The following is a 230,686-nucleotide window of genomic DNA, read 5'->3' on the forward strand; positions in this document are numbered from 1 at the left end:
AAGCACATCGTCGCTAGGTGATTGTTTCTGTAAAGGCATCAAGTTTTACCGAGGCGTTGGGTGAAGCCAGGCACGTTGAGAAGATCAGTAGTCACGAGCAATGATGGCGCACTGGCATTGCGGACGCGTAACGCGGGAATAGAAGGAATCGTTTTTTCTTTCCCTGAAAAGCAACAAAAGGGGACACCTATTAGCCGGTCTCAAGTCAAGGCTAATGGGCGTCCCCTTTTCCTTTGGTGGCAAAACGACAAGTTTCACCAACGATAGGGCGCTGCTGTTGTATATCGAACTCGTCGTACTGCGGAGAGGTAGGTGTCATGCAGAAAGCCATAAAGTTTGTTCAGTTCTATTCAATTATTTGTTGATTCTTCTGCCTTGGTTTCGTATAGGTTGGCCTTAAAGTACGTCATGAAATCCTGTCCTTGAGTAAAGGCTTTTTCGATCTTCATGCTTTGCTCTTTCAGAGCGGCGCTTGGTTTGGCCCATTGTTCCGAGGGTAAAGGTTTGGACCACTCAGCAATGGATTCAGGTAGAGATTTCATACTGAAACGGTGGTCCCATTCCGCTACCCAGTACGGAAAACGCCACCAAGTGATCAGGTGCATCAGGTACCACCAACCAACTCCTAAAGCGGAACGTTCGTTGTGTTGATGCTCCTCATGCATGTCTTGTCGTTCTTTATCGAAGGTGCCGCGGCCTTCGTATGGTGCTTTGCCAGGGCAGAACTCTGGACCTTTTTCCATATAGACACGTATGGCTTCCCACTTACCCAAGCCATGAGCAGGAGTCATCACGCCTTGTCTCACAAAATGCACTACGTCAGCTTTGGAATCGTCGAACGCCATACCAAAGGTATAGGCGCTTGTTACTCCTACTCCAGTAACACCTGTACTGATTGAAAGCCAAGATACTGTCTCTTCCCATGGTTGAATGACGGGGACGTCAGAACCTTCGGGAAAGAAACAGACTTCACGACGTTGGCGGTTGAATCGAATAGGACGGGTGCGCGACTTTGCTCTGGTAGTGCTCAAGATAACGTAAGTACCCAGGAGCGCAGCTATTCCTCCTCCCCAAATACTAAAGGTCACACCGAAATTGAGCATGCCTGCTGCTCTGTCCCAAAAGGACTCGGAAAATGGGTTTCCCCAGGTAGTAGATCCTGCAAGCAAAGGCAGAACAATCAGGCATGAAAAAATAAACATCATACCGAGTCCAATCATTGCCCTAGCTTGGAAAGCCTTGCCGAAATTACTACTGCCTACGTCAAGGAATGTGTCATTAACCTCAACAAAGCTTCCGCCCAAATCCATGGGGGCGTTGCCCGTTGGTATCGGAAGCGGGGAGAGGAATAGCGCTTCACCTGTCGCGAATCTACGCTTCTCACCAGCCACTGGCCGCATTTTTTTGAGATTGAGATCGTCGCTGGATTGCTCATTTATTGAAGACATTAGGTTTGCCCGGCTTGTTTTGATGATTCGAGCACAGTCAGCGTGTCGGTGGTCACAATGATTGCTTGAGCGGTGGTATTTCGTGCGCTGAGAAACCCAGTTGTTGAGAGTTCCTTCCCGCTTCCAACGTTCAGTGTCTTGGCTTCAAACATTATTTCCTGGTATTTTGGGGCTCCGGGGAGTGGATGGTAGCGCAACTTTATGGCAAGACCATGCTGGGCGTTGGCCTCATGTGCAAAAATTTCTAACCCCAATTGGAGTGGCGCGTCTGGTGGGCTCAGCAAATTGAGTTGATATAGCAAAGGTTCAGTCCAAGGCTCCCAGTCATTGCGCTGGAGATTGCTTGACCAATACGCGGTAAGGCCAAATCCAACATCATCCAGCTCTCGAATCGTGATATTTGGAATGCTAATCACGGCAATAGGTCGGTTGTTTATTTGTCTCAGACCGACCTGAGGGGTTGAAGTGATCTCTGCCAATTGCATGCGATCTTCTTGGAATCCACGATTTTGGTTCTTCTTTCCCCACGCGCCCTGTTGAAGCCAGTTATCAAGCTTTGTTTTATTATTTCGGTTGTAAATCCACTCGCCACCTAGCTGCAACACCGTCAAACCTAACCCTATTAAATTGGCTCTCGCAGCAACGCTCAGAAGTTTGCCACCTGCTGTGACCCAAGCGACAGCTCTTGCTTGGCTAACATTTGAAGCCGCCTCAAACATATATTGCCCTGTTCGTGCAACTGCCCAACCGTTAACAACGAACTGTCCAGAGTCGCCCGCGATTGTCATGCTGGCACCAGCCAGCTTTGCACTATCTCCCGACCTCAAGGCTTCTGTCCAACGAGCGACAGAGCCTTTTTCCCCATACAGACTTGTGGCTGCCGCCGCCATACCGAACCCGTAAGCTGCAAGCCCCAGCCCCCCCGTGAGCTTTCCCATACGTGCGGCTAATTGAACTTTTCCGGCTGCGCTTGAATAGTTGTTTTTGACTACGTTTAGAGTAGTGGCAGATATCCCCTGCGCAGCCGCAAAGCCTCCTCCGCTTGCAGAGAAGAACGCATTGCCAAATGCAATGTAATCAGCTTTATCCCAGCTGGTTTTTCTTCTTAACTCTGAGTAAACAGTGACGAAGCTAATTAATTGCACGACAAATACAGCTGATGCGAAGATGTCGCCTCCCGCAGATTGAAATATATCTTTTCCTAATCCTCTTACCTTGTCGCCTGTGTTTAAGCGGTGATCTTCGGCCATTCGGTGGAATTCTGCTTCTTGGGCGCTGGTTAGGCCTTTAATTTTTATACTTGCTTTACTCGGGCCTTCGCCAACAGCAATCATTGCAGGCGCGATTTTTTTCTCTAAGGGGGCGACGGATTGCTGAACAGATTTACGCTGTGCGACCAAAGATCGATAGCTTCCCTTGGGGGCTCGACCTTTTCGTTCATTAGCCAATGTCTCCCTGATCTTGTTTTTGAGCGAGGACATTTGCTGGCGGAGTTCGATGAGTTTCGCCATGTCAGCTTCGAACGCATGAAGCTGGCTTGCAGAAGCAAACTCAAGAGTAATACCTCTTTTGCCAAATGTTCTTAGTACGTCGATCCATGCTGAGCCGGGAATATTTCGCAGAACTTTAGCTGGGTCTATTGCCCGGCCGCTGCGTAGTCCTTCTATAGCTTCTTCTAGAACATTCGCCAAGCGGAGTTGTTTGGCAGGTTCATAAGCTGTGTTTCGTGCTTGATCGAAAGTTATACCATCGTTGCTTAGATTAATTGATGCCGCGAGATCTTGGGTTAGGAGCGTTACGAACTCTCGGCTAATTTTTTGCAGCCCTTGAAAGTCCTTTGCTGAAAGGGGTATGTCTCGAGCCGATTTTATTAATGATCCAATTTTCGCAAAGAGATCCTTCTGGTCGGTCAAACTTGCAGTAAAGAAGGTTGGAACTGTAAAGCCTGGCTCTTTTTCTATTAGGTCCGCAATCGCTTCGGTAGCCTTGTCGGTGCGACATATATCTCTCATGCACGCGTATTCAGTAGCAAGCGCCGATTCAAGTTGGGTTCCAAATTTCGGATCAAAATACCAAGCAGATTTATAGAAGCGCTTTTCGCATACGATTTTTATTCGATCATCAGTTATCAAATCCAGTCGTTTATTCCAACGGCTTAATTGTGCTCGCTGTTGTTTAAGAAAGGCTTCCATCGCCGGTCGGTCAATCAGGTCGTTGATACCTTCTTGTCCCATTTTTGCGCCATTGAGCGCTTCATGAGCATTGTCTTCGATGGTCTCGATCAGGTCTTCGTACTTGGAATGCAAAGGTCCAAGACTCGTACGCATCCGCGACTTTGAAGCTGCAATAGCCCCACGCTGCGTACCGACACCGGAATATTGGGTTTGATTTTTAACGTTGACGTAGTCGACGATCGATTGCCGCTGCTCTTCGCTTGTTTCGTCCTTGAGTTTGGCAAAACGAGGGTCGCCTTGGGCGGCATTCAGAATGGTTTCGCCGGTTACGGTGTACAACGATTCGATGTAGCAACCAAACACATACTTCTTTTGATTGGCTTCAGCGTCACTCCAGTCACTGATCCAGCCAGTGACCAAATCCTGATGCTCGGCGAGATCGCGCAGCACGCCCAAGTCATCCTGTATGACCAAGTACAGATGGTCACGCTCATTTTCTGCCTTGACTTGCTTTTTGAGCGCGCCCAACTGAGTTTTCTTGAAGTGCGACGCTTGCTCCCAGAGATAGTCCTGGCTTTCCTCAGGTTTGGCACCCGTAACCGCCGGTTCCTTACTCGGCTGCTCCGCAACTTCCGCAATCCATTTTTCCGCCTGACTTGGCGTCAACAGATTAGCCGCGCCTTTCTCCGGATCAGCCTTGGTCAGGTCCACTGCCTGCATGAAGTATTCACGCTCGGACTTGTGTTTGATGACCTGTGCGCATTTGGCGGCGGTCCATTGCACTTCGGAATAGTTGACGTAGAGCTTGCTCAAACGCGGGAAGACCAGCACGGCTTCGCCCACGTTGCTTTCGCGTTTGTTGGCGGTGATTTCGCCTTTTTCCCACAGCAGTTGGGTCACGATGCCGTTCTGGATTCGGTATTCGTGCATGACGGCTTGAGGTTTCTTGTCGACGATGACGTAGAGCCAGCCGTCGCGGATCAAGCGAATGCCCAGTGGGCGTGAAGTGGTTTTGTAAGGCATCGCTAGTGCGCTGGATGGGTCGAGTCGTTCGACCAGACCGTAGCGTAAAGGGATGAGCTGAATCTTGGCCTTCATCAGGGAGCAACCGCCCATGGCGCACTTACCGTCGTCCCGGCTTTTTGCAACGTTGTTCGGGCTTTTGCCGGTCGATGTGGGCGTTGTCATCCTTGGCTCCTTGGCAGGGTTTCAGCCCGTTCCTGGGCAATATCAGCGACCCGTTCGAGTCGCTGAGCGGGCGTTTGTTCCGATGGCGTTTTAAGTATCGCATCGAGGTCCGGATGTTCTTCCAGTGCTCGGTCACCGAGAAACCCGTGAATGTTGGCGTAGAGGGTGATGTCTAGCTCGGTGTTGAAGCCTCGATCATATGAAGTCGAAGCCAATGCATGCAGGTGTTCCCAGCGTTGCTGAGGCGTCGCTTGTGCCTGATAGGACGGAAAGTATTCGTGCATGTGTTCGTCGAGGCGCAGGACGATGCTGCGAAAATTCACTTCATCCAGTTGTCTGAGTTGCTCGTTGCTCAAGCGGTAGCGTTTGCTGTGGTTCGGCTCAATGGCTTTGCCGGGGCGCTGGTTGATATGCCAGCAGCCCAGTGCCCCGTCGGCGCCGACGACCTGCGAGCAAGGGCCGAACAGGGTAGGGTCCTTGATGCTCTCGCCGTAGTCGAGCAGCGCATGGGCCACGGCCGGATCAGCGACGCGCAGCAGCACTTCCTCACCCTGTGGGTGCATGACGCTGGTCAGCCAGCGAAAATGGTCGACCATGTGTTCCCAGGGTTGATCGCTGAACGCAAGGTAGCCCCATTCTTGGCGAGGCTCAGCCAGAAACTTTGCCAGGATGGGATTGTTCTGCGCTTTTATCTGAACCAGACACGGCGAAACGTCACCCAACTCAGCCCACGGGGTACCGAGGTAGAGTGGCTCGAAAACCGGATTATCCGACCATTGATAAAGGTGTTGAGGCAGTTTCTCGACGCTGACACCATCCAGCAGCAAACCGACGGTGCCATTCCACGGCAGGCCTTGGGGCAACCCATTTTCCAGCGGCCACTCGGACTTAAGCATTTTGCGCCTCCAGTTTGGCCTTCTCGCAAATCGCGCAGATTGGCTTCTTCTGCATCAACGCTTGCCGCTGTGCGGGCACCAACAATTGCCCGGCCTTATCCGCATCCGCCTGCTTCAACGGCCCCGGCAACAATGGCGCCGCCCCCGTCCCACTACCCGGCCCGCCGCCGGAGTTCATGTTGATCACCGGCCCACTCATGGTCACGCCGCTTGCATCAATCTTGATGAAGCTTCCACCACCAATCAGGGTCAGTTCACTGCCGGCTTCGAGCACGACTTTCATGCCGCTGCTCAGGTGGATTTCCTGGCCGGCTTCGATGAACTGGCCGGTGCCGACCTTGATGTGCTGGTTGACGCCCACGGTCAGGTGGTCGTTGGCGCGGGTTTCGACTTTGCGGTCTTTGTGGACGGTGTGGTGTTCTTCGGCCTTGAATTCGCTGTAGCTGTTTTGCTCGACGGTGTCGTGGCGTTCGTTGCCGACGCGGATTTTCTGGTCGTGCTCGACGTTTTCATCCCAGTCGCGCTGGGCGTGCAGGAAGATCTGTTCCTGGCCCTTTTTGTCTTCGATGCGCAGTTCGTTGTAACCGCCGCCGCCGGGGGAACTCATGGTTTTGAAGGTGCTGCGGGTCTTGTTCGCTGGCAGGGCGTACGGGACGACGTTTTCCTTGTGGTACAGGCAGCCGCTGATCAGCGGTTGGTCGGGGTCGCCCTCCAGGAAACTGACCAGCACTTCCATGCCGATGCGCGGAATGGCGATGCCGCCGTAGTGGGCGCCGGCCCAGGCGGAGGAGACGCGCAGCCAGCAGCTGGTCTTGTCGTCGGCTTGGCCTTCGCGGTCCCAATGGAATTGCACTTTGACGCGGCCGTATTGGTCGCAGTGGATCTCTTCACCTTTTGGCCCGGTGACCACGGCGCTCTGGCTGCCGAGGATGCGTGGCTTGGGGTGGTTCAGCGGCGGGCGGTTCGGCACATCCCAAGGGGTGGCCTGGAAGCGGTTGCGGTAGCCCTGGTGGAAATCGTCCTTGAGGTTAGTCGTGTTGCTGGTGACCGACTCTTCCAGCACTTGCGGCTGTTTTCCTTCGTGGAGGATTTCGGTCAGCAGCCACAGGTCGTTCCACTTGGCCTTGGGGTGTTGGGTCAGGGCCAGGAAATGGCCGCTGACCAGCAACGGCTGATCGCTTCGGCCTTCGGCCAACTGGAAGTCGCTGCGGTGACGCTCGAGGGCGCGTTTGGCCAGGTGCTTGCCGCGCTCGCGGTCGATGAAGCGGCCGGGGTAGTCGTAGTCTTCGAGGTCGGGCAGGGCGTCGCCACGGTTTTCGCTTTCCAGCGTCAGGCGCGGTTTTTCGAAGTCGTAGTCGCGGCGGGTGGTGCGGCTGGTGCGGGTTTCCAGGCGCAGGTCGAAGCGCTTGATCACCGGGTCGTTGGCGACCATGCCGGAGTCTTGCTGGTAGGCCACGGGCGCGAGTTTCGGGAATACCGTCTGGTCATCGCCGAACACCAGCTTGTGGGCCGTGGCGCTGTGCTGGAAGTGGTAGTGGATACCTTCTTCCTCGCACAGGCGCTGGATGAATTGCAGGTCCGATTCATCGTACTGAACGCAGTAAATGCGCTCGGGATAGATCGCCCCGACTTTGAATGCGTAGGCATTGCTCTGGATGCCATGCTCTTCGAGGACCATACCGATGATTTTCGGCACGGTGAGGTTCTGGAAGATGCGTTGGTTGATGCGGTGCGCCAGGTAAGACAGCTGCGGGCGCAGGGTCACGGCGTAGCGGGTCAGGCGTTTGCCTGAATCGCCCTGGGCGGCGCGATAGATCTGGCCATGAATGCCGCTACCATCAGGCGAGAGCTGCAAGAAGGCCGGTTTGTGCAATAGCGTTTCGAGGTCCAGGGACGGCTGCTCACTGACCAGCTCCACCTCAAACACAAAAGGTTGGCTGATGGCTTCCCGACCTTGCAGGGCAAGGACCTGGAGATCGTTTTCCAGACCTTCGACGGTCAGGGCAAAGTGGGTTTGATTGGCCGGCGCGAACATCCCTTGTTCCTCGTGCAGTGCTGCGGCGCACGCCTGCCCCCAAATGGGCGCTTGCGGACGCGAAAATTCCTGGAAGGCGCAAATGACATCGACCAGCAGAGCTGGCCGATGTTTGGAACCGTCAGCCGCGATTAAGCGACTGGAACACGCCAGTCATCGGAACCCGAAGTACCGGATACTTCGTGGGTCCAGGTGATTTTGCGGTAGGTGAATTGCACTTCTTCCAGGTGCGTGAAGTGCGAGTTCGACGGATCCTGGCAGTTGTGCATTTTGTTGTTGATGGCGACGATGATCGCGTCTTCCAGTTTGGTGGTGTAGTAGTGCTCTTGGGTACCTTGAGCCGAAGTGCGGTACCACTGGATAACGATTTCGCTCATGCGCTCGCCGGAGGTCAGCGCCGCTTGCAGCAGTGGCGAAGACTTGTCGTAGACCTTGGTGATCACGACTGGCTTGTGTACACGCTGACCGGTCGGTTGGCCGGACTGTGGGTCACGCGGAATGATCACGTCGTGGCTGAAAGCCTGAACCATGACCTGGTCTTCGTGACCTTCCTGATAGGTGTTGCCAACGGAGTCGGCGGTGAACGCGCCGGCAGTGATCAGGCCTTGTTTTTCGCCGGTAACCGACATGTACGCTGGTGTTGCCATGGATGTGCTCCTTGCTAAAAGTTAGGGTGCCCGGGAGGCGGTATCGCCCGGTGGGTGCCTGACAGTTATCAAGGATCGTGCCAGAAATGATTAAGTCTATATAAATCAGGTAGTTGAGGATGTTTTTAGAGCGCTGAAAGGATTTTCGGCAAGGATCACCTGAAAAAGTGCGCAAGAAGTTGCGCAGTGGTGCGCAACTTCTTGCGCACTTGGCTGGAGGGCTTTGTTTACAAGGCCTGTAGCGCTTTTAGAGGGCGTTTTTGGGAAACGACTGCGCAACTTCTTGCGCATCAAGGCTATGAGCCATCATTCGGACAATGGGCGCAACGAACAGCGCTGCCCTTTACTCCAAGGCGCTGTTGGCGAAGCTGGGGTAAGCCCAGATAGCCAGCGGGTCGAATTTTATGTGGCGAGCGAGCGAGCTTGCTCGCGCTGGGTTGCGTAGCGGCCCCAAAATTCTGCGTACGAGCGGAGACTTTGTGAGTGCTACGCACTCAAGCGGGAGCAAGCTCCCTCGCCACAAAGTGTGTTTGACTGAGAACTCTTTGGGTCAATTCAGATTCGGCAATCCCAACGCCGCAAAACATTCCTCAATCGACCGCCGCTGCGTCTGCGCATACAACCCCAACTCATCAATCGTCGCACGCCCCAAGGCCTTCTCGAACGCTTGCTGGTTGGAGTGCACGCTATAGTGGGTTTGCGCCGCATCCCCCAGGTTCGACTGAAAAATCCCCGCCGCACTGACCGGCAGAAAGTCTTCGTACACCAGCGGTTCAACCCGCACATACCCGTCACGGAGCAAATCCTCCAGCGACGCGCCTTTCAGCCCATTCGCCGCCAGGCTTTTTTCCGTCACGAAATAGCGAAAGTACGCCAGTTCCTGTTGGCGCATCTCCTCGACGGTGTCAGGAAATTCACCAAAGTGCTGCGTCATTAGTGCGTTGTAGCGTGCGGCATTGGCCTCGTTGGGGAACTCCTTGAGTTCGTCCCGGGCAGCGTTGAGCAAACGGTCGTAAAGCGCCCGGCCTTTGGGGGTGAGCGCCGCGCCGCGTTGCTCGATTTCACCGAAACGGGCGCTGTGGCTGCCACGTATCTCGGCTTGATCGGTAAAAGCAATCGGCTCGTCCAGTGCCTTGAAGCTGGTTTGACGCAGCAGGATTGGGCATTGGCGGCGGGGCGGGCCTTCGATCACCGCTTTGGGGGTGATGCCGTGGGCGGGCATTTGCGCCTGGACGATGTCGATGTCCAGGGTGCGTGGTGTCAGGTGGTTGATGTGCGGGCCTTTGAACGCCACCACGTCGGCGATCAGTCGATGCTGGGCGCTGAGTCGTTTGTATTGCTCGGCGGTGACGGTGGCGCTGTGGTGCCAGCGGAAGGTTTCCAGCGCCTGCGCGACGAAATCCTGCGCCTCGTATTCGCTCAGGCCGCCCTGGGTTTCAGCGCGTTCGATGAGGGTCAATGCCGCCGGGGTGAAGATCGAGCGCGTGTCCAGCACCGACTGGGCAAAGGCCCGCAGTTCGGCGTCTTCGATCAGTTCCAGGCGCAGCAGCGAGGTGAACACCCGGAACGGACTGACCTGCAATGCCGCCTCATGCACGGCACGGAACGCGGTGGAATGCACCGGCACGCCGGCCGGGGTCAGGTCGTAATAGCCCACCGGTTGCATGCCCATCACCGCGAACAGGCGGGCGAGGGTCGCCAGTTCGGCGGCGGTGCCGACGCGGATCGCACCGTGGCGCTCCAGGTCCAGCCGCTGGATTTCACCGGTGCTGTGCAGCTGTCGGGCGATTTGCGGGTCGCTGTCCAGCACGTGGCGGTTGGTCTGCTCCACCAGTTCCATCAGCGCGCCGTACAGCGGCACTTCTTCGCGGTACATGTCGGACATCGCTTTGGAGAAGCGTTGGCGGATCAGGTCGGGGCTGACAAAGTTCGGGAGGCTCATGAAAAAATTCCTGGCGCAGTGACATAACGGATGCCGGAAAAGATCGCAGCCTTCGGCGGTGCCGACAAACGAAGTTTCTGACGAACTTCATTCTGCCAAGGACTGTTCTTGCCACTTGGGCTGTTCGGTCAACGCAGCACTTGATCCACCAATTCGATCCAGTGCCTGACTGGCGTTCGTCCGGCGCTGTTGAGGTGGCTCTGGCAGCCGATGTTGGCGGTGGCGATGATTTCGGGGTGGCCGCTTTCCAGTGCGTTGAGTTTGTTGTCGCGCAGTTGCCGGGCCAGTTCCGGTTGAGTGATCGAATAGGTGCCGGCCGAGCCGCAACACAAATGACTGTCGGGCACCGTCGTGAGATTGAAGCCCAACCGCGTCAGCACGGCTTCTACCGCGCCGCCGAGTTTCTGCGCGTGCTGCAACGTGCAGGGGCAGTGGAAGGCGATCCTCCGGTCGGTGGCGGCGCAGACGCGTTCCAAAGGTTCATCGGCCAACACTTGCACCAGGTCCAGGGCCAGTTCGCTGACCCGTTGGGCTTTTGCCGCATAGACCGGATCACGCTCCAGCAAATGCCCGTAATCCTTGATGAATGCGCCACAGCCGCTGGCGGTTTGCACGATGGCTTCGGCACCGTTTTCCAGGTGCGGCCACCAGGCGTCGATGTTGCGTCGGGCACGGTCCAGGCCCATGGCTTGGGCGTCGAGGTGATAGTCCAGCGCGCCGCAGCACCCCGCTTCAGGTGCCGGAATCACGCTGATCCCCAACCGATCCAGCACCCGCGCCGTCGCAGCATTGGTGTTCGGCGAGAGGCCGGGTTGCACGCAGCCTTCGAGCATCAACACCCGGCGAGCATGCCGAGGGGCAGGGCGCTCCCCTGTGGCGGGGAGGTCGTGGGGCAACTTCGCCTCGACGCCCCGTGGCAGCAACGGCCGGAATGTGGCGCCGATTTGCAGCAAGGTCCTGAACAGATTTGGATTCGGCGCCAGTGCCCGCAGCCCCTGACGCAGCAGCCGCTGACCGGCCGGGCGCGGCACCGCTTGATCGATCACGGCGCGGCCAATGTCCAGCAGATTGTGATAATCCACTCCGGACGGGCAGGTGGTTTCGCAGTTGCGGCACGACAGGCAGCGATCCAGGTGCAACTGGGCTTTGGCCGTGGCGGGAGCGCCTTCGAGCACTTGTTTGATCAGGTAGATACGCCCGCGCGGCCCGTCCAGTTCGTCGCCCAGCAGTTGATAGGTTGGGCAGGTCGCGTTGCAGAACCCGCAATGCACGCAGGTGCGCAGAATCTTGTCCGCTTCTTCGGCGCGGGGCAGTTGCCGGGACTGTTCGCTGAGGTTGGTTTGCATTGAGAACGCCCCCCTAGAACTCCGCGTACATCCGGCCGGGATTGAACAGCCCTTGCGGGTCCAGTTGCGCCTTGAGTTGCCGGTGATAGCGCAGCAGCGCCGGGGCCAGCGGCTGGAAAGGCGTGTCGCTGACGCCATGGCTGAAACAGGTGGCGTGGCCGCCGAGTTCATGGGCCAGTGATTGAATATTGTCGGCCGCGGATTTCAACCAGCGTTGCGCGCCGCCCCAGTCGATCAGTTGCTCGCTGGGCATGTCCAGAGGCCCGAGGTTATTGGGCAACGACAAGCGCCACAGCGGCAGGCCCTCATTGAAAAAGTCTAGCCGTTGTTCGTTCAGGTCGGCCCAATAACCGGAATCCAGCGGTTCGCCGCCGAGCCGTTGATGGGCAGCCGCGACCGACCCTTCGCCGCCTTCCAGGCGCAGGTACAAACGCTGGCCGTCATGGCTGGCGGCGCTGATGGGCAACGGTTGCTGGCCCCATTGCGCCAGATTGGCCAAGGCGCGGGCGCAGTCGATGCCCAGGCTGATGCTCAGGCATTGCCGGGGTTTGGGCAGTACCTTGAGCGAGACTTCGGTCAGCACGCCGAGGCAGCCATAACTGCCGACCATCAGGCGCGAAAGGTCGTAGCCGGCGACGTTTTTCATCACTTCGCCGCCAAAGCGCAGGTGGGTGCCGAGGCCGCTGATCATCCGTGTACCGAGGACAAAATCCCGCACCGAGCCGGACCACGGCCGCCGTGGCCCGGACAACCCCGCCGCGATCATCCCGCCGACGGTGGCGCCTTCGCCGAACGACGGTGGCTCGCAGGGCAGCATTTGCCCCGCCGCATCCAGTGCGGCAAACAGCTCGCGGAGCGGCGTGCCGGCGCGAACGCTGATCACCAGTTCCGTCGGGTCGTACCTGACGATGCCGCGATGGGCGCGGGTGTCGAGTATTTCTCCGGCCACTTCACGGCCGAGAAACGCCTTGGTATTGCCGCCCTGAATGCGCAGCGGCGTGACGTTTTCCCGCGCCTGTTTGACCTGCTCCAGCAGGGCTTCACTGGCATCGAAGTCCGGCATCAGAAACGCTCCAGCTCAGGGAACGGCAGTTCTCCTGCGTGGATGTGCATCGCGCCGAATTCCGCGCAGCGGTGCAGGGTCGGGATGTTCTTGCCGGGGTTGAGCAGACCCTTTGGGTCGAACGCGGCTTTCACGGCGTGAAACAGGGTCAACTCGTCACTGTTGAACTGCGCGCACATCTGATTGATTTTCTCCCGGCCGACGCCGTGCTCGCCGGTGATGCTGCCGCCGACTTTCACGCACAGTTCGAGGATCTTGCCGCCAAGGGCTTCGGCCCGTTCCAGTTCGCCCGGCTGGTTGGCGTCGAACAGGATCAGCGGGTGCATATTGCCGTCCCCGGCGTGGAACACGTTGGCCACCCGTAAGCCATATTCTTGCGCCAGATTGGCGATGCCCTGAAGCACGCCGGGCAGTTCGCGGCGGGGGATGGTGCCGTCCATGCAGTAGTAATCGGGCGAGAGGCGGCCGATGGCCGGGAAGGCGTTCTTGCGCCCGGCCCAGAACCGCACGCGCTCGGCCTCATCCCGGGCCTGGCGCACCTCGCTGGCACCGGCCTGTTGCAGCACCTCGCGGACTCGTTCGCAGTCGTCGTGGACATCGGCTTCGACACCGTCCAGTTCGCACAGCAGGACCGCCTCGGCGTCCACCGGGTAACCGGCGTGGATGAAGTCTTCAGCGGCACGGATCGCCAGGTTGTCCATCATCTCCAGGCCTCCCGGGATGATCCCGGCGGCGATGATCTCGGCCACCGCGCGGCCGGCCTTTTCCACCGAATCGAAACTGGCCAGCAGGACTTTGGCGACCTGGGGTTTGGGCAGCAGTTTGACCGTGACTTCGGTGATGATCCCCAGCAAGCCTTCGGACCCGGTGAACAGCGCCAGCAGGTCGAACCCCGGCGCGTCCAGCGAATCCGCGCCGAGGGTCAGGTGTTCGCCCTCGAGGGTCAGTATTTCGAGTTTCAGCAGGTTGTGCACGGTCAGGCCGTATTTGAGGCAATGCACGCCGCCGGCGTTTTCCGCGACGTTGCCACCGATGGAGCAGGCGATTTGCGAGGACGGATCAGGCGCGTAATACAAACCGAACGGTGCCGCTGCCTGGGATATCGCCAGGTTGCGCACCCCCGGCTGGACCCGTGCGGTGCGGGCGGCAGGGTCGATGTGCAGGATGTCGTTGAACCGCACCATCACCAGCAGCACGCCTTTGTCCAGCGGCAGCGCACCACCGGACAACCCGGTGCCGGCCCCACGCGCCACCACCGGCACATTCCGGGCATGGCAGAGCTTGAGCAGCGCCTGCACCTGTTGCAGATGTCGGGGCAGGGCCACCAGCATCGGCGTGGTGCGATAGGCCGAGAGACCGTCGCATTCGTAGGGTTTGAGCTCTTCTTCGCGCCAGAGGATGTCCAGGTCTGGCACCTCCTGTTGCAAGGCCTTGAGCAGCGCGGCCTTGTCGACATCGGGCAGAACACCGTCGATGCGTTCGTCGTAAAGAATGTTCATCGTCGCGATCCGTTCATTTCGCGAACCTCTGTGGCGAGGGGGCAACCTTCAATGCCGGTGGGTTAAAGTGCGAAACCTGTGGGAGCGGGCTTGCTCGCGAAGGCGGTGCGTCTGTCGACATCAAGGCTGGATGTGCCGCCGTCTTCGCGAGCAAGCCCGCTCCCACATGAGTTGCGCAAGCCCTCTGGCCACAGGGGATCTCATCAGTTTTTCCTTTCCAAAAACTCCCGGTACAACCGCGCCGTGTTGGCCGGCTGTTCAACCATCGGCATATGGCCGACACCGTCCCAGATTTCCACCTGCAGATCGGCGATGCCCTTGCTCCAGACCGGCACGCTGCTGACGTCGATCAAGCGGTCCTTGCGCCCCCACAGGAGCAGCGCCGGGCATTTGATGTCGGGCAGTTTCGGCTCCATCGGCGGGCTGGCGTGGAAGTCCCTGAAGATTTCTTCCAGTTCGTCGCGCTGCTGTTCATAGCGCTGGGCGACGGCGTCCAGCACGATCCCTGGCACCCATGGCGGGGAGGCCATGGTCATGGCGTAGAAGCTCTGGAACTCTTCACGGGAATGAATCAAGAACGGGTTGTGGCCGCGAGCCAGGTGTCGCTCCATGTCGCTGGGCTCCGGGGCGGTGACGCCGGCCGGGTCGAGCAGCGCCAGCGAGACAATGCGCTCTGGATAATTGGCCGCCAGCCAGGCCGCGATGTAACCGCCCATGGAGTTGCCGATCACATGCACCTTCTCGACCCCGCAGACATCGAGCAACTGGATCAGCCGCTTGGCCTGAACCGGAATGTCATAACCGCCACCGGCCTTGAAGCCGGTTTCGCCATGGCCGGCGAGGTCGGGAATGATCACCCGGTAGTCGTCGACAAAATGCCGGGCAAAGCGCAGCCAGACGTTCTTGTCGGCGCTGTAGCCATGCAGCATCAGCACACTGCTGGAGGCTTCGTAAGGCCCGCCTTGCCAGGTCGAGACGGTCATTTCGGTGATCGGCACGACGATCTTGTGCAACCGATACAGCCGGGCCTCCAGCGCCATGTTCAAGTCATAGAGCCAGTAACCGATGGCCGGGTAACTCAACCAGCTCCAGGCCACGAAGACTGCGATAGCGACAACCAACAAAAGCATCAGGCGATTCCTTGCAGTGATCAGGACAGAATGTGGTCGGCAGGACTTTGCATGGACCTCCTCATCGTTGTTTATCGATCCCTCCCTTCATGTATAGACCAAACAGTGGGCACTCAGCTCATGGCGAGCCCACGCTATTCAGACCGCCAGCCGGTGATGGCTATTTGCCGGTGCCCTGATAGACTTCAAACACACTTTCAATCCCGTGTGTTGCTAGGCTCCGTTCAGTGGTACAGAGGCCTCTATGGAAAAAAAGGGAGGAAAGGGACTTTCACTGGCCAGGAGGCTTTATGGATCGCGAATCCTGGGTCTGGCCCTTGGATTATTGTGCGTCGGTACAGGGATGTATCCACTCGACCCGGCGCCATGGGTCTGGGTGGTGATGCTGCTCAACGGGCTGCTCTGGCCGCATGTGGCTTATCAATGGGCGCGTCGGGCGAACGTTCCTCTCCACGCCGAACATCGCAACATCTTGGTGGACGCGTTTCTCGGCGGTTTCTGGGTGGCGGCCATGCAGTTCAATCCGCTGCCCAGCGCGGCAACGCTGTCGATGATGGCGATGCACAACGTGGCCATCGGCGGTTTGCGTCTTCTGTTGGTGGGCACCGTCGCGCAAATGCTCGGGATAGGCCTCGGGTTGCTGGTGTTCATGCCGGCTTTTGTCCCGCAGACGAGTCCGTTTCAGCTGTACGCTTGTTTGCCTTTGCTGTCGATTTATCCGATGACCCTGGGCTGGATCTGTTTCCGTCAGGCCCATACCCTCGGCCGACACAAGCGCGAGTTGTTGGCCCTGAGCCGCACCGACAGCCTGACCTGCCGCTGGACCGCGCCGCGGTGGCGATGGATGCACTTCGTGATCGTTTTTCCACGTTGGGTTACGAGCAGAACCCGGCGCTGAAAGTCAGTCTGAGCATCGGCCTGGCGGCCTTCAACCCGGCCCACGACGATGCGACCCTATGGCTCAACGACGCCGACCAGGCGCTCTACGAAGCCAAGTCCACCGGCCGCAACCGCGTCATTTGCCATGGCGACGGCAAGCCGCGTAAGGCGTTGCTCGATTCGGTGTAGCCCAATCACCACACATCCCCTGTGCGGGCTTGCTCGCGAAAGCGGTGTGTCAGTCACATCCGTATTGAATGTGCCGCCGCCTTCGCGAGCAAGCCCACACATTGGAACTGTGACTAATCAGGTTTGTGTGTGTCGTATTGTGTATGGAGCCTTGCGGCGCAGTCAGGCAGGGTTTCAGGAAACCGACACGAAACAAGGATCGATTCATGACGTTCAAGCTCCCTCGTTCCCTCCTGGCCACCAGCCTCGGCCTGACCCTCGCCCTCGGCGCCTTCTCCCCCGCAGCCTTCGCCGAACCCCACAAACAAGTCCTCGCCGATGCCGAACAGTACAAGGGTGAAGCCCTGAAACTGCTGGAGCAGTTGGTGAACATCGACTCCGGCTCCAGTTATGAACCCGGTTTGACCCAGGTGAGTGACATCGTCATCGACGAGTTGAAGAAGCTTGGCGCCAGCATTGAACTCGTGCCCAACACCCCGGACGAGAGCAACCATGTGCTCGCCACCCTCAAAGGCACCGGCAAGGCGAAAATCCTGCTGATGGCGCACATGGACACCGTGTTCAAGGAAGGCTCGGCCGCTGAGCGCCCGTTCCACATCAAGGACGGCCGCGCCTATGGGCCGGGCGTGATGGACGACAAGGGTGGTATCGTCGCCGGGATCTACGCGCTGAAAGTCCTCAAGAACCTCGACTTCAAGGATTACGCGCAGATCACCTTCCTGCTCGACGCCAGCGAAGAAACCGGCTCGGGCGTCGCCACCGACCTGATCAAGAACACCACCAAGGCCCACGACGTGACCCTCAACCTCGAACCGGGGCGCCCGGCCGATGGCCTGGTGGTATGGCGCAAAGGCCGCGCCACCGCGGTGGTCGAGGTCAAAGGCAAGGCGGCTCACGCAGGGGTTGCGCCGCAATTGGGGCGCAACGCCGCGATGGAGGCCGCGCACCAGATACTGCAACTCGGCAAACTGGGGGACGCGCAGAAGAAAACCACCATCAACTTCACCGTGCTCAAGGCTGGCGACCGCACTAACGTGATTCCGGACCAAGCCACGGCCAAGGCTGATGTGCGAGCAGTGGTACCGGAAGAATTCGACCGGATCGAAAAGGACCTGGCGCGGGTTTCGAAGGACAAACTGATTGCCGATACGGAAGTCACCACCACCCTCAAGCGCGGATTGCCGCCGATGCCGCACACCGCAGAGTCGGATCGCTTGATGGCCATGGCCCAGGGGATTTACGGCGAAATTGGCCGTAAATTGACGGAGGAAGGCAGTGGTGGGGCAGCGGATGCCAGCCTCTCGGCCGGTGTAGGCACGCCGACGCTGGACGGGTTCGGGATTGTCGGGGGGAATATCCATACGCCTGAAGAGTACGCCGAGGTCGAGAGCGTGGCGCCGCGGATTTATCTGTTGTCGCGGATGATTATGGAGTTGGCCAAGTAGTAATCGGCCAGACTCCAATATCAGACAGTTAAGGTGCGCAACCTGTGGGAGCGAGCCTGCTCGCGATGGCGGCGGTACATTCAGCATCAATGTTGGCTGACCCATCGCTATCGCGAGCAGGCTCGCTCCCACAGGGATTTGCAGTGTTTCGGCTTACTGCGTACTGCCTAGTCGATCGGCGTACCGACAAACACCTCAAGCCCCTCGGCATACGCCGTGAACGCATCGATCAGCGGAAACTGCGTGGCCTCCACCTGATCCGGCACCACCAGGTTGGTAAAGCTCCAGGCTACCGCCAGGGTAATCCCGTCTTGCGTGATCGAGCCGTCGGTCTTCAGCGGCTGTTTTTCCAGTTCCCGCTCCAGCGCCGAATACGCCGCCGCCAATTGCCCCTCGACCCGTTCCACCCAAGGCCCGTACTGAATCTCCGCTGGTCGCAGGCTACGTTCGTAGTAAAGCTGCACCGACTTCTCACACGCCGCCAACGCCAGGCCGATCAATCGCAGCGAGCGCAATCGTTGATCCGGATCGTTGGCTATCAGGCTTTTACCCGGCGCGGCCAGGGCCTCCAGGTAGTCGATGATCAGCGTCGAATCCATCAACACTTCGCCGTCATCCAGTACCAGCGTCGGGGCCTTCACCACCGGGTTGATCTGCTGGAACTGCTCGAAGTTTCTGAACACCGAAACCGACTCGTGTTCCAGCGGGATGCCCAGGCATTTGGCGCAAATGGCGACGCGCCGCACGTAGGGCGAATCCAGCATGCCAATCAGTTTCATTGAGCCTCTCCTTACAGACGGTCCTTGGGGATGGACAACCTTAGCCGAGGTTCAGCGACCTGCAAACGGTTTCGCGCTCATCCTCAGGCCTATTGTTCATCCTCGAAGGCTAATCCTCAAAGCCTGCCTGCTCATGAATCTCATCGACCTTCAATTCCAGTCGATAAGCCACGGCAATGAACAGCGCCTGGCACAGGCACAAGGTCGCGCTCAACGAGCGGAAGGCGAACGAGCTGCCTTCGTTGACCAGCAGCACGGTGTTGGCGCGTTTGGCCAGCGGCGAGAGGTTGCTGTCGGTGATGATCAGGGTTTTCGCCTGATGGTGCTGGGCAATGCGCAGGCAGTGCTGGGTTTCCTTGCCGTAGGGCGTGAAGCTGATGGCGATTACCAGGTCATTGGCGCGCACGCTGCGCATCTGCTCGCGGTAACTGCCACCGAGGCCCGACACCAGGTGGATGCGCTTGTTGGTGTGTTGCAGGTTGTAAACCAGGTAATCGGCCACCGCGAACGAGCGGCGCACCCCGACCACGTAGATGTTGTCGGCATTCACCACCAGGTCCACGGCCTTGTCGAAGGCCTGGTCATCGAGTTCCAGCCCCAGCCGTTCGATACCCGACAGGGTGGCGTTGATGCATTCGCGTGCCAGGTCGCCGCCACTGGCCTTCTGGGACTTGTTGGCGATCATGCTGCGGATGCGTTGCTGGTAGTTCTGCACCGGCGTGGTTTTGTGGGTGTAGGCCTCGCGGAACAGCGCCTGCATTTCGCTGAACCCGCTGAACCCGAAGCGCTGGGAAAACCGCACGATGGCCGACGGGTGCACTTCGCATTCGCGGGCGATGTCGCTGATGCGGTCGACCATGATCCGGTCGCTCTGCTGGCTCATGTAGCTGGCGATGCGTTTGAGCTGGCGCGGCAGGCTTTCGTATTCGTTGGTGATCAGCTGCAACAGACGCTCGGCATTGATCGGGGGGCTGGCGAGATCGCTGTCGGGCGTGCTCTCGGTCGGAGCCGGCTGATCGGTGCGGGACATAAGAAATCCTTCTGGCTTGTGCTTATAGAGATGACGGATAGCGTCATCCCCTGACAATAGGTTGGCTGTGCGCAGTCTACAGGGTAGGCCGGAATAAAATCTTGAACTTGCGCCCGGCGTGGGGTCTGCTGAAACGATGCACGGTGTCTGGAACGCTTGTGCAAAAGCTTATTGGAAAAAATATTCCATGTAAAAATAATTAGAATAATTATTGATTGTCCGGCCCCGGACGTTTTAGTCTGCATCCACCAAGAGTGTTCGGCGCCTGCATCGCCCCGAACGCAGGCTGATAAAAATAACAGGAGCCAGCATGGGCCAGACTCGTTTTGCCAGTGGGCGTCAATTGGATCTGATTTGCCTGGGGCGCCTTGGCGTCGACCTCTATGCGCAGCAAGTCGGAGCGCGGCTGGAGGATGTGAGCAGCTTCGCCAAATACCTCGGCGGTTCGTCCGCCAACATCGCCTTCGGCACCGCTCGGCTGGGTTTGAAGTCGGCGATGCTGAGCCGGGTAGGGGACGACCACATGGGTCGCTTCCTGGTTGAATCGCTGACCCGCGAAGGCTGTGACGTCAGCGGTATCAAGATCGATCCGGAACGCCTGACCGCCATGGTCCTGCTGGGCCTCAAGGACCGCGAAACCTTTCCCTTGGTGTTCTACCGCGAAAACTGCGCCGACATGGCGCTGCGGGCTGAAGACATCAGCGAAGCCTTTATCGCTTCCAGCAAAGCCTTGCTGATCACCGGCACCCATTTCTCCACCGACGGCGTCTACAAGGCGAGCATTCAGGCGCTGGACTACGCCGAGAAGCACAACGTCAAACGGGTGCTGGACATCGATTATCGACCGGTACTCTGGGGGCTGGCCGGCAAGGCGGACGGTGAAACCCGCTTCGTCGCCGACCAGAACGTCAGCCAGCACGTGCAGAAAATCCTCCCGCGTTTCGACCTGATCGTCGGCACTGAAGAAGAATTCCTGATCGCCGGCGGCTCCGAGGATTTGCTCACCGCGCTGCGTAATGTCCGGCGCCTGAGCGCGGCAACGTTGGTGGTCAAGCTCGGCCCGCAAGGTTGCACGGTGATCCACGGGGTGATCCCGGCGCGTCTCGAAGACGGCGCGATCTATCCCGGCGTGCGCGTCGAAGTGTTGAATGTGCTGGGGGCCGGCGATGCCTTCATGTCGGGTTTCCTCAGCGGTTGGCTGGAGGACGCCAGCGACGAACGCTGCTGCCAGTTGGCCAATGCCTGCGGCGGTCTGGTGGTGTCACGCCATGCCTGCGCCCCGGCGATGCCGACCCGCGCCGAACTCGATTACCTGTTCAACAGCCCGGTGCCGATCACCCGGCCGGATCAGGACGCGGTGTTGCAGCGTCTGCATCAGGTCAGTGTGCCGCGCAAACAGTGGAAGCAACTGTTCATCTTTGCCTTCGATCATCGCGGGCAACTGGTGGAGCTGGCCCACAAGGGCGGGCGCGACCTGAGCGCTATCGGCGAACTCAAACAACTCTTTATCAAAGCGGTGGAGCGGGTCGAAGCGGATTTACGTGAGCAGGGTGTCGACGCCGATGTCGGCTTGCTGGCCGATCAACGTTTCGGCCAGGACTCGCTGAACGCCGCCACCGGTCGCGGCTGGTGGGTGGCACGACCGGTGGAGGTACAAGGCTCGCGGCCATTGGCGTTCGAACACGGGCGCTCGATCGGCAGCAACCTGATCGCCTGGCCGCAAGAACAGATCATCAAATGCCTGGTGCAATTCCATCCCGACGATGAGCCGTTGCTGCGCTTGGAGCAGGAAGCGCAGATCAAGGGCTTGTATCAGGCCTCCCAGGTCAGCGGTCATGAACTGCTGCTGGAGATCATTCCGCCCAAGGATCACCCGTCAACCCATCCGGACGTGCTGTATCGCGCCCTCAAACGCCTCTACAACCTGGGCATCTACCCGGCGTGGTGGAAGATCGAAGCGCAAAGTGCTGAGGAATGGAAACAACTCGACGAACTGATTCAGGAACGTGATCCGTATTGCCGTGGTGTCGTGCTGTTGGGTTTGAATGCGCCGGCGGCGGCGTTGGCCGAAGGGTTTCAGCAGGCCAGCCAGAGCCAGACTTGCCGAGGTTTTGCCGTAGGCCGGACGATTTTCCAGGAACCGAGCCGCGCGTGGATGGCCGGTGAAATCGACGACGAAACGCTGATCCGCCAGGTGCAGGGCACGTTCGTCGAACTGATCGACGCCTGGAGCACGGCCCGGGCCTGATGGAACACCGCAATACCTGTGGGAGCGGGCTTGCCCGCGATGACGGCGGCACATTCAACATAAATGTGACAGCTAGATCGCTATCGCGGGCAAGTCGAATCGTCGCACCGCCACTCCCACAGGGTTTTGTGTCGCTCTTACTGGTTATGTAAAACAATAAAAGGTGCAGCCATGCCCGCTATCCGAATTGGCATCAACCCGATCTCCTGGAGCAACGACGACTTGCCGTCCCTCGGTGGCGAGACGCCGTTGAGCACCGCCCTGAGCGAAGGCAAGGAAATCGGCTACGAAGGCTTCGAACTCAACGGCAAATTCCCCAAAGATGCCAAAGGCGTCGGCGACGTGCTGCGGCCCTACGATCTGGCGCTGGTCTCCGGTTGGTATTCCAGCCGTCTGGCCCGCCGCTCCGTGGCCGAGGAAATCGACGCCATCGGCAGCCATGTCGAGCTGCTGGCGAAGAACGGCGCCAAGGTGCTGGTCTATGGCGAAGTCGCCGACTCCATTCAAGGCCAGCGCATTCCCTTGGTCGAACGCCCGCGTTTCCACACCGAGCAAGCCTGGCAGGAATACGCTGACAAACTCACCGAACTGGCGCGTTTCACTCTGTCTCAAGGCGTGCGTCTGGCGTACCACCACCACATGGGTGCCTATGTCGAATCCCCGGCGGACATCGACAAACTGATGGCATTGACCGGCAGCGAAGTCGGCCTGCTGTTCGATTCGGGCCACTGCTACATGGGCGGCGGCGAGCCGTTGCAGGTGTTGCGCAAGCACATCGAACGGGTTTGCCACGTGCATTTCAAGGACGTGCGCAAACCGGTGGTGCAACTGGCGCGCAATAACCTGTGGAGCTTCCCGGACTGCATCATCAACGGCACGTTCACCGTGCCCGGCGATGGCGACATCGACTTCGGCGCCTTGCTTGATGTGCTGCTGACTGCCGATTACCACGGCTGGCTGGTGGTCGAGGCCGAGCAGGATCCGGCGGTGGCGCCGAGTTACGTTTACGCCAAAAAAGGCTGCGACACCTTACGTGCGCTGCTCAACGAGAGGACCGCGCAATGAGCCTGTTGGTCAAAAGCAATGCGCGCGGCCGGACCATGGTCGAGCTGGGGCCGGGTGAGCTGGAATACGTCGGCTTCGCCGCTTACCGCCTGAGCCTCGGTGAAACCCTGCTGGTCAGCGCCGGCGACAAGGAACTGTGCCTGGTGTTGCTCAGTGGTCGGGTCAGCGTCAAAGGCGAAGCGCCGGGGCAGGGAGCGTTCGATTGGGACAACATCGGTGATCGCCAGTCGGTGTTCGAAGACAAATCCCCGTTCGCGGTGTACTTGCCGCCCGGCAGCCAGGCGCAAGTGGTCGCGCTCAGCGACGTGCAAATCGCCGTCTGCGCCGCCCCCGGTTCGACCACCGAAAACCTCGGCCCACGGCTGATCAAACCCGACAGCATGAAGCGCAGCGTGCGCGGCAAGGGCGCCAACACCCGTTACGTCTGCGACATCCTGCCGGACACCGAGCCGGCCCATTCGCTGCTGGTGGTGGAAGTGCGCACGCCGTCCGGGCACTCGTCGAGCTATCCGCCGCACAAGCACGACACCGACGATCTGCCGCACCAGAGCTTTCTCGAAGAAACCTATTACCACCAGATCAACCCGCCCCAGGGCTTCGTGTTCCAGCGGGTCTACACCGACGATCGCAGCGTCGATCAGGCCATGGCCGTGGAAAACAGCGACCTAGTCGTCGTACCCAAGGGCTATCACCCGGTCAGCGTGCCCTACGGCTATGAGTCGTATTACCTGAACGTGATGGCCGGCCCGAAACGCGTCTGGCAGTTCCATAACGATCCGCAGCACAGCTGGCTGCTCGATCTCTGAATTACAACGCCTGAATTTGAACATTCGAACGGAGAACAAGCGCAATGAGCGACGCCCAGGTAATAGGCCATTACATCGACGGTCAGGTACAGGACAGCGGCAGCGAGCGGTTCAGCAATGTCTTCAACCCGGCCACCGGCAGCGTTCAGGCGCGGGTCGGGCTGGCCAGCCAGAAGACCGTGGATGACGCCGTCGCCTCGGCCCTGAAGGCATTTCCGGCGTGGTCCGAGCAATCGTCCCTGCGCCGTTCCCGGGTGATGTTCAAGTTCAAGGAATTGCTCGACCGCCATCACAACGAACTGGCCGAAATCATCAGCCGCGAACACGGCAAGGTTCTTTCGGACGCCAAGGGCGAAGTGACCCGTGGCATCGAAATCGTCGAGTACGCCTGTGGCGCGCCGAACCTGCTGAAAACCGATTTCAGCGACAACATCGGCGGTGGCATCGACAACTGGAACCTGCGTCAGCCGTTGGGTGTTTGTGCCGGCGTTACCCCATTCAACTTCCCGGTGATGGTGCCGCTGTGGATGATCCCGCTGGCGCTGGTCACCGGTAACTGCTTCATCCTAAAACCCTCCGAGCGAGATCCATCGGCCAGTTTGCTGATGGCGAAATTATTGACCGAAGCCGGGTTGCCGGACGGTGTGTTCAACGTGGTTCAGGGCGACAAGGCGGCGGTCGATGCCTTGCTGCAACATCCGGACATCGAGGCGATTTCCTTTGTCGGTTCGACGCCGATTGCCGAGTACATCCACCAGCAAGCAACCTCGCGCGGCAAACGTGTGCAGGCCCTGGGCGGGGCGAAGAACCACATGATCGTCATGCCCGACGCCGATCTGGATCAAGCGGCAGATGCGTTGATCGGCGCGGCGTACGGTTCGGCCGGTGAGCGCTGCATGGCGATTTCGATTGCCGTGGCGGTGGGCGATGTCGGCGACCAGTTGATTGCCAAACTGCTGCCGCGCATCGATCAACTGAAAGTCGGCAACGGCATGCAGGGCGACAGCGACATGGGGCCGCTGGTGACCGCCGAGCACAAGGCCAAGGTCGAAGGTTTTATCGGCGAAGGCGTGGCCCAGGGCGCGCAGCTGATTGTCGACGGGCGCAACTTCAAGGTGCCGGGCGCCGAGAACGGCTTCTTCGTCGGCGCGACGCTGTTCGATAACGTCACGACCGAGATGAGCATCTACCAGCAAGAGATCTTCGGGCCGGTGCTGGGCATCGTGCGCGTGCCGGACTTCGCCAGCGCCGTGGCGTTGATCAACGCCCATGAGTTCGGCAACGGTGTGTCGTGTTTCACCAGCGACGGCGGCATCGCCCGCTCGTTTGCCCGCAGCATCAAGGTCGGCATGGTCGGCATCAACGTACCGATTCCGGTGCCCATGGCCTGGCACTCGTTCGGCGGCTGGAAGCGCTCGCTGTTCGGTGATCACCACGCGTATGGCGAAGAAGGCATTCGCTTTTACAGCCGCTACAAAAGCGTGATGCAGCGCTGGCCCGACAGCATTGCCAAGGGCCCTGAATTCAGCATGCCGACGGCCAAATAATTCACTTGTGCGGAGAACAACAATAATGAACAAACCCCTGCGATTCGCCCTGAACCGTATGGTCGCCCCACGTTTGTCCCTGCCGGCGTTCATCGAATTGGCGGTGACCCTCAAGGCCGACGCCATCGAGATCCGCAACGACCTCAAGGGTGTCGAGATCGAGGATGGCACCGCACCCGAGCACGTCCGTGAGCTGTGCGCGGCCAAAGGCATCACCGTGCTGTCGATCAACGCGCTGTATCCGTTCGATGTCTGGAATGACGAGCGCCGTGCACACGCGCTCAAGCTCGCCGGTTATGCCCGTGATTGCGGCGCGCAGGGTTTGGTGATGTGCCCGTTGAACGACCGCGCCGATCCACGAACCGAGGCACAGCGTGCTTCTGGGTTGCGCACGGCGCTGAGCGAACTGGCGCCGATCCTGCGCGATCACGGCATCCTCGGCTTCATCGAACCGCTGGGTTTCGAAGAATGTTCGCTGCGGCGCAAACGCACGGCGGTCGATGCGATCAAGGCCATCGGCGGGCTGGACGTGTTCCGTCTGGTGCATGACACCTTTCACCATCACCTGGCCAGCGAACATGAATTCTTCCCCGAGCTGACCGGCCTGGTGCACATCTCCGGTGTCGAAGATGCCGAGGCGCCGCTGGCGACCATCCGCGACGGCCATCGGGTGCTGGTGGGCGAGGGCGACATCCTTGGCAACGCGGCACAGATCGAAACCTTGCTCGCTACCGGCTACAGCGGCTACCTGTCGTTCGAACCGTTTGCCGACAGCGTCCATGGCCTGGCGGATATCCAGCTAGCGATCGGCGCGAGCATGGATCACCTGCAGAAATCCCTGGCCTGACATCTCCTCCTACAGGGGATCGGATTTGCATACGGAAAAGGTGCAAGCATGACCACAACAAGACTGACCATGGCCCAGGCCCTGGTGAAATTCCTCGATAACCAGTACATCGAGGTCGATGGGGTTCAGAGCAAATTCGTCGCCGGGATCTTTACCATTTTCGGCCACGGCAATGTGCTGGGTCTGGGGCAAGCCCTGGAGCAGGACAGCGGCGACCTGATCGTCCATCAGGGGCGCAACGAACAAGGCATGGCCCACGCCGCCATCGGTTTCGCCAAGCAACACCTGCGGCGCAAGATCTACGCCTGTTCTTCATCGGTGGGCCCGGGGGCAGCGAACATGCTGACCGCTGCCGCGACGGCCACCGCCAACCGTATTCCCTTGGTGCTGTTGCCCGGCGACGTTTATGCCTGCCGCCAACCGGATCCGGTGCTGCAACAGATCGAGCAGTTCCACGACCTGAGCATCAGCACCAACGATGCGTTCAAGGCCGTGAGCAAATACTGGGACCGCATCAACCGTCCCGAGCAATTGATGACGGCGGCGATCCACGCCATGCGCGTGCTTACCGACCCCGCCGAAACCGGCGCCGTGACCCTGGCCTTGCCGCAAGACGTGCAGGCCGAGGCTTACGACTACCCCGATTACTTCCTGCAAAAACGCGTGCACCGCATCGAGCGCCGTCCGGCCACCGAAGCGATGCTCGGTGATGCGTTGGCGCTGTTCAAAGGCAAACGCAAGCCACTGATCATCTGCGGCGGCGGGGTCAAATACTCCGGCGCCAATGCAGCGTTGCAGGCGTTCGCCGAGCGCTTCGATATTCCCTTCGCCGAAACCCAGGCCGGCAAAAGCGCGGTGGTGTCCAGCCATCCGCTGAACGTCGGCGGTATCGGCGAAACCGGTTGCCTGGCGGCGAACCTGCTGGCCAGGGACGCTGATCTGATCATCGGTGTGGGCACTCGCTACAGCGATTTCACCACCGCGTCGAAATCCTTGTTCAAACACCCGGATGTGCAGTTTCTCAACCTCAATATCAGCCCCTGCGACGCCCTGAAACTCGATGGCGTGCAACTGCTGGCGGACGCCAAAACCGGTTTGCAGGCGCTGGCCGAAGCGCTGGGCGATTACCGCTCGAGTTGGGGCGATCAACCCCGCCAGGCCAAGGCGCAGCTGGATGAGGAAGTCGATCGAATTTATCAGGTCGAATACTCGGCGAAAGATTTCGTCCCGGAAATCAACGACCACCTGGACCCGGCGGTGCTGCGCGAATTCATCGAGTTGACCGGTTCCTGCCTGACCCAAAGCCGGGTACTCGGCGTGCTCAATGAAACCCTGGCCGATGACGCCGTGATCGTCGCCGCCGCCGGCAGTTTGCCCGGCGACTTGCAGCGCAGCTGGCGCAGCAAGGGCGTGAACACTTACCACGTCGAGTACGGTTATTCGTGCATGGGTTACGAGGTGAACGCCGCATTGGGCGTGAAGCTCGCCGAGCCTGAGCGCGAGGTCTATGCGCTGGTGGGCGATGGCTCCTACATGATGCTGCACTCGGAGCTGGCGACCTCGATCCAGGAGCGACGCAAGATCAACGTGGTGCTGCTGGACAACATGACCTTCGGCTGCATCAACAACCTGCAAATGGAACACGGCATGGACAGCTTCGGCACCGAGTTCCGTTTCCGTAATCCGGAAACCGGCAAGCTCGATGGCGGTTTCGTGCCGGTGGATTTCGCCATGAGCGCGGCGGCTTACGGCTGCAAGACTTACAAAGTGAACACTGTTGAAGAGTTGCAAGCCGCGTTGGCGGATGCGCGGTTGCAGACGGTGTCGACGCTGATCGACATCAAGGTCCTGCCCAAAACCATGATTCACAAATACCTGTCGTGGTGGCGGGTCGGCGTGGCGCAGGTCTCGACCAGCGCCCGCACCGACGCGGTGGCCAAGACCCTCAACGAACGACTGGCCAAGGCCCGTCAATACTGATTGCCCCATACGAACAACAAATCTGGGAGTCTTTAAATGTCTTTGAAGCTTGGAGTTATCGGCACCGGGGCCATCGGCCAGGACCATATCCGTCGTTGCAGCCAGACCTTGCTCAACAGCCAGGTCGTCGCGGTTACCGACATCAATTTGCAGCAAGCGGCCAAGGTCGTTTCCGATCTGAAACTGACTGCCGAGGTCTATCCCGACGGTCATGCGCTGATCAAGGCACCGGAAGTCGAAGCAATTCTCGTGACCTCCTGGGGGCCGAGCCACGAAGAGTTCGTGCTGGCGGCGATTGCCGCCGGCAAACCAGTGTTCTGCGAGAAGCCGCTGGCGGTCACCGCCGAAGGCTGCCGCAAGATCGTCGAGGCCGAAGTGGCCCACGGCAAACGGCTGGTGCAGGTCGGTTTCATGCGCCCGTACGATGAAGGGTATCGGGCGTTGAAAGCCGTGATCGACAGTGGCCAGATCGGCGAACCGCTGATGCTGCATTGCGCTCACCGTAACCCGACCGTGGGTGAGAAATACAAGACCGACATGGCGATCACCGACACACTGATCCATGAGCTGGACGTATTGCGCTGGTTGCTCGACGACGATTACGTGTCGGTGCAAGTGGTGTTCCCGCGCAAGACCAGCAAGGCTCACGCCCATTTGAAAGACCCGCAGATCGTGCTGCTGGAAACCGCCAAGGGCACGCGCATCGATGTGGAAGTGTTCGTCAACTGCCAGTACGGCTACGACATCCAGTGCGAAGTGGTGGGGGAGACAGGCATCGCCAAACTGCCGGAACCGTCGCAGGTTCAATTGCGCAGCGGGGCGAAGCTGTCCAATGCGATTCTGATGGACTGGAAGGACCGGTTCATCGCCGCGTATGACGTCGAGTTGCAGGCGTTCATCGATGGCGTGCGGGCGGGGCAGGTGGGCGGACCGTCGGCGTGGGACGGTTTCGCCGCCGCAGTCGCTGCGGATGCCTGCATCGAAGCGCAGAACAGCGGCCAAATCGTAAATGTCGGCCTGCCAGACCGCCCCCGCTTCTACGACTAACCGATCGTTCCCACGCAGAGCGCCGATCGTTCCCACGCTCCGCGTGGGAATGCATCCCGTGACGCTCCGCGTCACAAAGCGGACGCGGAGCGTCCATGGCGGCGTTCCCACGCAGAGCGTGGGAACGATCAACGTCAAGTGATGGAGAACAACAACATGCGCATCGCACTAGACCCCTACATGTACCGCAATCTGTCCCTGGGCAAGATGGTCGACAAGGTCGCCGAGCTCGGTTACGAACACATCGAGCTGTCGCCCCGGGAAGATTTCCTGCCGTTCTATAAAGCCCCGCGGGTCGACAAGGCGCGAATCAAGGCATTTCGCAAAGCCCTGAGCGACACCGGGGTCAAACTCTCTTCTTTATTACCGATGTACCACTGGGCCGCCGCCGACGAAGGCTTGCGCGTGGCCGCGGTGCGCAACTGGAAGCGGGCGATCCAGATCGCCGTGGAGATGGACTGCGAGCTGGTCAACACCGAGTTCACCGGCCAGTCGGACAACCCGCTGGTGTGCGAGAACCAGTTCATGCGTTCCATGGACGAACTGATCCCCGAGTTCGAACGCGAAGGCATCAAGCTCGATATCCAGGCCCATCCTTATGATTTCTGCGAGCGCAACAACGAGTCGGTGGACATCATTCGCGGTCTGGACCGTGACTGGATCAACTACCTCTACGCCGCGCCACACACGTTTTTCTACGACGATGGCCAGGGTGACATCGCCTCGATGCTCAAGTACGCCGGGTCGAAACTGAGCCACCTGATCATTGCCGACACCTACAACCACAAGGCGTCCTCGGGCTTGCGCTACATCGTCAACCCGCCGGGCGTCACCGCCACCGTGCACCAGCATCTGGACATCGGCCAGGGCGAGGTCGATTGGGAAGCGTTTTTCGGCACCTTGCGCGAGATCAAGTTCGATGGCATCACCACCGTCTCGGTGTTCGCCTGGGAAGACCGGCCGGATGAGTCCAACCGGATGATGCTTGAACGCGTGACCCGAGAACTCTGCCGTTAACCACGACATACACAAAACCTGTGGGAGCGGGCTTGCCCGCGATGACGGCGGCACATTCAACATCTCTGTGATTGTCAGACCGCTATCGCGGGCAAGCCCGCTCCCACAGGGGCCGCGTTCTATAAGGAGAATACTTTCATGCGTATCGGACTTGTCGGTTACGGCCATGGCGGCCGGTTTTTCCATGCGCCGCTGATCAGCAGTTTGCCGGCGGCGACCTTCGTGGGCGTGGTCACCCGATCCGCCGAGCGCCGGCAATGGCTGGCCACGGAACACCCCGGCGTGCCGGCCTTCGACAGCATCGGCCAACTGGTCGAAGCGGGGGTCGATGTGCTGGTGGTGTCCACGCCGCTCAAAGGACGCCCGGCGCTGGTGCTCGACGCCATCGAACACGGGGTGGCGGTGGTCAGCGACAAACCGTTCGCCGCCGACACGCAACAGGCGCAAACCCTGATCACCATGGCCGAGCGTCAGGGGGTGCAACTGAGCGTCTACCAGAACCGGCGCTGGGACTCGGACTTTCTCACCGTGCGCAAACTCATCGAGTCCGGTGCGCTGGGGCAGGTCACCCGTTTCGAATCGCGGATCGAGCGCTACTCGCCACAGTCGGTGAACAACGGCAGCGGCGGTGGTTTTCTGCGCGATCTGGGCAGCCATCTGGTGGATCAGGCGCTGCTGTTGTTCGGTCCCGTCGCCCGGGTTTATGCCGAACTGGATTACCTCGAAAAAGATCAGCCCTTCGACAACGGCTTCTTTATGTCCCTGACCCATGCCAATGGGGTGATCTCGCACCTGGGTGGCAGTTGTCTGCAAAGCACTCCTGGCCCGCGTTTTCGCGTGACCGGCACCCAGGGCTGCTACAGCGTCGACGGTCTGGACGGGCAAGAGGCGTCGACCCTGGCCGGGCTCACGCCCAAATCCGAGGGCGAGCGCTGGGGCGTCGAAGAGCATCGTCGCTGGGGCTGGTTCGAACAAGGCGAGGTGCGCGAGCGGGTGCCGTCCGAGCGAGGCTGCTGGAACCAGTTCTATTTGCAGCTACAAACCGCGTTACAGAGCGGTGGCCCACTGCCGGTCGAGGCCCGTGATGCACTGGCGACCACCCGCGTGCTAGACGCTGCGCGGCTCAGTTTCGAGGGGCATCAAGTGGTGGCGTTGAGCCCGTTCGAGAGCCATGGAATAAAATCAGAATAAAATTCTAAAATGAGTTGATATAGAAATTATTTTCCAATAAAGTCGTTTCCAGGTTGCCGACTATCAACGTCCGATCACGCTCAAGCAGGCCTTGAACGAGTGAAGGACGCACCAAAAACAAGAAACAAAAGCCAGGTAGCGTCGATGAAAACCTTCAACTCTGCTCTGCATGCTTTACGTTCCGCGCTGCACCTCTCTCGCGACCTGCCTCGCGTCTCGTTTCATTCCATCTCTCGCTTGCTTTGCGTCGAACGCAAGGGCGCCCTGGTCTGCTGTATTCCGGGTGCACCGATTGTCCGCTTGCCCACTTACTGAAATCGTCACGCCTTATCCATAAAACCAACAAGAATGTGGAGAAAGACCTTTCATGAAGACCAAGATCCGTTTCGCCTCACTGGCCTTGTCCCTGATGCTCGCCAGCGGCGCCGCCCTCGCTGACATGAAGATCGGCGTCAGCATGGCGCAGTTCGATGACACCTGGCTGACCTACCTGCGCGAGTCCATGGACACAAAAGCCAAGTCCTATCCCGATGGCGTCAAGCTGCAGTTCGAAGACGCCCGCAGCGACGTGGTCAGGCAGTTGAGCCAGGTAGAAAGCTTCATCAGCCAGAAGGTCGACGCCATTGTGGTCAACCCGGTGGATACCGCCGCCACCAAAAAAATCACTGAAGCAGCGGTCAAGGCCGGCATTCCGCTGGTGTACGTCAATCGTCGTCCCGATGACCTGAACCTGCCCAAAGGCGTGGTCACTGTCGCCTCCAACGATCTGGAGGCCGGCCAGATGCAGATGCAGTACCTGGCCGACAAGATGGGCGGCAAGGGCGACATCGTGATTCTGCTGGGTGATTTGGCCAACAACTCCACCACTAACCGCACCAAGGGCGTAAAGGAGGTGCTGGCCAAGTACCCGAACATCAAGATCGAGCAAGAGCAGAGCGGCATCTGGTCGCGAGACAAGGGCATGACCCTGGTCAACGACTGGCTGACCCAGGGCCGCAAGTTCGACGCGGTCGTCTCCAACAACGACGAGATGGCGATTGGCGCGGCCATGGCCTTGCAACAGGCGGGTGTCGCCAAAGGTAGCGTGCTGATCGCCGGTGTCGACGGTACGCCCGACGGTTTGAACGCGGTGAAGAAGGGCTCTCTGGTGGTTTCGGTGTTCCAGGACGCCAAGGGTCAGGCCGATGGTTCGGTCGACACGGCGGTGAAAATGGCCAAAAACGAACCGGTCGAGCAAGCCGTGTGGGTGCCGTATCGCTTGATCACCCTGCAAAACGTTGACCAGTTCAAATAATCCGTCCGTTCGATAACAACAATAAACACGCAAGGTGGCGATCGCGACCTTGCTGATGGAGTACCTGATCATGTTCGCTTCAGCGACTGCTTCGAGCACCCCGTTGGTGGGTATCCAGCCAACCGCGACACCGGTCGATGAACCGTACCTGCTGGAGATCATCAACGTCAGCAAGGGGTTTCCCGGTGTGGTGGCCTTGTCCGATGTGCAGCTTCGGGTCCGCCCCGGTTCCGTGCTGGCCCTGATGGGTGAGAACGGCGCCGGCAAATCCACCCTGATGAAAATCATTGCCGGCATCTACCAGCCGGACGCCGGCGAGTTGCGTCTGCGGGGCAAACCGGTGGTCTTCGAAACACCACTGGCGGCGCTTCAGGCCGGGATCGCGATGATCCACCAGGAACTCAACCTGATGCCGCACATGAGCATCGCCGAGAACATCTGGATCGGCCGCGAACAACTCAACGGCCTGCACATGATCGATCACCGCGAAATGCACCGTTGCACCGCCAAGCTGCTGGCGCGTCTGCGGATCAACCTCGACCCGGAAGAGCAGGTGGGCAACTTGAGCATCGCCGAGCGGCAGATGGTCGAGATCGCCAAGGCGGTGTCCTACGACTCCGACATCCTGATCATGGACGAACCGACCTCGGCCATCACCGACAAGGAAGTCGCCCATCTGTTCTCGATCATTGCCGACCTCAAGAGCCAGGGCAAAGGCATCATCTACATCACTCACAAAATGAACGAAGTGTTCAGCATTGCCGATGAAGTGGCGGTGTTCCGTGACGGCGCCTACATCGGCCTGCAACGGGCCGACAGCATGGACGGCGACAGCCTGATTTCGATGATGGTCGGCCGCGAATTGAGCCAGTTGTTCCCGGTGCGGGAGAAGCCGATCGGCGATCTGCTGCTGTCGGTGCGCGACCTCAAGCTGGACGGCATTTTCAAAGACGTCTCCTTCGACCTGCATGCCGGGGAGATCCTTGGCATCGCCGGGTTGATGGGCTCGGGGCGGACCAATGTCGCCGAGGCGATTTTCGGCATCACCCCAAGCGACGGTGGCGAAATCCGGCTCGACGGTGAGGTGGTGCGCATCAGCGATCCGCACATGGCGATCGAGAAGGGCTTCGCGCTGTTGACCGAAGATCGCAAGCTCAGCGGCCTGTTCCCGTGCCTGTCGGTGCTCGAGAACATGGAAATGGCGGTGTTGCCCCATTACGTCGGCAACGGCTTCATCCAGCAGAAAGCCTTGCGCGCCTTGTGTGAAGACATGTGCAAGAAGCTGCGGGTGAAAACCCCGTCGCTGGAGCAATGCATCGACACGCTGTCCGGCGGTAATCAGCAGAAGGCCTTGCTGGCGCGCTGGCTGATGACCAATCCGCGCATCCTGATTCTCGACGAGCCGACCCGGGGCATCGATGTCGGCGCCAAGGCCGAGATCTACCGGCTTATCTCCTACCTCGCCAGCGAAGGCATGGCGGTGATCATGATTTCCTCGGAACTGCCGGAAGTGCTGGGCATGAGCGACCGGGTCATGGTCATGCACGAGGGCGACCTGATGGGCACCCTCGACCGCAGCGAAGCGACCCAGGAACGGGTGATGCAACTGGCCTCGGGTATGTCCGCGGTTCACTAATGAGAAGATGAACACAGTCCAAGGGTGAAAGGGGATTGTGTGGCGAGGGAGCTTGCTCCCGCTGGGTTGCGAAGCGGCCCTAAAAGAATGGGACTGCTGCGCAGTCCAACGGGAGCAAGCTCCCTCGCCACAAGCAAGCTCCCTTGCCACACGGATTTCATTTGAAGGATGAGTGGTTATGAACGCGATACTGGAAAACAAGCCAGCAGTGGCACCGGTCAAGAGTCGCCGGCGCTTTCCGACCGAGTTGAGTATCTTCCTGGTACTGATCGGCATCGGCCTGGTCTTCGAAATGTTCGGCTGGATCGTGCGGGACCAGAGCTTCCTGATGAACTCCCAGCGTCTGGTGCTGATGATCCTGCAAGTGTCGATCATCGGCCTGTTGGCGATCGGGGTGACCCAGGTCATCATCACCACCGGCATCGACCTGTCCTCCGGTTCGGTGCTGGCGCTGTCGGCGATGATTGCCGCCAGCCTGGCCCAGACCTCGGACTTTGCCCGGGCGGTGTTTCCGTCCCTGACGGACTTGCCGGTGTGGATTCCGGTGATCGCAGGGCTTGGGGTGGGATTGCTGGCGGGGGCGATCAACGGCAGCATCATTGCAATCACCGGGATTCCGCCGTTCATTGCCACCCTCGGCATGATGGTCTCGGCTCGTGGCCTGGCGCGCTACTACACCGAAGGTCAGCCGGTGAGCATGCTCTCGGATTCCTACACGGCCATCGGACACGGCGCGATGCCGGTGATCATTTTTCTGGTGGTGGCGGTGATCTTTCACATCGCCCTGCGCTACACCAAGTACGGCAAGTACACCTACGCCATCGGCGGCAACATGCAGGCGGCACGCACCTCCGGGATCAACGTCAAGCGGCATCTGGTGATCGTCTACAGCATCGCCGGGTTGCTTGCAGGCCTGGCCGGGGTGGTGGCGTCGGCGCGGGCCGCGACCGGGCAGGCCGGGATGGGCATGTCTTATGAACTGGACGCGATTGCCGCGGCGGTCATCGGTGGCACCAGCCTGGCCGGTGGCGTAGGGCGCATCACTGGCACCGTGATCGGCGCGTTGATCCTCGGGGTCATGGCCAGCGGCTTTACCTTTGTCGGTGTTGACGCTTATATTCAAGACATCATCAAGGGGCTGATCATTGTGGTGGCGGTGGTCATCGACCAGTACCGCAACAAGCGCAAACTCAAGCGCTGAAGCCGGACGAAAGACGAAAATGCGCCACGCCTGACCCGCGTGGCGTAGCCGTTTGTCTTCTATATACAGCTGCTCGACTGAATTTCTTGATATAAACGCACTCCGATAAGCACCTCAAAGCCTGCCATAGAGCACTTTCAGGACCTTGTCGGACAGATTTGCTGTCTTTTCAGTTGCTGAGGCCTCGAGTCGGCCTTAGACTGCCGCCCCTCGTAAATTGAGTGCCGGGTGGCGCTTGGAATAAACGGCGCCGTTCCAATGACAGCCACAGGCTCAACGGAACGCTCCCTAATTCGCCTTAATGCACGTTTTTTTATAGAGATATCAATGACAAAGGACAAGTTGCTGGCCATGCCGGCGGATGACTACATGAATGCCGAGCAACATGCTTTTTTCTCTGAGCTGTTGCAGAACATGAAAGTCGAAACCCATGAGCGCATCGAACAGAATCGCATCGCCATCGAGAGCCTGGACACCCCGGCCGATCCGGCTGACGCGGCTTCCGTCGAAGAAGAGCGCACCTGGCTGGTGAACGCGATCGATCGCGACCAGCGCATGCTGCCTCAGTTGGAACAGGCCCTGGAACGCATCAAGGAAGACAGCTTCGGCTGGTGCGATGACAGCGGCGAGGCCATCGGCTTGAAACGCCTGCTGATCAGCCCGACCACCAAGTACTGCATCGAAGCTCAAGAGCGTCACGAGCAGATCGACAAGCACCAGCGTCAGGCCTGATTCAGTAGCGCCCCCATCGCGGGCAAGCCCGCTCCCACAAGTTCAACACGGACCTTGTGGGAGCGGGCTTGCCCGCGATGCTTTTCGACGTCTGCGAAAAAGCCGACGCACTTCTATTGATCTGCTGCACCCCCTACTACTAACGGACCATAGATAATGGCCTTGTAGTGGCGTTTAATGCGGATACAACAATTAGAAGATGCCTGGGGTGACAATCGATGACGCGAGACGGGTCTCTGGCTGGGGCAGTGCCTGCAGCCGTACTTTTGCCGAAAAACCTGTGGCTCACGCCGACCTTGCAAAGCATCGCCCTGACGCTGTTGCTATGCGGCATGGCATTGGCGGGCTGGTCGCTTTACCTTGGCCTGCCATTGGCCGTGCTGATTATCTGGCTGCCGCGCCTGCGCTCGCGCACCCTCCCTGCGGCAGCCCCCGCAGACAGCACCAGCGCCATCACCGGGTTGACTCGCGATCTTTCCTATACCACCAGTCATAACGCTTTGTCGGCTGCCAGCGTGGCCTTTTCGGTCAAGCAACTGGCCGACAAACTGCAATCGCAACTCGGCGCCGCGGCGCAGATTGTCAGCAACGCCGAAGTGATGATCGCCACCGAACACGCGACATCGAAACTTAGCCGGGAAGCCTTGAGCGCGGCCAGCGAAGCCCATCAGAGCAGCGCGGCAGGGCGCACGGAACTGGTCGAGTCCATTGCGCGCATGCATCAACTCAGTCAGCGCGCCAGTAGCAGCCGTGAGCTGATCGAAGCCCTGAGCCTGCGCAGTGACGATATCCAGCGGGTCACGCTGGTGATCCAGTCCATCGCCAGCCAGACCAATCTGTTGGCGCTGAACGCGGCCATCGAAGCGGCGCGGGCCGGGGAGCACGGTCGCGGCTTTGCCGTAGTGGCCGATGAGGTTCGCGGGTTGGCCGCGCGCACGGCGACGGCAACCGGCGAAGTCGGGGAGATGGTCGCCGATATTCAACAACGCACGGCGCAAGTGGTGGAGCAGATCCGTCAACTGGCCAGCGATCTGAATACCGGCGTCGCGCAGGTCGAGCACACGGGGCAGCACCTGGAAAACATCGCGCGTCTGACCGACGGCGTCGAAAGGCAGGTCGGGGAAATCGCCCAAGGCGCGGACACCAACCGAGAACAGCTCGACAGTCTGTTCCACGCCATCGAGCAGATGCGCAGCGATCTGGCGATCAGCGACCAGCAAACCCAGCGTCTGGCCTTGGCGGCGGTGCAGATGGAGGGGCAGGCTGAAACCATCAGCGAACGCCTCGCCGAAGTTGGACTGGATGATTACCATCAGCGGATTTACGACTTGGCCCGCGAAGGGGCGAGCCAGATTGCGGCGCGTTTCGAAGCGGATATCGACCAGGGCCGGATCAGCCTCGATGATCTGTTTGATCGCAATTACCAGGTGATCCCCAACACCAGCCCGGCCAAATACCAGACCCGCTTCGACCGCTACACCGATCAGGTATTGCCGGCGATTCAGGAACCGTTGTTGCCGCGTCATGAAGGCTTGGTGTTTGCCATCGCCTGCACACAGCAGGGTTATGTGCCGACCCATAACACCGTGTTCAGCCAGCCGCTGACCGGTGATGTGCAGGTCGATACCCTGCAAAACCGCACCAAGCGCAAGTTTGCCGACCGCACCGGGGTTCGCTGTGGCAGCCATCAGCAGGCCGTGCTGTTGCAGACCTACACCCGCGACACCGGTGAACTGATGCACGATCTCTCGGTGCCGATCATGCTCAAGGGCCGGCATTGGGGTGGTTTGCGCCTGGGTTACAAACCGGAACGTCCTCGCTGAACCCGTGGCTAGTGGATCTGGTGCATGCGCAGGTTCAGGTCGTCGACCACGTGCGCCCAATCGGCGTCTTCACGCAGTTGTTCCTTGAGGAAGCCGGCTTGTTGCGGGGTCCAGAACTCGGCATCGATGAGTTTCTTGTCATCGGGCATGGGTGAATGACTTGCAATGAAATCGTCGATGGCCTTTTCGCTGGAGTCCAGACCGAGCTGGTCGAACAAGCCTTTCAAGTCATGTGTGGGTGAATCCATCTTCATCTCCTTGCAGATAATCAGTCGCCTCGGGTGCGAGATCCGAGGTGCGGCTTCATTGCATCTGAGGGAGCCGCACGCCAAGTGTTCGATAGGGTTTTAGCAGTTTTCTGCGGATTCGCCACCAATGATGGCAATGAGCTATTGCTTGTCGTTGTTTCAGCGATTACGATGCCGTCGAATTTTTGGCGTCATCAAGCCGCCACTCAAAGAGTCCGCACATGGATGTTGTCGTCTCGGGTTTAGCGCCTTGCGCTGCTGATTTGCCCATCCCTTGCGTGATTTCTTTCGAGTCGACCCACCCCCGATCCCGCAGAAAAGGATGTAAGCAGTGAAGCGTCTTGTTTATCTGATGGTCATCGCACTTGGCCTGTCGTTGACTGGCTGTGTGTCTTTCACGCCGCTGGGGCCCATTGGCGAACCCTTGAACCCTGCGCCGTCCACCCTCGATCGCAATGCCGAGATCAGCGACGTGGTGATTTCCGCTCCCGACCTGGACGACAAGGTGCGTGTCGCCGGCAGCCGACAACTGACCGAGCAGGTCAGCGCCTATGTCGATAAAAGCGACTACTTCAAGCGAATCGTGGTGTTCCCGGCCAAGGCGGGCGAAGACGATGTGGTGCTCAAGTTCAACCTGACCTCACTGGCAGGCAAACGCACCATGCACCCGGCTTACATCCCCGGCGCGCTGGTGACGCTGACTATCTGGATCTGGGTCGACGGGCCGATTTACGTCGACAAATACGACCTCGCCGGCGAACTGATCATCGAAGACCGTCAGGGCAAGCAACTGGCCAGGTCGGTCGAGCAGGTCCAGCTCGACAAGAATGTCGGTATGTGGAACGCCGACTACCTCAATCCACGCCTGGGCGGTGCCCAGTTGCGCGACCTGATCGCTCAACTACTGGCCAGTGCCACCCCTCAATTGCGTACACCGTCAAAGGAACTGGCTGCTCATGAGTAAATATCTTCTGGTTTTGCTGCTCTTGGTCAGCAGCACCCTGACCGGCTGCATTTCCTATTCCCAACATGAATTGGCGCCGGTGGACCAGTGGCCGCCAGCGCAGGCCCGGCAGGACAAGCCCAGTGCTTATCTGCACGTGACCACCCAGCAGCAGTTCAACGGCGAACTGTCGGGTGGTGTCGGCAATGCGGCGCTGGTGGAACAGAATATGCTGGAAACCTTCAAGGCGTCCGGGCAGTTCAAGAACGTGACCACGGACAAGGTCGACTCGAACCTGTACGTGACGAGTACGTTGACCAATAACGAGCAGGGAAATATCGCGAGCGCCTGGCTGACAGGCTTCACGTTCTTCGTGATCCCGACAACGTTCAGCAACACCTTCACGCTGGAAACGGTGTTCAAGGATCGGGAAGGCAACCTGCTGGGCAAAATCGTCAAACAGGAAAGCACGCGTACCTGGATGCAGATTTTGCTGATTGTCGGCTTGCCGTTCAATGAGCGTGGGGACGCGGTGCTCAAACACCTGACCCAAAGCACGCTGGATGAAGCGGTCAAGCGCAAGCTGATCTGACCGGTTGTCGAGATTAAGGCGTGCTATCTGCACAAGGCTGGCACGCCGCAGACATTCTCAGGCTTGACCTGCTGCGTTATCCACTCCCATCTCAGGCGTTCAACGCCCCCTCATCGACGGCAAGCTTCAGGGCTTTCGCGGCATCCTGGGCGGCAATGGCCGCGACATCCGCGGTCTTGAACCAGCGATCCTTCTCGACCTGGTGATACGTCAAAGTGGTCAACGGTGGTTTGGTGCGCATGATAATGACTGCCTGGAATTCGCCGTCGACCTCTCTGGCTTCGCCCCGGATAAAAAATTCACCGATATCAAATTCCGTCACGTAGCAGTCTTCCCTTGGAAATATTCTGTTGTGTTGAACGCCGTCCGCCCTGGGGACGGGTTTCATTGGTCGGGCAGTATGGCAGTAGTTGCCTGCCGGCGGCTGAGTTAAGTCACCGGCGTGACGAAACGTCTATAGAAATGCGGGCTGCAAGGCGCGTCAGCTGTATGACTCGAGTGAACGGGCAAGGGCGCAGGCATCATTATGGTTGCCGCGGAAACCTCTGACACGGCCGGTGGATATTTCCCTGATGTGAAAAAAGGCGTTGCCGGCCAGTACCACCTGAAAACGCGGGAACAGACACTCTTCAGGAAGGAAATCCTGTTGCCGGAGCACCCTCGAATGCAGAGGTGACGAGTCGTTTTTGTTCCGTGCCTGAGGCAGGACGAAGTGAGTCAGTGTGCACATATGAAGTCCTTTTCGTGGTTTTACCGACGTGTGTACGTTGTTTTGGGTAGTCTCGGTGAGCGTCGCTGCTCTAGAATTGCCGTCACTGGTTGGCGATTGATGCCCATCTAAAGCAATTTTTTACTGGCGATATGTCGGAAAAGTGCTTCTTTTAAAGAGATTTTTCCCTAAAGTTGGTAGTCCGGTTTTCTCTGGCCGTCAGAAAGGCGTTTTCCTTCAACCTCTGACGACTGCCAGGCAAGACGACGTGAGGGATGTTCCAGTAATCTTCTCAAACCTCGCGATGAATGGGCCCTCTGCTCATTCCAGGATTCGACCCGGGTCATTTGGCTACACCTCGGCATTGCCGCTTTTTTCTGCTGTGCGCGTTTCCTGCGTACGGCATCATTTCAGATGTGGGGATGTTTCCTTGGCAGTAAGTAATCTCGATATGCATGCTTTGTTCGTACTGGGTGATTTGCGCGCAAAGCTGGTTAAGCAGTTTCAGTCACGTTTCGTCTACATCACCGAACAGAACGCTGAAGGCATTTACATTGCCGAGATCGACACCGAATCAGCGCTGGTGGTGGATGACAAGCCTGGGCTTAAACTCAAGGTCGGCGATCATTTCAGCGCCTCGGTGTTGCCCAGTCGCGAAGGTGGCAAACTGGACATCAAGTTCCGCGAAATCAAACTCACGGTGTACGGACTGGGGGATTACGCGTTCGTGACCACCGCAGACGGCCATGGCATTGTGTTCAAGGAAGGTCATAGCGTGGTGATGGTGTTCGCGGCCCACCAACAGTTGCAGGAAGGCCTGACCAAAACCCTGAAGGCCGTGACCGCCAAAGCCGCCAAGTGGCGCAAGGGCGAACTGGTGACCTTCAAGGCCAGCGAGTAATGACCCTGACCCGCGCCGATTTCCACGAACAGAACCAGGCCAGCGCCCGAGCCGAGGCTCAGCGGCTGTTTGACCAGAAGGTTGTTTTGCAGGGAACCTGGCTGAGTTGGGTGGCATCACAGATCTACCTGCTGCGTCCGGCGGCGTACGCCAGCATGGTCAGAAGAGAGCTCGCGCGCTTGCAGGAACCTTCTGAAAAATAATCCTCGCCCCTCGAAAGCAGAAACCTCTACTACAGTCAGTTGACTGAGTATTCAGAGGCTTGCGGTCTTCTTTGTCAGGCCATCCTGCTATTGCTGTGAACAGCGCGAGGTGCAAGAGCATGAAGGGATTTCGACGGTTACTGGCCGCTACCCTGGCCACGTTCGGCGTGTTGGCTTCACCCGTTTCGGTGTTCGCTACCCAGGCGCCGATCCACTTCGCCGACCTGAACTGGGAAAGCGGCAGCCTGATCACCGAGACTTTGCGGATCATCGTCGAGAAGGGCTACGGCTTGCCGACCGACACCTTGCCGGGAACGACCATTACCCTGGAAACCGCACTGGCCAACAATGACATTCAGGTCATTGGCGAAGAGTGGGCGGGCCGCAGTCCGGTCTGGGTCAAGGCTGAGGCCGAGGGCAAAGTCGTGAGCCTGGGCGATACGGTCAAGGGCGCCACCGAGGGCTGGTGGGTGCCGGAGTATGTGATCAAGGGCGACCCGGCCAAGGGCATCAAGCCGCTGGCGCCGGGCCTGCGCAGTGTCAGTGATCTGCCGCGCTACAAGGACGTGTTCAAAGACCCGGAAACCCCGAGCAAGGGGCGCTTCCTCAACAGCCCGATCGGCTGGACCTCGGAAGTGGTCAACAAGCAGAAGCTCAAGGCGTATGGGCTGGACGACAGCTACGTGAACTTTCGCAGTGGTTCGGGGGCAGCGCTGGATGCGGAGATCAGTTCGTCGATTCGTCGCGGCAAGCCGGTCCTGTTCTATTACTGGTCTCCGACGCCGTTGCTCGGCCGCTTCAAATTGATTCAGCTGCAAGAGCCGCCGTTCGACGCCGAAGCCTGGAAAACCCTGACCGAAGCCGATAACCCCAACCCGAAACCGACTCGCTCGCTGCCCTCGAAGCTGTCCATCGGCGTGTCCGCGCCTTTTCAGAAACAGTACCCGCAGATAGTCGAGTTCTTCAGCAAGGTCGATTTGCCGATCGAGGCGTTGAACAAGGCCCTAGCGGACATGAGCGAAAAACACACCCCGCCACGCCAGGCGGCGCAGGCGTTCATGAAGGCGTACCCGCAGGTGTGGCAAGCCTGGGTGCCCAAGGAAGTGGCGGACAAAGTCTCTGCCGAGTTGAAATGAACCGATTTATGTACACGCGGGAATTCCCGGATGTACATAAAGCCCGTAGGAGCGCGCGTGCAGCCGAGCTACCGTCGATAACGAATGCCCTTACAAAAACACCCAATGAAGTTCATCCTGCTGCAACATTTCACACCGGATGTCTGAATATGAGCCTATTGGTCGCGCAATGGATTGCTGTAATTTTTTTATTCATCAGCCTGGTCCACCTGTATTGGGCCGCAGGTGGCAAGTGGGGCAGCGAGGCAGCGGTGCCACGAGTGCCCGGGGAGGGCGGCGAGGAGTCAAAGCCCGCATTCAAGCCGTCGGGTTTTGCCACGTTGCTGGTGGCGGTGGGTTTGCTGCTGATCGCGATGCTGGTGTGCCTGCGGGTCGGGCTGTACCTGCCCACGGTGCATCACTGGTCGTTGCAATGGGTGATCAGCGCGATCGCCATGCTGATGTTCGCCCGGGCGATCGGCGATTCGAATTTGATGGGGTTCTTCAAGCAGGTCAAGGACTCCAAGTTTGCCCGGCTGGATACTTGGGCCTATTCGCCATTGTGTGTGGTGTTGGGAGCCGGATTGTTGGCAGTGGCCTGGATTTGAGGTTGACCGGGCTATCGCCTTCGCGAGCAAGCCCGCTTGTGTCTTGCGCAGGAGTTAGACTGAGGGTGAGAGCGATGAGGCCCGCCCAATCAGCAAAAACTTCTGAACTTAACTCCCACTTTCCGTACGCCGACTACTCACCTCCGCCGGCACATCATCCCCGGCCATGCGCTTGCGAAACAGCGCCGCCCGGGCCAGCAGCAGCGTGGTCACCGGCACGGTGATCGACAACAGAATCGGAATCAGCCAGGCATGCAGCACCGGCCCTGACTTGAGCGCCGAAAAATAAATGATCGACGCCAGTGCCACGCACCATGCGCCCAAGGTCGAAGCCAGTGCCGGTGGGTGCATGCGTTGGAAGTAATCCTTCATTCGCAGCAACCCGACCGCGCCGATCAGCGCAAACAGGCTGCTGAGCACCAGCAGAATCGCCACCGCAATTTCCACCCACAAAGACAGTTCAGTGCTCATTCGATCACCTCGCCGCGCAGCAGGAATTTGGCCAGGGCAAACGAGCCGACGAAGCCGAACAGGGCAATCAACAGCGCCGCCTCGAAGTAAGTGTCGCTGGCATAACGGATGCCTAGCGCGAGCATCATCAGCATGGCGACGATGTACAGGTAATCCAGGGCCAGAACCCGGTCTTGGGCCGACGGGCCCTTGAACAGGCGGATCAGGGTCAGAATCATCGCCACCGAAAAGAGGAACAGACTCAGCAGGATCGCGTTTGACAGCAATGCGCTCATTCGAAGATCTCCATCAAGGGGCGCTCGTAGGTCGCCTTGAAGTGCTGGATGAATTGGCTTTCGTCATCCAGATCGAAAACGTGCAGCAACAGAATGCTGCGATCCAGTGCCAGCTCCGACCAGACCGTGCCGGGAATCACCGTGCAGATGATCGACAGCGCCGCCAGGCCGTTGGCATCGCGCAAGTCCAGCGGCACCTTGATGAACCGCGAGCGAGGTGCACGCCGCCCGGCATTGAGCACGCCCCAGGCCACGGCGAGGTTGGACACCAGCACATCGCGTCCGACCAGCAAGAACAAACGCAGGATCACCCCGGGGCGACGTATGCGAATCGGCAGCGGCCGCAGTTTGCGCATCATCAGCGGCGCACAGATACCAAGTACCGCGCCCAACAGCACATTGCCGGGGCTCATCGACAGGTTCAACACCAGCCACAACAGCCACAGCGCCAACGACAACCACGGTGCAGGAAACAGACGCTTCATGGTTGCACCTCCACCCGTGCTGCGCTGGCTTGCGGGCTCGCAATTGCACGGGTGCCAAGCACCGCCATCACGTATTGCTGAGGATTATTCAACGCCTGCGCAGCCGCTTGGGTGTAACGCAGCAGCGGTTCAGCCTTGAACGTCAGCGCAATGCTCAGCCCCAGCAGAACGACGATCGGCACGCATTCCAGGCGGCGCAGCAAGGGTGACGGCCGCTCTTGCGGGGCCCAGAAACGCTGGATGCCCAAACGCGAGAAAGCGATCAACGAGGCCAGGCCGGACAGGATCAACAACGTCAGCAAACCCCACGCACCGTTCGAAACCGGTTCGTCGCCGCCATTACCCAGGCCCAGCGGATTGAGCAGGGCGCTGAGCAGGCTGAGTTTGCCGATAAACCCGGACAGTGGCGGCATGCCGATGATCAGCAAGGCGCAGGCGATGAAGCTCAGACCGAGGAAGGCCATGGTCCAGGGAATCACTTGGCCGACCACGACTTTCTGGTCGTCATCGAGGTTGATGCCTTTGGGTGGCTGCAAGGACTCCAGAGGCCGTGGCAGCAGCTCGCCGTCATCGAACAAAGGCATTTCGTTGGCCGAACGCGAACGCTCGATCAACTCGGCCAGCAAGAACAGTGCACTCAAGGCCAGGGTCGAGCTGACCAGATAGAACAACGCCGCGCCGATCAGGTTCGGCTGGGCGAAACCGATGGCCGATAACAGGATGCCGGCCGACACCAGAATGCTCAGGCTGGCCATGCGTTCCAGGCGTTGCGCGGCGAGGATCGCCACGGCGGCGCAGACGATGGTCGCCATGCCGCCGTAGATCAGCCAGTCGCCACCGAAGTACGCGGATGCCCCGGCCTGGCCGGAGAACAGCAGCGTCCACAGGCGCAGCAAGGTGTAGACGCCAACCTTGGTCATGATCGCAAACATCGCCGCCACTGGCGCGCTGGCCGCGGAATAGGCCGGCACCAGCCAGAAGTTCAGCGGCCACATCCCGGCCTTGGCCAGGAACGCCACCGCCAGAATTGCCGCACCGGCATGCAGCAAGCCGCGATCGGCCTCCGACACCAGCGGGATCTTCAGCGCCAGGTCGGCCATGTTCAGCGTGCCGGTGACGCCGTAGATCAGCGCCGCGCCAATCAGAAACAGCGACGAGGCCAGCAGGTTGATCGAGATGTAATGCAGCCCCGACGACACCCGCGCCCGGCCCGAACCGTGCAGCATCAGCCCGTAAGAGGCGGCGAGCAGCACTTCGAAAAACACGAACAGGTTGAACAGGTCTGCCGTGAGGAAGGCGCCGTACAGGCCCATCAACTGAATCTGGAACAGCGCGTGGAAGCTTGAACCGGCCCCGTCCCAACGGGCCATGGCGAATAGCAGCGCGCTGACGCCGATGATCCCGGTCAGCACCAGCATCAACGCCGACAGGCGATCGACCACCAGCACGATGCCGAATGGCGCCTGCCAGTTGCCCGGCAGGTACACGCCGATGGAGCCGGGCACGCCGGTGGTTTGCGTCCATTGCAGCAACATCACGGCAATGCCCAGCCCCAGCAGGCTGGAGAACAGGTTGATTTTGGCCTTTAACGGGCGGTGTTTCTCGCCCAGCATCAGCATCACGGCGGCGGTCAGCAGCGGCAGCAGAATCGGTGCGACGATCAGGTGGGTCATCGCCATCATTCTTTAGGCTCCCGGCCATCCACATGGTCGGTACCGGTCAGGCCCCGGGAGGCGAGCAGCACCACCAGGAACAGCGCGGTCATGGCGAAGCTGATGACGATCGCGGTCAGCACCAGTGCTTGCGGCAGCGGGTCGGTGTAGTGCAGCAAATCCTGAGGCACGCCGTCCTTGATGTTCGGCTCCTTGCCGATGAACAGGCTGCCCATGCTGAAGATGAACAGGTTGACGCCGTAGGACAGCAGGCACAGGCCCATGACCACCTGGAACGTCCGTGGCCGCAGTATCAGCCACACGCCGGACGCGGCCAGCACACCGATGGCGATTGCGATGACTTCTTCCATCAAATGGCTCCTTGCATGACGACGGCTTTGGCCACGGGCCTGGTTTGCGCGTTGGTTTTATGACCGCGTACCGATTGGTGGGCGAGGGCGGTCAGGATCAACAGGGTCGAACCGACCACCACGGCGTACACGCCAATGTCGAAGAACAGCGCACTGGCGATGTGAATGTCGCCCAGCAGCGGCAGTTCGAAATGCCAGGTGTGGGTAGTCAGGAACGGATACCCGGCCGCCATCGCCCCAAGCCCGGTGACGGTGGCGAACAGCAGCCCGGTGCCCATCCAGCGCAGCGGGCGCAGGCTCATTTGCGCTTCGACCCATTGGGTGCCGGCGACCATGTATTGCAGGATGAACGCCACCGACATCACCAGACCGGCGACGAAACCGCCACCCGGTTGGTTGTGCCCGCGCAGGAACAGGTAGACCGACACCACAAACGCAATCGGCAGCAGCAGACGGACCAGCACCGCTGGCACCATCATGAAACCGAGCGCGGTGTCGCTGGCGTGACGCGGGTTGACCAGATCGGTGACCACATCGGGCGCCAACAGACGCTGTTGGGCTGGCAGTTGCAGGCTTTCTTTCGGTGGGCGGAAGCGTCGCAGCAGGGCGAACACGGCCAGGGCCACCGCCACCAGCACGGTGATTTCGCCGAGGGTGTCGAAGCCACGGAAGTCCACCAGCATCACGTTGACCACGTTGCTGCCGCCGCCTTCGGGCAGGGCGCGACTGAGGTAGAACGAGGAAATATCGTTGGGCGTCTGGCGTGTCAGCATCGCGTAGGACAGCAGCGCCATGCCACCACCGACCGCGATCGACAGCAGCAAGTCGCGAACCCGCCGCACCCGCGCCTTGCGCAGGCTGCTCGGCAACGGCGATACCTCTTCGATCCGTCGCGGCAACCAGCGCAGACCGAGGAGGATCAGCACCATGGTCACCACCTCGACCGCCAGTTGCGTCAGGGCCAGATCCGGCGCCGAGAACCAGACGAAGGTCACGCAGGTCATCAGGCCGCAGACGCTGACCATGGTCAGGGCCGCGAGCCGGTGATATTTGGCTTGCCAGGCTGCGCCGAGGGCGCAGGCAATCGCCAGCAGCCAGAGGATCACGAACACGATCGAGCCCGGAATTTTCGCCCGGTCGCCCCAGCTCAGGCTGCTGTGCAGCATCGGGATCAACCCGGCCAGCACCGCGGCGAGCACCACCACAAACAGTTGGGTTTGCAGGCGCTTGGTGCTGATCCGCCGCTCCAGTCGCCGGGCCAGACGCATCATGATCACCAGGCTGCGCTCGAACAGGCGCTTGCCGTTGAAGTGGTGGATCACCGGCGGGTGCATGAAGCGCCCGCGCTTGAGCTGATTGCGCAGCAGCAGATAGAGCACGATGCCGCCGGACATGGCGATCAGGCTCATGATCATCGGTGCGTTCCAGCCGTGCCAGATCGCCAGGCTGTACTCGGGCAGCGTGCCACCCACCACCGGCAATGCCGCCGCCGCGAGCAACGGGCCGACCACTTGAGCGGGGAACATCCCCACCACCAGGCAGGTGAACACCAGCAACTCCACTGGCGCACGCATCCAGCGCGGCGGCTCGTGCGGGGTGTGCGGCAGGTCGGTGGCGGTCGGGCCGAAGAACACGTCGACGGTGAAGCGCAGGGAATAGGCCACGCTGAACGTCCCGGCGATGGTCGCGACGATGGGCAGGGTCATCTCGATCCAGGCCGTGGCGTTGATGAACACGGTTTCGGCGAAGAACATCTCTTTGGACAGGAAGCCGTTGAGCAGCGGCACGCCGGCCATGGAGGCACTGGCGACCATGGCCAGGGTGGCGGTGAACGGGATCAGTTTGATCAGGCCACTGAGTTTGCGAATGTCGCGTGTGCCACTTTCGTGGTCGATGATCCCGGCGGCCATGAACAGCGAGGCTTTGAACGTGGCGTGGTTGAGAATGTGGAACACCGCGGCCACCGCGGCCAACGGACTGTTCAGCCCCAGCAGCAGGGTGATCAGGCCCAGATGGCTGATGGTCGAGTAGGCCAGCAGGCCCTTGAGGTCGTTCTGGAACATCGCGCAGTAAGCGCCGAGCAACAGGGTGCAGGCCCCGGCCCCGCTGACGATGTAGAACCACTCTTCACTGCCGGACAGCGACGGCCACAGGCGTGCGAGCAGGAACACCCCGGCCTTGACCATGGTCGCCGAGTGCAGATATGCCGAGACCGGTGTCGGCGCCGCCATGGCATGGGGCAGCCAGAAGTGGAAGGGGAATTGCGCGCTTTTGCTCAGGGCGCCGATCAGGATCAGGGGCAGCAGAATAGGGTAGAGGGCATGTGCGCGAATCAGATCGCCGGCGGCCAGGACCTTGTCCAGGTCATAGCTGCCGACCACATGGCCGAGCAGCATGACCCCTGCCAGCAGGCACAAACCGCCCGCGCCGGTGACCATCAACGCCATGTAGGCGCCACGTCGCGCGTCGGCGCGGTGGTGCCAGTAGCCGATCAACAGGAATGAGAAGAGGCTGGTCAGCTCCCAGAAAAACACGATCTGGATCAGGTTGCCGGAGATCACCAGCCCCAGCATGGCGCCCATGAACGCCAGGAAAAACGCGAAGAAACGCGGCACCGGATCGTCCGGTGACATGTAATAACGGGCGTACAGCGAAACCAGCGTGCCGATGCCCAGCACCAGCATCGAGAACAGCCAGGCGAAACCGTCCATGCGCAGCACGAAGTTCAGGCCCAGGCTGGGTAACCAGAAGAATTCTTCGCGGATCACGCCGCCATGGGCGATTTGCGGGTACAAGAGGGCGACCTGGACGGTGCCGATCAAGGCCACCAGGCCAGCCAACAGTGATTCGGTGTTACGCGCGTTGTGCGGCAGCAAGGCTGCCAGACAGCTGCCGATAAAAGGCAGAAGCAGTAGAACTATCAGGGACATAGGCTTCTAATCTGCGGAAGTTTGTGAAGCATCATACGTGCCAGCTCCCGGTTCGCCAAACGCCAAGCTGTCGCAGAATCCTACAAAGTAGACGGAAAATTCCTGTTTATCGTTGTATCAGGGAGCGCGATTTCGCCTGTCCCGGCCCCATCGAGGGCAGGCTCGCTCCCACAGAGATTTTGGTTGTACGCAAATCGCGTGTACACCTCCAGACCCTGTGGGAGCGGGCTTGCCCGCGATGGCTGTCTATCATGCAACGCAGATATTGCGGCTTAACCCTGTGCTTCCTGCTCCAGCTCTTCTTCAGGCGAAGCCACCTTACCCTTGGTCTTCAACTCACTGACAATCACCGCCGCCACAATCAACCCCGCCCCCACCAACGCAATCGCCGGCAAGCGCTCCCCGGCAATCCGCCCGACAATCCCGGCCCAGACCGGCTCCCCGGCGTATATCAACGTCGCCCGCGTCGGCGAAACACTTTTCTGCGCCCAGTTCATCGCCACCTGAATCGCCGCACTCGCCGCGCCCAGCCCCAATGCGCTGCACAACAGCAACCAGGAGAACCCCGGAATCACTTCCTGAGTCGGCACCACCATCAGAAACGCCAGCACCGAAGTCACCGCCAGTTGCACCACCGTCACCCGACGTACGTCGACCTGGCCGGCATAGGTGCTGATCAGAATGATCTCCGCCGCAATCGCCACGGCGCTGATCAGTGTGGCGATTTCACCGGCGCTGAAATTGAACGAAGCGCCGGACGGCCCCGACAACAACATTAACCCGGTAAAGGCCAGCATGATCCCGATGCTCGGCATCAACCCCGGACGACGCCCCAGCACCAGCCATTGCAGCAACGGCACGAACGGCACATACAGCGCGGTAATAAACGCCGACTGACTGCTGGGGATGCTCTGCAAGCCCACGGTCTGCAAGCCGTAACCGAGCATGATCGCCACGCCGATGAACGCCCCGGCCTTGAGTTCGAACAGGGTCAGTTCGCGCAGATGACGCCAGGAGAACAGGGCGACGATGCTCGCCGCCGCGGCAAAACGCAGGCCGACGAAGAACATCGGCCCGCTGACGGTCATCGCGTGCTGCACCAGCAAAAAGGTCCCGCCCCAGACTACGGTGATCAGCACCAGCACGCACTCAGCCTTGCTGAGCCGCGAGAAACGGGAGGAAGTGTGAGAAGCGTTCACCGACGTCATGACCTTGCGCACCACCTGAGGGAGACGCACAATGCGCCAGAAGTTGGGCAGTATACTGCGCAACACCACCCAGTGAGCAATATAGTGCACAGAGATTCCACCCAGCGGGCTTCGGTCCTCCAGCACGTCAGCCAGAACGTCCGCCGTTTGCGCCACGCCGCCGACATGAGCCAGACGGCCCTGGCGGAAAAGTCCGGGGTCAGCCGCCGGATGCTGGTGGCCATCGAGGCCGGCGAGAAGAACGTCAGCCTGACCACCCTCGACCGCGTGGCCGAAGCGCTGGACGTGGCGTTCAGCGACCTGATCCAGGCACCGGATGCTCGCGACCCAAGTCGCATCAATGAGTTGGCCTGGGCCGGGAAAATTCCTGGCAGCAAAGCCGTTCTATTGTCCAAGGCCACCGCCACCCGCGAGGTGGAACAATGGGAATGGTGCCTGCAACCCGGCGAAATTTACCCCTCGCAACCGGATGCCGAAGGCTACAGCGAACAGCTTTATGTATTCGAAGGTTGCCTGACCCTGATGCTCGGCGATCAGCCGCAGAAGATCGCTGCCGGCGAGTTCTTCATGTTTGCCAGCAACCAGCCGTATTCCTATCGCAACGATGGGGAAGTGGCGGCGCGGTTTGTGCGCAATGTGGTGATCTGACTGTTTGCAGACCAACACTGGATAAACACTTTGCTGATTTAAAGCTGCAAGTGTTTCTATAAAGATTTCACAACGTATTGAAATAGAACAAATTTAATTTCAGGCACGACTCCTGCAAAAGCTCTGGGGCATTCACCAGAGTTCCGGAGTCGGCCCATGACAGCCTCAGCCCAACCCCCTCACACTGCCCATGTGATCCACTCGGACGCCGAGGCCATCGCCGTCGCTCACAAGCTCGCCGCCCGCTTCGCCGTCGAGGCCGGTGTTCGCGACCGCGAGCGACGTCTGCCGGTGGCCGAGCTCGACGAGTTTTCCGCCAGCGGCCTCTGGGGCATCACCATTCCCAAGGAATACGGCGGCGCGGGCGTGTCTTACGTGACGGTCAGCGACGTGATCAAGATCATTTCCGCCGCCGACCCGTCCCTCGGCCAGATCCCGCAGAATCATCTCAGCGTGCTCGACATCCTGCTGCAAACCGCCACCGAAGAGCAGAAGCGCTACTACTTTGGCAAAGTCCTGCAGGGTTATCGTTTCGGCAACGCCTTCTCCGAATCCAAAAGCAAAAACGCCGGGGCTTTCGAAACCCGTATCCGTTTCGAGAAAGACACCGCGCAAATCGACGGCGAGAAGTTCTACTGCACCGGGGCCTTGTTCGCGCATATCGTGCCGGCGGTGGCGGTCGATGAACAGAACAAGGCGTTCATCGCCTTCATCGAGCGTGACAATCCCGGCCTGACCGTGATCGACAGCTGGGACGGTTTCGGCCAGCGCACCACCGCCAGCGGCGGCGTGACCCTGAGCGCGGTGAACGTGCCGTTGAGCGCGGTGATCCCGGCCCACAAGGCATTCGACGAGCCCACCGCTGACGGCCCGATCTCGCAAATCATCCAGGCCGCCGTAGACACCGGCATTGCCGTCGGTGCCCTGGAAGAAACCAAGCGCTACGCCCGCGAAGCCCGGCCGTGGATCGACAGCCAGCAGGATCACGGCTGGCAGGACCCGCTCAGCATCGCCGCCATCGGCGATCTGGAATGGCGGGTCCACGGTACCGAAGCGATCCTGAAAAAGGCCGGTCAGGCCATCGACGCTGCATTGCTCAGACCCAATGAAGACACCGTTGCCCGCGCCTCGGTCGTGGTTGCCCAGGCCAAAGTCCTGTCTGCCGAAATCGCTTTGCTTGCCAGCAGCAAACTCTTTGAACTCGCCGGTACCCGCTCGGTGCTCGGCAAGTACAACCTCGACCGTCACTGGCGCAACGCCCGGACGCACACCCTGCACGACCCGGCGCGCTGGAAATACCACCTGATCGGCAACTACCTGCTCAATGGCGTGAAACCCGCGCGCCACGCCTGGAACTGAGGAGCGACCCATGAACGCCTTGACCCAACCGATTGCCGCCGGGCAGCCCCTGGCCAAGAGTCAGCACGACCTGCACAACGCTCGCACCTTGCTCGACGCGACCCTGCGCTTCGTTCGTCAGCAGGCTCAACCCTGGGCCGGCAGTGGCCTCGCCAAAGCCACCGACGACCCTTACGTGATCAGCCGTTTCGGCGACTTGCAGATTCGCATTGAAGTGGCCGCCGCGTTGCTCGAGCGTGCCGAAGTGTTTCTGAATGGTGCTCAGGAGGATACAGAAATCACGATTGCCATTGCCGAGTCGCACCTGGCCAGCGCCGATGCGTTAAACACCGTGAGCAACGCTGAATTCGAACTCACCGGCCAGCGCACACCATTGCCGGGCTCCCTGAACGATCCGCTGCGCTGGAAACTTCACTTGATCGGCAATTTCCGCCTCAACGGCATTCATCCACCGAGTGTGCGGAGCACGGTTTGATGGCCCGTGAAATTCGGGCAGCGGCTATCGCGACCTGGCAGCGTTGCGGCGACAGGACCAAAAAGTGACGTCTGCCTGAATGACTTGAACACAACACACATCCCCACAATGGTTCGGTGGTGTTTTACAGATTGAGTTAACCCCTTCAGCCCGGCGGACCACCGCATATTTTTTTACCCCATGGATGAGAGGTAAGCCAATGAGCGTGCATGAACTCAAACGGCTGCCCATCGCGGACACCGCCGAATGGCAGGTCAAGGTGCCCCGGGCCCTGGAGCAGTTGCAGCACTGGGCTCAGGTCAGTCCGTTGCAACCGGCCCTGCGACACAAGCGCCACGGCCAGTGGTTCGTCTGGCGCTGGATCGATGCCTTGCGCGATGTCGAACGGTTGGCCGATGGCTTGCGCCAGCAGGGTTTTACCGAAAATTCGCGCCTGGCCTTGAGCGGTGCGTTCGAACCGAATCTGTTGCTGCTCGCGCTGGCCCCCCCGGCGCCCAGCCGGAGCCGACCTGGCTCGCCGAATTCAAACGGGACATCGCATGAACTCAATCGCCTATTATCGTCAAGGAGATGTCGGGATCGGTCGAGTGGCACTGCCCGGCACCGCCGATGAGTGACCGGCACGGGCGATATGCACGACTTCTATCTAAGTGAACATTGATCAGTGAGAACGCCATGACTGACACCCCACGCGGACAGGCGACCGACGCCATCCGTCACGCGGACATCCTGATCATCGGCGGCGGCCTGAGCGGCACGATGCTGGCGGCGCAGTTGTTGCGTTTACCGGGCAAACGCCAGGTGCTGGTAATCGAACCCCGCGCCGAACTCGGTCGGGGCGAGGCGTACAGCGCGGTCGAACTGGGCCATACGCTCAACGGCAACGCGGCGCGGATGAGCGTCGATCCGGACAACGCCGACGACCTGACCCAATGGCTGACCGAATACATCGCGGGCGGCGGTTGGCCTGAATCCGATGAGCAGCATGTGCCGGTCAGTGAACTGTTTCCGCCACGCGGTCTGTTTGGTGTTTATGTGCAGCAGCGTCTGGCCGAGGCGCAAACGGTGGGGGCAGTGAATGGCTCAACCGTCGAGCATGTACGGGCCGAGGTGGTTGCGCTGGAAACGTCGAACGATTCGGTACGGCTGAGCCTGAGTGACGGGCAGCAATTGCAGGGCGCTTACGCGGTGTTGGCGACCGGGATGTTTCCCGCCGCGCGTACGCCGCAGACTGAGTCCAGCGGCTTGAATGCGGCTGCGCTCGATCCTTGGGATGTCGCCGCCATGCGGCAGCTCGATCCGCAGTCGACGGTGCTGATCATTGGCTCCGGCCTGACCATGGTCGATGCGGTGGTGTCGCTGGAACAGGCCGGGCATCGCGGGCCGATCGACGTGTTTTCCCGCCATGGTTTGCTGCCCCATGTGCGGCGGCAGCCACCGGCCTGGAGCGATTTTCTGGCCGAGGACCACAGCGTTCGCACGCCGCGTCAGCTGGTACGCGAACTGCGTCGGCACTGTCGCGACGCCATCGCTCAGGGCATCGACTGGCAAGCGCCGCTGGACACCGTGCGGGCGCACATCGGGCGGTTGTGGAGTCAGGCGACAGATGTGCAGCGGCGGCAGTTTGTGCGGCATGTGCGGCCGTGGTGGGAAAGCCATCACCATCGCTCGCCGCCGTTGAGTGCCGAGTTGGTGGCGCGGCTGTATGGGGAAGGGCGGTTGCGGATTCATGCCGGGTCGTACAAAGGGCTGGAGCCTGCTTCAGAGGGTTTGGTGAGTATTCGCATCCGTCGCCGTGGCGAGGCCGAAACCTGCGTGGTGCACGGCGCGGCGCTGATCAACTCCAGCGGCATCGAATACGACTGGCGCCGGGTGGCGCGGCCGTTGCCCCAGCAGTTGCTCGCTCGCGGGCTGGTGCGTCCGGGGCCATTGGCGTTGGGCATTGCCGCGGCGGTGGATGGCGCGGTACTCAGCGCTGACGGGCAGGTCGCCAGCCGTTTGTTCGCCATGGGCCCACCGTTGCGCGGGATGTGGTGGGAGAGCACGGCAGTGACCGACGTGGCGAGCCAGGCCAAGTCTCTTGCGGTGCGATTGGTGGATTGACCGAACGCTGGAGGGTGTTCTTTCGGGCCTCTTCGCGAGCAAGCCCATCCACTACAAAACCCGAAGTGAGACCGATAAACAGGCGATGTTTAATCGACATCTCCAGATACTCACTCAGGCTACACAGCCTTGCGCCGTTGCCTACGACTACGCCAGAATCCGCCGGCTTGTGCGCCTTGAGGTCGGGCTCTATCGTTTCCGGGTCGCTGACAAATCAGCGATCGGGTCTCGCAGCCCGTGTATCTCTAGACGCACAACATTCCCCGTTCGTGAACAGGTACGCCTGTCCGTTCATGTTATGGCGGCTGTACGTGGGAGACCTTCGGGTCTGCCGGTTCTAGAGTCCCGGTCTGCGACCTGCGTATAGCTGCCACCTCCTTTCGTCTCGCAGCGAACCGTGGCAGCTCCATGACTCTAGGAGCTTCATCTATGATCAAACCCACACCCAACCCGCCGGAAGCCGATCCGACATCCCCCTACGAATCCCTCGATTCCAAAAAACTCCACGAAGCCGCCGACCGCGCCCTCGACCATTACCTCAAACCGCCCACCCCCAAAGACACCCAGCGCAAACCCAGCACCATTTACCATGTGGGTGCAAAGGTCGATAACGAAACCCTGCTGGTCAACGCCTGCGAATCCCTGGCGTCAGCGAGCGTGATGCTCAGTGAGTTCGCCGGGTTGATGGACATGCCACATCGCAACATGATGTTGGGGATTCAACAGGTGGTCATGCTTGGTGAATTGGCGGTCAACCGGGTGCTGGATAACCTCGATCCGCCTGCCTGACACTGGATCTGAAGTTATTAGGCATCTGTGGCGAGGGAGCTTGCTCCCGCTCGGCTGCGCAGCAGTCGCAAAACCGGTACATGCGGTGTGCCAGAAAAATGCGGTTGCAGGTTTTGGGGTCGCTTCGCAACCCAGCGGGAGCAAGCTCCCTCGCCACAATGAGGCCCACTGACTCAGTCTCCAAAAACACGAAACCCCGCATCACGCGGGGTTTCTTGTCAACGTGTGGGAGCGTATTAAGCCACTACTTGGTAGCACGGCACATACGCCGCACCGCCCGGCAGTTTCATCCGGTGCTGGGCGACGAAGGCTTTGAGCAATTTGTCCAGTGGCTGCATGACCGCGGCATCGCCACGGATCTGGTACGGCCCGTGTTCTTCGATCAGGCGGATGCCCTTGTCCTTGACGTTACCGGCGACGATGCCGGAAAACGCGCGGCGCAGGTTGGCGGCCAGTTCGTGGGACGGCAGGTCGCGGCTCAGTTGCAGGTTGGCCATGTTGGCGTGGGTCGGGTCGAACGGGCGCTGGAAGCCTTCGTCGATCTTCAGCAGCCAGTTGAAATGGAACGCATCGTTGCGCTCGCGGCGGAACTGTTTGACCGCTTTGAGGCCCTGAGTCATCTGCCGCGCCACTTCTGCCGGGTCGTCGATGATGATCTCGTAGTGCTGCTGCGCGGCTTCACCGAGGGTGGCACCGACGAAGGCGTGCAACTGCTCCAGATACGGCGCGGCGCTTTTCGGCCCGGTGAGGACCACGGGGAAGGGCAGGCCTTCGTTGTCCGGGTGCATCAAAATGCCGAGCAGGTACAGGAATTCTTCCGCCGTGCCCGCACCGCCCGGGAAAATGATGATGCCATGGCCGACCCGCACGAAGGCTTCCAGGCGTTTCTCGATGTCTGGCAGGATCACCAGTTCGTTGACGATCGGGTTCGGCGCTTCGGCGGCGATGATCCCGGGTTCGGTCAGGCCAAGGTAACGGCCGCCGTGGATGCGCTGCTTGGCGTGGGCGATGGTCGCGCCTTTCATCGGGCCTTTCATCACGCCCGGGCCGCAACCGGTGCAGATGTCCAGGCTGCGCAGGCCGAGTTCGTGGCCGACTTTCTTGGTGTATTTGTATTCTTCGGTGTTGATCGAGTGGCCGCCCCAGCACACCACGATTTTCGGCTCGACGCCGGGGCGCAGGGTGCGGGCGTTGCGCAGCAGGTGGAAGACGTAGTCGCTGATGCCCTGGGAGGTGCTCAGGTCGATGCTCAAGGCATCGAGTTCGTTTTCGGTGTAGACGATGTCGCGCAGGGCGCTGAAGAGCATTTCCCGGGTGCTGGCGATCATTTCGCCATCGACGAAAGCGTCGGCCGGGGCGTTCAGCAGTTCCAGGCGTACGCCACGGTCTTGCTGGTGAATGCGGATTTCGAAGTCTTTGTAGGCTTCCAGAATGGTCTTGGCGTTATCGACGTGGGCGCCGGTATTGAGAATGGCCAGGGCGCACTGGCGGAACAGGGTGTAGGTGAGGCCGGATGAGGCTTCGCTCAGTTGCTGTACTTCACGTTGGGAGAGTGTTTCGAGGCTGCCTTTAGGGCTGACCGAGGCGTTGATTACATGTCGTTGGGTCATTCAATGATCCTTAAAACGATGTCACCCGCCAGCAACGGCGCATGGCATCCGAATAGTGTGTATCCATGATGAAGATGGCACGAACTGCGCTGTATCGCCATGCTCCCGTTTGACGATGAAAAGACGAAAAGGCGCTCCAGCATAGCTAAATCTTTCGGGGAGGCGATAATGCCCCGCAGTCTTTTTGCCACATGGCCTTTACCATTGATGCAAGGAACCCCGTCGCGATGTTCGAAATCCAGCCAATGAATGCCGAAACCTATCGACGTCAGACGCGGCGCAGCACGGTGATCATCGCCCTGATGTTCCTGGCGCTGGCGATGGTGTTGTCCACGGCGGCGGTGGTGCTGTTCGGTGAACCCGGCGGCGACAATCTGCGTTTTAATGTTGGCGGGGTGTTTGCCGCCTTGTTGCTGACGACGGCACTGATACGCGGCAAGTTCCGGACCCAGGAATGGATGGCGCCAGCGGTCTACGGTTGGCAGCTCAAGCGCAGCCTGATGAGCGTCACCAACGTCATGCACCAGGTGACGGCGGCGGTGGAGAAGGGTGATCCGGGCGCCATGAAGCTGTTGCGTTTTTATCATCTGGGGCTGAGCCAGATGCACCAGCTGGACGGCAACTCCAGCGACCATGGCCAGTTGACCCGCGAGATGGATCAGCACAAGGCGCGGATGCAAGCGCTAGGCATCGATACCGAACAGATGCAATTGAATCCGGCCTGGCTTGAGGCGATCAAACAGACGTTGATGTAGCACTGCAATTGCTGGCGATGAGCGTTTTCGCGCAAGTCGCCTATCGTATTCGTTGATGAGTCATAGTGGTCTGAGCGCCGGGCACGGCTGGCAGGCGCGAAAAGGGCGAACGGCAAAATTCGCCATGTCATAAGGGATTCAGGGAGCGTCATGGGGCATCCGTCCGTCAAAGACCGTATTGAAAACACCCGGCTCACCACACCTTGGGTGCCAGAGAAAGTCGAGTCGAGACTCAAGGTTCGATACGCGGTCTTTCTGCTCGTTGCGGTGTGCCTGTCCATGATGGCCATCGTGATCGGTGAAAGCTGGAACTCGCGTCAGTACCATCTGCGTGACAGCGAAGTGGCGATGTCCAACCTGGCGCAAACCCTGGCCTCGCAGGCGCAGGCATCGATCAAACAGGCCGATACGTTGCTGTTTTCCCTGGTGGACCGCCTCGAAATCGACGGCATGCAACCGGAAAAACTTCCCAGGCTGCAACGTTTGCTCTACGCCCAGCGCAGTGAACTGGCGCAGATCCATGGGTTGTTCGTGTTCGACGAAGAAGGACGCTGGCTCGCCAACGCCATTAACGTTATACCGCCCAACGCCAATAATGCCGACCGTGAATACTTCATCTACCACCGTGATCATCCCGACCGCGGTCCTCATATCGGTCCGTCGATAAAAAGTCGCTCGACCGGCGAGTGGATCATGACCGTGTCACGCCGGATCAATCACGCCGATGGCCGGTTTGCCGGTGTGGTGGTGGCCTCGATTTACCTCAAGCATTTCCTGGACCTGTACAACAGCATCGACATGGGCAAAAACGGGGTGATCAACCTGATTGCCGACGACGCCACCATCGTCGTTCGCCACCCGTTCAACGAAGCCGATATCGGCGCCAGCGTCGCCAAGGGGCCGCTGTTTACTCAACTATTGCCCAAGGGCGATTCCGGTACGGAAACGGTCAAGTCCTACGTGGACGGGGTGGTTCGGGTCGTGGGGTTTCGACGGGTCGAGGGTTATCCGCTTGTCGTCTTCACCGCGCTCGACAAGGATGAAGTACTGGCCAGCTGGCGGCAGGAGTCAATATTCAGTGCGGGCATCGTCTCATTGCTGCTGGGGTTTCTGGGCGTTATCGGTTATCGCCTGATCCGCCTCATGAAGCAGCAGAATCAAATTCAGAACGAACTGCTGCAGGCTCAGGACAAACTCATTGAGGTCAACCACAGCCTTAAGTTGCTGGCGCTGGAGGATGCACTGACCGGGCTTTCCAACCGGCGTCAATTCGACCTGTTCATCCTGGCGGAAATGGGGCGTGCCAGGCGTAGCCAGACCAGCCTTGCGCTGCTGATGATCGATGTCGACCACTTCAAGAGCTTCAATGACCACTACGGTCATTTGGCGGGCGATGAGTGTTTGCGCAAGATCAGCGCGATCATCACCGACAATATCAAGCGCCCCGGCGATCTCGCGGCCCGCTTCGGTGGTGAGGAGTTCACGGTGGTGCTGCCCGCCACCGATTATGTGGGGGCGTTTCTGGTGGCGGAAAAGATCCGCCGCGCGGTTCAGCAGGCCGACATCAAACACGTAGGGGGCGTGGAAGGCGTGGTCACGGTCAGCCTGGGTGTCTGCGCCTACGACCCGGCCTCGCAAGCCCAGCCCGATGATGTGGTCGGCGCCGCGGACAAGGCACTGTACGTGGCCAAGGCCAGTGGCCGGAACATGAGCGTCATTGCCAACTGAACTCAACCAGGCCCGTCACTGCCTTGAACGAGTCGGGTGACGCAACTTCCACGACCGGAACAGCCGCAGGTAGATCAGCACGTTGAGCGCCAGCACCACGCTGCCCAGCCCCAGCTGAATCGTGGGTGTCAGCCCGGCCGGGTAAATGATCGGCCACACGTAATGTTCGATAAAACCGCCGCCGTAACCGGTTTGCCCGGCCGCGTGGCGCAGGCGGTTTTCCCATTCGGTCAGTGGGCACGTCAGGTGGAAAACTTCCACGATCACGCCCCATGCGGCGGCGGGCAGGTGCCACCAGATCAGGTGGCGCCATTTGAGCACCAGCAGCCCGCCGAACAGCACGAATAGAATGAACAGCAAGTGAGACAGCACCAGCCCGTCGGCGGCGATTCGGTAAAGCATGTCGATTCCCTGACGCGTTATGTGAATCGCTCCATGGTACTCGGGCTGGGTGCGTGTGTTCTATTGATTGCTGTTTTCAAGCACTGCCAGTACGTCTTTCAAGCGCATCGCCGTGGTTTCGCTGCTGCGTTGCATCGGCGCGCGCAGTTCGTCGCGGATCAGCCCTTCAAGGGCCAGGGCGGTTTTCACCGGGGCGGGATTGGGCTCGATGAACAGGCTGTGAATCAGCGGCAGCAACTGGAAGAAGGTCGCTCGGCCGGCCGCTAACTGGCCATCGCGGATCTGTTGATACAGCGTCGCGAACAGCTCGGGATGAACATGGGCCGAGGCGGCAATCGCGCCTTTGGCACCCAGGCACAAAGCGCCGAAGATCTGGTGGTCTTCGCCGCACAGCACGTCAACTTTGCCGCTGGAGAGCAGCGCAAGAGTGGTGGCTGGATTGCCGCCGCAGTCCTTGATCGCGACGATCCGCTCGTGGGCGACGATCCGGAGCAGAGTCGCCTGCTCGAAGGCTATGCCGGTGCGATAGGGGATGTCGTAGAGAATCACCGGGACGCTGGACGCATCGGCGACGGTGTTGAAAAAGGCTTCGAGGCCGGCCTGGGAAGGGCGGATGTAGTACGGCGGCGGAACCAGCAGGCCCGCCAGGGGACGTTTCAGGATTTCGCTTTGAAATTGCAGCAATTCGGCGAGGTTGTTGCCGGCCAGGCCCATGACCACACGTTCTGGCGGAACCTGTTCCAGCACCGCATCGAGCACCGCCAGTTGCTCATGTTTGCCCAGCGCCGCGGCTTCCCCGGTGGTGCCGCAGACCACAATGCCGTCGACGCCTTTTTCCAGCAGATGACTGACCAGCCGCCGCAGCCCGGCGAAGTCGATGGCCCCATTGTGAAACGGCGTAACGATGGGAACCCAGATACCTTGAAACGATGACATGCACTTTCTCCTGAAGGTTGACCGATTTCGTCACCGTCAGAAGCGTAGAAGGAAGTCAGCAAGAGGAGGGGTGTCCGTCGCGCTCAATGTCCTGTCAGCTCATCTGACGGGACAGCGCGCCCCGGTCACATGAGCGACTGTTTCTTCGATTTAGGGGCGTGCGCAACGCAACCTTGCGCCTTGGCATTCAAGCCAATGACGACAGTGTTGAGGTTGGAGGTTGCAGACATGCTTGCTTACACCCTGAATGAGGTGCCCAGTTTTAAAAGTCGGTGGTGTATTTGTCAATCGTGAAATCAGCGAACCCGATGCGTAACAGCAAAACAAGGCGTGCTCGTCGCAAGTGCGCAAAATTGTTCAAGCCATCGGCCGCGACTGCTGGCACAGTCTGGGGCCTTTCCCTGGTTGTAGAGCGTTATGTCCAACTCACTCATGCCGCGCAGTGCATTCCTTCGCGGCGCCGCGGCCATCATGCCGTTGTCCCTGGCGACCGCGCCCTGGGGGCTGTTGGCCGGTTCCATGGCCATCGAGGCCAACCTCACGCCCCTGCAAGGCCAGGGTCTGTCGAGCATCGTATTTGCCGGCGCGGCGCAATTGGTCGCCATCGGCATGCTCAAGGGCGGTGCCGGGGTTTTTTCGATTCTGTTGACCACATTGTTGCTGACCTCCCAGCATTTGCTTTACGGGATGAGCATGCGTTCGGTGATTTCCCCGTTGCCGGGCCGCTGGCGCGTGGGGCTGGGCTTTTTGCTCACCGATGAGTTGTTCGCCCTGACCAGCCAGCATGACAAACAGCAGTTCAATCGCTGGTATGCCTTGGGTGTGGGCCTGACGTTTTACATCGCCTGGAACCTCTTCACCCTGGCGGGCATTGTGCTGGGCAGCAGCATTCCGGGCCTTGAACACCTGGGGCTGGACTTCTCCATCGCGGCGACCTTCATCGCCTTGATCACACCGGTGGTGCGCAACGTCCCGACGGTGGTCTGCGTGGCGGTTTCACTGTTCTGTTCGGTGCTGTTCAGCTATTGGCAATGGGGCTCGGCGCTGGTGCTGTCGGGGTTAGCGGGCATGACCGCGGGCTTTATCTGCAACAAACTCTATATGGGGCGCACATGATGGTCTGGGCTGTGATTATCGGGATGGGCCTGCTGGTGTTCCTGAACCGCTACGTATTTCTCGAACCTCGGCTGCCGGTGCGCTTGAGCAGCAATGCCCGGCAGTTCCTCGGTTTCGCGGTGCCGGGCATGCTCACCGCGATCTGCGGGCCGATCGTGTTCATGCCCGACAAACAGTTGAACCTGCAGTGGGACAACCCCTACCTGATCAGTTCGCTGGTGGCCGTGGGCCTGGTGCTTTACACCCGCAACACCTTGCTCAGCATGCTGTTGAGCATGGGGTTTTTCTTTTTGTTGCGGTGGTGGCTCTGAGTCGCCCGGTGCGAAACTGTTCTACGCTTAAAACGGATGATTGATTCCTTGAGGGCGGGAGGTGGACATGGCCACTGAACCAAAGCATCCAGACCCGAATGAAGACACCGATGAACCGACGGAGGAAGAACTCGAGCGGCAGAAGCGTTCGACGCCGGACTGGAAGCACCCCGACGACGGTAAAGAGCTGTCGGACCGCGACCAGGAGCGCCCGCTGAAGCCTTGATCGGCTTGCACATACCCAAAAGCCCCGCCATTGATGGCGGGGCTTTTTAGTTCCTGCGGCCTGAAATGCAATCACCTGTGGGAGCGGGCTTGAAGGGAGGAGGATGTCGGGGGAACGGCATGCACCGAGGGAAACAGTCTGTTGAGTCGCTGTTGCTGGGTAAACAACTAATAACCGAAAATCGAAGGCATAACGCGAGCCTGGGAGCGGGCGCTGGAACCAAACACTGTGTACCCTTATCCAACCTCGGCTCGCAGCGATTGGCGGGCCGATAAAGGGATGAATGGGCGAGGGGTTTTTGCCATTAAACATGACGTCCGCAAGGTCTGGCCCAAGGCAAAACATGAAGCAGTTGTTCAAGGTTCTATCCGCGTTCGCCATTGCAGCTGGCCTGTTTGGCTGCATCGCCGCGCCCATCGAAATGACGCCGCAGACGCAACAGCGCCTGCGCGCACAAGCGCCGATCCGCTTTCTGCTGACTTTCGACGACGGGCCCAGCGCGTCCGGTTTTTACAACCCGACCGTCACCGTGCTCGACAGCCTGGCGCGTAATCCGCTGCAACCCGACATTAAAGCCGTGTTCTTCGTGCAAACCCGTGCCTCAGGCGCCGGCGGCAGTGACGTGGGCCGTCAGATCATGGGGCGCGAACACGCCGAGGGACACCTGTTGGGCTTCCACACGGCCACTCCCCACCACACCAACCATCGCTCCCTGAATGCGGAAGAACTGGAACAGTCGCTGACCCATGGCAGCGCAGACATTGCTGCGATCACTGGCGTCTCGTCGATCCTGGTGCGTCCGCCATTCTGGAACTACGACAAGCGCACCTTTGCCGCCTACCAACAGCATGGCATGCACGTACTGCTGACCGACCTGAGCGCCAATGACGGCAAGATCTGGGGCTTCAACGCCAGCCCTCGGCGGCGGGCCAATATGCTGCGGCAGCTGTCCGAAGTCCGCGAGCGCATCGCCCTCGGCGAGTTGCCGACGGTGGACGGGGTGATTCCGGTGGTGGTGACCTTTCACGATCTCAATCGCTACACCGCCCGGCATACCCGGGAATACCTGCAAATCCTCCTCGACAGTGCCAGCGCCACAGGTCTGGCCACGGCGCAGAAGCCGTTTTACGACGACACGACAGCGCTGCAGCGGGCGGCCATGGCGCGTACTGTCCGTGACAGTTCAGAGGCGGTTGAGTTGCCAGGGATCTGGAACTGGTTATGGGACGGGGATTCTCACTGAACGATGCCGAACGCAGCCTCGCAGGCTCGGCAGCTGCTACAAAGCTCGCTGGCGCGTTGCGCTAGTTGATCTACTCTGAGTGGATCCAATCGCAAAACCGTCCACGAGGGCGTTCGCCATGGTTCCACTTGCGCAGCTTTGCCAAATTGTTGAGTCCGGTTTCAAGCCGCTGTCCTGCGAATGCACTGTGAACGGCAATGAAACGTTGCGGATCAAGGTCTTCGAGCGCACCACCGGGCGGATTGAACTGTTGATCACCGGCGTATCCCCCGACGAGCTGACCAGTGTTCGCGATATTTCCAACCTGATCGGCGAACTTCGCACTGAAATGCGCGCCGGTCGTCGAGCCTTCGCTGGTGTGATGGCCTAGTTCACGAGCCTGTCACCCGCAAGCAGTTCATCGATCATCTGCAAACAATGATTCAACCCCGGCGATACGTCGCCCACGCGCCTGCTGAGAATGATCGGCGAGGTCGCGTTGTCTTCCAGCACCGGGGTGAAGCCAATGTCGTCGCGGTGCAGCAACTGCACCGAGGCCGGCACCAGTGTCACACCGATTCCCGCACCCACCAGACCGATCGCTGTTTGCAGCTCGTTGGTCCATTGCGCCACCTTGATGTGCACGCCATAGGATTCGAATAGCGCGATCACGTGGTCGGCGTAACTGGGACGCGGGTTGCCGGGGTAGAGCACGAAGGGTTCTTTTGCCAGTTCACGAAGGCTGATCGGCCCGGCCAGTAATGGATGGCCGGCGGGCAGGGCGGCGACCAGCCGATCTTCGGTCAGTACGGTCTGAAGAATGGCCGGATCGTCGATGCGGATTCGCCCGAAGCCGACATCGATGCGCCCGGCCTTGAGCGCTTGCACCTGTTGCAGCGTGGTCATTTCCGAGAGCCCCAACTCCAGCGCCAGAGGCTCGCCGCTGCGCAGTCGGCGAATCAGTTCCGGCAGCACGCCATACAGTGTCGATGGCGCAAAGCCGATGCCCAGCCAGGTCTTTTCACCCAGCCCGATCCGCCGCGTGTTGTCGCAAACCTTGCCCAATTGTTCAAGCAGAGCGGTGGAGTGTTCATGGAAAAAACGCCCGGCGTCGGTCAGCTTCAGCGGTCGGCCGCGTTCCAGCAGAAGCACCCCGAGTTCGTCTTCCAGCTGCTGGATCTGCCGGCTCAGTGGCGGTTGGGCGATGTGCAGCAGTTCGGCGGCGCGGGTGAAGTTGAGGGTTTGAGCCAACACCTGAAAATACCGCAGGTGACGCAGTTCCATGGGGCCTCCGGATGTCGGTCTGTTGAATACCTTTAAGGTATCGAGCCAGACCAATTCTATATTGGCCGCCCGGAAAAAACCGTACGAGAATCCGTTTCAGAACTTCAAGAACCTGACGGGTATCGACATGCGTGCAACTGCCATTGAATCGATCGAGACGATCATTGTCGATCTGCCGACCATCCGCCCGCACAAGCTGGCGATGCACACCATGCAGAACCAGACCCTGGTGATCATCCGTGTGCGCTGTGCCGATGGCATTGAAGGGATCGGTGAATCGACCACCATCGGCGGCCTGGCCTATGGCAACGAAAGCCCGGACAGCATCAAGACCAACATCGACAAACACTTCGCGCCACTGCTGATTGGCCAGGACGGCGGTAATGTGAATGCCGCGATGTTGCGCCTGGAGCGCAGCATTCGTGGCAACACCTTCGCCAAATCGGGTATCGAAAGTGCTTTGCTCGACGCCCAAGGCAAGCGTCTTGGCCTGCCGGTCAGCGAACTGCTGGGCGGCCGGGTTCGCGATGCCTTGCCGGTGGCCTGGACCCTGGCCAGCGGCGACACCGCCAAGGACATCGCCGAAGCGGAAAAAATGCTCGACCTGCGTCGCCACCGGATCTTCAAACTGAAAATCGGTGCTGGCGAGGTCAACCTCGACCTGGCCCACGTCATTGCGATCAAAAAGGCCTTGGGCGACCGCGCCAGTGTGCGGGTCGATGTCAATCAGGCCTGGGATGAAGCGGTGGCCCTGCGGGCCTGCCGGATCCTCGGCACCAACGGCATCGACCTGATCGAACAACCTATCTCGCGCAATAACCGCGCCGGCATGGTGCGCCTGAATGCCGTGTGCCCGGCGCCGATCATGGCCGATGAGTCCATCGAATGCGTAGAGGACGCCTTCAACCTGGCACGGGAGGGCGCGGCTTCAGTATTCGCCCTGAAAATCGCCAAGAACGGCGGCCCGCGCGCCGTGCTGCGAACCGCCGCCATTGCCGAGGCGGCCGGTATCGGTCTGTACGGCGGCACCATGCTCGAAGGCGGGATTGGCACGCTGGCCTCGGCCCATGCCTTCGTCACGCTCAACACACTGAGCTGGGATACCGAGCTGTTCGGCCCGCTGCTGCTGACCGAAGACGTCCTCAGCGAGCCATTGGTCTACCGCGACTTCCAACTGCATGTCCCGCAAACACCGGGGCTGGGCCTGAGCCTGGATGAAGAACGCCTGGCGTTTTTCCGTAGGGACAAGACATCCACTGCCGTTCATCAAGCCTGAGGAGGGCATCATGCTGTTTCACGTAAAAATGACTGTGAATTTACCGGTCGACATGAACCCGGAACGCGCCGCCAAGCTCAAGGCCGACGAAAAAGCCCTGGCCCAGCGTCTGCAAGAGCAAGGCAAGTGGCGTCATCTGTGGCGCATCGCCGGGCTCTATGCCAATTACAGCGTGTTCGATGTCGACAGTGTTCAGGAACTGCACGACCTGCTGATGCAGTTGCCGCTGTACCCGTACATGGCCATCGAGGTCAACGCACTGTGCCGGCATCCTTCTTCCATTCGCGAGGATGACCGCTGAACCCAGTCTGTTCAGTTCGCTACGCTAATAATTACAAGATGAGGATCCACCATGAACGTCAAGATTTCCAACACCGCCAGTGTCCAGAAGTTTCTCGAAGAGGCCAGCGGCCTGCTCAACGACGCCGGCGATCCGCGGGTCAAAGCGCTGGTTTACCGCATCCTGCGGGACTCGGTGAACATCATCGAAGACCTGGCCGTGACCCCGGAAGAATTCTGGAAAGCCGTCAACTACCTCAACGTGCTGGGCGCGCGTCAGGAGGCGGGTCTGTTGGTGGCCGGGCTGGGTCTTGAGCATTACCTGGACCTGTTGATGGACGCCGAAGACGAGCAGGCCGGTAAATCCGGCGGCACCCCGCGGACCATCGAAGGGCCGCTGTACGTGGCCGGTGCGCCGCTGTCGAACGTCGAAGCGCGACTGGACGATGGCGTCGATCCGGGTGTGGTGCTGTTCATGCAAGGCCAGGTGCGCAACACCGCTGGCGAACCGCTGGCCGGGGCGGTGGTGGATGTCTGGCACGCCAATACCGGTGGCACCTATTCGTATTTCGATACCACCCAGTCCGAGTTCAACCTGCGTCGGCGCATCGTCACCGATGCCGAGGGCCGTTACCGTTTTCGCAGCATCGTGCCGTCGGGCTATGGCTGCCCGCCGGACGGTCCGACCCAGCAACTGCTCGATCAACTGGGCCGTCATGGCCAGCGGCCGGCGCACATTCACTTCTTCATTTCGGCGCCGGATCATCGTCACCTGACCACCCAGATCAACCTCGACGGCGATCAGTACCTGCATGACGATTTCGCCTACGCCACCCGTGACGAACTGATCGCCAAAATCACCTTCAGCGATGATCCGCAGCGTGCGGCGGCCCATGGTGTGAGCGGTCGTTTTGCCGAAATCGATTTCGACTTCACGCTGCAGTCCTCCGCCCAGCCTGAGGAGCAGCAACGCCACGAACGGGTGCGTGCGCTCGAGGACTGATACCCTCGACCAGCCAAACCTTTGTGGGAGCGAGCCTGCTCGCGAAAGCGGAGTGTCAGTCAACGTTGATGTTGAAGCTGATGACCCTTTCGCGAGCAGGCTCGCTCCCACAGGTCGGTCAACTGACACATCGATGCGAGCACTGCTCTAGAATCGCCTGACGCACCCTATAACAACAATGAGAGCGAACCGATGATGCAAGCGCAATTGTTGAGTCATCGCAGCAGAGTCTTCGACCATGCCGACCCGTACGCGGTATCGGGTTACGTCAATCAGCACGTCGGCAATCATTGCCTCCAGATGCCCAGGGCCGGTCGTCCACTGGCCAGCCTCGACCACCGCAAGTTCGCCAGCCTCGACCTGTGCCGCATCAGTTACGGCGCCAGCGTGCGGGTTACGTCCGGCGCGCTGGACAGCATCTATCACTTGCAAGTGCTGCTGCGCGGCAACTGCCTGTGGCGTGGCCATGGCCAGGAACATTACTTCGCCCCCGGCGAGTTGCTGCTGATCAACCCCGACGATCCGGTGGATCTGACCTATTCCAGTGATTGCGAAAAATTCATCCTGAAAGTTCCCACGCGGCTACTGGAGTCAGTGTGCGAAGAGCAGCGCTGGCGGTATCCGGGGCAGGGCGTGCGATTTCTGGAGAACCGTTATCAGCTCAATGAACTGGAAGGTTTCGTCGGTCTGCTGGCGATGATTTGCCAGGAGGCAGAAGCCGCCGAGCCGATTCCCCGTGTGCAGGAGCACTATGCGCAAATCGTAGTCAGCAAGATGCTCGGCCTGATGAAGACCAACGTCATGCGCACCGACCCTGGCTCAGCCTCGGCGACGTTCGAGGCGCTGGTCGATTACATCGCCTGCAACCTCAAGCAAGACATCGACAGCGAGGAACTGGCGCGCCAGGCGCGGATGAGCCTGCGTTCGCTGTATGGGTTGTTCGAACGTAACGCGGGGGACACGCCAAAAAACTACATCCGGCGGAAGAAGCTCGAACGCATCCACGCCAACCTGAGCGACCCGACCTGCAACGTGCGCAACGTCACGGAAGTGGCCATGGATTACGGCTTTCTGCACCTGGGCCGGTTCTCCGACAGCTACCGCAAACAGTTCGGCGAATTACCCTCCGACACCCTCAAACGCCGCCACTGACCTCGCAAACGCCGCCCACCGTTTGATCGTTCCCACGCTCTGCGTGGGAATGCAGCCCGGGACGCTCCGCGTCCCTTCCAGAGCCGAACGCAGAGCGTCCGTTGAGGCATTCCCACGCGGGAGCGTGGGAACGATCATCAACCACCGACCGCTCGTTGCACAAAATGGATACAGGTCTGCACCCCGCGGATAGTCCGCCCCATCCCCACGTCCTAGCATGGCCCTGCCTGAATAAAAACAATGGAGGCGGCGGCCATGTCCCTGCGACCCGAATACCTTCACTCCCTGCTTGAAGAAAACCCTGAACAGGGCATCTACCGCTGCAAGCGCGAGATGTTCACTGACCCGCGGCTGTTCGACCTCGAGATGCAGCACATCTTCGAAGGCAACTGGCTGTACCTGGCCCATGAAAGCCAGATCCCCAACAACAACGATTTCTACACCACCACCATGGGGCGCCAGTCGATCTTCATCGCGCGCAACAAGGACGGTGTGTTGAACGCCTTTATCAATGCGTGCAGCCACCGCGGGGCGATGCTCTGCCGGCACAAGACCGGCAACAGGAGTTCGTACACCTGCCCATTCCACGGCTGGACGTTCAACAACTCCGGCAAGCTGCTCAAGGTTAAAGACCCGGCGGCGGCCGGCTACCCGGCGAGCTTCAATTGCGATGGCTCCCACGACCTGACCAAAGTCGCGCGTTTCGAATCCTATCGCGGCTTCCTGTTCGGCAGCCTCAAGGCCGATGTCGTGCCGCTGGTTGAGCACCTGGGTGAGTCGGCGAAGATTATCGACATGATCGTCGACCAGTCCGCCGATGGCCTGGAAGTGCTGCGCGGTTCCTCCAGTTACATCTACGAAGGCAACTGGAAACTCACCGCCGAAAACGGTGCCGACGGCTATCACGTCAGCTCGGTGCACTGGAACTACGCCGCCACCCAGAACCAGCGCAAGCAGCGTGAAGCCGGCGATTGCAATCCAACGATGAGCGCCGGCACCTGGGCCAAGCAGGGTGGGGGGTTCTATTCCTTCGACAAGGGCCACATGCTGCTCTGGACCCGTTGGTCCAACCCCGAGGACCGTCCGCTGTACGAGCGTCGCGACGAGTTGGCCCGGGACTTCGGCCAGGCCCGCGCCAACTGGATGATCGAGAACTCGCGCAACCTGTGCCTGTACCCGAACGTGTACCTGATGGACCAGTTCAGTTCGCAGATTCGCATCGCCCGGCCGATCTCGGTCAACCGCACCGAAATCACCATTTACTGCATCGCCCCCAAAGGTGAAAGCGACCACGCCCGTTCGAGTCGCATTCGTCAGTACGAGGACTTTTTCAACGTCAGCGGCATGGCCACCCCGGACGATCTGGAAGAGTTTCGCTCCTGCCAGACGGGTTACCAGGGCAGCGTCACAGCCTGGAACGACATGTCCCGTGGCGCCGAGCATTGGGTCGAAGGCGCCGATGATGCGGCCAGAGAAATCGACCTGCACCCGCTGCTCAGCGGCGTGCGCACCGAAGACGAAGGCCTGTTCGTGCTGCAACACAAGTATTGGCAGCAAACGATGCTCAAGGCGTTGGCCGCCGAACAGTCCGAACTGATTGCAGTGGAGGCCGTGCAATGACCATTACCTATGACGCGGTGCGCGATTTTCTCTATCGCGAAGCGCGCTACCTCGACGATAAACAATGGGACGACTGGCTGGAGTTGTACGCGCCGGACGCCACCTTCTGGATGCCGTCCTGGGACGATAACGACGAGCTGACTGAAGACCCGCAGCGGGAAATCTCGCTGATCTGGTACGGCAACCGCACCGGCCTGGAAGACCGCGTTTTCCGCATCAAGACCGAGCGTTCCAGTGCCAGCGTGCCGGACACCCGCACCTCGCACAACCTCAGCAACATCGAGCTGCTCGAACAGGCCGACGGCCTGTGCAAGGTGCGCTTCAACTGGCACACCCTGAGCTTTCGCTACAAGACCGTCGACAGCTATTTCGGCAGCAGTTTCTACACCCTGGATGTGCGCGGTGAAAACCCGTTGATCAAGGCCAAGAAAGTGATCCTGAAGAACGACTACGTTCGCCAGGTCATCGATGTTTACCACCTCTGAGGCGGCCGTCATGACTCATTCCATTGCGTTCAATTTCGAAGACGGCGTCACCCGGTTCATCGACGCCAATGCTGGGGAAACCGTGGCCGATGCCGCGTACCGCCAGGGCATCAACATTCCGCTGGACTGCCGCGACGGCGCTTGCGGCACCTGCAAATGCTTCGCCGAGGCCGGCCGCTACGACTTGGGCGAGGACTACATCGAAGACGCCCTCAGCGCCGACGAGGCGCAGCAGGGTTTTGTCCTGACCTGCCAGATGCGTGCGCAGAGCGATTGCGTGGTGCGGGTGCCGGTTTCATCGGATGTCTGCCGCACCCGTCAGGCCAGCTACGACGCGACCATCAGCGCCGTGCGCCAGTTGTCCGACAGCACCATCGCACTGTCGATCAAGGGCGAGGCCCTGAGCAAACTGGCGTTTCTGCCGGGGCAGTATGTGAACCTCGGGATTCCCGGCAGCGAGCAGACCCGCGCGTACTCGTTCAGCTCGTTACAGCGTGAAGGCGAGGTCAGTTTTCTGATTCGCAACGTGCCCGGCGGCTTGATGAGCAGCTTCCTGACCAGCATGGCCAAGGCCGGCGACAGCATGAGCCTGGCCGGACCGTTGGGCAGTTTCTATCTGCGCGATATCCGCCGTCCGTTGTTGTTGCTGGCCGGTGGCACTGGCCTGGCGCCGTTTACCGCGATGCTGGAAAAAATCGCCGAGCAGGGCAGCGAGCATCCGCTGCATTTGATCTACGGCGTGACCAACGATTTCGACCTGGTGGAGATGGATCGACTGGAAGCTTTCGCCGCGCGGATCCCGAACTTCAGCTTCAGCGCCTGCGTGGCCAACCCCGACAGTCGGCACCCGCTCAAGGGCTACGTGACCCAACACATCGAGCCACGGCATTTGAACGATGGCGACGTCGATGTCTATCTGTGCGGCCCGCCGCCGATGGTCGAGGCGGTCAGCCAGTTCATTCGCGAGCAAGGCATTGCGCCTGCGAACTTCTACTACGAGAAATTTGCCGCCAGCGCGGCTTGATTCGTGCTGTTGTGGGAGCGAAGTCGTACACAAATACCGTGCTCGGCAAAGGTTCCAATGTGGGAGCGAGCCTGCTCGCGAAGAGGCCGGAACATTCACCCAGGATGTCGCCAGTGAGACAGCTATCGCGAGCAGGCTCGCTCCCACAGGACAGTGTTTCGTCCGGTACGTCTTGACGGACCGGTATCCTTCGTCACGAGGTACACATGAACAGATTCCACAAAAAAGTCGCGCTGATTACCGGTGCCGCCCAAGGCATCGGCCGGCGCGTGGCAGAACGCATGGCCGCCGAAGGGGCGCGGTTGATTCTGGTCGATCGCTCCGATCTGGTGTTCGAACTCCAGAAGCAATTGGGGCAGAGCAGTCAGGTGCTCGCCTTGACCGCCGACCTTGAGCAATACAGCGAATGCAGCCGCGTGATGCGCACCGCTGTCGAACGTTTCGATCGCCTTGATGTGCTGGTCAACAACGTCGGCGGTACGATCTGGACCAAGCCTTTCGAACACTATGAAGAGCAGCAAATCGAGGCCGAGGTTCGCCGTTCACTATTCCCGACACTGTGGTGTTGCCATGCCGCGCTGCCGTTCATGCTCGAACAAGGCAGCGGCGCCATCGTCAACGTTTCATCCATCGCGACCCGTAGCGTCAATCGCGTGCCCTACGGTGCGGCGAAGGGCGGGGTCAATGCACTGACCGCGTGCCTGGCGTTCGAAACCGCCGGTCGTGGCGTGCGGGTCAACGCGACCGCCCCCGGTGGCACCGAAGCGCCGCCGCGGCTGATCCCGCGCAACACCGCGCAGCAAAGCGCTCAGGAAAAACTGTGGTACCAGCAGATCGTCGACCAGACCCTCGACAGCAGTTTGATGAAGCGTTATGGCACGCTGGATGAGCAGGCAGGCGCTATTCTGTTTCTGGCCAGCGACGAAGCCTCTTACATCACCGGCATGGTCATGCCGGTCGGTGGCGGCGATCTGGGCTGACAGGTTTGCAATACACCCTCCCGCGCCGCAAAACCGGCAATGGATGGCGGTGCGACTGAACGCCAGGGAGATTCTGACCCTGAACGCCAGCCATGCGTCGCTGGCCTCGATGCCGGCCGAGATTGCCGGGTTTATCGACAAGGCCGTGATGGCATTGGCCAAAGCCCAGGGGGCGATCTACAAGCGACGCTGAAACGCTTTGACGATTCTGAGCGTGGCGTCGCTTGTGCTCAGGTTGTGCACGGCGTCCAGCGGATACCAGAGGCAGTCGAAGATTTCGTTCTGTGGCCGAGCCTCTGCCAGGTTGACGACCGACGCCTCGTAGACATGGTGCCGGGTGCTGGCCGTTTCCAGCTCCATCAGGTACAGAAGGCCGTCGACCCCAAGCCCTGTTTCTTCGTAGAGTTCTCTTGTGGCCGCGCCCGCAGCGGTTTCGCCAGGCTCGACTTTTCCGCCGGGCAAGGTCCAGCGCCCCCTGGGTTTGCGCACCAGGAGAATATGCCGGTCCTGCTCGCAAATGACGGTTGCGCGTACTTTCATGGATTACCTGACTGCCGGTTGTCATAAAACAGTCATAAAAATGCAATATTCAGACCGCAATCCGCAGAAGTGTCTGCTTCAAGGGTTAGAGCCGACAGGGCCGTTGAAAGTGCAATGGAATGCCGGAATCCTGACGCGACGTCTAGTTGGCACTTCACTGAAAGTCGGGTGTAAGGTAGTTGGGTTGACCCTGGACTATCACTGCCGAAATGGAGGTGACTATGAGCGTTCCGATGCTGACCAAAATGCACATGAACGGTTATGACGTACTCAGCGTGAACAGCGGCCCCTGGCGGGTGTGCACCAAAGGTGACCGGCTTGGATCCTTTGGCAGCCGAGAAGAAGCACTGGCCTATGCGGCTGCGCTTCCCGCCTACAGGGCCCGGTCGGGTAGATCATCGCGTAGCCAAAAATCAGACAAATAGTGCGCCTGAAGCCCCGGTTTGCCGGGGCTTTGTACTATTTGTAGCAGCTGCCGAGCTCGCGAGGCTGCTTTTACAGGTCAATAACCGCCACCCATCCCGCCCGTGGAGGGGGAATACTCTCTGGCTTTTTGTTGGGCATGACTCCATTGCGCGCACGTCATGAAACTTTTATGGTCGACCTGGCCCCTGCCGTCGAAGCTGACGTTGTATGGCTGCTGATGGCCGGCCTGGGTCAGCTTGTAATCAAAGCAGGTGCCAGGCTCCACCGTGCGAGCCGTGATCGATAGCGGTTTGCCGCCAATCCGCTCGACCTGATCCTTGGTCATGCCGGTTTCGACCTTGGCGACCAACGGTTGGTCTCGATAGAGATGTGATTCGGTGTTGCAGCCACCTGACGCCGCCAGCACGGCAATCAGCGCGCATAGAGGCTTGTTCATGACAGCGCGCTCTAGTGAACTTTCGTTCGAGTGATGCTCTTTGCTTTCACTTCTTCAGCATAGCCCGCCAGGCGTTCTTCATCGCCCTGGAACAACGCGCACAGCCTTAGCGTTGCCTCTGCATCCACATCATTGCCGGCCTGGCGCAACTGCTCTGCGATGCGCAAAAGCTCTACCGCCGACCACCTCAGATCCGACGCCACGCCTTGCAGATCGCGCCGAAGTTGCTGTTCATATTCGTTAAGCCACATGATGACCTCCTGCAATTCCCCGCTACGAAATAGTAATCCCATTTCCCTCGATGGAGCGTTATGTTCGTCTGATCCGAAGAGAGTCGATATCATGCAACAACCTGCCTACCAACTGCTGGAAGTCGCCAACGGCAAGCCGATCAAACTCTGGACCGAAGGCGTGCCGGTTGAAAGCGAAGCCCGGCAGCAATTGATCAATACCGCGAAGATGCCGTTCATCTTCAAGCACCTGGCGGTGATGCCGGATGTGCACCTGGGCAAAGGGTCCACCATCGGCAGCGTGATCCCGACCGTGGGTGCGATCATTCCGGCGGCCGTGGGCGTGGACATCGGCTGCGGCATGATTGCCGCGCGCACGTCGCTGACCGCCGCCGACTTGCCGGACAACCTGCACGGTCTGCGCACGGCCATTGAAAAGGCCGTGCCCCATGGCCGCACGTTGAGCCGTGGCCGGCGCGACGAGGGCGCCTGGGAGCGCGTTCCACAGCAGGCTGATCAGGCCTGGGCGGCGTTGAACCCACGGTTCAAGGCGATCACCGACAAGTACCCGAAACTGGCCAGCACCAACAACCGTCAGCACCTGGGTACCCTCGGTACCGGTAATCACTTCATCGAGGTCTGCCTGGACGAGGCCAACCGCGTCTGGTTCATGTTGCACAGCGGTTCTCGCGGGGTTGGCAACGCCATCGGCACCCTGTTCATTCAACTGGCCCAGGCGGACATGCGCCAGCACATCGCCAATCTGCCGGACCGCGATCTGGCCTACTTCAAAGAGGGCAGCCGACACTTCGATGACTACGTCGAAGCGGTGGGCTGGGCTCAGGACTTCGCCCGGCAGAACCGTGCCTTGATGATGCAAGCGGTGATTCACGCGGCGCGACAAGAGATCCGCAAACCCTTCGAGGTCGCGCTGGAGGCCGTGAACTGCCACCACAATTACGTGCAGAAAGAGCGGCACTTCGGCGAGGACGTCCTGGTCACCCGCAAGGGGGCGGTGTCGGCGAAGAAGGGCGAGTTGGGGATCATTCCCGGTTCCATGGGCGCCAAAAGCTTCATCGTGCGTGGCCTGGGCAACGAGCAATCGTTTTGTTCCTGCAGCCACGGCGCCGGTCGAACCATGAGCCGTACCAAAGCCAAAAACACCTTCACCGTCGCAGACCAGATCCGCGCGACTGCTCATGTGGAGTGTCGTAAGGATGCGGCAGTCATCGATGAGATTCCGATGGCCTATAAGGACATCGACAAAGTCATGTACGCCCAGCGTGATCTGGTGGAAGTGCTGCACACCTTGCGGCAGGTGGTGTGCGTGAAGGGGTAGGGATGGAAGGTGGTTCCATTGGTCGGGAAAATCAACGCGAGTGAACAGCTCTGCTGTCGTATTGAGGTAATGCTTTATTCGCTGGGGCGAGGTATCTCAAATGACGGCTACCGATGATTTCAGACACCATGCACATGGGCTGATCGTTGATCTGGATGCGGCAACCACGGAGATGATGAAGCTGATCTCGACTCATCAGATGAGCGGCCCGGAATGGGAGCGCGTCACGGCATGGCAGCATGAAGCGTACGAGCGATGGATGGCGTACCTGAACGCAAGGTCATATCCCGATTCCGGTTCGGGAGCCGATCCGGGGCAGGGCGAAGCTTCTGTATAAAAGCTCCCCTATAAGAGTAATGCCGGTCAGTTAAGCGCAATCCAAGCGGGCTTGCTCGCGAAGACGGCGGCACAGTCAATATTGGATGTCACCTGATACACCGCTTTCGCGAGCAAGCCCGCTCCCACAGATTCCGCACCTTAACTGACTGGCATTGCCCTATAAGAATTCCTTCATAGAGGCATTGCCCCAGCGTCCACTGGATGTCTGCGCAGGTAAAGGCTACATTTCCCGTTTTTCAGGATGGGGAAGCGTTATGCGGATGTTGATAGCGGGAGTAGCGGTGGCTTTGTTGGCGGGTTGTTCGTTACCCGCATCCCTGGTGCCCGGCGAGCCCAATGTCAGCAAATACAGCGATAAAGCGCCCAAGGAATATGCCGCGTGTGTACTGCCCTTGTGGCGTCAGGACATCCCTGGATCGACGCAATCGACGATTTCCAACGGCTACCGGATCACCGCGCCGAGCGTCATCACGGCTGACGAAATTCTGGATATCGTGAAATCGAAGGATGGCAGCCGGGTATCACTTTACCAAGGGCCGCCATGGGCCAAATCAGCGGCGTTGCGCAAGGCTGTCCGGGATTGTTTGTAGATAGCTTGAAAATAGTGTGGTTATTTAATGGGTTAGATAACTTAGTAACTGGATAGTGAGTCAAAATATCTTGTTACAGGTCACGCTATTGGGTAATATCGCCCCGCGTTCACCACCACGGTTTATGCATTTTTAAAGCCCAGGCGTCCATCAGCTGCCTGGGCTTTTTTTTGTCTGGAATTTGGTGATTGCTGATGAGCACGCTGCTGGCAGGGTGCTAGCAGCGTTGGTGAAAGCTATTTGGCCGGATCAGCTTTGCGTCGATCACTGCCAGAAGGGTTTCCGGTGTTTAGAAGTCTCCTCTCTACCAGGACATTTTGCAGGGCCTGGCGTTCCGAAGGGTCTAGCTGATGTTCTCTCTCTTTGAGTTCAAGCAAGATGGGGCTGGACCAGCCACGATAGGTTTGCTCGCAAATACGAGTAGGTGTCATCTATCTCTCCCTGGTGAGTCGCCCGACAACACAGTGGGCGAAGTCCTGTACGCTAAAATCCTAGTCGAGGAAATGACTTGTCGCCAGTGCGCGGCATTGCAATGAGGCACCGACTATCCTGACCGACGCCGGTTGTTCGCGATTCGGGCGTAAAATAGCGGAGCTACCTCATCAGAAAGGAGCCGCATATGATCGCCGACCAAATGAACAAACCGGTGTCGGAGCAAAGCGCTGTCTGGGATCAATACTTCTGTGCTGCGTTAATTGCCGAAAGCCATCTGACGGCGCCGGTGGTTGGAGAAGCCACCCATGAAGACAGGCAAAACCTGCTGATCCAAAGGGCCAAGGCGCTCGCCGACAAAATGCTGGAAAACAGAAGATAACCGGAGCCCAGCCATCGCGCTGGGCTCTTCACTTATCGCTTCTTTGACTGTTCACCTGGCGAGGTGACCGGTTGACTTGGTTTTCCGCCGGGAGACAGGGCTCCCTGGTCGTGGATCGTCTACAGTTGATAATTCATGGATAAGGAGATCGAACATGAAGTGCTTAATCTGTCACGCTGTCTCTAACACTGTTCATGTGGCTGAAGACTGGTCAGAGGTTGCATGCTCGGCCGGATGTGGACGCTTCAGGGTCTCGACGAACCTGATAAAAAAAATGAAGGGCAGGAACGAGTCCTTTGACATCGAGCGCACAAGACAATGGCTCAAGATGTCCCGCAATGACGAGCCGGTGCCGTTGATATCCCGCTATGACTACAACGTTTCCTTATTGCATCGCGACACCGAGGAGAAGTCGTTCATCGCACCAAGTCGCTCCAGGCAGCCGCTGACTTCGGATTAGATTCCACCCGGCTGTAATACCACCCTCCGTAGGAGCTGCCGAAGGCTGCGATCTTTTGATCTTCAGCGGCTCCTGTCAGGATCAAAAGAAGATCGCAGCTTTCGGCAGTTCCTACGGGGCTCAGCGAGGCAGAGCGAAAAATTCCTAAAGAGCGCACCCGGTCTGGTTGGCGGTGCGAGTAAAGAATAAGCAACCTACCTGGATAACCCCTGTCGATATCAACATGCCCCCGCTATTCATTTACCACGTCATTCAGATTGTCAGAGTCTAGGGCGGCCAAAAGCGGTTGTGGCTGAACGATCAGGAGGTGGCTATGAACTGTCCGCTGTGTGGAAATACTAATGCACTGGAAGATCTTTCGTTCGGGGGTGGATTACGTGTTTATTGCGAGCCGTGTGGTGGTTTCTATCGGGTTTCATCAACTCTGATTACCTTGGCAGAAGGAAAGACCTGCGACACCGAGCGCGCTCGAGCCCGGCTGAAAAAGAAGCGTGAAACCGACAGCCTGGAGGATCAAGAGCCGGCGCTAGGCCCGGATGATAAAGACCTGTTCATCGAGTCGGACTGACATGTCGCGCAATGCGCAAGCGATCCAGCGAGAGACGCGCTGGGTGGGGAAAGGGGCTATCCGGCGAGCCATTGGCAGCGGATGTTTACGGAAGGACTCGCCTGACCCTGAAGCCGTGTTCCCAACAGGATTCCAGGCCAGGCGAGTGTGCCAGATCCATGGTTGCTTTAATCCTGATGAACACTTGAACGTCCCCTTATCCAACTGGTTAGTGAGCCTGCGCTACACCGCGCAAAACAGTAGCGGCGGCGGACTGAGAGTGAGTGCTGGCAATGTTTCCCAGCGACACGACGCCCACCAGCCGCTTGTCTCGGCTGAGCACGGGGAGGCGACGGAGTTGAACGTCCGCCATGTTTTTTGCCACATGCTCTATATCATCATCCTCAAAGCAATAACGGATGCCGCCAGTCATTACCTTGCTGATAGGGGTTGTGCCGGTGAGTCCTTCGGCTACGGCTCTGATGGCTATATCCCGGTCCGTGATCATGCCAACCAGGCGCTCTTGCTCCTCAACCATAATGGCACCGCTATCGATCCTGGCCATCATGCTTGCTGCTTCCTGGATCGTCTGGTTTGGCTTGGCTGTTAAAACATCTTTCGTCATAACTTGCGAAATCTTCATGAAAAGACCCCTTTTAAAGTGACGCTTGAGTGATTAATGGCTACCAATTTTTTCGACTTTGGGAGGGAGGTACAGGTTCAGATTGTTTTATCTCCACTCGTCATGATGGCGGACTGATAGGGGCGTGTCCGGTCATGCGTATCCGGAGGCCAAACTGCCGGAGGGTTACGACCCTCGCCAACCTGGCCGGCGAGCGCTTGAATAGCGTGACCCTGCGCATCGGTGGCGTGGAAAACCTCCAGTCGACCTTGCAGGCCTGTTCCGATCTGGAGCAGCAGGCGGCTCGCTTGAAGCAGCGGGTGGGCAGTTTTCGGATCTGATCGAATAGGCTGAGCTTGCGCGGGATTTTATTGACGTGTCTGGTTGTAGCTTCGGGGGGGGCTTCAGCTCATCCGCATGGAGAGCTGAAGCGGTAGGGCAATCTTCAATCAGTGATCTGGAAGGATATTCTTCGCCAAGGCTTCCATCGATAACGATTGACGGAAAGCCTGAAAATAATTAATCGCAGCCTGCCGATGCATAATTGATAGGTTGAGGCACCTTTTGTAAGGCGCATGAAGTTTTGCACAGTCGAAATTTCCCTTTTGACTTGATCCATGTTGAACAGCGAATCCGCGCTGTTTTTTGTACGAGACAGCTGACCAGAGAGACGCTCCAAAGTTTCTGGTCGAGCAGCAGAATAGCTGGCCATTAGCGATCGTGCCTCCTGCTGGCCGCAGGTATGGGGCGTGCAGTGGTCTAATTTCCCCGGACACCTCGATAGGTGGAGAATGCATCTATCGAGGATTTTTTCATGACTGGCAAACGCAGAACATTCGACGACAGCTTCAAACTGCAAGTGGTAAAGATGATCAAGGACCAGGGACTGGCCGTTCCGCAGGTCTGCCGCGACCTGAATATTGGTGAGACCGCCGTCCGGCGCTGGGTGCAGCAGTACGAGGCTGAACAGCTGGGAGATGTCGGAATCGGCAAACCGTTGACTGCTGAGCAACAACGTATCCGGCAGTTGGAGCAGGAAAATCGCCAGCTCAAGATGGATAACGATGTATTAAAAAAGGCTACCGCCTTCTTTGCCCGCGAGCTGAAGTAACGTATCGCTTGGTTCGGCAGCTGCAACAGAAGGCTTATTCGGTGGCGCATGTCTGTCGGCTGCTGGGCATCAGTCGATCCGGGTTCTACGAAGCCAACAAACGTGCTGAAGTGCCAACATCAATTTGTCCCATGGCTCTGCAACTCAAGGCATCGTTTGCCGCAAGTGGCGGCTGTTATGGCAGTCGTCCGTTGCGTAAAGTGTTGCACGCCAAGGGCATGGAAATAGGCCTTTATAAAATTCGTCGCTTGATGCGTGCCAACGGTCTGCGTTCGGCTTGGAAGCGTAAGTTTGTGCATACGACAGATAGCAACCACGACCTGCCGATTGCTGAAAATGTATTGAATCGCCAATTTGAACCTGACGCAGTAAACAAAGCTTGGGTGGCAGACATTACCTACATCCGGACCCGAAGCGGCTGGTTATACCTGGCCGTGGTGCTGGACTTGTTCTCACGCAAGATAGTCGGCTGGTCCATGGCCCCGAACATGCCGGCTGAGCTGGTGTGTAGTGCAATGCAGCTGGCGATTGCTCAGCGTCAACCACCACCGGGTCTGGTCGCCCACTCGGATCGTGGCAGCCAATACGCGAGCGCAAGCTACAGAGCGCTGTTGGCAAGAAATGAAATGCAGCAAAGCATGAGCCGTAAAGGTAATTGCTGGGACAACTCAGTGATGGAGCGCTTCTTCCTGAGTTTGAAAATGGAGCGGGTATGGCGGCGCGATTACGCCAACCACGCCGAAGCGATACGTGACATCACTGAATACATCGTTGGGTTTTACAACAACGAGCGGCTGCACTCGAAACTGGGATATCTGCCACCGACCGTTTACGAACGGGCAATGGCGTCTAAACCTCCTATCGAGGTGTCCGGAATTAGTTGACCACTACAGGCGCGCCTTCGTTACCGTCAATGGTCAACGCAAATAGGGGGGCGGAGGGGAGGGGGAAGGAGCTGTCAGCCAAAACTGATAACTATTAACCAACTGATGAATTAGTATTTTCCGCCCCTCCCACCCAAGGAACATGGAAGTGAGAAACAAATACGCAGCGGGTATGTTCTTTTTACTGACGATTGTGACTGCTCAATGTGCGTACTCCGGCACTACTGACGAGTCCGTCGAGAACGCCTCATTACTCTGCAAAATCCTGGATGGCAACGACGCCTTGACCCAGGCCTCCGAGTTCTCAAGCGAGGATCGTTCGGTTTACATCTCTGTTGATGGCTCTCCAGAGGAAGCCAGAAAGCTTTGCCCTGTCATCAGCGCCATCGTGGAGGATCACGACATGACTTTTGCGCAAGGCTGGACTGTGCAAATCACCTCTGCAGGCAGTGGCGATGAAGTTGTCGCTATCTGCCCGCTGTAAACGACTCGCTGGCAGCGTGAGCCATTGTGATGTCCGCTTTTCCAACAGGCGTCGACTGGGTCGACGCTCAGTGTGCACCGTCAGAGTCAATAGCCAGTGGCTTGTGCGAGATGGTTGTCCTGCACTCCAGTGATGAGGTGCAGTGGAATGTGCTGTTGCTCATCAATGGATGAGATTTCGAAATTTCCCACTATTTGAAGGTGTCGCTCACTCAGCCCGGTCGACTCTTCTTCCTTTGCCTTAGCCATTCTCGCGTGGTTCGCTGCGATTTCATTGAGAGTTGACACGGTACATCTCCCGGTGACTGACCAAGCGTATCGCTGGAGTCCTTAAGCGTTAATTTGAATGCCGCCGCGTCAGAATTACGTCGTTCTGGGGCCGCTACGACCGATCTGTGCAATCCCTAAGCCAGACATGGTCGCCAATTCCCCGTCAGGTTTTCATAGGCGACGAATGGTGGTGTGACACCAGAGAGTGAGATCGCGGTACTGGATTGATCAAGAGGTTGAATACTCAAGATACAGCCTCTCGAGAGCCGCTTGGTACTTGTCTCCCTTCAACGTTTTTTTCAGCACTGCCAAGGCTTCGAGCGCTGAAGCCGCAGCCAACGCCTCGTTTTCTCCTCGGTAGGCGGCACGCAGCCTTGCCGCTGCAATGATTGATTCTTCAGTCGTTGGCATGTCACGGCCCTCGAAGGATTGAGTCTCACTGATAGTCTCAACCCTGAACGATTTCAAGTCCGGGGTGAGAGCGTGAGCCGACCGTTTCCAACGAAAGACATTGGCCTGTTCAATGAGGGTGACGATTACCCGATCAGCTTTGCCCCGACTCCAGATGTTGCTGGCTGGTTGTTTTCTACGAGGTGTCAGGTCAATCCCCTCCAACATAACAGCGATTGTTGGAGGGGAAGCGCTCTTGGGTCTTTAAGTAAGACGTATTTAAAAACTATTAAGCAGGAGCGGTTGCGTTATAGATTACTTCCTCAAATGCGCCCGTTTGGAAGCTGCCAATGTTGCTGGAGTTGAAGGAGGTGGCGCCGTTGATATCACCAATAGTTCCTGTGAGCAGGACGTTGTAGCTGTTGCCTAAGTACTGTAAGTTGACCCTGAGACCTCCGTATAGTGTGACAGGGCCTGAGGTGATTGTGCCTGGTAATGATTGTACGGGTGAAACAGGTGTTAGGACGGCTGTCCATAGAATGATGCGGCCATAATTAAATGTCACATAGAATGTTGGGTTGTCCTTGTTGTAGTTAAATGTAACTACTGAGTGGCAGTTGATGGTCAAGTACGTTTGGTCGCTTTTTGACGGGACGAAATTAATAGTCATGCTGAATTCCTTTTCAGGTGATTTTGTGGTGCGGATGTTTATTGCAGTAAAGTCGCAGTTTTGCTTATTTGGCAGATTGAATATAGATCTGAAAAATAGACTGTCAAACAGATATTTTTAGTCCTGGAAGGAAAGCGATGAGCGGTAGACAAGTCCTTTAATGTTAATTTTGTTCAGCATTGTGTTCGGGACACTTGAAGCTGATCTGGGTAAAATCAGCACCGCTTGCCCGGCCAGATGTGTTTCAGAAGGATTACTGAATGGCCAGCAGTTGGTCAGGGTGGGCACCCATTCAGATTCGTTTCATGTCGATCAGGTCATCAGGGTAGAACCACCCACCGTCTGCATCGCGATGGACCGGAAGCGAATCAATCACACTTTCTTCAGACATGAACACCTCCATGTATTGAACTGAAAGCGTAGTAATGGATGCCAGGGTGGCCCTCCCTCTGCTGACGACTGGTACTGTATTGTCAGGCTGACGTGGCACCGCTTGCCTTGCTCGCACAAAATTCCCGATATCAGGCGTGGGTGATGGAAAGGTCGCTGATGATGCACACTGAACCGTCTTCCGGGTCAGTGGTGTCGGAGTAATCGATCTGGTTGTACACGCCGCCGTGGAAGGCGAGAGTTTTCGTGTCCCAGGTGTTGTCGAGACGCATGATTGCGGAAGTGGATTTGACGCCGTTACAGCTCGCCGAGACGGACACGGCGTCGCTCGAATTGGCGTGGATGTTGATTTTGAAAAGTGCACCGAGTGGCACGTTTTCCAGAACCGTTGTGTTCACCGGGTCTTCCTGGAGAGAGCTCGACCGGAACCCCATAGTGATTCGGCCTTTGTTCCAGAACACCTTTAGCGGCGGCCGTTCTGAACCCTGTACATGTAGTAAACCGCTTTGAGCCGGTTGCTTTCGGCGACTTCTTCAGGGGTAAGGGGGCGGCGTATTTTCATGCCGGCAAGAGTATGAGCAGCGCTGATGTTCTAGCAAGTAGCGCTGATAGTAATTTTCTGTCGACTTGCCAGGCATATGCCAGGGAGGTCAATCGCTGATCGGTCTGATCAGGTCCGGACCTTGGTTGTGCACGTTGCCAATAGCCTGGTCGACCTTGAACCACTCGAACGCCTCGGTTGGTTCCCCCTGCAACAACACCATCTGCTCGGCGCGATCCTTGGGCGTAGCCGGGTCCAGCCATTCCCGGGCCAATTCGGGATTCAGTGTCACCGGCTGCCGATCGTGAATATCCACCATTCCGCCCTTGCTGTCGGCGGTGATGATCACGAAGCCGTCGTGCTCGTCCGGTTCATGTTCGTACCTTGGATACTGGCCAATCGCAGCACACAGGATCGGCGCGCGATCCTTCCGGCGGATGAGATAGGGCTGTTTCTTCGGGCCACCTTCGTAAACCCATTCAAACCAGTTGTCGATTGCAATAATTGCGCGGTGCGGCCATATGGCTTTGAAGTATGGGCCGTGGGCGACTTTCTCGACACGGGCATTGATCGGTGTGGCGTGGTCCCTGGCCCCGTGTGGCTGCCAGCCCCAACGCACCCTGTCGGCGTGCAGCACGCTGCTTTCCTGGTGGAATAGAGCGAGCTGAGTCGACGGCGCGGCGTTGTAGAGCTCGAACGGCTGATCGCCGGCATTGTTGACCAGGGCATTGGGCATGCTTAGCGCGGCCACGAAGTCGTGAATGCCTCGGTACTGGGAAAGTCGACCACACATGATCAAATCCTCCGACCCTGCTTTCAGCGTAGACCAACCCCTGCGGAGGAGTCCGAAGAGATCCACCGGGGCATACCGTATTCACTGTGATTGGCGTCGGGATGGCGCATTAACGCCCGGGCATTGGACTGCCTGGGCGTTTTACATTGCGTTTTCGCCTTACCGAGCCAGGGCTCGCAATACGGTTCGGTTGAGGCAACCGGGGCGTACGCAGTAACAGACTGATTTCCTCTGCGCTGACCGCTCTGCTGAAAAAGTGGCCCTGAATTTCATCGCAGCCGTTTTCCCGCAGGAAGGTTTGCTGCTCTTCGGTTTCGACACCTTCGGCAATGACCTTGAGGTTCAGTTTGTGCCCCAACGAAATCACCGCGGTGGCGATGGCTTTGTCGTTTTCGTTGTCGGGCAGATCGCGCACGAAAGACTGGTCGATCTTGAGTCTCGCGATCGGGAAGCTCTTCAATGCTGCGAGGCTGGAGTAGCCGGTGCCGAAGTCGTCGATCGAGAGACTGATCCCCATTGATTGCAGTTCTTTCATTTTGCTGATGGCTTGCTGAAGGTCTTGCATGATCAGACTTTCGGTAAGCTCCAGCTCAAGGTACATCGGGTTCAGTCCGGTTACTTGCAAGGCATGCCTCACCCGGTCGATCAGGTCCCTTTCGATGAACTGGCGTGCTGAAATATTCACCGACATGGTGATCGGCGGCCAGCCCGCATCCTGCCAGTCCTTGTTCTGTCTGCACGCGGCATGAATCACCCAGTCGCCGATGGGCACGATCAACCCGGTCTCTTCGGCCTGCGGAATGAATTTGATTGGAGACACGATGCCGAGCTCGGGGTGCTGCCAGCGGATCAGTGCCTCTACGCCGATAATCTGACCTGACTGCAAGTCCACCTGTGGCTGGTACAGCAGCAGGAACTCGTCATGGTTGAGTGCGTTTCGAAGCCCGTCTTGCATGGCGAGCTTGCCTTGAACCTTGTTTTTCATCTCGCTCGTATAGAACTGGTAACTGTTGCGACCCAGCTCCTTGGCTCGGTACATGGCGGCATCCGCATTGCTGAGCAACGTGTCGGTATCGCTGCCGTCGGCAGGGTAAGTGGCCAACCCCATGCTGCAGGTGACGTGGAGTGTATGCCCGCTGAGCTGAATCGGCCGCAGGATGGCTTCCTGGATTTTGTGCAGGGCTGGAGTCACGCCATCGTGGTCTGAGGGCTGGTCGAACAGGATGATCACAAACTCGTCGCCACCCAGTCGCACGACGGTGTCGGTGCGGCGTACACAGTCCAGCATGCGCTGGGCGACGGTTTTCAGCAGTTCGTCTCCAGCACTGTGCCCAAGGCTGTCATTCACCAGTTTGAATTTGTCCAGATCGAGAAACACCACCGTCACCAGCCGGCTGTAGCGCTGAGCATAAAGTATTGCCTGCTTGAGACGGTCTTCGAGCAGTGCGCGATTCGGCAGACCGGTCAGTGCGTCATGGTCGCCCATATAGCGAATGCGCTTTTCGGTAAGTTGGCGTTCTATCGCAATGCCGGCAAGAGGTGTCGCCATGTTGATCAGTCGCGTCTCCTTCGAGCTGGGGCTGCGTACGGTGTTGGAGTACAAGGCAAACGTGCCCAATACCTTTCGCTCATGGGACAGAATCGGCGTCGACCAGCAGGCGCGAAATCCATAGGGCGCAGCGACTGAACGGTACTCCTCCCACAGCGGATCCAGCTCGATATCCGTGACGATGACCGGTTCTCGCCGATACACCGCGGTGCCGCATGAACCGACGTTCGGACCGATCGCAATCCCGTCAATGAGCTGGTTATAGGCTTTCGGCAAACTGGGCGCAGCACCGTGCAGCAGGTGCTTGCCATCCTCATCCAGCACCAGGATGGACACCATCATCCCCTCCAGTTGGGACTCGACCAGGTGAGCCAGGCTGTCGAGGACTTCTGCAAGCTCGGTGCTCCTGGCGATCAGCTCCAGGACATGACCTTGTCCGGCACGGATGACGGCTTCTTGCTCTAATCGGTTGTTTTGCAAGGCGAGCCGTTCTGTGGCGATACTCAATTGGACCGTTCTTTTTTCCAGCTGAAGTCGGTCTTTGAGGAATTGATTCACCGCGCGAGCCATGTTGCCGATCTCGTCCTTCCCATGTTCCGCCATCATCAAATGCGTGTTGTCAGTGCGTTCCTGACGCAATTGCCGGCTTATTTCATTCAGGCGTACGAGCACATGACGGCCCATGAAGACCCGGGTCACAAACCAGGCGAACATCAGGCTGGCGCCCAACATGATCAGCACCCATTGCTGGCTACGATTTGAGGCCACGACCAGGTGCTGCACGGCTTCGCGATAGTCTTCGGTGTAAGCACTGGATTGCGCACGGGCGACCGCGACCAGAACCCCGGCCTCATTCTTCAGTTCCTCATTGAAGCGCTGTATGACGTTGTGCTGATTGATGAGCCTCAGGCGCAGCGAGAAGAGATCTGGCGTCTGCACATCAGCGGCGGGTAACTTGCCTGCGGTGCGTGAAAGGCGCTCATATCGGATCTGCAGCCGTTGCACCGCATCACTGTCAACAGCCTGCGGCAAACCGAAAAGTAACACCGCCAGTTCCAGGCTGGCCCGGGTCTGGGCCGCGGTTAACCGGGTGGTGTAATCCCCCAGGGTTTGCTCGAAGGTGACCTCGGTTTGCAGCAGGCTTTCTCGCAGCTGCGCAACAATGTTGGCGGTATTGCGGAACATCTGACTCGACTGATGCATGTCGAGTATCGCCACGCCACTGTTCGCGGCAGTCAGCTGCTGCACCAGTTGATCAAGGGCTTCAAGCTGTTCGACGGTCGCCGCATAGCTTGAACGCAGGGTATCGGGGGAGCGGGTTGTCAGAAGCTGATCGGTCTGGCGTTCGATCAGCAAGGTACGCTGCAGCATGTCTTGCCCATCTTGCATGCGGACCAGTCGTTCATCCGTCAGCTGGCGGGTGGCGCTGTTTGACGTGCGCAACGCGTAGACCGCAGTTGCACCACCCGCCAGGATCAGCAGCGCCAGCGTCAGAAACGCCAGGGTGAACTGTGCGCGCAGCGATTGCGGCAATAGGTGGCGTCCGAGCCGGGAAGTAACGTCCAATGTCAGGGATTCCATTGGTGGCGATAGATGTCTCGATAGCCATTGTCAGGGTCGTACTGGAAATTCTTCCCGCCGTCGAAGGCGATATTGTCGGCATTGACCAAGTGAATCGGCGCTACGAAGCCGCTCACCGGCTGACCTGCAAACAGCCGGTTCAATTCGTCCATCACTTGCCAGCCATGCAGGTTGAGCGGCTCGGCCACGGTAACGGTCTGGTAGGTTTTTGCCTGTATGCGCAAGAAAGCCGAAGCGCTGCCATCACCGGCAGACAACAGACTGATGCCGTCACTGGGTATTGCGGCGTTGGTCAATGAGGCAATCGAGTAGTCGAAATAGATATCGTTGATGGCCAGCGTGTGGGTCCAACGCTTGCCATAGCGCTGAAGCAGCTCCTTGGTGATCGTCGGCATCTTCTCGCCACTTTCGGAGATCGCGACATCGCGCACTTCCAGCAACGTACATTCCCGACAGGCCCGAATGACGTTTTCCATGGCCTTGGCTTTCGCCATGGCGATGCTGTACTTGGAGTCGGTCAGGATGACCACGCCGGCGTGTCCGTTTGATTGTGCCACTGCCGCCATGGCCGTGAGGCGAGCCACTTCGAGCGGGTCGGTCGTGACGTTCATGGCCACCGGCGTACCGTCAATCGGCCCGGGGCGTGCCCCGGCGTGCCAGCCAACCACCGGCACATCCCTGTTGGCGAAGAGGATCAGCGCCGCATTGTTCTCAAGGGCATCGGAGCCGCACAGAATGAGGCCGTCGGGTTTCGCTGCAAGGGCATCGGAAAAGGCCTTTGCGCGCCCGGCCGATGATCCAGCGCCATCGAATATCTTCAGCGTCCAGCCCATCGCCTTGGCTGCCTCGCGAGCGCCCTGCGCGACACCGACAATTCCTCCGTTACGCAAATCTTCTGCGACAAGGGCGATGCTCTTGCCCCGCAGGGCTTGCGGGCCGGATTCAGGGCCGCTCCAGCGAACGGCTTCGAGGGTGGCCCTGGAAACGATTTCCTGCGCTTGAATCACCGTAACCGTGGCGTTTTCGACTCCCGCTGCGGTTGGCAGGTTCTGGCCGTATCCGGAAGTTGCCGCGCAAAGACAGAAAACCGAAATTGAAGCCATCCAGAGTAACCGGAGCCTGATCAGACAGGTTCGATCACCGCATGTGATGCCGGGTATGGAGCTGATGGCGCGATCATAGTTTGGCATGGCGTCCCTTTCTGCCAAGAGTGCAGCAGCGTTCACTAGTTGAAAGGATAGTCGGTTCTGCCGTCATCGGGTCTTTTGGGTGAAGTACGCGAACTTTGATCCTGAATATTCAGCAAATGGGGCAGGGGCCATGGCGCAAAACAAGGGACGAAGGCCAATCGCATCGTTGACTACATCGAGTGGTTTTACAAGGCTTCGACTGTGCATGAACACCAGGCAAAAAAAACGGCACCCGGTGTTTTTGTTTGTGTGTGATTTGTTGGGCTGTGGCGAGGAAAAGATCGCAATCTCTACATTCGTTCCGCCGCTTTCTGCGAAAACTATCCTCAGGAATGTTGCTCGCACCCTCATCCATGCAACCCGTTCAGTCCTACTGCTCAAGCATCAAACTGCGCCAAACGATCACTGGCGGTTCAACAGACACAACGTCCGGTTGCAGCTCTTCCTGTTTCTGCAACTTTGGCGAAGTCACCCCGGATGTTGACTGCTGAATCGGCAAACGCTGCGCAGCCTCTGCGGTCGACTCGTCGATAGGTGGCGTAGTCATTTGATCGTCACAACGACCTTGCCCTTGGCTCGTCCCTGCTCGACGTACTTCAATGCCTCTGCCGTTGATTCAAAGGTGAAGGAGCGGTCAACCACAGGTTTGATGATTCCGCCCTCAATGAGCGGGGTGATTTGTTGCAGTTGGGCGCCATTGGCCCGCATGAACACGAACGCGTAGCTGACGTCCTGCTTGCGTGCCTTGCGCCGAATACCGAGGCTCAGCAGGCGCATGACTTGCTTCAATGGCCAGGACAACCCTTGCTGCTGCGCGAACTGCGCAGTGGGTGGCCCTGAGATGGAAATGAGTTGGCCACCGGGCTTGAGGACCTTGAGTGACTTCTCCAGCACGTCCGCGCCGAGGCTGTTCAACACCACGTCGTAGTCGTGCAAGACACGTTCGAAGTTCTGCTGTGTGTAGTCGATCACCAGATCGGCCCCCAGCGCCTTCACCCATTCGACATTCGTGGTGCTGGTGGTGGTCGCGACAAAGGCGCCGAGGTGTTTGGCAAGTTGGATGGCGAGGGTGCCGACACCGCCGGAACCGGCGTGGATCAGCACTTTCTGGCCCTTTTTCAGTTGGGCGGTTTCGACCAGCACTTGCCAGGCGGTCAGTGCGACCAAGGGGATGGACGCGGCGTGTGCCATGTTGGTATTGGCAGGTTTCAGGGCGATCGCGTCTTCGTTCATGGCGATCAATTGAGCGAACGTCCCGATCCGCGCTTCGGGCGGGCGAGCGTAGACTTCATCTCCCGGTTTGAACCGTTTCACTTGCGAGCCAACCTCAACCACGACGCCCGCCAGGTCATTGCCCAGTACCAGCGGAAATGAATAGGGCAGGATCAGTTTGAATTCGCCTTTGCGGATCTTCGAGTCCAGCAGGTTGACGCTGCTGGCGTGCACCTCAATCAAGACGTCGTGGGCACCCACCGCGGGGGCGGGGACTTCGCCAATGCGCCCGGTGTTCTTGCCATAGCGATCAATTAAAAATGCCTTCATCGTTGTACGGCTCTTGTCAGGTTGGAATGAGGGGGGCGGAGCGTTTGCGGCGTTAATGTGCCGTGTTGTCAGGCATCAAGGAACGCCAGTGCCTTGGTCACAAAGTCAACGTAGTGCTGGAAAATGCCGCCGTGCCCGGCATCCTCATAAATCACAAACTGTGCGTTGGGGATGCGGTTGGCCAGCGCAATCGAGTTAACACAGGGCACCATGATGTCGTTGTCGCCGTTGACGATCAGCGTCGGTATCCGCAAGCGCCCGAGGTTTTGGGGTGCCTGTTTGCCCCACGCGATGATGGCTTTCAACTGCCGCAGGAAAGCACTGGGCGTCGGGCCTTTGTCGCGATTTTTTTTGCGCTCTTTCAAGCGTTGCAAATACTGCGATGCGGTTCGACGGCCATTGGGCGTCGAAGTAAAGAACAGGTAGAACTTGGGATCTCGCAAGGTCAGCAAGCCTTTGATCATCAATGGCCACGTCACCGAACCGACCTTGTCGATACCGGTGCCGCCGGCCGGCCCGGTGCCGGTGAGAATCAAGCGGCGCACCAATTCGGGCGCCTTCAGGGCGATGTCCTGAGCGACGAAGCCGCCGAGTGAAAAACCGAGCACATCGACTGTCTCGAAACCCAGCGCGCGTATCAGTTGAATGGCATCGTCTGCCATTTCGCCGACCGTCAGTGGCGCGGTTCCACCAGAGCCGCCGATCCCGCGATAGTCGGTGGCAATGACGCGTCGCGTTTGCGCCAGGCCATCGATGATCGCGGGGTCGAAGTTGTCCAGCACCGCGCCCCAATGGTTGAACAGTACGAGGGGAACGCCGGTCTTGGGGCCGATGTCGCGATAGGCGAAGGGAATGCCTTTGACCGTGATCGACTGGTTCGTCGCGTTGATGAACGACGTCTGCGAGCCCGCGGGGTTATTTGTTTTCGTGGGGGTCATGTCTACTCCGAACAGAGGCCCGTAGTCGATGCAGTGCCTTGGGCGCCTGCATCGAAACCTGCACGGGTGTTCGCTACAAAATGATCACTGTTGGGTCTGGTAGCGCTGGGCAACCGCAGACTGGCGGATTTGCTGCAGCAGGCCCTGACGTGCGGTCTGCAGGCTATCCCAGCGTTCAGCTTCGTGCAGCGGCGGGATAGTCACCGGCTCACGCCGATCGAAACCGACCAGTGCGGCATCCACCAGATCGCCCACTTCCATGATTTCGTTCAAGGTGTTGATGTCGACGCCGGAGCGATCCCATATTTCCGTGCGGGTGGCGGCCGGCAGCACGGCCTGCACGTAAACGCCCAGGGGTGAAAGTTCCAGGCTCAGGCCTTGGGAAAGGAACAGCACAAACGCCTTGGTCGCACCGTAGACCGACATGCCGAACTCCGGCGCCAGACCCACCACCGAACCGATGTTGATGATCGCGCCTTCGCCTGCTTTGGCCAGGCGTGGGGCGATGGCGCTGGCGAGCCGCACCAGCGCCGTGGTGTTGAGGGCGACCAGTTGCGCAACGCTGTCGGTGCTTTGGTCGATGAAGTTGCCCGACAGAGCGGCGCCGGCGTTATTGACGAGGATGCCGATACGGGCGTCGTCGCGCAGGCGGGACTCAACGGTTGTCAGATCGCTGAGTTGGGTCAGATCCGCCGGAATCACATCGACGGTGACGCCGTGTTCGCTGCGCAATCGGGCTGCTAGAGCGTCCAAGCGTGCCTGGTCGCGGGCGACCATGACCAGATCGTGACCGCGTTGGGCGAAGCGTTCGGCGTAGACGGCGCCGATGCCAGTGGAGGCGCCAGTGATGAGAACAGTAGGGCGAGTGCTCATGGGGTCATCTCTCTTTCAGAATGGGTGAAAACAGAAAAGCGCGGTCGCTGATTGCTCAGCTTGCGGTGGCGCTCGATTCAGCCAATGTCGGGTAGTCGATGTAGCCTGCCGAGCCGCCGCCATAGAGGGTGGCGGGATTGAAGGCGGACAACGGCGCGCCGCTCTTGAGGCGCTCCACCAGATCCGGGTTGCCAATGAACGGGCGACCGAACGCAATCAGATCGGCCTGGTCTTCGGCGAGCCGCGAAGTCGCCAGGTCCAGGTCATAGCCGTTGTTGGCGATGTAGGTATGTTTGAAGCGCTGGCGCAGGGCGCCGAAATCGAATGGCGCCACGTCACGCGGGCCGCCGGTCGCGCCTTCGACCACGTGCAAATAAACGACGCCGAGGGCGTCGAGTTGATCGACGACGTAATCGAATTGCGCCTGCGGATCACTGCTGGAAACGCCATTGGCCGGCGACACCGGCGACAAGCGCACACCGGTACGATCCGCGCCGATCTCATTGACAACGGCCGCCGTTACTTCGAGCAACAGACGCGCCCGATTTTCAATCGAGCCGCCGTAAGCATCGGTGCGCAAGTTGGCGCTGTCCTTGAGGAATTGATCCAGCAAATAGCCGTTCGCGCCGTGAATCTCCACGCCATCGAACCCGGCGCTTGCGCGTTGGCTGTAATAGGTGGCCGCGAACTCGCTTGGCACAAAGCCTTCGCCTGCTCGGTTGCGTGTCAGTGGCGCGAGGACGACACGGTTCGACAGCGTGAGGGCGCCAAGCGTGTAAGGGGTGAACAGATTCTGGTCGGTCATTTGGTAATTCTTCCGTGCCCGTTGATGGAGATCGGTTGGGCGTGCAATTAGGATGATGATCGAAATCTAAACTGTCAACAATTTTGATTATGACCAACATCTATGTATTATTGGGCGCATGATTTCCCAGTGGACATGAGGTATTGCACGTGAGAGTGACCAAAGCCCAGGCGCAGGCCAATCGGGAGCACATCGTTGAGACGGCCTCTGAGCTGTTCCGTGAGCGCGGCTTCGACGGCGTCGGTGTGTCGGATCTCATGGCGGCTGCCGGTTTCACCCACGGAGGTTTCTACAAGCATTTCGGTTCGAAGGCCGACCTGATGGCCGAAGCCTCGGCCAGCAGCCTTTCCAAATCGCTGGAAGTTGCTGAGTCGCTCGATGTACCGGGCTTTATCGATGTCTATGTGACGAGGGAGCATCGGGACGGACGTGGCAGCGGTTGCACCATGGCCGCGTTGTGTAGCGACGCGGCGCGTCAATCGGATGATTTGAAAGCGACGTTTGCCGAAGGGGTCGAGCACACCCTGCAAACCCTGGGGGACAAATATCCGACTAGCCCGGATGCTGTCCCGGGTGAAGGGAGAAAGAAAATGATCGACCTGCTGTCTCGTGCTGTCGGTGCGATTATTTTGTCGCGTGCCTGCCCGGATGATTCCGCGCTGGCGGATGAGATCCTTGAGGTGTGCCGCGCTGAAATGTTTGCTTCGTTGCCGGTCAATGAAGAGGACGCGGTGTAGAAGGGCAGGTCATTCAAAGCGTGGTTTTCGGTAGAGCTTCGATTTTTATGCTCTGGTCAGAAAGTCAACTTTTGGTCAAATGCTGCGATTTATGAACGGCTACTTTTGGCTGTGGATTCAATCGGTCAGCCAACTACTTCAGCGTCCATAACGCAGCACATCAGGTCACCATATCAGTGCAACTTGGCTTCTTGCCGTTTGAGCGTGGCTATCATCTCAGGCTCACTGGTTTCCTTCTTTAGCACCAGGCTGATGCCTCTATCGTCATCGACGAACAATAAGCCAAGCTTAAGCATTTTACCTACTACAGCCTCGAATCGCTCAGACGAACTCAAGGACTTTGCAACCGTTTTCAGCTTCTGCGGCGCAGAGAATCGCTCTAGCAGGTCTCGCTCGAACTCATCAAGTCGGTGCAATCTTACAAGGCTCGTCCGTGAGTCATACACATAGGCACCTTCTGCGTCCGTCATGAAATGAAGCTGCGGCAGTCTGTTCCCCTGAAACCAGGCATTACGCCATATGGCAACCCGAAAAGATAATTCGTCGGCGTACTTTTCCAAGTTTAGTTTGTAAGTTGCTTGGTCATGAGTATCCTCAAAATAATATGCCAAGTCGTTAAGTTCGCTTTCCGGAACATTATATATATAACGATAGACCTGCGCGGGGCGAAGGGCTAAATCGAATTTTTCCGGATACCAGGTGTACGGGCTGTTTCGATGAAAACCTACAGGGCTTATTCCCATCGGAGGAGGTAGATGAGTGAGATGCGGGATCCACCGACGATACTGTTCGTAATAGTCGGCTGTTTCACCGGGAAGCCCAATCAGAAATGTCCACATCGGCGTCAGACCATAATGAGCACATTGTTTGAGGTGAGCGATGTTGTGGCTTGAGCTGGTGCCCTTGTCCATTAACTTTAACAGGCTTGAAGATAAGGCCTCAACGCCAGGCTGGATCGCCTTCACCCCAGCTAAACCCAAGGCCTGGAGATCATTCTCGGCCATGGTAGTTCGCACCTCATAGAACAGCGTGTTCTTTGTTCCAAGTTTCAAGTGGGGCATTACCTGCTGTGGGTAGCTCTTTGGCAGCAACTGATCACAACACTCAAAGAAACTGGCTCGCTCCTCATGAGTTGCGACCACTGAATTAATATATACTACCGCCTTTTCAACGGACATTGACTTGTAGCTGATATCCCAGCCGCACGAACCACAGAACGTACAGTGAGACTTCTCTCCCCACCAGCAGCCGCGGGAAGTTTCTAAAACTAAACGTGGGCTAAAATTGGGTTGCAACGGCTGAATAATGCGTTCGAAACTGTCCAGAAAATCATGATAATTTATCGTTACTACATGGTCTATACTCCTTTCTGGCCCATGCAAAGCAATCGTCGGAAAGCCATCTCCAAAGATATAGTTCTGTTTAATTACAGCGTTCGTAGGTGTTTCTGAAGCGATGGCATTGGTATCCCAATCAATGTCGCATTTGTTGAACCGAGAGAAAAAGCCTGGGATTACATGGCAGCGCTCCATCTGCTGATTTAGTAGATGTCTTATAAATAATGGAAAACTAATCAGTCCCGAGCCAGAGCAAACGAAATCCAGGCAATTGAAATTCCGAATCAAAGCCTTCCCCATCTTTCCTTCGCAGTTGCCTCCTCCCATGATGACAACTCGCTTTCCTGGATACTGACGCAACTTTTCCGCCAATGCCAACGAAGGCACTGTTTGCTGGTATAAGGAAGTCAAGCCGATGACATCATAGCTGTCGAGATTATACTTCCTGATAAGGTCATCCAGAAAGCCATCAATTCGCGATCTGATGTCAAGGAGTTGCTGTTTCTTTGTCGGGTAGTATCGGTCAACATATTCATGGGCTACTACATCACCGTCCGGAAAAAATACACTGCTAAACAACCATTCTCCCAGTAGCAATGTTTCCGAATCGGCTATTTTCTGATAGGTGTCAAGCCCTGTCCATATCGCAAAATCATGTTGAAAATAGTGAACTTCGATACTTGTGCGATTGGCTATATCTGGGTCTTCCTGAAGGACCGATTTCAATTGGGAAAGTGCCAGTGAAGGGCTTTCCAAATAACAAAACGGCATGTTTATCAAAGCAATATCCATATATGCCTTCCCTCAATGGAGGGTTTGATGTGATTAAATTGATATACGAATTTCGCAGCCAAAAAAACCTCACGGTGACTTACTCTCCCAGTAAGTCATTGATTGCCTGATTTATGATGGCTGACTTCTCAGTGTGACTAACTTTCCTGCAGGGGTTTCCGGTACTGGCGAAGGAATTTGAAATCATATATTCAAATTCAATACTCTCCAGCATCTGCAACGTTTCCGCAAACTTTCTTCTGTTTGGTGACGAAACCCAATATTGCCAACCATCATCTACCGGAACCAAGGTGTCGCCAATGAATAAAATTTTGCATCCTTCATTATCCCAAACATAGGCGAATGCACCCGGGGTATGCCCTGGTACCGGGATGATTTGAATATCCTCAGAAAAAAATTGATTAGAGAATGACAAAGGATTAGAGACATGCAGGTCTTTGGAGTTTAAAGCTTTTGCCTCAATATCACTACAAGTCAGCGGCACGTTGAAATGTCTTGCCAGGTCTACGGTATGGCTGCTCGCATGGTGTCGATCACCTAATAAGATAGCTGATACACCACCTTGATTCTCGATCTCACCGAAAAAGCCAGTTATATTCGCTTTCGTGGCAAAAATAATATTTCCCCTCGGTCTTATTGCAAAAAATGTATGAGGGGTGGGCTCGCCGGCAGGGGTATTCCTGAGTAGGTACAAGTTAGGTAATATCAATTCCATCTTAATTCCTGTCATCATGATAATATGAAATATTAACCAGTTCGTTGCCGAAATGGTGCGCGGCAATGAGCATGGCGCTAAGTCCAACTATGTATAGCAGAGCGTTTATAGTTGTCAATCGAGCTAGCTCTAAAAGTTGCCGAAATCTGCAACGCGCCGGACTAGCGCAATCCCATGCTCAAGCGCTGTACCGCTTGGTAGAAAATTGAGAAGTACTGCGGGCTATAACAGGCTGTTTTTGGCGGATGCTGGAAACGTCAGGGGTGTTCTGTATTAAACGACGCGATATTCCAGGTGTCATATCAAGTTTCAAGTGCGGCGACTTCGCTCCACACCTTTCCGTGCGATAAAACACACGACAGAGTCACCCGGGGTGATATTTAAAAAAAATCCTAGGCACGGTGGAAAGTGCCCTGACTCTGGACTAGAGTTGTTCGTGTCTGAAAGCGTTGGGGGAAATGACTTACGTTTTGGTTCACATGGTTTTGTCTTTTTCAAGGGGATTGGCTGTAGATTGCCGCCCTGTTGAAGCTAACATGAGCAGCAGGCTTTCCTTACTCTCTGCTTCACGTTAGTCATTGGAGTCGCTTTCGTTCGAACCTGACGTTGCGCAACATCTCTTGTTCGAACCTCAGTCCCAGATAGCCGAAGTACTGATCAACAATATCTTCTAGTGCCTCGAGAGAACTCACATGAATGCGACCGCCGAAGTTTTGCAACGCTCCATTATTCATCGTACCAAAGGCAAAAACCTTGGCTCTTTAACAAGACTTATGAGCCCGGCTGACTTGGGCGAGATTTTGAAGCCTTTTGTCTTTCTGGCTATTTTCAGTTTAGGTGAAAACCGCGGGAAGGCCGACTCTGGTATGCATCCACACTCTGGGATTGCAACGGTCACTTTCATGATTGATGGCGATATCGCCTACGAAGATACTACTGGCGCTGCCGGTATCTTGCCCGCAGGGGGCCTCGAGTTGATGCGTGCCGGTAACGGCGTTTGGCACGACGCTGTTCCAACCAGCGACACATCAATCATGGGATTTCAGCTTTGGGTGGCATTACCCGCTTCAGAAGAGAATGGTCCGGCGAAAAGTGTCTACCTAGCACCCTCGAAAATCCCGCAAGCGGGCCCAGCGCGCGTGCTCTTGGGACATTATGGAGATGCGCAGAGCGTTATTGAAGCTCCGGCGGGCGTGAACTACCTGGCTGTACGTCTCAAAGATGGAGAGTGTTGGCGCTACACGCCACCGACTGGCCACACCGTGGCTTGGTTGGCGGTAGAATCAGGCTGCTTGGACACTGGAGGTTTCGTCAATAAAGGCGAGCTTGTAGTATTCGAAGAGTCCGAGCAACATATTGAATTAGTGGCGCGAGGCGACAGTTCTTTTGTGTTGGGCTCTGCGGTGAAGCACCCACATGATTTAGTAACCGGTTATTACTCAGTTCATACGAGCAAAGAGGCAATGGCAAAAAGCAAAACCGAAATACAGAGCATTGCCGCACGTCTACGACAGGAAGGTCGACTGAGCTAGGTCGCTCCGAGCCTCTTCTTGATATATTGTGTAAGCTCGTTCGCCAGGTTATGCGGTTACTTTCGCAGTTTTCGCCATTGCCCTACGCCATGCGAACTTCGCTGGCGAGCGGGGACTTGACGCCCAAACACAAAGAACTAGGAGCAAGGCGCTGCCGTCTGTCACACCCTTAACCCTCTATCAAGCGTGCCATCCAAAATATGAGTATATAAGTGTTGAATGTAAACCTCGTGTATGTTGGCCGATTTTAAAGCAATACCATCTTCGGTTCCGTAAAACGTTCCCCCGCACTTTTTCAGGTGTTTCATGAATGCACGAACTGCCAAATTGTCTCGACAAAGCTGCTTGAAATCCAGTCCGGTAAGTTTCTCAAATTTGTCAAAGTTCAAGCCGTCTTTGGTTTGAAGTGCTGCACCCACTCTAGTCATTAGCGATTCAATCTGGTCAGATTCCACACCAAACTTCACGCACTTCCCCAATGTCAAAGGGTTTTTAATGTACTCATCGTAAAAAGCGTTGTCGTTTAGAACTCTATACCCGCCAAGCATTGAATGCGCTCCGCTTCCGAGTCCAAGGATATCTCCTTCCAATCCATAAGTGTGCATTCCCACTATTGACTCAGATATTTTTTCTCGTGCAAAGTATGCGAGACAATATTGCTCGAAGCCTTGTGCTTCAAGTTGGTATTTTGCTGTTTGGTAGGCGAGCTTTGTATGCTCGAAGCTTAATCTGCCGCGACGTCCCGTATCGATAAGGTTCGCCATCTTTGTTCCTGGCGAAGGTCTATAAGGGTATACCGAGATATGTTGAACGTCCAAAGCGACTGCTCGCGCGATCGAATATTCGACTTGTGCAATTTCTTCATCTGGAAAGCCGGCTATTAAGTCTATGTTAACATTTGGCACGCCCGCCGATCTTGCCAGATCCACCGCAGTCACTGCTTGTTCGGCAGAGTGCGCACGCCCTGCCCGACGCAGGTGTTCTTTGTCAAAAGATTGTATGCCCAAGCTGACTCGGTCCACCGGAAGTGCATCCAGCGCACGAAGGTGTGCAACAGAGAGCGTTTCGGGGCTTGCTTCCAGCGAGTGTTGTCGTACTTTTGACAGGTCAAAACTGGACTGAAGCGTTTCCATTATCCGTTCAAGATGATACGGATTGAGTCGGGTAGGGGTACCGCCACCCCAATAAATTGAAGTGGGAACATAATTAAGGCCAGTACAGTTTTGCCCTGCATTTTTTATCTGCCGGCATAACGCATCCACATACGCTTCGCCTTTAGTGTCAGCAGAGGTTAATTGGCGGGTGTTATTGCCAATCACGTAGTCACAAAAATGGCATTTTGATGTGCAAAATGGCACGTGGATATAAATTTGCAGATTTCGAGGTGCTAGTGGTAATGGCGTCTGTGCGCGTATCTTGTCAAATACGTCAGATAAGTACCGCATACATTATTGCTCCATTCGGCTACGTAAGCAGTGAGTGGCAATCGTTGAGTCTTCGGTCGCGCCTTCATTATTCGTAACCCGGGTCGGTATTGATAGTGGTTGTCTATAGCGGGGCAGTCACACCACTGCTTACCAACTGTTTGATCGTGTCATTTAAGATTTTTTCTTTTTCAATACTGCTGATTTTTCGGCAGGGGCCGCCCTGGCAAGCAAAAGAATTAGAAATTATATAATCGAATTGAAGGTCTTTGAACTGAACCAGCGTTTCCGCAAGTTTTTTCCGACTCGGCGGGGATACCCAATACTGCCATGCGTGCTCTACAGGTACTAAGGTATCACCAATGAACAATATCTTATTGATTCCGTTATCCCAAAGGTATGAAAATGCGCCCTTTGTGTGGCCTGGAGTCGGAATAATCTCAATATCGCTTCCCAGGGTGCGTTTTAAAAAGGGTAAGGCGGCAGCTATTTCAAAACCCTTTGCACTTAATACTTTCGCCTCTATAGTGCTACACATCAGCGGCGCGCCGAAGTATGCCGACGCCTTGATAGTATCCTGGCTAACATGATGCCTGTCGCCAATAAGTATCGCAGAAACACTGCCCAGTTTTTCAATGTCGGCATAGTGGGAGCTGATATCAGCCTTGGTGCCAAATATGACATTGCCTTCAGGCCTTAATGCCAGAAATGTAAAGGGGGCAGGCGATGCGTTAGCATCATCTTTAATCAAAAAAAGATTGGGTAATATCTCTTTCATCTGATTCTCCGTTCAGTTAATCACAGCCCTGGGGTCAAGCCTCGATACGCATGGAATATCGACCTTGTTTGTCCCAAATCTTTCCGTACTGACCTCGTTTGGCAATCAGTTGCAGGTGCGTTCCTTGTTCAAGGATGCGTCCTCCCTCCAAATAAACGATCACATCCATATTTTTTATGGTCGAGATACGATGCGCGATCGCAATGACCATTCGATCACTCATGGCTTTAGCGATCGCAGTTTGAATTTCTTGCTCGGCGGCGGTGTCCAGAGCGCTTGTAGCTTCGTCGAGGATAAGCGTCGGGCAACCGGGTTTCAGCAGCGCACGGGCCAAGCTCAAGCGTTGGCGTTCCCCGCCGGAGAATTCACTACCGTTCTCGCCGGCAAAGGTGTCGAAACCTGAGGTCCGACGATTGATGAAACTCTCAGCTGAGGCCATCCGCGCCGCCGACAATACTGCATCGTCGTCAGCATCAGGAGCACCGTAGGCAATATTGTCCCGCACAGTACGGTTAAATATTCCAACATGCTGACTGACCACTGCGAACTTTTCGCTCAAAGAGTCACGGTCAAATGCTTGCAGCTCAATCCCGTCAAATAATATTTGACCGCTGCAAGGGGTCAGTTGACCAAGAATCAATCGAATGAGTGTTGTTTTACCCGCACCAGACGGACCCACCAGGCCAATTTTCTGTCCAGCTTCGAGGGTGAGATCCAGGTCTTTGAATAACGGTCCTTCACCCGGATAGCCGAAGCAGACTTTCTTGAACTCGATTTTGCCAGTCTGCTTGGCTGTTTTGCACACTGGACTCTGAACGGTTGGCAAAGACGCGACGCTCAGGTCGTCCTGAAGAATGAATTCCAACGCTCCATCCAACGAGCCCAGATTTTCATAGAAGCCAATCAGGTTTTTTGAGAGATCGAAGACCGTCATCACCAAAATATTAGTGGCGGTAAATACCAGTGCAAACGCTCCCACATTGCGCTCGCCAGACAGAACGTCCTGTAATGCCAGAGTAGTCATGACTGCGAACAGGCTGAAAACGGCCACGCTGGAAAAAACGCGCATGAGTAATACGTATCGGCGCAGCTGGCAAGTCCGCCGTTTTTCTTCATCCAGCCCTTCAGCTAGAAACATATTTTCGCGTTGGGATGCTCCATAAGAGAAAACGGTTTCGAAATTACGTAACACGTCACTTATTTGGCCGGCGGACCGTCCTGAAGCAAGAAACTGTTGGCGGCCCAGTCTTAGGCAACGAAATGCGAAGAACGTTGTTCCAGATAAGTAGATAACAAGCCAGCCGATAATCATGAGTGCGTAGTTACTGTCGGCGATATAGAGGATTACACTGATATTTAAAATGACAATAATCATGTTGACGGCGTCGAACGTGAGCAGTTGCACCAATGCAACGCAATTGTAACTTGAGCGTTTTATTGACTCAACCAGTGCCCCGCCGTGTCGGTGCTGAAGTGATGCAGGTGAGCGACTCAACAGGTGGGCAATCTGACGTTTCTGGATATGGGCTCGTAAATCGGCACTCGTGCTGACATCGATCCATTGGTAAAGTCTGAAGAGCACCATTGCGCCTGCGCTTAACCCGATGAGTCCGATAAACCAGCGTATGGCTGACATGCGCTCGACTTCACCAATGTTTGTCAGACCGTTGATGACGCGTTCGAACGCTATTGGCGTCGAGCTTTCCAAAAGAGTGCCCAAGGCCGTAAATATGACCATCAAACCTATACGAAATAGCACGCTTTCACTCAGCATCTGGCGTAAATAGACGAGTGGTGTTCGAGCCAGTGGCGGGTATGAACTCATAGTGCTATTACTCCTTGGGCAAATACATTTCGTGTAACCATATTTGGTATCAACTGGCAGGAAGAACTATGAATAGCAACCTCCCGGACCCGGCAATTTTGAAGCAGTCGGTAGTTTTTGATCTGTCATGGGCCGTCGATTTCGCAACAGAATTGCATTCGGCGAATAAAACAGGCCAATTTCGATTTGAACTTGGCGACATGTCGATGGCAGACCTTGATCTTTCCAATACCCGAGTCACATATTCCAATATTCGAGACAGCAATTTGTCTGGCGTTTCGTTGAAAGGGGCACGCTGGGACGGCTGCTTTTTTGACTCTGCAAATCTTTCACGGGCCGATTTAACCGACGGGATATTCACCTCGTCCAGTTTCGTCGACTCGGGTTTGACCAACACGGTGCTTACCGGCGCAGATCTGAGCGGTATCAATGCCTCTAGTGCATTGCTGGAACATTGCGCCGCCGATAATTCAAATCTGACCAAGGCCACCCTCATCAATGCAAAGATTGTGGGTGGCTCTTTCAGAGGCGCAGTTTTCGCGGGTGCTGTCGCGCGTGGGTCAATATTCGAGTCGGTGGATCTGACAGGTGTCGATTTTTCAGATGGCATTTTTTCTGACTCGGTTTTCAATGCCTCTGATTTGTCCAACGCCAAGTGTGCCGGCGCGAATTTCGAAAAGGCCAAGCTCAGTGACGTTGTCTTGACCGGTGCCGATCTGAGCAATGCTTTTCTTGTAAAAGCCGACTTGTCCGGAGTGAACCTTTCGGGTGCCAACCTGAGCAACGCCAACCTGCAAGGGACTAACCTGGCAGGCGCAAATCTCAACGGTGCACAGCTCATTGGCACCAACCTGCAAGGTGCGGATTTACGCGGAGCCAGCCTTGAAAAGACCGCGGTGGCAGGGGCCAATTTCGCCAACGCCAAACTCGACGACTCATTCACGCGCGAGTCCGGGCTTGATACCTCCGCCCAGGTACAGTTGGGTAGTTCCAAGGCCTCTACGCTAAGACTCATTTAGACAGTCATCGCAGGTTCAGCGCCTCCCCGGGACGATTGTCCTGGGGAGCATATTGACTCTATGGCCTTGGTCAGCCAGGCATCTTTCTCATCATCAAGGTCGGCGCTCCAGCACAGCCGAATACCACTGGCCGTGCGACGGATCACAACCCAACTGCGTCCTCCTGCGATAGCCAGGTCAGACACTTCTTGTTCTTCGGCAAATAACGTGCAGTCCGGGGCCGTCGTGTGTTCAAGCACGATGACGACATCCGGATCCTCTCCCCGCTGGCGTTGCTCGTTGCCGGTCAAATGTCCAATGCGCTGATCATCGGTTTGACGCAGTGAGGTCAGGATACTGACTGACAAGGGGGCGAACGCCTCGGCAATGTGCTGGGCGAGGCTGGCGCTTTCTGTCTCGCCGCCCAACAGCAGGTGCCTGATGGGGCGTGAGCCGGCTCGCACCTTTGGCCCAACCCACGAAGGCAGTCCAGGCTCGGCAAAGTCTCCCGCCCGTGCGACCGGCAGCCTGGGCTGAGTATCGGTGGCGATAAGGCGGTAGAACCATTCCAGATGAGCGAACAAGATCGACCACGATGCCTCATCCATGACAATGCGGTGCAGCGCAATCGCCAGGGTGCTTTTGCCTTCGCTATTGGGTGAGGCCACCGCAAATAGCGCTAGTGGTTCGTTCATCCCGCTGCCGGTTTTTGACAGCAGTGCGTTGGACAGACGGGCCTCGAGAATCTCTCTCTGCTCATTGGACTTCGCGGACAGGTCCGCCCAGATGAGAGGCAGTGCGTTGGGTATCGGCGCGACTTTGCCTTCCACGCCGCTGTCCGTCTGGCTCAGTTGCAAGCGAAGCGAGGGGTGCAGTGTCAGTACCTGAAACAGCGCCCGTCGAAAAAGATTTTGATCCAGCGGTTCCCGGGTCGCGATGACCCGCGTGATCCAGTCCTCTTTGGAGCTGCTTCGTGACTGGAGGAATTGCCGTTGGGCCGTGGAGAGAGCGTTTTGGTTTTTCGGCGGAATAATCTCTACGGGCGTGACCTGTGGCGCCAGTGTTTCAGGAATGGGCTGGCCTCGTTCGTCGCGCCGGATGGTGGTAACCCTGATCAGCTTGGGCACTACGTCGTTTCGTGGCCAGCGGGTCTTTACCGCATGCTCCAGATCCGCCATGGTCGAGTCGCTCTTCAACACGGAAAAAATCTCGACCTCGGCAGGAGCCGCCTCGACCGGTGTTGGTACGTAATCGATTGAGCGAAGGATCTTCGTCACGCGCTCGTTGTCGGAAACGCCGGCCAGTTCAGCCAGGGCACTGTCACGATCCAGGTGGCCCAGGCGCACCTCCCAGGCGGTGGGTATTTCATAGTTCGAATAGCCTTTTTCCAGTCCGTGAACCGCGACGCCCACGTCATTTATCAGGCAATTGGAGGAGCAGAACCCGGTATCTTCAGGCTCTTTCCATCCGGCCTGGCTGGTACTGAGGTAATCGTAGATGTCCTTCTTCTGGGCATTGCTATAGCGGTAGAAGTCGATGAGGCGGACCCGATCAAAAATCGAGTCGTCATAGAACTGTTTTCCGTCCAGGCCGGCGTAACGCTCAACCTGGTGGTAGATCCTGCGCCCCTCGGCCAGTTTTGCGTCGATGATTTGCGGGTCGAAGATGTTGCGATCATGGAAAAACCTGAGGCGCTCCTCCACGATCTGGCCACGAGACATGCCGGTGAATATGAGGTTGATGCCGCGCTGGTCGGCCAGGGTCAGGCTGTGGTCCAGAAGGGCCTTGAAACAGCCTTTGCAGACGGTGCTGTACCGTTGCAGGCTTTCCCGGAACACTTCCCGCATCTGGGCATGGGTTCCGGTGATGTGCTCGATATTCAGGTCACTGGTGATGCGGGCGATGTTGTCGAATGCTTGGCGTGAAATGAATCCGTTGTCGAACGTGTAAGTCATCACCTTGAGCTGCATGTCTACCAACTGGTGCAAGACGTACGTCGAATCCTTGCCGCCACTGAACAACAGCATGCAGTCGATATCCGATCGCTTGTGCGGGCGGTTGGCCGCTACTATTGCCTGCAATGCGTCCCGGTCGCCGAAGTAAAGATCCAGGCGCTCTTTGTAGCGGTCGTAACGACGACACTCGGTGCAGACACCTTCGTGGTCCAGCCGGATGCCACTGACTTGTGTCGAGATAGCGCAGCGCCTGCAGCGCCTGACAGTTTCATACGGCGGCGAATGGACAACAGCGACGTCACTGACGAGCCCGGAAGACCGGACGAAGTGTTCAAGGGCACCTAGCTCCTCGGAGGTGAACGCCAGCTGCGCGGGGTCCTTCATTGAACCTGTCATAGCTGCTCCAGCAATTGAAGAAGCTCATCGTCATCCGCGGTCGCGGTAAGAATGTCGGTTTCGATCTTTGCGGCCAGGCCCCGGATGGTCGGGTCGTCGAGGAAGTCCCGCAACGCGACACTGATGGCGAAGGCCGCTTCCACGCGTGATAGAACCTGCATGGCGAGCAATGAATGCCCCCCCACCGAAAAAAAGTTGGCGGTGATGCTGGGCGTATCGATCTGCATGAGTTCGCGCCAGATCGATGCCAGCGTGACTTCGACGGGGGTTTGCGGCGCGACGTACTGGGCGCTGTCAGTCACCTGCGGGGTAATGTCAGGCAAGGCACTGTAGTCGATCTTGCCGGTTACTGTGCGTGGCAGGATGGGGAGAAAGCTGATGTGTCGCGGAATCATCACCGTTGGCAATCGATCGTTCATGAAACGGCGTAATTCATCTTCCGGAACTTCCGGGCTGGCGACAATGTACGCGATGAGTCCGTTTGCGCCTTCGTCAAGCTTGCGCTCCACGATTGCGATGTCCCGCACGCAGGGGTGTTCGTGAAAGCTGTTTTCGATCTCGCCCAGCTCGACGCGGATACCGTTTATTTTGATCTGACGGTCGCGGCGTCCAATGAACTCCAGTTCCCCATCATCAAGCATCCGTCCCAGATCGCCCGTACGGTAAACCAGGTCGTCAGGATCACCGCTCACGGGGTTGCTCACGAAGACTTCTGACGTCAGGTCGGGCCGCTGATAGTAACCGAGGCTCTTGAAGGGCGTGCGGATGTAAATCTCACCAATCATGCCGATGCCGCAGGGCTTTTGCCGGTTGTCGAGAATTAACACACGGCAACCGTCGATCGGCTTGCCCACCGGAACACTGGCACGCTCGGCGTCTTCCGCTCGAACACGGTGAAACAGCTTGATCATCGTGGTTTCGGAGGGGCCGTAGAAATTGATCAGTTCGACGCTGGTTCCGAATACGTCAAAAAAACGCTTCACATCAACGGGCAACAGCACATCCCCGGCGACGCAGACTCTGGCCAGCGTCTTGGGTCGTTGCGACCGGGCTTGCAAGGTCTTGAGCAGGATGCGCAGGATTGCGGGCGTGGTGTGCATCAAGGTGACCGCGGCCTCATCCAGCCAGCCAACCAGCCGTTCGCCGTCGGCGATCAGGTTCCGGTCCGGTGGCAGGCACACGGTGCCGCCGATGTTCAGGGGGGTGAAAATATCGCGCAAAAAGGCGTCGAACGCCGGAGTAGTGAACTGAGTGCAGCGCACGGACTCGTCGAGGTTAAATGCCCGGGCTTCCCACCTGGCAAAGTGCGCGATGCTTTTGAGTCGCCCCAGGATACCCTTTGGCTCACCGGTGGATCCGGAGGTGAAATAGATGTAGCTGGCGCCCTCTGGATCCTCCTCCCGGGAGTCTTGCAGGGGTGTATCCAGAGCCCGGAGGGCTCCGATCTCTATGCTTTCGATGGCGCTCGGAAGCCCGAGTTCCTTGGCGATTGCCGCACCGTTGGGGTCACATAGAATGGCGATCGGATCCGCGCTATCTATGGCTTTGAGCAGGCGCGCCGGCTGTGTCTGAGGGTCCAGCGGAACAAAGACCAGGGCTTCCTTCATCGTCGCGATGACTGCGGCGATCACTTGCATCGGCTCCGAGGAGAGAATTATCACGGGACCGATCGTTGAAGCCAGCCGGCTTCTCAACTCTGCGGCAATGGCATCGGACCATTGATCGAGCGCACCGTAAGTGATTTCTTTCCCCACACTCGACAATGCGATGCGCTCAGGGTGTTGTTTTGCAAGGGCGGCAAAGATTTTTGCAGCATTAGTCGTCATGAGCGATGTTACCTCTCAGTCATAGTCGGCACAGGGCGGTTTCCGGCGTCAGCGGCCCGCGGTTGTTGATTCGGAAGATAAGGAATCAGTTCTTTGAGAACGATGTCGCCCTGCGCCACTGGGGCCTGCAATATCGTGCGCAGTCGCTTGTCCGCATAGAGTTGCATCTGGTCCCGGACCCCCTGCGGAGAGGGCTCGGTGAAGTTTCCATACGCCAGCAGACCCATGGCATGAGGCTCCGTGCCGAACTTCACGACAGCGCTGAAACCATCGCCGCCGTTGGCAATGTAGTCTTGCGTCGGGCCTGACTGGGTGAAGTAGGTGGCGCGGATCAGCCCGAGCGGGTCAGGGCCTCCATTGGCTGGCAGCAGTTGACCGCCGGGTAACTTGAAGATGTCGCCCCAGGCAATGTCCGGGGTGGCGCCTGTCTTGCGTAATTCGCGAACGGCATCTCCAAGCAGCGCTGCGGCTTTTGCCGGCTCTGCCAGGCCGCGAGGTCCGGCCAGCGGCTTTCTCGGATCGAAGGGGACGGTGAAGATGCTGTCATCGTCGGGCATCAGTTTTACCCACTGGATAAACAACGGTGCGCCGCGACTGTCGGCATTCATCGCTCGGTCCCAGCGGGCAAGAATCTGCGCACCCGCCTTGCTGTCGGGGTCACTCGACTGGTGTCCAGCGGCAATCAAGTCGTCGAGCGTACGCAGTGCGAGCTCGGAGCCGGTGTCGAGTTTCAGATTCATCAGGGCATTGAAGTCGACCTTTGGCGTGACCTTGAGACGTTCAATGATGCGTTGCGCACGCAGATTGACGAACGGGTTGCTGACCAGCCCCTCCGGATAGTCAGCGGGGGACAGGCTGTTGGGCTGTGTTGCTGTCCATGGAGGATCGTTGGCGTTCTGCACCCATCCGCTCTCAGGGTCAGTAACGGAGGGCACCTGCTCCAGGGGTAATACGCCGGTCCACAGGTTTGTGCTCTTGCTTCCATCGAGAAAAGTCGAGCCGCGGGAGATGTCGTGGCGCGAGGAAGGGTTGCGGCCGCCGAAGTAATAGGCAATTTTTCCGTCGCGGTCAGCGTAGATGATGGAAAAAATGGCTATCTGCTGGCGCTTCAATAAGCGATTGAACTCCTCGTAGTTCTGCGCACGCGCCATATCGCGATATTGAGTCATGGTGTGAGCGGCGTCCTTTCCGGTCACCCAGAGCGCCAATGCCCGGTTTTTGTCATGGGCTACCACGGGGCCGAAGCGGCTATCGCTGACGGTAATGTGCTTTTCGGTAAATTGACCGGAAGGCAGGCGTGCGCGAATCGTCTCGATACGGGACTCGAACGCCGTTTGTTTGCCGTCGAGCAAGTAGCCATCCCCCTCGAGTTTGAGCTCATAGAGGTAGTAGCTATGCATGGGGTTGACGGTATGGGTCCAGCCCAACGTCTGGTTGAAGCCGATAACGTGCATGGGCAGGCCGAGCAGGCTCACACCGTAGAAGCGCCCTTGGGGGGTGACGGACTCATATTCGAACCAGCGAACAAGGTCGGACCAGGGCAAGTGCGGGTTACTCAACAGCAGGGTTGCGCTGCCGGACTTGCCGGGGGCTATTGCAATGGCGTTGGAGCCGCGATTTTGCACATTGGCCATGGCCGGTGCGACTCCCGCATTCCAGGCACTGGCATCCTCAGTGACTCTGGCCGGGGAGACGGCAAAATCGTAAAGCATCACATGCGCCAGGCGCGCCAGCACATCGACGGCCTGGATCGGCAGTACCGCTCGCAGCTCATCATTGATCCCCTCGGGATGAGCCTTCGCGAAATCGTTGATACCATCGGCGAAAGATTGCAGGGACGCACGCTCCGAGGGCTGTTGCTGGTCCCACCATTCAAGCGCGGTTTTTGTGACACCCATCTGCCGCACCCACAGGTCCTGCTCCAGCGCGTTTTCGAGTTCCATATGCCCGGGTGTTTCGGCGAAGCGCCCGCGCGCGCGCGCCATGAGCGTCAACACGGCATTTGCATGGGTGCGCATTTGTGACCAGCCCACGGCATACGCCAGCTCGTTCTCGGAGCCAGCTTCTATGTGGGGGACACCCCAAATGTCCCAGATGACGGGCACTTGTTTTTGGACGGAGGAGGCATTGAGGGAAGGGGGAATGAAAATGAATACGCAAATTATCGCGAGCAGACGATTACCAATAGCACCCATCAATTGCACCTCCCTGTGTTTTTACTTGGTAGATCCGTCTACTAACCCGTCAATCCGCCAAGGCTTGCCAAGTGCGTCCGATATGCACTTCAAGCCAAGTTTGAGGCCTGTCCGGGTGGGTTGAACGAGGCTAGTACATGATTCTCGATCGCGCCAATGGCAGAGCAGCAGTCGCCAGGCAGGGCGTTTGCGTGACAGGAGCTGCCCGATGCGCTGAATAAAAAAAAATACGCTTTTAAAAAACTGAACTACTTTTCCTCTTTGGCAAAAGACAACCTTCCCTGTCCGTTATTGCCTGGGTTCGATACGACGACGTTTAACAGCGGGCTAGCTCTTTGGGCGATGCACCCGGTTCACAAGGAGCAGTGAAATCGATGGCAGATCAGCTTGAATCCCCCGCTGACTCATATCCTTCGCCAGTGAAGGTGCAGGCTCTGGATATCTATCCTTTGACCTTTTTGCAGGAAGGCCTGCTGTTTCACTCTCTCCAGGACGGAGCCGAGTGTGACTATCTGGTGCAACTTTCCTGTCGCCTCAAAGGCGTCGATCCAGAGCGATGGCGCGCGGCCTGGAGTCAGGTCGCTTCCGGTGTTGATACCCTGAAAACGGCCTTTGCGTGGCGTAATGTGTCTCCGCCCATGCAGATCGTGGCCCGGGACGTTGAACTGCAATGGACGCAGATCGATTGCAGCACCCAAAGCGCAGCGGAGCAGGAACGGCAGTGCAACAGCTATCTTGAAAAAGATCGTGTCCGCCGTTTCAACCTTTCTCGTCCACCTCTTCATCGGATGGCGGTTTTCATTCTCGGTGACGGAGCGTTGCGATTTGTCTGGACTTACCACCATCTGATCCTGGACGCATGGTCAGCCACGATCCTCCTGGGGTGGGTCATGGAGGCTTATCTGACAGGTAGTCCTCCGGTAACAGCGCCCTTCAAGACTTATGTAAGCTGGGTCCAGAAGCGCAATACCACTCAGGCGCGAGAATACTGGTCGAGTCTATTTGCCGAGCCTGCGCTGGTTTCAAGTCCACCTTTTTTACTACCTTCAGCCGAAGCCGCCGAGCGTCAGCCGCGGCGACTCAAGCGCCTGCTTTCGCAAGCCAGCACCACGCACATCAGTCAGTCCGTCGTTGAACGGCGCTTGACCTTGGCCACTTTGGTTCAGGCTGCCTGGGCACTGACCTTGCGTGATTTCAGTCTGTGTGAGGATGTGACTTTTGGTTGGGTGATTGCCGACCGCTCGGTCGATCTGAAAGGGATCGACAAAATGGTCGGGCTGATGGTCAACACCGTGCCCATTCGCTTGCGTTGCAACCCTGCGACCGCAGCCGGTCGGTTTCTCGATGAGGTCCAGGCGTCATCGACCCTTGCCTGGGACAACGGCCGATTGCCGCTGACGGAAATTCACGATATAGCCGGCCTGTCGGCAGGGGAGGCGCTGTTCGAGACCGTGGTGGTGTTCGAGAATCTTCCTCCTCTGCATGATGGCGCTGCAAACGGTGTCAGCGTGGAAGACCGGCGGGCGTTTTGGCGAACCAGCTACCCCATCAGCCTGATGGTTGCACCCGGCCCCTGCCTGAAACTGGAAATTGCCTACAACGGTGCGCAGGTCGAGGACGGTGCGGTTGCAGCCCTGCTGGAGCGGATGGAGGCTTATGCGATCGCCTTGGGCACGTTACCGGATCGGCCGATCGGCGAACTGGTGCCGCAGCCAGCCCCTGTCAGTTGGCAAGGTCAGCAGCAACCGCTGAGTGTGTGCGGTCTGGGCGCGGAACTGCTCGCTCGGTTGGCCGGGCGTGGGCGTTCGACAGCCTTGCGCTGGGGGGATGATGCCTGTATGTCGGCGGCTGAGCTGGCCCAAAGAAGTGAGGCTCTTGCTGAGCGGTTGTGGGCGTTGGGCCTCAAGCCGGGCCAACTGGTGGCCACCCACCTGGATCGCGATGCCGGGCAGGTCGTTGCGTTGTTGGCGCTACTTAAACTGGGATGTCCGTTTTTGGCGATAGATCGTTGCTTGCCGCTGGAGCGCAAGCAGTATCTGATCACGGACAGTGGTGTCGGGCTGGTGCTTGGCCAGGTGGATGATGACCTGCAGGGTTGTAATGTTCAGATGGCTGGTCTGGATGCACTGGGCGAGCTGGTAGCGGCGCCGGCCCGCCTGGTGGACGGCGTGATGTTGGCGGGCAGTCCGGCCTACCTGATGTACACCTCCGGTTCCACTGGGCAGCCAAAGGGTGTGATTGTGCCGGTCCAGGCCTTGGAAAACGTGCTCATCAGTTTTACCCAGACCCCAGGACTGTCCGCGCACGACCGGTTTCTTGCACTGACTACCCTGTCATTTGATATTTCCCTCCTCGAGGTTTTTGCGCCGCTGTGGAGCGGCGCATTGCTGTTGCTCGCTCCGAGTGAGCTGGGCCGGGACCCGCAAAGGTTGGGGCAGATGATTGCGTTGACCGCCCCGAGCGTGATGCAGGCGACCCCTGCCATATGGCGTTTATTACTGCGCAGCGGATGGCAAGGCGCACCACAGATGCGCGCCTGGTGTGGTGGCGAAGCACTGGAGCGAAGCTTGGCCGATTTATTGCTCCCCCGCGTGGAGCAGCTGTGGAATCTGTATGGGCCGACGGAGGCCACGATCTGGGCGCTGGTTGAAAAAGTCAGTGCCGAGGAGCGAACGATACACCTGGGAGCCCCCATCAATAACATGCGTGCCTATGTGCTGGACGCACGTGGCCATCATGTTCCCCTGGGTGGCCGAGGCAGGCTTTTCCTGGCCGGACAGGGACTGGCATCGGGTTATCACGGTCGTCGCGAGGCCACGCAGGCGGTGTTCGTCGCTGACCCCTTCGGGCCCCCCCATGCCTCATCTGTCATGTACTGCACCGGGGATACGGTGCATGTCACCGAGCAAGGCCGGCTACGTTACCTGGGGCGAACCGATGACCAGTTCAAGTTGCGCGGTATCCGGCTGGAACTGGCCGAGGTCGAGGCCGCATTGGGTCGGCATCCCGCGGTCATGGCCGCTGCGGCGAAACTTTGGTCCGACTCGGAAGGCAACTACGACCTGGCCGGTTATGTGGTGTGCTCGACGCCGGTCAGCCATGAGGACATACGGGCTGCCGCGGCCGCCGTTCTGCCTTCCGGCTCGGCGCCGGCCTATATCATCGAGCTGGACCGGTTGCCGCTTTCGGCTTCCGGAAAAGTCGACCGCAAGTTGCTGCCGGCACCGAGCCACGGTGCTCAGACCCAGGATGAGCGCCTACGTCGTTCACAAATCGGCGAAGTTGTCGCCGCGACCTGGAACAAGGTCCTGGGCGTCCGATCGGTGGGTCAGGACGATGACTTTTTTGCCTTGGGTGGCCATTCGCTGAAGGTGGTCGCGGTGACCTCGTTGGTCAATCGGCTGTTTGGGACTTCGATTGAGCTGGTCGAGTTATTCAGGGCTCCGACCTTGAAGGCCTATGTTGCAAAGGTCGAGCAACTCATCAGTCAGCACTCCGGTGTGCTGCGTGCGGTTCCGCGGATCGTGGACCGCAATCTGTGGCGTGGGCTGTCCTCTTCGCAGCGTCAGCTCTGGTTTATCAGCCATGCCGATAAAGAGCGGCGGGCCTTTCAGCTGACCTGCGCGCTGCACATCGAAGGGGGGGTGGATGCACAGATCCTGAGCCAGTCCATTGAGCAGTTACAGCTTGTGCACGGAGCGCTGCGCACCATTTTTCGCGAGTCTGTCGGAGAGCCGCAACAGCGGGTGCTTCCTTCTCCCCAGCGTACGCTGCGCATATGGGATGTCCCTGATAGAGAGCAGGCCTTGGCAGCGCTGACGTTAGAGCCCATTTCACTGGAACAGGGCCCGCCGTTGCGATTTGTCTTGATCAGAGAGTCTGCGGTCAGTGCTGTTTGTGTATTGACCATTCACCACCTGTTGGTTGACGAGTGGTCGCTTGGCGTTCTTGTCGAAGATTTGAGCGCCCTCTACAGCGCGATACAAGCCGACACGGTTGTGCCCATGCCGCCAGCTAAGGTCGACTTTCTCGATTATGTCGTCGATGAACTCGATCAGTCGGAGGGACCCCAGCGTCGCGTCGACCTGGAGTACTGGTCACGGCAGCTTCATCAGCTGTGCCCGACACGCCTGAGCCCTGATCGTCACGCTGAAGGGAGCCCCGGGTTCAGCGGCGGCCATTTGCGTATCGAACTCGACTCGGCACTGCGCGGTCATCTGGAGCGTGTCGCTGCCGCGCGAGCCGTGACCCCTTTTGTGGCGTTGCTGGCGGGATTTTATATCGTCCTGCAACGCTACGGCATGGGGGACGATATTTGTCTTGGCGTGATGGATGCCGGCCGCACTCAATCCGAGATGGAGCGAGTCGTCGGTCTCTTCGCGCGAGCGTTGCCCATTCGGCTACATATGGATGAATGCGAGTCGCTGGAAACCTTGATGCGCCGGCTCCAGTCGACCTTGCTGGATGCGTCGATCCACGCCAATGCACCTCTTGACGAAATAGTCCGTGAGCTGGAGTTGTCCGGGGAGCGTGGACGGAATCCTCTGTTCAATATTTTGATTGTCATGCAAAACATGATGGGCGGCGCTACCACCTTTGGCGGTTTTCCGGCTCGGCCGGTCGCGGTCGACAGCGGGGTGTCCGAGTTCGACCTGCTGATCGAGATATTTGCCTATGACAACGGTTATGGCATACGCCTGGTGTACGACCGCGAGCGGTTCGAGGTCGGCCGGATCAGCGAGTTTGCCTTGCGCCTGGAGCGCACCTTGCTGCAGATCGCCGACAATCCGCAGGCTCTGGTGGGCGATATCAGCTTGCTGGGTTCTTGTGAGGTCGAGTCCTTGCGCCAGGCCTTTGCTTCGGAGGCGCCATGACTGTGGATCGCGAAGAGCTGCTTCAGGACAAGTTGCGGGCGCTGAGCCCGGCGCAAAGACGTCTGTTTCTCGACGCCGTGAGCGAGCGCCTGAAAGCCCAGCGGGTGAAGATTGCGCGGCGCGAGAGAAGCGACCGCTTCAGCCTGTCATTTTCCCAGCGGCGCCTTTGGTATATCTACCAATTGAACCCTGCGAGCACGATGTACAACATGCCTGAGTGTGTGCGCCTGCGCGGTCCCTTGGATCTTGAAGTGTTTCAGGGCGCCTTCGAGGATGTCATCACCCGGCATGAAAGCTTGCGGGTGACCTTCCTCAACACGCTGGAAGGGCCGGTACAGATCGTGAACGAGCAGACGGATTGCGCGATCGAGGTCGTTGACCTGTCGAGTGTGAGTGACGAGCAGATGGAGGCCCGGGCTCGTGAGCTGCTGTTTGAAATATCCGACCGGCCTTTTGACCTGGGTCGCGGGCCGGTGGTGCGCCTGTCGCTGGTGAGAATGGCGCACGATCATCACTTCCTGTTGATCAATATGCACCACATCGTCAGTGATGGCTGGTCCATGGGTGTCTTCGCCCGGGATTTTTCCGCCTTCGTCGCGGCACGGGTGCTTGGCATGAAACCCGACCTGCCGCCACTTGAGGTCGGCTTCGGGGACTTTGTGGAGTGGCAGATAGGCCGCTTGAACGGCCCGGCAATGGACAAGCAAATGGCCTATTGGCGGCCACGGCTCAAGCAGGTTGAAGATCTGGTACTGCCCTTCGATCGACTGCCGACGGCCTCGACCACCGAGCGGGGAGGGTTTGAATACATTCTTTTCGATCGCGTCCTGGCAGATGGCATCAATGCCTGCGCTCGGGAGTGCGGGGTGACCTTGTACATGATGTTGCTCGCGGCTTTTTGTGTCGCGCTGCATCGTCAATCGCTGCAAAGCAGCATCACGGTGGGATCGCCCACTGCCAGCAGGGTGCGCGCAGAGACTGAAAACCTGATTGGCTTCTTTGCCAATACGCTGTTGATCACTTCCGCCGTGTGGCCGGACATGAGCTTTCGCGAAGTCGCACAGGGCGTTCGCGAGTCTGCGCTTGGAGCCTTCAATCACGATGAGATGCCCTTTGAAAAACTGGTGGAAACCCTGCATCCCGATCGCGACTCCTCTCGCAGTCCGCTGTTCCAGGTGATGTTCATCCTGCAAAACACGCAAAAACCGTCGCTCAACTTGCCAGGTCTGCTTATCGAGCCGTTCGCGGCCGGCAGCCTGTCGGTCAAGTTCGACATGCTGATCGAGTTTTATGAGTCGCCTGAAGGTATTACCGGCTGGCTCGGATATCGTCGCGATTTATTCGATGAACGAACCTGCAAGCGTTTTGCGGATAACTATCATCGCCTGCTCACTTCGATCATTACCGACCCCGATCAACTCGTCTCTGAACTCTCAATGGAGGTCGAACCGATCGTCACGACATTCAACGATGATCTGGATGCAGAGTTTTAGGTCTCAGTCATTCGTTTGAGGGCACTTGCCGTATGTGTGGAATTGCTGGATTCATGGATTTATCCGGACAGGTCAGCGCCGACCCCAGTGTGCTGTCCAGGATGTTGCAGACATTGATTCATCGCGGGCCCGATGCGCAGGGGACCCTGGTGGAAGGAGGTCGGGCCATTGGTATGCGGCGCCTGTCGATCATCGACCCGGGAGGCAGCGAGCAACCACTCTATAACGAAGACCAGAGCCTGGCTCTGGTGGGTAACGGCGAAATTTACAACTATATCGAGCTGCGCGAACAGTTGACGGCTCGCGGTCATGTCTTCCGGACGAAAGGGGACATGGAGGTGGTCCTGCACCTGTTCGAGGAATTCGGCGCGGACATGACCGAGCACCTCAATGGCCAGTTTTCTCTGGCGCTGCTGGATCGTCGTAGTGGCCGGTTATGGTTGTTTCGGGACCCCATGGGCATCACCCCGCTGCATTACGCGGTCTTCGGCGACACATTGGTGTTTGCTTCCGAAATCAAGGCCATCCTGCAACACCCGGCTGCGCGTCGGGCGATCGATCCCATCGGTCTTGACCAGGTGTTGTGCTTTCCGGGGCTGGTGAGCCCCCGGACCCTGTTCAAGGATGTGCACAGCTTGCCGGCAGGGCACAGGCTGGTTGTCGACGGCACTCAGATCACGCAAGAAGCCTTTTGGGACATGGACTACCCGATGCAAGGTGCGGAGTCGCAGGTCATTGACGAAGGGGCCGTCGTCGAGCAGTTTCTCGGGCTGTTCGACGCGGCAGTCAAGCGTCGGCTGCGTGCGGACGTGCCAGTGGGCCTTTACCTCAGCGGCGGTCTTGATTCTTCTTTCCTGGCCGCCTCGGTAAAAGCCGTTGCCCCCGAGCATGAGCTGACCACCTTTTCCGTTGTCTTCCCCGAGAACAGGGCTATCAACGAGCGCGTCTATCAGACGTTGATGGTGCGCCAGCTGGGCAGTCGCCACATCGAAATCCCCTTCGAGCAGGAACGCATTGCCGATCTTCTGCATGATATGGTCTGGCACAGCGAATGCCCGGTGAAAGAGACCTATAACACCTGCACCATGGCCATGTCCGCGGCCGCTCGGGCTCATGGCATTCCTGTGGTGCTGGGCGGAGAGGGCGCGGACGAATTGCTGGCCGGCTACCCGGGCTATCGTTTCGACGCCTTCAGTCGGCAACGGGGTCTTGAAGAGCTGAGCCAGGAGGAGGCCTTTGCACGAGAGAGATTGTGGGGCAGCAGTGCCGTGCGCTACGAACGTCACTATGGCGGTTATCGTGACTTTCGCAGGCGTTTTCTATCGCGGGAACTGGAACAGAGCCTGCTCGCTGAAGATTGCCTGTCGAGGCCCGTTATCGACGTTTCCAAAGTGCTGGGACGTCATCCGGTCAACCAGCGTTCCTATCTCGATATCAAGCTCAGGCTGGCGGACCATCTGCTCGGCGATCACGGCGATCGCATGAACATGGTGTCCTCCATCGAGGGGCGCTTTCCATTCCTGGACCGTGATGTGGTCGATTTGTTGCGCCGGCTGCCACCGCACTTGAAGCTCAACGGGATGGACGAGAAATATCTGTTGAAACAGGCCGCTGTCGGGCGTGTGCCTCAAGCCATTATCAAGCGGGAGAAGTTTGGTTTCCGGGCACCCGGTTCCAGTTTTCTGCTCGCGCAAAACAAAGAGTGGATATACGACACGCTTTCGCCTGAGCGCATTGCCAGGGAAGGCTTTTTCGATCCCGCGGCGATCGCGGACGAACTGCAACGACAGAAGAACGCCCCCGTCGGCGCCAATCCCCATGCTGACGATGACATTTTGCTGTTTGCGCTGACATTCTCGATTTTGCTGGAGAAGTTCGACATCAAAGGGCTGTAGAGGAAGGGCACCGTCAGCCCTGACAGGTCGCCGCACGAAACTATCTGTACGAGGTGCGCTTGTTGGCTCCGCGCCGCCTCGAGTCATCACGTCAGGAGAGACATCCATGTATTTGAAGCCAGTTGTACAGACGCAGAAGGTTATGCGTCAGAGGCTGCAAGCTCGCCCGTCGCCTAGACCCCATCGACGATACATATCCGGCGCTCAATGATCGTCTGTTGAAGTCTGCTATCGAGGTTTCCTGGCCACGGCATTGACCGCCGCCGTCAGGGTGCTGTCTTGAGACCAGGTTGCAACAGACGGTAAGTCTGATGCTGACGAATTCAACTATTGACGCTGATATTTCCCGGATTATCCGGGAAATATCGGTCAAGGCGGACTGTGGGCGTCTAATAAATAGCGCTTATACATTTATCCGAAAAGGCGCGCTCTTTAATTGTTGTTATTTTGTAAATTCCTATTCTGACCAAGAATGCGCAAGTGCCCTTGAAAGTCTCTGTAATAGGGAGGGGCTTAATCGTCTGATGCCGCGCTCTTGTGTTCCGAGATGGTTTTTTTTCAGCGGGTTGCCGAGCGCAAACGTCAGGCTGGCGAGTACTTGAACGTGAGGAGAATTTCCCCGGGTCGAGTCTTGATTTGGACTTTTTTCGTGGAGAAATAGGCGGCTAGAAGCTGCTAAGCCTTGAAATAGACAGGTGGCTGTTTACAAATGATTTTTTTGTCTACAGCAAATAATTCGCATTCCAGGTGTTTGACAGAATTGGATCCATTGTCTACAACCTAGCAGGCGAGATATCCCGCACGTTGTTTCAAGCCTCATGTCCTGCATTGAATTTTGTACAGAATTACTTGGACGAGGTCTGCTCTGTATTTAACTTTCGTTTCAACGCCGTCTCAAACCATTGAGGAGAGACAACTATGCATTTGAAATCAGTCATACAAGCGCAAGAGAGTAATACGTCAGAAGTTTCAAACTCCCCCGTTGCTTATCGTGCTGCCTGTTTGCGACAAAACGCTGCCCGTCAGAAAGAGGGGCATGATCTTTCGGAGCAGGATTTCAGCGGTGCGGATTTATCCCGTCTGCGTCTGCGTTCGAGTGATCTGAGTGGCAGCAAACTCTCACAGGCCAATCTGTCCGAGGGGCGTTTCGAGTTGAGCGTTTTCGCCAGTGCCGATCTCTCCGAGGCCGATCTGTCGAAGGCGGTATTGCGTGGTAGCAGTTTCGAAGGTGCGACATTGTCGGGCTCCAAGCTCAATGGTGCGGTCTTTGAGGATGCCCGACTCAATGCGGCCCTGATGTCCGGCGTGAGTGCTCAACAGGCCTCTTTCCGCCGTTCTTCGGCAGCCGGAAGCGATCTGTCTTATGCGGATCTCTCCGGGGCGGATTTCTCTGACGCTTCGCTGGCTTCGGCCGATCTCAATCATGCCTCTCTGGTGGGCGGCAATTTTTGCCGTACCAACCTTGAGTGCGCGGACTTGCGCAGCGCTGACTTGACCAAGGCTTTCTTGGGCCAGGCCGTGATGATTGGCGCCAACCTGTCCGGTGCTGACTTGAGCGGTGCAGATCTGCGTTTTGCCAACCTGCGTGGCGCCGACTTGCGCGGTGCCAACCTGAGTGACGCCATCCTGACCGAGGCCTGCCTTGATGGAGCCGATCTGCGTGGTGCGCAATGGGCCGGTGCAACGTTCGCCGGTACCGGTTTGAAGGGCGCTCAGCTCGATGACCTGCTGGTACAGCACCTGACTCTGGGTGTGGTCGAAGACGGCCAGTCCGCCAGCGTCATGAGTATCTTCAACGATGTCGTTGTAGCGGGTAAAGGCGGTGGCGGTGGCGGCGGCAACGCCTGATCGCTGCTTGCTGGTTTAAAGCCTGAACGCCGTCCGGCTTCTGATGAGGCCGGGCGGGGTCCGCACCACGTAGACATCTGTTTTTGCAATGAGTCGTCGCAGTGAGCAGTTATCCGATAGAGCGGGTCATGACTTCTGAAGGGTTTTTTGCTGATGTCTGTTTCTGACAGGGGTCATCTGAGATAACTCGCAGCAGACGCTTCGGGTGTTTGAAACGGAATTCGGAATATGGAGCGAACATTGCCCACCAGTCTTGCGCAAGTCCTGGCTCGTCACGCCTGTTCAGTGCCTGATCAGGTGGCGTTTCGCTTTTTGAATACACAAGGTGTCGAGGTCGACAGCCCGACCTACAGGGTGCTGGCCTGGCAGGTCTGCGAGATGGCTGGTGGGCTGCTGGCTCGGGGCTTACTGCCGGGCCAGCCGATTGTTCTGGCATGCGGCAATCCGGCCCAGTTCATTCGTGGCTTTCTGGCCATCGTGCACGCTGGCGGCATTGCCGTGCCTGTTCCGGTCAATGGTCGCCGTCGAGGCCGCTTGGAGCATGTACTGGCCGACTGTCAGCCTTTTGCGCTATTGCTCAGCGACACCAGCAGCGTCGCCCGGCATCACGACACACGGACCACGGCAATGCTGATCGCGGTTGATGAACTGGTTGGCGCGCCCGTGCCGCCTTTCACCGCGAGCGCGCAGGATGTCTGTTTTATCCAGTACACCTCCGGTTCGACGAGTGCTCCCAAAGGCGTTGTGGTGACGCACAGGCAGCTGGCGGCCAACTCAGAGATGATCGCTTCCGTATTCGGGCATGACAGCAGCACCCGATTCGCCAGCTGGTTGCCGTTGTTCCATGACATGGGGCTGGTGGGCGCGGCCTTGCACCCGTTGCTGATTGGGGCGCAGGCCGTCTTGATGCCCACCGAGGCATTTCAGGATCGGCCGGAAAGATGGCTGAAAATGATCTCGGATTATCGCGCCCATACCAGCGGTGCTCCGGACTTTGCCTATCGGATTTGCGCCACCATTGACGATCCGCAACGGCTTCAAGGGATCGATCTGTCTTCCTGGCGCGTGGCATACAACGGCGCTGAACCGGTGAGAGCCGCCACCCTGGAGCGTTTTGCCGCGACCATGGCGGGCTATGGCTTCGATCCTGACGCCTGGTTGCCCTGTTATGGCCTCGCGGAGACCACCTTGCTCAGCGCCGGTCACAGGCAGCAATCACGGGTGAAGGCCTCACGCTTTTGCCGTGTTGCGCTGGAAGGCGGGCAAGCCCGCGACCCGGTGGCCGGACTGCCGGTTACCGCCTTGATCAGCAGCGGAGCGGTGGCCCCGGGGGCGGATATCCGGATCGTCGATCCGAACGACCTGGCGCCGTTGGCCGAAGGGCGCATCGGCGAGATCTGGGTCGCGGGCGAACATGTCGCGAGCCGCTACTGGGGGGCCAGCAACGATGCTTTCGGGGCACACCTGGCGGGCAATCCGGACGTACCGTATCTGCGCACCGGCGACCTTGGCTTCTTGTCCAAGGATGAGCTCTACGTCACGGGCCGTCTCAAGGACATGATGATCATCGCGGGGCGCAACATCTATCCGGGAGATATCGAAGACGTCGCTCGCGACGCGCACCCGCTCTTGGCCGAGACGCGAGTGGTCGCGGTGGCCCTTACGAGCGAGCAGTTTCGCCTGTGCATGGGGCATGTCTCTCATCAGGCATTGGATACCGAGCAGCTGGTGCTGATTGTGGAGCTGCCACTGCTCACGCCGGAGATTGCGCCAGAGAGTTTGGCTCAAGCCATTGCCCACGCCTGTGAGCACCCGCTGGGGGCGATCGTTTGGGTGGCCAGGGCGGATATCAGTGTCACCACCAGCGGCAAGATTCAACGCGCCGAAGCCCTGCGCAAAATGCTGGCGAACGAATACCGGGTGCGTGCGGTCTGGCTCTCGCCCGCCGTGGGTGACAGCCTGGATGCCGCGCTGGCCCATCTGGCCCAGACCCTCGGTGCCAGGGGGACGCAAGGCATGGTCATGGGGGCCATGGCAGAGCTGTGTGCCATTGCCGCCAGTTTGCCGACTCGTCCCGAGGCGGACTTGCCGCTGCTGGCACTTGGATTGAACTCCCTGGCAGCCACGCAACTGTTTGCCAGAATGGCCCAGGCGACCGGTATCCGGATTTCGCTGGCCCCGTTGTACGACGGATGGAGCCTGGCCGAGTTCAGCGCCTGGTTACGCAAACAGCAGCCCCCCACACCGTCACCGACATGCGCGACGGATGTCGCACTACTCGCCGGGCAACGTTCGATCCTGCAGCGCCGAGTAGAGCGGGGCGATGGTGCTTATGCACTCGCCCTGGCGGTGAGTGGCCCGGTGCAGGCGATCGATCATCTGACAGCGCTCGCCGTCGAGTTGCCCAACCAATTGCGTGCGTTGGGTTTGCGGGTCGATGCAACACCCGCGGGGCCGCAGGTAGTCTTTGTCGATACGCTGGCGCCTGTTCCGGTTACGAGTATCGCCGGGCCGGCAGATGTTGACGGGCATGCCTCGTTGCTGCACCGATGCTGTGCCGAGTCCTTTGACCTCACGCAAGGTCCTTTGCAACTGGTGCGGATCCACGCTGAGGATGAGGCTGTCGACACCCTGTTGGTGAGGGTGCATCACATCGCGGTCGACTTCTGGAGCATGCTTTGGATCGCGCGTTATCTGCTGCAGCCGTCCAGTCGTAACCCGGCACCGCGCCAGCCCGCGGCGGCGCCAGTCGCCGAGGCCGATCTGGCGTACTGGCGTAGCGATCTGGCGACGCTCAATCCGACCCAGCTGCCACGGGACTGCGGCACAGCGCAGCCGACGCTCCCTCATTGCATCCCGTTCACCTTGACCCAAGCGGTTTTCAACCGTTTGGGCCAGGCCACCGGGCAGACCCCGTTTGTGTCATTGCTGACCTGCGTGTTCGCAGTATTGGGGCGCTGGACTGGGAACTGGGACGCGGTCATCGGCGTGCCTGTCAGCGATGACCCGGGAGCTCGGCAAGGCTACGGCATCAGGGTGGCGCCGATCAGGGCTGAACTCGCGCCAGCCCAGTCCTTTATCGACGCAGCCGGCCGCGTCGGTCACAAGGTCGGTCGGGCCTTCGTGCATGGCAGTGTTTCGCTTGAGCAGATCGGTTCCCAATGGCGTCAGGAACGCTCCGATGTGGGGTCGTTGTTTGAGGTCGCGGCGGTGCATGTGGCCGCTGTCGCGGATGTGCCGGAGCAGTGGGGGCGACTGATTTTGCGTGATGAGCGCAGTCAGGTGCAGGTGGGCGAGTTGACGCTGTCGTCCAATGGCATGGGACCCTATACCTTGGAACAGCCCATTGAAATTATCAGCTGCGAAACGGCCGCTGGAGTAGAGGGCGTGGTCCGGGTCGACGCCTCGTGCTTTAGCGCGGCGACCGCGAGACGGATTGCCCAATGCCTTGAGCGGATGAGCATCGCGGCGGCAGAGAGCCCAATGGCGTCGTTGCAGGCATTGGTTGATCACGACGCCGATTGGGGATGGCAAACCGCGCCACGGATCAGTAAAGCTCCTCACGCCTTGCCGGCGATGATCCGCGAATGGGTAGCGTCCCGCCCCAATTCGCTGGCGATTCAAACAGCCGATGAAACACTGAGTTATCGACAACTCGACGAGTACAGCGACCGGGTTGCCCGGCAGATTCTGCAGCGGGCCACGCCGACGGTGATAGCGGTACGCAGCGGCAGCCCGATCGAATGGCTGGTCGGTTTGGTGGCGGGGCTGAAAACCGGTGCGGCGATCATGCCGCTCGACAGTGGTCTGCCGGTCAAGCGCCAGCAGGCCCTGTTGGCGCTCAGCGCCAGCGACGTGCTGCTCGAGAGCCAGTCCAGCGGTGCGGTGCCGTTGTACGTCGATGACCTGGCCAGCCTGACATCGTCTCGCCAGGCAACAGCGGATTCGCTTGAGCACGTGGCTTTGCCCGAGGTATCGGTGGACAGCGGCGCTTACCTGATCTTCACCTCGGGGTCGACCGGGCAACCCAAGGGCGTTCGGCAGTCGCACACGACGTTCAGCCATTTTCTGGAGTGGCAGGTCAGCGCCCTGGACATGGTGCCCGGCGCCCGGGTGGCTCAGATCGCAGCGCCGGGGTTCGATGTGGCCTTATGCGAGATTTTTGGCGCGCTGTGCCACGGGGCAACGCTGGTGCTGCCGGATCGGGCTGCGGACCTGGCCCCCGGGCGGCTGTTGCAATGGCTCGATGAAGTGGCGGTGACCACCTTGCAGATCACACCCAGCCTGTTAGGCGAGGCGCTGCGTGGCTCCGCCAGTTGGCCTCGCGCCTTGAAAACCCTGGCAACGGTAGGCGAGCCGCTGTCCCTTGCGCTGGCCGCCGAGCTGCTCAAGCGCGGCGGACCTGACTTGAAATTGATCAATATCTATGGGCCCACGGAAACCGTTGCGGCCTGTTGGCACCGGGTCACGAGCGCGGATCTGCAGCGCTTGCGCATTCCGGTCGGCCGCCCGATTGCCGGGAGAACGGTCGAAGTCCGTGATTCGGCGGGTCAGCCTGTTCCTGTCGGAGTTCAAGGAGAAATCTATCTGCGCACGGCAGACATGAGCAATGGTTATGCAGGCGCTATTGGCGAGGGTGGTTTCGTCCTGCTGCCGTCGCACGCCGCTGATGGCCGTGGGCTCTATCGCACGGGCGATGTTGGACGCTGGACCGCGGACGCGGTGCTCGAGGTACTCGGGCGCCAGGACAATCAGATCAAGCTCAATGGGGTACGCATCGAGCTGGAGGAGGTGGAAAGTGCGCTGGTTCTGCATCCCGCCGTGTATGCCGCTGTCGCCGCCTTGCGCCAGGTCGACGGGAGCGCCCGGCTGGTTGCCCACGTTGAGGCTCACGAGGATGTGGATCCCCTGGCAGTGCGGCGCTTCGTTCTCAATCACCTGCCCTTGACTGCGGTGCCGTCGTTGATCGTCGTCGTTTCCCATCTGCCGCGTACGAGTAACGGCAAGCTCGATCGTCGTGCGCTGGCCTCTTGCGAACTCCCGTCGCCGCAAGCAGCGGTCGGGGACGCCTGCTCAGCGCCGGATCTTCTGCTCCTGCAGGGGACGATTGCCGCGTTGTGGCACGAGGTATTGCCGCACGAGGAAGTCCCAGGGGCGCATACGGATTTTTTTGGATTGGGCGGGCATTCGATCCACGCGATGCAAATGCTCAATTTGCTCAAGACCAGAACCGGGATCGCCATCGGTCTGGCGCAGTTTCTTGCAGAACCCACGGTTTCAGCACTTGCCAGTCTTGTGCATAGCCACTTAACGCCTACACGCCAAGCCGAGGTCAACTGATGTCACAAGCCCGCCCGATAGTCATCGATGCCAACTTTCTAAGCCCTGAGGACTTGGTGGCTGCCGCACGCAGTGGTTGTAGTTTGCGACTGGATTCAAGCGTGGTCGACAACATTGATCGTGCCCACCGCTTTGTGTTGGAGATAGCAGGGTCCGATGCTCTGCACTACGGGATCAATACCGGCTTTGGTTCGTTGTGCACGACTCATATCGACTCCGCCGACCTGTCCACGTTGCAGCACAACTTGCTCAAGTCTCACGCCTGTGGGGTAGGGCCGGCGGTTCCCGAGGAGGTCAGTCGCTTGGTCACCCTGATCAAGTTGCTGACGTTTCGCACGGGCAACAGCGGTGTGAGCCTGTCGACGGTCAATCGGATCGTCGATCTCTGGAACCACGGTGTCGTAGGTGCCATTGCACAGAAAGGGACGGTCGGTGCCAGTGGCGATCTGGCTCCCTTGGCCCACTTGTTCTTGCCTCTGATCGGTCTGGGAGAGGTCTGGCATCGAGGGGTGCTGCGCCCTTCGAGCGAGGTCCTGCGCGAGATCGGCCTGCCGCCCTTGACGTTGCAACCTAAGGACGGCCTCTGTCTGACAAATGGCGTGCAGTACCTCAATGCGTTGGGGGCGTTGGCCACGGTTCGGGCCAAACGCCTGGTGGCGCTGGCCGATCTGTGTGCGGCCATGAGCATGATGGGGTTCAGCGCGGCTCGCAGCTTCATCGATCCGCAGATTCATAAGACCTGTCTGCATCCGGAGCGCTCGCAGGTGGCGCGGCATATCCGCACGCTGACCCAGGGCAGCAACCATGCGGATCTGGCGCATTGCAACCCGGCGATGGAGGATCCGTACTCCTTCCGCTGTGCGCCCCAGGTGCATGGTGCGGCGCGGCAGGTGGTCGGTTATCTGGAGACGGTCATCGGCAACGAATGCAACAGTGTTTCAGATAATCCATTGGTGTTTCCAGAGACCCGGCAAATTCTCACCTGCGGCAATCTGCACGGACAGTCGACGGCGTTCGCACTGGACTTCGCGGCCATCGGGATCAGCGACCTGTCCGGCATTTCGGAGCGTCGGACTTACCAGTTGCTTTCCGGCCAAAATGGCTTGCCGGGCTTTCTGGTCGCCAAGCCGGGGCTCAACTCGGGCTTCATGGTTGTCCAGTACACCAGTGCCGCGTTGCTCAATGAAAACAAGGTGCTTTCCAATCCGGCGTCGGTCGATACGATTCCTACCTGTCACTTGCAGGAGGACCATGTGAGCATGGGCGGAACCTCGGCCTACAAGCTCGAAACCATCCTCGACAACTGTGAAACCATCCTCGCCATCGAACTGATGACGGCATGTCAGGCCATCGACATGAATCCCGGCTTGCAACTGTCCGAGCGCGGGCGGGCGATTTATGCAGCGGTGCGCGAGGAGATCCCGTTCGTCACCGAGGATCAACTGATGGCGGACCTCATCAGCAAGTCTCGACGTCTGTGCCAGCACTCGACGGTGATCGCCGGGCAACTGGCCGAGATGCAGCTGCAATGAGCGAGGCCCACGAAGCGCAGGTATTGCAGGAGCGGGGGCCGGCCAGTTCAGTGCAAGAGGGGCTCTGGGTCGTGCAGTCGATCGGACGTGCCGGTAAGGCCTACCAGGAAGCGCTGGCACTGAAGCTGAACGGCACGCTGGATATCCCGCGTCTGGAACGTGCGCTGGATCTGCTGGTGCAACGTCATCCGGGCTTGCGCACCTGCTTTGTCGCCGTTGCGCAGGGGCTTGAGCAACAGGTGTTGGCCATGAGCGGGCCGCGGCTGCAGGTTGAGTCGGTTGCCCCCGAGCAATTGCACGACTGGATGCAACGGCAACAGCAGTTGCCCTTCGACCTGTCTGCCGCGCCATTGTTTCGCGTTCGCCTGGCCCACCTGGGGCCGAACCGGCATGTGCTGCTGATCGTCGCCCATCACCTGATTGTCGATGGCTGGTCGCTGGGGGTGTTCGAACATGACCTGTCCGCGCTCTACGCGGCAGGAGCCTCGGCCCCCTTGCCTGAGTTGAACGCCTCGCCCATCAGTCATGCGCGTGCCGAAAGAGCACGGGTGGGTACGGCTGCGTGGGACGATGCGCAGCGCTTCTGGTCCCTGCAACTGGCGGGCAGCCCCCAGGTGACCAGTCAGAGCGGACCTCGATCGCTGACACAGGCATTGCAACTGGATGGCCAGACGACCAAGGCGCTGCTGTCGGTTGCGCGGGCTCTGAAGGTCTCACCGTTCGCGTTGGGGTTCAGCGCATTCGCGGCATCCATGGCCACCCTCACGGGGCGCGACGACCTGGTGCTGGCGACGGACTTCAGCGGTCGCACCGAGCCGGCCTATGAGCCTGTCATTGGCATGTTCGTCAATCAGATTCCATTGCGCTGGCGAATGAACCCGGGTCTGAACGGTGTGAGCGCCGTGCAGCAGGCCCACCGTTTGAGCCTTGATGTGCTGGCGCACGCGCACCTGCCTTACCCGTTGATTGTCGAAGCCAGCCAGCAGCCGGGTGGCCAGCTCTTTGAAGGTAAATTTGTCTTGCACAATATGCCGCGTCATCCCCTGCACCTGGAGGGGCTGGATGTCGAGGTGGCCGGGGTCCAGGGCACTGATCCGAAGTTCCCGGTATTGCTGGAGTTGTGGGAGCAGGGTGAGGGGTTGTGCGGGAGCGTCACCATCGACCCGAGTCGCAGCAGGCTGGCTCCAGCACTCCTGGCCCAGCGTTTTTGCTCAATGCTGGATGGCATTCTCCGCTCGCCCGAAGCCCCTCTGGAGACGGTCCAGCCAACGGCGTCGCCCCCCACATTCGTGCCGTCGCGTCGGCGTGTCGATATGACTGCCGACCCGGTCAGTGTCACGTCGTCCCCGGCAGCCCCGCGTCCCACGCTGGTCGAGTGCCGGTCCGCAGATGTGGACCTGGCCCAGTGGGTGCACAGGGAGCGCATGGCGCTTGAGGCTCATCTGATTCGCAGCGGTGCCGTTCTGTTTCGGGGGTTCAACCTTGGCGGCAGCGGGATGTTCGCGCAGGTGGTGCAGCAGCTGGGCGGCGAACCATTGCCCTACCTGCAGCGCTCGACGCCCAGGACCGAAGTGGCGGCTGGTGTTTATACCTCCACCGAGTACCCGTCGGACCAGCCAATTTTTTTTCACAACGAAAACGCCTATGCCACGAGCTGGCCAGCACGTGTGTTTTTTTTCTGTGAAACCCCACCGCTCAAGGGTGGACGAACTCCGCTGGCCAACTGTCGGGCGGTTCTGGCCCTCTTGCCCGAGTCGATCCGCGGTGCTTTTGAACGGCATGGGGTGATTTATCGCCGGCGGTTTCGACCCGGGCTTGGATTGAGTTGGCAGCAGGCGTTCGCGGTCGATGACCTGGACACCTTGCACAGTCGATACGCAGCACAAGGCTATAGGTTCTCCAAGGGCGCGCAGGATGAGTTGGTCGCCGATCTGGCGGTGCCCGCGGTGGTGACCCATCCCGATACCGGGGAGGCTGTCTGGTTCAATCACGCCGCGCTCTTTCACCCCGCGGCCTTGTCCGAAGCCTTGGGCGAGGTGGCGGCCAGGCTTGATGTGTCCCAGCTGCAGGCGGTGGAAACCTTGCTGGGGAATGGGCAGCCGATACCGGCCCAATGGATTGCCGAGATACGCCGCGCATACCTCGCGGCGTCGTTCTCCTTCGACTGGCAGAAGGATGACCTGTTGATGCTGGACAACCGTTTGACTGCTCATGGGCGGGAGCCTTTTACCGCGCCGCGCCGAATACTCGTGGCGATGACGCAAGCGCAGCGACACGAACCATTGCCGAAGGAGTTTTAATCATGCACGAGCATACAGCTGCGGCTCCCCACCAAGTCTTCGAATGGGCGGGCGATAGCATCGCAGGGCCTCGTATAAGTGTGTGTCGACTCGAAGTCGATTCCAGCGTCGGACTCGAGCGCCTGCATGCAGCGCTCGGCAACGTCTGGCAGCGTCACGAGGCCCTGCGCAGCCGGTTGCTGGTCCCTGAGACCCGGCGTCAACCAGTGGTGGAGCTGGTTGAGTCCGCGCCTCCGTTGATTCGGGTTTTAGCGCAGGCAGCCGACCCGCTGTCCGCTGAGACGACTCTGGCGACCAGCCTGCTGCACATGCCGTCGGTGAGTGATGACTGGCTGGGCGATATCGTTATCGTGCCGGCTGCCGTCGGGCCGACGTTGGTGGCTTTGCGCCATAGGGCGGTGTTGGTCGATCCGGAAAGCTGGGTACTGCTGTGTCAAGAGCTGGCCGCTGAAATACAAGGGTTGCCATGTGCGACACGGCTGGACTTTTGCGAAGTGGCCGGCTGGCTCGAAAGCCAATGCCCGACGCCTGCGGAGCCAATCGCCGAGACCAGCGCCTGGGCCCAGGTGGCCGAGGACCCGGCCGGTTCGGTAGCGGCTCAGGATAGTGAGCGGGTCGATCGCGTAGTGTGCCTGGCAGCCTTTACCGCCGTCCTTGCGCGCTTTCGCGTCGATGGCGCGCCGGTCATGGCTGTCTCCAGGTCCATCAGGGCGATCATCGGAGACAACGCCGGTGTCGGTGCTTACCGCGTCGCCGCGCAGGTTGCTGTCTCGGCAGACCCGCAGATGTCCTTGTCGGCGCTGGTGGCTGCCTTGCAGAGCGATACTGCCTTGGATCGGACCCCACCACTGGCCGCGATGCCAAGGCTTGCGGATGCGAGCCTGGCCTGGATCGATACGCCGCAGGCGACGATGGGCCCATTGACACTTGTGGGAATTGAATGGATGCCCGGCGCCGTGCCACTGGCACTGACCTGCCACCGCCTGGGTAGCAGTTTGCAGGTTCGGCTCTATCACGATCCCCGAGTGATCGATACCGCGACCGCAGAAGCGCTGCGCCTCGCATTTGCCTGTGGGCTACAGGCCGCTCTGCAAGCGCCCGACACCCTGATCGATGACCTGCCGCTGACGTTGCCGCAGGCCGCCGTATTGACCTCCCGTGGCCCCCGGGCCGAGGGATGGCAGCGCCCCTTCCTGAGCCTGTTCGAAGACATCGTCGACCAGGATCCGTCAGCCATCGCTATCGAGCGCATTGGCACGCAGACGGTTCTGAGTTATCGCGAGCTGGACCACTACGCTCGACGTATCGCCAGTGACCTGAAGCAGCGCGGGGTAGGCCGCGGGGATGTGGTGGCGGTGGTTCTGCCGCGCAGTATCGATTTTGTCGCGGCAATCCTGGGCGTGCTCAAATGCGCAGCGGTGTTCATGCCGATCGCACCCTCTATGCCTGCGCCGCGCCTGAACGCATTGCTGGCCGGGGCCGGGGCGGTAGTGGCGCTGGGGGCCGCCCAGACCCTTGCCAATAAGCAAGACGACAGCTGCGACTGGATCGACATGGCGCGGATCGGCCATGACGACCGGTCTTTCCCCCGTGATCCGGTTGATCCGGAAGATATCGCCTACATCTTGCACACTTCCGGTTCCAGCGGCTTGCCCAAGCCGGTTGAGCTGACTCAAGGAGGGTTATCGAACTACTTGTTGTATGCAGCGCGGCACTATGCCTTGGCCGAGGGGCGCGGAGCGATCGTGCAGTCGCCGGTTACCTTCGACTTGACGCTGACGGCTCTGTTGGGGCCGCTGGTGGTGGGGCAACGCTTGTTGCTGGTCGAGGAAAGCGAAAACGGACACGGGACGGGCTCAGAGGTTGAGCAGGTCTGTGCGTTGCTGCGTCGCGGAGACGCCACCTTGCTCAAGGCCACGCCGTCCTATCTGCGCCTGCTCAACACTCTGTTTGCGGCCGAGTCGCTGTCTGGAGCGGTCAGGGTGCTGGTGGTGGGTGGGGAGGCGTTGCCTTTTCCGGTCATCGAACCTTGGCTCAACGGTCCTCGCCCTGCTCGCGTGTTCAATGAGTATGGTCCGACCGAAACGGTGGTCGGCTGTGCCTGGGCACAGATCACAGGCCTTTGGCCCGAAGGCGCGCCGGCGCCCATCGGCGGGGCCATTGATAATGTGCATTTGAGTGTGCGCGATCGTCAGTGCCGAGTGCTTCCGGTGGGGGCCATCGGCGAAATCTGTGTCACCGGCAGGGGCGTCGGGCGTGGCTATCGCGGCCGTGAGGAAGAGACCGCCCTGCGCTTTGTCTCCACCCCCGAGGAGCCGGGAAGGTTGTATCGAACCGGCGACCGGGGCCGGATGCGATTCGATGGCACGCTGGACTATCTCGGGCGTCTGGATGATCAGCTCAAGCTCAATGGCATTCGCATCGAGCCCGGAGAGATCGAGCGTTGCCTGGAGTCGGCAGTGGGCGTCAAGTCGGCGGCGGTGGTCAAGTCCGGCGTCGATGGCGGTATCGAAACCCTCACCGCATTTGTCAGTGTCGATGGTGTTGCAGCAATCGAGCCGCAAGCCCTGCGTGAATATGTCCGTGGCGTGCTTCCCGCCGCGTTGGTCCCTGCCCGTATTGCGGTGCTGGCGGCGTTGCCGCTCACTACAAATGGCAAGATCGACCGTAACGTTCTGACCCTTCAGGCTAGCCAGATGGTGGCGCTGCCCAACGTTGCGCCACCAGAGCCCGCGGCCTCGGCGCTGGAGCACGCGCTGTTGGCTGTTGTCACGCAAGTACTGGGCTGTGCCCGTATCGGCGTGACCGATGACCTGTTCGATCGGGGTGCGGACTCCATCCGCTCGATCTCCATCGTTGGCCTGGCTGCACGCGAAGGTATCCATTTCAGCGTCGCCGATGTCTTTGAACGCCGCAGCATCAGGTCGCTGGCCCAGGTCGCCAGTGCGGCCGGCAGCGCCGCTGCCGGCATCGAACCTTTTGCCCTCCTGCAGGCGCAGGATCGCCAAGCATTGCCAGTGGGCATCGCGGATGCCTATCCGATCAGTCAGCTCCAGGCCGCGATGATTTTTCATTACGAGCTGGAGCGCGATAACGCGGTCTACCTCGACGTCTTCAGCTACCGACTGAAGTTTTCCCCCAATCTTGATGTCCTGCGTCAGGCGGCGCGCTTGCTGGTCACTCGTCATGAGACCTTGCGCACCACCTTCGCCATTGCCGGCTACAGCGAGCCTCTCCAATTGGTACACGAGCAGGGAATGGATATCCTGGACATCGAGCACCTTGGCGGTCTGGATGACAACGTGCAGCAGGCACGCATCGTCAGCGCTTTCGACGAAGAAAAAGCCCGTTCCTTCGACATCGAAAAATTGCCCCTGGTGCGCTTGCGCGTGCAATGCCTGGCCCCGGACAGCGTGCAACTGACGATGAGTTTTCACCACGCGATCATCGATGGCTGGAGCGATGTCAGTTTGCTGATGGAGCTGTTCGGCCTGTACCGGGCGTTGCTGGACAACCAGGTGCTGCCGCCAGCGCCTACGACCCGCTATGCCGACTACATCGCTCTGGAACAACAAGCGGTCGCTTGCGCCTCGACGCGTGATTTCTGGCGACGCTATCTGCAGGACGCGCCATCGGGACTCTTGGGCCAGCCAGTGCGTGTTCCAGGTGAGGGGAGTGGGGTCGAGATCATTCCCGTCGCCATCTCGCAGGAGCATGCGGTGCTTCTGCGCGGGATCAGCGCCACCCACTCCCTGCCGCTGAAAAGCCTGTTGTTCGCCGTGCATTTGAAGGTGCTCAGTCAGATGAACTGCCAGGCGGACTGCCTGACGTCCATGGTCATGACCGGGCGTCCCGAGCATGTCGATGGAGAAAAACTGGTCGGGCTGTTCATCAACAGCGTGCCGATCCGGGCCAGGGTAGAGCCCGGTTCCTGGGTGGACCTTGGGCGAGTGGCGCTGGAGGCCGAAGGCGAGGTACTACCTTATCGCCGCCTGCCGCTGGCACAGATCCAGAACATCAACGCGGGCGCCAGGTTGTCCGATACGCTGTTTTACTTCACCCACTACCACATTGCTTCCGACCTTGAGAGTCTGGGAGTCAAGTTGCTGGAACTGAAAGCTCATGAGGCCTCTAGCTTCAAATTAGTGGCCAACTTCTCGGTCGATCCGTTCGATGACAGCATTAAGTTGACGCTGGCCATCAAAGGCAATGTGCTGTCCCGCGCGGACCGCGTGCGCCTGACCGCGCTCTACGGGGCGGCGCTCGCGGCCCTGGTCGACGACCCGCTGGCGACTCATGATGTGGTTCCACTGCCTGCGGGCGATGAGCTCCGGTCGATCGAACCGGCGTTTGATAACAAGACAGTCGTCGACAGTATTCGCAGGGTTATCGCCAGTGTCCCTGCCGCCAATGCCGTTATTTGTGGCAACCGTTCGTTGAGCTATGCCGAGTTGGGGATGCTTGGTGAGCGTGCGAGCACGAGGATTCGCGAACGGGTGTGCGCAGCGGGGCGCGTGGCGGTCCTGGCGGCGAGGTCGGAACGTTACATCGCTGCGCTGGTCGGGATTTTCGCTGCGGGGGCCATCTATGTGCCTCTGGACCCTGCGCACCCGATGGCGCGTCGCCAGGCGATTTTACGCGATGCCCAGCCCGGCCTGATCATCACCGATGATCCGGCCTCGGTGGAGGGCTGGCCCCATGTGACTCTGGATGAGTTGCTGGCGCCGACGGATAGCCGAGTGTCGACAGCTTTCGACCCGCGTCCCGAGGACGCCGCGTACCTGCTGTACACCTCGGGTTCGACGGGCAACCCCAAAGGCGTCCTGGTCTCCCACAAAGCCCTGGCGAGTCTGTTCGCGGCAATGACCCATCGTCTTGGGGATGAGCAGGGCGGGATATGGCTGTCTCTGACCTCGGCCGGTTTTGATATTTCACTGTTGGAGCTGCTGTATCCCCTGGTGCGCGAGGGGACCATCGTGGTCCATGAAGGGCCGCAGGCGTTGCTGCCGTTACATCGCGCACCGGTCGAGCCAGTGGTGAACTTCAGTCTGTTTTTCTTTGCCAGTCAGACAGGGCCCGAGGCCTATGAGTTGATGCTGGAAGCGGCTCGTCGAGCCGACAAGCTCGGCTTCCATGCCATCTGGACGCCGGAACGCCATTTCCATCCGTTTGGTGGTCCATTCCCCAATCCGGCTGTCAGCAGCGCGGCCTTGGCTGTCGCCACTGAAAATCTGCAAATCAGGGCCGGCTCATTGGTGTTGCCTCTGCATGATCCCGTGCGGGTCGCTGAAGACTGGGCGATGGTCGATGTCCTGTCAGGCGGGCGGGCAGGTATCGCGATTGCCACGGGTTGGGACCAGAACGATTTTCTCCTGGCACACGGAGGACCGCAGAATTTCCAGCATCGGCGAGAAATCACGTTGGCGGCCGTCAACACTTTACGCGCGTTGTGGCAAGGGCAGATGGTAACCCTGGATCGTGGGACGGGTGAGCAGATGATTTCGACCTTCCCGCAACCCGTTCAAGGCCAGATACCGCTATGGCTATCGGCTTCGAGTGCGGGCGAGACATTCGAGACCGCCGGGCAAATAGGAACGGGTGTGCTGACTCATCTGTTGGCCCAGGATGTGGCTGCGTTGCAGAACAATATCCAGCGTTATCGCCGTGCCGGTGGTACGCAGGGCACGGTCAGTCTGATGTTGCATACTTTTGTGGCGGCGACTCGGACCGAGGCCGAGGAGATTGCCAGTGGACCTCTCAAGCACTACCTGATGTCATCCGTGGACTTGGCTCGTTCAGTGTTTGGACAGACGGTGAATACCGGCATTGAAGACGATCTGGATTATCTGGTCGATCGGGGGCTTGAGCGCTACATGCAGAGCGCCAGCCTGATCGGCAGCGTGCAGGACTGCGTCGAGCGTGCGCGTGGCTTGATGAACATCGGCGTAAACGAGTTTGCTTGCCTGATCGATTTCGGTGTCGGCAGCGAACAGGTTCTGCACAGTCTCAACCATCTTGACCAGGTGCGTCGGCAGTTGCAGGTTTGCCCCCCGTCCTCACAGGATGATCACTCTGTCGCCGGGTTGTGCGCCCGGCATGGCGTTACTCACCTGCAATGCACGCCCACCGTCCTGCGGGAGCTGCTCAGCGATAGCCAGAGCCGCACCGCCATCGCCGCACTCGACACCGTGCTGATCGGTGGCGAGTCGTTGCCTCGGCATGTCGCGGATGATTTGCTGCAGATTGTTAGTGGCAGGGTCTTCAACGTCTATGGGCCTACTGAAACAACCATATGGTCGGCGGCATGGCGCGTAGTTCCTGGGCCAGTACGGATTGGCTCGGCGCTGGGCAACGGCGCCATCCATCTTGTGGATGCCGACAACCAGTTGGTGGCTGAAGGTCAGCCAGGGGAAATCTGCATCAGCGGCGCGGGGCTGGCCGAGGGTTACTGGCATCGGGAGGCCGAGACCCGATCAGCGTTCTGTACGCTGCAACTGGCGGCGGGCGCGCAGCCGATCAGGGTCTATCGCACCGGTGATATCGGACGTTGGGACGCCGCCGGGCAACTGGAGTTCCTGGGGCGTCAGGACCGTCAAGTGAAAGTGGGTGGGCAGCGCATCGAGCTGGCAGAAATCGAGGAGCAGATCCGTGCCGTTCAGGGCGTCGCCGATGCGGCCTGTGCCATTGACCACGACGGCGCGATTGCGGCCCTGGCGACACTGTATCCAGGTGTCGAGGTCGATACGGCGAAAATTCGCAGTCATCTGCAACAAACGCTGACCAGTGCCATGCAGCCGCTTGCCCTGGCCATCGCCGCGCTGCCGAAGAGCCCTAATGGCAAACTCGACAATGCAGCCCTGATTGCCATTGCCCGTGGGCAGCATCAGGTGCCTGCGCCTTCAGCCGTGCAGCCTGCAACGTCAGCGTTGAAGATCAAGGATGCACGCTGGAATGAGATCGCCCGGATCTGGGAGCAGACACTGCTGACGCTTCCTGAGGATGAGCAAAGTGATTTCTTCAAGTCCGGAGGCAACTCGCTGCGGGCGATGGTGATGTCCAGTCGCCTGAGTCATCAGCTGGGGACCAAAGTTTCGGTCCGTACCATTTTCGAAAACCCCAGGTTTGGCGAGCTGCTTGTCGCCTTGAGCGCCGATGTGCCGCCAGCGCGACAGCCTGTCGGGCAACTGCCGGTGGCGGAGCTTTCGCCAGTCAGTTTTTCACAGGAACGCCTGTGGCTGGTGGACAGGATTTTGCCTGATCAGGCGGCCTACAACGATTCGATGCTGCTCAGTGTGGCCGGTGATATCGAAAGCGCGATGATTGTCAAAGCGCTGGAGCAGATCAGCGCTCGGCATGATGCGCTGCGCATGACGTTCGAAGAACACGATGGGCGGGTGCAGGCCAGGTTCAATCAGCAGGCGGCCCTGGACTTTTCCATGCTGGACCTCAAGGGCGTTCCACCGCACGAGCGTGTCGCCGCAGCCCAGGCGCATGCCCGTGAGCAGGCTCGCCTGCCTTTCGACCTGGAGCGCGGTCCTTTACTGCGTGCGCGCTTGTTACGTCTTGAAGATAACCATCATTACCTGCTGGTCACGGTGCATCACATTGTCTGCGATGGCTGGTCCCTGTCGATAATGCTCAACGAATTTTCGACGTTGCTCAGCGGAGCCCATCAAGCGTTGCCACCCATGACGTTCAGCTTTCGTGAGCACATCGACACCGAGCGCCGCCGCTTGACCTCTGAGCGTCGGGCCGTGTTGATCGATTACTGGACCAGGCAACTGGATGATTTGCCGGCGCCTTTGGAGTTGCCGCTCGATTTCGCAAGATCCAAGGCCGAAACCTTCCACGGTGCCATCGCCAGTCATGTAGTGCCCAGCGCCGTTCTGGCCAGGCTCGATGAGTTTGCCGCGGCCGAGGGTGTCAGCAGTTACATGGTGTTGATGGCGGCAGTCGCTGCGGTCCTGGGACGCTTCAGTGGCCGTCGGGATATCGTTCTGGGCACCGATGTCGCCAATCGTTTTTCCGAGTCCTGCGCCGATGCGGTGGGGTTGTTCGTCAATCAGATGGTCTTGCGCACCCGGCTGACGGGTGAACAGAGCTTTCGAGAGCTGGTCAATACCGAGCGCTCGACAATCCTTGATGCACTGGACCACAGCGACTTGCCGTTCAACGAGTTGATCGACGTGCTTTCACCGGCTCGCGATCTGAGCCGGAACCCGCTGTTCCAAGTGGCGTTCACCTATCAGGAACCGATGGACTACAGCCAGCTTTCCGGTGCCGGCCCCACCCTGAAAAGGATACCGCTGGACATCGGGATCTCCCGGGTGGACTTGGAAATCAATGCCACGCGTAATGCTGAGGGCTTGTTGATCGAAGCGATTTTCAATGACCGGTTACAACGGCGCGAGAGCATCGATCAACTGCTGAGAGCAGTCGATGTATTCCTGGAGCAGGCCCTGCTGGCCCCGGACACCGGTGTGCAGGAGATCGGGTTGTTGACCGCATCCGATCGTCAAGTGCTGGAGGTCGGCCTCGGTAGTTCTATTGTGGACTATGGACTGGATTCGCCGAGCCAGATGCTCCGCATCTGGGCCGAACGGACCCCGGATGCCATCGCCATTTCCGGAGAAGATGGCACTTACACCTACGGGCAGTTAAGTGAGCGGGTCGACGCACTGGCGCGCGGGCTTGCCGAACAAGGCATCCAGCGCGGTTCGCTGGTGGCGACCTGTCTCAAGCGAGACACATCACTGGCAGTGACGATGTTGGCCTTGTGGCAACTGGGCGCGGTTTATCTTCCCATCGATCCGGACCATCCGCCGAGCCGTTCGGTCCAGGTCTTGCGCAAGTCCGCGGCCCAGGCTGTGCTGACCTGTGAGGCGCTGGTCGAACAAGCCCGGACGCTGGACTGGGAGGGGCGTCAGCTGATGTTCGAGCACTGCCTGATTGCCGGCGATCCGTTGCCATTGGCACACGGGCTGCAGCGAGAGCCGGCCTATGTGCTGTTCACTTCCGGATCGACGGGTGCCCCCAAGGGTGCGATTGTCCTGCATGAGGGGATGATCAATCACCTGGGAGCGAAGATTGCCGACCTGGAACTCGGCGTGCAGGATCGCCTGGCACAAACCGCTCCCCAGACCTTCGATATTTCCATCTGGCAGTACATTGCGCCGCTGATGATTGGCGGGTCGGTGCACATCCTCGACGATGAAACAGTGCGCGATCCCGGCTTGCTGATGCAGGCGTGCGAGGCGCGTGCAATCACCGTGCTGGAGACCGTGCCGTCCTTTCTTGAGCTGCTCGTTGGCCTGGCGCAACGTCGTGATACGCCTTCATTCACGACCTTGAAAGTCATGATTTCAACCGGGGAGGCCCTGGCGGTGATGCTCTGCCGTCGCTGGTTCGCGCTGTTCCCGGGCATTGCCTTGCTGAACGCTTATGGCCCGACGGAATGCTCCGATGACGTGACTCATCATCTGATGACGCAGGCGCCCACGGAGGACCTGGCGTGTATTGCTATAGGTCGCCCGGTGGGCAATGTGCGCCTGTATGTTCTGGACGATACCGACCAGCTGTGCCCGCCGGGCGCGGTAGGCCAGTTATGCGTCGCCGGCATTGCGGTGGGGGGCGGCTATCTGAATGACATTCAAGTCACGGAGCGGGCGTTCGTCGCCGACCCGTTTGACCCGGATTGTGGCACTCGAATGTATCGCACCGGTGATCTGGCGCGCTGGACGCCGGATGGACTGCTGGAGTATCTGGGACGCATAGACAACCAGGTGAAAATACGCGGCTGCCGTATCGAACTTGGTGAAATCGAAACGTTGCTCGATCAGGATCTACTGGTCAAGCAAAGCGTCGTGACCGTCGTTGACGATGACCAGGGGCGCAAGCGCCTGGTCGCATACGTCTCCCCCGACTGGTCCTACGTCGAGTCCACCCTGGACCAGGAAATGCAGAGCGGCCGGCAGCAGGAGTGGCGCTCGGTATACAACTACTTTTACGAAAACGAAGCCGCGGGAGCGATTCAGGGACCGGTTGATCCGACCTTTGATACGACTGGCTGGAACGACAGTTTTACCGGGGTTTCGATCCCGGCTGTCGAGATGCGTGACTGGCTGGATCAAGCCTTGGGGCGGATGCAGGCATTCAAGCCACGGCGGGTACTGGAAATCGGTTGTGGTACGGGCATGGTGCTGTTCGGGTTGGCCGGTTCCTGTGAACGTTACGTTGGCCTGGACTTCTCGGAACCCGTGGTGCAGCGCTTGAGTGGCTTGCTGACGACCCTGCGGCCTGAATGGCAGCACGTGCGCCTGGAACATCTGGCCGCGGACGAACTCGCCCAACTGGATGAGGGTGAATTCGACCTGATCGTGCTTAACTCGGTGGTGCAATACCTGCCCAGTTCCGCCTATTTGATTAATGTGCTGCACCAGGCCGCTGGCAAGCTCTCGGCAGGCGGGCGAATCTACCTGGGGGATTTGCGCAGCCTTGAGTTGCAGGAAGTCTTCCACACGGCCATGGCGGCGAACGATGCGGCGGACTATCCGCTGGACCAATTGTCCGCCCGCGCCAGCAGCGCGATAGTGCAGGACAAGGAGCTGTTCCTGTCGAGCGGTTTCTTTGCCCGTTTGATGACCGATCCGGCGTTCGCCCTGCGTTCTCCAGGATTGCTCACGTGGTTGAAAACCGGTGGTTTCGACAATGAGCTGACCCGCTATCGATTCGACGCGGCCTTGACCTTCGATGTCCAGAATTCCCCCGCCTGTGAACAGTTGCCGTGGCAGGCATTGGAGGACGATGCCCAGGCTCTGGAGCAACATTTGCAACACCTGGGGCGCAACAACTTGCGGGTTTCCGGCGTTCCCAACCGACGGCTTGAACGGGACCGCCAGCTTGCTGCGCGGATCGCCGGTCAGGCGCCAGGCATGAAGGAGGCGCCGACTCTGGATTTCTTTCAGCAACTGGCGAGCCGTCACGGCCTGCTGCTGCAGTCGCGTTTTATCGAGGACCAGCCATTTGTCTACGACCTGCTGTTTCAGCCCATGCTGACGGGCTGGCCGGCATTCCCTGGCCGCGGGGCGGGTTCCAATGAGCCGCTGCGCAACCGTGCGATGCAACCGATCATGCTGCGGCTCAGGGACCATATCGGCGAGCATCTTCCCGATTTCATGGTGCCCCACAGCATCACCGTGCTCGATCGTTTGCCCTTGACCCTCAACGGCAAGATAGACCGCAAGGCTCTGCCAAAACCCTTGTTCGGTGGCATTGATGTTCCGTTGCAGGACATGCAGCCGCGAACCCGGACCGAGGAGATCCTGGGTCGGATCTGGCAGAAGGTGCTCGGTCTGTCCACTGTCGGTCTGCGCGACAACTTCTTCAGCCTTGGAGGGGACTCGATTCTGGCCATCCAGATCGTTTCGGCCGCCGCACGCGAAGGGATGCGTCTGTCGCCTAAACAGGTGTTTCAGAACCAAACGATTGCGGAGCTGGCGGCGGTCGCCAGTGTAATCCAGAGCGCCAGCGAGGAGCGGGCAGCGGATGGCAACTGCCCATTGGCGCCCATCCAGGCCGAGTTTCTGGGGCGTGACCTGCCGCTACCCCGGCACTGGAATCAATCTATTCTGCTGGGAGCAGAGCAACTGCTTGATGAACAGCAGGTCCACCGCGCACTGGATAAGGTCACTCGATGCCATGATGCCCTGAGGTTGCGTTTCCGCCGGCTCGGTGATGGTGGCTGGCAGCAGCGATACACTGCCAGCGGTGCCCTGTTTGAACTGCGGGTTTTGCTTCCGGGTGAAACCCTGGCTCAGGTCGGGAGCGAGCTCAATGCCGGTATTTCCCTGGAGCACGGTCCTTTGCTTCGCGTCGCGCTGCAAACGGGTGCGCAACCGCGATTGTTGCTGATCGCTCATCACCTGATCATTGATGGCGTGTCCTGGCGCGTCCTGCTTGATGATCTGGACCGAGCCTTGCGCATCCCGCAGGAGTGGCGAGCGGATGCGCGCAGTGCCAGTTATCGCACCTGGGTGGAGCGACTTATCGCAGTGGCGGAGTCGCGATCGTTGCGGGTGGACTTTCCCTACTGGATGGAACAGTCACGCCTGGGGGCGGCCCACCCGATTGCCGGGGCCTTGACCGGCGTCGAATCCGGGACCGAAGTACTGGGCGGCCCGCTGTCCGAGGAACTTTCGAGCCGTATCTTGCAGGTGGGAACCGGTGCACGCATCGAAGAGGTGTTATTGACGGCGCTGGTGCTGGCGTTGCATCAGACCAGCGGCTGGTCCGACGTGGTGCTGGCCAGTGAAACCCATGGCCGTGACCTTTTCGACGACATCGATGTGTCACGCACCCTTGGCTGGTTCACAACGCACTTCGCGGTGCGCTTGCGCCTGCCTCGCGACGGCGCGGTTGCCGACGCGCTGGGGGCGATCAGCGGCCAGCTGCGACGGGCACGCTCGCTCGCCGCCAGTTATGGAATCTTGCGCACCTATGACCCTGATCCCGAGTTGCGCGCCAGCCTGGCCAATCAGCCTCCGGCGGAGCTCGCCTTTACCTATTACGGGCGCACGGCGGGTGCCAGCGAGGGATGCGGTCTGTGGCGGGTCGAAGGTGATACCGGGGCGGTACGTGCGGCGGTCAATGGCAGTGAAACGGCGCTGGAGGTTAGTGCTCTGATCATCGGGCAACGCTTGTCGGTGTTCTGGACGGTCGAGCTGTCACGGCTTGATCCGCAGTATGTCGCCAGGATCCAGGCCGTGTATCCCCAGGCATTGGCCCAGGTATTGGAGGTGGAGGACGAGCATGCGCTGGATCTGTCTTTCGCGGAGGAGGGTGTGCTGGCGGCGGCTCTGAGCGAGTTGATGGACAACACCACGCAGGACTGAACTAACGATGTACGGGCGGTTGTCGAGCCTACTTCATTGAAGAGACCAGGAGGTCGCTATGTTAGCCAACACTTCGCTCGATCTGATTATGCGTGATGTTTTTCTGGAACTGCCCGAGTTTGTGCCTGGCTGTCGCACCGTACTGAAACTCGAAGGGCACCATATAACGGGATCAATCAAAATCAAGCCGGCCATTGCCTTGATCGAGGCTGCTGAAGCGCGCGGCCTGGCCACGCCAGGCCTGACCACCTTTATCGAGTCCTCTTCCGGCAACCTCGGCGTGGCGATGAGTTGTGTGTGCGCAAGTAAGGGCTACGGCTTCATTTGCGTCACTGACCCCATGGTGACGCAGGCCAATCTCAAGGCCATCCATGCATATGGCGGGCGTACTATTGTTGTCGACCGGCGTGATGCCAATGGTGGCTTTGTCGGCACGCGCATTGAGACCATTCGCCAGATCTGTGCCGAGGACCCCAATTGCGTCTGGCTCAATCAATACTCCAACCCCGCGAACGCACAGGCCCATCGGGAGCAGACCGCTCAGGAAATACTGCGATCCTTTCCCGCGCCTGAATGGTTGTTCATCGGGGTCGGGACTTCCGGTACGTTCATGGGGTGTGCCGAGGTGTTCAAGCTGGAGTCGCCTTCCACGCAGCTGGTTGCTGTCGATCCGGTCGGATCCGTGAGTTTCGACAGAGCGCCTGGGAAACGACTCATCCCGGGGATAGGCGCCAGCCAGAAACCACAATTGCTGGATGCGTCGCAAGCCGACTTCGTAGTATCGGTGACCGAGCGCGATACCATCGCCACCTGTCGCGATGTGGCCCGTCGTTACGGCATCCTGCTCGGCGGCTCATCAGGGTCGACCTTGGCAGCCATTGCGACGCTTTCGCCGCAAATGACCCGTGGTGACACCCTGGTGGTCATTGCCCCTGATCTGGGCGAGAAGTACCTCGATACCATTTATGATGACGCGTGGGTCGCTCGACATTTCTCCAGTGAAAACCGTGCAGTGGAAATGTCTTCATGAGCACCGGGACTTCGTTTGTGATAGTCGGCGGTGCGGCCATCGAGGGCATTCTGTCGGGGCAGCATCGTCAGGTCATGGACGTGATAGCCCTGGCTTATCGACTTCATGGTCAGGGCGACTCGATAAACCCCGACAGCTACTTCCTGCGTTTTCCACAAAAACCCGATGCACGGATCATTGCATTGCCGGTGTATCTGGGGGGGGAGGTGAACACTGCAGGATTGAAGTGGATCGCCAGCTTTCCAGGGAACATTCAGCAGAACCTGCAACGCGCCTCAGCGGTGCTGATTCTCAATGATTTTGCCACCGGATACCCCAGGGCCGTCCTGGAGTCCTCGTTGATCAGTGCGCACCGTACTGCCGCTTCCGCGGCGTTGGGGGCCGGAGCGTTATCGGGTGGTTGCCGCAATGTGCGCAAGATCGGCATCATCGGGGCGGGGGTGATAGCCCGGCAAACGTTGGATTACCTGTTCGCCGATGGCTGGTCGGCCGAGGAAATCGCGGTCCATGACCTGAGGTCGGAGGATGCCCGGCGCCTTGCCGGATGGATCAATCAAAAGGACAGGGGCGAGGCCCGAGTCGTGGGCGATTCACGTGCCAGCTGTGAGGACGCGCAACTGATCGTGCTGGCGACGACGGCCGCGTCCCCCCACCTGGTCGACCCCGATCTGTTCGCCCATGCACCGACGGTTCTGAACATCTCTCTGCGTGACATAGATCCGGGCCTGATACTCGACGCGCAAAATGTGCTCGACGATGTTGACCACTGTTTGAAATCGTACACATCCCCCCACTTGGCGGAAATAAAGACCGGCAGCCGGGCGTTTGTCGCCGGTACTTTGCACGAGGTGCTTACGCACCGTCTGTTACCGGATCCTGCCCGCGCGCGCATATTTTCACCTTTTGGCCTGGGGGTGCTGGACATCGCGCTGGGTGATTTTGTCCTTAAGGCGGCACAAGCCAGCGGGCATGCGATTGAAATCGATAACTTTTTTGCCAGCACGGCACGATGGTGAGTCTGATGACAGCTGATAGCTTAGAAACAATTGATTCCCGCTGGACATCCTCGCTTGACCTTGCTGCGGTTCATAAAGCGGCGCGGCGTCTGGAGGGGATGATCGTTCGTACTCCAGTACTGGAGTCGGAAGCGCTTAACCGAGCCGCTGGCGCCAGGGTTCTGGTCAAGGCAGAGTCATTGCAGAGCGGCGGGTCATTTAAGTTTCGCGGTGCGCTCAATGCATTGTTGGCACATGCACAGCGTCCTCAAGAAGTGGTTGCCTATTCTTCTGGCAATCACGCCATCGGAGTAGTGATGGCATGTAGGCTCCTGTCGATTCCCGTGACAGTGGTCATGCCACACGACGCCCCTTCTATCAAACTCGAAAAAGTTCGTGAGGCTGGCGGTAGAGTCGTGTTCTATCACCGAGACCGAGATGATAGAAATGCTATTGCCGAGCAAATCTGTGCGACGCGTGGGGCTTTGTTGATTCCCTCCTTCGATGATGTCGAGGTCATTGCGGGACAGGGCACCGTTGCCTTGGAATTGATCGAGGCAGCGCATAATAAAGGGTACACGCTAGACCATATTTTTGTGCCCTGCGGTGGAGGTGGGCTGGTTGCGGGCAGCTGCATTGCGGCCAGTCAGGCACAGCAGCCATGCTCAATCATTGCGGTTGAACCTCAGGGCTATGATCGTGTGGGGCGCGCCCGTCGCGTCGAGTCCCCAGAAAGGAATATCAGCACATGTGGGTCAATTTGTGACGCATTGTTGACGGCAATGCCTAGCAGACTGCTTTTGAGTTTGTCGGAGTTCAGCACATTGGGTACTTCGTGTGTTGATGACGATCAGGTGGCTTATGCGGTGCGTTTCGCTTATGAAGAAATGGGCTTGATGCTTGAGCCTTCTGGTGCAATCGCTCTAGCGTCGGTGCTTGATGGAACTTCCAAAGTAGAAGGAAGTTTTTTTGGTGTCATTTGCTCAGGCGCAAATGTTGACCAGGAAGTTCACGCGCGTTGTGTGGCTCGTGCGCGATTCGTCTGACGGGCGCCGTACAAGAAGCATTGCGCGGAGGGGAGCTGCCACTAAAATCTATACATGGGTCTTGGGATTAGTGCAGCTTGGCGCGATGTTTTTACATGCATGAAGTGGAGGGGCGATGGAAAATCGAGAGCTAATTGCTATTGAAGCAGCCGAATTCGAATATCTGCAATTCAGGGTAAGGAGCTTGCTCGACATAGCGGGTAACCCCTTCGGCGCCAAAACTGAAAATGAAGGGAGGGTCAATAGCTTTTCTGTTGAGGCGAGTGCAAGTCCTATGTTGAACCGCATTTATGGGGATTTAGTTTCAAGTGCTGATGAAGTCAGTGCGTTAATAGTAAGATACAAGAAGCTCCTGGCGTTGCCAGTGGTCGGGCTGTTACGCAAAACACAAAAAACTATTTTGGTGGATGGGCAGTCATTAGATTTGTTAAAGGGGTGGACGCATGTCCAGCTAGGATGTGGTATTGATCAAGTAAAAGTATCAACTTCTTCTTTTTTGGTGGAAGAGGTTACCCACGAAACATTGGATTTATTTTTGAAGCTTCATGCCGAAGGGTTTTGCACGAACTTATCGGACCGAAATGTAAATAAATCAATATTTAGTGCTTTATTGATGGAGGGTCGTGCGCGCCTCTACTTGATTAAAGTTGAGGGTAGGGCTGCTGCTGGTTCTGTGCTATGGCTTGCTAGCAACGGTGTAGGATACCTAGGTACTGCGGTTACAGCTAAACCTTTCCGCGGCATAGGCTGCCATCAAGCCTTGATTTCACACCGTATAACAAAGGCAAGGGAGTATGGCTGCAACTATATCGCAGCAACGGCCTTGCCTACCTCAAAGAGTAGAAAAAATCTTGAGAAACAGGGGCTTATGATGAGTCATTGGCAGTCGCTTTATAGGTAGAATTTTAGTGCTATGCATCTTGCGCAGTATCTAAGGGTCACATGAATAATCTAAGCTAGCCATTTTTTCGCAGAGGTAAATTCGACAACATGGATTTTGGCTATGATTGTGACCATTCTGAATAATTCGATCAAGCTAAAAGCAAACTAGTGCTCTTGTAGCTCATCTCCGCTTTAATAAATTAAAGCGGTGGAAGATCTTTATTTGTTTTTATCTGTGCCTTTATTTCCCTCATCGAACTGTCTGGTTTGGTTGGTAAATGCTCGCGCGGGCCCACAAGGCCTTCTGAGAGATCTTTAGATAGAAAAAATATACTTGCAATTGATAATGAGCAAAGTAATAAAATAGCGTATTTTAGGTGTGGTGGCAGCATTCCTAACTCCATTTATAATTGCAGTCCATTACATTTTTTGGCTGGCGCGACAGTGATGGTAGACCATATCTGAAAAATGTCTAAAGACTACTACGAGTAAATTCACATGAGGCTAAAAGCCTCTCACCAAGCTGGGGCTAGTTGGCAAGTGCACTAGCAAGCTGTAGGCGGTTTTTGCCGGGGTCGACTAGGATGAGCTTCAGTTTGGTTTGCTGGATTTGGTCAGACTTACGGTAAAAAGACAAACATAAGCCTTAGTCACTGGGTGCCGTGTTAATTTTACTCCGCAGTGGGCCGCGCCGAAATGTCGGTCTGAAAACATTGCTCCGAGAGGACTATCGTCTTCGCAGCGTGGCAATAGACCGCTATCTGTCGTCAGTAAAGAAACGTGCATTTAGCGCTATCAGCTCAAAAACAGCCACCAGCACGCAGAATGCAACAAAGCCGCGCGTGAAGACCCTGCGAGGCTTTTAAACCAGGCCCAGGTTTCAACGATGCCAAAAACCAACTCACGGCAATCGCAAAGGCGTGACGGCCTGATCGGCAACGAACGGGACGAGGATACTATACGAAGCGAATTACGAGGCCGCCGGCTTCTATCGGGTCGACCAACCGCGGCGCGGGGACATGATCGTGATGGAAGTCGGGCGCACGGTTTACCCGAACCACGCCGGGCTTTTTTCGTTCCCATCCTCCCAGTGCTACATTGCCCGCCTTTCCACAGGAATGACCTGCATGAAATTGATCGTGTGGACGAGGGCGGGAGGGGAAGCAGTGCCAGTAATTTCTTGTTATTTGGAAATCTCGTAGACTGCAAAGCTTTTTAGTATCAATCAAAGGAATGAGTTCGTGGCAAGCAATCACACTGTTACCTGCCCCCACTGTATGAACGAAGTGCCATGGGGCGCTCAAGTCTGCCGAGGTTGTCAGGCCGAGGTCCGTTACGGTACTCCCCAAGGCGTCGCGGTCTTTTTCCTGATTCTTTGTGTTGTTGCGGGGTGGTGGGGAGCCAAGCTGTTCCATAGTTTCATCACGACTAACTCGACAGTGCTCTGGGTTGTCTTTGGCGCTATTTTCCTGCTGTGCGTGCTTGCATCTCGAAAAATCTGTAAGCGACTATATGACGGAAAAACGGTTTTTCGGCGCTTCTATCGAAAGTAGATCTGCCGCGGCAGCATGAGCCCAGCCCTGCGCTGGGCTTTTTCGTTTCCGCTGATCCAAACAGGCAACAAAAAGCCCTGACTTAGCCGGGCTCGTTAAAAAAAACCTCAGCGCGAATCCACCTCTTTCGCGATCTCGGCGGATGATTTTTCCCTGCGCCTCTGAAGCCAGCTATAGAACGCATGTACCGGATGGAGGACGGCGGTAAGCACGCCAAGCAGCATGATGATGAAAATGATGATCAGCGGGATGCTTTCGTGCGAAAACATGGTGGGTTACTCCTGTAGTCACTATGTCGGAACCCGCAGACTAGACGTATAGAACAATGTTTTCGATGAACTTATGTTCATCCTCGGGTGCGTCAATTGTGCTACGGCGAGATTCGCCAAACTGGTCGATTTCAGATGTCAGCAAGCCATTATCGCGCAGTCTCTGTGGGCAATTCTTCAATACGCGCGTGGTTCGTAAAACTGCAAACCAGTGATGTCTTCCAGCCCATTCCACAGGAGTGACCTGCATGAAATTGATCGTAGGGGCTTTGGCCCTGGCGTTGCTGTCTGGCTGTACTGATAGCGGCCCAATAAAGGTCGGGCCCGATACCTACACGATTTCGACGCGTGTTCCCTTCGGCGGCCAGCACCATGCGCCTGATCGTGATGAGGTTCAGCTGATGGGATATGGACTTGAGTTCAAGAACAACAGCGGCACGGTCATTATCGATTCTGAGTATGCGAGGCTGATGGTGAGCTCTTCCGGTCGGTTCGCCCCGACCGAAGATTCAGGACTTGGGTCAACGACGTACTTTGCGCGTCCGGTGACATCCCAAGCGCCGCCGCTGGTGTTTGTCAGACCGGACACGGTCGGCGGGGTTGCCGGCTTGTGTCGAATGCGCCTGATCGGATCGGCCGGTAACTGGACGGGGTTTTACGTCCGCGCCTATGACGCGAACTTGATGCTCGAATAACCAGCATGGCAACACTCGGTTTTACGCTGAGCGGCCTGGAAGAAGTCGACGGTGTTCTGTACGCGCAGTCTTGGTATTGCAGGGAGGTTTGATTGTGTTTCGGTCGGCAGGACGCCGGAGGTCGGGGCGAAACGGGCTGAGTTATGGAACGCGCCCATAATAGTTATGGAACACATCCCGAGCGGTGAGGTTTTCACCAAACCCCAGAAGCGACAAAGCCCTGACTAATCAGGGCTTTGTCGTATAAAAATGGCGGAGGCGATGGGATTCGAACTCATGGACCTGTTACAGTCGACGGTTTTCAAGACCGCTATTTAAAGTCGCTAAAACCGTGGCCTGTAGTGCTTTTTCGTTTCAATACTTTTGTTTTTCGCCACCTCTGTAGACCGCATTCTACAAGGGGCGAAGTTTGAGTTTTGTAACGGGTTTTTGGGCTATTTTGACGGCTTCGCAATGGCGCCAATGCGTCGGTAAACGCGCTCCGTGATGTCGCCTTTGGTGTGCCCTAGGAGCAGACTCGCGTCGGCGACGTCGATGATTTCTGACGCAGCTTTTGGCCTGATGTCACGGAACTGGAAGCTACCGATTTTCTCGGCCAGCAGAGTGTCGCCGAGCTCGTCCGCCTCCTTCTTGGCCTTTTCCCGAGCCTTGTCCCACTGATCGCGAAGCATCTTCGCGGTCATGCGCTTACCACGCGCGCTCACGATCAGATAGCTGCAAATGTGCTGAGCATTGCGCTCGGCCATTTTTGCGATCAGCAGGCCCAGGCTGTTTGCCTTGCCATCGGCCGTCATTTGAATTCGAAGCTTTTTGTGCGTCTTGTTCTGCTGCACCCCCAAGTATTCCCCTTCGATATCATCCTTCCGCATGACCAGGACATCCGCGGGCCGTTGCCCGGTCAGGTAAGCCAGGTCCATTGCGTCTTTCAGCTCTTGAGCTGCCTTCTTGTAAACAGCATCCCAAACCACATCATTCGCGTAATAGTCCCTGGGCGTTTCCTTGTTTTTGCGCACGCCCTGGCAGGGGTTCTCCTTGGTCGTCAGCCCCCATTCCCGGGCGATATTGAAGACGTGGGAGAGGGTGGCGATCTCACGGTTCGCCCGCACCTTCGCTGTCCGTGCATCCCGGTAACCGGCAATCGTGGCCGGGGTGATCGAGTCGATGGGGGCGCTGTCGAACATCGGTCGGAGCTGCTTGATCTCTGACAGGTTGTCCTTCTGAGTGCGCGGTGCTTTTTTGGAGACAATGTCGCGGATGTACCGGTCGAAGATGCCCTTCATTGTGCGCAGGTCGAGCGGCTTTTCCTTGGCTTCAAGTTCTGCCCATTTGATCCTGGCCTTGTCCAAGTCTTTGCCCAGCGGGATCGCCTTACCGGTCAGGTCCAGGTAGTAATAGGCAATCCAGTCCTTTCCGCTTTTCCGTTTCCGCGTCCACTGATACATCCGGGGCGGTAAGTTGCGTGTTTCGGCCTTGCGGGGTCGCATATCAGTTCACTCGAGAGAAGTCGGGCGTCCATGCCGGAGTCGCCGGGGGAGGGTTTGGGTCAGCGATGGTCGGGGAGACCATCCCCAGCTTCATGCGGGCGTACATCCGTCCAACCAGTGGACGCTTGCCGCGGCTTTCGACGAACACCCAATGACGATCAATCAGCCAGCGCCGCTGGTAGGCCCTGGCCTTGTAGCCGGTGAGATCTGCCAGTTCTTCGTCTGAGAGAATTTCAGTTTCCATGTTGATGCTCCATGTCGCGCGTGGTGGCAGAAGGTGGTTATTGGGTTAAGCCACTTTGAGCAGCGTCTTAGCTGCGAGCCGACGGCGACACATGAGTACCTGCAAGCGGTAGGCGTGGAATCGGCGGCCGTCCTGTGAGGTGATTTCCGGTGCCAGGCAGGACAGGTCTTCTTCCAACTGGCCGAAGTAATAGAGATGCTCGCCATCGCTGCCCCATTCGGGCTGAGCAATGGCCCAGGTGCGAGCTGCGAGACAAGGCATGCAGGTCTTGAACGCCCCCATGTCTCCATCCCAGCTTCCGGAGATGAGTTGGTATTTCTGACCGGGCTCGATGTGCCCATGGCACTCGTTGCACTTGTGCACCTTGCGAGCGGTGGGCGTGGATTCCGTTTGAAAATCGAACATAGCGATTCCTCGCCCGCCGTTCACCGGCAGGCCGATAGGTATAAATTGTCAGGTCTAATTCGGGTGGTGTATCGTTTCAGCTGTTCACCCTGCTACATGACTCTTTACCGGCCCATGGATGGCGAGGTCATGTGCAGGGAGAACACTCTTTCGCTATACGCCGCTCACCGGCAGGCTGTGAGTTGTCAATCGGGGGCTTATAACTGGACGAGGTCGGCGGGGACGCTGACTGTTATACCGGTCTGGGCGAATACGACGGCTCGGCACACAGCGACCTCGCGTGTTTGACCGGGCTGGCGATTGCAAGGATCGCGCGTGGCGTCAGCCAGCCATGGGTAGCTGTGCCCGCGTTCGACCCAGACCCTGTACTTCTCGATCAGGTGGTCGACGTCGAAGTGACGGGCGAAGGGCAGTTGCAGCTGACTGGCGTCGGGCTGCTGGGCGCCCTCGATGCTGTCTATTGTCCAGGCCAGTGCCGGACCAGCCAGTTCCTCGGTGCGGAGGCTCAGCTTGCGTACAGCGGTGTCGTGGATCTTCTTGAGTTCCTGGGCGGACTGGGCGCCGGCCATGGTGTCGATAACCGACCTGATGAATTCCAGGCGCTCTTGCTGCTGGCGCTCGATCTCTTGCTGCTTGTCTTCTGCCTTGGCGATCGCCACTTCATCGCGAACAGTCTCGACATACGCTGCATCGTCGAACATGCCCATGTGGATGTCTGCTGCAAAGCCCAGGGGCTGCAAGCATTTTCCAATGGCGTCAGTAAGCGACTTTTTCGCTGCTTCCCAGTCGGTAATGATCTTGCCTTGCTGCAGCAACACGAACGGCGTGTGACCGTAGCGCTGAACAGTGCATTTCTGGCCCTCTTTACCCAGATACCAAAGCTCAATCTTCACTGTGTGCAGCTTGGCGTTAATGAGCGGGGCGCCGGGCCATTCCTTGGTGGGGGCCTGGAGCGGTGCACCCTCGTCGAAGCGTTCCTCAAGGACAGTCCAGCCCCAGCCTTCACCGCACGGCCCGAAGATCTCAGTAGCCTTGCGCATCAGGTAGGTTGGCTTGATGGCGGTGCCTTTGAAGCCGCCCATGCCGGTGAAGTTCTTGGTGGCGCTCGGATCAGTGGTATCGACCAGATCCCAGATCCCAGATCTGCATATTCGTGGACATGAGTGTTCCTTGCCGCGATGCACGCAGCGTTGAAATGGTGGGTTACTGAGTGACGCGATCAGCCAGAGCGCTGAGCAGCATCAGGAAGGTGAAGATGGCGATCGCCGGGAGTGAGCCGCGCCAAATCAGCAGGCGCCTTGCCCGCTGGCGTCGGGTCACGGGATAACCTCAAGACTGAGGAGTCGTTCGCCCAGGGTGATACGTGCGGCGACCTTGTCTCGATCAACACCGGTGACGCTGGCAATCTCGCCAAGGGTGCATCCTTGACGCCGCAGTCTGGCGCAGCGCTTGTCAGCGGTACGGTCATCAATCTGACCGACAGCAACTTCACCAAGGCCGGCAAATTGAAACGCGGCGTGAAGTACGCCAAGCCTCTGACCAAGACTGAGCGCGACCAGAACTTCAACGTAAACGGCCTGGTCGGGGGCAAGGACTACGTGGGCGGGCGATTCCGCGGGAACTGGCAGTTCTCTATCGATACTCCGGCCGATGGCGAACTTGATCAGGTCGACCCATCGGGCAACGTGTCGGTTGCGGTGCTCATGACCCAGGTGCAGGCCCTGACCATCGGCCAGACCGCGTACATCGTGAACAACCTGCCTTATGCGGTGCCGCTTGAGTACGGACATTCGAAGCAGGCGCCCGGCGGAATGGTCCGAATCACTCTGGCCCGCTTTCAACGGATCGTCGACGAAGCCATCAGGAACAACCAGGTATGAGCCATAACCTCATTGCCTCGATCTACGAGGCCAAGCTGATCAATTGGGCGAAGGCGTTGCCAGTACCGCTGAAGGTTGTCGTCGAAAACGAGGCTTACACGCCGGTGGACGGCGCCACCTACCTGAAGGCGTTCACGCTGCCGGGCGACACCGCAAGCAACACGCTCGGCGGTGACCACAAGCTGTACACCGGTGTATTTCAGGTCAGCGTCGTGACGCCCTCGGGTAAGTATCGCGGTGCGGCCGGTGCACTGGCTGACCAGATCGCCGCGTTGTTCCCGCTGTACGAACGGAACACGAAGGGCGCACTGACCGTCGTGACCATGACGCCAGTTGACCCTGGCCCAGGCATTCCCGACGACACAACTTTTACTGTACCCGTGTCGTTCATGTACCGCGCGGACACGGGTCTATAGCTGATTTGTTATCACCCCGAGCTCCAATCCGCTCCATTGCCTATGCGGCTATAATCGCTTCCTTTTCCCAAGGATCGGTAGATGAAAAGTTTGGAAGATTTGATAGATAGCCGCGACCCCGCGCTGCCTCTCATTGAAAAAATGCTGGTAGAAGCCACCCTAAACTATCAGTTACTACCCCCGTCCACCGAGAACGGCCGAGTTCTTTCTGGCCTTCAGGTTACGACCAGATCGACTTTGGGTGCGATCGCCTACGGGACTGGTGGTCTGCTTATCGACCATGGCTGGTTACGCGTGCTCGGCTCCGGGCATCCTCAGCTGCCACGAAACCTTGTTGATTGGAACGACGGCCGAGCTGATGCTTATCTGCTGGTCGCGGACGATGCTGCTGGAGGGTTCTTTTCCATCAACGGCGGCGGTTTGGGCGATGATGTAGGAGCGATGTACTACTGGGCGCCCGACACGCTGCGCTGGGAGCAGTTGGACATTGGCTATACCGACTTTCTTGGCTGGGCCTTGAGCGATCGGCTCGCAATCTTTTACGACGGCCTGCGCTGGGATGGCTGGCGTAGCGACTTGCAGGCACTGAAAGCCGATCAGTGTTTTTCATTCTTTCCGTTTCTCTGGACTCAGGAAGGCTCAATCGAGGAAAGCCGCCGCACGATGATCGATGTTGGCGAACAGTTCGAGATGAATGTCGAACTAGCTCGCAAACTCGACAATGGATCTGCACAACCAGTCTGAAGCCAAGCCGAAGCGCCTGGATTATCCACTCACCATTTCAATCGATGACCAATGAACCCGCCACTGAGCGGGTTTTTTCATTTCTGAAAAGAGGAAAAACCCATGGCCGGCATTCAAATGCCCAACGGCGCAACTTTCGAAATTGCTTCCGCCTACGGCACTGCAATCCCATTTACTGCGCTGACTAATGCGAACCCGGCGGTGGCCACGGCCGCCGCGCATGGCTTGGCCGAGGGCGACATTATTGCGGTGAACTCGGGCTGGACGCGATTGGACGGCCGAGCTGTTCAGGTCGGTGTAATCGCCAGCGGCACCTTTGCGCTGGGCAGCATCGACACCACCAACGTTCAGCAGTATCCGGCCGGCTCTGGTATTGGTTCTGTGCGCGAAGTCACGTCGTTTACCGAAATCTCGCAGATCACCGAACTGGCGTCCAGTGGTGGTGATCAACAGTTCCTGACCTACGGCTTTCTGGCTGACGATGACGATCGCCAGATGCCGACCACCAAGAACCCGATCACGCTGAACATAACGGTGGCGGACGATCCTTCCAAGCCTTATGTCGATGTCTGCGAGGCTGCTGACGATGACAAGCAGGTGCGAGTGCTTCGTCTCAACCTGCCAGGCGGTAGCAGCATCATCTACAACGGCTACGTGTCGATCACATCGACCCCGACCATGTCGCCCATCGCTCAGCTACGCAACGTAGTGGGGCGAATGCGGATTCGATGATCCGAATGGCGTCTTCTGGCGCTAGAGACGACCTCGTCATGCCTACTCCCTTTAGAATCGTGGTGTAGCTCTGCTCGGGCAGCAGCCTTCAGCGTTCGTGTGCTGAACGTAGCTGTTAGTTACCAGATGTGCACTTGATTGCAATTACGGAGTATCCGCACATGCCCCCACCTTTCGAGGAAACTGGCGTGATCAAGTATTCAGAACACTCTTTCTTTGCCCAATCGGCAACGCTCTGTCCGCACGTCAAGAACACTGTATTTGGAGGGCAACGTTCTTCTCGGCGCCGATACAGGCATTGTATGAAGCTTCAATTTTCAGGGGGAAACCCGGTTTGTTCTGAAAATACATGAAGGCAGTCCGGGCGCCACCAATGACGACCGCGATTCCCGCTCCCATGAAAGCAAGCATCTCTCTTTTATTTTTGTCGACCAGCCATTTCAAGGATGTGCGCATCGGTAGCACTCGGGGTGGCGATCTCAAGGGCGAGTTGAGTTTTGCTGATCTTGGAAAGCAGGGAATGGGGTAGCCTAAGCGGGCATGGTATTCCTCCGTTGATAGGAAAGAGCGTAGCAGTCAGAGGAGGTGTGATCGTTTAGCAGAAAGCCGGGGGAGCACGGAAAATCAGGAAAGTTTTGTAACGGTTACCAAATAGTTTTGTAACGCCTTCAAAAAACGAGGACGCCGCTCAAACCCCAGAAACGACAAAGCCCTGAATAATCAGGGCTTTGTCGTACATAAGATGGCGGAGGCGATGGGATTCGAACTCATGGACCTGTTACAGTCGACGGTTTTCAAGTCCGAAGATTAATCCTTATATTTCAATACTTTAAGTTTTATTCATTTCCGCTAGGCAGTATTCATTGATGCTCTGGAGGCCTCTGAAATCAAGGGGTGGGAACTTATTTGCGGAAACGAATTTGGCCGGTTATTTGGCGTTCTGGGTGGGCTCATGATCGCCCTAAATTTCATAGCTGCAATCGAGAGACTGCGCTTGATGGAAAGCGACTTTCATCTGAAGTGAGATTTTTGCAGCCAACCTGGTCAGTCGTGACAGGCAGAAAACGGCCGATTCTGTTGAAAAAGTCGGCCATGGTTTCAACGGCAGAAAAGTACGCGCTTGAGATTGAAATCTTTACTTTGAGCAGAGGATTCCGGGCTCAGATTTCGCATAGCTGCGTGCAAAAAAGGCGTTTTCAGCAGTCAGTATGCGGGCAGTCTGGAAGGACCGACTTTTTCAACACAATCGGCCAATAGCGGACGTCCAAATTCAAGGTAAGGCTATGCGTAGATCACCGTCCAGATGTGCCCTTGTCCCTACAACGCGCCTTTCTACCATCCCCTCAGTAAAGCTCACATCGGGTATGCATAATATTTCTAGAAAACTGAGCTGCTCGAAGGATTGCTCGCTCATTCACCTCAGAGTCTCTCAGCAAGGAAGGTTCATACGAGTAACGTAGGCCTGCAAGATCGTATAGCTCCCTATAAGTTTCAGCCCCCATATCCTGATTGCAACGTTCACACAACGTTACTAAATTTCTAAAGCTGGTCTCCCCACCCTGGGAATATGGCCTTACATTCTGCAAAGTTAGCCCGTCGGTTTCTGGGCAGTTCACACACTGATTTCCATCTCTATCTAAGATTCTTTGTTTGAACTTCCCTCGAAAACTCCTTTTCTGAATAGATGCCGATGCCAGCTCAATATCTGTAAAAGACCCGTAAGGAGAGATCAGGCACTTTCGCTTTTTTATCCAGTGAGCCATGTGTCGCCTTACAAATTTTTCATCTGCAATCGCCCACCCCTGAATACAAGTCCAGTCGTAGTAGCTTTTTTCGTTATCAACCACAATGTAACTTCTCCCTAATTCCTCTAGAGCTCCAGAAAACACGTCACTGTTTACCAATGAAGGCTTGCGAATCTCAAGACCGCTAGAATCCGGTGCGCTACCTAGTGTTAACGTTGAAAAATAACCATAGCCGCCACAGACTAATTTCAGGTCAAAGGCATATGCAGAGCTCAAATGTTTTTCCTCACAGTTCTTCAGTGGGCGAGTTGGGATAGCCAACATAAGAAGGGTCTAGACCGCGCAATGTGGCTTGAAGGCGCCTGACTGAGGCTGCAAGCCACAGATCGTCCGGAAGCCCAATTTCTGCCACCAATCTATCAACGACCTCTAAAACTGCGTCGGCATCAATCATCTCGTTCATGCTGCTTCGATTACTGATATAGCCTGGACGAACCGTTAGGGCAGCGAAGGTCGCGACTGCGTCCATGTTGTCCAGTTGCGCCGTAAGGCTGCTCCTAAGTTCCTCATCCCATCGTTTACTATTGGCGATGCAATAAACCGCTTCCATATCAGGAAGTCGCCGCAGTGCGGTTCCATCCATCACAGCACAGCGATAACGGGGTAATTCTCGCTCCAACAATTTTGACGTTTCGTTTTTGCTGTAGATTACTTCGCCGCCATTCGGGCGTGAATGCTGGGTAAGATTATGGGCGTAAAGATGCTTCCGTAAAAGCCATGGCACTATGAGAAGGTCACCATCCGCTATCAAAGCCTCAACGGTTGCTTTAACACGTATCGTGCCTTCAGCAGCTGATTTCGCGTGCTGCCATAAGATAGTCCCAGCATCATCCACCAAAAAGCCAAGGGTCTCTTCGCTCCTAATCCAGTCTTGCTGCCGAACAAGCGTACGGGCCAAAGCTACCCAGAAGACCCTATCGCCGTCATGAGAAAGCTCTGGAAGTAAGTCGCCAAGTCGATCAAACAGCGCGAGAAACTGCTCGCTTTGTTGCAAATGCAAAAGGACGATTTCCATCTGATCGAAGTTACCGATGCTCCAGATCTTTTCGATTTCAGCCCTAGCCATCATGCCCGGTGGATTACCTAGGTAGAGCAAGCGTATGAGGTTTCGACGTTTAGCAATCCTTTTGCCGTTGGACTCTTTGGTTTCGTTGCTGAACCTAGGGAAAAGCACTTGTAGAATCTCGCGATAGGCATCTGCGCTAGGGCCAAGTATGTCAGTAACAGAGAGTTCTTTATCTTTGTTATTTTGGCGTGAGACACTTCTTTCCAAGAGTTCATGATCGCTGGGATCATCAATTACGGCTTCAAGATTATTGATGATAAGATCACGTACCGCAGGAGCTTTTGTGAGAAGCCAGCTGTACCCCAGGACATCGTAGGGACATATCTCGCCGCGTATAATTTCTTCCAGCACTGCGAACGCACCGACCAGCCGCTTGATTTCACGTGGGGTACGCGCAGCTCGGATTAGTTGTCGAAGAATTTCCTCTTGGTATGGCTCTATAGCGTCTGGAAGTTTAACGTTGTTGATGCGTAACGAGTTAGCTAGCAGCGCCTTGACATCATCTGCGAACAGCGGACGTAGCGAGATCGGAAATTGGATTATCTTTTCCAGGTAGCTTTCTCCAGTTCGCCGCCGCTCCGCCAGATCGCTACCTCTTCCAAGCGCTTGTGCCACGCGATCTGGATCGTAGGCCACTAGATAGGAGATTCCTCTGATGTCACCTACTGCTTTCACAAGCTGGGCCACTGCGCGAACTTCGTCATCCTCAACTCGGTCCAGTTCGTCTATTAACACAACGACCGGCACGTTCGCCTTAGCAAGCTTCGCTTCGAGTGCTTTTCGTTCCTGATTCGCCGATAGATCCTTTGGCTTGATTAATGCCTTAAGGCCCTTGATGGCGCATTTTTCCCAAAAAGTAGTAGCGGCGCCGCCACTGCCAAAAGCGTCAATGACGGCAGCAACCGTAGTACCGGTAAACTCAATGGATGCCTTATACCGCTCGAGTTGTAGCTGTACCTCTCTTGCTTTCTCGCTGGTACTACGGCCGAGCGCTTCACGTAGGCTACTGAAGTATGCCTGCACCAACTCGTCGCGCCCTTTGAAAAGCCAAGGGTTCAAAGTCGCCACTACAACACTATCCAGCTGCTTCAGTTCTGCACTCAGCAAGTTAAGGATACTCGATTTTCCGAGCCCCCATTCACCGGTCAGGCCTATGACAAAACCTGTTGCACAGCGGGTGATTTCTCCCTCAGTGCTTCGTTCGGTGTGAACTAGCGCTTTGATAAGGCTGGCGATGAACGGGCCACGATCCAATGCATCAGCTTCAGCTTTTTCGATGGCCCGATCTTGGCGCGCCAAGTGATCATTGGTTTCCATAATTTAAGTAGTCGCTTTCCATATGTGAGAAACAATCGCTTTTGGAATGAACTGTTGAATCATCTTGCGCAGAGCCTTTTCTTCCTATGTATACCGGCAGCTTAGTCGGTGAAATCAAACAATTGCTCATACGAAAATGAGCATGTACTACGCTAATAAAAAGCCCGCCGACACGCTAACGATGACGGAGGGCTGTCAGCCTGTAGTTAGTCTCCAGGCTTGTGCTTATGGATAGGCAAAGTAGGGTGTTTTTTATCGTTGGGTGGATTCACATGCCGTCTGCGGTCTTCCTTGCCATCATCGCGCTTTGGCTTCGGGCCTGGCTTGATATCAGTAAACATACGTACTCCTGTAAAGAACGGTAGATGAGAAGCTTTGAAAACGTAGCACATAGCCATTCAACTAGCTCATTTCGCTTAAACAACCGGCGCCGCTCAAGCCAGCTTGACTGACCGCTTCTGGCCGATTCTGTTGAAAAAGTCGGTTCTTCCAGACTGCCCACGCACTGACTGCTAAAAATGCCTTTTTTGCGCGCAGCTACGCGAAATCCGAGCCCGGAATCCTCTGCTCAAAGTAAAGATTTCAATCTCAAGCGCGTACTTTTCTGCCGTGGAAACCATGGCCGACTTTTTCAACAGAATCGGCCGTTAACTGCCTTTAGTGAAGTACAGCTTTGGGTCGAAAGTAGCCGGTGACAGCTTCATCAATTGACCATACTCCAATCAACCTATTGCAGGTTCCAATTGGGGGCACTGTCGCTGCTTTCTCGAAAGGAATCGACACCATGCCAAGCGATTATTCACTGTCGGATGTACTGGAAAGGCTGTTCGAAAATCAGCAGGCCTTAGAGGCGGCCATTATGGAGTTGACCCTGCTGATTGAGGAGCAAGGGGCACAGGAAATGGGCGGAAATGTCCGTGGTGCACTGTGGACCATGGGTGAAAACGCCGGTCATATCAAACAAGGCCTGACTCGATTGAAGAAATTGGACATCGGCTAGGTGCAACACCTTTGCCAAGGCTGCCTGAATCCGACTCCAAAGTGCCTATGGGCGCATCGTTCGAGGGTTCTGACGACGATCAGACGCTTGATGCCAAAAAGGCGGAGAGTTGATTCTGGCAAGCGATGAGCAGACATTTTTTTGCGATTTACTCTGATACGCTGCTGAAGCACTCGTTTACAGGAGTTGTTCGCATGATTGGCAAGTTAATTTCGACGGGTTTCAGTTTGGCCACCTTGCCCGCACGCCTGACTTTTCGCAGCGTCCGCGCCTTGGCCATGACGCCTGCCGAAGCCAGCCGCCTGCTGGCGGACATGCGTCAGGCATCGGATCAGGCGGTGCAGGAACTCCAGGGGCTGTTGGCCAACGTCGATGCGGACATGACCCACAAAACGGCGCACCTCAGTGCTGCCGACAAGCGCCTGGCAGCCGAACTGGCCCTGCACGCCGCCGAACAACACCTGAACATGGCCGCGATCAACATTCTGCGGGCCGTCTGGCTGACGCTTCACTCGACGCCGAACTTGCCGCCAAGCGAGCTTGATAAGCGGCTTGAACAGACACGTAACGACTAACAGACCGTTCGGCGGATCGGTCGATCCGAGCGAGAAATGGGAGCTCAGCATCCTTGAATCGGCGCTTCATGTGCAGGTGGGGTTTATGGAGCGCTTACAATTCGGTTAGTCAGTCCGGTTCACCTCACTGGCAGCTATTGGCGACAGTTTAGTTGCGACCATCGCAGAGGAATTACACCTCCGTCTGTTCAGCCATTTCTAGGGCATCATCGACCTCGATACCCAGGTATCTGACAGTGCTTTCAAGCTTCGTATGACCAAGCAGGAGTTGCACAGCTCTCAGGTTCTTCGTCCTGCGATAGATCAGCGATGACTTGGTTCGCCGGAGCGTGTGAGTACCGTACATGGTTGGGTCAAGACCAATGGTTGTCACCCACGCTTTGACTATTCGAGCGTATTGCCTGGTGGATAGATGGGCTGAGCCGTGCAACCGGGTCGGAAACAAGAAGTCCTCGCTGCGGAGGCGGGCCTGATGCATCCAAGCCTCCTGAACTGTTCGGGTTTGCTCTGTGATTTCAAGTTGCACTGGGTGCTGGGTTTTCTGCTGCATCACGATGGCCCGTGACGACACATGTTCCCCATGGGCTATGTCTCGGACTCGCAGCTTGGTGAAGTCACAGGCACGCAGCTTGCTGTCGATGGCCAAGTTGAAGAGAGCCAGATCCCGTGTTTTCTCCGCGAGCTGGAGTCTTACCCGAATGGCCCAGATATCTCTGACTCGGAGCGGGGCTTTCTGTCCGACTAGCTTTCCCTTGTTCCAAGGCTGATGACTATATGTAGCAATGATCTTCATGGTTTGTCCTCCACGTTGAGGGAGGACAAGGGTGGATCAGTCACGGTGCGTGGTGGTCGCTAACCGACCCATAGCTGCCGGTGGCAGCAGGCATAAATCGGCCAATAGCGGACGTTTAGATTAGTGAAAATAAATCCGTCCCCTTTCTCCCCGGAAAAACCCGGGCGCAGAGGAAGTCGACGAATACCCGCACCTTAGGAGAAGGGTGTTTACTGGAAGGCCAGAGTAAATGAAACTCGCCATTGCGCTCTGTGTGCTCTGGCAAAACGGTCCACAGCTGCCCCTCGGTGAGCGCCTGCCTCACGGAGAACTCCGGCAGATAGGCGATGCCCAGTCCCCGCAAGGCAAAGCATAAACGGGTTTCGATGGTGTTGCAGATCATCGAAATGGGCAAGGATAACTCGGGCTCCTCAGCAGTACGACGCAAGGCCCAGGTTTCCAGCTTGCCGCTATTGGGGAAACGGTAGTGCAAGCAGCTGTGCAGCAGCAGATCGGTTGGTACTTTTGGCGTACCACGCGCTGCCAGGTAGTCCGGCGAGGCGACCAGCAACGAACGGAATGAACCGAGCTTACGGGCCGATAAACGCGAATCCGTAGGCGCGCCGGTTCTGACCACGACGTCGAAACCTTCCTCGATCACATCGACCAGGCGGTCGCTGAAGTCTAGGTCCAATTCAATGGCCGGGTACTCACGCATAAAGTCGCCGAGCACCGGATGTACCAGCGAACTGACCAAGGGCAGGCTGACCCTCAAGCGTCCACGTGGAGCGACGCTGGCTTGCGACAGTTCCAGTTGAGCCGCCTCGATTTCTGCCAGAATCCGACGGCTGCGCTCCAGAAACAGCATGCCTTCGGCAGTCGGCGTGACGCTGCGCGTGCTGCGGTGAAACAGGCGAACACCGAGCTTCTCTTCCAGCCGCGCCACGCTCTTGCCGATGGCCGACGCCGACACCCCCAGCATTCGGCCGGCCGCAACGAAACTGCGATTTTCAGCGACCTGCACAAACACCACAAAGCCATTCAAGCTGTCCATGCTGCCCTCCATTGCGGATGTTCTGCTCCGCATAAAATGGAACTCTACCCCAGTTTTTCTTTAATCCTAGACTTTCTATCGTGGCGGGGCTCTCCACTCTCAGAAGGAACTGCGCATGACCCTCCCCGAAATCGCTTTATCCACGGGCACGCTTTCCCGTCAATTGTCCGCGCGCATTGAAGCAACGGTCCAGCAAGCGCTGGAGCAGCAGCGACTGGTTGGCGCGGTAGTATTGGTGGCCCGCGATGGCGAGTTGGTCCATCGCCAGGCGGCCGGCTGGGCCGACCGCGAGAAGCGGTTGCCGATGAGCGTAGAGGCGGTGTTTCGCTTGGCATCGGTCAGCAAACCTATTGTCTCGACGGCGGCGCTGGTGTTGGTAGCGCAAGGCCGTCTCGGTCTGGATGACAGCGTTGAGCGGTGGTTGCCCGAGTTTCGGCCACAGTTGGCTGATGGACGTGCTGCCCGCATCACGGTGCGGCATTTGCTTAGTCACACGGCGGGGCTTGGCTATCGCTTTTTCGAAGCCGATGCGCATGGCCCCTATGCACAGGCCGGTGTCTCGGATGGTATGGATGCGTCCACCGTCAGCCTCACCGAGAACCTGAGCCGCATCGCCAGCGTGCCGCTGCTGTACGAGCCCGGCACGGCCTGGGGCTATTCGGTGGCAACCGATGTACTAGGTGCTGTGATTCAGCGGGTGCAGGGCGAGCAACTGGCTGATGCGGTGCGCCAGCTCGTGACTGATCCGCTGCGCATGACCGATACCGGCTTTGCCGCGCTGGACCCATCGCGCGTGCCTACCGCCTACGTCAGTGCGACTCCCGAGCCCCATGCGCTGGCCGAAGGCGAAATCGTTTCTCCGTTCGAGGGGGCGATCGGCATCCCGTTCAGCCCCGCCCGCATCTTCAACCCGCAGGCGTTTGCGTCGGGTGGTGCCGGTATGGCCGGAACAGCCGAGGACTTCCTGCGCCTCCTTGAAACATTGCGTCGCGGCGGCGGTGAGCTGCTGTCCACGGCACTCGTCGAGGAGATGGCACTCGATCAAACCGGCGGCCGGGAATTACCCGCTGCACCGGGGTTCGGCTTTGGTCTGGGGTTCTCGATACTGCGCGATCCGGCCTTGGCGGTCACCCCCGAGTCGCCAGGCACCTGGCGTTGGGGTGGCGCCTATGGCCATTCGTGGTGTGTGGATCGACAGCAGAAGCTGAGTGTCGTCGCCTTCACCAACACGTTGTACGAGGGCATGTCGGGACGGTTCGTAACCGACCTGCGGGACGCGGTATACGGCGTCGCGGAGCTAGGCCAATGAACTCGGAAGTGCAGGATCGCATGCCTTATGCACCCTTGTTGGCGCTGGCAATGGCCGCCTTCATCACCATCCTTACCGAAGCACTGCCGGCTGGTCTGCTGCCGCAGATGGCACAGGGGCTGGCCGTCTCCGAGGCGTGGGTCGGGCAAACCGTCACCGCCTATGCCATTGGATCGCTGATGGCCGCCATGCCGTTAACGGCGGCCACACAAGGATTTCGTCGCCGTCCCTTGCTACTCGCTGCCATCGCCGGCTTTGCCATTGCCAACACGGTCACGACGTTTTCGACCAGCTTCACGTTGACGATCGCGGCGCGCTTTCTGGCCGGCGTTGCGGCGGGGCTACTGTGGGCGTTATTGGCCGGCTATGCCGCGCGCTTAGTACCCGAACACCGCAAAGGCCGCGCCATCGCGATTGCGATGGTGGGCACACCCCTGGCGCTCTCGTTGGGCATCCCGGCCGGAACCTTTCTGGGCAACGTCCTGGGATGGCGCATGTGCTTCGGCATCATGAGCCTGCTGGCCGTGCTGCTGATGGCATGGGTGCGCTTCAACGTGCCGGACTTCGCCGGAAAGGCTGAACAAAAACGTCTGTCGCTGCGCTACGTATTCACACTGTGGGGCATTCGCCCCGTGCTCTTCGTGGTACTGGCGTTCGTCCTTGCGCACAACATTCTCTACACCTACATCGCTCCGTTTCTGCAAGTGGCCGGCCTGGGGGCGCAGACGGATGTAGTACTGCTGGTCTTCGGAATCACATCGCTGCTGGGAATCTGGATTGTTGGGCTGTTAATCGACCAGTACCTGCGTGCGCTGACCCTGGCGAGTACCGCATTGTTTGGCATTTCAGCGATGGTGCTGGGTATAGCAGCCACTGAACCCGTTGCCGTTTTCGTAGCGATTGGCGCGTGGGGATTAGCCTTTGGCGGTGCCGCAACGTTGTTTCAAACGGCATTGGTCCGAACTGCTGGCGATGCGTCAGATGTCGCACAATCCATGCTCGTGACTGCTTGGAACATCGCAATTGCTGGCGGGGGCATTGTGGGAGGTCTGCTACTCGACCGACTCGGCGTAGAAGCATTCCCTCCTGCACTACTGGTGCTGTTGGTGGCCACGCTGATGGTGACGTGGTCGGCCAAGTTGCGCGGGTTTCCCGTGGTGCAGGGGGTGAAATCCGATGCAATTTGAATGTGCTAATGTGGTAGCAGGCAGCGGCGAACCTCGTTAACAGCGCATCCCAAAGCTTTTGGACGGAAGTGGACCGGCATGACAGCTATCGCCAACCTTTGCCGCGTGGTTCGAACAGGTCTGCATAGCCCCTTGAGTAGTGTCTGTACGAGATCTGCAATCCATACCCAGTGTCCGCTTCTGGCCCGTTAGCTGCCGCTCCTGATTCACAGCTGTTGGCCGGAAGCTGATTATCGATCCTGACCGAATACCCATTTTGCGTGCGAGTCGAGTTTCTTGATCCAGGTAGGAGAGGTCGGTACGGAACGGGAGGGTTGCGGAAATAGCTCAAAAGATGCGGAAACGATATAGAAATGGTGCAACAGAAATCGCACACTCCAGAAACGACAAAGCCCTGAATAATCAGGGCTTTGTCGTACATAAGATGGCGGAGGCGATGGGATTCGAACTCATGGACCTGTTACAGTCGACGGTTTTCAAGACCGTTGCCTTAAACCACTCGGCCACACCTCCGTTTGCGTTGCGGGCGCCATAATACCTGAATGAAACACACTGTCAAACTCTCTGCATGGCTTGTTACAGAGCGTCTGTTATGATCTTTGCGACTGAACGTTTCAAACCAACAGGAGTGTCGCCATGCGCGAACAGGATTACGCAGTTAATAACAGCGTGCAGGCTGAGCAGCTAGAGGTTAGCCGCGTCCTGCGCAACACTTACGGCTTACTCGCACTCACCCTCGCATTCAGCGGCGTGATGGCGTTTGTCGCGCAGCAGATGCGTGTCGGCTACCCGAACGTCTTCGTGGTACTGATCGGCTTCTACGGCCTTTTCTTCCTCACCAACAAACTCCGTGACTCGGCGTGGGGCCTGGTTTCTGCGTTCGCGCTGACCGGTTTCATGGGTTTCCTGCTCGGCCCGATCCTCAATCGTTACCTGGGCATGCAGGGCGGTGCGGAAGTGGTCAGTTCGGCCTTCGCGATGACCGCGCTGGTGTTCGGCGGCCTGTCGGCTTATGTGCTGATCACCCGTAAGGACATGAGCTTCCTCGGTGGTTTCATCACGGCCGGTTTCTTCGTGCTGCTGGGTGCGACACTGGCGAGCTTCTTCTTCCAGATCAGCGGTCTGCAATTGGCGATCAGCGCAGGTTTCGTGCTGTTCTCCTCGGTGTGCATTCTGTTCCAGACCAGCGCCATCATTCACGGCGGCGAGCGCAACTACATCATGGCGACCATCAGCCTGTATGTATCGATCTACAACCTGTTCGTCAGCTTGTTGCAACTGTTCGGCATCATGAGCCGCGATGATTGATCGCCAGCCTTGAGTAAAAAACCCGCTTTGGCGGGTTTTTTATTGCCCGAAAATCGGGGCGACCCAAGGTTATTCGGTAATGACAATGCTGCCGTCGGCCTGCTGCCGATAAATAGTGTAGGGCAACAGCATGGTGTCGAGTGCGCCGGAAATGACTACGTCGATCAGCACAAAGGGCGTGCCGTTGTTGTATTGGTACTCATTGATGCCCGGGCCTGGAGGCGCATGCAAGCTGCAAAAGTCGTAAGTCACGCCGCTATAGATCCGTGGAATCGCACCGCAGTAGGTTTTCTGTTCCTTGAGACTCTTCACCGCCGCTTCGTCACTGCGCACCACCGTCTGGAACGTACCGCAACCTGCAAGCATCACCGCTGCCAGTAGCATGGCCTGAGTTTTCATACCGCCAATCCTTCGTCGGAAAGGATCAATCTACGCTTTTGCGAACCAAACAGCACTCACGCCATCGGTGGCAGCCGGCGCTTGACCGGGGTCTTCTTGACGATCGCAGTGTTGGTTTCGGCGTGGCTGTTGAGGCGGTCGAGGAGGGTGTCCAGTTGTTCCATCGAGCGTACATGCAGGCGGGCGATGAAGCAGTCATCGCCGGTGACTTTGTCGCACTCGGTGAACTCAGGGATGGCCTGAATCTGTCGCTCCACTTCCTGCAACTGGCCCGGCAACGGGCGGATGCGGACGATTGCCTGGAGTTGATAGCCGAAGGATTTGGGGTCGACCTCAACGGTATAGCCCTTGAGTACACCGCGTTCTTCGAGGCGGCGCAGGCGCTCGGCGACGCTGGGCGAGGACAGGCCGCTGATCTGTGCCAGGGCCTTGAGTGAGCGGCGTGAGTCTTCCATCAATGCGCTGATCAGCACTTGGTCGATGTCATCGGTCATGGCGAAACCCCTGTTAGGCAATCGGTTGAATAAGCCTTGATAAAAAAGGCAGAAACCGAGTTTAGCCTGCTTTTTGCACTGGAGAAGCCCCCCCGTGGATTGGCATACTTTGGGCTCAAACACAGGAGGTTGATGATGGACAGAACACTACGTCGCGGGTCATTCGAGATGACCGCCGCCATGCTGATATCCGGGACCATTGGCTGGTTCGTGCTGGTGTCCGGGCAACCGGTGCTGGACGTGGTGTTCTGGCGCTGCGTGTTCGGTGCCGGCACTTTGTTGCTGATCTGCGCGGCGTTCGGCTTTCTGCGCCCTGGCATTTTGACGTCCACCACCTTCTTGCTGGCGGTACTGAGCGGTGTAGCGATTGTCGGTAACTGGGTGCTGTTGTTCGCGTCCTACTCTCGCGCCTCGATTGCCATCGGCACGGCGGTTTATAACGTCCAGCCGTTCATGCTGGTGGGGCTGGCCGCGCTGTTTCTGGGGGAGAAAATCACCCTGCAGAAACTGTTCTGGCTGGGCATTTCGTTTCTCGGGATGCTGGCGATTGTCAGCGCCCATGGTGAGCAAGGCGAGGGCGGCAACGATTACCTGATGGGGATTGCTCTGGCGCTGGGGGCGGCCTTGCTTTACGCGATTGCCGCGTTGATCATCAAACGCCTGACCGGCACGCCGCCCCATCTGATTGCCTTGATTCAGGTCTGCACCGGTGTGTTGTTGCTCGCGCCCTTTGCGCATTTTTCGGCGATGCCGCAAGCACCCAGTGCCTGGGCCAGCCTGGTGACCCTGGGCATCGTGCATACCGGTTTGATGTATGTGTTGCTCTACGGCGCGATTCAAAAGCTGCCGACCGCCCTGACCGGCGCACTGTCGTTCATCTACCCGATTGCGGCGATTTTCGTTGACTGGTTCGCCTTCGGTCATCGCCTGGAACCGCTGCAATGGATCGGTGTCGCCGCGATTCTGTTGGCCGCTGCCGGGATGCAACAGGGTTGGAGCCTGAAGCTTCGGCGGGTGGCTACACAATAAACGGCCTCTCAGATGTTCCAGAGCGGTGCGGTCTTCGCCAGACGCTGGCGCATCTCGCCGATGTTCGCGGTCAATTGTCGGGTCAGCAATCGGTAGCCATCCAGCGGACTGTAGACCGGCGCATCGAGCGTTGAGTCCGATGGCGGTTCGGCTGGCCGGCTGAGCCGTTGCGAAGCGCCCGATTTCAATGCCCGAGCCATACCGATCAGTTGCACCCGGATCTGTCGGTGCTCGGCTTTCAATGCCGATTGCAGATGGGCCATTGCCTCGGCGTCATCGGCATTCGGCCGGCTATTGCCGAGGATTTCCAGGATGCTGATGCACATCCGCAAATTGCGCTGAATCGCATCGAGTTCGGTCATGGAAACCCGCACTTCCTTGGACACCGAGGGCATCAGTGAGCGCAGTTGCACCATGACTGTGTTCAAGCGATTCATGAGCTTCAGGTGTTCGTCAGCGTTGACAGACTCGCCGTTGATGATGCGGCCGTAGATGGCCGCGCAGTCGCGCAACGCATCGGCCAGGTTGTAGCGCCAGGAGTACACCGCGTACAGCGGCAGGGCGAAGGAGAAGGCCAGCGCCAAGGCGATGCCGATCAGAATATCCACCCCGCGCCACAAGCCATCGGTGACCGGGTTGTCACCGTGCCCCGCGACGATAAACACGGTGATCGCCGACAACAGCGCCGTGTAACCACCCTTGCCGATGGCGTGGTACGAGAAGAATCCGCACACCACCGACATCGCGAAATAGGTCAGCCACGGCATCCCGAGCCAGGCCTGTTGTGCCACCAGCAACAAGCCGACACCGGCCCCGATCAAGGTGCCGATGGCCCGCTCGGCGGCTTTTTTGCCGATATTACCGTGGTGTTGCAAGCCACCGATCACCACCAGCATGGTCACCGACGCCCATTCGCCGTGGGGCAGGTGGATGCCGGTGGTCAGCAGGATCGTCGCCAGCAAGCCCAACGAAACCCGCACCGCATGGATCAGTTTGGCGTGGCGGTAGCGCCGGTACGGGTCCAGCAACGGACGCAGTATTCGGCGCAACAGCGGTGGCAGTCGAAGGCCTCTGATGATGCTCAGGCTCGGTGTCCTCAGAAGATATAGTCGGTGGTCAGGAAGCTCGAGTTTCGTCCGCTGATGATCTCGCTGATGAGCTCTTTACTGCTTTCCTGGAACTTGGTCGCCACCAGGGTCCGGATCGAAAACACTCGCAGCGCATCGTGCACCGATAACGTGCCCTCGGCGGAGTTCTTACGACCGTTGAACGGGTAGGTGTCCGGGCCGCGCTGGCACTGGGCGTTGAGGTTAATGCGGCCAACCTGGTTGGCGAAAGTGTCCACCAGCCTGCCGACCGCCACCGGGTTGGTGCCGAAGATGCTCAGTTGCTGGCCGAAGTCCGATTCCAGGACGTAATCGATCACGGTGTCCAGATGACGGTACGGCACGATCGGCACGACCGGGCCGAACTGTTCTTCCTGGTAGACGCGCATCTGCGGCGTCACCGGGTACAACACGGCCGGGTAGAAGAACGATGCGCGGGCTTCACCGCCATTGGGGTTGATCACGGCTGCGCCTTTGCTGACCGCGTCCGCTACCAGCGAATGCAGATAATCGACTTTGCTCGACTCCGGTAGCGGCGTCAGCGCCACGCCGCTGTCCCATGGCATGCCAGGTTTCAGGGAGGCGAGTTTGGCGTTGAATTTCTCGATGAACGCTTCGACCACGTCTTCGTGGACGAAGAGGATTTTCAGTGCGGTGCAGCGCTGACCGTTGAACGACAGGGAGCCGGTGACGGCTTCGCTGACCGCGTTGTCCAGATCCACCTCTGGCAGGACGATGCCGGGGTTCTTCGCATCCAGGCCCAGCGCCGCGCGCAAGCGGTGAGGTCTTGGATGGAGTTTTTTCAGGTCGCTGGCGGCCTTGTTGGTGCCGATAAACGCAAAGATATCGATCTTGCCACTTGCCATCAGCGCGCTGACAGTCTCGCGGCCGCTGCCGTAAATGACGTTGATTACCCCGGCCGGGAAGCTGTCGCGAAAGGCTTCCAGCAGCGGGCGAATCAACAGCACCCCAAGCTTGGCCGGCTTGAACACCACGGTGTTGCCCATGATCAGCGCCGGAATCAGCGTGGTGAAGGTTTCGTTCAGCGGGTAGTTGTAAGGCCCCATGCACAACGCCACACCCAGCGGAACGCGGCGGATCTGGCCGAGGGTGTCTTGTTCCAGTTCGAAACGGCTGGAGCGGCGGTCGAGTTCCTTGAGGGCGTTGATGGTGTCGACGATGTAGTCGCAGGTGCGGTCGAACTCTTTTTCCGAGTCCTTGAGGTTCTTGCCGATCTCCCACATCAGCAACTTGACCACTGCCTCGCGCTGCTGACGCATGCGCCCGAGGAAGGTTTCGACATGCTGGATGCGCTCGGCCACGCGCATGGTTGGCCACAGGCCCTGGCCGCGGTCGTAGGCGCGGACGGCCGCGTCCAGAGCGGTCAGTGCAGTGTCGGCATCGAGCAGCGGCGTGCTGCCGAGGATCACTTGTTCATCGCCATTCGCGCCACTCAGGTACACCGGGCTGCGGACCTGGGCGAGGGACCCGGACCAGGTTCTCAGTTCGCCATCGACCAGGTATTCGCGCTGTTCGGTCTGGCCGTTGAGGCGGTATTTTTCCGGGATGCTGTCGGCGGTGGGAAACAGGTTGCCAAGGATCGGTGCTGTGGTCATGTCGCTACCCCGTGTGGATTGGGTGATGCACTGATGAATCGTTTTAGCAGACCTTGGCCTCGCTTGTCATGACTCATCGACTCATCACATGGTTACAGCAATGTGTGCTGCTTTCGCCGGGCTTTCAAGCGCTGGAGCCTGCGCGCGTTTTGTAATGAAACTCCCCGTAGCAGCTGCCGAGCCCGCGAGGCTGCGTTCGGCGGCGATCTTTTGCCCTGAAAACACACAAGTAACGATCCCCCGGTTAAACTTCACGCTCTTTCTAAAGGAGTTCATATGAGTTATTACCAGCCGGGCATTCTCGCCACCCCCGTTCCGCCTCAAGCTCGTCATATGTTCTTCGCACTTGAATCCGCCGAGGCACTGCCGGCTGCGCTGGATAACCTGATGCGCCTGGTGGACGGTAAATCGGCGGTGGTCGGTTTCGGTGAATCCCTGGTCAAGGCGCTGCACGCGCAGATCGACGGGTTGCGCGCCTTTCCTGCGCTGGTCGGTGTCGGCGTCGACAACCCGTCGACCCAACACGCGCTCTGGTGCTGGCTGCACGGTGTTGACCGTGGCGAATTGCTCAATCGCAGCCACGCGATCGAAGCCGCATTGGCACCGGCCCTGCGCCTGGTGCAGATGAACGAAACCTTCCGCCACATGAATGGCCATGACCTGACCGGTTATGAAGATGGCACCGAAAACCCTCACGACGAAGCCGCTGTAGCGGCTGCGTTGCTGGGTGAGGGCGCTGAGGGGCTGGTCGGTGGCAGCTTCGCCGCGATCCAGCAGTGGCAGCATGACCTGAAGGGCTTTCACGCGATGGCGTCCCATGAGCAGGACAACATCATGGGGCGGCGCCTGAGCGACAACGAAGAACTCGACGACGCGCCGATCTCCGCCCACGTCAAACGTACCGCCCAGGAAAGCTTCGCACCTGAAGCCTTCGTGGTCCGTCGCTCGATGCCGTGGATCGAAGGCGATCGCGCCGGCCTGATGTTCCTGGCTTTCGGTTTTTCCCTCGATGCGTTCGAAGCCCAACTGCGGCGCATGAGCGGTCTGGAAGATGGCATCACCGACGGTTTGTATCGCATCAGCCGACCGATCACTGGCGGCTACTACTGGTGCCCACCGCTCAAGGACGGTCGCCTCGACCTGCGCGCACTGCGCATCGGCTAAACCTGCGGGAGTGACTATGAACGTGGTGCGCTGGGGCATGATTGGGTGTGGCAGTGTGGCCGAGCGCAAGAGTGGACCGGCCTTCTACAAGGTGCCCGGCTCGGCGCTGGTGGCTGTGATGGGGCGGCGTCTGGAGGCGGTGACCGATTACGCCGCGCGCCACGGCATTGCCCGGGTCTACACCGACGCTAGAGCGCTGATCAATGATCCCGAGGTGGACGCGGTGTACATCGCCACCCCACCCGACAGCCATTACGCCTACAGCCTGCAAGTGGCGGCCGCCGGCAAACATTGCTGCGTCGAAAAACCAATGTCGCTGAATGCCGGGCAAAGCCGTGAAATGCAAAAGGCCTTTGCCGATGCGGGACTGCACCTGTTCGTTGCCTATTACCGACGTTCGTTGCCGCGCTTCCAGCAAGTGCGGCAATGGCTTGCCCAGGGGCGGATCGGCGACGTTCGGCACCTGACCTGGACGCTGACCAAAGCGCCTTCACCGAGTGATCTTGGCGGCACAGACAACTGGCGCACCGACCCGGCGATTGCCGGTGGCGGTTACTTCGCCGACCTCGCCAGCCATGGCTTCGACCTGTTCCAGTACCTGTTGGGCGATATCGTCGAGGTCGCTGGTTTCACCGCGCACCAGTCTGGCCTCTACGCCGCCGAAGACGCCGTCAGCGCCAGTTGGCGCTTTGCATCCGGGGCGTTGGGCATGGGCTGCTGGAATTTCGTGGCGGACCGTCGCGAGGATCGGGTGGAGGTGATCGGCAGCCAAGGCCGGATCAGCTTTTCGGTGTTCGACGAACACCCGGTGCAGCTTGAAGCCGATGAACACCTCAGTCTTTACATCGAGCATCACGAACACGTCCAGTGGCACCACGTGTTGGGCATGAACGCCCACATCCGTGGCGAAGCGCAACACCCGGCGGTGGCCGAACAGGCGTTGAAAACCGATTGGGTGATGGACCAGATCCTCAAGCGCGGCTGAAAGAAAAGATCGCAGCCTTCGGTAGCTCCTGCTGGTGGGGGCGCATAACCGTGTAGGAGCTGGCGCAGCCTGCGATCTTTTGATCTCGGGGGCGTGATTTCCCTTCTCTCAACAGCAAAGATCACAGCCTTCGGCAGCTCCTGCGCTGACTGGCGGTCCTTGTCAGGTAAAACTCAAAAGAGTACAAATGTACTCCATGACGACTTTAACTCCCCGCCGTACCGCTATCCTGACCTTCATCCGCGATCGAATCGCCGAACATGGTCAGCCCCCGAGCCTCGCTGAAATCAGCGAGGCCTTTGGTTTCGCCTCCCGTAGCGTGGCGCGCAAGCACGTGCTGGCGCTGACCGAAGCCGGTTTCATCGAGGTCAACCCGCATCAGGCGCGCGGTATCCGCTTATTGAACCAGCCGCCGCGGCCCGAGCTGCTGGATGTTCCGGTGCTCGGCCGCGTGGCGGCTGGTGCGCCAATTGGTGCCGATGCCGAGGTCCACAGCCGTTTGCTGCTCGATCCGTCGATCTTCTCGCGGGTACCGGATTACATGCTGCGGGTTCAGGGCGACTCGATGATCGAGGACGGCATTCTCGACGGCGACCTGGTGGGCGTGCGGCGCAACCCCGAGGCGCTCAACGGGCAGATCGTCGTGGCGCGGCTCGACGGTGAAGTCACCATCAAGCGTTTCGAGCGGGTTGGCGATTCTGTTCGCCTGTTACCACGCAATCCGGCTTACCAGCCGATCATTGTTCGAGCCGATCAGGACCTGGCCATCGAAGGCGTGTTCTGCGGCCTGGTGAGGCAAGGGTGATGGGCGCCGTCGTTGCGCTGGATACGCTGTTCAATGGTGGCCAGGTCTGGAAGGGCCGACCTGCGCCACCGGCCGTCAGCCCGCAACCCACGGGGCATGCGGCGCTGGATGCGGCATTGCCGAGCGGTGGCTGGCCGGAAGCGGCGCTGAGCGAAATCCTCCTGGCCGGGCAGGGCGTGGGTGAGTTGCAACTGGTGTGGCCGGCGCTGGCGCGGCTGTCGGCGGCAGGTGAGCGCATCGTGCTGGTGGCGCCGCCTTACGTGCCGTATCCCCAGGCCTGGCAGAACGCCGGGGTCGATCTGCGCCAGCTGTCGATCATCCAGGCCAGTGAGCGCGATGCGCTATGGGCGGCGGAACAATGCCTGCGTTCGGGCAGTTGCGGGGCGGTGCTGTGCTGGCCGCACAAGGCCGACGATCGGGCGTTACGACGTTTGCAGGTGGCGGCGGAAACCGGGCAGACCCTGGCGTTCGCCTATCGCCCGCTCAGTGAGGCCATCAACCCGTCGCCAGCGGCCTTGCGTATTGCCATTGACGCCAAACCTGCTCAGTTGCGGGTGCTCAAGTGCCGGGGCGGGTTGGCCCGTTCGGCGCCGATTGCCTTTGCTGTGGGGCATTGAGGTTGCCATGCGCTGGGTTTGCATTCTCTTCCCACAATTGGCGCTGGACGCGGTACTGCGTCAGCGCCCCGACCCCGATGAGCCGTTGGCGCTGCTGACCGGCCCGGCCCAGCGTCGGGTGTTGCAAGCGGTCAACGGTTCGGCGCGGGCGCTGGGCTTGCGGCCCGGTCAGTCGATGACCGCCGCCCAGGCCTTGAGCAAAGGGTTCGTCACCGCCGAATACGATGCCGCCGAGATCGAACACTGGCAGCAGTTCCTGGCCGCCTGGGCCTATCGGTTCAGTTCCCAGGTCAGCGTGCATTACCCGCGAGCCGTGGTGTTTGAAATCGAATCCAGCCTGGGCTTGTTCGGGCCCTGGCCGCAGTTCGAGGCGCGGTTGCGCGCCGAGCTCGCTGAGCTGGGGTTTCGTCACCGGATTGTCGCTGCGCCCAACCCGGTGGCGGCGCGAGTGCTGGCCAACGTTTATGACGGTCTGGTGGTGCCGGACGATGAAGCCTTGCAGCACCACCTCGGGCAGTTGCCCGTCGACCGGGTCGCTCTGGAGCCAGGCGTTGCCACGGCATTGTCGCGCATGGGGCTGCGCACGTTGAGTCAGGTGCAGGCGCTGCCCCGGCATAGTCTGGCCCGGCGTTTCGAGGCGCAGGTGCTCAAGCATCTGGACAGCCTGTTCGGTGAACGGCGGCTGGCGCTGGCGTTTTATCTGCCGCCGGACCGGTTCGATGTACGCATCGAGCTCAACTTCGATGTGCAGTCTCATCAGGCGTTGCTGTTTCCATTGCGCAGGCTGACCGGCGATCTGTCGGCGTTCCTCTGTGGTCGAGACAGCGGTGTGCAGCGTTTTGACCTGCACCTTGAACACGCAGGGTTGCCGGACACGCTGATCAAGGTCGGCCTGCTCAGCGCCGAGCGCGATCCGGCGATGCTGTTCGAACTGGCCAGAGGAAGGCTGGAGCAGGTTCAGGTCGAGGCCCCGGTGCGCGGTTTTCGTCTGCGGGCCGAAGATCTACCGGCCTTCGTCCCTCAGTGCCAGGAGCTGTTCGACGATCGTCCGCAGCAGTCCTTGCCCTGGGAGCAACTGCGCGAACGCTTGCGCGCACGGCTGGGGGATGACGCGGTGCAGGGCTTGCGGTTCCAGGCCGATCACCGGCCGGAGTGCGCGTGGCAGGCCACTGTCGACAGCCAGGGCTGTGGGGTACTGCCGGCCGTGCAACGTCCGGGCTGGTTGCTGATTGAACCGCAAGCGATACACGAAGGCTCGACGCGCATCCTCATGGGGCCGGAGCGCATTGAGTCGGGCTGGTGGGACGGCGACGACGTACGCCGCGATTACTACCTGATCGAAACCCGTACCGGTCAGCAGGGCTGGGCCTATCGGGCGGTGGGTGAAAACGGTCCGTTGTGGCTGCAAGGCTGGTTCGCATGAGTGTCGACTATGCCGAACTGCACTGCCTGTCGAACTTCAGTTTCCAGCGCGGTGCTTCCAGTGCGCTTGAGCTTTTTCAACGGGCGAAAAAGCAGGGCTATCGAGCGCTGGCGATCACCGACGAGTGCACCCTGGCGGGTATCGTCCGCGCCTGGCAGGCGGCCAAGGCCGTGGAGTTGCCGCTGATCATCGGCAGCGAAATGCGCATCGAAGATGGCCCGAAACTGGTGCTGCTGGTGGAAAACCTCGAGGGTTACCAAACCCTGTGCCGACTGATTACCCGCGCCAGGCGCCGCACGCAGAAAGGCCAGTATCAGGTGCTGCGGGAGGATTTCGGCGAGCCGTTGCCGGGGCTGTTGGTGTTGTGGGCGCCAGATACAGTCGATGACTTTGCGCAGGGCCACTGGCTGAAACAGACCTTCGCCGAGCGCCTGTGGCTGAGTGTTCAGTTACATCGCGGGCAGGACGACACCCGGCGACTGGCGGCGCTGCTGACCCTGGCGCGGGAACTGCGAATCCCGGCGGTGGCCAGCGGCGATGTGCACATGCACGCCCGTGGCCGACGCGCCTTGCAGGACACCATGACCGCGATCCGCCATCACGTACCGGTGGCCGAGGCCGGGTTGCGTCTGCACCCCAATGGCGAACGGCATTTGCGCAGCCTCGACGCCTTGCGCGATCTCTATCCCCAGGCACTGCTTGACGAGACGCTGATCATCGCCCGGCGCTGCACCTTCGACCTCGGTCAGTTGCGTTATCAATATCCCCGGGAACTGGTGCCCGACGGTCATACGGCCACGTCCTGGCTGCGGGTTTTGGCAGAAAAGGGTATTCGGTGGCGCTGGGAAAAAAGCCCCAAGGCCGAGGTGTTGGCGCAGATCGACAAGGAACTGGAGCTGATTGCCGAGCTGGGGTACGAAAGCTACTTCCTGACGGTTCACGACATTGTGAATTTCGCCCGCAAGCAACACATTCTCTGTCAGGGGCGAGGTTCTGCCGCCAACTCGGCGGTGTGCTACGTGTTGGGGATCACGGAGATCGATCCGGAGCGGAGCACGCTGCTGTTCGAGCGTTTTCTCTCCAAAGAGCGCAACGAACCGCCGGACATCGACGTGGATTTCGAGCATGAGCGCCGCGAAGAAGTCCTGCAGTACGTGTTTCAGCGCTATGGCCGGGCCCGTGCGGCGCTGACGGCGGTGGTCAGCACTTACCATGGTGCCGGCGCAGTGCGCGATGTGGCCAAGGCACTGGGTTTACCGCCGGATCAGGTCAACGCCCTGGCCGATTGTTGCGGCCACTGGAGTGATCAGGCGCCGCCCGTCGAGCGCTTGCGTGAAGGTGGTTTCGATCCCGACAGCCCGGTGTTGCGCCGGGTGCTGAGCCTGACGGGGCAGTTGATCGGTTTCCCCCGGCACCTGTCCCAGCACCCTGGCGGTTTCGTGATTTCCGAGCAGCCTCTGGACAGCCTGGTGCCGGTGGAAAACGCCGCCATGGCCGAGCGCACCATCATCCAGTGGGACAAGGACGATCTGGATGCGGTCGGGTTGCTCAAGGTCGATATTCTGGCGCTGGGCATGCTCAGCGCGATTCGCCGTTGTTTCGATCTGCTGCGTCGGCACCGTGGCCGTGACCTGAGCCTGGCGACGGTGCCGGCCGAAGACCCGCAAACCTACGAGATGATTGGCCATGCGGACACCATCGGGGTGTTCCAGATCGAGTCCCGGGCACAGATGTCGATGCTGCCGAGGCTCAAGCCCAAGAACTTCTACGATCTGGTGATCGAGGTGGCGATCGTTCGTCCGGGGCCGATTCAGGGCGGGATGGTGCATCCCTATCTGCGGCGGCGTAAGGGCGAGGAAGAGGTGAAATACCCGTCGAAAGAACTTGAAGCGGTGCTGAAACGTACGTTGGGCGTGCCGCTGTTCCAGGAACAGGTGATGCAGATTGCGATTGTTGCCGCCGACTACAGCCCCGGCGAGGCCGATCAATTACGCCGCTCCATGGCCGCGTGGAAACGCCATGGCGGACTGGAACCGCACAAGGAGCGTCTGGCCGACGGAATGAAAAAAAACGGCTACACGGCTGAGTTCGCCGCGCAGATCTTCGAGCAGATCAAAGGCTTCGGCGATTACGGTTTTCCCGAATCCCACGCCGCCAGTTTCGCCTTGTTGACCTACGCCAGTTGCTGGTTGAAATGCCACGAGCCGGCGGCCTTCGCCTGTGCGTTGATCAATAGCTGGCCCATGGGTTTCTACAGCCCCGACCAGATTCTCCAGGACGCTCGCCGCCATCATTTGCAGATTCGCCCGGTGGACGTGCGGGCCAGCGACTGGGATTGCAGCCTGGAACCGATCACCGGCGCGCAGCCGGCCATTCGCATGGGGTTGCGGATGATCAAGGGCTTTCGCGAGGACGATGCCCGGCGTATTGAGGTCGCACGGTCGAAAGGGGCGTTTGCCGACATCGCCGACCTTGGCGAACGGGCACGACTCGATGCCCGGGCCCAGGAGCAACTGGGCGATGCCGGTGCACTGCGCGGGCTGGCCGGTGACCGGCATCGGGCGCGCTGGGAAGTGGCAGGGGTACAGAAACAACTCGGTTTGTTTGCCGGTTTGCCGAGTCAGGAAGAGCCGGCGGTGTCTCTGCCCAAACCCACCGTGGGCGAGGACCTGCAAGCCGATTACGCCAGCGTCGGCACCACCCTCGGTCCGCATCCGCTGGCGTTGCTGCGGGGTGAACTCAAGGCCCGGCGCTGTCGCAGTTCCAGGGAATTGCTGGCGGTCGAGCACGGGCGTCCTGTCAGCGTCGCCGGGCTGGTCACCGGTCGGCAGCGTCCGGGGACCGCCAGCGGCGTGACCTTCGTGACCCTTGAAGACGAGTTTGGCAACGTCAACGTGGTGGTCTGGCGCGACTTGGCCGAACGGCAACGGCAGGTACTGGTCGGCTCGCAATTGCTCAAGGTCGATGGGCGCTGGGAAAAGGAAGGCGAGGTGCGGCACCTGATTGCCGGGCGCTTGAGCGATCTGAGTTCATTGCTTGATGGCATCCATGTGCGCAGCCGGGATTTCCGCTGAATCTGCGCTACTGACCGAATATGCGCGTAGGCGCTGCCGAAGCAGTGTCGGTCACCCGATTGCAGGCGTACCAGTACGCGACTGCTATCGGCAGGGCATCTGGCGGGCTTGTTGTACGGGCCACTTAGAGGCCACGCGAGAATCAGCTATACCTCTATGAAACCATTGGCGTTGGCAGTGCTCGAAACAAGCGGGCACGCACCGTCTCCTCACGCCGTTGCACTGCCTGAAGACATGTCATTCACAGGACATAGGCCAGTCGATGCAGTTTCTAGACAATAGTCACGGATGTACTGGCTGGAGCGGCGAAATGGCCGGACGCATTCGCGCGTTCGACTGGAGCCTGACTGAGCTGGGGCCCATCGAGACCTGGCCCGGGAGCCTGTGCAGCGCGGTGCAGTTATTGCTCGCCTCACCGCTGCCGATGGTGATGCTGTGGGGCCGACCCGGTTACATGATCTATAACGATGCCTACTCGAGGTTTGCCGGTGGGCGCCATCCTTACCTGCTGGGTTCCCCGGTGGAATTGGGTTGGCCAGAGGTCGCCGAATTCAATCGGCATGTGGTGGATATCTGCCTTGCGGGCGGGACCTTGTCCTATCACAACAAAGCCTTGGTGCTGTTGCGTGACGGTGTCCCCGAAGACGTCTGGATGGATCTTTATTACAGTCCCGTCGCCAATGATGACGGGCACCCTGCCGGGGTCATGGCGATGGTGGTCGACACCACTGACCATGTGATTTCCGAACGCCGGCGTCAAGAAGCCGAAAACGCTTACCGCGCCGACAACGAAAAGGTTCGCCTGGCCCTCAATGCCGGGGCTTTGCTCGGCTCGTTCGTCTGGGACATCAAGGCCGATGTATTGTCTGGCGACGAACGCTTCGCCCGCACATTTTCCTACCCGCCTGATCAGGACCTGGCCAACCTGCCACCCCTCATCGCCGAAATGCAGATTCATCCCGACGACCGCAGTTGGGTTCAGGAGCGGATCAATCAGTCAGTGGAAACCGGCATCCCCTATAACGCCGAATATCGGGTTCTGCGTCCCGATGGCAGTTACCTGTGGGTGCTCGCCAGCGGGTGTTGCGAATTCAACGAGCAAGGTGAAGCATTCCGCTTTCCGGGGGTGTTGATCGACATCCACGAGCGCAAGATCGCCGAAGAATCGTTACTCAAATTCACCCGCAACCTGGAGCAGCGAGTCGCCGACGAAGTCGAAGCGCGACTGGCGGCCGAAGAGCAGTTGCGTCAGTCGCAAAAACTTGAAGCCATCGGCGGTCTCACTGGCGGCGTGGCCCATGACTTCAACAACCTGTTACAGGTGATCGCCGGTAACCTGCACTTGCTGGCGCGTCACGAGCCGGACAACGCCAACGTGCAACGGCGGGTCAGTGCCTCGATTGCCGCGGTCGAGCGCGGTGCCAAACTGTCTTCACAGCTGCTCGCTTTTGCCCGTCGTCAGCCCCTGTCGCCAGCCGTCTGCGATCCACGGCAGATTTTTGAAGGGCTGGGGGAATTGTTGCAGCGGGCGCTGGGGGAGACCATTCAGATCAATGTGACCCTTTCACCGAATCCCTGGCATATCTATGTCGACGGCAATCAACTGGAAAACGCCATTCTCAACCTTGCGATCAACGCGCGAGACGCCATGAGTGGCGAGGGGACCATTGCCCTGAGCGCCGAGAACATTGCCCTCGACCGCAAGTTTTGCGCAGGCAAGGGCATCGCCGCCGGCGACTATGTTTGCGTTGCGGTGGCTGACACGGGCGTTGGCATGTCGCCTCAAGTGCTCGCACAGGCCTTTGAACCTTTTTTTACCACCAAGGCCGATGGTCAGGGCACTGGCCTGGGGTTGAGTATGGTGTTCGGTTTCGTCAAACAGAGTGGCGGGCACATCGAGATTTCCAGCGGCGTCGGACAAGGCACTCGGGTGCAGCTGTATTTTCCTCGCAGCTTGCGTCCGTTGCTCGATGAAACAACGCGCCATGATCCGCAGCACCGGGGCGGGCACGAAACCATTCTGGTGGTCGAGGACAACGAAGCGGTGCGCGGCTCGGCGGTGGATTTGTTGCGTGAAGAGGGCTATCAGGTCCTGACCGCGGCTAACGGTGATCTGGCGATGCAGATGTTGCTCGATGGCGTGACGGTGGACCTGATCTTCACCGATGTGGTCATGCCCGGCTTGATCAAAAGTTCGGATCTGGCCGCCTGGGCCAAGGTGCAGGATCCTCCGGTGGCGGTGCTGTTTACCTCCGGCCACACCCGGGACATTATTTCGCGCAATCACCAACTCAGCCCCGACACTTATTTGCTGAGCAAACCATATGGCCCTGAGGCGCTATTGAGCATGATCCGCAGCGTGCTGAGTGGTTGATTCTGGATTTTCATTGTCTGTGCAATTCATGTGGGAGCAGGTGGCGGCAAAAGCTGTGCCCATGCCGGTGCTCAAGGCTACGGCAAGGGTGAGGTGACGCAGGTTGAATCCGTCCATTGGTCATTCTCCGCACAGGTTTGGATGGGCGATTCGGATGATCGTCACTCAATGGAGATTGGCGCTCGGGCAAAGGTTTTATTGCTTTTGCGACAGGGCGACGAACGGACACCGCTGGTCTGATAGGCGGTCGACAGAACACGGTAAGCAAGGCCATTCTGATAGCTGGTGAGCGCAGCCGATCGCGCTTGCTACCGATTAACCAACGGAGGTGTTCCATGCCGGTGACTCATGATCTGTATCAGGATCTGAAACTTTCAAAGGAAGAGATCCAGCAAAAACGCACCAAGGATCCGTTACTGGATTCACTGATCAACAAGTATTCGCAGGCAGACGCGGAGGTGTTGAAGGCCGAGTCCGCACAATCAGATGCGCCCAGCGATGAGGCACTGAAGAAACTCAAAGAGAAGCGCTTGCAGGTGAAAGACAAGATCGTCCAACAACTTCACTCATCGTCCTGATGTGCCATGTCGAGCCACCGACGACCGGTGACTGAAAAATTGGAACGGGGATCAATACCGGCACCTCGAACGATCAGAGTCCGACGTTACGGCTCCACGCGAGGTGCCCCATGCCCCATTCAGCCTTTCCCCATAAAGAAAAGTACCCCAGCGAAGAACAGGGCGGCTACGACCCGATCCCGACCCATCCTGAACCCCTGAGTCCGGGACGCACTACCGTCAACCCGGAGGAAGAGCCGGGCATCGATGAACTGCCGGATAATGAAGATATAAGGCCTCTGGAGCAGGACGACGTCACTGACATCGACCCGCAGCGAGTGCGCGAAAAGACAGACAATGCGGTACGCGAGGGTGAGATGGATCCGCGTTGATTCAAGATCAAAAGATCGCATGCCTATTTCAATTTCAATGCCGTACTCAACGGCAACCGCGCCATGTGCCGCGCTTTCAGCGACCCCAGATACAACCAGTCCCCATACTCGCGTACCGTGGTAATGGGTGAATAATTGCCGCTGCTGGCGTCCTGCAGATTGGCTATCACTTTGCCGTCGAGGTTCAGGCCCAGGGCGAAGGCGCGTTTCTCCACCGGTATCGGCAGAACTGTCATTGCCCGCACGATCATCTTGCGCAGCAGAGGGTAGGGCGCCAAGGTGTCAAGCAGTGCATTGCGCGGTGAATACAGCGCCACCCAGAAACGGTCGCGGCCATTGAATGCCAGGTTGTCCGGCAGCCCCGGCAAATTGTCGATGAACAGATCGTGGGTTCCGGCTTTCGGCCCGGTCAGCCAATAGCGGCTGATGCGATAGGCGCCGGTTTCGTTGACCAGCACAAACGCATCGTCAGGCCCCAGGGTCACACCGTTGGCGAATTCCAGTTTCTCCAGCAGGACCGTCGTCTTGCCAGTCTGGAAGTCATAACGCAGCAAACGGCCGTCGCCGCCGTGCTCGATGATCGCCTCGCCATCCTTGCCGTAACCCCAACGGCTCGAAGCATCGCTGAAATAGGCGTAATGCCCGGGCTTGTCGATGGCCACGTCGTTGGTAAAACCGAAGGGCACACCGTTGGCTGTGGTGGTCAATGGAATCAACCGGCCCTGAGCATCGAGCGACAGCAAACCCTTGATGCCGTCAGCGATCACCAGCAAACCATTGGGATGCCGCGCAAGGCCTAATGGCCTGCCACCGGTATCAGTCAGCACCTGGGTGGTTTTGCCATCCAGGCTGGTGCGAATCAATCGGCCGTCATGCAGGCCGGTGATGAGGACGTCGTTCTCCAGCAGCAACGCCTCCGGGCCGTCGATGTCAGCGGCACCGACACGTTCCACGCCTTTGAGTCGCTGATTGTCGGCGTAGATGCCATCGGCGAGGGAGGGCGCCAGTGGCGGAGTCCAGGCGACCGGCTGAACCTTGGTCGGCAATAACAGCAGCAAGGCGCTAATCACGATGATCAGCAGCAACAAGTGCCGAAACTTGAGAGGGCTTTTCATGCACTGACTCCTGCCGGGGCCAGATGTTTTTGTGCCATCTCGCGTAACGCCAGCATCGACTCCGCCGATTCGCGCTCGATGCGCCGCTTGAGCAACAGACGATTGGTTATGCGCATCCCCAAGCCGCTGAAGTGGTATTCCAGGGTGCGGACAAACCGCGTGCCGTCGCCCTCAACCTCACACTCGTAAGTCACACGACGTACACGCCGAAGTTGAAAAACAACAGGGTCAGCGGCACCGCCAGCCATTCCAGCGGTTGCACCGGATGCACCGTGCTCCAGAACCCGCCGATGGCCAGCACCCCGAACAGCAACACAAAGGCGCCGTGCAACCAAGGGTTGTAGAGCGGATGAATGTCGGCACGGTAGCGCGCGGAACGCTTCGGTGGTCTGCCTCACTGGGTTCACCTGTGATTATTGTTATAACCAGCAGATTAGCCGATCCCGCCGCGCAGGCGCGCCGAACCTTGAGGACACAAGCGCCATGCTCCAGTGCAAGGCGCCCGTATGGCGTCAGGTCAACGGGTTCCAGCGCTGGGACCAGTCGTCGTCCGTCTTGATCACTTCACGCAGCAGGTCGAATGCTCGTTGCAGGGTCGCCGAGTCGCGGTCCCGGGAGTAAACCAGATAGGTCGGGTAGCTGAACTCCGGGGCTTTTGGCACTGGCTCCAGCACGCCGCTTTCCAGGTAACTCTGGACCACTCGAGTGCGGAAATAACCGCTGCCGCCGTTTTCCAGGATGTATTGCAAGGCCAGCGGTCCGAGGTTGAAGCTCAGGGCTGCCTTGGCTTTTTCCGGCAGGGCGGCATCGTGCTGGCGACGGAAGTCCGGGCCCCAGTCGATATACACGTAAGGGTCGGGCCGTCCGGTCAGGCGTACCAGGATGAGCTTTTCTTCCAGCACCTGCTCGACTTGCAGGCCTGGCCAGTACTCGGGCTGATAGACCAGCGCCGCATCCAGCACCCCCAGCTCCAGTTGACGCAGGAGGTTTTCGCCGTCGCGGATTTCCATGCGCAAGGCGTGGCTGGGAATCTTCTCGCGCAGCTCGCCCGCCCAACTGAGCATCAACGGGTTGCACAGACTGACCTCGCCACCGATGTGCAGCACGTCGCGGTAGCCCTCGGGCAGTGGCAAGTCCCGGCGTGCCGCTTCCCAGGTTTGCACCAGTTGATTGGCGTAAACCACAAAGGCCTCACCGTTCGGTGTCAGGCGCGCACCGGCGCGGTTGCGCACGAATAGTGTGCAGCCCAACTGACTTTCGAGTTTCTGCACGCGGGCGGTGATCGCGGTCTGGGTGACGTGCAGCTTTTCGGCCGCCGCGGCCAGGCTGCCGTGGCGGACGATTTCCAGAAAGGTGCGGGCGAGGTCGATGTCCATGGGCAGGCCGATGTGGGAGGTGCGGGCATTGTAAGAGCAGCATTTGTCTTCCGATACCGCGTTATCGTTCTTCGCGAGCAAGCCCGTTCCCACATTCGACCTGTGGCGTGAAAAATATCTTTACCCACCACCCAACCCATGTAGGAGCGGGCTTGCTCGCGAAGAGGCCCTGTCAGGCACCGCAAATCAATCGGCCAATTCAACATCCCGAACAATCGCCCAATCGGCTACCAACCGCTGTGGCGTGCCACACGCCTTGCGCTTGAACACAAAGCTACGGCACTTCTCGGCGAACTGTTTGCGGTTTTGCACCATGTCCTGATGCATTTCTTCCAGCTCGGCATTGCGGCAGTGCTGCATCAATTGAGTATCGAGTTGGCTTTTGCGCTCACGCACCGCCCGGTACGCCGGATCACTCAACGCACCGTTGGCCCGTTGCAATAACCACAGACCAAACTCGTCCGGGCAGCGCGGGCCGATTTCCTGGACCATGCCCAGTTGCAAGGCCTGGGTGGCGCTGATCGGCAGACAGTCTTCGGTGAGTTTTTCCGCCATCACCTGGCCAACGGCGCGGGGCAGGCTGTAGGTCCAGTATTCGGAACCGTACAGGCCCATGGATTTGTAATGGGGGTTGAGCACGATGTCGGACCGGGCGAAGACGATATCGGCAGTCAGCGCCAGCATCACGCCGCCGGCCCCGGCATTGCCGGTCAGGCCGCTGACCACCAATTGCCGGGCGCTGAGCAGTTCCTGGCAGACGTCGTCGATCGCCTGAATGTTGGCCCAGGCTTCCAGCCCCGGAACCGCTGCGGCCTGGATCACGTTGAGGTGCACGCCGTTGGAGAAACTGCCGCGTCCACCCTTGATCAGTAGCACTTGGGTGTCCCGGGACTTGGCCCAGCGCAGGGCCTCCACCAGTCGCTGGCATTGTTCGGTGCTCATGGCTCCGTTGTAAAACTCGAAGGTCAGCTCGCCGACATGGCCTGATTCACGATAGCGGATCGGTTGATAGCTTTCGTTGTTGAAGGGCTCAGAGGCGATCGACCAATCAAGGGTCGGCACCTGCGCAAGCTGTTCGGCGAGTACATGCCGGGCCGGACGTTTGAAGGTTTCTTCGCCGGGCCGGGGTTTGCATCGCAGCGAACCGATCCACAGGCTGTGATCACCGGTCGCCACCAGCACCGCATCGTCGTGCACCGCGAGAATCTCCCCCGGCATGCCGCTGCGCGAATCCAGATGAGCGTCATACAGGTAGTACTGACCGCCGGCCAGGCTCGCCAATACGCCGGGCTGGCCGTCGGCGGCGTCGATGCAGCGTTTGATGAAACGTGAGCTGTCGTGCCAGCTGAAGATCCGATCGGCTTGCTTCATGTTCGGCTGCAAGCGGCCAATCACATGGCGCTGGCTGTAATCCAGGGGCACCGGAGCGAGTCCGTCGATGAATTTCTCCACGACTTCGCGGATACAGGCGATCGCCGCGTCACTGACGCGCCCGTTGTACAACTCGGATTTGCGCAGGTCTTGGGGCAGGTTGAATTCACAGGTGGCCCAGACCGGTCCGGCGTCCATTTCCTCCACCGCTTGCAACGCGGTCACGCCCCAGCGGCCGAGTTCACGGCTGATCGCCCAGTCCAGCGCACTGGCGCCACGGTCGCCGACGATGCCTGGATGAATGATCACCACGGGACGCTGGAGGTTGCTCCACAGTTGCTGCGGGACCCGATCCTTGAGAAATGGGCAGATCACCAGGTCGGCACCGGAGTGTTCGATCTGCTCGCACACCGCGTCTGCATCGGTGAACAGCACCACGCTGGGCGAGTGACCGGCCTGACGCAAGTCCAGCCAGGCCCGCTGGGTCAGACCGTTGAACGCCGATGCCAGCAGAATGATCTTCAATGACCGCATGATTGACTCTTCCTTGAGAATAATAGGCCGCAGGCTCCCAATGAGCCGTCCGTGGCCTTCGATGGAAGCGCGATAGTAGAGAGTGTGCGGTGGCGAACAAGTGATCGAGATCAAGCTTGTGTCAGTGAGTGTTCCGGGACAGAAGGGACAATGCATGTTTAATGTGGGAACGGGCTTGCTCGCGAAGGCTGCCTGACATTCAACAAAGATGTTGAATGTCAGGCAGCCTTCGCGAGCAAGCCCGCACACACATTGGATGGATGGTGTTTGGCGATATTTCGTTCAGAACGCGAAACAGGAACAGCCAAACGCTCCCCAGAACCCTTGAAAGTCACTGACCGGCGCTGACGACAACCGCGCCCGCTCATGGCTGTGGGCATGCACCGCGCAAGCGCCCACGCACTGGTGCGCTTGCGCGGTCAGTGGCGCCAGGGGTTTCCAGTGCCCCGGTACATTCACCACCGGCGACCACTCAGGCACCACCGGGATTGGCGGTGGCCCCAGTTTTTCGAACTCGACGCTACCATAGACAATCTTGCCGTCGACAATGGTCAGCACCGACTCGATCCACTTGATGGCTTCATCTTCGATGTGAAAGTAGTCCGCCGACAGCGCAATCAGGTCCGCCAGTTGCCCGACCTTGATCTGGCCTTTCTTGCCTTGTTCGGAAGAAAACCAGGCGCTGCCGTGGGTGAAGAGTTCCAGCGCCGTATCGCGGCTCAAGCCTTGCGGGTAGAGCGCCAGCCCGCCGACGGTACGGCCGCTGACCAGCCAGTACAGCGACGTCCAGGGGTTGTAGCTGGAGACGCGCGTGGCGTCAGTACCGGCGCCCACCGGCACACCCTCGGCGAGCATGCGCGCGATGGGTGGTGTCGCTTCGGCCGCCTTCGCGCCGTAACGGTCGACGAAGTATTCGCCCTGGAACGCCATGCGGTCCTGAATGGCGATGCCGCCGCCCAGGGCCTTGACCCGTTCGATGTTCCGGGGAGTGATGGTTTCGGCGTGATCGAAGAACCATGGCAAACCGTCGAACGGAATATCCCGATTGACCTTCTCGAACACGTCGAGCATGCGGCTGATGGATTCGTTGTAGGTCGCGTGCAGGCGGAAGGGCCAGCGCTGCTCCACCAGATGCCGCACCACCGGCTCCAGCTCCTGCTCCATGGTTTGCGGCAGCTCGGGGCGTGGCTCGAGGAAGTCTTCGAAATCCGCTGCCGAGAACACCAGCATTTCCCCGGCACCGTTGTGCCGCAGGAAGTCATCGCCCTGGCCGTAATGGGAGGTGTTGGTCCAGTGTTTGAAATCGCTCAGTTCTTCCTTGGGTTTCTGGGTGAACAGGTTGTAGGCAATGCGCACCGTGAGCTGTTGGTCTTTGGCCAGTTGCTGGATGACTTGATAATCGTCGGGGTAATTCTGATAACCGCCGCCGGCATCGATGGCGCTGGTGACGCCCAGTCGATTGAGCTCGCGCATGAACTGGCGGGTCGAGTTGACCTGATATTCCAGTGGCAGCTTCGGCCCCTTGGCCAGGGTCGAGTAGAGGATCATCGCGTTGGGCCGGGCGATCAGCATGCCGGTCGGATCGCCGTTGGCATCGCGCTGGATCTCGCCACCCGGCGGGTTCGGCGTGTCGCGGGTATAACCGACGACTTTCAGCGCCGCGCGATTGAGCAGGGCGCGGTCGTAGAGGTGCAGGACGAACACCGGGGTGTCTGGCGCGGCCTTGTTCAATTCTTCAATCGTCGGCAAGCGCTTCTCGGCAAACTGGAACTCGTTCCAGCCACCGACCACCCGCACCCATTGCGGGGTGGGTGTGCGATCGGCCTGATCCTTGAGCATGCGCAAGGCATCGGCCAGGGAAGGCACGCCTTCCCAGCGCAGTTCGAGGTTGTAGTTCAGGCCGCCACGAATCAGGTGCAGGTGCGAGTCGTTGAGGCCGGGAATCACCGTGCGCCCATGCAGGTCAATGATTTGCGTGCCGGGGCCTTGCAGGGCCATGGCCTGGGCATCGCTGCCGACCACCACGAAGCGCCCATCCTTGATCGCGACGGCACTGGCCTGGGGTTTCTTGCGGTCGACGGTGTGCAGGCGTCCGTTGTACAGAATCAGGTCGGCGGGGGTGTCGGGCATGGTTTTGCTCCCTGCGGTTAGCGGACTGATCCAGGCACCGATGGCGCCTGCCGAAAGACCTTGCAGTACACGGCGGCGACTGAAGTCGTTGTGCTCGTCAGGTGGACTCATGGCAGTGTTCTCCGCTCAGTTCTTCACAAAAGAAGCAGGGGTTGAACAGCCGATGTCTGACGCATGCGGCCAGCAAGGAATATAGACCGCAAATCCGCTAGCGGCCTGTTTTAAGTGCCTGACAGATCGGTTAGATTCCCCGCCCGGCTCAAACACGGACGTAGACGATGGCATACGCTGCCGCTCGATCCGAAGGACAAGGACAACTGCTCAGTGACATCTCTTAAAGTCAGTAACCCGAAAGGTATTTTGATCGCAGCGCTGATAGCCACCGGCCTGGTCGGGACTTATCTGTACGCCAGTCAGGGCAACAGCATCCCCGATACCGTGATGATGACAACTCGCGCTACGGGGGGTAGTGAGCCAACGTTCGATGCCACGAAGTGGTTTCGTAATGGCATGTATGTGCCCCAGGAACTCGACGGCAAGTTGAATCCGTACATCATGACTCGCAGCAAGCCATTTGTTTTCACCGCCAAGGACAATGAATTTCTGATCCAGGCGGCCATTGAGGCGCTGGAGGATGTTCGACCTGAAGTGGATACTCAGCCTGTCTGGAATACATGGCCGGTGCTGACCCGGCGTGTGCGTTACAACTACAGCTTCTTCAGTGCCCCGGATAAGCCGGCGGATCTTTACAATCTTTATCTGCAGGTGAGCTATCGCAAGTTTGTCATCGGCGTTCAGCTCGACGGAGATGAAGGCAACCTCACCTATGACGGTGAAGTGACCGAGGTCAACGGCGTAGACCCAGAGCAGGAAGCACATATCAAAGTCTTCGAAGAAATGGATGACGCCGGCACTCGCTGAGCCCTGAAACGACGAATCCCGCCATATGGGCGGGATTCGCACGCAGCCAGAGAGGCTCCCGAGAGCGGGAGCCGTCGTCTTACGCCGGGAACAGCTCGGACAGTTTCATGGCCAGCATCATGTCGCCTTCAGCGCGCAGTTTGCCGCCCATGAACGCTTGCATGCCGTCGGTTTCGCCGCTGACGATGCCTTCCAGGGTTTCGCCGTCCATCACCAGAGTGACCTGGGCGTCCGGGTTCTCGCCTTCTTGCAGCTCGCAGGTGCCGTCTTTGACGATCAACGAGAAGTTCTTGGTGTCGTCGATGCGGAAACCGAATACCAGGTCCAGACCGGCAGCAGCGGCTGGGTTGAACTTGGCTTTCATTGCTTGTACGGCATCAGCTACGGAGGTCATGGTTCGATCCTTTCTTGGGTAATTAGAGCTGGGTGATTACAGCCAGGGTCACAATAGTCCGGACTCAGCGAAACGTGATGAGTTCCGGGGCCTTCAGCAGTTGCAGGTGCGTATGACTGTTGAAGGAAGCCAGGGCCACCTCGCGACCACGAAACTTGAGCAGGTTGAGCGAGGTGTTGACGATTTGCCAGTTCAGTTCAAAGGCCTGCCTGGCAGGCATTTGCGTAATGAGGTGGAGCAGGGCGGTGATGGTGCCGCCGGAGGTGAACACGGCAATTTTCTGGGTGTTGTCGGCGTGTTCGAGCAGCCGTTGCAGGCCGGCCTGCACACGTTCGACGAAGCCCAGCCAGCTTTCCAGGCCCGGTGTGTCATAGGTGCCGGCGAGCCAGCGCTCGATGATCAGGGCGAAGATGCGCTGGAACTCGGCACGGTTTTGCGCGGCGTTGCGCAGGATATCCAGCGCTTCGGGCTCGTCTTCCAGCATGGCCGGCAGCAGGGCACGGATCACCGCGTCGGCGTCGAATTCGTTGAACGCGGAATCGATTTCCAGCGTCGGCACCGGCAAACCGACGGCGGTGAGCTGTTCCAGCGCGCTGCAGGCGGTATGTTGCTGGCGGCGCAGGTCGCCCGACAGGCAGCGATCGAAGCGGACACCGAGTTCGGCCAGGTGCTGGCCGAGGACTTCTGCCTGACGAATACCGGTCGGCGACAGAACGTCATAGTCGTCTGCACCAAAGGAGGCCTGGCCATGTCGAATCAAGTAGATGCTGCCCACGTCCGCGTCATCCCGGTACGTTGAAGGTTTGGCGAGGTTATGAGGATGACGGTGAGCTGTCAATGAAAAAACATACGCTTGTTTGAAATGCCCGTTACAGGCCTGTTGCCAGAGGTTTCACGGCTGGTCGTCGGGCCGGTGCATGGGTATGCTGGAGGTATCCCGCGCGTGTTTATGCCGCGCATCGTCTTGAAGGAGTCCCTGTGGAGCTTTTGTCCGAGTACGCCATTTTTCTGGCCAAGACCGTGACCCTGGTAATCGCCATTCTGGTGGTCCTGGCCAGTTTTGCGGCGTTGCGCAGCAAAGGCCGGCGCAAGTCGACCGGCCAGTTGCAAGTCAGCAAACTCAATGATTTCTACAAAGGGCTACGCGAGCGCCTGGAGCAAACCTTGCTCGACAAGGATCAGCTCAAGGCCCTGCGCAAGTCCCAGGCGAAAACCGAGAAAAAGCAAAAGAAGAAACCCGAGGCCAAGCCGCGGGTGTTCGTGCTGGATTTCGACGGCGACATCAAGGCGTCGGCCACTGAAAACCTGCGCCACGAAATCACCGCGCTGCTGACCCTCGCCACGCCAAAGGACGAAGTGGTGTTGCGCCTGGAAAGTGGCGGCGGCATGGTTCACAGCTATGGCCTGGCATCCTCGCAACTTGCGCGGATCCGTGAAGCCGGTGTGCCGTTGACCGTGTGCATCGACAAGGTCGCGGCCAGCGGCGGCTACATGATGGCGTGCATCGGCGAGAAGATTATCAGCGCACCGTTCGCGATCCTCGGCTCGATCGGCGTGGTGGCACAGTTGCCGAACGTCAATCGCCTGCTGAAAAAACACGACATCGACTTCGAAGTACTGACGGCCGGCGAGTACAAGCGCACCCTGACGGTGTTTGGCGAAAACACCGAGAAGGGCCGCGAGAAGTTCCAGGAAGAGCTGGACATCACTCATCAGTTGTTCAAGAACTTCGTTTCCCGCTATCGCCCGCAACTGGCCATCGACGAAGTGGCCACCGGTGAAATCTGGCTCGGTGTTTCGGCACTCGACAAGCAACTGGTGGACGAGCTCAAGACCAGCGACGAATACCTTGCCGAACGGGCCAAACAGTCTGAGCTCTATCATCTGCATTACACCGAACGTAAAAGCCTGCAGGAACGCATCGGCATCGCGGCCAGCGGTTCGATCGATCGCGTTTTACTGAGCTGGTGGAGCCGCTTGACCCAACAACGCTTCTGGTAAAAACCCGACGAAACCGGGCTTTACCTAATGCCAGTCAATCAAGGTGCGAAACCTGTGGGAGCGGGCTTGCTCGCGAAGGCGGTGTGTCAGACGACTTCAATGTTGACTGGGCCATTGCTTTCGAGAGCAAGCCCGCTCCCACATGGACTGCCTGGTTTCGTCGTTTTGGGCGGTTCTTTTCTGTCTTTATCGGAGAATTTTCCTCGCGGTTTCGGGGACCTTTCCGGCTTCCTACCCATCCATGCCGGTTTACTGTAGACGTCCTCGACTGACTGCAATGGACTGCACCATGAGTGACTCAACGCTTAACCAGATGAACCTCCCGGAACCGGTTCCGGCTCCGGGAATGCGCGACGAACTGCGCGCTGTCGTAGACACTGCGCGGCCGCAAACACCGGGTCAGTTTGGCGCGGATCTGTTCAAGGACAAATGGGGACGGGACATCGATCCGCACACGGCTTTGTTGGTTACCCTCGACTACAACTACAAAGGACATCCTGCACAGAACGGCATCCATCAAGGCCAGGTGGCCGATTCCCGGACATTGCTGCAGGCGCTGCTCGGCGATTACCAAACGGTGGGGGACGGACGCTTCGGCGAAACCGCCTTTGGCTTGTACACCCCACCCGACATCGGTCCGTCCGTGCGTATCGTCGAGCATGTCGACGAGTTCGCTAATCACGGCAGCGGCAACCACCAGACCTATGAAGGGGTCTATCGCCAGACCGTTCCGCAAACCTATGGGCCACTCACGCAAATTCCCCTGAAACCCGCCGACTTCAAGCAATGGGTCTGGACGCTGGAGCTCAAGGATTTGTACCAGGCCTATCTTGAGCGAGCATGGCCCTCGGATGAGGCGATCATGGCCGCCAAGTCCTACCCGCTGAGGACTTCGGTCAAAGCCGCATTTGTCATGAGTGCCTGGTTGCAACGCCATGAAAACAGCCTTAGCCAGCAAGGCCTGGAGCTGGCCCTGCAGGCGGCGGGACTGCCATCGCATCAAGCCTGGGGCACGCTGACCCTCAAGCAGTTGCAGGCACCGACCCGGATGCCTTCCTCGATCATGGTCGGGCGCCTTGAGCTTTATCGCTATACGGCGACGGACATCTGGACCTGGCGCGAACGCTCCGGCTCAAGGATTTTGTTATACATCCCCGGCAATTCATCGCCGTTGCATGAGTTCATCGATGCTGCACATTTGCAGCGCTGGATCGTGGCGCAGGGCAAGGGCGATGACACGAAGCGGGCGCTGGCGAGTCACTTTGCCGAGGCGGATCGCGAGGATGGCACCTTCCACGCCGGCGTGTTGACGGCGCTGGAAGGCATGGTGGTCTACCCGAATAAACACCGGCTGACTAAAACGGCCGGCCTGTTTAACGACGATGGCTACTGGGACCCTGCTCAATACGTTGGTTTCGAGCAGCCTTCCTCACTCATCGATCCTTTCGCCCAATTGGTGCTGACCATGAAGCGCGCGGCTCAGGCCAGCGTTGACAGCATTCGTGACGACGCGCAGGTCAACCGGGACAACTTGAGTGCAGTCGTCGAACCGATCGTGCAATGGGTCAACCGTTTCGGTCCGTTGGCGTTGTTTGTTCCGGGGGGCGAGGGGCTGCTGGCACTGGCCGGGCTGATCGATGCCGGTTATGGCCTGGACCAGGCGGTCAACGGCGAGACGTCGACACAACGCTCGGAGGGGGTGACTCGCACAGTGTTCGGTTTGCTTAATGCGCTGCCATTGGCAGCAGCAGGCGCGGCGCATGGGGTCGAAGGTGCCGAGGCCGCGAATCCGCTCGAGAGAGGGCGTGAGCCCATCGATGCAGGTCAGGAACCGGTTGGCAAATCTGTTCCCGATCTGCCTGTAAACGCACCTCCGGCGCCATTGCCCGCCGAAGCGATGAGTCGCCGGGAGTTGCTTCGGGGAATCGGTTCGTCGGTAGCTGGCTTCAGTGACGAAACGCTGGCACAGATCGGCAAAATCAGTGCCGTCGACAACGACATGCTGCGGGTGATGCACACGGGGCGTCCGCCCACGCCGTTGCTCGGCGACACCATCAGCCGCTTTCGGATCGACCAGGATCTTGAACACCTCGCCGATGGCGAACGCACAGCGCTGTTCAACAGCCGCTACCAGGCCTTGCAGCAGTCGGATAATGCCTGGGTCGGCTTGTTTCAACGGCAATATCCCGACCTGCCAAAAAGCGCCGTGGAGCAAATGCTCGACCGTTATGGCGTGGACCTCCAGTCATCGCCTGACATGGTGGAGGCAAAGAGACTGTTCAGTCGCCTCGACAGCAAAGCCCGCCAGTACCAGCAGCATGTGCGCTTGAATCGTGCCTATGAGGGGCTTTATCTGCGCTCGATGAGAAATCCCGAGTCGGACACGCTGGCGTTGCATTCACTGCCAAACCTGCCCGGTTGGCCGAAGGGCCTGCGTATCGACGTGCTCGATGCATCTCTCAATGGGCGGGTGCTGGATCGTTGCGGCCCACTCGAATCCACCGATGTGCGACGCCTGATCAAAACCGCCAGTCAGCGCTACGAGGTGGTCAACGTTGCAAAACGTACGGATTTCCATGAGGCGGTACTCGGCGTTCTGTCCGATTCGGAGCGCGCTGCTTTGCTGTTGCCCGCAGTGGACCCGGTTGGCGCCTTGAAGGGTTACATCGGCGAGCGGGCGTTGTCCCGTTCCGAGCTGATGACCGGGCTGGGCAGGATGGACACCGGTTTGCCCTTCGAAACGCAAGGGTTGCGCGGCGGCGGTTTCCCGACGACAGCCCAGGCCGAAGCGCTGACGCAGCAGATGATGCGGCTACAGCTTCAGGATATTTATCCGGATTTCAGCAATGCCGAGGCCGATGAGCTTTTGCAGCGGGTGGGCGCCGGTGCACAGGCGCACATTGATGGTCTGAAACAGCAATTGCAGCAACTGAACGCCGACCTGAGCGCCTGGATCGACCAGGTTGCCCAAGACATCGACGACATGGATATCCCTGTTCTGACCGCCGACGATGAGGCGGCGCAGGGAATGAACGCCCGGCAGATTGCGATCCATAACGCCGAACAGGTGCAAGCGGTGATGGCGACCGAGCAGGACACCAGGAGCGAGCTTGCCGTCGAACTGGTTTCCATATGGCAAAAGCGCGCGCTTCAGGGCAATCGGATTTACGCCGGTGGTCAGTTAGTGGGATATAGAATGGACATGGCGTTCGAGGACTACCATCGCTTGCCTGCGCTCAACGTCAGGTTCAACGAAGTGATCGAGTTGTCGATGCGACGTATTCAGGTGACCGAACGTGAGAGCCTGAATGACTTTCTCGAGAGCTTTCCAAACCTGCGGATGCTCAATCTGGAAGGGGTCGACCTGAGTGCGTTTCAGGTCCTCAACGCTGAAGATCAGCTAATCAGGGCGTTACCACCGTCGATGGCACGATTGCACGACCTGACCTCACTGAATTTACGTTTCTGTGACCTGACCTTCAATGACCGCGCCGCTTCCCAATTGAGTGGCATGATCCGGCTACAAGACCTGGATCTGAGTGACAACCCGCTTGATGTCCCGCCGTTGCTCCTGGGAATGACTGATTTGCGTCGGCTGAACCTGAGAAACAGCGGCATTACCACGTGCCCGATCGGGATCATGGATCAGCCGTACCTGACTTCGCTCGACCTGCGCGACAACCGCATAGCCCGAATACCCCAGGCCGTCATCAATCAAGCCATTGCCCGAGGGCGGGTACAAATGGGCGGCAACCCGTTGACGGATGAAGACACACTGTGGCGGTTGATAGACCACCGTGAGCGAACCGGTATCAACCTGTGGTTGAGCGAACCGCATGCCGACTACGGCGAGCCCGAAGCCTGGCTGCGGGACATCGAAGAACAGCAGCGGGACGCGCGACTGGCGATCTGGCAGCGTCTGGCCGCCAAACCCTCTGGCACACGTTTCTTGCGAGTCATGGATGGCGTAAGCCTTACGCCGGATTTCCTGGTCAACTACGAGGAAATTCAGGCACGCGCCTGGCGACTGTTGAGTGAGGCAGACGCTTCGGATGAGTTATGGACCCGCTTGAGTCGTGACGTCGAACTGGCCGAAGACGATGCAGACAATCCAATGGCGATTTTCACGTCACTGGAAAACCGGGCGAGGCTATATGGGGACTGGGTGGCGATGGGGCGGCCGTTTCCAATGGAGGTGGATTGACCCCGGTAGCGTCAAGCCTTGAGCCCGGCAATGCGGGCTCAAGGCATCACGATCAACGGCGACGGAACAGCGGCAGCGGTTCATCGGTGGCGGCCTGATAGGTCACCGAGAAGTCCTGGAGACTTTCCAGGGCTTCGTACGGGTCTTTATCGGCGCGCAAGGCAAAGGCGTCGAAACCGCAGCGATGCATGTAGAACAGCTGGTCGCGCAGTACATCGCCAATCGCCCGCAGTTCGCCTTTGAAACCATAACGGTCACGCAGCAGGCGGGCGTTGGAGTAGTTGCGGCCGTCGGTGAAGGCCGGGAAGTTCAGGGCGATGATCTGGAAGTTCGCCACGTCGTCACCGATTTCTTCAGCTTCTTCGTCGGCATCCAGCCACACACCCAGGCCGCCATCGCGGGCCTTGAGCATACGGCTGTGTTCACGCCACAGTTGCAGCGGGACGATCAGGTCGTCGCAGTTGCTGATCTCGTCGATGTTGAAATCTTTCGGCAGCAAGTGCCAGGTTTCGTCGACGACTTCGTTGTTCTTAATTATTCGCTGCATAGACGCGCTCCTTGAAGAGGTCGATGCCGATACGCTGATAAGTGTCGATGAAGCGCTCGTCTTCGGTACGTTGTTCGATGTACACGTCGATCAGCTTCTCGATCACATCAGGCATGGCTTCCTGGGCGAAGGACGGGCCGAGGATCTTGCCCAGGCTCGCATCGCGACTGGCGCTGCCACCCAGGGACACCTGGTAGAACTCTTCGCCTTTCTTGTCCACGCCGAGAATGCCGATGTGGCCGACGTGGTGGTGACCACAGGCGTTCATGCAGCCGGAGATGTTCAGGTCCAGCTCGCCGATGTCGAACAGGTAGTCCAGATCGTCGAAACGGCGCTGGATGGATTCGGCGATCGGGATCGACTTGGCGTTGGCCAGGGAACAGAAGTCGCCGCCCGGGCAGCAGATGATGTCGGTCAGCAAGCCGATGTTCGGCGTGGCGAAACCTTGCTCGCGCAACTCGCCCCACATGGCGAACAACTGGCTCTGCTCGACATCGGCCAGAATGATGTTCTGCTCGTGGGAGGTGCGCAACTGACCGAAGCTGTAACGGTCGGCGAGGTCGGCAACGGCATCGAGCTGCTTGTCGGTGATGTCGCCCGGCGCAACGCCGGTCGGTTTCAGGGACAGGGTGACTGCCACATAACCCGGCTTCTTGTGGGCCAGGGTGTTGCGGATGCGCCAGCGGGCGAAACCCGGGTGCTGTTTGTCGAGCTCGGCCAGTTCGGCTGTCTGGTTTTCCAGAGCCTTGTAGTCCGGATCGACAAAGTGTTTGGCCACGCGATGCACTTCGGCGTCGGTCAGCGTGGTCTGGCCACCGCGAAGGTGTTCCATTTCCGCGTCGACTTTTTGCGCGAACACTTCAGGTGTCAGGGCCTTGACCAGAATTTTGATCCGCGCCTTGTACTTGTTGTCGCGACGGCCGTAGCGGTTGTAGACCCGCAGAATGGCGTCGAGGTAGCTCAACAGGTCCTGCCACGGCAGGAACTCGTTGATGAACGCGCCCACCACCGGTGTACGGCCCAGACCGCCACCGACCAGCACACGGAAACCCAGCTCGCCCGCAGCGTTGTGCACCGGCTCAAGGCCGATGTCATGGACTTCGATGGCCGCACGGTCGGACGTCGAACCGTTGATGGCGATTTTGAATTTACGCGGCAGGTAGGCGAATTCCGGGTGGAAGGTGGTCCACTGACGGACGATTTCGCACCATGGACGCGGGTCGATCAACTCGTCGGCCGCGACACCGGCGAACTGGTCGGTGGTGACGTTGCGCAGGCAGTTGCCGCTGGTCTGGATCGCGTGCATCTGCACGGTCGCCAGCTCCGCCAGGATGTCCGGGATGTCTTCCAGGGCCGGCCAGTTGAACTGTACGTTCTGCCGGGTACTGATGTGGGCGTAGCCCTTGTCATAGTCGCGGGCAATTTTGGCCATCATTCGCGTCTGGCGCGACGTGAGTTGGCCATAAGGCACCGCCACCCGCAGCATCGGGGCAAAGCGCTGGATGTAAAGGCCATTTTGCAGGCGCAGGGGGCGGAATTCTTCTTCGCTCAGCTCGCCTGCCAGATAGCGTCGGGTCTGATCACGGAACTGCTTGACGCGGTCCTCGATGATCCGCTGATCGTACTCGTCGTATACGTACATATAAGTCCTGTTCTCAGGCTTGGGCTGGTCGGATGCAGCTGCGTGATCGCTTGCTGTAATCCGATTCTGCCTCGGCAATTCTGCGCGCACGGCCGCGCACTCCCAACGGAGCCGACGCAAGATACCAGTTTGCAGTTATGCGCAAAAGTGATGTTTGAGTATATGCAAAGAACCAAAACGACTAATGAGAATCGTCGTGGTAAAGCCCTCATTTGTGGTGCGGGCAATCATCGTCTTAACTGTGCTCGAGTCTTTATGCAGTCACCGATAAAACCGACAAGAGGCGATGCAATGAGCAACCCAACCAAAGCAAGGAAAAGCGATAGCACGGTCGATGCCTGGGCGATTTTGTTCCTGATCATCCTGGTCGTGGGTACAGCAGTGTTCTGGGTCAGCCATCAATAAACGACCTCGTCCGGGCCCGGCGCCGACAATCGTCGGATAAATGCCGGAATAAGCGCCGTTTCAAGGGACTTCGCTGGCTATAATGCGCGGCGAATTTTCGGGGGCTCGGACGATTAAATGTTGAAGTTTTTCTGTGGTGTAGTGCTGGCGCTTGGTACGGTCCTGGGACCGTGCGCCCAGGCGGCGTCCGTATTGTTCCTCAATCCTGGGACCACCCAAGAGGTGTTCTGGGTCAGTTACTCGCAGTTCATGCAGGCCGCGGCCAAGAACCTTGGCATGGATTTGCACATCCAGTATTCCGAGCGAAACGCTGAAACCACGCTCAAGCAGGCCCGTGAAGCCCTGCAAGGGCCGAACCGGCCGGACTATCTGGTGTTCGTCAACGAACTGTATGTCGCGCCCGAAATCCTGCGTCTGGCTCAAGGCAGTGGCGTGAAGCTGTTTTTGGTCAACAACGCCCTGACCGCAGACCAGATGCGCCTGCTCGGCGCCCAGCCGGACAAGTATCCCGACTGGTTGGGCAGCCTGGTGCCCAACAATGAAGAGGGTGGCTACCTGATGCTCAAGGAGTTGATTCGTCTGCATCGCCCGGTCGCACCCGGCGAGGTCATTGATCTCGTGGCCTTTTCCGGCCTGAAGATCACGCCCGCCGCGCAACAGCGTGAGCAGGGCATGATGCGGGCATTGGCCGAACACCCTGAAGTGCGGTTGCGCCAGTTGGTCTATGGTGGCTGGACCCGTGAACGAGCTTACGAACAGGCCAGGTTATTGTTCAAGCGTTATCCGCAAACGTCGCTGGTCTGGTCGGCCAACGATGAAATGGCCTTTGGCGCCATGCAGGCCTACGCCGAAACGGGCGGCCAACCCGGCAAGGATGTACTGTTCAGCGCTATCAACAATTCACCGACCGCGTTACAGGCGCTGTTGGATGGGCGTTTGAGTGTGCTGTTGGGCGGGCACTTCACTCTGGGGGGGTGGGCCCTGGTGCAACTGCATGACTACGATCAGGGTGTGGACATCAGTCAGTATGGCGGGCGCGACCGGCAGATTCCGTTGTTGCAACTGATCGATCGGGCACAAGCCAAACGGTTGCTGGCGTTGAGTGCTACTCAGGATTATGGCGTGGATTTCCAGAAACTCTCGGCCAAGGGGCGGCCGACGTCGTATCGCTACCCGTTCAGCTTGCAAATCCTGATGCACTGATTGGCCTGGAAGCAGGCTCAGATCCCTGCCAGGTGCAGCACCAGTTTGACGATGCCGAACAGCGTCAGGGCGAACACCGCCGTGAACAGAATCCCCAGAATCACGAAGTGACTCGGTTTACCGTGGGTGAAGTCGCGCGCCCGGTTCTTGCCGCTCTGTACCCCGAAAGCCGCCGCCATGACACTGTGCAGCATCTGCCAGAAGGTGGGCGGCTTGTTGTTCGGATCGTCCATAAAAGCCTCTGACTGCGGTTTGATAGTGGTGTGATGAGGATAGTCAATGCCACGCTTGCAGGCAGTGAATTCGTCGTCCGGGCAATGTTTATCAAATAATTATGTACCGCAGAGCGAGTGCGCGGTCGTGATCTCCTGATGTTTCAACACTGACATCAGGAGAATCATCGTGTCTGGAATGGACTCATCCGCAGACAGCGGCTTGCACACCGAACTGATCAAAGACCGGCTGCCCGCCTGGATCAACCATGCGACCGCCGCCAACCTCAAGGCGCTCGGTCGTAGCAGGGGCCCCGGCCAGTTACCCGCTCACGCCAACCCTGGCTGGTTTGCACGCGCGACGCCCGAGCTGCGCCAGCGCTTGCGCGATAGCCAAGCGCGCAGCCGCGCCGCCAATGACGCCCTGGCCAGGACCCTCAAGGACCTGAAAGGGATCACCGATTTTTGCGAACCATTGCTCAAAGATGCGCTGCGAAAGACGTTCGCGGCCGAGCCGGATCTGAAAGACACCCAGCTGTATCACTTGCGCTATCGCCAACCGCCCATCAAGCAATCGTTGTTGCAGGCAGCGCTGGGCAACTTCGAAGCAGGCATGGCATTCGACGAGGTGGCCCTCGGCGAAACAAGTGCGATCGCGCCACTCGGGGCTTTGCGCACCGAGTACTACGGGGAGACCAAGAGGGACGGCTCGCGAGCGGCGCGTCACCGGTACACCGAGAAACTCGCCATAACGCCCGCCGCGTTCTCGACCCTGTGTCGCGACCTTGATCTGGGCAAGCAGTATCAGGATCACCTCGACGCGATATTCGATTCTGCAGCCAGCAAGGCCCGGGTGCGCGAGCAAATGATCGCGGCACAGAAGGCTGCAATGGAAATGCGTGTGCATATCGCACGCATCAAGGACGAAATCACCCAGGCGGGCTATGAAACCTTGCTGGCAATACTGAATGACCAGCCCAGGCCGACGTTCAATGGGCGGCCGATCGTCTACAGCCAACTGGAAATGCTCGGCTCGTCGTTGAGCGAGATTGTCATCATCGGCACAGCCGCTCGAGGGACCCGGCAACTGCTTGAAAGAGGCGAGCCCTGGACCTCCTTGTTACCGCTCAATCCGATACCGCTGCTGAAAAAAAAGCTGAGCGCAAATGAAGAGCGGATCATCGTCTACATCCCGGGTGCACCGTTGTACCCCATCAAGGAGTACGCCTCGTTCAAGGCGTTCGAGCAGGACTTGCGGCTCAACGTGCGCTCGGCGCAATACCAGCGTCTTCTCACGGGATGGGTGAAGCACGATGAGTCGGCTCGTTTTATCGGCAGGGTCAAGGAGGGGCTGTTTACCTACAAATGGAACGCCGACGCCGGTCGCCGAGGCCGTTATGAGCAGATCTATGATGACGAGGCCAATCTGCGGCTCAAGGAAACTTTCTTCGGTAGCGAGCTGTTCGGCGAACTCCACGCCCGGCATCTGCAGCGGTTGAAAGCCAATGCACGCCTGCTGGCAGTGCCCACCGAGGATGTGGACAACGAAGCATTCTGGGCGCGACTCAAGCATTACGCCGAGTTGGGCCTGGACTTTCTCAACGTCGCGGCTTTTTTCGTACCCGGGCTTGGGGAAGTGATGATGGCCGTCGCCGCTGTGCAATTGTCCGTCGAGGTCTTTGAGGGCATTGAGGCCTGGGAGGACGGTGATAGTGATGAGGCTTGGTCGCATCTCGAATCTGTGGCCATGAATGTTGCCTTCATGGCTGCGCTGGGTGTAGCGGGAGCGGTGGCGAACAAGGCACCGACCATTCAGGTTTCTCGCTGGGTCGACGGGTTGGTGCCGGTCAAATTGCCCAATGGTGAAGCGCGGTTGTGGAAGCCGGACCTTACACCTTACCGAAGCACGCTGACCCTCGATCCCCAGGCCAGCTCCAATGCGTTGGGACAATATGAGATCGGCGGCAAGATCTGCATCAAGCTGGAAGGTCACGTCTATGAAAAGACCTTCGACAGTGAGGCGCAGCAATGGCGTATCAAGCATCCGTCCAACCCGGACGCTTATCAGCCGCTGATGCAACACAATGGTCGCGGTGCCTGGCGCCACAGCCTGGAACGTCCCCTGGAATGGGATCGCAGGACCCTGTTACGGCGCATGGGCCAGGAAACCGAAAGCTTCACCGATCAGGAGCTTGAACGCATCGCCGATGTCAGCGGTATCGACGACGATGTATTACGCAAGATGCACGTCGACAATCTGCCAACCCCGCCGTTGCTTCGTGATGCCTTGCGTCAGTTCAAGGTCGATCGGCAGGTGAACGATCTGATCCGGCAAGTGCGCAGTGATCAGCCCATTAACGATGATTACACCCATCTTCTGCCTTTTGTCAGCGAGTTGCCGGGCTGGCCGCCCGGTCGCGCTCTGGAGGTTTTCGACGGGACACCAGAGCTGGGGCCTTCGACCCGGTACGGTGTCCAGGACGGTCCAGCGGCGGATACGATCGAACTCAGCCGCGGCGAAGTGACGGGGGCGGGGTTTCCCGAGCGGATACTGGCGGGGCTCAATGAGCAGGAGATCACCGGCCTGCTCGGCGAACAGGGCGCTCGGGTTCCCTCGTTGCGGGGGGCTGTGCTCAGGGAACGGCTCGGGGAGCTGGCACTGAGCAAAAAAACGGCGCTGTTCGACAATCTCTATGGGAGCGAGACGTCGGACGAGCCTTTGGTGCAACTGTTCAAACGACACCATTCGGGGCTGTCGACAGAGGCCGCCACCGAATTGCTGGCCAATGCCAGCGATCTGGAGCGCGCCAGAATGCGCGACAGTCAACGGGTGCCCTTGCGGCTGGCCGAAGAGGCCCGCTGGTACGTACAGCAAAGCCGGCTGAACCGCGCCCTGGCCGGCCTGCACCTGGACAGCATGGCGGCAGCCGATAGCGACAGGCTGGCGCTGCACGCACTGGAGAAGTTGCCGGGCTGGCCGACTGATGTGAGGCTGGAGGTACGCGATGGCGGGCTGAGCGGTCAGTTGCTCGACAGCATCGGCAGTGAAGACGCTCCCTTTCGTAAATCTCTGGTCAAACAGTCTAGCGGTTACCAGGCCTTCAACGAGCGAGGGGAGACCCTCAACAGTGTTCCCCGTCATGGTCGCAATTTTTATGCCTCGATCATGCATGCCTTGCCGGACAGTGCACGCCAATCCCTGAAATTGCCCCATGTCGGACAGAGTGCCGATCTGGAAAACATGTTGCGGCAATACGCCTTCGATCATCGTAGCGACATGGCGCTCGCCCTTGGGCAGCGTCCGATCAAACCCTGGTTCAAACCACCGATGCGGTTAGCGGACGGCCGAATGGGCTATCTCCTGAGCGGGCGTGGAGCAGGGAGCAAGGTGGCCTCTTCGCTCATCGCGCGGGTGCAGGATATTTTTCCCGGAGCGCAGGAGCTGGAGGCCGAGCTCTTTGTTTATCGATGCCTGATGGAGGGCAAGACCGAGCAACAGACGCTTCATCTGCTGAACACCAAGGCTCGGGAACTTGAAGCTCTGCGCAGTTCCCTGGATGGATGGGTTGCACAAGACACTCAACCTGCGGATGCGACGCCCTTGAGGCCGGTCGGGCGGCGACAGGTCGCAGACCGAATCGTCGATTGCTGGCAGCGGTCACTCCTTGGAACAGGAGATGCGTACCAACGGCTGGATCTGCAAAACCTGGCAGAACTGCCGCCGTTGCCGGACGGGTTTTCGCAAGTCAGCGAGTTGCTGATCGGCGGGCAGGACTTCACCGGCCACCAGGCTGCGACGCTACTGCAGCGCTTCTCCGAGGTGAAGAAGCTCACGGTACGACTAAGCGAACTCGATGGTTTACCCGACGCGCTAGCGGATTTGCAATCACTCACCGAGCTGACGGTACAAGGCTACCGCCTGCGATACCCGGTCGAATTTCAGGCGCGCTTGAACGCAATGCCGCAGCTTGAACGGTTGAATCTATTGGGTTCGGGTTATCTCAACAGCATCGATGTTTCCCGGCTGACCAGGCTGCGTGGGCTGAACCTGTCCGGGGCGCAATTGATCGAGTGGCCTGTCGGCGTACTGGGTCTTGAGCATCTGGAGCAACTGAACCTGCAAGGCAGTTATCTTCATTCACTGCCCACCGAATTGCTTCAGGGGCATGAGCGTCTGTGGCGAGGCTTGACGATGGATTGGTCGACGCTCACCCACGAATCCTTCATGGCGACCTACGCCTGGCTCAAGGATAACCCCGGGCATCTGGTTGACGTCGACAGGATGGTCGACAGCTACTGCCGTGGAGCTGTAAGCCGTGTACTGTCGCATCCGGTTATCAACGCCGCCGAGCAGTTCCGCCGGATTGGAGACTCCAATGATGCGATGCTCAATCGTGTCGGGCAGTTGCGTCGGCAAGAGCGTGAGCTGGACCAGGTACTCGTTACCTGGCAATCCCGCACACTCAGTGTCGATCAGCGTCAGGTTGACTCGCAGGCTCTATTTTCGACGGCGCAAAAGCTCAAATCCAACTGGCGTAACGGCTTGCGAGTGCAGTACGAGCCCCAGGCATCGGTGCCCGGGCCTTCCTGGAGGTTGAACTCCAGCGAGTCGGCCTCGACTCTTGACCTGTCGGGTGTCGCCCTGGGTGGCTTGCCCGTACTTCCGGAAAATGCCTTCGCTCATGTATCGACCTTGCGCATGGGGGGCGTCAGGGCGCCACTCGATGAGCTCGATGATTTTCTGAGGCGTTTCTCCGGTCTGCGCGAGCTGGATCTCAGCAATAACGCCCTGGTCGGGTTTCCGTCAGCTCTGGAAGGTTTGTCGGACCTCACCACGTTGAATGCTTCGCGTAACCAGATCCTTGTGACGGCACCTGTTCAGCAATGCTTGAACGCGCTGGAAAAACTCCAACACTTGAACCTGCAATACAACCCGGTGCGCACGCTGGATGTCTCGGGGCTGAGCAGTCTGGAAACCCTGGACCTGGGCCACACCGCCGTTCGTGACTGGCCGGTTGGGATATTGAACCTGCCAGGGCTCAAGCGCCTGGAACTGGGTTACAGTGCAATCAGTGCCGTGCCGAGCGAGGCATGGAGCGGGCACGACAGTCTGCTGTTCAACACCAACCTTCGCGGTTGCAAATTGACCACCGAAGCGTTTACCCAGGTGCAGGCTTTTGCCCGGCGCAGTGGTAACACGCTTGGTATTCCGCCGGATGTGCTGCTGGAGGGGAGCACGGGTGGTGAGCCGGAGTATTTTTCCGGTGAGGAAACCCAGGATTCGATCAATCGCGATCTTCTTGGGCCTTTGGCGACGGACCTGAACCGAAACGATCCGGCGTTTTCCCTGGTTGCCCGCCTGCAACGGCTGGACCCGGCCCTGACCGAACAAACCGCCGAACAGGTCATCGAGCTTTTGCGGACAAAGGGCTTGCCGTTTCTGGAGATCGACAGCCAAATCACGCAATGGCGTCTGCAGCTCGAAACCTTGAGGCAGCAGCTCAATGACTGGATCAACATCCGCACCTATCGCGAAGGAAATTATCGGGTGTCGTCGACCTATCGCCGTCGCGCCGCCGACCGGATTTTGGCTGTGTGGCGTCAGCGGTTGCGAGGCGCACTGGCGGTCTCGGAGGAAAACCGCGGCAGCCTGCTCGACTTGAGTGATATTCCCCTGGGGGGGCTGCCCGCTTTGTCCGGCGATTTCAGCCACGTCGGAACGCTGAACCTGACGGGGGTCAGTTCAGGGGGACAAGGGCTCGACCCTTTTTTCAGCGCTTTTGGTCAGGTGCACACCCTGATGCTCAATCGCAATGGCCTGGATAGCATGCCGAGCGCCATTACCGGACTTGCGCGACTGGAGCGCCTGGAAGCGGCCCATAACAACTTCACCAGCAGCGAGCCACTGCAACGCCAGATCACCCGTATGACCGGCCTGCGCTGGCTGGACTTGAGCGAAAACCGCCTGCAGACGATCGATGTCAGTGGGCTCACGCGGCTCGATACCCTGGACTTGAATGACAACGACTTGAGTGCGTGGCCGGAAGGTGTGCTGGAACTGCCCGCACTGAGAACACTGAATTTGAGCTACAACCAGTTGAGGGAGCTACCGGCAGAGGCCACAACCGGTCATGACGAACTGATGAGAGGTACCAATCTCACCGATAACGTACTGTCGGCGAATGAACTCCGGTATTTGCAGGAGTATGCACGCCGGTCCGGCAATAGTCTGGGTTATAACCTGAACGAGATCGACCAGATGATCGAGGACTATGAGCAGGATGAGTGGGATGGCAACGATCATTCTTCCGGTGAAGAGGGCGAGGACGAACCCGAGGATGAGCAGAAAGAGCGCTGGATGGAAGGCGCCGGGGAATCGACCGCCGACAAGGAAGCCACGTGGGATAGCCTGAAGGATGAAGAGGGCGGGCAAGATTTCTTTCATCTGCTCTCGCAACTCAGGCACACCAGGGATTTCATGAGTGACCGTGCTGATCTCACCCGTCGAGTCTGGCAAGTACTCGATGCGGCTCGAAGCAACACCGATTTGCGCAAGGACCTGTTCCTCCGTTCAGAGCGCGGCTACACCTGCGGGGATGGCCGAATTCTTCGGTTCAGCGATCTGGAGGTCAAGGTGTTCGTATTCAATGCCTTGCAATCTGTTGTAGCTGATCAGGAGGGAAGGGAGCTTTTCAAACTCTCCAGAAATCTGTTCCGCCTTGGAAAAGTCGAGGAAATTGCCAAGGCCCATGCCGAACGCCCGCCAAAGAAGGATCCGGCCGAAGTGCGCCTGGCCTACCGTATCGGGCTGACCGAGCGGCTGGAACTGCCGGCGCAACCGGACTCGATGCTGTATCGGGGGGAATCAGGTGTGACGGCCCATGACATCGATGCTGCTTACACGGCCGTCATCAATGCCGAAAACACCCGTGAATTCATGGATGATATCGTGCAGCGCGAATACTGGACCGATTACCTGAAGCGCAAGTACCCGGATGAATATGCTGCACTGGACAAGCGCCAGGCAGAGGCTGCCGAGGCGCTCGAAACGCGATATCCGGACTTCAGTGAGGACTATCTGACGGAAATAGCGGCGTTGAGTAAAACCAATAACGTCGAGTCGCTGGGTTTGGCGATTCAACTGACCGAACGCGAACGCGCCGACATCGGCCTGTAAGCGGATTGATCAAAGAAAACGGCCCCTGGATCACTCCAGGGGCCGTTCTTCGTTCAGGCTTTCAAACTCGCCGTATCAGTTGTCATAGCCCAGGTTAGGCGCCAGCCAACGCTCGGTCACGCTCAACTCCTGACCTTTGCGTGAGGTGTAACTCTGCACCTGATCCTTGTCGATCTTGCCCACGGCAAAATACTGCGCCTGCGGGTGCGCGAAATACCAGCCGCTGACCGCCGCCGCCGGGAACATGGCGTAGTGCTCGGTGAGGAACACACCGCTGCGGCCGGCCTTGAGTTCTTCCGCTTCCGGGTCCAGCAGCTTGAACAGCGTGGCTTTCTCGGTGTGGTCCGGGCAGGCCGGGTAGCCTGGGGCAGGGCGGATGCCGGTGTATTGCTCTTTGATCAGCGCCTCGTTGTCGAGCGTCTCATCCTTGGCATAGCCCCAGTAGTCTTTACGCACCTGTTGGTGCAGCCACTCCGCACACGCCTCGGCCAGACGGTCGGCCAGGGCCTTGACCATGATCGAGTTGTAGTCGTCGCCCGCGTCCTGATAGGCCTTGGCCACTTCTTCGGCACCGATCCCGGCGGTGGTGATGAAGCCACCCACGTAGTCGGTCACGCCGCTGTCCTTCGGCGCGACGAAGTCGGCCAGGGAGAAGTTCGGTTTGCCGTCGGTCTTGATGATCTGCTGGCGCAAGTGATGCAGTTTGGCCAATGGCTTGCCGTCATCGCCGTAGACTTCGATGTCATCGTCGCGCACCTGATTGGCCGGCCAGAAACCGAACACCGCACGGGCACTGATGAGTTTTTCGTCGATCAGCTTGGCGAGCATTTCCTGGGCGTCGGCGTAGAGCGCGGTGGCGGCTTCACCGACCACTTCATCCTGCAGGATGCGCGGGAATTTGCCGGCCAGATCCCAGGAAATGAAGAACGGCGTCCAGTCGATGTATTCGGCCAGCACTTTCAGATCAATGTTGTCCAGCACCTTGGCGCCAGTGAACGTCGGTTTGACCGGCTCGTAGCTGCCCCAGTCGAACTGCGGCTTCTTGGCGATGGCCACCGGGTAGCTCAAGCGTTCGGTACGGGCGCTGCGGTTGGCGGTACGCTCACGGACGTCAATGTATTCCAGGCGGGTCTTCTCGACAAAACCGGCCTTCAGTTCCTTGGACAGCAACTGGGTCGCCACGCCCACGGCGCGGGAGGCGTCGGTGACGTAGATCACCGCGTCGTTGCTGTACTTGGGCTCGATCTTCACCGCCGTGTGCGCCTTGGAGGTGGTCGCGCCACCGATCATCAGCGGCAGATAGAAGTCCTGACGCTGCATTTCGCGGGCCACGTGAACCATCTCGTCCAGCGAAGGCGTGATCAAACCGGACAAGCCGATGATGTCGCATTTCTGTTCTTTGGCGACTTGCAGGATTTTCTCCGCCGGCACCATCACGCCGAGATCGACGATGTCATAGCCGTTACAGCCCAGCACCACGCCGACGATGTTCTTGCCGATGTCGTGCACGTCACCCTTGACCGTGGCCATGAGGATTTTGCCCTTGGCTTCCGGCTTGTCGCCTTTTTCCAGTTCGATGAACGGAATCAAGTGGGCCACGGCCTGCTTCATCACGCGGGCGGACTTCACCACTTGCGGCAGGAACATTTTGCCGGCGCCGAACAGGTCGCCGACGATGTTCATCCCGGCCATCAACGGGCCTTCGATGACTTCGATCGGCCGCGAGAACGACAGGCGCGATTCTTCGGTGTCTTCCACGATGTGGGTGGTGATGCCCTTGACCAGCGCATGTTCCAGACGTTTGTTGACGTCCCAGTTGCGCCACTCTTCGGTCTCGGCTTCCTTGACGCTGCCGTCGCCCTTGTACTTGTCGGCGATGGCGAGGAGGGCGTCGGTGCCGTCCGGGGTGCGGTTGAGGATCACGTCTTCGACGGCGTCGCGCAGTTCCACCGGGATCTGGTCGTAGATCTCCAGTTGGCCGGCGTTGACGATGCCCATGGTCAGGCCGTTGCGGATCGCATACAGCAGGAACACCGAGTGAATCGCTTCGCGCACCGGGTTGTTGCCACGGAACGAGAACGACACGTTGGACACGCCGCCGGAGGTCAGGGCGTACGGCAGTTCGTCGCGGATGTAGGCGCAGGCGTTGATGAAGTCCACAGCATAGTTGTTGTGTTCTTCGATGCCGGTGGCCACGGCGAAGATGTTCGGGTCGAAGATGATGTCTTCCGGCGGGAAGCCGACGTCGTTGACCAGAATGTCGTAGGAGCGCTTGCAGATTTCTTTCTTGCGCGCTTCGGTGTCGGCCTGGCCGGCTTCGTCGAAGGCCATCACCACCACGGCGGCGCCGTAGCGTTTGCACAGTTTGGCGTGATGAATGAACTGCTCGACGCCTTCCTTCATGCTGATCGAGTTGACGATGCCCTTGCCCTGAATGCATTTCAGGCCGGCTTCGATCACTTCCCACTTGGAGGAGTCGATCATGATCGGCACGCGGGAGATGTCCGGTTCGCCGGCAATCAGATTGAGGAAGGTCACCATGGCCTTCTTCGAATCGAGCATCCCTTCGTCCATGTTGATATCAATCACCTGGGCGCCGGCTTCGACCTGTTGCAGGGCGACTTCCAGGGCTTCGGTGTAGTTGTCTTCACGGATCAGCCGGGCGAATTTGGCGGAACCGGTGATGTTGGTCCGCTCGCCGACGTTGACGAACAGCGAGCTGCGATCGATGGTGAACGGTTCCAGGCCCGACAGGCGGCAGGCCTTGGGAATGTCGGGAATCTCGCGCGGCGCGTAACCGGCCACGGCGTTGGCAATGGCTTCGATGTGGCCCGGCGTGGTACCGCAGCAGCCGCCGACGATGTTCAGGAAGCCGCTTTGGGCGAATTCTTCGATGACCTTGGCGGTTTCCGATGGCAGTTCGTCGTACTCGCCGAATTCGTTCGGCAGGCCGGCGTTCGGGTGCGCCGACACGTGGGTGCTGGCCTTGTTCGACAGCTCTTCCAGGTACGGACGCAGTTCGCTGGCGCCAAGGGCGCAGTTCAGGCCGACCGAGATCGGTTTGGCGTGGGCTACGGAGTTCCAGAACGCTTCAGTGGTCTGGCCGGAGAGGGTGCGACCCGAGGCGTCGGTGATGGTGCCGGAAATCATGATCGGCAATTCGACGCCCAGCTCTTCGTAAACCCCTTGTACGGCGAAGATCGCCGCTTTGGCGTTGAGGGTGTCGAAAATGGTTTCGATCAGGATCAGGTCGGCACCGCCTTCGATCAGGCCTTTGGTGGCCTCGGTGTAGTTTTCCACCAGTTCATCGAAGGTCACGTTGCGGTAGCCGGGGTTGTTCACGTCAGGCGACAGCGAGCAGGTGCGACTTGTAGGACCGAGCACGCCGGCGACGAAGCGTGGTCGGTCCGGGGTTTCCAGAGTCTTGGCGTCCGCCACCTTGCGCGCCAGGCGTGCGCCTTCTACGTTGAGTTCGTACGCCAGGCCCTGCATGCCGTAGTCGGCCTGGGACACCTGGGTGGCGTTGAAGGTGTTGGTTTCCAGAATGTCGGCGCCGGCATCCAGGTAGGCTTTTTCAATGGCACCGATCACGTCCGGACGCGTCAGCACCAGCAGGTCGTTGTTGCCTTTGACATCGCTCGGCCAGTCGGCGAAGCGTTTGCCACGGTAATCCTGCTCCTCGAGCTTGTAGCTCTGGATCATCGTCCCCATGCCGCCATCGAGAATCAGGATGCGCTCTTTGAGGGCGTGCTTGAGAGCTTGAAGGCGAACGCTGCGATCGGACATTTGGACTACTCGGTAAGGCCATGACGAAGGGCCGGGATAATAACAAACCTGTGCGCTTTTAGAGCATGTGCCGATTTTGCATGAATATCGTTCATGTTGGTGCGCAGGCCAGACCGGTAGAATCGCGGCGTTTTCTCACGATCAGGACCAGGGATATGTCGTATCGCGTCGTCATCAGCCTATTGATGCTGCTTTTAAGCGGGGGCGCCGCTGCGCAAGGTCCGGATATTTCCTACGTCCGCGACATTCAACCGATCTTCACCGAAAAGTGCGTGGCCTGCCATGCCTGCTACGACTCCGCCTGTCAGCTCAATCTGGGCAGTGGTGAAGGGGCGGCCCGAGGTGCAACGAAGGCACTCGTCTATGATGGCGAACGCAGCCAGGCCGCCGCGCCGACCCGGCTGTTTTATGACGCCTTCGGCAAACGTGCCTGGCAGCAAAAGGGCTTCTATTCGGTGCTCGACGCCCAGGGCAGCCAGGCGGCGCTGATGGCGCGCATGCTCGAACTGGGCCACAAAACCCCGTTGCAACCCAACGCCAAATTGCCCGAAGACATCGTCCTGGGCCTGAACCGGGAAAACATGTGCGCCATGCCGGCGGAGTTCGGCGGCTACGCCGGCTCCCATCCGAAAGAGGGCATGCCGCTGGCGGTCACCGGCCTGACCGATCAGCAATACCAGACGCTGCAACGATGGCTGGCCTCCGGTGCACCAATCGATGAGCAGGGCCTGGTGCCCAGCGCCAAGGAGGCCTTGCAGGTGGTGCAGTGGGAAAACCTGCTCAATGCGCCGGGCGCCCGGGAGAGCCTGGTCGGGCGCTGGTTGTTCGAGCACTGGTTCCTGGCGCACATCTATTTCAAGGACGGCGAGCCGGGGCATTTCTTTCAGTGGGTACGTTCGCGCACGCCGACGGGGCAGCCGATCGATCTGATTAACACCCGCCGACCGAATGACGATCCGGGCACTCAGGTCTATTACCGTCTGTGGCCGGTGCAGGGCGTGATCGTGCACAAGACCCACATCACCTATCCGCTGAGCGCGGCGAAGATGGCGCGGATCAAAAGCCTGTTTTACAGCGGCAACTGGCAGGTCAACGCATTACCGGGTTACGGGCCGGAGCGACGGGCCAATCCGTTCACGACCTTTGAGGCAATCCCGGCTCAGGCGCGTTACCAGTTCATGCTCGATAACGCCGAATACTTCGTGCGCACCTTTATTCGTGGCCCTGTCTGCCGTGGCCAGATCGCCACCGACGTGATTCGCGACAACTTCTGGGCGCTGTTCCAGGCCCCGGAGCATGACCTTTACATCACCGACCCGAAATATCGTGGCCAAGCCACACCGTTGCTGGCGATGCCGGGGCAGAACGATGACGTCGGCAGTGTCCTGAGCCTGTGGCACGACTACCGCAATAAACGCAACGAGTACGAAGCCTTGCGCCGCGACAGCTACGCCGACCTGCCGGCACCGAGCTGGTCGACCCTATGGGCCGGCAATGACAACGCGCTGCTGAGCATCTTCCGGCATTTTGACAGCGCCTCGGTGAACAAAGGCCTGATCGGTGACGTCCCGCAAACCATTTGGCTGTTCGATTACCCGTTGCTGGAACGCACGTATTACCAGTTGGCGGTCAACTTCGATGTGTTCGGCAACGTGTCCCATCAGGCCCAGACCCGGTTGTATTTCGACCTGATCCGCAACGGTGCCGAGCAAAATTTCCTGCGTCTGATGCCGGCCGACTCACGGGACGGCTACCTCGACGATTGGTATCAGAACGGCGGCAAGTTCAAGATGTGGCTGGATTATGAGTACATCGATAATGACAAACCAACGGCGCTGACGCTGGACGAGGCGGACCCGAAACGCGACTTCGCCTTGCAGTTGCTGTCCCGTTACGGCGACCTCAACGCCAAACCCGACCCGATCAACCGCTGCGACGGCGCTTATTGCTCGCGGCCGAACATCGATCTGGCGTTGCAGAACGCCGAACAGGCCCTGAGCCGCCTGACTTCGCGTCCGGCGGCGGGGCTGAAAGTCATCGATCAGTTGCCGGAAGCCACGATGTTGCGCATCGAGACCCCAAGCGGCAAGCGCGAGGTCTACAGCCTGTTGCGCAACCGGGCCCACAGCAACGTGGCGTTCCTGCTTGGTGAATCGCTGCGCTATCAGCCGGGGCTCGACACGTTGACCATTTATCCGGGTGTACTCAGCAGTTACCCGAACTTCATGTTCAACATCCCGGCGGGGCAAGTGCCCGCGTTCGTCGATGCGATGGAAAACGCCAAGGACGCTGCCAGTTTCGAGAATATCGTCGAACGCTGGGGCATTCGCCGCAGCCATCCGCAGTTCTGGCAGTATTTCCATGATCTGAGCCGCTACATCCACGACACTGAGCCAGTGGAAGAGGGTGTGCTGGACATGAACCGCTACGAGAATCTCTGAAGTGCCTGCTCCCACATTGGATCAGTTGTGCTTTCCCGACAAAAATACTAGGACTTTGTGCGGCGCGATGATTGGCGTAAACTGCGTCCAAGCCTGCGAGGAGTTTCCATGACCGCTATTACCATTACCGACGCCGCCCATGATTACCTGGCCGATCTGCTCTCCAAGCAGAACACCCCGGGTATCGGCATCCGCGTTTTTATCACCCAGCCTGGCACCCAGTACGCCGAAACCTGCATTGCCTATTGCAAGCCGGGCGAAGAAAAACCTGAAGACACGGCGCTGGGGCTCAAAAGCTTCACCGCTTACATCGACTCGTTCAGCGAAGCGTTTCTGGACGATGCGGTAGTCGACTACGCCACCGACCGCATGGGCGGCCAGCTGACCATCAAGGCGCCAAACGCCAAAGTACCGATGGTCAACGCCGACAGCCCGGTCAACGAGCGCATCAACTACTACCTGCAAACCGAGATCAACCCGGGGCTGGCCAGCCACGGCGGTCAGGTCAGCCTGATCGATGTGGTCGAAGACGGCATTGCCGTGCTGAAGTTCGGCGGCGGTTGCCAGGGCTGCGGCCAGGCAGACGTCACCCTGCGTGAAGGCATCGAGCGCACCTTGCTCGAACGCATTCCCGAGCTCAAGGGTGTTCGTGACGTGACTGACCACACGCAGAAAGAAAACGCCTATTACTAAGGTGTTCGCTGCAACATAAAAAACGGTGCCCGTGAGCACCGTTTTTTTATGGATGATCGATAACCTGTGGCGAGGGAGCTTGTCGGATCGCCGCACCGTCCCGCTCGACTGCGAAGCAGTCGCAATCCAGCCGATGCATTTTCCCGTGATGAATGCGTTGGCTGATTTTGGACCGCTGCGCGGTCCAACGGGAGCAAGCTCCCTCGCCACAAGTGCTTCAGGGCCTGTACAAATGCGCATGCCCCGCGCGATACAGCGACGACTCACTGAAGTGATCGCTGCCCAACACCCGACCCACCAGAATCAGCGCTGTTCGGCGAAATCCCTTGGCTTGAACCTTCTCGGCAATATCCTCAAGCGTCCCCACCACCCAATCCTGATCCGGCCAGGTCGCCCGGTGGATCACGGCGATCGGGCAATCAGCGCCGTAGTGTGGCAACAGTTCGGCAAGGATCTTCTCCAGATGATTGACCCCCAAGTGGATCGCCATGGTCGCCCCGTGCTGCGCCAGGCTACCGAGTTCTTCACCGGCAGGCATCGCGGTCTTGTCGGCGTAGCGGGTCAGAATCACGCTCTGTGATACGTCCGGCAAGGTCAGTTCGGCGCCTAAAAGGGCCGCGCAAGCCGCGGTGGCGGTGACGCCGGGAATGATTTCGAAAGGGATGTCGAGTTCCCGCAGGTAGCGGATCTGCTCGCCAATCGCGCCGTACAGGCTCGGGTCGCCGGAATGCACCCGGGCCACGTCCTGGCCGTTGGCATGGGCGGTCTTGATCAGCTCGATGATCTGTTCCAGGTGCAATTCGGCGCTGTTGACCACCTGTTCGGCCCGATGGCCCTCCAGCACGGCGGCGGGCACCAGGGAGCCTGCATAGATGATGACCGGGCAGCTACGAATCAGCCGCTGGCCTTTGACGGTGATCAGTTCCGGGTCGCCGGGGCCTGCGCCAATGAAGTAGACGGTCATCGTCGTTTCCTGTCAGAAAAAGGGCTTGGGCAGGCTTCAGATGAAGATTGCTCATGATCGAAGGCGGGGATTATCGGGGATTTTACGCGGCGCTGGCCAATGCCAGGGTGGCCTGGGCGTATTTTTGTCGTGGAATCAGTAACTTTGCAGGCGCCTGAGCCAATTGTTCGGCCAATGCCAGCGCGGCACTTTCCGCTACGCCGTAACAGCCGGTGCGTTCGAACGCGATGTCCGAGTGGTGGCTGAGTTGCGGTTCATAACCGGCCAATTGTTCGCTGCTGAAATACATCAACGGCAATGCCAGCTGTTCGGCCAGTGCGATCAGGCCAGGTTCTTCGCGCTTCAGGTCGATGCTGGCCAGGGCCTTGATCTCACGGAGTTCGATTTGATGGGCCTGTAACGCCTGATCAAGCAGCGCCCGAAGCGTGCTGACGGGGCAGCCGCGCTGGCAGCCCAGGCCGACCACCAGGGTCGGCGCTGTGCTGACGTCAGTCATGCGCGGTAAGGGCCATCGCTTTTACGGCGGAACAACCAGGCGCTGATCAGGCCCAGGGCCAGCCAGAACGCCACGTTGGTCAGCTGCGAAGCGATCTTGAATTGCGCTTCCAGGGCTTCCGGCGCCAGCATCGAATGGACTTCCGGTTGCGGCGCACCGATCACATGAGGCACGGCCAGAATCGCCACGCCGAGGACTTTCATCAACCAATGGCGGCTGAACACGATCAGCGCGATGCCGACCGCCGTGGACGCGGCAGTGCCGATCCACCAGATTTGCCGTTGCGCCAGATCCGCCGCGGCAGTGCCCGGCAGCTCAGGTGGCAGGCCGAGTGTTGGCGCCAGCACGAAGGTCGCGTAACCGGCCAGACCCCAGAGCAGGCCCTGAGAGGTCTTGGTTGGTGCGCGCAAGGTGTAGAGACCGGCGAGCATCAGGGCGAACCCGACTGCAACCACCAGGTTACCGCCCGTCGTGGACAGCACGCGCTGCCAGCCGTCTTCAGGCTCCCAGGCTTCGGCATCGTGGGTGTGAGCGGCGACAGCACCGGCGGCGTGCTCGTGGACTTCAACAGCGGCCGGCTCGAATTTTTCGTAGGTCTCGGCCTGCAAAATCAGCGGTGCGACCCAGAAGCTTTGCAGCAGGGTCAATAGCAGGGCGGCCAGCAACCCGGTGAACCCTGCGGTTTGCGCAATACGCTTGATCATCTCAGCAGGTCTCAATGGCACGGAAAGGCAGAGCTGTGACGGGTATCGTGCGCGGCGTTGTGCACCGCTTCGATGTGCGAGAAACCGGCGAAATACACAAGGCTAGCGCCAAGGATCGACGCACAAAAGGCGGCGGTCAGGCGTTGGCTCAGGGTTGTGGTGGTGCTTGCGGTTGTGTGGCCGGTGCTGCTGATGATCGACATGGCGCTTCCCTCTGGTCTGTCAGCGGGTGAATAGAGCGCATGAAAACCTCCGCACGCCGGGGGCACGCAGAGATTTCGAACAGCGCCCGCCCACCGCGGGTTTGTTATTCAGTGAACGTAAGAGTCACTTTATGTTGCGGGCCGGTCTCCGGGCTCGCGAGGGGCGCTGGCTTTCGCCTGAACCTGCAAGCATCACCTTCCCATGCCCTATGACAGGCACAGTGGATCTGACGCTTCACTCGCTTACCGTTGCGGGGGCAGCACCGGACTGACATGGCTTTAGAGTAAAGCACATGATTCACCGGTTTCCCGTTTCACCCTGTGAAGGGCACCCGTAACAAGGTGTGTAGGAGAGCATGGGCGGGGGTTGGGCGTCAATTGGCAGGGGGCTTGCTCGCGAAGGCGTCATCACAGCCGGCACAGATCTCTGCGCGGACATTGACCCGCCCCCACACGATGCGTAGCCTTGCGCTTTCGAGGTTCTTCGGCGTCTGCCGAAGCTAAGAAGGGAACGCGGTCGATGCCGCGGCTGCCCCCGCAACTGTGAACGGTTGTGTTTCTGCCAGGCCACTGCACGCACCTTCCACAGGGCGCGCGGGAAGGCGCAGGAATCGCCAGTCGAAAGACCGGCACACCGTCAGCCAGGAGACCTGCCTCGACACAGATTCTCACTTTCAACCGGGCGGGGTGATCCGGTGGCGAACTCTTCAGGCACGCGCCCCCGCGTTGCCGGTCGTCGTCCCGTATGCCCGCCACCTTGCCAAAGGGCATCCGATGAAAACACTGGCCAAACTCCCTGTCACCATCGTTACCGGCTTCCTCGGCTCGGGCAAAACCACCTTGCTGCGCCACATGCTCGACAACGCTCAGGGCCGCCGTATCGCGGTGATCGTCAACGAGTTCGGCGAGCTGGGCATCGACGGCGAAATCCTCAAACAATGCTCCATCGGCTGCACCGAAGAAGAAGCCAGCGGCCGCGTCTATGAACTGGCCAACGGCTGCCTGTGCTGCACCGTTCAGGAAGAATTCTTCCCGGTGATGCGCGAACTGGTCGCTCGTCGCGGCGACCTCGACCACATCCTGATCGAGACCTCCGGCCTGGCACTGCCAAAGCCTCTGGTTCAAGCCTTCCAGTGGCCGGAAATCCGCAGCGCTTGCACGGTTGACGCGGTGATCACCGTGGTCGACAGCCCGGCCGTCGCCGCTGGCACCTTCGCTGCATTCCCGGATCAAGTGGATGCCATGCGCAAACTCGACCCGAACCTGGACCACGAATCGCCGTTGCACGAGCTGTTCGCCGACCAACTGGCCAGCGCCGACCTGGTGATCCTCAACAAGGCCGACCTGATCAGCCCTGAAGACCTGGCCCGCGTGCGCCTGGAAGTCGCCGAAGAGCTGCCGCCAGCGGTAAAAGTCATCGAAGCCAGCAGCGGTCGTCTGCCACTGGACGTGCTGATCGGCCTCGGTGCCGGTTCCGAAGAGCACATCGACAGCCGCCACAGCCATCACGATCATCACCATGAAGGCGAAGACGATCACGACCATGACGCGTTCGACTCCATCTCGATCGAGCTGCCACAAGCCGACGAAAGCTTGCTGATGGATGCGCTGACCCAACTGGTGGTCCAGCACGGCATCCTGCGGGTCAAAGGTTTCGCGGCGGTGCCGAACAAACCGATGCGCCTGCTGATTCAGGGCGTGGGCACGCGTTTCGACAAGCACTTCGATCGTCAGTGGGGCGCCGAGGAAGCGCGCGCGACCCGTCTGGTGTTGATCGGTCAGGCGCTGGATGCCGCTGCGCTCGAAGCGCAATTGCGCGCCGCGCTTAGCGTTTAACCCATGCACCTGCTCAGGACCCAGCCCGGCGGCTTCGTGTCGGATGACAACATTGCCGACCTTGGACAAACTCCCGCCGAGCTGGTGATCCTGTGCAGCGGCGATTCCAGCCTGGCGTTGCTCGCCGAAGCGGCGCAGCAGTTGCCCGACGATTACCCGAGCCTGCGCCTGGCCAACCCGATGCAGGTGCAGAATCACGCTTCGGTCGATCTCTACGTCGATGAAGTGTTGCGTCACGCCAAGGTCATTCTGATTTCGCTGCACGGTGGCATCGCCTATTGGCGTTATGGCGTGGAGCGCTTGGTGGCGTTGTCCCAGCGCGGTGTGCAGCTGATTCTGGTGCCGGGGGACGATCGCCCGGACCCGGAACTCAGCGACCTGAGCACCGTGATCCCCGAAGACCGCGACCGGCTCTGGCAGTTTTTGCGCCAGGGCGGCATGAGCAATGCCCTGGATTTTTTCCGCTGTCTGGCCAATCGCTGGCTGGGTCGCGATTACGCCTGGGCCGAGCCACAAACCCTGCCGCGCACCGCGATCTACCACCGGCAAAAAAGCCCTGCTGAACTGAAGGATTGGCAAGCCGACTGGCAGGCTGATCAGCCGGTGGCGGCGGTGCTGTTCTACCGCTCGCACTTGCAGGCGGCGAATACCGGTTTCATCGATATTTTCTGCCAGCGTTTGCAGGCGGCGGGGTTGAACCCGTTGCCGATTGCGCTGGCCAGTTTGAAAGAACCCGGCTGCCTGACGGTGGTCGAGGACTGGCTGGATGAGGTCGAGGCGGGGGTGATTCTCAACACCACCGGTTTCGCCCAGTCCAGCCCTGAAGTGCCGCACTTGCGGCCGTTTCGCCGCAACATTCCGGTGATCCAGGCGATCTGCGCCCAGGACAACGAACCGGGTTGGCGCGCCAGCGAGCAGGGGCTCGGCCCCCGTGACCTGGCGATGCACATTGCGCTGCCGGAGCTGGACGGGCGGATCATCAGCCGGCCTATCAGTTTCAAGGACCTGGCTTGGCGCAGCGAGCGCAGTCAGTCGGATGTGGTCTGTTACCGGCCGCAACCCGAGCGCATGGATTTTGTCGCCGAACTGGCGCGGCGCTGGATCGATCTGGCGCGAGTGCCCAACGGCGAAAAACGCATCGCCCTGATCCTCGCCAATTACCCGACTCGTGATGGGCGTATCGGCAATGGTGTGGGGCTCGACACCCCGGCCGCCGCGCTGAATATCCTGCGTGCCCTGCACGCCGAAGGTTATCCGCTACCGGCCGAGTTACCGGACAGCGGCACCGCGCTGATCCAGCAATTGCTCGGTGGCGTCAGCAATGACCTGGACACTGTCGATCAACGTCCATGTCAGCAAAGCCTGGCGCTGGATGATTACTTTCTGATGTTCAACGCGCTGCCCGAAACCAATCGTCAGGCCGTGCTGGAACGTTGGGGCTCGCCCGAAAGCGATCCGATGTTCCGTGGCGGGCGAATGATGATTGCCGGCCTGCGCTTCGGCCTGACCTTCGTCGGCATTCAACCGGCCCGGGGTTATCAGGTCGATCCAAGTGCCGTCTATCACGACCCGGACCTGGTGCCGCCCCACGGTTATCTTGCGTTCTACTTCTGGTTGCGCAACACCTACGGCGCCCACGGCGTGATCCATGTCGGCAAGCACGGCAACCTCGAATGGCTGCCGGGCAAGGGGGTCGGGTTGTCGGAAAACTGCTGGCCGGACGCATTGCTTGGGCCGCTGCCGAACATCTATCCGTTCATCGTCAACGACCCGGGCGAGGGCGCTCAGGCCAAACGGCGGACGCAGGCTGTGATCATCGATCACCTGATGCCGCCGCTGACCCGCGCCGAAACCTACGGCCCGTTGCGCAATCTCGAATTGCTGGCCGACGAATATTACGAAGCGCAATTGCTCGATCCGCGCCGCGCCCGGGAGTTGCAGCGCGACATTCTGCAACTGGTGCGCGACACGCACATCGACCGCGAACTGCAACTGGACGAGAAACTCGACAGCGATGCGGATGCGGCGATCTGGCTGCCGCGCCTGGACACGTACCTGTGTGATTTGAAGGAGTCGCAGATTCGCGATGGCCTGCATGTGTTTGGCGAATCGCCGACCGGGCGATTGCGCATTGATACCTTGGTGGCCTTGCTGCGTATTCCTCGCGGCGACGGCCGTGGGGCGCAATCGAGCTTGCTGCGGGCGCTGGCCAAGGCGTTTGCGCTAGGTTTCGATCCGCTGGACTGCGTTTTGGCCGAGCCCTGGAACGGTCCTCGACCGGACGCATTGCTGTCGATCAGTGATGAGCTGTGGCGTACGGCGGGGGATACCCGCGAACGTCTGGAGCTGTTCGCCGTGCAGTTGATCGAGCAGGCTTTAAATGCCGAGGTCGAACTACTGAACCCTCCTCAAGCCATGCCCGGACCTTGTGGGAACGAGCTTTTGTGGCGAGGGAGCTTGCTCCCGTTGGGTCGCGAAGCGGCCCCAAAAAATGGGACTGCTGCGCAGTCCAGCGGGAGCAAGCTCCCTCGCCACAGTGGCTCGCTCCCACAGGAGGATGGTTGGTCCGATGTGAGTGCGATCATCGACAGCTTGCGCGAGGTGGTTGCTCCACGCCTTGACGCCTGCGGCCCAGCCGAAATGCGCGGTTTGCTCGACGCCCTCAGCGGTCGATTCGTCCCGGCCGGGCCTAGCGGGGCGCCGAGTCGCGGACGGCTGGACGTGTTGCCAACAGGGCGCAATTTCTATTCGGTGGACGTGCGCAACCTGCCGACCACTACCGCGTGGCGCATCGGCTTCCAATCCGCAAACCTGATTCTTGAGCGACACTTGCAGGACCACGGCGACCACCTGCGTCAGCTCGGCCTGTCGGTCTGGGGTACCGCAACCATGCGTACCGGCGGCGACGACATTGCCCAGGCCATGGCGCTGATGGGCGTGCGGCCAGTGTGGGCGACCGGTAGCCAGCGGGTCGACGATTTTGAAATATTGCCACTGAGCTTGCTCGACCGTCCGCGGGTGGACGTGACCTTGCGCGTCTCTGGATTCTTCCGGGATGCCTTTGCCAACTTGATCCGGCTGTTCGACGCCGCCGTGCAAGCGGTCGCCGCGCTGGATGAACCGGACGATCTCAACCCGTTGGCGGCCAAGGTGCGTGCCGAGCGTGAAGCACTGCTGGAGTCCGGTCTGGATGAGGAAGCGGCTCGGCGGCAGGCCGGCTGGCGCATCTTCGGGGCCAAACCGGGCGCTTACGGGGCGGGTGTGCAGGGCGCCATCGATGGCCGTCTGTGGCAAAGCCGTGAAGACCTGGCCGAGGTTTACCTGAACTGGGGCGGCTACGCTTACGGCGGTTCCGATGAAGGTACCGCCGCCCGCGAACAGTTCGCCCAGCGTCTGAGTCAGGTGCAGGCAGTGTTGCAGAATCAGGACAACCGCGAGCACGACTTGCTCGATTCCAACGATTATTACCAGTTCCAGGGTGGCATGCTGGCGGCCGTCGAAAGCCTCAGCGGTGCAGCGGCGGCCAGTTATCACGGCGACCACAGTCAGCCGGACTTGCCGAAGATTCGCACGTTGAAGGAAGAGCTGAACCGGGTGATCCGTTCCCGGGCGGCTAATCCGAAGTGGATCGACGGGGTCAAGCGTCATGGCTATAAAGGCGCGTTCGAACTGGCGGCGACGGTCGATAACCTGTTTGCGTTCGACGCCACCACGCAGTTGATCGACGATCACCAGTATGCGTTGCTGGCGGATGCCTATTTGCTCGATCCGGCAACCCGGGACTTTGTTCGCGAACACAATCCCCATGCCCTGCGCGACATGACCGAGCGCATGCTCGAGGCGCAGCAGCGGGGAATGTGGAAAGAGCCGGGCGAATACCGCGAGGCGCTGGAGAATTTGTTGCTGGATATAGAAGAAGACAGTTAGCGGGATCGTTCCCACGCTCTGCGTGGGAATGCCTCTACGGACGCTCCGCGTTCGGCTGTTGGGACGCAGAGCGTCCCGGGCTGCATTCCCACGCAGAGCGTGGGAACGATCATCATCACCGACCATGACTGAGATTTTGAACATGACCGACACCCCCCATTTCCCGCTCTCCGCCGTGGTCGGCGCCGATGACTTGAAACTCGCGCTGTACCTGACCGCCATCGACCCGAAAATCGGTGGCGTGTTGATCGAGGGCCCGCGCGGCATGGCCAAATCCACCCTGGCCCGAGGCCTGGCGGACCTGTTGGCCAGCGGTCAATTCGTCACTTTGCCCCTGGGCGCCACCGAAGAACGGCTGGTGGGCACCCTCGACCTCGACGCGGCCCTGAGCGAAGGACGCGCACAGTTTTCCCCCGGCGTACTGGCCAAGGCCGACGGCGGAGTGTTGTATGTCGATGAAGTCAATCTGCTGCCCGATCACCTCGTGGACTTGCTGCTCGACGTGGCCGCCAGCGGCACCAACCTGATCGAGCGTGACGGGATTTCCCATCGGCATTCGGCGAAGTTTGTACTGATCGGCACCATGAACCCGGAAGAGGGCGAACTGCGTCCGCAACTGCTCGACCGTTTTGGTCTGAATGTCGCCCTCAGCGGCCATACTGCACCCGCCGAGCGGGGCCAGATCATCCGTCGTCGACTGGATTTCGACAGCGACCCGCAAGGGTTCTGCGCCGAATGGGAAAGCCAGCAACAGGCGCTGCGCGAGCGTTGCCGGAAGGCGCGTGCCGTACTGGCGAGCATTCCCCTCGACGATGCCGCGCTGGCGCAGATCACCGAGCGCTGCTTTGCTGCCGGCGTTGATGGTCTGCGGGCCGATCTGGTCTGGCTGCGTGCAGCTCGGGCTCATGCGGCATGGCGCGGCGCGAACGCCATCGGCGAAGAAGATATCGACGCGGTCGCCGAATTCGCCTTGCGCCATCGCCGTCGAGCGCATACGACCTCTGCGCCCCAACATTCCCAAGCGCCGCAGCAGACCTCTTCGCAAACCTTGAGCCCGAACGAAGGCCAGGGCCAGTGGGGTGAAATGCCCGCCCAGGCGCTGCCGGTCGGCGCTCGACGTGACGTGCCGAGCTGGCCAAAAAAGCCCTAGGCATTCGCCCTCGATCGGACGCGGGGGCGAATGCCAGACCCCGCGCAGGACGGCTGGATCACGGTAAGCAGGGCAAGCGTCACGCGGCCCGTAGTGGGGCGATCAATTGGCCCGGCACCTTGCTCGATGGTCGACCGCGTCAACGCGACGATGTGCTGTTTCACCTGCGTACTCGCTCCCCCCACGAACTGTGGCTGGTGATCGTCGATGCCTCGGCCTCGACCCGGCGTCATCAGGCGTTGAGCGATGCCAAGGGCCTGTTGGCGCAACTGTTCGACGACGCTTATCGACAGCGTGCGCGACTGGCTTTGCTGACCGCCAGCGGTCATGTGCCGAAGTGGCAGGTGCAAGGGTTGAAGGCCTCTGCGGGTTTACGCCACTGGCTCGAAGGGCTTGGGGCTGGCGGCGGTACGCCGATGCTGGCGGCACTGGGAGAAGCGGGGCACTGGTTGGCGGCACGGCAAAAGCGTTTCCCGGCAGAGCAGCAACGGCTGTTGCTGGTGACGGATGGGCGGCTGAAGGAGTGGTCGGCGTTACCGGCGCTGGATTGCCCGGGGTTGCTGATCGACATCGAGCGGGGGCCGATTCATCTTGGCCGGGCAAAGGTGTTGGCAGCGCAGCTGCAGGTTGATTATCGACATATCGATGAGCTGATTTCAGGTTGAGTTTTATGCTGACAGTGCAGGCCCCATCGCGAGCAGGCTCGCTCCCACATTTGATCTGCGGTGTTCACAAATCCCATGTGGGAGCGAGCCTGCTCGCGATGGCATCACTCGGGTATCGGATAATTACGGTGACCCCGCATCGCTGCCCTATGCTCTGTAAGCAAACCCATCACAGGAGTGACCCATGCGCGTACTAGCCCGCAATGATCAGGACGATTTCCGCGTCAAAGCCTATGCTGGCACCAACGGCGTGCTGTTGGCCATCGACCTGGCCGAACCCCGCCGTAAAGGTCTGCTGGGGTTCGCCATCGAAAAACAGCAAGGCAGCAAACCCTGGCTGTTTCTGTTCAACAGCCTGACCTTTCCCGGCAAGAACCATACGTTCCCCCAATTTCACGCCACCCCCAGCGATACCGCGCCGTTACAGAAATTTCGCTGGGCCGATTACGCGGTCAATCCGGGCGTGACGATCCATTATCGGGTTCATCTGGCCTACGGCACCGCCGATGCGCCGCAGCTGGGTGAATTTCTCGAAGTGACGCTCACCACGGACAATGGTCTGCCCAACGATCAGAGCGTGATTTTCAACCGGGCGGTGGCTGCCAGCCAGGCGTTCCAGCGCAAGTTCGCCGACCTCGATGCGCAGCTCAGCGCCAACAAGAAACTGCCCATCGAAGCCTGGCCCGACGCGCCGCGACAATGGCTGGAGAACGGCCTGCTCGCACGCTTGCTAGGGTTTATCGAACGGGCCGAGGATGGCCAGTGGGCGTTGGACATCGCGATTTATGAATACCAGTTGCAGGTGATCGTCGATGCAGTGAACGCCGCCTTCGAGCGCGGCGTAAAGGTGCGGGTCCTGTACCACGCCCAACCCGGCGAAGACACCACGGTGCTGAACGAAGCCAGCCTGGAAAAAATCCCGGCGGCGAACAAGCGGGGGCGGGTCACTCACAACATCTTTCACAACAAGTTCATCGTCCTGAGCCGGCTCGACGCAGCCGGGCAGCATCAGCCCGAATCGGTGCTGTGTGGCAGCACCAATTTCACCGCCAACGGCGTTTATCGTCAGGCTAACGTCGTGCATGTGCTGGACGACGCCCGGATCGGCGCCAGTTATCTGCAAACCTTCGAGCAGGTCTGGGCCACGCCGACAGACGTCGGCGCCACACGGGACTGGCTCACGGAACGCAATCCGATGCAGCCGGACCAGCCGCTGTTCGCCGGCTTCTCCCCGCGCTCGGGCCAGGGCGATTTGCATGAGTTCGTCGAAATCATCAACGGCGCCAAAAAAGACCTGATGTTTGTCACCGCATTCACCCTGCCGGACGAAATACTCAACGCTTTGCTCGGCCAGCCCCACGACGATATCTTGCGTTACGGCCTGCAAAACAGGGTCAGCAGCATCACCGGTTTCCACGCCGACCGCACCGCCGAATTCGCCGCCACCGCGCTGCTCAACACCGGCCTGGAAGGCTGGCTCAAGGAAAACATGAAAGGCCAGAAGGGCAACCTGCTGGTGCACACCAAAGCCATCGTCGTCGACTTCACCAGCGACTCACCGACCATCATCAGCGGCAGCCACAACCTCAGCACCGCGGCCAGCAACGGCAATGACGAGAACTACCTGATCATCCGTGGCAACACCGACCTGGCCGATCGTTACGGCCTGGAACTGCTGCGCTTCTACGAGCATTACCGGTTCCGCTACTTTGCAAAGAAACTGCAACTCAAGCAGGTCCGGCCGTTGGCTCCGGATGACAGCTGGACCGATGACTACTACCAAGAGGGCGATCTGCGGATGTTGTCGCGGCTGCGTTTTTCCGGACGATAAACAGTCTGGCGGGCTAATGCGCAACCTGTGGGAGCGGGCTTGCTCGCGAAGGCGATCGCCCAGACGACTCAAGCATTACTCATGAAACGTGCATTCAACAGCCCCTGTGCCCGAGGCGCGGTGCATAAAGTGCTGAAGGTTTTCTGCAGCCACGGCAAGTCATGACGGGGTTTGCGGGCAATCTGTTTGGGCCTGAGCTTGCCGATGTGCTTTTTGAAATCTTCTTCCAGGGTTTCTCGGGTTCCAATCCCCTTGAGCTTTTTCAGCAGTTTCCCTTCCTTGTAAAACAGCACAGTGGGTGTTCCAGTGACATCCGGATGCCGAGGGGACTCGCTCGTACTCAGCATATAGATTTGCGCATGATCCCTATATTGCTCGGCGATCGTGCGGAAAACCGGCTCGGCCATTTCGCAGGCGTAACAGTTTTTATCGCCGAAATACAGGATCACCGGGCGCCAGGTTTTGAGCACCTTGCGGTAGACCGGGGCCATGGTCGGGTGGGTGGTCATCGAACTCATTGAAATCTCCTTTTCAAAGACAATCGAAGGCCTGTTGACGTTAAAGGAGGCGAGCAAGTGGGTCTACTGGCAGAAAATACAGGTGGGTTCCGGTCTTCTTGCCTTATTTTGAATCGCTACGCCTTCAACTGTGGTGCAAGTACCCGTACGTTGTAGCCAACGGTAGCGTTCATTCAGCTGTGCATTTCGTAACGCCTTTTTCGCGCTCATGCGCATCCATTTGATTCAAAACACATTCCAATCCCCCCGGCATTCCGCCCACAACCTGTGGCACACTTTCTGCTGTCTATTCCGTTGTTACATACCTTGTTCCGGTATAGCGGAATAAACATGACCCTGGAGTGCTTGCCATGCATCGCCGACCTTCCTTGTTCAAAGCGTGTGTTTTCTTTCTCGCGGCTTCGGCCGCTGCCGTGGGTGTCGCCCAAGCGGCAGACAGCAAGCTCGACAGCGTGCTGGCCCGTGGGAAGTTGATCGTGGGCACGGGCAGTACCAATGCGCCGTGGCACTTCCAGGGAGCGGATGGCAAGTTGCAGGGGTTTGATATTGATATCGCGCGGATGGTAGCCAAAGGGTTGTTCAACGACCCGAGCAAGGTCGAGTTCGTGGTGCAGTCGTCCGATGCGCGGATTCCGAATCTGCTGACCGACAAGGTCGACATGAGTTGCCAGTTCATCACTGTGACTGCCAGCCGCGCACAGCAAGTGGCGTTCACCCTGCCGTACTACCGCGAAGGCGTGGGTCTGCTGTTGCCGGCCAACAGCAAATACAAGGAAATCGACGACCTGAAAGCTGCCGGTGACGGTGTGATCGTGGCGGTGCTGCAGAACGTGTACGCCGAAGAACTGGTGCATCAGGCGCTGCCCAAGGCCAAGGTCGATCAATACGACAGCGTGGACTTGATGTACCAGGCGGTGAACTCCGGCCGTGCCGACGCGGCGGCCACCGATCAGTCATCGGTGAAATACCTGATGGTGCAGAACCCTGGTCGCTATCGCAGCCCGGCCTATGCCTGGAGCCCACAAACCTATGCGTGCGCCGTCAAACGCGGCGATCAGGACTGGCTGAACTTCGTCAACACCGTCCTGCATGAAGGCATGACGGGCGTTGAGTTCCCGACTTATGCGGCGTCGTTCAAGCAGTGGTTCGGTGTCGATTTGCCGACCCCAGCCATCGGTTTCCCCGTCGAATACAAATGATCCCGTGAGAGCGGGGCGCCGATAACGCGCCCCGCTCAAGGTACTGCTGACCATGAACTATCAGTTGAATTTTGCCGCCGTCTGGCGCGATTTCGACACCTTGCTGGCGGGGCTCGGTCTGGGGCTTGAACTGGCGCTGGTGTCGATCGCCATCGGCTGCGTGATCGGCCTGCTGATGGCGTTTGCTTTGCTGTCGAAGCACCGCGCATTGCGGGTGCTGGCGTCGGTGTATGTGACGGTGATCCGTAATACGCCGATTCTGGTGTTGATCCTGTTGATCTACTTCGCGTTGCCGAGCCTGGGGATTCGTCTGGACAAGATTCCGTCGTTCATCATCACCCTGTCGCTGTATGCCGGGGCGTACCTGACCGAAGTGTTTCGCGGTGGTCTGTTGAGCATTCCCAAGGGGCTACGTGAAGCCGGCCTGGCCATCGGGCTCGGTGAGTGGCAGGTCAAGGCGTACATCACCGTGCCGGTGATGCTGCGCAATGTGCTGCCGGCCCTGTCGAACAACTTCATTTCGCTGTTCAAGGACACCTCGCTGGCGGCGGCGATTGCCGTGCCGGAGCTGACCTATTACGCGCGCAAGATCAATGTCGAGAGCTACCGGGTGATTGAAACCTGGCTGGTGACCACAGCGCTCTATGTTGCGGCCTGTTACCTCATTGCCATGATGCTGCGTTACCTCGAGCAGCGTCTGGCGATTCGCCGATAGGAGGCCCCCATGTACGAATCCCCCAGTTGGCTACATGAATTATGGGTGGCGCGGGAAGTCCTGTGGCAGGGCTTTCTGACCAGTGTGCAGTGCTCGGCGCTGGCGATTTTGTTGGGCACGCTGGTCGGCATCGTTGCAGGTTTAGTGCTCACCTACGGCACGTTCTGGATGCGCGCGCCGTTCCGGTTTTACGTCGACATCATTCGCGGCACGCCAGTGTTTGTATTGGTGTTGGCCTGCTTCTACATGGCGCCGACATTGGGCTGGCAAATCAGCGCATTCGGGGCCGGCACCCTGGGGCTGACACTGTTCTGCGGCTCCCACGTTGCGGAGATTGTGCGCGGCGCATTGCAGGCGCTGTCCAGAGGCCAGATGGAAGCGAGCAAGGCCATCGGCCTGACGTTTTACCAGGCGCTGGGCTACGTGTTGTTGCCCCAGGCGCTGCGGCAGATTCTGCCGACCTGGGTCAACTCGTCCACCGAGATCGTCAAGGCGTCGACCTTGTTGTCGGTGATCGGCGTCGCCGAGCTGCTGCTCAGCACCCAGCAGATCATCGCCCGGACGTTCATGACCCTGGAGTTTTACCTGTTCGCCGGATTGCTGTTTTTCGTCATCAACTACGCCATCGAATTACTCGGCCGGCACATTGAAAAGCGGGTGGCCTTGCCATGACACAAGCTCAAGTTTCGACACAGGATCAAGCGCTGCTGGACATCCGCGGCCTGCACAAACAATACGGCCAGCTCGAAGTGCTCAAGGGCGTCGACCTGACCATGCAGCGCGGCAACGTGGTCACGCTGATCGGCTCCAGCGGCTCGGGCAAGACCACGCTGCTGCGTTGCGTGAACATGCTCGAAGAGTTCCAGGGCGGGCAGATTCTGCTCGACGGCGAATCCATCGGTTATCACGAGGTCAACGGCAAGCGCGTGCGCCACCCGGAAAAAGTCATCGCCCGCCATCGGGCCATGACCGGCATGGCCTTCCAGCAATTCAATCTGTTCCCGCACCTCACTGCGTTGCAGAACGTCACCCTCGGGTTGCTCAAGGTCAAAAAGCTGCACAAGGATGAGGCGGTGGCGCTGGCGGAAAAATGGCTGGAGCGGGTAGGGCTGCTGGAACGTCGCGATCATTACCCCGGTCAGTTGTCTGGTGGCCAGCAACAGCGCGTGGCGATTGCCCGGGCGATTGCGATGAACCCGAGCCTGATGCTGTTCGATGAAGTCACCTCGGCCCTCGATCCGGAGCTGGTGGGCGAAGTGCTGAGCGTGATCAAGGGCCTGGCCGAAGACGGCATGACCATGCTGCTGGTGACCCACGAAATGCGCTTTGCCTTCGAGGTGTCGGACAAGATCGTGTTCATGAATCAGGGGCGGATCGAAGAGCAGGGGCCACCCAAGGCATTGTTCGAACGCCCGCAGTCGCCGCGACTGGCAGAATTTCTCAAGAGTACCCGCTTTTAAGCATTCACTTTTTTAATCAGGAGAAACACTCATGAGCATTACTCGTTACGGCACCGGTAGCACCGCCGGTGGCGGCCAGCCCCGTCCTTTCGCCCGTGCCGTCGAAGCTGATGGCTGGTTGCACGTGTCTGGCCAGGTGCCGGCGGTGGATGGCGAAATCATCGTGGGCGGGATTGTCGAGCAGACTCACCAGACCATGAAAAATCTGATTGCGATTCTGGAAGAGGCCGGATATGGGCTCGAAGATGTGGTCCGTACCGGCGTGTGGCTGGAGGACCCGCGGGATTTCTGGAGTTTCAACAAGGTGTTCTCCGAGTACTTCAAAAGTGAACACGCCCCGGCCCGGGCCTGTGTACAGGCGAACATGATGGTCGATTGCAAGGTCGAGATTGATTGCATTGCCTACAAGA

185 protein-coding genes, 1 tRNA gene, 7 pseudogenes and 2 riboswitches (2 of these 195 only partly in view) are annotated in these 230,686 nt (G+C 58.9%); of the genes and pseudogenes, 107 read left to right on the forward strand and 86 right to left on the reverse strand.

Going from position 1 to position 230,686, the window contains the following annotated elements; translation table 11 throughout:
* The 11 genes from LOY38_RS11490 to LOY38_RS11540 form a co-directional block, all read right to left on the reverse strand.
* Positions 1-39, reverse strand: partial view of a DUF6708 domain-containing protein gene (locus tag LOY38_RS11490; RefSeq protein WP_408980585.1) — the 5' end (the start) only. Its footprint begins 1,062 nt before the window's first position; 39 of the gene's 1,101 nt are visible here — the first part of the coding sequence; its start codon is at positions 37-39; its stop codon lies beyond the left edge, outside the window.
* Between the two features lie 311 nt (positions 40-350).
* The gene (locus LOY38_RS11495) at positions 351-1,448 is read right to left on the reverse strand and encodes a DUF6708 domain-containing protein (RefSeq protein WP_408980586.1); all 1,098 of its coding nucleotides are present in this window, start codon (positions 1,446-1,448) and stop codon (positions 351-353) included.
* Complete coding sequence (locus LOY38_RS11500) at positions 1,448-4,810, reverse strand: toxin VasX (protein ID WP_258700107.1); 3,363 nt, start codon at positions 4,808-4,810, stop codon at positions 1,448-1,450. Before LOY38_RS11500 ends, LOY38_RS11495 begins: the two co-directional genes overlap by 1 nt.
* A complete protein-coding gene (locus LOY38_RS11505; RefSeq protein WP_258700108.1) occupies positions 4,807-5,706 on the reverse strand; it encodes a DUF4123 domain-containing protein in 900 nt (299 codons plus the stop codon). Before LOY38_RS11505 ends, LOY38_RS11500 begins: the two co-directional genes overlap by 4 nt.
* Positions 5,699-7,741, reverse strand: a complete 2,043-nt coding sequence (gene tssI, locus LOY38_RS11510; RefSeq protein WP_258700109.1) for a type VI secretion system tip protein VgrG — start codon at positions 7,739-7,741, stop codon at positions 5,699-5,701. The genes LOY38_RS11505 and tssI overlap by 8 nt, the downstream gene beginning before the upstream one ends.
* Before the next feature lie 131 nt (positions 7,742-7,872).
* Positions 7,873-8,388 (reverse strand): Hcp family type VI secretion system effector, encoded by a 516-nt coding sequence (locus tag LOY38_RS11515; RefSeq protein ID WP_007900657.1) that lies wholly within the window; start codon positions 8,386-8,388, stop codon positions 7,873-7,875.
* Positions 8,389-8,938: 550 nt separating this feature from the next.
* Positions 8,939-10,330, reverse strand: coding sequence for a VOC family protein (locus LOY38_RS11520; protein WP_258700110.1), 1,392 nt, complete (start codon positions 10,328-10,330; stop codon positions 8,939-8,941).
* Positions 10,331-10,458: 128 nt separating this feature from the next.
* Positions 10,459-11,676: a glycolate oxidase subunit GlcF gene (glcF, locus tag LOY38_RS11525; protein WP_258700111.1), complete on the reverse strand. Its 1,218-nt coding sequence runs from the start codon at positions 11,674-11,676 to the stop codon at positions 10,459-10,461.
* Between the two features lie 13 nt (positions 11,677-11,689).
* Positions 11,690-12,739, reverse strand: a complete 1,050-nt coding sequence (gene glcE, locus LOY38_RS11530; protein WP_258700112.1) for a glycolate oxidase subunit GlcE — start codon at positions 12,737-12,739, stop codon at positions 11,690-11,692.
* The gene (gene glcD / locus LOY38_RS11535; protein WP_258700113.1) at positions 12,739-14,238 is read right to left on the reverse strand and encodes a glycolate oxidase subunit GlcD; all 1,500 of its coding nucleotides are present in this window, start codon (positions 14,236-14,238) and stop codon (positions 12,739-12,741) included. The genes glcE and glcD overlap by 1 nt, the downstream gene beginning before the upstream one ends.
* Before the next feature lie 203 nt (positions 14,239-14,441).
* Positions 14,442-15,368, reverse strand: coding sequence for an alpha/beta fold hydrolase (locus tag LOY38_RS11540; protein WP_258700114.1), 927 nt, complete (start codon positions 15,366-15,368; stop codon positions 14,442-14,444).
* Positions 15,369-15,612: 244 nt separating this feature from the next.
* Here LOY38_RS11540 and LOY38_RS11545 point away from each other — a divergent pair.
* Positions 15,613-16,436, forward strand: a pseudogene (locus tag LOY38_RS11545) (MASE2 domain-containing protein).
* Positions 16,437-16,642: 206 nt separating this feature from the next.
* Positions 16,643-17,881 carry a M20/M25/M40 family metallo-hydrolase gene (locus LOY38_RS11550; RefSeq protein ID WP_258700115.1) on the forward strand — a complete coding sequence of 413 codons (1,239 nt, stop codon included), beginning with the start codon at positions 16,643-16,645 and terminating at the stop codon, positions 17,879-17,881.
* A gap of 167 nt (positions 17,882-18,048) precedes the next feature.
* Here LOY38_RS11550 and LOY38_RS11555 read toward each other — a convergent pair whose 3' ends face one another.
* Together LOY38_RS11555 and LOY38_RS11560 are read right to left on the reverse strand one after the other, a co-directional pair.
* Entirely contained in the window at positions 18,049-18,660 is a 612-nt protein-coding gene (locus LOY38_RS11555) for a glutathione S-transferase (protein WP_258700116.1), read from the reverse strand.
* 109 nt (positions 18,661-18,769) lie between these two features.
* Positions 18,770-19,690 carry a MurR/RpiR family transcriptional regulator gene (locus LOY38_RS11560; protein WP_258700117.1) on the reverse strand — a complete coding sequence of 307 codons (921 nt, stop codon included), beginning with the start codon at positions 19,688-19,690 and terminating at the stop codon, positions 18,770-18,772.
* A 310-nt stretch (positions 19,691-20,000) separates the two neighbouring features.
* Here LOY38_RS11560 and iolC point away from each other — a divergent pair, with 310 nt between their 5' ends.
* The 14 genes from iolC (at position 20,001) to LOY38_RS11630 (ending at position 38,124) form a co-directional block, all read left to right on the forward strand.
* Positions 20,001-21,938, forward strand: coding sequence for a bifunctional 5-dehydro-2-deoxygluconokinase/5-dehydro-2-deoxyphosphogluconate aldolase (gene iolC, locus LOY38_RS11565; protein WP_258700118.1), 1,938 nt, complete (start codon positions 20,001-20,003; stop codon positions 21,936-21,938).
* A 171-nt stretch (positions 21,939-22,109) separates the two neighbouring features.
* Entirely contained in the window at positions 22,110-23,003 is an 894-nt protein-coding gene (gene iolE, locus LOY38_RS11570; RefSeq protein WP_258700119.1) for a myo-inosose-2 dehydratase, read from the forward strand.
* Complete coding sequence (gene iolB, locus LOY38_RS11575) at positions 23,000-23,809, forward strand: 5-deoxy-glucuronate isomerase (protein ID WP_258700120.1); 810 nt, start codon at positions 23,000-23,002, stop codon at positions 23,807-23,809. The genes iolE and iolB overlap by 4 nt, the downstream gene beginning before the upstream one ends.
* A 44-nt stretch (positions 23,810-23,853) precedes the next feature.
* Positions 23,854-25,356, forward strand: coding sequence for a CoA-acylating methylmalonate-semialdehyde dehydrogenase (locus tag LOY38_RS11580; RefSeq protein WP_258700121.1), 1,503 nt, complete (start codon positions 23,854-23,856; stop codon positions 25,354-25,356).
* Positions 25,357-25,381: 25 nt separating this feature from the next.
* Positions 25,382-26,203: a TIM barrel protein gene (locus LOY38_RS11585; RefSeq protein ID WP_258700122.1), complete on the forward strand. Its 822-nt coding sequence runs from the start codon at positions 25,382-25,384 to the stop codon at positions 26,201-26,203.
* A gap of 48 nt (positions 26,204-26,251) precedes the next feature.
* Positions 26,252-28,183, forward strand: coding sequence for a 3D-(3,5/4)-trihydroxycyclohexane-1,2-dione acylhydrolase (decyclizing) (iolD, locus tag LOY38_RS11590; RefSeq protein ID WP_258700123.1), 1,932 nt, complete (start codon positions 26,252-26,254; stop codon positions 28,181-28,183).
* A 36-nt stretch (positions 28,184-28,219) separates the two neighbouring features.
* Positions 28,220-29,230 carry a Gfo/Idh/MocA family protein gene (locus tag LOY38_RS11595; protein ID WP_258700124.1) on the forward strand — a complete coding sequence of 337 codons (1,011 nt, stop codon included), beginning with the start codon at positions 28,220-28,222 and terminating at the stop codon, positions 29,228-29,230.
* 156 nt (positions 29,231-29,386) lie between these two features.
* Complete coding sequence (locus LOY38_RS11600; RefSeq protein ID WP_258700125.1) at positions 29,387-30,247, forward strand: sugar phosphate isomerase/epimerase family protein; 861 nt, start codon at positions 29,387-29,389, stop codon at positions 30,245-30,247.
* 138 nt (positions 30,248-30,385) lie between these two features.
* Positions 30,386-31,438 (forward strand): Gfo/Idh/MocA family protein, encoded by a 1,053-nt coding sequence (locus tag LOY38_RS11605; protein ID WP_258700126.1) that lies wholly within the window; start codon positions 30,386-30,388, stop codon positions 31,436-31,438.
* Positions 31,439-31,805: 367 nt separating this feature from the next.
* A complete protein-coding gene (locus LOY38_RS11610) occupies positions 31,806-32,732 on the forward strand; it encodes a sugar ABC transporter substrate-binding protein (RefSeq protein ID WP_258700127.1) in 927 nt (308 codons plus the stop codon).
* A gap of 70 nt (positions 32,733-32,802) precedes the next feature.
* Positions 32,803-34,368 carry a sugar ABC transporter ATP-binding protein gene (locus LOY38_RS11615; RefSeq protein ID WP_258700128.1) on the forward strand — a complete coding sequence of 522 codons (1,566 nt, stop codon included), beginning with the start codon at positions 32,803-32,805 and terminating at the stop codon, positions 34,366-34,368.
* 178 nt (positions 34,369-34,546) lie between these two features.
* Positions 34,547-35,569 carry an ABC transporter permease gene (locus LOY38_RS11620; protein ID WP_223488829.1) on the forward strand — a complete coding sequence of 341 codons (1,023 nt, stop codon included), beginning with the start codon at positions 34,547-34,549 and terminating at the stop codon, positions 35,567-35,569.
* Positions 35,570-35,896: 327 nt separating this feature from the next.
* Positions 35,897-36,301: a TraR/DksA family transcriptional regulator gene (locus LOY38_RS11625; RefSeq protein WP_007907888.1), complete on the forward strand. Its 405-nt coding sequence runs from the start codon at positions 35,897-35,899 to the stop codon at positions 36,299-36,301.
* Between the two features lie 599 nt (positions 36,302-36,900).
* The gene (locus LOY38_RS11630) at positions 36,901-38,124 is read left to right on the forward strand and encodes a methyl-accepting chemotaxis protein (protein ID WP_408980625.1); all 1,224 of its coding nucleotides are present in this window, start codon (positions 36,901-36,903) and stop codon (positions 38,122-38,124) included.
* Between the two features lie 8 nt (positions 38,125-38,132).
* Here LOY38_RS11630 and LOY38_RS11635 read toward each other — a convergent pair whose 3' ends face one another.
* The gene (locus tag LOY38_RS11635; protein WP_258700130.1) at positions 38,133-38,372 is read right to left on the reverse strand and encodes a DUF2789 domain-containing protein; all 240 of its coding nucleotides are present in this window, start codon (positions 38,370-38,372) and stop codon (positions 38,133-38,135) included.
* Positions 38,373-38,703: 331 nt separating this feature from the next.
* On the opposite strand from LOY38_RS11635, the gene LOY38_RS11640 reads away from it, so the two are divergent.
* Positions 38,704-39,336, forward strand: coding sequence for a hypothetical protein (locus LOY38_RS11640; RefSeq protein WP_258700131.1), 633 nt, complete (start codon positions 38,704-38,706; stop codon positions 39,334-39,336).
* Entirely contained in the window at positions 39,329-39,907 is a 579-nt protein-coding gene (locus LOY38_RS11645; protein ID WP_258700132.1) for a hypothetical protein, read from the forward strand. The genes LOY38_RS11640 and LOY38_RS11645 overlap by 8 nt, the downstream gene beginning before the upstream one ends.
* A gap of 91 nt (positions 39,908-39,998) precedes the next feature.
* Here LOY38_RS11645 and LOY38_RS11650 read toward each other — a convergent pair whose 3' ends face one another.
* Positions 39,999-40,229, reverse strand: coding sequence for a hypothetical protein (locus LOY38_RS11650; RefSeq protein WP_258700133.1), 231 nt, complete (start codon positions 40,227-40,229; stop codon positions 39,999-40,001).
* Positions 40,230-40,388: 159 nt separating this feature from the next.
* Complete coding sequence (locus LOY38_RS11655; RefSeq protein ID WP_258700134.1) at positions 40,389-40,637, reverse strand: hypothetical protein; 249 nt, start codon at positions 40,635-40,637, stop codon at positions 40,389-40,391.
* A 409-nt stretch (positions 40,638-41,046) separates the two neighbouring features.
* On the opposite strand from LOY38_RS11655, the gene LOY38_RS11660 reads away from it, so the two are divergent.
* The 4 genes from LOY38_RS11660 (at position 41,047) to LOY38_RS11675 (ending at position 43,443) form a co-directional block, all read left to right on the forward strand.
* Positions 41,047-41,517 (forward strand): hypothetical protein, encoded by a 471-nt coding sequence (locus LOY38_RS11660; protein WP_008035847.1) that lies wholly within the window; start codon positions 41,047-41,049, stop codon positions 41,515-41,517.
* The gene (locus LOY38_RS11665) at positions 41,517-41,720 is read left to right on the forward strand and encodes a hypothetical protein (RefSeq protein WP_258700135.1); all 204 of its coding nucleotides are present in this window, start codon (positions 41,517-41,519) and stop codon (positions 41,718-41,720) included. Before LOY38_RS11660 ends, LOY38_RS11665 begins: the two co-directional genes overlap by 1 nt.
* 119 nt (positions 41,721-41,839) lie before the next feature.
* Positions 41,840-42,856 carry an ABC transporter substrate-binding protein gene (locus LOY38_RS11670; RefSeq protein ID WP_258700136.1) on the forward strand — a complete coding sequence of 339 codons (1,017 nt, stop codon included), beginning with the start codon at positions 41,840-41,842 and terminating at the stop codon, positions 42,854-42,856.
* Between the two features lie 149 nt (positions 42,857-43,005).
* The gene (locus LOY38_RS11675) at positions 43,006-43,443 is read left to right on the forward strand and encodes a DUF3995 domain-containing protein (RefSeq protein WP_258700137.1); all 438 of its coding nucleotides are present in this window, start codon (positions 43,006-43,008) and stop codon (positions 43,441-43,443) included.
* A gap of 108 nt (positions 43,444-43,551) precedes the next feature.
* On the opposite strand, the gene LOY38_RS11680 is transcribed toward LOY38_RS11675, so the two are convergent.
* The 7 genes from LOY38_RS11680 to LOY38_RS11710 all read right to left on the reverse strand — a co-directional run bounded on the left by LOY38_RS11680 (position 43,552) and on the right by LOY38_RS11710 (position 50,925).
* Entirely contained in the window at positions 43,552-43,914 is a 363-nt protein-coding gene (locus LOY38_RS11680; RefSeq protein ID WP_258700138.1) for a Na+/H+ antiporter subunit G, read from the reverse strand.
* Positions 43,911-44,189, reverse strand: a complete 279-nt coding sequence (locus LOY38_RS11685) for a K+/H+ antiporter subunit F (RefSeq protein WP_237881723.1) — start codon at positions 44,187-44,189, stop codon at positions 43,911-43,913. The genes LOY38_RS11680 and LOY38_RS11685 overlap by 4 nt, the downstream gene beginning before the upstream one ends.
* A complete protein-coding gene (locus LOY38_RS11690) occupies positions 44,186-44,674 on the reverse strand; it encodes a Na+/H+ antiporter subunit E (RefSeq protein WP_258700139.1) in 489 nt (162 codons plus the stop codon). Before LOY38_RS11690 ends, LOY38_RS11685 begins: the two co-directional genes overlap by 4 nt.
* The gene (locus LOY38_RS11695) at positions 44,671-46,356 is read right to left on the reverse strand and encodes a monovalent cation/H+ antiporter subunit D (RefSeq protein WP_258700140.1); all 1,686 of its coding nucleotides are present in this window, start codon (positions 46,354-46,356) and stop codon (positions 44,671-44,673) included. Before LOY38_RS11695 ends, LOY38_RS11690 begins: the two co-directional genes overlap by 4 nt.
* Entirely contained in the window at positions 46,353-46,697 is a 345-nt protein-coding gene (locus LOY38_RS11700) for a Na+/H+ antiporter subunit C (protein ID WP_007935994.1), read from the reverse strand. The genes LOY38_RS11695 and LOY38_RS11700 overlap by 4 nt, the downstream gene beginning before the upstream one ends.
* Positions 46,697-49,627 (reverse strand): monovalent cation/H+ antiporter subunit A, encoded by a 2,931-nt coding sequence (locus tag LOY38_RS11705; RefSeq protein ID WP_258700141.1) that lies wholly within the window; start codon positions 49,625-49,627, stop codon positions 46,697-46,699. The genes LOY38_RS11700 and LOY38_RS11705 overlap by 1 nt, the downstream gene beginning before the upstream one ends.
* 272 nt (positions 49,628-49,899) lie before the next feature.
* Positions 49,900-50,925 (reverse strand): DMT family transporter, encoded by a 1,026-nt coding sequence (locus LOY38_RS11710; RefSeq protein ID WP_258700142.1) that lies wholly within the window; start codon positions 50,923-50,925, stop codon positions 49,900-49,902.
* Here LOY38_RS11710 and LOY38_RS11715 point away from each other — a divergent pair.
* From LOY38_RS11715 to LOY38_RS11740, 6 genes and pseudogenes are all read left to right on the forward strand, one after another.
* A complete protein-coding gene (locus LOY38_RS11715; RefSeq protein WP_258700143.1) occupies positions 50,920-51,483 on the forward strand; it encodes a helix-turn-helix domain-containing protein in 564 nt (187 codons plus the stop codon). The two genes, LOY38_RS11710 and LOY38_RS11715, sit on opposite strands and share 6 nt — an antisense overlap.
* Positions 51,484-51,639: 156 nt before the next feature.
* Positions 51,640-52,842 (forward strand): SfnB family sulfur acquisition oxidoreductase, encoded by a 1,203-nt coding sequence (locus LOY38_RS11720; RefSeq protein ID WP_258700144.1) that lies wholly within the window; start codon positions 51,640-51,642, stop codon positions 52,840-52,842.
* Positions 52,843-52,852: 10 nt separating this feature from the next.
* On the forward strand, positions 52,853-53,317 hold the full coding sequence (locus LOY38_RS11725; protein WP_258700145.1) for an acyl-CoA dehydrogenase: 465 nt from the start codon (positions 52,853-52,855) through the stop codon (positions 53,315-53,317).
* 199 nt (positions 53,318-53,516) lie between these two features.
* Positions 53,517-53,801: pseudogene (locus LOY38_RS11730) on the forward strand (acyl-CoA synthetase); the annotation flags it as partial.
* Positions 53,802-53,992: 191 nt separating this feature from the next.
* Positions 53,993-55,420, forward strand: a complete 1,428-nt coding sequence (locus LOY38_RS11735; RefSeq protein WP_258700146.1) for an FAD/NAD(P)-binding protein — start codon at positions 53,993-53,995, stop codon at positions 55,418-55,420.
* 429 nt (positions 55,421-55,849) lie between these two features.
* Positions 55,850-56,209: a DUF6124 family protein gene (locus LOY38_RS11740; protein ID WP_258700147.1), complete on the forward strand. Its 360-nt coding sequence runs from the start codon at positions 55,850-55,852 to the stop codon at positions 56,207-56,209.
* Positions 56,210-56,445: 236 nt separating this feature from the next.
* Here the strand turns inward: LOY38_RS11740 and ppnN are convergent, their stop codons facing one another.
* A complete protein-coding gene (ppnN, locus tag LOY38_RS11745) occupies positions 56,446-57,819 on the reverse strand; it encodes a nucleotide 5'-monophosphate nucleosidase PpnN (RefSeq protein ID WP_258700148.1) in 1,374 nt (457 codons plus the stop codon).
* 227 nt (positions 57,820-58,046) lie between these two features.
* Between ppnN and LOY38_RS11750 the strand changes: the two genes are divergently transcribed.
* Both LOY38_RS11750 and LOY38_RS11755 read left to right on the forward strand, forming a co-directional pair.
* The gene (locus LOY38_RS11750; protein ID WP_258700149.1) at positions 58,047-58,574 is read left to right on the forward strand and encodes a DUF3087 domain-containing protein; all 528 of its coding nucleotides are present in this window, start codon (positions 58,047-58,049) and stop codon (positions 58,572-58,574) included.
* Between the two features lie 150 nt (positions 58,575-58,724).
* The gene (locus tag LOY38_RS11755) at positions 58,725-60,302 is read left to right on the forward strand and encodes a sensor domain-containing diguanylate cyclase (RefSeq protein WP_258700150.1); all 1,578 of its coding nucleotides are present in this window, start codon (positions 58,725-58,727) and stop codon (positions 60,300-60,302) included.
* 15 nt (positions 60,303-60,317) lie between these two features.
* On the opposite strand, the gene LOY38_RS11760 is transcribed toward LOY38_RS11755, so the two are convergent.
* Positions 60,318-60,704 (reverse strand): DUF2784 domain-containing protein, encoded by a 387-nt coding sequence (locus LOY38_RS11760; protein WP_258700151.1) that lies wholly within the window; start codon positions 60,702-60,704, stop codon positions 60,318-60,320.
* Between the two features lie 60 nt (positions 60,705-60,764).
* A complete protein-coding gene (dapA, locus tag LOY38_RS11765) occupies positions 60,765-61,640 on the reverse strand; it encodes a 4-hydroxy-tetrahydrodipicolinate synthase (protein WP_258700152.1) in 876 nt (291 codons plus the stop codon).
* A gap of 417 nt (positions 61,641-62,057) precedes the next feature.
* Between dapA and LOY38_RS11770 the strand changes: the two genes are divergently transcribed.
* From LOY38_RS11770 to LOY38_RS11790, 5 genes are all read left to right on the forward strand, one after another.
* A complete protein-coding gene (locus LOY38_RS11770; RefSeq protein ID WP_258700153.1) occupies positions 62,058-62,756 on the forward strand; it encodes an AzlC family ABC transporter permease in 699 nt (232 codons plus the stop codon).
* Positions 62,756-63,067, forward strand: coding sequence for an AzlD domain-containing protein (locus tag LOY38_RS11775; RefSeq protein ID WP_162830927.1), 312 nt, complete (start codon positions 62,756-62,758; stop codon positions 63,065-63,067). The genes LOY38_RS11770 and LOY38_RS11775 overlap by 1 nt, the downstream gene beginning before the upstream one ends.
* Before the next feature lie 67 nt (positions 63,068-63,134).
* On the forward strand, positions 63,135-63,293 hold the full coding sequence (locus LOY38_RS11780) for a hypothetical protein (protein ID WP_258700154.1): 159 nt from the start codon (positions 63,135-63,137) through the stop codon (positions 63,291-63,293).
* A 343-nt stretch (positions 63,294-63,636) separates the two neighbouring features.
* Positions 63,637-64,536, forward strand: coding sequence for a polysaccharide deacetylase family protein (locus tag LOY38_RS11785; RefSeq protein WP_258700155.1), 900 nt, complete (start codon positions 63,637-63,639; stop codon positions 64,534-64,536).
* Between the two features lie 118 nt (positions 64,537-64,654).
* Entirely contained in the window at positions 64,655-64,906 is a 252-nt protein-coding gene (locus tag LOY38_RS11790; protein WP_258700156.1) for a DUF1652 domain-containing protein, read from the forward strand.
* Here the strand turns inward: LOY38_RS11790 and LOY38_RS11795 are convergent.
* Positions 64,903-65,799 carry a LysR family transcriptional regulator gene (locus LOY38_RS11795; protein ID WP_258700157.1) on the reverse strand — a complete coding sequence of 299 codons (897 nt, stop codon included), beginning with the start codon at positions 65,797-65,799 and terminating at the stop codon, positions 64,903-64,905. The two genes, LOY38_RS11790 and LOY38_RS11795, sit on opposite strands and share 4 nt — an antisense overlap.
* Positions 65,800-65,926: 127 nt before the next feature.
* Between LOY38_RS11795 and LOY38_RS11800 the strand changes: the two genes are divergently transcribed.
* The 9 genes from LOY38_RS11800 to LOY38_RS11840 all read left to right on the forward strand — a co-directional run bounded on the left by LOY38_RS11800 (position 65,927) and on the right by LOY38_RS11840 (position 73,811).
* On the forward strand, positions 65,927-67,075 hold the full coding sequence (locus LOY38_RS11800) for a muconate cycloisomerase family protein (protein ID WP_258700708.1): 1,149 nt from the start codon (positions 65,927-65,929) through the stop codon (positions 67,073-67,075).
* A 10-nt stretch (positions 67,076-67,085) separates the two neighbouring features.
* On the forward strand, positions 67,086-67,376 hold the full coding sequence (catC, locus tag LOY38_RS11805; protein WP_258700158.1) for a muconolactone Delta-isomerase: 291 nt from the start codon (positions 67,086-67,088) through the stop codon (positions 67,374-67,376).
* Between the two features lie 51 nt (positions 67,377-67,427).
* Positions 67,428-68,357: a catechol 1,2-dioxygenase gene (gene catA / locus LOY38_RS11810; protein ID WP_258700159.1), complete on the forward strand. Its 930-nt coding sequence runs from the start codon at positions 67,428-67,430 to the stop codon at positions 68,355-68,357.
* 192 nt (positions 68,358-68,549) lie between these two features.
* Entirely contained in the window at positions 68,550-69,509 is a 960-nt protein-coding gene (locus tag LOY38_RS11815; RefSeq protein WP_309475872.1) for an AraC family transcriptional regulator, read from the forward strand.
* Positions 69,510-69,764: 255 nt separating this feature from the next.
* Positions 69,765-71,129 (forward strand): benzoate 1,2-dioxygenase large subunit, encoded by a 1,365-nt coding sequence (gene benA / locus LOY38_RS11820; protein WP_258700160.1) that lies wholly within the window; start codon positions 69,765-69,767, stop codon positions 71,127-71,129.
* A complete protein-coding gene (gene benB / locus LOY38_RS11825) occupies positions 71,126-71,614 on the forward strand; it encodes a benzoate 1,2-dioxygenase small subunit (RefSeq protein ID WP_205889876.1) in 489 nt (162 codons plus the stop codon). The genes benA and benB overlap by 4 nt, the downstream gene beginning before the upstream one ends.
* Positions 71,615-71,624: 10 nt before the next feature.
* A complete protein-coding gene (gene benC, locus LOY38_RS11830; protein ID WP_258700161.1) occupies positions 71,625-72,638 on the forward strand; it encodes a benzoate 1,2-dioxygenase electron transfer component BenC in 1,014 nt (337 codons plus the stop codon).
* A 206-nt stretch (positions 72,639-72,844) separates the two neighbouring features.
* Entirely contained in the window at positions 72,845-73,618 is a 774-nt protein-coding gene (locus LOY38_RS11835; RefSeq protein WP_258700162.1) for a 1,6-dihydroxycyclohexa-2,4-diene-1-carboxylate dehydrogenase, read from the forward strand.
* Positions 73,619-73,661: 43 nt separating this feature from the next.
* The gene (locus LOY38_RS11840; RefSeq protein WP_258700835.1) at positions 73,662-73,811 is read left to right on the forward strand and encodes a hypothetical protein; all 150 of its coding nucleotides are present in this window, start codon (positions 73,662-73,664) and stop codon (positions 73,809-73,811) included.
* On the opposite strand, the gene LOY38_RS11845 is transcribed toward LOY38_RS11840, so the two are convergent.
* Positions 73,796-74,158 carry an NUDIX hydrolase gene (locus tag LOY38_RS11845; RefSeq protein WP_258700163.1) on the reverse strand — a complete coding sequence of 121 codons (363 nt, stop codon included), beginning with the start codon at positions 74,156-74,158 and terminating at the stop codon, positions 73,796-73,798. The genes LOY38_RS11840 and LOY38_RS11845 overlap by 16 nt on opposite strands.
* A 221-nt stretch (positions 74,159-74,379) precedes the next feature.
* Between LOY38_RS11845 and LOY38_RS11850 the strand changes: the two genes are divergently transcribed.
* A complete protein-coding gene (locus tag LOY38_RS11850) occupies positions 74,380-74,583 on the forward strand; it encodes a DUF2188 domain-containing protein (RefSeq protein ID WP_258700164.1) in 204 nt (67 codons plus the stop codon).
* A 77-nt stretch (positions 74,584-74,660) separates the two neighbouring features.
* On the opposite strand, the gene osmE is transcribed toward LOY38_RS11850, so the two are convergent.
* Both osmE and LOY38_RS11860 read right to left on the reverse strand, forming a co-directional pair.
* Entirely contained in the window at positions 74,661-75,020 is a 360-nt protein-coding gene (gene osmE, locus LOY38_RS11855; RefSeq protein ID WP_258700165.1) for an osmotically-inducible lipoprotein OsmE, read from the reverse strand.
* A gap of 11 nt (positions 75,021-75,031) precedes the next feature.
* Complete coding sequence (locus tag LOY38_RS11860) at positions 75,032-75,271, reverse strand: hypothetical protein (protein WP_007895573.1); 240 nt, start codon at positions 75,269-75,271, stop codon at positions 75,032-75,034.
* 91 nt (positions 75,272-75,362) lie between these two features.
* Here LOY38_RS11860 and LOY38_RS11865 point away from each other — a divergent pair, with 91 nt between their 5' ends.
* From LOY38_RS11865 to LOY38_RS11875, 3 genes are all read left to right on the forward strand, one after another.
* The gene (locus tag LOY38_RS11865) at positions 75,363-76,589 is read left to right on the forward strand and encodes an RtcB family protein (RefSeq protein WP_258700166.1); all 1,227 of its coding nucleotides are present in this window, start codon (positions 75,363-75,365) and stop codon (positions 76,587-76,589) included.
* A 100-nt stretch (positions 76,590-76,689) separates the two neighbouring features.
* Positions 76,690-76,926: a hypothetical protein gene (locus LOY38_RS11870; protein ID WP_258700167.1), complete on the forward strand. Its 237-nt coding sequence runs from the start codon at positions 76,690-76,692 to the stop codon at positions 76,924-76,926.
* A 256-nt stretch (positions 76,927-77,182) separates the two neighbouring features.
* Positions 77,183-77,518, forward strand: coding sequence for a hypothetical protein (locus LOY38_RS11875; protein ID WP_258700710.1), 336 nt, complete (start codon positions 77,183-77,185; stop codon positions 77,516-77,518).
* Between the two features lie 236 nt (positions 77,519-77,754).
* Here the strand turns inward: LOY38_RS11875 and LOY38_RS11880 are convergent, their stop codons facing one another.
* Complete coding sequence (locus tag LOY38_RS11880) at positions 77,755-77,949, reverse strand: hypothetical protein (RefSeq protein WP_258700168.1); 195 nt, start codon at positions 77,947-77,949, stop codon at positions 77,755-77,757.
* A gap of 188 nt (positions 77,950-78,137) precedes the next feature.
* Between LOY38_RS11880 and LOY38_RS11885 the strand changes: the two genes are divergently transcribed.
* The 3 genes from LOY38_RS11885 (at position 78,138) to LOY38_RS11895 (ending at position 79,360) form a co-directional block, all read left to right on the forward strand.
* Positions 78,138-78,332: a hypothetical protein gene (locus LOY38_RS11885; RefSeq protein ID WP_258700169.1), complete on the forward strand. Its 195-nt coding sequence runs from the start codon at positions 78,138-78,140 to the stop codon at positions 78,330-78,332.
* A 154-nt stretch (positions 78,333-78,486) separates the two neighbouring features.
* Complete coding sequence (locus tag LOY38_RS11890) at positions 78,487-78,792, forward strand: hypothetical protein (protein WP_258700170.1); 306 nt, start codon at positions 78,487-78,489, stop codon at positions 78,790-78,792.
* A 313-nt stretch (positions 78,793-79,105) separates the two neighbouring features.
* On the forward strand, positions 79,106-79,360 hold the full coding sequence (locus tag LOY38_RS11895) for a hypothetical protein (RefSeq protein WP_258700171.1): 255 nt from the start codon (positions 79,106-79,108) through the stop codon (positions 79,358-79,360).
* Between the two features lie 208 nt (positions 79,361-79,568).
* Here LOY38_RS11895 and LOY38_RS11900 read toward each other — a convergent pair whose 3' ends face one another.
* Positions 79,569-79,982, reverse strand: coding sequence for a CBS domain-containing protein (locus LOY38_RS11900; protein WP_258700172.1), 414 nt, complete (start codon positions 79,980-79,982; stop codon positions 79,569-79,571).
* A gap of 134 nt (positions 79,983-80,116) precedes the next feature.
* On the opposite strand from LOY38_RS11900, the gene LOY38_RS11905 reads away from it, so the two are divergent.
* A complete protein-coding gene (locus LOY38_RS11905; RefSeq protein WP_258700836.1) occupies positions 80,117-80,302 on the forward strand; it encodes a hypothetical protein in 186 nt (61 codons plus the stop codon).
* Between the two features lie 104 nt (positions 80,303-80,406).
* Here LOY38_RS11905 and LOY38_RS11910 read toward each other — a convergent pair whose 3' ends face one another.
* Entirely contained in the window at positions 80,407-80,673 is a 267-nt protein-coding gene (locus LOY38_RS11910; protein ID WP_258700173.1) for a hypothetical protein, read from the reverse strand.
* 102 nt (positions 80,674-80,775) lie between these two features.
* On the opposite strand from LOY38_RS11910, the gene LOY38_RS11915 reads away from it, so the two are divergent.
* Positions 80,776-81,956, forward strand: a protein-coding gene (locus LOY38_RS11915) for an IS3 family transposase (RefSeq protein WP_258696059.1) whose coding sequence is annotated in 2 segments (ribosomal slippage) — positions 80,776-81,040 and positions 81,040-81,956 — 1,182 coding nt in all. Because the reading frame shifts where the segments join, the coding sequence is not laid out codon by codon here.
* 142 nt (positions 81,957-82,098) lie between these two features.
* Positions 82,099-82,440 carry a hypothetical protein gene (locus LOY38_RS11920; RefSeq protein WP_258700174.1) on the forward strand — a complete coding sequence of 114 codons (342 nt, stop codon included), beginning with the start codon at positions 82,099-82,101 and terminating at the stop codon, positions 82,438-82,440.
* An 86-nt stretch (positions 82,441-82,526) separates the two neighbouring features.
* Here LOY38_RS11920 and LOY38_RS11925 read toward each other — a convergent pair whose 3' ends face one another.
* From LOY38_RS11925 to LOY38_RS11980, 12 genes and pseudogenes are all read right to left on the reverse strand, one after another.
* Positions 82,527-82,727 carry a hypothetical protein gene (locus LOY38_RS11925; protein WP_258700175.1) on the reverse strand — a complete coding sequence of 67 codons (201 nt, stop codon included), beginning with the start codon at positions 82,725-82,727 and terminating at the stop codon, positions 82,527-82,529.
* Positions 82,728-82,937: 210 nt separating this feature from the next.
* A complete protein-coding gene (locus tag LOY38_RS11930; RefSeq protein WP_258700176.1) occupies positions 82,938-83,327 on the reverse strand; it encodes a hypothetical protein in 390 nt (129 codons plus the stop codon).
* A 61-nt stretch (positions 83,328-83,388) separates the two neighbouring features.
* The gene (locus LOY38_RS11935) at positions 83,389-83,769 is read right to left on the reverse strand and encodes a hypothetical protein (protein ID WP_258700177.1); all 381 of its coding nucleotides are present in this window, start codon (positions 83,767-83,769) and stop codon (positions 83,389-83,391) included.
* 521 nt (positions 83,770-84,290) lie between these two features.
* Positions 84,291-84,656, reverse strand: a pseudogene (locus tag LOY38_RS11940) (polysaccharide lyase family 7 protein); the annotation flags it as partial.
* Positions 84,657-84,809: 153 nt separating this feature from the next.
* On the reverse strand, positions 84,810-85,493 hold the full coding sequence (locus tag LOY38_RS11945; protein ID WP_258700178.1) for an SOS response-associated peptidase family protein: 684 nt from the start codon (positions 85,491-85,493) through the stop codon (positions 84,810-84,812).
* Between the two features lie 109 nt (positions 85,494-85,602).
* Entirely contained in the window at positions 85,603-88,623 is a 3,021-nt protein-coding gene (locus tag LOY38_RS11950; RefSeq protein WP_258700179.1) for an EAL domain-containing protein, read from the reverse strand.
* Positions 88,611-89,630: a substrate-binding domain-containing protein gene (locus LOY38_RS11955; RefSeq protein ID WP_258700711.1), complete on the reverse strand. Its 1,020-nt coding sequence runs from the start codon at positions 89,628-89,630 to the stop codon at positions 88,611-88,613. Before LOY38_RS11955 ends, LOY38_RS11950 begins: the two co-directional genes overlap by 13 nt.
* A gap of 553 nt (positions 89,631-90,183) precedes the next feature.
* Complete coding sequence (locus tag LOY38_RS11960; RefSeq protein WP_258700180.1) at positions 90,184-90,360, reverse strand: hypothetical protein; 177 nt, start codon at positions 90,358-90,360, stop codon at positions 90,184-90,186.
* Positions 90,357-91,355, reverse strand: coding sequence for an NADP-dependent oxidoreductase (locus tag LOY38_RS11965; RefSeq protein WP_258700181.1), 999 nt, complete (start codon positions 91,353-91,355; stop codon positions 90,357-90,359). The genes LOY38_RS11960 and LOY38_RS11965 overlap by 4 nt, the downstream gene beginning before the upstream one ends.
* Positions 91,356-91,423: 68 nt before the next feature.
* A complete protein-coding gene (locus LOY38_RS11970; RefSeq protein WP_258700182.1) occupies positions 91,424-92,293 on the reverse strand; it encodes an alpha/beta fold hydrolase in 870 nt (289 codons plus the stop codon).
* Between the two features lie 84 nt (positions 92,294-92,377).
* Complete coding sequence (locus LOY38_RS11975) at positions 92,378-93,166, reverse strand: SDR family oxidoreductase (RefSeq protein ID WP_258700183.1); 789 nt, start codon at positions 93,164-93,166, stop codon at positions 92,378-92,380.
* 55 nt (positions 93,167-93,221) lie between these two features.
* Positions 93,222-93,971: a hypothetical protein gene (locus LOY38_RS11980; RefSeq protein ID WP_258700184.1), complete on the reverse strand. Its 750-nt coding sequence runs from the start codon at positions 93,969-93,971 to the stop codon at positions 93,222-93,224.
* 149 nt (positions 93,972-94,120) lie between these two features.
* On the opposite strand from LOY38_RS11980, the gene LOY38_RS11985 reads away from it, so the two are divergent.
* Positions 94,121-94,708 (forward strand): TetR/AcrR family transcriptional regulator, encoded by a 588-nt coding sequence (locus LOY38_RS11985; RefSeq protein WP_258700185.1) that lies wholly within the window; start codon positions 94,121-94,123, stop codon positions 94,706-94,708.
* Between the two features lie 173 nt (positions 94,709-94,881).
* On the opposite strand, the gene LOY38_RS11990 is transcribed toward LOY38_RS11985, so the two are convergent.
* Together LOY38_RS11990 and LOY38_RS11995 are read right to left on the reverse strand one after the other, a co-directional pair.
* On the reverse strand, positions 94,882-96,837 hold the full coding sequence (locus tag LOY38_RS11990) for a RiPP maturation radical SAM C-methyltransferase (protein ID WP_258700186.1): 1,956 nt from the start codon (positions 96,835-96,837) through the stop codon (positions 94,882-94,884).
* 79 nt (positions 96,838-96,916) lie between these two features.
* On the reverse strand, positions 96,917-97,552 hold the full coding sequence (locus LOY38_RS11995) for a hypothetical protein (RefSeq protein ID WP_258700187.1): 636 nt from the start codon (positions 97,550-97,552) through the stop codon (positions 96,917-96,919).
* A gap of 692 nt (positions 97,553-98,244) precedes the next feature.
* Here LOY38_RS11995 and LOY38_RS12000 point away from each other — a divergent pair.
* A complete protein-coding gene (locus LOY38_RS12000; protein WP_258700188.1) occupies positions 98,245-99,084 on the forward strand; it encodes a pirin family protein in 840 nt (279 codons plus the stop codon).
* Positions 99,085-99,245: 161 nt separating this feature from the next.
* Here the strand turns inward: LOY38_RS12000 and LOY38_RS12005 are convergent, their stop codons facing one another.
* The 3 genes from LOY38_RS12005 to LOY38_RS12015 all read right to left on the reverse strand — a co-directional run bounded on the left by LOY38_RS12005 (position 99,246) and on the right by LOY38_RS12015 (position 103,111).
* A complete protein-coding gene (locus tag LOY38_RS12005) occupies positions 99,246-100,529 on the reverse strand; it encodes a coproporphyrinogen-III oxidase family protein (RefSeq protein WP_258700189.1) in 1,284 nt (427 codons plus the stop codon).
* A gap of 103 nt (positions 100,530-100,632) precedes the next feature.
* Positions 100,633-101,286, reverse strand: coding sequence for a hypothetical protein (locus LOY38_RS12010; protein WP_258700190.1), 654 nt, complete (start codon positions 101,284-101,286; stop codon positions 100,633-100,635).
* 34 nt (positions 101,287-101,320) lie between these two features.
* Positions 101,321-103,111: an ABC transporter ATP-binding protein gene (locus LOY38_RS12015; RefSeq protein ID WP_258700191.1), complete on the reverse strand. Its 1,791-nt coding sequence runs from the start codon at positions 103,109-103,111 to the stop codon at positions 101,321-101,323.
* Positions 103,112-103,179: 68 nt separating this feature from the next.
* On the opposite strand from LOY38_RS12015, the gene LOY38_RS12020 reads away from it, so the two are divergent.
* Positions 103,180-104,130 (forward strand): pentapeptide repeat-containing protein, encoded by a 951-nt coding sequence (locus LOY38_RS12020; protein ID WP_258700192.1) that lies wholly within the window; start codon positions 103,180-103,182, stop codon positions 104,128-104,130.
* Here the strand turns inward: LOY38_RS12020 and LOY38_RS12025 are convergent.
* Genes LOY38_RS12025 through LOY38_RS12035 form a run of 3 tightly spaced genes read right to left on the reverse strand, consistent with a single transcriptional unit; the run spans position 104,127 to position 110,481 of the window.
* The gene (locus tag LOY38_RS12025; RefSeq protein ID WP_258700193.1) at positions 104,127-106,460 is read right to left on the reverse strand and encodes a condensation domain-containing protein; all 2,334 of its coding nucleotides are present in this window, start codon (positions 106,458-106,460) and stop codon (positions 104,127-104,129) included. The two genes, LOY38_RS12020 and LOY38_RS12025, sit on opposite strands and share 4 nt — an antisense overlap.
* Positions 106,457-108,286, reverse strand: coding sequence for a non-ribosomal peptide synthetase (locus LOY38_RS12030; protein ID WP_258700194.1), 1,830 nt, complete (start codon positions 108,284-108,286; stop codon positions 106,457-106,459). Before LOY38_RS12030 ends, LOY38_RS12025 begins: the two co-directional genes overlap by 4 nt.
* An 8-nt stretch (positions 108,287-108,294) precedes the next feature.
* Positions 108,295-110,481, reverse strand: a complete 2,187-nt coding sequence (locus LOY38_RS12035; protein ID WP_258700195.1) for a penicillin acylase family protein — start codon at positions 110,479-110,481, stop codon at positions 108,295-108,297.
* 449 nt (positions 110,482-110,930) lie between these two features.
* Here LOY38_RS12035 and LOY38_RS12040 point away from each other — a divergent pair, with 449 nt between their 5' ends.
* From LOY38_RS12040 to LOY38_RS12100, 13 genes and pseudogenes are all read left to right on the forward strand, one after another.
* Positions 110,931-115,355: an amino acid adenylation domain-containing protein gene (locus LOY38_RS12040; protein ID WP_258700196.1), complete on the forward strand. Its 4,425-nt coding sequence runs from the start codon at positions 110,931-110,933 to the stop codon at positions 115,353-115,355.
* Between the two features lie 77 nt (positions 115,356-115,432).
* On the forward strand, positions 115,433-116,848 hold the full coding sequence (locus LOY38_RS12045) for a condensation domain-containing protein (RefSeq protein WP_258700197.1): 1,416 nt from the start codon (positions 115,433-115,435) through the stop codon (positions 116,846-116,848).
* Between the two features lie 32 nt (positions 116,849-116,880).
* Positions 116,881-118,743 carry an asparagine synthase (glutamine-hydrolyzing) gene (asnB, locus tag LOY38_RS12050; RefSeq protein WP_258700198.1) on the forward strand — a complete coding sequence of 621 codons (1,863 nt, stop codon included), beginning with the start codon at positions 116,881-116,883 and terminating at the stop codon, positions 118,741-118,743.
* Between the two features lie 1,002 nt (positions 118,744-119,745).
* Entirely contained in the window at positions 119,746-120,591 is an 846-nt protein-coding gene (locus LOY38_RS12055; RefSeq protein ID WP_258700199.1) for a pentapeptide repeat-containing protein, read from the forward strand.
* 240 nt (positions 120,592-120,831) lie between these two features.
* A complete protein-coding gene (locus tag LOY38_RS12060; protein WP_258700200.1) occupies positions 120,832-125,931 on the forward strand; it encodes an AMP-binding protein in 5,100 nt (1,699 codons plus the stop codon).
* On the forward strand, positions 125,931-127,463 hold the full coding sequence (gene hutH / locus LOY38_RS12065) for a histidine ammonia-lyase (RefSeq protein ID WP_258700201.1): 1,533 nt from the start codon (positions 125,931-125,933) through the stop codon (positions 127,461-127,463). Before LOY38_RS12060 ends, hutH begins: the two co-directional genes overlap by 1 nt.
* A complete protein-coding gene (locus tag LOY38_RS12070; RefSeq protein WP_258700202.1) occupies positions 127,460-129,763 on the forward strand; it encodes a condensation domain-containing protein in 2,304 nt (767 codons plus the stop codon). The genes hutH and LOY38_RS12070 overlap by 4 nt, the downstream gene beginning before the upstream one ends.
* Before the next feature lie 2 nt (positions 129,764-129,765).
* The gene (locus LOY38_RS12075; protein ID WP_258700203.1) at positions 129,766-142,653 is read left to right on the forward strand and encodes a non-ribosomal peptide synthetase; all 12,888 of its coding nucleotides are present in this window, start codon (positions 129,766-129,768) and stop codon (positions 142,651-142,653) included.
* Positions 142,654-142,711: 58 nt separating this feature from the next.
* A complete protein-coding gene (gene sbnA / locus LOY38_RS12080) occupies positions 142,712-143,683 on the forward strand; it encodes a 2,3-diaminopropionate biosynthesis protein SbnA (RefSeq protein WP_258700204.1) in 972 nt (323 codons plus the stop codon).
* Positions 143,680-144,699: a 2,3-diaminopropionate biosynthesis protein SbnB gene (gene sbnB / locus LOY38_RS12085; RefSeq protein WP_258700205.1), complete on the forward strand. Its 1,020-nt coding sequence runs from the start codon at positions 143,680-143,682 to the stop codon at positions 144,697-144,699. Before sbnA ends, sbnB begins: the two co-directional genes overlap by 4 nt.
* 5 nt (positions 144,700-144,704) lie before the next feature.
* Positions 144,705-145,724 carry a threonine/serine dehydratase gene (locus LOY38_RS12090; protein WP_258700206.1) on the forward strand — a complete coding sequence of 340 codons (1,020 nt, stop codon included), beginning with the start codon at positions 144,705-144,707 and terminating at the stop codon, positions 145,722-145,724.
* Between the two features lie 115 nt (positions 145,725-145,839).
* Entirely contained in the window at positions 145,840-146,625 is a 786-nt protein-coding gene (locus LOY38_RS12095; protein WP_258700207.1) for a GNAT family N-acetyltransferase, read from the forward strand.
* Positions 146,626-147,562: 937 nt separating this feature from the next.
* Positions 147,563-147,679, forward strand: a pseudogene (locus LOY38_RS12100) (phage tail protein); the annotation flags it as partial.
* Between the two features lie 587 nt (positions 147,680-148,266).
* On the opposite strand, the gene LOY38_RS12105 reads toward LOY38_RS12100, so the two are convergent.
* Entirely contained in the window at positions 148,267-148,428 is a 162-nt protein-coding gene (locus LOY38_RS12105; protein ID WP_258700208.1) for a hypothetical protein, read from the reverse strand.
* Positions 148,429-148,829: 401 nt separating this feature from the next.
* Here LOY38_RS12105 and LOY38_RS12110 point away from each other — a divergent pair.
* Positions 148,830-149,108, forward strand: a pseudogene (locus LOY38_RS12110) (hypothetical protein); the annotation flags it as partial.
* A gap of 449 nt (positions 149,109-149,557) precedes the next feature.
* On the opposite strand, the gene LOY38_RS12115 reads toward LOY38_RS12110, so the two are convergent.
* From LOY38_RS12115 to LOY38_RS12130, 4 genes are all read right to left on the reverse strand, one after another.
* Positions 149,558-150,607, reverse strand: coding sequence for a tyrosine-type recombinase/integrase (locus LOY38_RS12115; protein WP_258700209.1), 1,050 nt, complete (start codon positions 150,605-150,607; stop codon positions 149,558-149,560).
* 1 nt (position 150,608) lies between these two features.
* Positions 150,609-150,851, reverse strand: a complete 243-nt coding sequence (locus LOY38_RS12120; protein WP_258700210.1) for a DUF4224 domain-containing protein — start codon at positions 150,849-150,851, stop codon at positions 150,609-150,611.
* A gap of 45 nt (positions 150,852-150,896) precedes the next feature.
* The gene (locus LOY38_RS12125; protein ID WP_258700211.1) at positions 150,897-151,256 is read right to left on the reverse strand and encodes a hypothetical protein; all 360 of its coding nucleotides are present in this window, start codon (positions 151,254-151,256) and stop codon (positions 150,897-150,899) included.
* Between the two features lie 197 nt (positions 151,257-151,453).
* Positions 151,454-152,338, reverse strand: coding sequence for a hypothetical protein (locus LOY38_RS12130; protein ID WP_258700212.1), 885 nt, complete (start codon positions 152,336-152,338; stop codon positions 151,454-151,456).
* 189 nt (positions 152,339-152,527) lie between these two features.
* Between LOY38_RS12130 and LOY38_RS12135 the strand changes: the two genes are divergently transcribed.
* From LOY38_RS12135 to LOY38_RS12150, 4 genes are all read left to right on the forward strand, one after another.
* Entirely contained in the window at positions 152,528-153,136 is a 609-nt protein-coding gene (locus LOY38_RS12135) for a hypothetical protein (protein ID WP_258700213.1), read from the forward strand.
* Positions 153,133-153,552: a DUF4128 domain-containing protein gene (locus tag LOY38_RS12140; RefSeq protein ID WP_258700214.1), complete on the forward strand. Its 420-nt coding sequence runs from the start codon at positions 153,133-153,135 to the stop codon at positions 153,550-153,552. Before LOY38_RS12135 ends, LOY38_RS12140 begins: the two co-directional genes overlap by 4 nt.
* Before the next feature lie 81 nt (positions 153,553-153,633).
* Positions 153,634-154,296 (forward strand): DUF2625 domain-containing protein, encoded by a 663-nt coding sequence (locus LOY38_RS12145; protein WP_258700215.1) that lies wholly within the window; start codon positions 153,634-153,636, stop codon positions 154,294-154,296.
* Between the two features lie 102 nt (positions 154,297-154,398).
* On the forward strand, positions 154,399-155,028 hold the full coding sequence (locus LOY38_RS12150) for a phage tail protein (RefSeq protein WP_258700216.1): 630 nt from the start codon (positions 154,399-154,401) through the stop codon (positions 155,026-155,028).
* 246 nt (positions 155,029-155,274) lie between these two features.
* On the opposite strand, the gene LOY38_RS12155 is transcribed toward LOY38_RS12150, so the two are convergent.
* From LOY38_RS12155 to LOY38_RS12165, 3 genes are all read right to left on the reverse strand, one after another.
* The gene (locus LOY38_RS12155) at positions 155,275-155,484 is read right to left on the reverse strand and encodes a hypothetical protein (RefSeq protein ID WP_258700217.1); all 210 of its coding nucleotides are present in this window, start codon (positions 155,482-155,484) and stop codon (positions 155,275-155,277) included.
* A gap of 887 nt (positions 155,485-156,371) precedes the next feature.
* Complete coding sequence (locus LOY38_RS12160) at positions 156,372-157,049, reverse strand: HNH endonuclease (RefSeq protein WP_258700218.1); 678 nt, start codon at positions 157,047-157,049, stop codon at positions 156,372-156,374.
* A gap of 10 nt (positions 157,050-157,059) precedes the next feature.
* Positions 157,060-159,216 carry a KAP family NTPase gene (locus LOY38_RS12165; RefSeq protein WP_258700219.1) on the reverse strand — a complete coding sequence of 719 codons (2,157 nt, stop codon included), beginning with the start codon at positions 159,214-159,216 and terminating at the stop codon, positions 157,060-157,062.
* Between the two features lie 784 nt (positions 159,217-160,000).
* Here LOY38_RS12165 and LOY38_RS12170 point away from each other — a divergent pair.
* Both LOY38_RS12170 and LOY38_RS12175 read left to right on the forward strand, forming a co-directional pair.
* The gene (locus tag LOY38_RS12170; protein WP_258700220.1) at positions 160,001-160,216 is read left to right on the forward strand and encodes a hypothetical protein; all 216 of its coding nucleotides are present in this window, start codon (positions 160,001-160,003) and stop codon (positions 160,214-160,216) included.
* 194 nt (positions 160,217-160,410) lie between these two features.
* Complete coding sequence (locus tag LOY38_RS12175) at positions 160,411-160,791, forward strand: hypothetical protein (protein WP_009043509.1); 381 nt, start codon at positions 160,411-160,413, stop codon at positions 160,789-160,791.
* A 172-nt stretch (positions 160,792-160,963) separates the two neighbouring features.
* Here LOY38_RS12175 and LOY38_RS12180 read toward each other — a convergent pair whose 3' ends face one another.
* Together LOY38_RS12180 and LOY38_RS12185 are read right to left on the reverse strand one after the other, a co-directional pair.
* Positions 160,964-161,584, reverse strand: a complete 621-nt coding sequence (locus LOY38_RS12180) for a tyrosine-type recombinase/integrase (protein WP_258700221.1) — start codon at positions 161,582-161,584, stop codon at positions 160,964-160,966.
* 115 nt (positions 161,585-161,699) lie between these two features.
* On the reverse strand, positions 161,700-162,617 hold the full coding sequence (locus tag LOY38_RS12185) for a LysR family transcriptional regulator (RefSeq protein ID WP_258700222.1): 918 nt from the start codon (positions 162,615-162,617) through the stop codon (positions 161,700-161,702).
* A gap of 115 nt (positions 162,618-162,732) precedes the next feature.
* Here LOY38_RS12185 and LOY38_RS12190 point away from each other — a divergent pair, with 115 nt between their 5' ends.
* The gene (locus tag LOY38_RS12190; protein ID WP_258700223.1) at positions 162,733-163,926 is read left to right on the forward strand and encodes a serine hydrolase; all 1,194 of its coding nucleotides are present in this window, start codon (positions 162,733-162,735) and stop codon (positions 163,924-163,926) included.
* A complete protein-coding gene (locus LOY38_RS12195; RefSeq protein ID WP_150633846.1) occupies positions 163,923-165,113 on the forward strand; it encodes an MFS transporter in 1,191 nt (396 codons plus the stop codon). Before LOY38_RS12190 ends, LOY38_RS12195 begins: the two co-directional genes overlap by 4 nt.
* A gap of 425 nt (positions 165,114-165,538) precedes the next feature.
* Here the strand turns inward: LOY38_RS12195 and LOY38_RS12200 are convergent.
* Positions 165,539-165,626, reverse strand: a tRNA-Ser gene (locus LOY38_RS12200).
* Positions 165,627-165,749: 123 nt separating this feature from the next.
* On the opposite strand from LOY38_RS12200, the gene LOY38_RS12205 reads away from it, so the two are divergent.
* The gene (locus LOY38_RS12205; RefSeq protein WP_258700224.1) at positions 165,750-166,421 is read left to right on the forward strand and encodes a Bax inhibitor-1/YccA family protein; all 672 of its coding nucleotides are present in this window, start codon (positions 165,750-165,752) and stop codon (positions 166,419-166,421) included.
* Between the two features lie 69 nt (positions 166,422-166,490).
* On the opposite strand, the gene LOY38_RS12210 is transcribed toward LOY38_RS12205, so the two are convergent.
* Together LOY38_RS12210 and LOY38_RS12215 are read right to left on the reverse strand one after the other, a co-directional pair.
* A complete protein-coding gene (locus LOY38_RS12210; RefSeq protein ID WP_258700225.1) occupies positions 166,491-166,820 on the reverse strand; it encodes a YceK/YidQ family lipoprotein in 330 nt (109 codons plus the stop codon).
* A 56-nt stretch (positions 166,821-166,876) separates the two neighbouring features.
* Entirely contained in the window at positions 166,877-167,314 is a 438-nt protein-coding gene (locus LOY38_RS12215) for an Lrp/AsnC family transcriptional regulator (protein ID WP_258700226.1), read from the reverse strand.
* Between the two features lie 135 nt (positions 167,315-167,449).
* Here LOY38_RS12215 and LOY38_RS12220 point away from each other — a divergent pair, with 135 nt between their 5' ends.
* Positions 167,450-168,343, forward strand: coding sequence for a DMT family transporter (locus LOY38_RS12220; protein WP_258700227.1), 894 nt, complete (start codon positions 167,450-167,452; stop codon positions 168,341-168,343).
* A gap of 8 nt (positions 168,344-168,351) precedes the next feature.
* Here the strand turns inward: LOY38_RS12220 and LOY38_RS12225 are convergent, their stop codons facing one another.
* Both LOY38_RS12225 and LOY38_RS12230 read right to left on the reverse strand, forming a co-directional pair.
* Complete coding sequence (locus LOY38_RS12225) at positions 168,352-169,395, reverse strand: FUSC family protein (protein ID WP_258700712.1); 1,044 nt, start codon at positions 169,393-169,395, stop codon at positions 168,352-168,354.
* A 44-nt stretch (positions 169,396-169,439) separates the two neighbouring features.
* A complete protein-coding gene (locus LOY38_RS12230; RefSeq protein WP_258700228.1) occupies positions 169,440-171,065 on the reverse strand; it encodes an NADP-dependent glyceraldehyde-3-phosphate dehydrogenase in 1,626 nt (541 codons plus the stop codon).
* A 276-nt stretch (positions 171,066-171,341) separates the two neighbouring features.
* Between LOY38_RS12230 and LOY38_RS12235 the strand changes: the two genes are divergently transcribed.
* The 7 genes from LOY38_RS12235 to LOY38_RS12265 all read left to right on the forward strand — a co-directional run bounded on the left by LOY38_RS12235 (position 171,342) and on the right by LOY38_RS12265 (position 181,507).
* Positions 171,342-172,229 (forward strand): Dyp-type peroxidase, encoded by an 888-nt coding sequence (locus LOY38_RS12235; RefSeq protein ID WP_258700229.1) that lies wholly within the window; start codon positions 171,342-171,344, stop codon positions 172,227-172,229.
* Positions 172,230-172,245: 16 nt separating this feature from the next.
* Positions 172,246-173,214 (forward strand): Gfo/Idh/MocA family protein, encoded by a 969-nt coding sequence (locus tag LOY38_RS12240; protein ID WP_258700230.1) that lies wholly within the window; start codon positions 172,246-172,248, stop codon positions 173,212-173,214.
* A 187-nt stretch (positions 173,215-173,401) separates the two neighbouring features.
* Entirely contained in the window at positions 173,402-174,019 is a 618-nt protein-coding gene (gene lexA / locus LOY38_RS12245; RefSeq protein WP_258700231.1) for a transcriptional repressor LexA, read from the forward strand.
* Positions 174,019-174,636, forward strand: a complete 618-nt coding sequence (imuA, locus tag LOY38_RS12250) for a translesion DNA synthesis-associated protein ImuA (protein WP_258700232.1) — start codon at positions 174,019-174,021, stop codon at positions 174,634-174,636. Before lexA ends, imuA begins: the two co-directional genes overlap by 1 nt.
* 7 nt (positions 174,637-174,643) lie before the next feature.
* Positions 174,644-176,059: a DNA polymerase Y family protein gene (locus LOY38_RS12255; protein ID WP_258700233.1), complete on the forward strand. Its 1,416-nt coding sequence runs from the start codon at positions 174,644-174,646 to the stop codon at positions 176,057-176,059.
* Positions 176,035-179,133, forward strand: a complete 3,099-nt coding sequence (locus LOY38_RS12260; protein WP_408980607.1) for an error-prone DNA polymerase — start codon at positions 176,035-176,037, stop codon at positions 179,131-179,133. Before LOY38_RS12255 ends, LOY38_RS12260 begins: the two co-directional genes overlap by 25 nt.
* Before the next feature lie 262 nt (positions 179,134-179,395).
* Positions 179,396-181,507 (forward strand): PAS domain-containing sensor histidine kinase, encoded by a 2,112-nt coding sequence (locus LOY38_RS12265; protein ID WP_258700235.1) that lies wholly within the window; start codon positions 179,396-179,398, stop codon positions 181,505-181,507.
* Between the two features lie 39 nt (positions 181,508-181,546).
* Here LOY38_RS12265 and LOY38_RS12270 read toward each other — a convergent pair.
* Positions 181,547-181,624, reverse strand: a pseudogene (locus LOY38_RS12270) (DUF305 domain-containing protein); the annotation flags it as partial.
* Positions 181,625-181,842: 218 nt separating this feature from the next.
* Here LOY38_RS12270 and LOY38_RS12275 point away from each other — a divergent pair.
* Both LOY38_RS12275 and LOY38_RS12280 read left to right on the forward strand, forming a co-directional pair.
* Positions 181,843-182,085, forward strand: a complete 243-nt coding sequence (locus LOY38_RS12275) for a DUF465 domain-containing protein (protein ID WP_258700236.1) — start codon at positions 181,843-181,845, stop codon at positions 182,083-182,085.
* 110 nt (positions 182,086-182,195) lie between these two features.
* Positions 182,196-182,456, forward strand: coding sequence for a hypothetical protein (locus LOY38_RS12280; RefSeq protein WP_258700237.1), 261 nt, complete (start codon positions 182,196-182,198; stop codon positions 182,454-182,456).
* 23 nt (positions 182,457-182,479) lie between these two features.
* On the opposite strand, the gene LOY38_RS12285 is transcribed toward LOY38_RS12280, so the two are convergent.
* The 6 genes and pseudogenes from LOY38_RS12285 to LOY38_RS12305 form a co-directional block, all read right to left on the reverse strand.
* The gene (locus tag LOY38_RS12285) at positions 182,480-183,571 is read right to left on the reverse strand and encodes an SMP-30/gluconolactonase/LRE family protein (protein ID WP_258700238.1); all 1,092 of its coding nucleotides are present in this window, start codon (positions 183,569-183,571) and stop codon (positions 182,480-182,482) included.
* Positions 183,568-183,765: an SRPBCC family protein gene (locus LOY38_RS30310; RefSeq protein WP_408980609.1), complete on the reverse strand. Its 198-nt coding sequence runs from the start codon at positions 183,763-183,765 to the stop codon at positions 183,568-183,570. The genes LOY38_RS12285 and LOY38_RS30310 overlap by 4 nt, the downstream gene beginning before the upstream one ends.
* Positions 183,765-183,969, reverse strand: a pseudogene (locus LOY38_RS30315) (SRPBCC family protein); the annotation flags it as partial. The gene LOY38_RS30310 and the pseudogene LOY38_RS30315, both read right to left, overlap by 1 nt.
* A gap of 114 nt (positions 183,970-184,083) precedes the next feature.
* Positions 184,084-184,947 (reverse strand): LysR family transcriptional regulator, encoded by an 864-nt coding sequence (locus tag LOY38_RS12295; protein WP_258700713.1) that lies wholly within the window; start codon positions 184,945-184,947, stop codon positions 184,084-184,086.
* A 186-nt stretch (positions 184,948-185,133) separates the two neighbouring features.
* Positions 185,134-186,852, reverse strand: coding sequence for a hydrogenase maturation protein (locus LOY38_RS12300; protein ID WP_258700239.1), 1,719 nt, complete (start codon positions 186,850-186,852; stop codon positions 185,134-185,136).
* A 282-nt stretch (positions 186,853-187,134) separates the two neighbouring features.
* On the reverse strand, positions 187,135-188,982 hold the full coding sequence (locus tag LOY38_RS12305) for an amidohydrolase (RefSeq protein ID WP_258700714.1): 1,848 nt from the start codon (positions 188,980-188,982) through the stop codon (positions 187,135-187,137).
* A gap of 324 nt (positions 188,983-189,306) precedes the next feature.
* Here LOY38_RS12305 and LOY38_RS12310 point away from each other — a divergent pair, with 324 nt between their 5' ends.
* Positions 189,307-189,903 (forward strand): hypothetical protein, encoded by a 597-nt coding sequence (locus LOY38_RS12310; RefSeq protein WP_258700240.1) that lies wholly within the window; start codon positions 189,307-189,309, stop codon positions 189,901-189,903.
* A gap of 79 nt (positions 189,904-189,982) precedes the next feature.
* Here LOY38_RS12310 and LOY38_RS12315 read toward each other — a convergent pair whose 3' ends face one another.
* Positions 189,983-190,297: an SCP2 sterol-binding domain-containing protein gene (locus LOY38_RS12315; RefSeq protein WP_258700241.1), complete on the reverse strand. Its 315-nt coding sequence runs from the start codon at positions 190,295-190,297 to the stop codon at positions 189,983-189,985.
* Between the two features lie 64 nt (positions 190,298-190,361).
* On the reverse strand, positions 190,362-191,072 hold the full coding sequence (locus LOY38_RS12320; protein ID WP_258700242.1) for a histidine phosphatase family protein: 711 nt from the start codon (positions 191,070-191,072) through the stop codon (positions 190,362-190,364).
* Positions 191,073-191,275: 203 nt separating this feature from the next.
* On the opposite strand from LOY38_RS12320, the gene sohB reads away from it, so the two are divergent.
* Positions 191,276-192,298, forward strand: coding sequence for a protease SohB (sohB, locus tag LOY38_RS12325; protein WP_258700243.1), 1,023 nt, complete (start codon positions 191,276-191,278; stop codon positions 192,296-192,298).
* A gap of 289 nt (positions 192,299-192,587) precedes the next feature.
* On the forward strand, positions 192,588-196,502 hold the full coding sequence (locus LOY38_RS12330) for a leucine-rich repeat domain-containing protein (protein ID WP_258700244.1): 3,915 nt from the start codon (positions 192,588-192,590) through the stop codon (positions 196,500-196,502).
* 52 nt (positions 196,503-196,554) lie between these two features.
* On the opposite strand, the gene LOY38_RS12335 is transcribed toward LOY38_RS12330, so the two are convergent.
* Positions 196,555-197,049: a DUF934 domain-containing protein gene (locus LOY38_RS12335; RefSeq protein ID WP_258700245.1), complete on the reverse strand. Its 495-nt coding sequence runs from the start codon at positions 197,047-197,049 to the stop codon at positions 196,555-196,557.
* Positions 197,033-198,691 carry a nitrite/sulfite reductase gene (locus LOY38_RS12340; protein WP_258700246.1) on the reverse strand — a complete coding sequence of 553 codons (1,659 nt, stop codon included), beginning with the start codon at positions 198,689-198,691 and terminating at the stop codon, positions 197,033-197,035. Before LOY38_RS12340 ends, LOY38_RS12335 begins: the two co-directional genes overlap by 17 nt.
* A gap of 522 nt (positions 198,692-199,213) precedes the next feature.
* Here LOY38_RS12340 and LOY38_RS12345 point away from each other — a divergent pair.
* A complete protein-coding gene (locus LOY38_RS12345; protein ID WP_258700247.1) occupies positions 199,214-200,299 on the forward strand; it encodes an ABC transporter substrate-binding protein in 1,086 nt (361 codons plus the stop codon).
* 17 nt (positions 200,300-200,316) lie between these two features.
* On the opposite strand, the gene LOY38_RS12350 is transcribed toward LOY38_RS12345, so the two are convergent.
* A complete protein-coding gene (locus LOY38_RS12350; RefSeq protein ID WP_258700248.1) occupies positions 200,317-200,532 on the reverse strand; it encodes a DUF2970 domain-containing protein in 216 nt (71 codons plus the stop codon).
* Positions 200,533-200,710: 178 nt separating this feature from the next.
* Here LOY38_RS12350 and LOY38_RS12355 point away from each other — a divergent pair, with 178 nt between their 5' ends.
* Complete coding sequence (locus LOY38_RS12355; RefSeq protein WP_258700715.1) at positions 200,711-207,688, forward strand: NEL-type E3 ubiquitin ligase domain-containing protein; 6,978 nt, start codon at positions 200,711-200,713, stop codon at positions 207,686-207,688.
* Between the two features lie 75 nt (positions 207,689-207,763).
* On the opposite strand, the gene metH is transcribed toward LOY38_RS12355, so the two are convergent.
* On the reverse strand, positions 207,764-211,474 hold the full coding sequence (metH, locus tag LOY38_RS12360; protein WP_258700249.1) for a methionine synthase: 3,711 nt from the start codon (positions 211,472-211,474) through the stop codon (positions 207,764-207,766).
* A gap of 155 nt (positions 211,475-211,629) precedes the next feature.
* Here metH and LOY38_RS12365 point away from each other — a divergent pair, with 155 nt between their 5' ends.
* Together LOY38_RS12365 and nfuA are read left to right on the forward strand one after the other, a co-directional pair.
* A complete protein-coding gene (locus LOY38_RS12365) occupies positions 211,630-213,915 on the forward strand; it encodes a fatty acid cis/trans isomerase (RefSeq protein ID WP_258700250.1) in 2,286 nt (761 codons plus the stop codon).
* Positions 213,916-214,023: 108 nt separating this feature from the next.
* Positions 214,024-214,608 (forward strand): Fe-S biogenesis protein NfuA, encoded by a 585-nt coding sequence (gene nfuA, locus LOY38_RS12370; protein WP_007898222.1) that lies wholly within the window; start codon positions 214,024-214,026, stop codon positions 214,606-214,608.
* Between the two features lie 217 nt (positions 214,609-214,825).
* On the opposite strand, the gene cobM is transcribed toward nfuA, so the two are convergent.
* The 4 genes from cobM to LOY38_RS12390 form a co-directional block, all read right to left on the reverse strand.
* Positions 214,826-215,572, reverse strand: a complete 747-nt coding sequence (gene cobM / locus LOY38_RS12375) for a precorrin-4 C(11)-methyltransferase (RefSeq protein WP_258700251.1) — start codon at positions 215,570-215,572, stop codon at positions 214,826-214,828.
* Between the two features lie 82 nt (positions 215,573-215,654).
* Positions 215,655-216,068: a cobalamin biosynthesis protein gene (locus tag LOY38_RS12380; RefSeq protein ID WP_258700252.1), complete on the reverse strand. Its 414-nt coding sequence runs from the start codon at positions 216,066-216,068 to the stop codon at positions 215,655-215,657.
* Positions 216,065-216,772 carry a CbtA family protein gene (locus tag LOY38_RS12385; RefSeq protein WP_258700253.1) on the reverse strand — a complete coding sequence of 236 codons (708 nt, stop codon included), beginning with the start codon at positions 216,770-216,772 and terminating at the stop codon, positions 216,065-216,067. The genes LOY38_RS12380 and LOY38_RS12385 overlap by 4 nt, the downstream gene beginning before the upstream one ends.
* An 11-nt stretch (positions 216,773-216,783) precedes the next feature.
* Positions 216,784-216,975, reverse strand: a complete 192-nt coding sequence (locus LOY38_RS12390) for a CbtB-domain containing protein (protein WP_258700254.1) — start codon at positions 216,973-216,975, stop codon at positions 216,784-216,786.
* A 121-nt stretch (positions 216,976-217,096) separates the two neighbouring features.
* Positions 217,097-217,326, reverse strand: a riboswitch (cobalamin riboswitch).
* A 109-nt stretch (positions 217,327-217,435) separates the two neighbouring features.
* A riboswitch (cobalamin riboswitch) is annotated at positions 217,436-217,648 on the forward strand.
* Between the two features lie 101 nt (positions 217,649-217,749).
* On the opposite strand from LOY38_RS12390, the gene cobW reads away from it, so the two are divergent.
* The 5 genes from cobW (at position 217,750) to LOY38_RS12415 (ending at position 226,384) form a co-directional block, all read left to right on the forward strand.
* Complete coding sequence (gene cobW, locus LOY38_RS12395; protein WP_309475873.1) at positions 217,750-218,811, forward strand: cobalamin biosynthesis protein CobW; 1,062 nt, start codon at positions 217,750-217,752, stop codon at positions 218,809-218,811.
* A 3-nt stretch (positions 218,812-218,814) separates the two neighbouring features.
* Positions 218,815-222,738: a cobaltochelatase subunit CobN gene (cobN, locus tag LOY38_RS12400; RefSeq protein ID WP_258700256.1), complete on the forward strand. Its 3,924-nt coding sequence runs from the start codon at positions 218,815-218,817 to the stop codon at positions 222,736-222,738.
* 142 nt (positions 222,739-222,880) lie between these two features.
* Positions 222,881-223,888, forward strand: a complete 1,008-nt coding sequence (locus LOY38_RS12405) for an ATP-binding protein (RefSeq protein WP_258700257.1) — start codon at positions 222,881-222,883, stop codon at positions 223,886-223,888.
* Between the two features lie 119 nt (positions 223,889-224,007).
* Positions 224,008-224,553: a VWA domain-containing protein gene (locus LOY38_RS12410; RefSeq protein ID WP_258700258.1), complete on the forward strand. Its 546-nt coding sequence runs from the start codon at positions 224,008-224,010 to the stop codon at positions 224,551-224,553.
* A 184-nt stretch (positions 224,554-224,737) separates the two neighbouring features.
* Positions 224,738-226,384: a phospholipase D-like domain-containing protein gene (locus tag LOY38_RS12415; protein WP_258700259.1), complete on the forward strand. Its 1,647-nt coding sequence runs from the start codon at positions 224,738-224,740 to the stop codon at positions 226,382-226,384.
* A gap of 68 nt (positions 226,385-226,452) precedes the next feature.
* On the opposite strand, the gene LOY38_RS12420 is transcribed toward LOY38_RS12415, so the two are convergent.
* Positions 226,453-226,902: a co-chaperone YbbN gene (locus LOY38_RS12420; protein ID WP_258700716.1), complete on the reverse strand. Its 450-nt coding sequence runs from the start codon at positions 226,900-226,902 to the stop codon at positions 226,453-226,455.
* Positions 226,903-227,252: 350 nt separating this feature from the next.
* On the opposite strand from LOY38_RS12420, the gene LOY38_RS12425 reads away from it, so the two are divergent.
* The 5 genes in view from LOY38_RS12425 to LOY38_RS12445 are tightly spaced (at most 52 nt apart) and all read left to right on the forward strand, a layout consistent with a single transcriptional unit that may run on beyond the window.
* Positions 227,253-228,101 carry a transporter substrate-binding domain-containing protein gene (locus LOY38_RS12425; RefSeq protein WP_258700260.1) on the forward strand — a complete coding sequence of 283 codons (849 nt, stop codon included), beginning with the start codon at positions 227,253-227,255 and terminating at the stop codon, positions 228,099-228,101.
* Between the two features lie 52 nt (positions 228,102-228,153).
* Positions 228,154-228,816, forward strand: coding sequence for an amino acid ABC transporter permease (locus tag LOY38_RS12430; protein WP_105341167.1), 663 nt, complete (start codon positions 228,154-228,156; stop codon positions 228,814-228,816).
* A 9-nt stretch (positions 228,817-228,825) separates the two neighbouring features.
* On the forward strand, positions 228,826-229,488 hold the full coding sequence (locus LOY38_RS12435) for an amino acid ABC transporter permease (RefSeq protein WP_258700261.1): 663 nt from the start codon (positions 228,826-228,828) through the stop codon (positions 229,486-229,488).
* Entirely contained in the window at positions 229,485-230,276 is a 792-nt protein-coding gene (locus LOY38_RS12440; RefSeq protein ID WP_258700262.1) for an amino acid ABC transporter ATP-binding protein, read from the forward strand. Before LOY38_RS12435 ends, LOY38_RS12440 begins: the two co-directional genes overlap by 4 nt.
* Before the next feature lie 31 nt (positions 230,277-230,307).
* Positions 230,308-230,686 carry the 5' portion of a RidA family protein gene (locus tag LOY38_RS12445; RefSeq protein ID WP_018927658.1) on the forward strand. 11 nt of this gene lie beyond the right edge of the window, so only the first 379 of its 390 coding nucleotides appear in the window; it begins with the start codon at positions 230,308-230,310; the stop codon falls past the right edge of the window.

The organism is Pseudomonas sp. B21-015 (assembly GCF_024749285.1).
GTDB lineage: Bacteria > Pseudomonadota > Gammaproteobacteria > Pseudomonadales > Pseudomonadaceae > Aquipseudomonas.

Excerpts from the sequence above, each read along its gene's own strand:
- LOY38_RS11875 (WP_258700710.1), top strand. The coding sequence starts at position 77,183 with ATGCGGATGTTGATAGCGGGAGTAGCGGTGGCTTTGTTGGCGGGTTGT.
- LOY38_RS11670 (WP_258700136.1), top strand. The coding sequence starts at position 41,840 with ATGAAGGGATTTCGACGGTTACTGGCCGCTACCCTGGCCACGTTCGGC.
- LOY38_RS11540 (WP_258700114.1), bottom strand. The coding sequence starts at position 15,368 with ATGCTTTTGTTGGTTGTCGCTATCGCAGTCTTCGTGGCCTGGAGCTGG.
- LOY38_RS11770 (WP_258700153.1), top strand. The coding sequence starts at position 62,058 with ATGTCCAACTCACTCATGCCGCGCAGTGCATTCCTTCGCGGCGCCGCG.
- LOY38_RS11635 (WP_258700130.1), bottom strand. The coding sequence starts at position 38,372 with ATGGATTCACCCACACATGACTTGAAAGGCTTGTTCGACCAGCTCGGT.
- LOY38_RS12385 (WP_258700253.1), bottom strand. The coding sequence starts at position 216,772 with ATGATCAAGCGTATTGCGCAAACCGCAGGGTTCACCGGGTTGCTGGCC.
- LOY38_RS11520 (WP_258700110.1), bottom strand. The coding sequence starts at position 10,330 with ATGAGCCTCCCGAACTTTGTCAGCCCCGACCTGATCCGCCAACGCTTC.
- tssI (WP_258700109.1), bottom strand. The coding sequence starts at position 7,741 with ATGTTCGCGCCGGCCAATCAAACCCACTTTGCCCTGACCGTCGAAGGT.
- LOY38_RS11495 (WP_408980586.1), bottom strand. The coding sequence starts at position 1,448 with ATGTCTTCAATAAATGAGCAATCCAGCGACGATCTCAATCTCAAAAAA.
- LOY38_RS11585 (WP_258700122.1), top strand. The coding sequence starts at position 25,382 with ATGAACAAACCCCTGCGATTCGCCCTGAACCGTATGGTCGCCCCACGT.
- LOY38_RS11975 (WP_258700183.1), bottom strand. The coding sequence starts at position 93,166 with ATGAGCACTCGCCCTACTGTTCTCATCACTGGCGCCTCCACTGGCATC.
- lexA (WP_258700231.1), top strand. The coding sequence starts at position 173,402 with ATGTACTCCATGACGACTTTAACTCCCCGCCGTACCGCTATCCTGACC.
- catC (WP_258700158.1), top strand. The coding sequence starts at position 67,086 with ATGCTGTTTCACGTAAAAATGACTGTGAATTTACCGGTCGACATGAAC.
- LOY38_RS11795 (WP_258700157.1), bottom strand. The coding sequence starts at position 65,799 with ATGGAACTGCGTCACCTGCGGTATTTTCAGGTGTTGGCTCAAACCCTC.
- LOY38_RS11625 (WP_007907888.1), top strand. The coding sequence starts at position 35,897 with ATGACAAAGGACAAGTTGCTGGCCATGCCGGCGGATGACTACATGAAT.
- LOY38_RS12275 (WP_258700236.1), top strand. The coding sequence starts at position 181,843 with ATGCCGGTGACTCATGATCTGTATCAGGATCTGAAACTTTCAAAGGAA.
- LOY38_RS12265 (WP_258700235.1), top strand. The coding sequence starts at position 179,396 with ATGCAGTTTCTAGACAATAGTCACGGATGTACTGGCTGGAGCGGCGAA.
- LOY38_RS12335 (WP_258700245.1), bottom strand. The coding sequence starts at position 197,049 with ATGCAGCGAATAATTAAGAACAACGAAGTCGTCGACGAAACCTGGCAC.
- LOY38_RS12105 (WP_258700208.1), bottom strand. The coding sequence starts at position 148,428 with ATGTTTTCGCACGAAAGCATCCCGCTGATCATCATTTTCATCATCATG.
- LOY38_RS12425 (WP_258700260.1), top strand. The coding sequence starts at position 227,253 with ATGCATCGCCGACCTTCCTTGTTCAAAGCGTGTGTTTTCTTTCTCGCG.
- LOY38_RS12035 (WP_258700195.1), bottom strand. The coding sequence starts at position 110,481 with ATGGGTGCTATTGGTAATCGTCTGCTCGCGATAATTTGCGTATTCATT.
- LOY38_RS11960 (WP_258700180.1), bottom strand. The coding sequence starts at position 90,360 with ATGACTACGCCACCTATCGACGAGTCGACCGCAGAGGCTGCGCAGCGT.
- LOY38_RS12175 (WP_009043509.1), top strand. The coding sequence starts at position 160,411 with ATGATTGGCAAGTTAATTTCGACGGGTTTCAGTTTGGCCACCTTGCCC.
- iolE (WP_258700119.1), top strand. The coding sequence starts at position 22,110 with ATGCCCGCTATCCGAATTGGCATCAACCCGATCTCCTGGAGCAACGAC.
- LOY38_RS11965 (WP_258700181.1), bottom strand. The coding sequence starts at position 91,355 with ATGAAGGCATTTTTAATTGATCGCTATGGCAAGAACACCGGGCGCATT.
- LOY38_RS11775 (WP_162830927.1), top strand. The coding sequence starts at position 62,756 with ATGGTCTGGGCTGTGATTATCGGGATGGGCCTGCTGGTGTTCCTGAAC.
- LOY38_RS11615 (WP_258700128.1), top strand. The coding sequence starts at position 32,803 with ATGTTCGCTTCAGCGACTGCTTCGAGCACCCCGTTGGTGGGTATCCAG.
- LOY38_RS12315 (WP_258700241.1), bottom strand. The coding sequence starts at position 190,297 with ATGACCTCCGTAGCTGATGCCGTACAAGCAATGAAAGCCAAGTTCAAC.
- LOY38_RS12155 (WP_258700217.1), bottom strand. The coding sequence starts at position 155,484 with ATGCGCACATCCTTGAAATGGCTGGTCGACAAAAATAAAAGAGAGATG.
- LOY38_RS11980 (WP_258700184.1), bottom strand. The coding sequence starts at position 93,971 with ATGACCGACCAGAATCTGTTCACCCCTTACACGCTTGGCGCCCTCACG.
- osmE (WP_258700165.1), bottom strand. The coding sequence starts at position 75,020 with ATGAACAAGCCTCTATGCGCGCTGATTGCCGTGCTGGCGGCGTCAGGT.
- LOY38_RS12440 (WP_258700262.1), top strand. The coding sequence starts at position 229,485 with ATGACACAAGCTCAAGTTTCGACACAGGATCAAGCGCTGCTGGACATC.
- cobW (WP_309475873.1), top strand. The coding sequence starts at position 217,750 with ATGAAAACACTGGCCAAACTCCCTGTCACCATCGTTACCGGCTTCCTC.
- LOY38_RS12185 (WP_258700222.1), bottom strand. The coding sequence starts at position 162,617 with ATGGACAGCTTGAATGGCTTTGTGGTGTTTGTGCAGGTCGCTGAAAAT.
- LOY38_RS11595 (WP_258700124.1), top strand. The coding sequence starts at position 28,220 with ATGTCTTTGAAGCTTGGAGTTATCGGCACCGGGGCCATCGGCCAGGAC.
- LOY38_RS11780 (WP_258700154.1), top strand. The coding sequence starts at position 63,135 with ATGGCCACTGAACCAAAGCATCCAGACCCGAATGAAGACACCGATGAA.
- LOY38_RS11740 (WP_258700147.1), top strand. The coding sequence starts at position 55,850 with ATGATCAAACCCACACCCAACCCGCCGGAAGCCGATCCGACATCCCCC.
- LOY38_RS12280 (WP_258700237.1), top strand. The coding sequence starts at position 182,196 with ATGCCCCATTCAGCCTTTCCCCATAAAGAAAAGTACCCCAGCGAAGAA.
- LOY38_RS11880 (WP_258700168.1), bottom strand. The coding sequence starts at position 77,949 with ATGACACCTACTCGTATTTGCGAGCAAACCTATCGTGGCTGGTCCAGC.
- sbnA (WP_258700204.1), top strand. The coding sequence starts at position 142,712 with ATGTTAGCCAACACTTCGCTCGATCTGATTATGCGTGATGTTTTTCTG.
- LOY38_RS12165 (WP_258700219.1), bottom strand. The coding sequence starts at position 159,216 with ATGGAAACCAATGATCACTTGGCGCGCCAAGATCGGGCCATCGAAAAA.
- LOY38_RS12285 (WP_258700238.1), bottom strand. The coding sequence starts at position 183,571 with ATGAAAAGCCCTCTCAAGTTTCGGCACTTGTTGCTGCTGATCATCGTG.
- LOY38_RS11905 (WP_258700836.1), top strand. The coding sequence starts at position 80,117 with ATGCGTATCCGGAGGCCAAACTGCCGGAGGGTTACGACCCTCGCCAAC.
- LOY38_RS11695 (WP_258700140.1), bottom strand. The coding sequence starts at position 46,356 with ATGATGGCGATGACCCACCTGATCGTCGCACCGATTCTGCTGCCGCTG.
- iolC (WP_258700118.1), top strand. The coding sequence starts at position 20,001 with ATGGGCCAGACTCGTTTTGCCAGTGGGCGTCAATTGGATCTGATTTGC.
- LOY38_RS12305 (WP_258700714.1), bottom strand. The coding sequence starts at position 188,982 with ATGCCCGACACCCCCGCCGACCTGATTCTGTACAACGGACGCCTGCAC.
- cobN (WP_258700256.1), top strand. The coding sequence starts at position 218,815 with ATGCACCTGCTCAGGACCCAGCCCGGCGGCTTCGTGTCGGATGACAAC.
- LOY38_RS12180 (WP_258700221.1), bottom strand. The coding sequence starts at position 161,584 with ATGAAGATCATTGCTACATATAGTCATCAGCCTTGGAACAAGGGAAAG.
- LOY38_RS11500 (WP_258700107.1), bottom strand. The coding sequence starts at position 4,810 with ATGACAACGCCCACATCGACCGGCAAAAGCCCGAACAACGTTGCAAAA.
- LOY38_RS11580 (WP_258700121.1), top strand. The coding sequence starts at position 23,854 with ATGAGCGACGCCCAGGTAATAGGCCATTACATCGACGGTCAGGTACAG.
- iolB (WP_258700120.1), top strand. The coding sequence starts at position 23,000 with ATGAGCCTGTTGGTCAAAAGCAATGCGCGCGGCCGGACCATGGTCGAG.
- LOY38_RS12345 (WP_258700247.1), top strand. The coding sequence starts at position 199,214 with ATGTTGAAGTTTTTCTGTGGTGTAGTGCTGGCGCTTGGTACGGTCCTG.
- LOY38_RS11610 (WP_258700127.1), top strand. The coding sequence starts at position 31,806 with ATGAAGACCAAGATCCGTTTCGCCTCACTGGCCTTGTCCCTGATGCTC.
- LOY38_RS12210 (WP_258700225.1), bottom strand. The coding sequence starts at position 166,820 with ATGAAAACTCAGGCCATGCTACTGGCAGCGGTGATGCTTGCAGGTTGC.
- LOY38_RS11995 (WP_258700187.1), bottom strand. The coding sequence starts at position 97,552 with ATGGAATTGATATTACCTAACTTGTACCTACTCAGGAATACCCCTGCC.
- metH (WP_258700249.1), bottom strand. The coding sequence starts at position 211,474 with ATGTCCGATCGCAGCGTTCGCCTTCAAGCTCTCAAGCACGCCCTCAAA.
- LOY38_RS11835 (WP_258700162.1), top strand. The coding sequence starts at position 72,845 with ATGAACAGATTCCACAAAAAAGTCGCGCTGATTACCGGTGCCGCCCAA.
- ppnN (WP_258700148.1), bottom strand. The coding sequence starts at position 57,819 with ATGACCCAACGACATGTAATCAACGCCTCGGTCAGCCCTAAAGGCAGC.
- LOY38_RS12020 (WP_258700192.1), top strand. The coding sequence starts at position 103,180 with ATGAATAGCAACCTCCCGGACCCGGCAATTTTGAAGCAGTCGGTAGTT.
- LOY38_RS11850 (WP_258700164.1), top strand. The coding sequence starts at position 74,380 with ATGAGCGTTCCGATGCTGACCAAAATGCACATGAACGGTTATGACGTA.
- LOY38_RS12125 (WP_258700211.1), bottom strand. The coding sequence starts at position 151,256 with ATGTTCGATTTTCAAACGGAATCCACGCCCACCGCTCGCAAGGTGCAC.
- LOY38_RS11655 (WP_258700134.1), bottom strand. The coding sequence starts at position 40,637 with ATGTGCACACTGACTCACTTCGTCCTGCCTCAGGCACGGAACAAAAAC.
- LOY38_RS12420 (WP_258700716.1), bottom strand. The coding sequence starts at position 226,902 with ATGAGTTCGATGACCACCCACCCGACCATGGCCCCGGTCTACCGCAAG.
- LOY38_RS11725 (WP_258700145.1), top strand. The coding sequence starts at position 52,853 with ATGAACGCCTTGACCCAACCGATTGCCGCCGGGCAGCCCCTGGCCAAG.
- LOY38_RS12170 (WP_258700220.1), top strand. The coding sequence starts at position 160,001 with ATGCCAAGCGATTATTCACTGTCGGATGTACTGGAAAGGCTGTTCGAA.
- LOY38_RS12415 (WP_258700259.1), top strand. The coding sequence starts at position 224,738 with ATGCGCGTACTAGCCCGCAATGATCAGGACGATTTCCGCGTCAAAGCC.
- LOY38_RS12215 (WP_258700226.1), bottom strand. The coding sequence starts at position 167,314 with ATGACCGATGACATCGACCAAGTGCTGATCAGCGCATTGATGGAAGAC.
- LOY38_RS12340 (WP_258700246.1), bottom strand. The coding sequence starts at position 198,691 with ATGTACGTATACGACGAGTACGATCAGCGGATCATCGAGGACCGCGTC.
- LOY38_RS12090 (WP_258700206.1), top strand. The coding sequence starts at position 144,705 with ATGACAGCTGATAGCTTAGAAACAATTGATTCCCGCTGGACATCCTCG.
- LOY38_RS12355 (WP_258700715.1), top strand. The coding sequence starts at position 200,711 with ATGGACTCATCCGCAGACAGCGGCTTGCACACCGAACTGATCAAAGAC.
- LOY38_RS11870 (WP_258700167.1), top strand. The coding sequence starts at position 76,690 with ATGACGGCTACCGATGATTTCAGACACCATGCACATGGGCTGATCGTT.
- LOY38_RS12235 (WP_258700229.1), top strand. The coding sequence starts at position 171,342 with ATGAGTTATTACCAGCCGGGCATTCTCGCCACCCCCGTTCCGCCTCAA.
- glcD (WP_258700113.1), bottom strand. The coding sequence starts at position 14,238 with ATGAACATTCTTTACGACGAACGCATCGACGGTGTTCTGCCCGATGTC.
- LOY38_RS12075 (WP_258700203.1), top strand. The coding sequence starts at position 129,766 with ATGCACGAGCATACAGCTGCGGCTCCCCACCAAGTCTTCGAATGGGCG.
- LOY38_RS12010 (WP_258700190.1), bottom strand. The coding sequence starts at position 101,286 with ATGAAAGAGATATTACCCAATCTTTTTTTGATTAAAGATGATGCTAAC.
- LOY38_RS11910 (WP_258700173.1), bottom strand. The coding sequence starts at position 80,673 with ATGGCCAGCTATTCTGCTGCTCGACCAGAAACTTTGGAGCGTCTCTCT.
- LOY38_RS12095 (WP_258700207.1), top strand. The coding sequence starts at position 145,840 with ATGGAAAATCGAGAGCTAATTGCTATTGAAGCAGCCGAATTCGAATAT.
- LOY38_RS12435 (WP_258700261.1), top strand. The coding sequence starts at position 228,826 with ATGTACGAATCCCCCAGTTGGCTACATGAATTATGGGTGGCGCGGGAA.
- LOY38_RS12025 (WP_258700193.1), bottom strand. The coding sequence starts at position 106,460 with ATGACAGGTTCAATGAAGGACCCCGCGCAGCTGGCGTTCACCTCCGAG.
- LOY38_RS11755 (WP_258700150.1), top strand. The coding sequence starts at position 58,725 with ATGGGGCATCCGTCCGTCAAAGACCGTATTGAAAACACCCGGCTCACC.
- LOY38_RS11690 (WP_258700139.1), bottom strand. The coding sequence starts at position 44,674 with ATGAAGCGTCTGTTTCCTGCACCGTGGTTGTCGTTGGCGCTGTGGCTG.
- LOY38_RS12030 (WP_258700194.1), bottom strand. The coding sequence starts at position 108,286 with ATGACGACTAATGCTGCAAAAATCTTTGCCGCCCTTGCAAAACAACAC.
- LOY38_RS11935 (WP_258700177.1), bottom strand. The coding sequence starts at position 83,769 with ATGACTATTAATTTCGTCCCGTCAAAAAGCGACCAAACGTACTTGACC.
- LOY38_RS12255 (WP_258700233.1), top strand. The coding sequence starts at position 174,644 with ATGCGCTGGGTTTGCATTCTCTTCCCACAATTGGCGCTGGACGCGGTA.
- LOY38_RS11555 (WP_258700116.1), bottom strand. The coding sequence starts at position 18,660 with ATGAAACTGATTGGCATGCTGGATTCGCCCTACGTGCGGCGCGTCGCC.
- LOY38_RS12145 (WP_258700215.1), top strand. The coding sequence starts at position 153,634 with ATGAAAAGTTTGGAAGATTTGATAGATAGCCGCGACCCCGCGCTGCCT.
- asnB (WP_258700198.1), top strand. The coding sequence starts at position 116,881 with ATGTGTGGAATTGCTGGATTCATGGATTTATCCGGACAGGTCAGCGCC.
- LOY38_RS11505 (WP_258700108.1), bottom strand. The coding sequence starts at position 5,706 with ATGCTTAAGTCCGAGTGGCCGCTGGAAAATGGGTTGCCCCAAGGCCTG.
- LOY38_RS11815 (WP_309475872.1), top strand. The coding sequence starts at position 68,550 with ATGATGCAAGCGCAATTGTTGAGTCATCGCAGCAGAGTCTTCGACCAT.
- LOY38_RS12070 (WP_258700202.1), top strand. The coding sequence starts at position 127,460 with ATGAGCGAGGCCCACGAAGCGCAGGTATTGCAGGAGCGGGGGCCGGCC.
- benA (WP_258700160.1), top strand. The coding sequence starts at position 69,765 with ATGTCCCTGCGACCCGAATACCTTCACTCCCTGCTTGAAGAAAACCCT.
- nfuA (WP_007898222.1), top strand. The coding sequence starts at position 214,024 with ATGACCGCTATTACCATTACCGACGCCGCCCATGATTACCTGGCCGAT.
- LOY38_RS11950 (WP_258700179.1), bottom strand. The coding sequence starts at position 88,623 with ATGGAATCCCTGACATTGGACGTTACTTCCCGGCTCGGACGCCACCTA.
- LOY38_RS12205 (WP_258700224.1), top strand. The coding sequence starts at position 165,750 with ATGCGCGAACAGGATTACGCAGTTAATAACAGCGTGCAGGCTGAGCAG.
- LOY38_RS12300 (WP_258700239.1), bottom strand. The coding sequence starts at position 186,852 with ATGCGGTCATTGAAGATCATTCTGCTGGCATCGGCGTTCAACGGTCTG.
- LOY38_RS12405 (WP_258700257.1), top strand. The coding sequence starts at position 222,881 with ATGACCGACACCCCCCATTTCCCGCTCTCCGCCGTGGTCGGCGCCGAT.
- imuA (WP_258700232.1), top strand. The coding sequence starts at position 174,019 with ATGGGCGCCGTCGTTGCGCTGGATACGCTGTTCAATGGTGGCCAGGTC.
- LOY38_RS11990 (WP_258700186.1), bottom strand. The coding sequence starts at position 96,837 with ATGGATATTGCTTTGATAAACATGCCGTTTTGTTATTTGGAAAGCCCT.
- LOY38_RS12430 (WP_105341167.1), top strand. The coding sequence starts at position 228,154 with ATGAACTATCAGTTGAATTTTGCCGCCGTCTGGCGCGATTTCGACACC.
- benC (WP_258700161.1), top strand. The coding sequence starts at position 71,625 with ATGACTCATTCCATTGCGTTCAATTTCGAAGACGGCGTCACCCGGTTC.
- LOY38_RS12390 (WP_258700254.1), bottom strand. The coding sequence starts at position 216,975 with ATGTCGATCATCAGCAGCACCGGCCACACAACCGCAAGCACCACCACA.
- LOY38_RS11645 (WP_258700132.1), top strand. The coding sequence starts at position 39,329 with ATGAGTAAATATCTTCTGGTTTTGCTGCTCTTGGTCAGCAGCACCCTG.
- LOY38_RS11840 (WP_258700835.1), top strand. The coding sequence starts at position 73,662 with ATGGCGGTGCGACTGAACGCCAGGGAGATTCTGACCCTGAACGCCAGC.
- LOY38_RS11600 (WP_258700125.1), top strand. The coding sequence starts at position 29,387 with ATGCGCATCGCACTAGACCCCTACATGTACCGCAATCTGTCCCTGGGC.
- LOY38_RS11685 (WP_237881723.1), bottom strand. The coding sequence starts at position 44,189 with ATGAGCGCATTGCTGTCAAACGCGATCCTGCTGAGTCTGTTCCTCTTT.
- LOY38_RS11665 (WP_258700135.1), top strand. The coding sequence starts at position 41,517 with ATGACCCTGACCCGCGCCGATTTCCACGAACAGAACCAGGCCAGCGCC.
- sbnB (WP_258700205.1), top strand. The coding sequence starts at position 143,680 with ATGAGCACCGGGACTTCGTTTGTGATAGTCGGCGGTGCGGCCATCGAG.
- LOY38_RS12150 (WP_258700216.1), top strand. The coding sequence starts at position 154,399 with ATGGCCGGCATTCAAATGCCCAACGGCGCAACTTTCGAAATTGCTTCC.
- LOY38_RS12350 (WP_258700248.1), bottom strand. The coding sequence starts at position 200,532 with ATGGACGATCCGAACAACAAGCCGCCCACCTTCTGGCAGATGCTGCAC.
- LOY38_RS11970 (WP_258700182.1), bottom strand. The coding sequence starts at position 92,293 with ATGACCCCCACGAAAACAAATAACCCCGCGGGCTCGCAGACGTCGTTC.
- LOY38_RS11920 (WP_258700174.1), top strand. The coding sequence starts at position 82,099 with ATGGAAGTGAGAAACAAATACGCAGCGGGTATGTTCTTTTTACTGACG.
- LOY38_RS11605 (WP_258700126.1), top strand. The coding sequence starts at position 30,386 with ATGCGTATCGGACTTGTCGGTTACGGCCATGGCGGCCGGTTTTTCCAT.
- LOY38_RS12190 (WP_258700223.1), top strand. The coding sequence starts at position 162,733 with ATGACCCTCCCCGAAATCGCTTTATCCACGGGCACGCTTTCCCGTCAA.
- LOY38_RS12330 (WP_258700244.1), top strand. The coding sequence starts at position 192,588 with ATGAGTGACTCAACGCTTAACCAGATGAACCTCCCGGAACCGGTTCCG.
- LOY38_RS11785 (WP_258700155.1), top strand. The coding sequence starts at position 63,637 with ATGAAGCAGTTGTTCAAGGTTCTATCCGCGTTCGCCATTGCAGCTGGC.
- LOY38_RS11515 (WP_007900657.1), bottom strand. The coding sequence starts at position 8,388 with ATGGCAACACCAGCGTACATGTCGGTTACCGGCGAAAAACAAGGCCTG.
- LOY38_RS12380 (WP_258700252.1), bottom strand. The coding sequence starts at position 216,068 with ATGACTGACGTCAGCACAGCGCCGACCCTGGTGGTCGGCCTGGGCTGC.
- LOY38_RS11735 (WP_258700146.1), top strand. The coding sequence starts at position 53,993 with ATGACTGACACCCCACGCGGACAGGCGACCGACGCCATCCGTCACGCG.
- benB (WP_205889876.1), top strand. The coding sequence starts at position 71,126 with ATGACCATTACCTATGACGCGGTGCGCGATTTTCTCTATCGCGAAGCG.
- LOY38_RS11550 (WP_258700115.1), top strand. The coding sequence starts at position 16,643 with ATGACGTTCAAGCTCCCTCGTTCCCTCCTGGCCACCAGCCTCGGCCTG.
- hutH (WP_258700201.1), top strand. The coding sequence starts at position 125,931 with ATGTCACAAGCCCGCCCGATAGTCATCGATGCCAACTTTCTAAGCCCT.
- LOY38_RS11560 (WP_258700117.1), bottom strand. The coding sequence starts at position 19,690 with ATGTCCCGCACCGATCAGCCGGCTCCGACCGAGAGCACGCCCGACAGC.
- LOY38_RS11720 (WP_258700144.1), top strand. The coding sequence starts at position 51,640 with ATGACAGCCTCAGCCCAACCCCCTCACACTGCCCATGTGATCCACTCG.
- LOY38_RS11890 (WP_258700170.1), top strand. The coding sequence starts at position 78,487 with ATGAAGTGCTTAATCTGTCACGCTGTCTCTAACACTGTTCATGTGGCT.
- LOY38_RS11930 (WP_258700176.1), bottom strand. The coding sequence starts at position 83,327 with ATGTTGGAGGGGATTGACCTGACACCTCGTAGAAAACAACCAGCCAGC.
- LOY38_RS12365 (WP_258700250.1), top strand. The coding sequence starts at position 211,630 with ATGTCGTATCGCGTCGTCATCAGCCTATTGATGCTGCTTTTAAGCGGG.
- dapA (WP_258700152.1), bottom strand. The coding sequence starts at position 61,640 with ATGTCATCGTTTCAAGGTATCTGGGTTCCCATCGTTACGCCGTTTCAC.
- LOY38_RS12140 (WP_258700214.1), top strand. The coding sequence starts at position 153,133 with ATGAGCCATAACCTCATTGCCTCGATCTACGAGGCCAAGCTGATCAAT.
- LOY38_RS11885 (WP_258700169.1), top strand. The coding sequence starts at position 78,138 with ATGATCGCCGACCAAATGAACAAACCGGTGTCGGAGCAAAGCGCTGTC.
- LOY38_RS11705 (WP_258700141.1), bottom strand. The coding sequence starts at position 49,627 with ATGTCCCTGATAGTTCTACTGCTTCTGCCTTTTATCGGCAGCTGTCTG.
- LOY38_RS11895 (WP_258700171.1), top strand. The coding sequence starts at position 79,106 with ATGAACTGTCCGCTGTGTGGAAATACTAATGCACTGGAAGATCTTTCG.
- LOY38_RS12000 (WP_258700188.1), top strand. The coding sequence starts at position 98,245 with ATGAATGCGACCGCCGAAGTTTTGCAACGCTCCATTATTCATCGTACC.
- LOY38_RS12115 (WP_258700209.1), bottom strand. The coding sequence starts at position 150,607 with ATGCGACCCCGCAAGGCCGAAACACGCAACTTACCGCCCCGGATGTAT.
- LOY38_RS12120 (WP_258700210.1), bottom strand. The coding sequence starts at position 150,851 with ATGGAAACTGAAATTCTCTCAGACGAAGAACTGGCAGATCTCACCGGC.
- LOY38_RS11800 (WP_258700708.1), top strand. The coding sequence starts at position 65,927 with ATGCGTGCAACTGCCATTGAATCGATCGAGACGATCATTGTCGATCTG.
- LOY38_RS11860 (WP_007895573.1), bottom strand. The coding sequence starts at position 75,271 with ATGTGGCTTAACGAATATGAACAGCAACTTCGGCGCGATCTGCAAGGC.
- LOY38_RS11675 (WP_258700137.1), top strand. The coding sequence starts at position 43,006 with ATGAGCCTATTGGTCGCGCAATGGATTGCTGTAATTTTTTTATTCATC.
- LOY38_RS11865 (WP_258700166.1), top strand. The coding sequence starts at position 75,363 with ATGCAACAACCTGCCTACCAACTGCTGGAAGTCGCCAACGGCAAGCCG.
- glcF (WP_258700111.1), bottom strand. The coding sequence starts at position 11,676 with ATGCAAACCAACCTCAGCGAACAGTCCCGGCAACTGCCCCGCGCCGAA.
- LOY38_RS12295 (WP_258700713.1), bottom strand. The coding sequence starts at position 184,947 with ATGGACATCGACCTCGCCCGCACCTTTCTGGAAATCGTCCGCCACGGC.
- LOY38_RS12230 (WP_258700228.1), bottom strand. The coding sequence starts at position 171,065 with ATGACCACAGCACCGATCCTTGGCAACCTGTTTCCCACCGCCGACAGC.
- cobM (WP_258700251.1), bottom strand. The coding sequence starts at position 215,572 with ATGACCGTCTACTTCATTGGCGCAGGCCCCGGCGACCCGGAACTGATC.
- LOY38_RS12195 (WP_150633846.1), top strand. The coding sequence starts at position 163,923 with ATGAACTCGGAAGTGCAGGATCGCATGCCTTATGCACCCTTGTTGGCG.
- LOY38_RS11945 (WP_258700178.1), bottom strand. The coding sequence starts at position 85,493 with ATGTGTGGTCGACTTTCCCAGTACCGAGGCATTCACGACTTCGTGGCC.
- LOY38_RS11700 (WP_007935994.1), bottom strand. The coding sequence starts at position 46,697 with ATGGAAGAAGTCATCGCAATCGCCATCGGTGTGCTGGCCGCGTCCGGC.
- LOY38_RS11845 (WP_258700163.1), bottom strand. The coding sequence starts at position 74,158 with ATGAAAGTACGCGCAACCGTCATTTGCGAGCAGGACCGGCATATTCTC.
- LOY38_RS11620 (WP_223488829.1), top strand. The coding sequence starts at position 34,547 with ATGAACGCGATACTGGAAAACAAGCCAGCAGTGGCACCGGTCAAGAGT.
- LOY38_RS11750 (WP_258700149.1), top strand. The coding sequence starts at position 58,047 with ATGTTCGAAATCCAGCCAATGAATGCCGAAACCTATCGACGTCAGACG.
- LOY38_RS12240 (WP_258700230.1), top strand. The coding sequence starts at position 172,246 with ATGAACGTGGTGCGCTGGGGCATGATTGGGTGTGGCAGTGTGGCCGAG.
- LOY38_RS12130 (WP_258700212.1), bottom strand. The coding sequence starts at position 152,338 with ATGGGCGGCTTCAAAGGCACCGCCATCAAGCCAACCTACCTGATGCGC.
- glcE (WP_258700112.1), bottom strand. The coding sequence starts at position 12,739 with ATGCCGGACTTCGATGCCAGTGAAGCCCTGCTGGAGCAGGTCAAACAG.
- catA (WP_258700159.1), top strand. The coding sequence starts at position 67,428 with ATGAACGTCAAGATTTCCAACACCGCCAGTGTCCAGAAGTTTCTCGAA.
- LOY38_RS11680 (WP_258700138.1), bottom strand. The coding sequence starts at position 43,914 with ATGAGCACTGAACTGTCTTTGTGGGTGGAAATTGCGGTGGCGATTCTG.
- LOY38_RS11630 (WP_408980625.1), top strand. The coding sequence starts at position 36,901 with ATGATCGCCACCGAACACGCGACATCGAAACTTAGCCGGGAAGCCTTG.
- LOY38_RS12015 (WP_258700191.1), bottom strand. The coding sequence starts at position 103,111 with ATGAGTTCATACCCGCCACTGGCTCGAACACCACTCGTCTATTTACGC.
- LOY38_RS12220 (WP_258700227.1), top strand. The coding sequence starts at position 167,450 with ATGGACAGAACACTACGTCGCGGGTCATTCGAGATGACCGCCGCCATG.
- LOY38_RS11790 (WP_258700156.1), top strand. The coding sequence starts at position 64,655 with ATGGTTCCACTTGCGCAGCTTTGCCAAATTGTTGAGTCCGGTTTCAAG.
- LOY38_RS11900 (WP_258700172.1), bottom strand. The coding sequence starts at position 79,982 with ATGAAGATTTCGCAAGTTATGACGAAAGATGTTTTAACAGCCAAGCCA.
- LOY38_RS11760 (WP_258700151.1), bottom strand. The coding sequence starts at position 60,704 with ATGCTTTACCGAATCGCCGCCGACGGGCTGGTGCTGTCTCACTTGCTG.
- iolD (WP_258700123.1), top strand. The coding sequence starts at position 26,252 with ATGACCACAACAAGACTGACCATGGCCCAGGCCCTGGTGAAATTCCTC.
- LOY38_RS12005 (WP_258700189.1), bottom strand. The coding sequence starts at position 100,529 with ATGCGGTACTTATCTGACGTATTTGACAAGATACGCGCACAGACGCCA.